The sequence below is a fragment of the Pseudoalteromonas sp. UCD-33C genome, assembly GCF_001306895.1.
Classification (GTDB): Bacteria; Pseudomonadota; Gammaproteobacteria; order Enterobacterales; family Alteromonadaceae; genus Pseudoalteromonas.
Genome location: NZ_LJTB01000006.1, coordinates 56,869 through 287,554, shown reverse-complemented (window position 1 = coordinate 287,554; position 230,686 = coordinate 56,869). Strand labels below are relative to the sequence as shown.

The 230,686-nt window shown below is 42.4% G+C and carries 193 protein-coding genes, 3 pseudogenes and 1 riboswitch (1 of these 197 cut by a window edge); of the genes and pseudogenes, 105 read left to right on the top strand and 91 right to left on the bottom strand.

Annotated features, from left to right (window positions below):
• Positions 1–83: 83 nt before the first annotated feature.
• The 3 genes from glmS (at position 84) to AOG26_RS13825 (ending at position 4,909) form a co-directional block, all read left to right on the top strand.
• Entirely contained in the window at positions 84–1,904 is a 1,821-nt protein-coding gene (gene glmS, locus AOG26_RS13835; protein ID WP_054563023.1) for a glutamine--fructose-6-phosphate transaminase (isomerizing), read from the top strand.
• Between the two features lie 130 nt (positions 1,905–2,034).
• Entirely contained in the window at positions 2,035–3,621 is a 1,587-nt protein-coding gene (locus AOG26_RS13830) for an N-acyl-D-amino-acid deacylase family protein (RefSeq protein ID WP_054563022.1), read from the top strand.
• Positions 3,622–3,733: 112 nt separating this feature from the next.
• Positions 3,734–4,909: an alpha/beta hydrolase-fold protein gene (locus AOG26_RS13825; RefSeq protein WP_054563021.1), complete on the top strand. Its 1,176-nt coding sequence runs from the start codon at positions 3,734–3,736 to the stop codon at positions 4,907–4,909.
• A 19-nt stretch (positions 4,910–4,928) separates the two neighbouring features.
• Here AOG26_RS13825 and AOG26_RS13820 read toward each other — a convergent pair whose 3' ends face one another.
• A complete protein-coding gene (locus AOG26_RS13820) occupies positions 4,929–6,077 on the bottom strand; it encodes a serine hydrolase domain-containing protein (protein WP_054563020.1) in 1,149 nt (382 codons plus the stop codon).
• A 404-nt stretch (positions 6,078–6,481) separates the two neighbouring features.
• Between AOG26_RS13820 and AOG26_RS13815 the strand changes: the two genes are divergently transcribed.
• The 3 genes from AOG26_RS13815 to AOG26_RS13805 all read left to right on the top strand — a co-directional run bounded on the left by AOG26_RS13815 (position 6,482) and on the right by AOG26_RS13805 (position 8,868).
• Positions 6,482–7,633: an RNA ligase RtcB family protein gene (locus AOG26_RS13815; RefSeq protein WP_054563019.1), complete on the top strand. Its 1,152-nt coding sequence runs from the start codon at positions 6,482–6,484 to the stop codon at positions 7,631–7,633.
• On the top strand, positions 7,630–8,268 hold the full coding sequence (gene prfH / locus AOG26_RS13810) for a peptide chain release factor H (RefSeq protein ID WP_054563018.1): 639 nt from the start codon (positions 7,630–7,632) through the stop codon (positions 8,266–8,268). Before AOG26_RS13815 ends, prfH begins: the two co-directional genes overlap by 4 nt.
• A 267-nt stretch (positions 8,269–8,535) precedes the next feature.
• Complete coding sequence (locus AOG26_RS13805; protein WP_054563017.1) at positions 8,536–8,868, top strand: low molecular weight protein tyrosine phosphatase family protein; 333 nt, start codon at positions 8,536–8,538, stop codon at positions 8,866–8,868.
• Positions 8,869–8,986: 118 nt separating this feature from the next.
• Here AOG26_RS13805 and AOG26_RS13800 read toward each other — a convergent pair whose 3' ends face one another.
• From AOG26_RS13800 to AOG26_RS13775, 6 genes are all read right to left on the bottom strand, one after another.
• Positions 8,987–10,267 (bottom strand): AAA family ATPase, encoded by a 1,281-nt coding sequence (locus tag AOG26_RS13800; RefSeq protein WP_442960163.1) that lies wholly within the window; start codon positions 10,265–10,267, stop codon positions 8,987–8,989.
• Between the two features lie 349 nt (positions 10,268–10,616).
• A complete protein-coding gene (locus AOG26_RS13795) occupies positions 10,617–11,504 on the bottom strand; it encodes a DNA adenine methylase (protein ID WP_054563015.1) in 888 nt (295 codons plus the stop codon).
• A complete protein-coding gene (locus AOG26_RS13790) occupies positions 11,504–13,018 on the bottom strand; it encodes a ParB/Srx family N-terminal domain-containing protein (RefSeq protein ID WP_152966968.1) in 1,515 nt (504 codons plus the stop codon). Before AOG26_RS13790 ends, AOG26_RS13795 begins: the two co-directional genes overlap by 1 nt.
• A 252-nt stretch (positions 13,019–13,270) precedes the next feature.
• The gene (locus AOG26_RS13785) at positions 13,271–16,486 is read right to left on the bottom strand and encodes a S41 family peptidase (RefSeq protein ID WP_082401670.1); all 3,216 of its coding nucleotides are present in this window, start codon (positions 16,484–16,486) and stop codon (positions 13,271–13,273) included.
• 158 nt (positions 16,487–16,644) lie between these two features.
• Complete coding sequence (locus AOG26_RS13780) at positions 16,645–18,012, bottom strand: hypothetical protein (RefSeq protein WP_054563012.1); 1,368 nt, start codon at positions 18,010–18,012, stop codon at positions 16,645–16,647.
• A 28-nt stretch (positions 18,013–18,040) separates the two neighbouring features.
• Positions 18,041–20,455 (bottom strand): TonB-dependent receptor, encoded by a 2,415-nt coding sequence (locus AOG26_RS13775; RefSeq protein ID WP_054563011.1) that lies wholly within the window; start codon positions 20,453–20,455, stop codon positions 18,041–18,043.
• 138 nt (positions 20,456–20,593) lie between these two features.
• Between AOG26_RS13775 and AOG26_RS13770 the strand changes: the two genes are divergently transcribed.
• From AOG26_RS13770 to AOG26_RS13760, 3 genes are read left to right on the top strand one after another with little or no spacing between them, the layout of a single operon-like run.
• Positions 20,594–21,097: a ZrgA family zinc uptake protein gene (locus AOG26_RS13770; RefSeq protein WP_054563010.1), complete on the top strand. Its 504-nt coding sequence runs from the start codon at positions 20,594–20,596 to the stop codon at positions 21,095–21,097.
• Positions 21,094–21,561, top strand: a complete 468-nt coding sequence (locus tag AOG26_RS13765) for a Fur family transcriptional regulator (RefSeq protein WP_054563009.1) — start codon at positions 21,094–21,096, stop codon at positions 21,559–21,561. The genes AOG26_RS13770 and AOG26_RS13765 overlap by 4 nt, the downstream gene beginning before the upstream one ends.
• A 45-nt stretch (positions 21,562–21,606) precedes the next feature.
• A complete protein-coding gene (locus AOG26_RS13760) occupies positions 21,607–22,008 on the top strand; it encodes a MerC domain-containing protein (RefSeq protein WP_054563008.1) in 402 nt (133 codons plus the stop codon).
• A 60-nt stretch (positions 22,009–22,068) separates the two neighbouring features.
• On the opposite strand, the gene AOG26_RS13755 is transcribed toward AOG26_RS13760, so the two are convergent.
• Both AOG26_RS13755 and AOG26_RS13750 read right to left on the bottom strand, forming a co-directional pair.
• Positions 22,069–22,314 carry a DUF3297 family protein gene (locus tag AOG26_RS13755; protein WP_171037140.1) on the bottom strand — a complete coding sequence of 82 codons (246 nt, stop codon included), beginning with the start codon at positions 22,312–22,314 and terminating at the stop codon, positions 22,069–22,071.
• 85 nt (positions 22,315–22,399) lie between these two features.
• A complete protein-coding gene (locus tag AOG26_RS13750) occupies positions 22,400–22,864 on the bottom strand; it encodes an energy transducer TonB family protein (RefSeq protein ID WP_054563006.1) in 465 nt (154 codons plus the stop codon).
• 178 nt (positions 22,865–23,042) lie between these two features.
• Between AOG26_RS13750 and AOG26_RS13745 the strand changes: the two genes are divergently transcribed.
• Together AOG26_RS13745 and AOG26_RS13740 are read left to right on the top strand one after the other, a co-directional pair.
• Positions 23,043–25,127: a TonB-dependent siderophore receptor gene (locus tag AOG26_RS13745; RefSeq protein ID WP_054563005.1), complete on the top strand. Its 2,085-nt coding sequence runs from the start codon at positions 23,043–23,045 to the stop codon at positions 25,125–25,127.
• Positions 25,117–26,262, top strand: a complete 1,146-nt coding sequence (locus tag AOG26_RS13740) for a DUF1624 domain-containing protein (RefSeq protein WP_054563004.1) — start codon at positions 25,117–25,119, stop codon at positions 26,260–26,262. Before AOG26_RS13745 ends, AOG26_RS13740 begins: the two co-directional genes overlap by 11 nt.
• A gap of 62 nt (positions 26,263–26,324) precedes the next feature.
• Here the strand turns inward: AOG26_RS13740 and AOG26_RS21075 are convergent, their stop codons facing one another.
• The 5 genes from AOG26_RS21075 to AOG26_RS13715 all read right to left on the bottom strand — a co-directional run bounded on the left by AOG26_RS21075 (position 26,325) and on the right by AOG26_RS13715 (position 34,596).
• Positions 26,325–31,265 (bottom strand): S8 family serine peptidase, encoded by a 4,941-nt coding sequence (locus AOG26_RS21075; protein WP_054563003.1) that lies wholly within the window; start codon positions 31,263–31,265, stop codon positions 26,325–26,327.
• 159 nt (positions 31,266–31,424) lie between these two features.
• Positions 31,425–32,480, bottom strand: coding sequence for an ATP-binding protein (locus AOG26_RS13730; RefSeq protein WP_152966967.1), 1,056 nt, complete (start codon positions 32,478–32,480; stop codon positions 31,425–31,427).
• Between the two features lie 135 nt (positions 32,481–32,615).
• Complete coding sequence (locus AOG26_RS13725; RefSeq protein ID WP_054563001.1) at positions 32,616–33,326, bottom strand: response regulator transcription factor; 711 nt, start codon at positions 33,324–33,326, stop codon at positions 32,616–32,618.
• Entirely contained in the window at positions 33,326–33,709 is a 384-nt protein-coding gene (locus AOG26_RS13720; RefSeq protein ID WP_054563000.1) for a DUF3019 domain-containing protein, read from the bottom strand. Before AOG26_RS13720 ends, AOG26_RS13725 begins: the two co-directional genes overlap by 1 nt.
• Positions 33,709–34,596 (bottom strand): MipA/OmpV family protein, encoded by an 888-nt coding sequence (locus AOG26_RS13715; protein WP_160316770.1) that lies wholly within the window; start codon positions 34,594–34,596, stop codon positions 33,709–33,711. The genes AOG26_RS13720 and AOG26_RS13715 overlap by 1 nt, the downstream gene beginning before the upstream one ends.
• A gap of 354 nt (positions 34,597–34,950) precedes the next feature.
• On the opposite strand from AOG26_RS13715, the gene tkt reads away from it, so the two are divergent.
• Positions 34,951–36,951: a transketolase gene (gene tkt / locus AOG26_RS13710; RefSeq protein ID WP_054562998.1), complete on the top strand. Its 2,001-nt coding sequence runs from the start codon at positions 34,951–34,953 to the stop codon at positions 36,949–36,951.
• Positions 36,952–37,070: 119 nt separating this feature from the next.
• Here the strand turns inward: tkt and tal are convergent, their stop codons facing one another.
• The gene (tal, locus tag AOG26_RS13705) at positions 37,071–38,024 is read right to left on the bottom strand and encodes a transaldolase (protein WP_054562997.1); all 954 of its coding nucleotides are present in this window, start codon (positions 38,022–38,024) and stop codon (positions 37,071–37,073) included.
• A gap of 231 nt (positions 38,025–38,255) precedes the next feature.
• Here tal and AOG26_RS13700 point away from each other — a divergent pair, with 231 nt between their 5' ends.
• From AOG26_RS13700 to AOG26_RS13675, 6 genes are all read left to right on the top strand, one after another.
• Positions 38,256–39,908, top strand: coding sequence for a ribulokinase (locus tag AOG26_RS13700; RefSeq protein WP_054562996.1), 1,653 nt, complete (start codon positions 38,256–38,258; stop codon positions 39,906–39,908).
• Positions 39,905–40,600 carry an L-ribulose-5-phosphate 4-epimerase gene (locus AOG26_RS13695; RefSeq protein ID WP_054552270.1) on the top strand — a complete coding sequence of 232 codons (696 nt, stop codon included), beginning with the start codon at positions 39,905–39,907 and terminating at the stop codon, positions 40,598–40,600. The genes AOG26_RS13700 and AOG26_RS13695 overlap by 4 nt, the downstream gene beginning before the upstream one ends.
• Positions 40,601–40,623: 23 nt before the next feature.
• Positions 40,624–42,123: an L-arabinose isomerase gene (araA, locus tag AOG26_RS13690; protein WP_054562995.1), complete on the top strand. Its 1,500-nt coding sequence runs from the start codon at positions 40,624–40,626 to the stop codon at positions 42,121–42,123.
• Between the two features lie 136 nt (positions 42,124–42,259).
• Positions 42,260–42,844 carry an HAD family hydrolase gene (locus tag AOG26_RS13685; RefSeq protein WP_054562994.1) on the top strand — a complete coding sequence of 195 codons (585 nt, stop codon included), beginning with the start codon at positions 42,260–42,262 and terminating at the stop codon, positions 42,842–42,844.
• 71 nt (positions 42,845–42,915) lie between these two features.
• Positions 42,916–44,127 (top strand): aldose epimerase family protein, encoded by a 1,212-nt coding sequence (locus AOG26_RS13680; protein ID WP_054562993.1) that lies wholly within the window; start codon positions 42,916–42,918, stop codon positions 44,125–44,127.
• Positions 44,128–44,139: 12 nt separating this feature from the next.
• Entirely contained in the window at positions 44,140–46,089 is a 1,950-nt protein-coding gene (locus tag AOG26_RS13675) for an RICIN domain-containing protein (RefSeq protein WP_235575497.1), read from the top strand.
• A gap of 35 nt (positions 46,090–46,124) precedes the next feature.
• Here the strand turns inward: AOG26_RS13675 and AOG26_RS21095 are convergent.
• Positions 46,125–46,232 (bottom strand): annotated as a pseudogene (locus tag AOG26_RS21095) (hypothetical protein); the annotation flags it as partial.
• On the opposite strand from AOG26_RS21095, the gene AOG26_RS21090 reads away from it, so the two are divergent.
• Positions 46,198–46,446 (top strand): pentapeptide repeat-containing protein, encoded by a 249-nt coding sequence (locus AOG26_RS21090; protein ID WP_160316769.1) that lies wholly within the window; start codon positions 46,198–46,200, stop codon positions 46,444–46,446. The pseudogene AOG26_RS21095 and the gene AOG26_RS21090 sit on opposite strands and share 35 nt — an antisense overlap.
• Positions 46,447–46,654: 208 nt before the next feature.
• On the opposite strand, the gene AOG26_RS13665 is transcribed toward AOG26_RS21090, so the two are convergent.
• Together AOG26_RS13665 and AOG26_RS13660 are read right to left on the bottom strand one after the other, a co-directional pair.
• A complete protein-coding gene (locus tag AOG26_RS13665) occupies positions 46,655–47,050 on the bottom strand; it encodes a DUF4019 domain-containing protein (RefSeq protein ID WP_054562991.1) in 396 nt (131 codons plus the stop codon).
• A gap of 174 nt (positions 47,051–47,224) precedes the next feature.
• Positions 47,225–47,659, bottom strand: a complete 435-nt coding sequence (locus AOG26_RS13660; protein WP_054562990.1) for a DUF4019 domain-containing protein — start codon at positions 47,657–47,659, stop codon at positions 47,225–47,227.
• A gap of 503 nt (positions 47,660–48,162) precedes the next feature.
• Between AOG26_RS13660 and AOG26_RS13655 the strand changes: the two genes are divergently transcribed.
• Positions 48,163–49,113, top strand: coding sequence for a GGDEF domain-containing response regulator (locus tag AOG26_RS13655; protein ID WP_054562989.1), 951 nt, complete (start codon positions 48,163–48,165; stop codon positions 49,111–49,113).
• Positions 49,114–49,117: 4 nt separating this feature from the next.
• On the opposite strand, the gene AOG26_RS13650 is transcribed toward AOG26_RS13655, so the two are convergent.
• The 3 genes from AOG26_RS13650 to AOG26_RS13640 form a co-directional block, all read right to left on the bottom strand.
• The gene (locus tag AOG26_RS13650; RefSeq protein ID WP_235575496.1) at positions 49,118–49,615 is read right to left on the bottom strand and encodes a hypothetical protein; all 498 of its coding nucleotides are present in this window, start codon (positions 49,613–49,615) and stop codon (positions 49,118–49,120) included.
• 52 nt (positions 49,616–49,667) lie between these two features.
• A complete protein-coding gene (locus AOG26_RS13645; RefSeq protein ID WP_054562987.1) occupies positions 49,668–53,087 on the bottom strand; it encodes a LamG-like jellyroll fold domain-containing protein in 3,420 nt (1,139 codons plus the stop codon).
• A gap of 353 nt (positions 53,088–53,440) precedes the next feature.
• On the bottom strand, positions 53,441–54,403 hold the full coding sequence (locus AOG26_RS13640) for a glycoside hydrolase family 43 protein (protein ID WP_054562986.1): 963 nt from the start codon (positions 54,401–54,403) through the stop codon (positions 53,441–53,443).
• 608 nt (positions 54,404–55,011) lie between these two features.
• Here AOG26_RS13640 and AOG26_RS13635 point away from each other — a divergent pair.
• The 4 genes from AOG26_RS13635 to AOG26_RS13620 all read left to right on the top strand — a co-directional run bounded on the left by AOG26_RS13635 (position 55,012) and on the right by AOG26_RS13620 (position 62,395).
• The gene (locus tag AOG26_RS13635; RefSeq protein WP_054562985.1) at positions 55,012–57,828 is read left to right on the top strand and encodes a TonB-dependent receptor; all 2,817 of its coding nucleotides are present in this window, start codon (positions 55,012–55,014) and stop codon (positions 57,826–57,828) included.
• Positions 57,829–58,099: 271 nt separating this feature from the next.
• Positions 58,100–59,437, top strand: coding sequence for an MFS transporter (locus tag AOG26_RS13630; RefSeq protein ID WP_054562984.1), 1,338 nt, complete (start codon positions 58,100–58,102; stop codon positions 59,435–59,437).
• A gap of 77 nt (positions 59,438–59,514) precedes the next feature.
• Positions 59,515–61,959: a glycoside hydrolase family 127 protein gene (locus AOG26_RS13625; RefSeq protein ID WP_054562983.1), complete on the top strand. Its 2,445-nt coding sequence runs from the start codon at positions 59,515–59,517 to the stop codon at positions 61,957–61,959.
• Between the two features lie 10 nt (positions 61,960–61,969).
• On the top strand, positions 61,970–62,395 hold the full coding sequence (locus tag AOG26_RS13620; RefSeq protein ID WP_054562982.1) for an FKBP-type peptidyl-prolyl cis-trans isomerase: 426 nt from the start codon (positions 61,970–61,972) through the stop codon (positions 62,393–62,395).
• 84 nt (positions 62,396–62,479) lie between these two features.
• Here the strand turns inward: AOG26_RS13620 and AOG26_RS13615 are convergent, their stop codons facing one another.
• Positions 62,480–63,454 carry an arabinan endo-1,5-alpha-L-arabinosidase gene (locus tag AOG26_RS13615; RefSeq protein WP_235575495.1) on the bottom strand — a complete coding sequence of 325 codons (975 nt, stop codon included), beginning with the start codon at positions 63,452–63,454 and terminating at the stop codon, positions 62,480–62,482.
• A gap of 133 nt (positions 63,455–63,587) precedes the next feature.
• Between AOG26_RS13615 and AOG26_RS13610 the strand changes: the two genes are divergently transcribed.
• Positions 63,588–64,616, top strand: coding sequence for a glycoside hydrolase family 43 protein (locus tag AOG26_RS13610; protein WP_054562980.1), 1,029 nt, complete (start codon positions 63,588–63,590; stop codon positions 64,614–64,616).
• A 43-nt stretch (positions 64,617–64,659) separates the two neighbouring features.
• On the opposite strand, the gene AOG26_RS13605 is transcribed toward AOG26_RS13610, so the two are convergent.
• Entirely contained in the window at positions 64,660–66,288 is a 1,629-nt protein-coding gene (locus tag AOG26_RS13605) for a sodium:solute symporter (protein WP_054562979.1), read from the bottom strand.
• A 261-nt stretch (positions 66,289–66,549) separates the two neighbouring features.
• Between AOG26_RS13605 and AOG26_RS13600 the strand changes: the two genes are divergently transcribed.
• The 4 genes from AOG26_RS13600 (at position 66,550) to AOG26_RS13585 (ending at position 69,845) form a co-directional block, all read left to right on the top strand.
• Positions 66,550–67,272, top strand: a complete 723-nt coding sequence (locus AOG26_RS13600; RefSeq protein ID WP_054562978.1) for a FadR/GntR family transcriptional regulator — start codon at positions 66,550–66,552, stop codon at positions 67,270–67,272.
• Between the two features lie 45 nt (positions 67,273–67,317).
• The gene (locus AOG26_RS13595; RefSeq protein ID WP_054562977.1) at positions 67,318–68,097 is read left to right on the top strand and encodes an SDR family NAD(P)-dependent oxidoreductase; all 780 of its coding nucleotides are present in this window, start codon (positions 67,318–67,320) and stop codon (positions 68,095–68,097) included.
• Positions 68,098–68,225: 128 nt separating this feature from the next.
• The gene (locus AOG26_RS13590) at positions 68,226–68,933 is read left to right on the top strand and encodes a sulfite exporter TauE/SafE family protein (protein WP_054562976.1); all 708 of its coding nucleotides are present in this window, start codon (positions 68,226–68,228) and stop codon (positions 68,931–68,933) included.
• Between the two features lie 27 nt (positions 68,934–68,960).
• Positions 68,961–69,845 (top strand): SMP-30/gluconolactonase/LRE family protein, encoded by an 885-nt coding sequence (locus AOG26_RS13585; RefSeq protein ID WP_235575494.1) that lies wholly within the window; start codon positions 68,961–68,963, stop codon positions 69,843–69,845.
• Here AOG26_RS13585 and AOG26_RS13580 read toward each other — a convergent pair.
• Genes AOG26_RS13580 through AOG26_RS13570 form a run of 3 tightly spaced genes read right to left on the bottom strand, consistent with a single transcriptional unit; the run spans position 69,840 to position 72,134 of the window.
• A complete protein-coding gene (locus tag AOG26_RS13580) occupies positions 69,840–70,727 on the bottom strand; it encodes a LysR family transcriptional regulator (RefSeq protein ID WP_054562975.1) in 888 nt (295 codons plus the stop codon). The genes AOG26_RS13585 and AOG26_RS13580 overlap by 6 nt on opposite strands.
• Positions 70,728–70,781: 54 nt before the next feature.
• Positions 70,782–71,648, bottom strand: coding sequence for a pirin family protein (locus AOG26_RS13575; protein WP_054562974.1), 867 nt, complete (start codon positions 71,646–71,648; stop codon positions 70,782–70,784).
• Between the two features lie 60 nt (positions 71,649–71,708).
• Positions 71,709–72,134 carry a DoxX family protein gene (locus tag AOG26_RS13570; protein WP_054562973.1) on the bottom strand — a complete coding sequence of 142 codons (426 nt, stop codon included), beginning with the start codon at positions 72,132–72,134 and terminating at the stop codon, positions 71,709–71,711.
• 128 nt (positions 72,135–72,262) lie between these two features.
• Here AOG26_RS13570 and AOG26_RS13565 point away from each other — a divergent pair, with 128 nt between their 5' ends.
• Positions 72,263–72,799 (top strand): hypothetical protein, encoded by a 537-nt coding sequence (locus AOG26_RS13565; protein WP_054562972.1) that lies wholly within the window; start codon positions 72,263–72,265, stop codon positions 72,797–72,799.
• 26 nt (positions 72,800–72,825) lie between these two features.
• Here AOG26_RS13565 and AOG26_RS13560 read toward each other — a convergent pair whose 3' ends face one another.
• The 7 genes and pseudogenes from AOG26_RS13560 to AOG26_RS13530 all read right to left on the bottom strand — a co-directional run bounded on the left by AOG26_RS13560 (position 72,826) and on the right by AOG26_RS13530 (position 78,242).
• Positions 72,826–73,668 (bottom strand): DUF4198 domain-containing protein, encoded by an 843-nt coding sequence (locus AOG26_RS13560; RefSeq protein ID WP_054562971.1) that lies wholly within the window; start codon positions 73,666–73,668, stop codon positions 72,826–72,828.
• A 9-nt stretch (positions 73,669–73,677) separates the two neighbouring features.
• Positions 73,678–74,178, bottom strand: a complete 501-nt coding sequence (locus tag AOG26_RS13555; RefSeq protein ID WP_054562970.1) for a DUF2271 domain-containing protein — start codon at positions 74,176–74,178, stop codon at positions 73,678–73,680.
• Positions 74,178–74,810, bottom strand: a complete 633-nt coding sequence (locus AOG26_RS13550) for a PepSY-associated TM helix domain-containing protein (protein WP_054562969.1) — start codon at positions 74,808–74,810, stop codon at positions 74,178–74,180. Before AOG26_RS13550 ends, AOG26_RS13555 begins: the two co-directional genes overlap by 1 nt.
• 196 nt (positions 74,811–75,006) lie before the next feature.
• Positions 75,007–75,396 (bottom strand): annotated as a pseudogene (locus AOG26_RS13545) (YbaN family protein); the annotation flags it as partial.
• Positions 75,396–75,974, bottom strand: coding sequence for a biliverdin-producing heme oxygenase (locus AOG26_RS13540; protein WP_054562968.1), 579 nt, complete (start codon positions 75,972–75,974; stop codon positions 75,396–75,398). The pseudogene AOG26_RS13545 and the gene AOG26_RS13540, both read right to left, overlap by 1 nt.
• A gap of 357 nt (positions 75,975–76,331) precedes the next feature.
• Positions 76,332–77,651, bottom strand: coding sequence for a porin (locus AOG26_RS13535; protein WP_054562967.1), 1,320 nt, complete (start codon positions 77,649–77,651; stop codon positions 76,332–76,334).
• A 105-nt stretch (positions 77,652–77,756) separates the two neighbouring features.
• Positions 77,757–78,242 carry a MarR family winged helix-turn-helix transcriptional regulator gene (locus AOG26_RS13530; RefSeq protein ID WP_054562966.1) on the bottom strand — a complete coding sequence of 162 codons (486 nt, stop codon included), beginning with the start codon at positions 78,240–78,242 and terminating at the stop codon, positions 77,757–77,759.
• Positions 78,243–78,571: 329 nt separating this feature from the next.
• Between AOG26_RS13530 and AOG26_RS13525 the strand changes: the two genes are divergently transcribed.
• From AOG26_RS13525 to AOG26_RS13505, 5 genes are all read left to right on the top strand, one after another.
• Complete coding sequence (locus AOG26_RS13525) at positions 78,572–79,423, top strand: D-hexose-6-phosphate mutarotase (RefSeq protein ID WP_054562965.1); 852 nt, start codon at positions 78,572–78,574, stop codon at positions 79,421–79,423.
• Positions 79,424–79,491: 68 nt separating this feature from the next.
• Entirely contained in the window at positions 79,492–80,025 is a 534-nt protein-coding gene (locus AOG26_RS13520) for a PH domain-containing protein (RefSeq protein ID WP_054562964.1), read from the top strand.
• Entirely contained in the window at positions 80,018–81,550 is a 1,533-nt protein-coding gene (locus AOG26_RS13515) for a PH domain-containing protein (protein WP_082401663.1), read from the top strand. The genes AOG26_RS13520 and AOG26_RS13515 overlap by 8 nt, the downstream gene beginning before the upstream one ends.
• 79 nt (positions 81,551–81,629) lie before the next feature.
• Complete coding sequence (locus AOG26_RS13510; RefSeq protein ID WP_054562962.1) at positions 81,630–81,872, top strand: hypothetical protein; 243 nt, start codon at positions 81,630–81,632, stop codon at positions 81,870–81,872.
• A gap of 85 nt (positions 81,873–81,957) precedes the next feature.
• Positions 81,958–84,780: a TolB family protein gene (locus tag AOG26_RS13505; RefSeq protein ID WP_054562961.1), complete on the top strand. Its 2,823-nt coding sequence runs from the start codon at positions 81,958–81,960 to the stop codon at positions 84,778–84,780.
• A 1-nt stretch (position 84,781) separates the two neighbouring features.
• On the opposite strand, the gene AOG26_RS13500 is transcribed toward AOG26_RS13505, so the two are convergent.
• The gene (locus AOG26_RS13500; RefSeq protein WP_054562960.1) at positions 84,782–85,921 is read right to left on the bottom strand and encodes a tetratricopeptide repeat protein; all 1,140 of its coding nucleotides are present in this window, start codon (positions 85,919–85,921) and stop codon (positions 84,782–84,784) included.
• A gap of 271 nt (positions 85,922–86,192) precedes the next feature.
• On the opposite strand from AOG26_RS13500, the gene AOG26_RS13495 reads away from it, so the two are divergent.
• Entirely contained in the window at positions 86,193–86,807 is a 615-nt protein-coding gene (locus AOG26_RS13495; RefSeq protein ID WP_054562959.1) for a PQ-loop domain-containing transporter, read from the top strand.
• Positions 86,808–86,857: 50 nt separating this feature from the next.
• Here the strand turns inward: AOG26_RS13495 and AOG26_RS13490 are convergent, their stop codons facing one another.
• The gene (locus AOG26_RS13490) at positions 86,858–89,368 is read right to left on the bottom strand and encodes a zinc-dependent metalloprotease (protein ID WP_054562958.1); all 2,511 of its coding nucleotides are present in this window, start codon (positions 89,366–89,368) and stop codon (positions 86,858–86,860) included.
• 265 nt (positions 89,369–89,633) lie between these two features.
• Here AOG26_RS13490 and AOG26_RS13485 point away from each other — a divergent pair, with 265 nt between their 5' ends.
• From AOG26_RS13485 to AOG26_RS13465, 5 genes are all read left to right on the top strand, one after another.
• A complete protein-coding gene (locus AOG26_RS13485) occupies positions 89,634–90,806 on the top strand; it encodes an efflux RND transporter periplasmic adaptor subunit (protein ID WP_054562957.1) in 1,173 nt (390 codons plus the stop codon).
• A gap of 9 nt (positions 90,807–90,815) precedes the next feature.
• Positions 90,816–93,953: an efflux RND transporter permease subunit gene (locus AOG26_RS13480; protein ID WP_054562956.1), complete on the top strand. Its 3,138-nt coding sequence runs from the start codon at positions 90,816–90,818 to the stop codon at positions 93,951–93,953.
• Between the two features lie 135 nt (positions 93,954–94,088).
• A riboswitch (cyclic di-GMP riboswitch) is annotated at positions 94,089–94,172 on the top strand.
• 107 nt (positions 94,173–94,279) lie between these two features.
• Positions 94,280–94,849, top strand: coding sequence for a hypothetical protein (locus tag AOG26_RS13475; RefSeq protein WP_054562955.1), 570 nt, complete (start codon positions 94,280–94,282; stop codon positions 94,847–94,849).
• Positions 94,850–95,124: 275 nt separating this feature from the next.
• A complete protein-coding gene (locus AOG26_RS13470) occupies positions 95,125–97,203 on the top strand; it encodes a S9 family peptidase (protein ID WP_054562954.1) in 2,079 nt (692 codons plus the stop codon).
• A gap of 66 nt (positions 97,204–97,269) precedes the next feature.
• Positions 97,270–97,671, top strand: coding sequence for a hypothetical protein (locus AOG26_RS13465; RefSeq protein WP_095209738.1), 402 nt, complete (start codon positions 97,270–97,272; stop codon positions 97,669–97,671).
• A gap of 58 nt (positions 97,672–97,729) precedes the next feature.
• Here the strand turns inward: AOG26_RS13465 and AOG26_RS13460 are convergent, their stop codons facing one another.
• Positions 97,730–98,203 (bottom strand): Dps family protein, encoded by a 474-nt coding sequence (locus AOG26_RS13460; RefSeq protein ID WP_054562953.1) that lies wholly within the window; start codon positions 98,201–98,203, stop codon positions 97,730–97,732.
• Between the two features lie 365 nt (positions 98,204–98,568).
• Between AOG26_RS13460 and AOG26_RS13455 the strand changes: the two genes are divergently transcribed.
• Positions 98,569–98,778, top strand: a complete 210-nt coding sequence (locus tag AOG26_RS13455) for a hypothetical protein (RefSeq protein WP_054562952.1) — start codon at positions 98,569–98,571, stop codon at positions 98,776–98,778.
• Positions 98,779–98,782: 4 nt separating this feature from the next.
• On the opposite strand, the gene AOG26_RS13450 is transcribed toward AOG26_RS13455, so the two are convergent.
• Together AOG26_RS13450 and AOG26_RS13445 are read right to left on the bottom strand one after the other, a co-directional pair.
• A complete protein-coding gene (locus tag AOG26_RS13450) occupies positions 98,783–99,388 on the bottom strand; it encodes a PGAP1-like alpha/beta domain-containing protein (protein WP_054562951.1) in 606 nt (201 codons plus the stop codon).
• 8 nt (positions 99,389–99,396) lie between these two features.
• Positions 99,397–99,933 carry a YaeQ family protein gene (locus AOG26_RS13445; RefSeq protein ID WP_054562950.1) on the bottom strand — a complete coding sequence of 179 codons (537 nt, stop codon included), beginning with the start codon at positions 99,931–99,933 and terminating at the stop codon, positions 99,397–99,399.
• Between the two features lie 91 nt (positions 99,934–100,024).
• Here AOG26_RS13445 and ylqF point away from each other — a divergent pair, with 91 nt between their 5' ends.
• Both ylqF and AOG26_RS13435 read left to right on the top strand, forming a co-directional pair.
• Positions 100,025–100,969 (top strand): ribosome biogenesis GTPase YlqF, encoded by a 945-nt coding sequence (ylqF, locus tag AOG26_RS13440; RefSeq protein ID WP_054562949.1) that lies wholly within the window; start codon positions 100,025–100,027, stop codon positions 100,967–100,969.
• Between the two features lie 730 nt (positions 100,970–101,699).
• Positions 101,700–105,102: pseudogene (locus AOG26_RS13435) on the top strand (PAS domain-containing hybrid sensor histidine kinase/response regulator).
• On the opposite strand, the gene AOG26_RS13430 reads toward AOG26_RS13435, so the two are convergent.
• The 3 genes from AOG26_RS13430 to AOG26_RS13420 all read right to left on the bottom strand — a co-directional run bounded on the left by AOG26_RS13430 (position 105,099) and on the right by AOG26_RS13420 (position 110,690).
• Positions 105,099–108,071: a DUF3857 domain-containing transglutaminase family protein gene (locus tag AOG26_RS13430; protein WP_054562948.1), complete on the bottom strand. Its 2,973-nt coding sequence runs from the start codon at positions 108,069–108,071 to the stop codon at positions 105,099–105,101. The pseudogene AOG26_RS13435 and the gene AOG26_RS13430 sit on opposite strands and share 4 nt — an antisense overlap.
• A 112-nt stretch (positions 108,072–108,183) precedes the next feature.
• Positions 108,184–109,350: a DUF547 domain-containing protein gene (locus AOG26_RS13425; RefSeq protein WP_054562947.1), complete on the bottom strand. Its 1,167-nt coding sequence runs from the start codon at positions 109,348–109,350 to the stop codon at positions 108,184–108,186.
• A gap of 170 nt (positions 109,351–109,520) precedes the next feature.
• A complete protein-coding gene (locus tag AOG26_RS13420; protein ID WP_054562946.1) occupies positions 109,521–110,690 on the bottom strand; it encodes a DUF547 domain-containing protein in 1,170 nt (389 codons plus the stop codon).
• Between the two features lie 132 nt (positions 110,691–110,822).
• Here AOG26_RS13420 and AOG26_RS13415 point away from each other — a divergent pair, with 132 nt between their 5' ends.
• On the top strand, positions 110,823–111,347 hold the full coding sequence (locus tag AOG26_RS13415; RefSeq protein ID WP_054562945.1) for a DUF2569 domain-containing protein: 525 nt from the start codon (positions 110,823–110,825) through the stop codon (positions 111,345–111,347).
• A gap of 1 nt (position 111,348) precedes the next feature.
• Here the strand turns inward: AOG26_RS13415 and AOG26_RS13410 are convergent, their stop codons facing one another.
• The 7 genes from AOG26_RS13410 to AOG26_RS13380 form a co-directional block, all read right to left on the bottom strand.
• The gene (locus AOG26_RS13410; RefSeq protein ID WP_054562944.1) at positions 111,349–112,629 is read right to left on the bottom strand and encodes a sensor histidine kinase; all 1,281 of its coding nucleotides are present in this window, start codon (positions 112,627–112,629) and stop codon (positions 111,349–111,351) included.
• Positions 112,630–114,006, bottom strand: coding sequence for a sigma-54-dependent transcriptional regulator (locus AOG26_RS13405; protein WP_054562943.1), 1,377 nt, complete (start codon positions 114,004–114,006; stop codon positions 112,630–112,632).
• A 57-nt stretch (positions 114,007–114,063) separates the two neighbouring features.
• On the bottom strand, positions 114,064–116,514 hold the full coding sequence (locus AOG26_RS13400; protein ID WP_054562942.1) for an ABC transporter permease: 2,451 nt from the start codon (positions 116,512–116,514) through the stop codon (positions 114,064–114,066).
• Entirely contained in the window at positions 116,514–117,266 is a 753-nt protein-coding gene (locus tag AOG26_RS13395) for an ABC transporter ATP-binding protein (protein WP_054562941.1), read from the bottom strand. Before AOG26_RS13395 ends, AOG26_RS13400 begins: the two co-directional genes overlap by 1 nt.
• Positions 117,263–118,540, bottom strand: coding sequence for an efflux RND transporter periplasmic adaptor subunit (locus tag AOG26_RS13390; RefSeq protein WP_054562940.1), 1,278 nt, complete (start codon positions 118,538–118,540; stop codon positions 117,263–117,265). The genes AOG26_RS13395 and AOG26_RS13390 overlap by 4 nt, the downstream gene beginning before the upstream one ends.
• 153 nt (positions 118,541–118,693) lie before the next feature.
• The gene (locus AOG26_RS13385) at positions 118,694–119,356 is read right to left on the bottom strand and encodes a response regulator transcription factor (protein WP_054562939.1); all 663 of its coding nucleotides are present in this window, start codon (positions 119,354–119,356) and stop codon (positions 118,694–118,696) included.
• 112 nt (positions 119,357–119,468) lie between these two features.
• Positions 119,469–121,760 carry a TonB-dependent receptor gene (locus AOG26_RS13380; RefSeq protein WP_054562938.1) on the bottom strand — a complete coding sequence of 764 codons (2,292 nt, stop codon included), beginning with the start codon at positions 121,758–121,760 and terminating at the stop codon, positions 119,469–119,471.
• A gap of 295 nt (positions 121,761–122,055) precedes the next feature.
• On the opposite strand from AOG26_RS13380, the gene AOG26_RS13375 reads away from it, so the two are divergent.
• The 13 genes from AOG26_RS13375 to AOG26_RS13315 all read left to right on the top strand — a co-directional run bounded on the left by AOG26_RS13375 (position 122,056) and on the right by AOG26_RS13315 (position 136,722).
• Positions 122,056–123,357: a GntP family permease gene (locus tag AOG26_RS13375; protein WP_054562937.1), complete on the top strand. Its 1,302-nt coding sequence runs from the start codon at positions 122,056–122,058 to the stop codon at positions 123,355–123,357.
• A gap of 9 nt (positions 123,358–123,366) precedes the next feature.
• On the top strand, positions 123,367–124,554 hold the full coding sequence (locus AOG26_RS13370) for an E22 family MetX-like putative esterase (RefSeq protein ID WP_054552325.1): 1,188 nt from the start codon (positions 123,367–123,369) through the stop codon (positions 124,552–124,554).
• 4 nt (positions 124,555–124,558) lie between these two features.
• Positions 124,559–125,320, top strand: a complete 762-nt coding sequence (locus AOG26_RS13365) for a 3-hydroxybutyrate dehydrogenase (RefSeq protein WP_054552326.1) — start codon at positions 124,559–124,561, stop codon at positions 125,318–125,320.
• A gap of 9 nt (positions 125,321–125,329) precedes the next feature.
• Complete coding sequence (locus AOG26_RS13360) at positions 125,330–126,037, top strand: CoA transferase subunit A (RefSeq protein WP_054552327.1); 708 nt, start codon at positions 125,330–125,332, stop codon at positions 126,035–126,037.
• Positions 126,038–126,048: 11 nt separating this feature from the next.
• Positions 126,049–126,708 (top strand): 3-oxoacid CoA-transferase subunit B, encoded by a 660-nt coding sequence (locus tag AOG26_RS13355; RefSeq protein ID WP_054562936.1) that lies wholly within the window; start codon positions 126,049–126,051, stop codon positions 126,706–126,708.
• 227 nt (positions 126,709–126,935) lie between these two features.
• The gene (locus AOG26_RS13350; protein WP_054562935.1) at positions 126,936–128,177 is read left to right on the top strand and encodes an OprO/OprP family phosphate-selective porin; all 1,242 of its coding nucleotides are present in this window, start codon (positions 126,936–126,938) and stop codon (positions 128,175–128,177) included.
• Between the two features lie 12 nt (positions 128,178–128,189).
• Positions 128,190–129,155 (top strand): Bug family tripartite tricarboxylate transporter substrate binding protein, encoded by a 966-nt coding sequence (locus tag AOG26_RS13345; protein WP_370316435.1) that lies wholly within the window; start codon positions 128,190–128,192, stop codon positions 129,153–129,155.
• 9 nt (positions 129,156–129,164) lie between these two features.
• Positions 129,165–129,629: a tripartite tricarboxylate transporter TctB family protein gene (locus tag AOG26_RS13340; protein WP_054562934.1), complete on the top strand. Its 465-nt coding sequence runs from the start codon at positions 129,165–129,167 to the stop codon at positions 129,627–129,629.
• Positions 129,630–129,632: 3 nt separating this feature from the next.
• Positions 129,633–131,171, top strand: coding sequence for a tripartite tricarboxylate transporter permease (locus AOG26_RS13335; protein ID WP_054552331.1), 1,539 nt, complete (start codon positions 129,633–129,635; stop codon positions 131,169–131,171).
• Positions 131,172–131,185: 14 nt separating this feature from the next.
• Positions 131,186–132,808, top strand: a complete 1,623-nt coding sequence (locus AOG26_RS13330; protein ID WP_054562933.1) for an ATP-binding protein — start codon at positions 131,186–131,188, stop codon at positions 132,806–132,808.
• Between the two features lie 37 nt (positions 132,809–132,845).
• Positions 132,846–133,574 (top strand): response regulator, encoded by a 729-nt coding sequence (locus AOG26_RS13325; protein ID WP_054562932.1) that lies wholly within the window; start codon positions 132,846–132,848, stop codon positions 133,572–133,574.
• Positions 133,575–133,783: 209 nt separating this feature from the next.
• Positions 133,784–135,871, top strand: a complete 2,088-nt coding sequence (gene fusA, locus AOG26_RS13320) for an elongation factor G (protein WP_054562931.1) — start codon at positions 133,784–133,786, stop codon at positions 135,869–135,871.
• A 434-nt stretch (positions 135,872–136,305) separates the two neighbouring features.
• The gene (locus AOG26_RS13315) at positions 136,306–136,722 is read left to right on the top strand and encodes a hypothetical protein (protein ID WP_130167370.1); all 417 of its coding nucleotides are present in this window, start codon (positions 136,306–136,308) and stop codon (positions 136,720–136,722) included.
• A gap of 85 nt (positions 136,723–136,807) precedes the next feature.
• Here the strand turns inward: AOG26_RS13315 and AOG26_RS13310 are convergent, their stop codons facing one another.
• The 12 genes from AOG26_RS13310 to AOG26_RS13255 form a co-directional block, all read right to left on the bottom strand.
• On the bottom strand, positions 136,808–139,594 hold the full coding sequence (locus tag AOG26_RS13310; RefSeq protein WP_054562929.1) for an ExeM/NucH family extracellular endonuclease: 2,787 nt from the start codon (positions 139,592–139,594) through the stop codon (positions 136,808–136,810).
• 132 nt (positions 139,595–139,726) lie between these two features.
• A complete protein-coding gene (gene hemB / locus AOG26_RS13305; protein WP_054562928.1) occupies positions 139,727–140,737 on the bottom strand; it encodes a porphobilinogen synthase in 1,011 nt (336 codons plus the stop codon).
• 13 nt (positions 140,738–140,750) lie between these two features.
• Positions 140,751–142,607, bottom strand: coding sequence for a sensor domain-containing diguanylate cyclase (locus AOG26_RS13300; RefSeq protein WP_082401659.1), 1,857 nt, complete (start codon positions 142,605–142,607; stop codon positions 140,751–140,753).
• Between the two features lies 1 nt (position 142,608).
• Positions 142,609–143,391, bottom strand: a complete 783-nt coding sequence (locus AOG26_RS13295) for a TatD family hydrolase (protein ID WP_054562927.1) — start codon at positions 143,389–143,391, stop codon at positions 142,609–142,611.
• Positions 143,391–143,930, bottom strand: coding sequence for a hypothetical protein (locus AOG26_RS13290; protein ID WP_054562926.1), 540 nt, complete (start codon positions 143,928–143,930; stop codon positions 143,391–143,393). The genes AOG26_RS13295 and AOG26_RS13290 overlap by 1 nt, the downstream gene beginning before the upstream one ends.
• Positions 143,931–144,671 (bottom strand): twin-arginine translocase subunit TatC, encoded by a 741-nt coding sequence (gene tatC / locus AOG26_RS13285; protein WP_054552341.1) that lies wholly within the window; start codon positions 144,669–144,671, stop codon positions 143,931–143,933.
• Positions 144,672–144,721: 50 nt separating this feature from the next.
• Positions 144,722–145,054, bottom strand: a complete 333-nt coding sequence (tatB, locus tag AOG26_RS13280; protein WP_054562925.1) for a Sec-independent protein translocase protein TatB — start codon at positions 145,052–145,054, stop codon at positions 144,722–144,724.
• Positions 145,055–145,059: 5 nt separating this feature from the next.
• Positions 145,060–145,299, bottom strand: a complete 240-nt coding sequence (gene tatA / locus AOG26_RS13275) for a Sec-independent protein translocase subunit TatA (RefSeq protein WP_054562924.1) — start codon at positions 145,297–145,299, stop codon at positions 145,060–145,062.
• Between the two features lie 76 nt (positions 145,300–145,375).
• Positions 145,376–146,977 (bottom strand): ubiquinone biosynthesis regulatory protein kinase UbiB, encoded by a 1,602-nt coding sequence (gene ubiB / locus AOG26_RS13270; protein ID WP_054562923.1) that lies wholly within the window; start codon positions 146,975–146,977, stop codon positions 145,376–145,378.
• A gap of 17 nt (positions 146,978–146,994) precedes the next feature.
• A complete protein-coding gene (locus AOG26_RS13265) occupies positions 146,995–147,600 on the bottom strand; it encodes a ubiquinone biosynthesis accessory factor UbiJ (RefSeq protein WP_054562922.1) in 606 nt (201 codons plus the stop codon).
• 28 nt (positions 147,601–147,628) lie between these two features.
• Entirely contained in the window at positions 147,629–148,384 is a 756-nt protein-coding gene (gene ubiE, locus AOG26_RS13260) for a bifunctional demethylmenaquinone methyltransferase/2-methoxy-6-polyprenyl-1,4-benzoquinol methylase UbiE (protein WP_054562921.1), read from the bottom strand.
• A 121-nt stretch (positions 148,385–148,505) separates the two neighbouring features.
• Positions 148,506–149,492, bottom strand: a complete 987-nt coding sequence (locus AOG26_RS13255; protein ID WP_054563036.1) for a GGDEF domain-containing protein — start codon at positions 149,490–149,492, stop codon at positions 148,506–148,508.
• Between the two features lie 359 nt (positions 149,493–149,851).
• Between AOG26_RS13255 and AOG26_RS13250 the strand changes: the two genes are divergently transcribed.
• Both AOG26_RS13250 and AOG26_RS13245 read left to right on the top strand, forming a co-directional pair.
• Positions 149,852–151,630 (top strand): DUF885 domain-containing protein, encoded by a 1,779-nt coding sequence (locus AOG26_RS13250; protein WP_054562920.1) that lies wholly within the window; start codon positions 149,852–149,854, stop codon positions 151,628–151,630.
• Positions 151,631–151,742: 112 nt separating this feature from the next.
• Positions 151,743–153,227, top strand: a complete 1,485-nt coding sequence (locus tag AOG26_RS13245) for an FMN-binding glutamate synthase family protein (RefSeq protein ID WP_054562919.1) — start codon at positions 151,743–151,745, stop codon at positions 153,225–153,227.
• A gap of 51 nt (positions 153,228–153,278) precedes the next feature.
• Here AOG26_RS13245 and mtnK read toward each other — a convergent pair whose 3' ends face one another.
• The gene (gene mtnK, locus AOG26_RS13240; protein ID WP_054562918.1) at positions 153,279–154,496 is read right to left on the bottom strand and encodes an S-methyl-5-thioribose kinase; all 1,218 of its coding nucleotides are present in this window, start codon (positions 154,494–154,496) and stop codon (positions 153,279–153,281) included.
• Positions 154,497–154,641: 145 nt separating this feature from the next.
• Between mtnK and mtnA the strand changes: the two genes are divergently transcribed.
• Positions 154,642–155,670: an S-methyl-5-thioribose-1-phosphate isomerase gene (gene mtnA, locus AOG26_RS13235; protein ID WP_054562917.1), complete on the top strand. Its 1,029-nt coding sequence runs from the start codon at positions 154,642–154,644 to the stop codon at positions 155,668–155,670.
• Position 155,671: 1 nt separating this feature from the next.
• Here mtnA and AOG26_RS13230 read toward each other — a convergent pair whose 3' ends face one another.
• From AOG26_RS13230 to AOG26_RS13210, 5 genes are all read right to left on the bottom strand, one after another.
• Positions 155,672–157,834, bottom strand: coding sequence for a winged helix-turn-helix domain-containing protein (locus AOG26_RS13230; RefSeq protein ID WP_054562916.1), 2,163 nt, complete (start codon positions 157,832–157,834; stop codon positions 155,672–155,674).
• 95 nt (positions 157,835–157,929) lie between these two features.
• Positions 157,930–158,271, bottom strand: coding sequence for a gamma-glutamylcyclotransferase family protein (locus AOG26_RS13225; protein WP_054562915.1), 342 nt, complete (start codon positions 158,269–158,271; stop codon positions 157,930–157,932).
• 1 nt (position 158,272) lies between these two features.
• On the bottom strand, positions 158,273–158,815 hold the full coding sequence (locus AOG26_RS13220; protein ID WP_054562914.1) for a 1,2-dihydroxy-3-keto-5-methylthiopentene dioxygenase: 543 nt from the start codon (positions 158,813–158,815) through the stop codon (positions 158,273–158,275).
• Complete coding sequence (gene mtnC / locus AOG26_RS13215) at positions 158,812–159,498, bottom strand: acireductone synthase (protein WP_054562913.1); 687 nt, start codon at positions 159,496–159,498, stop codon at positions 158,812–158,814. Before mtnC ends, AOG26_RS13220 begins: the two co-directional genes overlap by 4 nt.
• The gene (locus tag AOG26_RS13210) at positions 159,495–160,124 is read right to left on the bottom strand and encodes a methylthioribulose 1-phosphate dehydratase (protein WP_054562912.1); all 630 of its coding nucleotides are present in this window, start codon (positions 160,122–160,124) and stop codon (positions 159,495–159,497) included. Before AOG26_RS13210 ends, mtnC begins: the two co-directional genes overlap by 4 nt.
• Positions 160,125–160,223: 99 nt before the next feature.
• On the opposite strand from AOG26_RS13210, the gene AOG26_RS13205 reads away from it, so the two are divergent.
• The 3 genes from AOG26_RS13205 to AOG26_RS13195 all read left to right on the top strand — a co-directional run bounded on the left by AOG26_RS13205 (position 160,224) and on the right by AOG26_RS13195 (position 163,608).
• Positions 160,224–161,366: a methionine aminotransferase gene (locus AOG26_RS13205; RefSeq protein ID WP_054562911.1), complete on the top strand. Its 1,143-nt coding sequence runs from the start codon at positions 160,224–160,226 to the stop codon at positions 161,364–161,366.
• On the top strand, positions 161,354–162,127 hold the full coding sequence (locus tag AOG26_RS13200; protein ID WP_054562910.1) for an amidohydrolase: 774 nt from the start codon (positions 161,354–161,356) through the stop codon (positions 162,125–162,127). Before AOG26_RS13205 ends, AOG26_RS13200 begins: the two co-directional genes overlap by 13 nt.
• 65 nt (positions 162,128–162,192) lie before the next feature.
• On the top strand, positions 162,193–163,608 hold the full coding sequence (locus AOG26_RS13195; RefSeq protein ID WP_200907868.1) for a mannose-1-phosphate guanylyltransferase/mannose-6-phosphate isomerase: 1,416 nt from the start codon (positions 162,193–162,195) through the stop codon (positions 163,606–163,608).
• A 309-nt stretch (positions 163,609–163,917) separates the two neighbouring features.
• Here the strand turns inward: AOG26_RS13195 and AOG26_RS13190 are convergent, their stop codons facing one another.
• Together AOG26_RS13190 and AOG26_RS13185 are read right to left on the bottom strand one after the other, a co-directional pair.
• The gene (locus AOG26_RS13190; protein WP_054562908.1) at positions 163,918–164,349 is read right to left on the bottom strand and encodes a TIGR02444 family protein; all 432 of its coding nucleotides are present in this window, start codon (positions 164,347–164,349) and stop codon (positions 163,918–163,920) included.
• Complete coding sequence (locus AOG26_RS13185) at positions 164,336–166,255, bottom strand: ATP-binding cassette domain-containing protein (RefSeq protein ID WP_054562907.1); 1,920 nt, start codon at positions 166,253–166,255, stop codon at positions 164,336–164,338. The genes AOG26_RS13190 and AOG26_RS13185 overlap by 14 nt, the downstream gene beginning before the upstream one ends.
• Positions 166,256–166,384: 129 nt before the next feature.
• On the opposite strand from AOG26_RS13185, the gene AOG26_RS13180 reads away from it, so the two are divergent.
• Entirely contained in the window at positions 166,385–166,588 is a 204-nt protein-coding gene (locus AOG26_RS13180; protein WP_054562906.1) for a YheV family putative zinc ribbon protein, read from the top strand.
• Between the two features lie 23 nt (positions 166,589–166,611).
• On the opposite strand, the gene AOG26_RS13175 is transcribed toward AOG26_RS13180, so the two are convergent.
• Together AOG26_RS13175 and AOG26_RS13170 are read right to left on the bottom strand one after the other, a co-directional pair.
• Positions 166,612–166,824, bottom strand: coding sequence for a SlyX family protein (locus AOG26_RS13175; protein ID WP_054554490.1), 213 nt, complete (start codon positions 166,822–166,824; stop codon positions 166,612–166,614).
• Entirely contained in the window at positions 166,811–167,809 is a 999-nt protein-coding gene (locus AOG26_RS13170; RefSeq protein WP_054562905.1) for a WD40 repeat domain-containing protein, read from the bottom strand. Before AOG26_RS13170 ends, AOG26_RS13175 begins: the two co-directional genes overlap by 14 nt.
• A gap of 200 nt (positions 167,810–168,009) precedes the next feature.
• On the opposite strand from AOG26_RS13170, the gene fkpA reads away from it, so the two are divergent.
• A complete protein-coding gene (gene fkpA, locus AOG26_RS13165; protein WP_054562904.1) occupies positions 168,010–168,765 on the top strand; it encodes an FKBP-type peptidyl-prolyl cis-trans isomerase in 756 nt (251 codons plus the stop codon).
• Positions 168,766–168,820: 55 nt separating this feature from the next.
• Here the strand turns inward: fkpA and AOG26_RS13160 are convergent, their stop codons facing one another.
• Both AOG26_RS13160 and AOG26_RS13155 read right to left on the bottom strand, forming a co-directional pair.
• The gene (locus tag AOG26_RS13160; RefSeq protein WP_200907867.1) at positions 168,821–169,867 is read right to left on the bottom strand and encodes a S66 peptidase family protein; all 1,047 of its coding nucleotides are present in this window, start codon (positions 169,865–169,867) and stop codon (positions 168,821–168,823) included.
• A 142-nt stretch (positions 169,868–170,009) separates the two neighbouring features.
• A complete protein-coding gene (locus tag AOG26_RS13155; protein ID WP_054562902.1) occupies positions 170,010–170,480 on the bottom strand; it encodes an Rsd/AlgQ family anti-sigma factor in 471 nt (156 codons plus the stop codon).
• A 612-nt stretch (positions 170,481–171,092) separates the two neighbouring features.
• Here AOG26_RS13155 and hemE point away from each other — a divergent pair.
• Positions 171,093–172,157, top strand: coding sequence for a uroporphyrinogen decarboxylase (gene hemE / locus AOG26_RS13150; RefSeq protein WP_054562901.1), 1,065 nt, complete (start codon positions 171,093–171,095; stop codon positions 172,155–172,157).
• Positions 172,158–172,216: 59 nt separating this feature from the next.
• On the opposite strand, the gene sthA is transcribed toward hemE, so the two are convergent.
• Together sthA and AOG26_RS13140 are read right to left on the bottom strand one after the other, a co-directional pair.
• The gene (sthA, locus tag AOG26_RS13145; RefSeq protein ID WP_054562900.1) at positions 172,217–173,647 is read right to left on the bottom strand and encodes a Si-specific NAD(P)(+) transhydrogenase; all 1,431 of its coding nucleotides are present in this window, start codon (positions 173,645–173,647) and stop codon (positions 172,217–172,219) included.
• A gap of 13 nt (positions 173,648–173,660) precedes the next feature.
• The gene (locus tag AOG26_RS13140; RefSeq protein ID WP_054562899.1) at positions 173,661–174,794 is read right to left on the bottom strand and encodes an acyl-CoA desaturase; all 1,134 of its coding nucleotides are present in this window, start codon (positions 174,792–174,794) and stop codon (positions 173,661–173,663) included.
• A gap of 116 nt (positions 174,795–174,910) precedes the next feature.
• Here AOG26_RS13140 and fabR point away from each other — a divergent pair, with 116 nt between their 5' ends.
• The 7 genes from fabR (at position 174,911) to AOG26_RS13105 (ending at position 182,355) form a co-directional block, all read left to right on the top strand.
• Positions 174,911–175,540, top strand: a complete 630-nt coding sequence (gene fabR / locus AOG26_RS13135; RefSeq protein WP_054562898.1) for an HTH-type transcriptional repressor FabR — start codon at positions 174,911–174,913, stop codon at positions 175,538–175,540.
• Between the two features lie 357 nt (positions 175,541–175,897).
• Positions 175,898–177,445, top strand: a complete 1,548-nt coding sequence (leuA, locus tag AOG26_RS13130; protein WP_054562897.1) for a 2-isopropylmalate synthase — start codon at positions 175,898–175,900, stop codon at positions 177,443–177,445.
• On the top strand, positions 177,442–178,518 hold the full coding sequence (gene leuB / locus AOG26_RS13125) for a 3-isopropylmalate dehydrogenase (RefSeq protein WP_054562896.1): 1,077 nt from the start codon (positions 177,442–177,444) through the stop codon (positions 178,516–178,518). The genes leuA and leuB overlap by 4 nt, the downstream gene beginning before the upstream one ends.
• Before the next feature lie 58 nt (positions 178,519–178,576).
• Positions 178,577–179,977, top strand: coding sequence for a 3-isopropylmalate dehydratase large subunit (leuC, locus tag AOG26_RS13120; protein WP_054562895.1), 1,401 nt, complete (start codon positions 178,577–178,579; stop codon positions 179,975–179,977).
• The gene (leuD, locus tag AOG26_RS13115; protein ID WP_054562894.1) at positions 179,977–180,576 is read left to right on the top strand and encodes a 3-isopropylmalate dehydratase small subunit; all 600 of its coding nucleotides are present in this window, start codon (positions 179,977–179,979) and stop codon (positions 180,574–180,576) included. Before leuC ends, leuD begins: the two co-directional genes overlap by 1 nt.
• Positions 180,577–180,684: 108 nt before the next feature.
• Positions 180,685–181,671 (top strand): hypothetical protein, encoded by a 987-nt coding sequence (locus tag AOG26_RS13110; RefSeq protein WP_054562893.1) that lies wholly within the window; start codon positions 180,685–180,687, stop codon positions 181,669–181,671.
• Between the two features lie 90 nt (positions 181,672–181,761).
• Complete coding sequence (locus AOG26_RS13105; protein WP_054562892.1) at positions 181,762–182,355, top strand: hypothetical protein; 594 nt, start codon at positions 181,762–181,764, stop codon at positions 182,353–182,355.
• Between the two features lie 2 nt (positions 182,356–182,357).
• Here the strand turns inward: AOG26_RS13105 and AOG26_RS13100 are convergent, their stop codons facing one another.
• On the bottom strand, positions 182,358–182,723 hold the full coding sequence (locus tag AOG26_RS13100) for a hypothetical protein (protein ID WP_054562891.1): 366 nt from the start codon (positions 182,721–182,723) through the stop codon (positions 182,358–182,360).
• Positions 182,724–182,850: 127 nt separating this feature from the next.
• Here AOG26_RS13100 and AOG26_RS13095 point away from each other — a divergent pair, with 127 nt between their 5' ends.
• Positions 182,851–183,297 carry a tellurite resistance TerB family protein gene (locus tag AOG26_RS13095; protein ID WP_054562890.1) on the top strand — a complete coding sequence of 149 codons (447 nt, stop codon included), beginning with the start codon at positions 182,851–182,853 and terminating at the stop codon, positions 183,295–183,297.
• Positions 183,298–183,565: 268 nt separating this feature from the next.
• On the opposite strand, the gene AOG26_RS13090 is transcribed toward AOG26_RS13095, so the two are convergent.
• Positions 183,566–184,135 (bottom strand): NADPH-dependent FMN reductase, encoded by a 570-nt coding sequence (locus AOG26_RS13090; RefSeq protein WP_054562889.1) that lies wholly within the window; start codon positions 184,133–184,135, stop codon positions 183,566–183,568.
• Positions 184,136–184,265: 130 nt separating this feature from the next.
• On the opposite strand from AOG26_RS13090, the gene AOG26_RS13085 reads away from it, so the two are divergent.
• Positions 184,266–185,159: a LysR family transcriptional regulator gene (locus AOG26_RS13085; RefSeq protein WP_054562888.1), complete on the top strand. Its 894-nt coding sequence runs from the start codon at positions 184,266–184,268 to the stop codon at positions 185,157–185,159.
• Here the strand turns inward: AOG26_RS13085 and norR are convergent.
• Positions 185,156–186,718 (bottom strand): nitric oxide reductase transcriptional regulator NorR, encoded by a 1,563-nt coding sequence (gene norR / locus AOG26_RS13080; protein WP_054562887.1) that lies wholly within the window; start codon positions 186,716–186,718, stop codon positions 185,156–185,158. The two genes, AOG26_RS13085 and norR, sit on opposite strands and share 4 nt — an antisense overlap.
• 156 nt (positions 186,719–186,874) lie before the next feature.
• Here norR and AOG26_RS13075 point away from each other — a divergent pair, with 156 nt between their 5' ends.
• On the top strand, positions 186,875–188,107 hold the full coding sequence (locus AOG26_RS13075; protein WP_054562886.1) for an NnrS family protein: 1,233 nt from the start codon (positions 186,875–186,877) through the stop codon (positions 188,105–188,107).
• A gap of 20 nt (positions 188,108–188,127) precedes the next feature.
• Entirely contained in the window at positions 188,128–189,291 is a 1,164-nt protein-coding gene (gene hmpA / locus AOG26_RS13070; RefSeq protein ID WP_054562885.1) for an NO-inducible flavohemoprotein, read from the top strand.
• A gap of 33 nt (positions 189,292–189,324) precedes the next feature.
• On the opposite strand, the gene AOG26_RS13065 is transcribed toward hmpA, so the two are convergent.
• The 3 genes from AOG26_RS13065 to AOG26_RS13055 all read right to left on the bottom strand — a co-directional run bounded on the left by AOG26_RS13065 (position 189,325) and on the right by AOG26_RS13055 (position 192,067).
• Positions 189,325–189,699, bottom strand: coding sequence for a hypothetical protein (locus AOG26_RS13065; RefSeq protein WP_054562884.1), 375 nt, complete (start codon positions 189,697–189,699; stop codon positions 189,325–189,327).
• Complete coding sequence (locus tag AOG26_RS13060) at positions 189,692–191,314, bottom strand: S41 family peptidase (RefSeq protein WP_054562883.1); 1,623 nt, start codon at positions 191,312–191,314, stop codon at positions 189,692–189,694. The genes AOG26_RS13065 and AOG26_RS13060 overlap by 8 nt, the downstream gene beginning before the upstream one ends.
• A 99-nt stretch (positions 191,315–191,413) precedes the next feature.
• Positions 191,414–192,067, bottom strand: coding sequence for an endonuclease (locus tag AOG26_RS13055; protein ID WP_082401676.1), 654 nt, complete (start codon positions 192,065–192,067; stop codon positions 191,414–191,416).
• Between the two features lie 116 nt (positions 192,068–192,183).
• On the opposite strand from AOG26_RS13055, the gene AOG26_RS13050 reads away from it, so the two are divergent.
• Positions 192,184–192,537: a VOC family protein gene (locus AOG26_RS13050; RefSeq protein ID WP_054562881.1), complete on the top strand. Its 354-nt coding sequence runs from the start codon at positions 192,184–192,186 to the stop codon at positions 192,535–192,537.
• Here AOG26_RS13050 and AOG26_RS13045 read toward each other — a convergent pair.
• Entirely contained in the window at positions 192,512–193,237 is a 726-nt protein-coding gene (locus AOG26_RS13045; protein ID WP_054562880.1) for a hypothetical protein, read from the bottom strand. The genes AOG26_RS13050 and AOG26_RS13045 overlap by 26 nt on opposite strands.
• A 158-nt stretch (positions 193,238–193,395) precedes the next feature.
• On the opposite strand from AOG26_RS13045, the gene AOG26_RS13040 reads away from it, so the two are divergent.
• Positions 193,396–193,776 carry a hypothetical protein gene (locus AOG26_RS13040; protein WP_054554459.1) on the top strand — a complete coding sequence of 127 codons (381 nt, stop codon included), beginning with the start codon at positions 193,396–193,398 and terminating at the stop codon, positions 193,774–193,776.
• A 7-nt stretch (positions 193,777–193,783) separates the two neighbouring features.
• Here the strand turns inward: AOG26_RS13040 and AOG26_RS13035 are convergent, their stop codons facing one another.
• The gene (locus AOG26_RS13035; RefSeq protein WP_054562879.1) at positions 193,784–194,221 is read right to left on the bottom strand and encodes a PaaI family thioesterase; all 438 of its coding nucleotides are present in this window, start codon (positions 194,219–194,221) and stop codon (positions 193,784–193,786) included.
• Positions 194,222–194,382: 161 nt separating this feature from the next.
• On the opposite strand from AOG26_RS13035, the gene lexA reads away from it, so the two are divergent.
• From lexA to AOG26_RS13010, 5 genes are all read left to right on the top strand, one after another.
• Entirely contained in the window at positions 194,383–195,000 is a 618-nt protein-coding gene (gene lexA / locus AOG26_RS13030; RefSeq protein ID WP_054554457.1) for a transcriptional repressor LexA, read from the top strand.
• Between the two features lie 437 nt (positions 195,001–195,437).
• Positions 195,438–196,580: a cytochrome c oxidase subunit II gene (gene coxB, locus AOG26_RS13025; RefSeq protein WP_054562878.1), complete on the top strand. Its 1,143-nt coding sequence runs from the start codon at positions 195,438–195,440 to the stop codon at positions 196,578–196,580.
• Complete coding sequence (gene ctaD, locus AOG26_RS13020; RefSeq protein WP_054554455.1) at positions 196,580–198,175, top strand: cytochrome c oxidase subunit I; 1,596 nt, start codon at positions 196,580–196,582, stop codon at positions 198,173–198,175. The genes coxB and ctaD overlap by 1 nt, the downstream gene beginning before the upstream one ends.
• A complete protein-coding gene (locus tag AOG26_RS13015) occupies positions 198,175–198,705 on the top strand; it encodes a cytochrome c oxidase assembly protein (protein WP_054554454.1) in 531 nt (176 codons plus the stop codon). The genes ctaD and AOG26_RS13015 overlap by 1 nt, the downstream gene beginning before the upstream one ends.
• Positions 198,706–198,742: 37 nt before the next feature.
• Positions 198,743–199,618, top strand: coding sequence for a cytochrome c oxidase subunit 3 (locus tag AOG26_RS13010; protein ID WP_054562877.1), 876 nt, complete (start codon positions 198,743–198,745; stop codon positions 199,616–199,618).
• Here the strand turns inward: AOG26_RS13010 and AOG26_RS21070 are convergent.
• Positions 199,518–199,829: a DUF2909 domain-containing protein gene (locus AOG26_RS21070; protein WP_082401658.1), complete on the bottom strand. Its 312-nt coding sequence runs from the start codon at positions 199,827–199,829 to the stop codon at positions 199,518–199,520. The two genes, AOG26_RS13010 and AOG26_RS21070, sit on opposite strands and share 101 nt — an antisense overlap.
• Before the next feature lie 14 nt (positions 199,830–199,843).
• On the opposite strand from AOG26_RS21070, the gene AOG26_RS13005 reads away from it, so the two are divergent.
• From AOG26_RS13005 to AOG26_RS12945, 13 genes are all read left to right on the top strand, one after another.
• The gene (locus AOG26_RS13005) at positions 199,844–200,593 is read left to right on the top strand and encodes an SURF1 family protein (protein WP_054562876.1); all 750 of its coding nucleotides are present in this window, start codon (positions 199,844–199,846) and stop codon (positions 200,591–200,593) included.
• Complete coding sequence (locus AOG26_RS13000; RefSeq protein WP_054562875.1) at positions 200,574–201,068, top strand: hypothetical protein; 495 nt, start codon at positions 200,574–200,576, stop codon at positions 201,066–201,068. Before AOG26_RS13005 ends, AOG26_RS13000 begins: the two co-directional genes overlap by 20 nt.
• 20 nt (positions 201,069–201,088) lie before the next feature.
• Positions 201,089–202,078: a COX15/CtaA family protein gene (locus AOG26_RS12995; RefSeq protein ID WP_054562874.1), complete on the top strand. Its 990-nt coding sequence runs from the start codon at positions 201,089–201,091 to the stop codon at positions 202,076–202,078.
• Between the two features lie 9 nt (positions 202,079–202,087).
• On the top strand, positions 202,088–202,996 hold the full coding sequence (gene cyoE, locus AOG26_RS12990; RefSeq protein WP_054562873.1) for a heme o synthase: 909 nt from the start codon (positions 202,088–202,090) through the stop codon (positions 202,994–202,996).
• On the top strand, positions 202,993–203,610 hold the full coding sequence (locus AOG26_RS12985; protein WP_054562872.1) for an SCO family protein: 618 nt from the start codon (positions 202,993–202,995) through the stop codon (positions 203,608–203,610). The genes cyoE and AOG26_RS12985 overlap by 4 nt, the downstream gene beginning before the upstream one ends.
• Before the next feature lie 169 nt (positions 203,611–203,779).
• Positions 203,780–204,052, top strand: coding sequence for an STAS domain-containing protein (locus tag AOG26_RS12980; protein WP_054562871.1), 273 nt, complete (start codon positions 203,780–203,782; stop codon positions 204,050–204,052).
• Positions 204,053–204,061: 9 nt separating this feature from the next.
• Positions 204,062–204,424, top strand: coding sequence for a response regulator (locus AOG26_RS12975; RefSeq protein ID WP_054562870.1), 363 nt, complete (start codon positions 204,062–204,064; stop codon positions 204,422–204,424).
• A gap of 15 nt (positions 204,425–204,439) precedes the next feature.
• Complete coding sequence (locus AOG26_RS12970) at positions 204,440–206,521, top strand: chemotaxis protein CheA (RefSeq protein ID WP_054562869.1); 2,082 nt, start codon at positions 204,440–204,442, stop codon at positions 206,519–206,521.
• Positions 206,518–207,003: a chemotaxis protein CheW gene (locus tag AOG26_RS12965; protein WP_054562868.1), complete on the top strand. Its 486-nt coding sequence runs from the start codon at positions 206,518–206,520 to the stop codon at positions 207,001–207,003. The genes AOG26_RS12970 and AOG26_RS12965 overlap by 4 nt, the downstream gene beginning before the upstream one ends.
• Before the next feature lie 29 nt (positions 207,004–207,032).
• On the top strand, positions 207,033–209,360 hold the full coding sequence (locus AOG26_RS12960) for a methyl-accepting chemotaxis protein (RefSeq protein WP_054562867.1): 2,328 nt from the start codon (positions 207,033–207,035) through the stop codon (positions 209,358–209,360).
• Positions 209,361–209,425: 65 nt separating this feature from the next.
• Positions 209,426–210,244 (top strand): CheR family methyltransferase, encoded by an 819-nt coding sequence (locus tag AOG26_RS12955; protein ID WP_054562866.1) that lies wholly within the window; start codon positions 209,426–209,428, stop codon positions 210,242–210,244.
• Positions 210,241–210,858 (top strand): chemoreceptor glutamine deamidase CheD, encoded by a 618-nt coding sequence (gene cheD / locus AOG26_RS12950; protein ID WP_054562865.1) that lies wholly within the window; start codon positions 210,241–210,243, stop codon positions 210,856–210,858. Before AOG26_RS12955 ends, cheD begins: the two co-directional genes overlap by 4 nt.
• An 8-nt stretch (positions 210,859–210,866) precedes the next feature.
• Positions 210,867–211,901, top strand: coding sequence for a protein-glutamate methylesterase/protein-glutamine glutaminase (locus AOG26_RS12945; RefSeq protein ID WP_054562864.1), 1,035 nt, complete (start codon positions 210,867–210,869; stop codon positions 211,899–211,901).
• On the opposite strand, the gene AOG26_RS12940 is transcribed toward AOG26_RS12945, so the two are convergent.
• Positions 211,888–212,919: a polysaccharide deacetylase family protein gene (locus AOG26_RS12940; protein ID WP_054562863.1), complete on the bottom strand. Its 1,032-nt coding sequence runs from the start codon at positions 212,917–212,919 to the stop codon at positions 211,888–211,890. The two genes, AOG26_RS12945 and AOG26_RS12940, sit on opposite strands and share 14 nt — an antisense overlap.
• On the opposite strand from AOG26_RS12940, the gene dinF reads away from it, so the two are divergent.
• Positions 212,896–214,230: an MATE family efflux transporter DinF gene (gene dinF / locus AOG26_RS12935; RefSeq protein ID WP_082401656.1), complete on the top strand. Its 1,335-nt coding sequence runs from the start codon at positions 212,896–212,898 to the stop codon at positions 214,228–214,230. The two genes, AOG26_RS12940 and dinF, sit on opposite strands and share 24 nt — an antisense overlap.
• A 1-nt stretch (position 214,231) precedes the next feature.
• On the opposite strand, the gene AOG26_RS12930 is transcribed toward dinF, so the two are convergent.
• Together AOG26_RS12930 and nfuA are read right to left on the bottom strand one after the other, a co-directional pair.
• Positions 214,232–214,501 carry a hypothetical protein gene (locus AOG26_RS12930; protein WP_054562862.1) on the bottom strand — a complete coding sequence of 90 codons (270 nt, stop codon included), beginning with the start codon at positions 214,499–214,501 and terminating at the stop codon, positions 214,232–214,234.
• A gap of 14 nt (positions 214,502–214,515) precedes the next feature.
• The gene (gene nfuA / locus AOG26_RS12925; RefSeq protein ID WP_054554437.1) at positions 214,516–215,091 is read right to left on the bottom strand and encodes a Fe-S biogenesis protein NfuA; all 576 of its coding nucleotides are present in this window, start codon (positions 215,089–215,091) and stop codon (positions 214,516–214,518) included.
• A 144-nt stretch (positions 215,092–215,235) separates the two neighbouring features.
• On the opposite strand from nfuA, the gene AOG26_RS12920 reads away from it, so the two are divergent.
• Entirely contained in the window at positions 215,236–217,788 is a 2,553-nt protein-coding gene (locus AOG26_RS12920; RefSeq protein WP_054562861.1) for a M14 metallopeptidase family protein, read from the top strand.
• Between the two features lie 6 nt (positions 217,789–217,794).
• On the opposite strand, the gene AOG26_RS12915 is transcribed toward AOG26_RS12920, so the two are convergent.
• Positions 217,795–218,511 carry a ComF family protein gene (locus AOG26_RS12915; RefSeq protein ID WP_054562860.1) on the bottom strand — a complete coding sequence of 239 codons (717 nt, stop codon included), beginning with the start codon at positions 218,509–218,511 and terminating at the stop codon, positions 217,795–217,797.
• Positions 218,512–218,569: 58 nt separating this feature from the next.
• Between AOG26_RS12915 and bioH the strand changes: the two genes are divergently transcribed.
• The 5 genes from bioH to AOG26_RS12890 all read left to right on the top strand — a co-directional run bounded on the left by bioH (position 218,570) and on the right by AOG26_RS12890 (position 226,839).
• The gene (bioH, locus tag AOG26_RS12910; protein ID WP_054563034.1) at positions 218,570–219,307 is read left to right on the top strand and encodes a pimeloyl-ACP methyl ester esterase BioH; all 738 of its coding nucleotides are present in this window, start codon (positions 218,570–218,572) and stop codon (positions 219,305–219,307) included.
• 101 nt (positions 219,308–219,408) lie between these two features.
• A complete protein-coding gene (locus AOG26_RS12905) occupies positions 219,409–219,717 on the top strand; it encodes a hypothetical protein (protein ID WP_054554434.1) in 309 nt (102 codons plus the stop codon).
• 5 nt (positions 219,718–219,722) lie between these two features.
• Entirely contained in the window at positions 219,723–220,589 is an 867-nt protein-coding gene (locus AOG26_RS12900; RefSeq protein ID WP_054562859.1) for a putative metalloprotease CJM1_0395 family protein, read from the top strand.
• A 208-nt stretch (positions 220,590–220,797) separates the two neighbouring features.
• Positions 220,798–221,529, top strand: a complete 732-nt coding sequence (locus tag AOG26_RS12895) for an outer membrane beta-barrel protein (RefSeq protein WP_054562858.1) — start codon at positions 220,798–220,800, stop codon at positions 221,527–221,529.
• A 279-nt stretch (positions 221,530–221,808) separates the two neighbouring features.
• On the top strand, positions 221,809–226,839 hold the full coding sequence (locus AOG26_RS12890) for a S8 family serine peptidase (RefSeq protein ID WP_054562857.1): 5,031 nt from the start codon (positions 221,809–221,811) through the stop codon (positions 226,837–226,839).
• Between the two features lie 123 nt (positions 226,840–226,962).
• Here AOG26_RS12890 and AOG26_RS12885 read toward each other — a convergent pair whose 3' ends face one another.
• The 4 genes from AOG26_RS12885 to greB all read right to left on the bottom strand — a co-directional run.
• Positions 226,963–229,278 carry a Tex family protein gene (locus AOG26_RS12885; protein WP_054562856.1) on the bottom strand — a complete coding sequence of 772 codons (2,316 nt, stop codon included), beginning with the start codon at positions 229,276–229,278 and terminating at the stop codon, positions 226,963–226,965.
• Positions 229,279–229,413: 135 nt separating this feature from the next.
• A complete protein-coding gene (locus tag AOG26_RS12880) occupies positions 229,414–229,995 on the bottom strand; it encodes a CBS domain-containing protein (RefSeq protein WP_054562855.1) in 582 nt (193 codons plus the stop codon).
• 49 nt (positions 229,996–230,044) lie between these two features.
• Complete coding sequence (locus tag AOG26_RS12875) at positions 230,045–230,350, bottom strand: hypothetical protein (RefSeq protein WP_054562854.1); 306 nt, start codon at positions 230,348–230,350, stop codon at positions 230,045–230,047.
• Positions 230,351–230,464: 114 nt separating this feature from the next.
• Positions 230,465–230,686, bottom strand: partial view of a transcription elongation factor GreB gene (gene greB, locus AOG26_RS12870; RefSeq protein ID WP_054562853.1) — the end only. 261 nt of this gene lie beyond the right edge of the window; the window shows 222 of its 483 coding nt (coding positions 262–483); its start codon lies beyond the right edge, outside the window — the gene reads right to left on this strand; the stop codon is at positions 230,465–230,467.

The following is a 230,686-nucleotide window of genomic DNA, read 5'->3' as shown; positions in this document are numbered from 1 at the left end:
CGACAACACCTTATTACGCATCATTTTATGACAACACATCTCGCCCAAAGTAGAACACTTTGGCATGTGCAAAAGGAGAGATTATGTGTGGAATCGTAGGGGCTGTTGCAGAACGCCCAGTAAATAAAATTCTTGTTGAAGGCCTTAAGCGCCTTGAATACCGTGGCTATGACTCGGCAGGTGTGGCTTTACTTAAAGGTACTGAGCTTAACACTGTAAAAGCAGTAGGTAAGGTTGCTAACCTTGAAGCGGCACTGAATGAAGCCGCTGTAAAAGGCACTACCGGTATTGCACATACACGTTGGGCTACCCATGGTGGCGTAACTGAAGCGAATGCTCACCCACATATTTCGAATAGCGAAATTGCTCTTGTTCATAACGGTATTATCGAAAATCATGCCAGCCTACGCGATGCGCTTAAAGGCGACGGTTATGAGTTTTTATCAGAAACAGACACTGAAGTTATGGTGCACCTTATTCACCAACTTCGCCAACAACACGATACGCTTTTAGCTGCAGTACAGGCTGCTGTTAAGCAGTTTGAAGGTGCATTTGGTACCGTTGTTTTTGATAAAGCGAACGACAACGAAATCATCGTAGCGCGTTCAGGTAGCCCACTTGTGATTGGTTTAGGTCTTGGCGAAAACTTTATTGCCTCTGACCAGCTTGCTTTATTACCTGTCACTCGCAGTTTTATTTATCTTGAAGAAGGTGATGTTGCTCGTATTACCCGTGACAGTGTTGAAATCTTTGATGCAAATGGTGATGCAGTTGAGCGCGAAGTGATTGAATCAAACATTACGCAAGATGCATCAGGTAAAGGCGAATATCGTCACTACATGCTGAAAGAAATTTACGAACAGCCGCTTGCTGTGCGTAACACCCTTGATGGCCGCCTAGTTAACGACACTGTCGCGATTGATGCCTTTGGCGAAAGTGCTCAGCAAATCTTTAAAGACGTAAAACACGTGCAAATTATTGCCTGTGGTACTTCATACCACTCAGGTATGGTTGCTCGTTACTGGCTTGAACAGTTCGCAGGCGTGAGTTGTAACGTCGAGATTGCTTCTGAGTTCCGTTACCGCGAATCATTTGTACATGAAAATAGCTTACTTGTGACCATTTCACAGTCTGGTGAAACAGCCGATACGCTTGCTGCACTTCGTCTTGCAAAACAGCAAGGTTACATGGCGTCAATGACCATTTGTAACGTGCCGGGTTCATCATTAGTACGTGAATCTGATTTAGCCTTTATGACTAAAGCAGGTGCTGAAATTGGTGTTGCATCAACTAAAGCCTTCACCACACAACTTGTTGGCTTATTAATGCTAACAGCATCTATTGCCCAAGAAAAAGGCCTAGAGCAAGGTGCGATTGTAAATGCAATTAAAACACTTCCTAACAAGTTAGAAGAAGCATTACTTCTTGCTGAAGGGATTGAAGATTTAGCTGAAGAATTTGCTGATAAGCACCACTCACTATTCTTGGGTCGTGGCTCACAGTACCCAATCGCGATGGAAGGTGCGCTTAAGCTGAAAGAAATTTCGTACATTCACGCAGAAGCATACGCAGCGGGTGAGCTTAAGCATGGCCCTCTTGCGTTGATTGATGCTGACATGCCTATCATTGTTGTAGCACCAAACAACGAACTACTTGAAAAGCTTAAATCAAACGTAGAAGAAGTACGTGCCCGTGGCGGTATTATCTATGTATTCGCAGACAAAGACTCAGCGTTTGAATCTGACGAAACAATGCGTGTAATCAACGTAAACCATGTAGATGACGTGATTGCTCCAGTTGTATATACAATTCCATTGCAGCTACTTTCATACTACGTTGCGGTTATTAAAGGCACCGACGTAGACCAACCTCGAAACCTAGCAAAATCGGTGACGGTTGAGTAAGTTAAAGCATCAAGAGCCGGCTAATTAGCCGGCTTTTTTGTGCCTGTAATTTGCTTAATTACTGTTCACTGATGCAATTTGTATTGCAATTGATTAGGATGGTTAAACACTCTGGCTAAGGATAATAACAATGAAAAAGCGCAGTGTTTTAACCTCTATAGGATTGACCGTATTAGTACTCAGCTCGGGGATTGTTTATGGACAATCTTTTGATCTCATCATCAAAAACGCGATGTTGCTCGATGGTCGTGGTGGCAAAGCGGTTCGCGCAGATGTTGGTATTGAAAGCGGCAAGATCACTAAAATTGGTGATATGGCGGCTGACAAAGCTCAACAAGTTATAGATGCCAATGGCAAGGTTGTAGCGCCGGGCTTTATCGATTTACATTCCCATGCTGAGCGTTCAATTGCAGAGCTGCCTCGGCTCGATAACTTAGTGCAGCAGGGTATCACCACTATTTTGGGCGGTAACTGTGGTTTTTCTCCTGTCGACTTTAAGCAATTTTTTGCGCAAACCGAGCGTTCACCTCTAGGGCCAAATTTAGCCTTATTAATTGGCCATAATGATGTTCGTAAAGCTGTTATGGGTGAAGAGCAACGACTTGCCACTGCTGATGAGTTAAAAGCAATGCAAGCACTGGTAGATAAAGCGATGCAACAGGGGGCGTTTGGTTTATCGACTGGGCTAAAATATGTTCCTGGTGTGTACTCAAACTTTGCTGAGGTAAAGGTGCTTGCCGAAACCGCTCATGCTCAGCATGGATTTTTTGCCTCTCATATGCGGGACGAAGGCGCAGAGATTGTCACGGCGATGAATGAAGTGCTCGATATTGCAAAAGAGACCGGTATTCCTGTACATATTTCTCATCATAAGCTGATTGGTCATCCAAATTGGGGTGAGAGTAAGCACACTATTCAGATGATTCGCGATACTCGCAAAGTGGGTTTCGATGTCACCCTCGATCAGTATCCTTACACGGCTTCTTCTACGCGATTTGCTATATTATTTCCTGCATGGTCATTGGCTGGTGGCCAAGCTGAAGTTGAAAAGCGTCTACAAGATCCAGAGTTAAGGCAAAAAATAAAACAAGGCTTGATCAAAAATATCCGTGAAGACAGAGGCGGTGGTGACCCCGCAAGGCTGCAAATAGCGCATTATACGGCAAACCCTGCATGGGATGGGCTAACCTTTGCTGAAGTATTAAAACGTGAAGGGCGAGCGCAAAGTATTGATGAAGCAGCTGAACTTGCTATGGAAATTCAAGCAAATGGCGGTGCTCAGGGGATCTTCCACGCTATTAATGAAGATGATGTTAAGTACATCATGGCTTACCCAATTACTGCAATCGCCACCGATGCGGGTGGTTCAGAACTTGGTAAAGGCAACCCACATCCACGTGGGTACGGCACCTTCCCCAGAGTACTAGGTCATTATGTGCGTGAACAAGGAGTGATTTCGTTACCTGATGCAATACGTAAAATGACCAGTTTACCCGCAGCAAGAATGGGCCTAACTGACCGAGGAGTGATAGCACAAGGCTATGCTGCTGATATTGTTATACTCGACCCTGCGGCGGTTGCTGATAAATCAACGTTTAGCGCACCACATCAGTACGCAGAAGGAATTCAATACGTCATTATTAATGGCCAAGTCATTAAATCACCGGATGGCATGACGGGTAAAAGCGCTGGGCAAATATTGCGCCATACGCTTTAGCTAAAAGAATGACTTATATGTACTTTTATACGAAAATGTACATAAGTTATCTTTGTTTGTACCTGCAATTCTGTTAGCTTAAAAAATTACCAATATTTCTTAAGGATAAGTCGTGCGACTATTTAAGTTACTCTGTATTAGTGGTTTTTTACTCTGTACTAGCCATGTAATGGCTCAACCAGATGCAGATGATGCGGTTACACATTACAGCCAGCATACGCATACTATCGAATCAAGTAATCTTAGTGAGCAACGCACTGTCGTTGTGCAATTGCCAAAAAGCTATCAAACACATCCCAACAAAAGGTATCCCGTTATTTATCGTTTAGATGGGGCCGGTAATTTACCATTGATTAATGCTGTGCTTGAGCGCTTACAACAAAATGATCAAGCGCCAGAGGTGATTGTAGTTGCAATTGAAAGCACTAATCGACTTAGAGATTTTTATCCGACAGTGAACAAAGAACCACAAGGGCCTGTTGGCGAAGGCGGTGGTGCAGCAAAGTTTTTAGCTTTTGTAGAGCAAGAACTGATGCCTTTGGTTAATAAACAGTATCGTACTCATGATTATAGAGTGATTGCAGGAGCCTCTGCTGCGGGTGTATTTGCTCTTTACGCAATGCAGGCTGACCCAGAGTTATTTCAAGCGCACATTGCTTATAGCCCTGCAGTATGGTGGAACTATGGCGCCCCGGCTAAGAGTCTAAATACCTTTGTTACCAAAGCTAAAAGTATTAACAGCTATGTATATATGAATATCGGTGAAGAAGCCGGCATTATGCGCGAAAGATACGATGGTATGCAGCAAACGATGCAAAATAGTAAAGCGCAAAATCTGCGCTTTAAGAGTGATGCCTTTGCAGGCGTTTCGCATAACCTAACCTCAGCCGCAGGGGCATTTAATGCGTACCATGGCTTATTTTTATCTAAACATATGCCTTTGAGTGCACTAGGCGATGATGTTTCATCAATTGATGCTTATTATCAACGTTTATATCAGCAATGGGGCGAGCAAATAGCGCCGCCAGACCGCGCTGTTAGGTTGCTAGGTTACAGCTTAACGGATAACCAGCAATTTGAGCGGGCTATTGAGGTGTTTAAGTACAATATCAAAAACTACCCTAAATCAGCGTATGCACTGTCAGCTTTGTCATATGGCTATGAAATGCAAGGTAATACTCGCCAAGCATTAGTTCAAATCGAGGCTGCAATCGCTGTTGCCGATGACTCTTATCCCTACCCAGATTACTTAAAAGAGACAAAAACGAGGTTACAAGGGCAGCTATAGTTAAGTTGCCTTAAACAAATCAATGGTCTTGGTGATAATAGCTCAGGGTTTGTAGGGCAAGCGCGAATACATCTGCGCTGTTATCACCATTAACGTTTTTAACCACAGTCACCGCGCGTTGATGATCAACACACATAATGGTCATGGTAATGCCACCCATACTACCGCCAGAGTGCATTACCGCGTGTGGCATGTCGGCCATCAATGCTTGTAGTTCAGTATCATGTTGGTATTTTTCTCTTTGCTGATAGTTTTTGAAACCTGTCATCCAACCAATACCAAAATTGACCTGGTCACCATTATTGAGTGTGGCTGGGGTAAACATTTCATCCACGGTGGTTGCTTTAAGATAATTGCCCTGGGTGTGAGCTACTGCAAACTTGACGATATCACTTGGTGTTGCAATAAATCCACCGCCTGCCCATTTATAGCTGTGATCGGTCTGCGGTGAGTTAATTAAACGGCCCTGATCAACGCTATAAGGTCTTGCACGATGTGGGATCAGGGTAAACTGCTCATCAAAATATGTGTCGTTTAACTTGAGTGGCGCGAAGACTTCTTGTTCGATAATTTGTCGAAAGTTGCGTTTCGGATCAGCGCCTTCCATCGCAGCGCTAACTAATGTCCAAGCGAATGTTGAATACTGCTGTTTGGTGCCCGGCTCAAACAGTAGGGGATCATCTTTAAACATGGCTAAAGCGCTATCAATATCGCCATACCATTTGTTGAGTAAAAACTCATTGGCGCCTTTTTTGTAATGGCGGATCCCTGCGGTATGTGACGCAAGCTGACGGAGTGTTAAAGTTGCGTGTTTCTCTGGCCAGTTAGTTACATAGTCGGTTACAGGTTTGTCTAAGTTAATCAACCCCTTGTCGTAAAGGCGCATCATAGCGGCAGTGGCAATAAGTTTAGAGACACTGCCAATGCGAACCTTATGCTCGGGACTCATTAAAACTTGGTTTTCGATATCGGCAAAACCATAACCCTTTGCTGCGATTATTCCTGATTTATCGGCTACCGCGACAGTAATGCCCGGCACCGTTTTCGCACTTACCGCCGATTGAAAGGCGGCATCAATCGCTTGTGGTAGTTCAGCTGCGCTAGTGACATGGGCAGCAATCAACAGTGGTAAGCTGATGAGTGAGCGAGCTATACGGTGTTTGAGCATGGCGGCATCCTTTTTGAGTAACCTTGCAGTCACTCTTGTTATTATTTTTAAGGCATTTTTAGATTGCTCAAATTTTCTCTAGATGACAACCCATAGTCGCTTAATTGCACATTTTTCACGTTGTGATGAACATTTAAAAAGGGCGTAAATAACAACGATTGATTATTTTTTAGTTGCTTTCACTTTTTAAGGTGTTTACAATCGCCGCGATTTTAACCATTCACACACTGTAGAGGAGTAAACAATATGACTTATACAACTTGTTCCTTTGCAGGTCGTTTTCTTGCCTAGCTCGAAGCTATTTCTTTATTAGCTTTTCAAAGCTAAGCCTGATCAATTAATCAAAGACCTGCCAAATCATTTTTCGTTAGCATTTTTCTATTGCAGAGAAAGGAATTGGTATTATGGGCAAGTCCGTCCAAAAACTTACTGATAACGTTAGCCTTATTGCGTCTAAAGAGTCGTGGATTGAAGGGCTAGCAATACAACAATTAATTAAAACTTCTGAATTACCTGGTATGCACGCTGTAGCGGGTATGCCCGATTTACACCCAGGTCGAGGTTACCCCATTGGGGCTGCCTTTTTTACAGAAGGTAGAATTTATCCCGCTTTAGTGGGGAATGATATTGGCTGCGGTATGTCGCTTTGGCAAACCAATACTAAGTTAGCCAAGTTAAATGTAGATAAGCTCGCAAAACGCTTAAGCGATGTTGAACAGCCACTAGATGAAAGTTGGCACACATTGATTAGCGAGCGAAAACATGAACTGGCTATCACACAAACTGGTTTTGATAGCGCCCTTGGCACCATAGGTGGTGGCAATCATTTCGCCGAATTTCAGGCGATTGAAGAGGTGTTTGATCAACAAGCCTTGCTTGCTTTAGGCCTACAACCTAAACAATTGCAGCTATTGGTGCATTCTGGCTCTAGAGGGTTAGGGCAAGCTATTTTAGTTAAGCATATTGCAGAGCATAACCATGATGGCCTTGAGGTAGTAAGTGATGCCTTTACAGATTATATGGCCAAACATGACGAAGCACTGCGTTGGGCTCAGTTAAACCGAGAACTGATCGCACGGCGTTTTTTACAAGCTATTCGCGCTGGTGGCGAACAGGTTTTAGATGTAAATCATAACCTTGTAAGTCAATCACAGATTGCAGGACAAGCAGGCTGGTTACATCGAAAAGGCGCTACACCTAGTGATCAAGGGGCTGTGATGATCCCGGGCTCTCGCGGTGATTACAGTTACTTAGTTAAGCCAACGGCGGAGCAAAACGTAAACTTACGCTCCCTTGCACATGGCGCTGGTCGCAAATGGAAGCGTGGAGAATGCCAAGGCCGTTTGAGTCACAAGTTTAAAAGGGAAGATTTATATCGCACTGCGTTTGGTAGCAGGGTGATCTGTAATGATAAAACGCTGCTTTATGATGAAGCACCACAAGCTTACAAAGACTGTCAAACAGTTATTGATGACCTTGTTGATGCTGGGCTGGTTACTGTAATTGCCAAATTAAAGCCTGTGCTTACCTTTAAAACACAAGGAACGTGCGGATGATCTTAGTGCAATTATCGTCAGGGGCGGGTCCTTTAGAGTGCTGTAAAGCGGTGGCAATGGCTGTTAAGCGCCTTGAGTGTGATGCTAAAGCGTTAGCTATTAAGGTGAATAATCTTGCAGTAGAGCAAGCTGAGCTTTCAGGCTGCTACAAATCGGTATTGCTTGAATTAACCGGTGCTGAGCCGCAAATTTTAAAACAGTTTGCGCAGCAATGGCATGGCTCGATGTTGTGGGTTTGTCAAAGCCCATTCAGAGCAAGGCATAAGCGTAAAAACTGGTATTTTGGCGGTCAACTATTTGAAATAGCGGAGCAAACTGTTGATAGCGAGATCCGCTTTCAGCAATGCCGCGCAAGTGGCGCGGGAGGCCAACATGTAAACACCACTGATTCAGCTGTTCGTGCTACCCATGTTGCGACAGGAATTGCTGTTCGCGTAGAGAGTGAAAGAAGTCAGCATGCGAATAAGCGGTTAGCTCGAGTTTTGCTAATGCAAAAACTGGCAGAACAAGCTCAGCAGGCTGCTAGCCAGCAGCAAAAGTCGCGGTGGCAACAACACAATGAGCTACAACGGGGTAATCCGATTCGTACGTTTAAGGGCCCTGAATTTAGCCAGACTCACAAAGGAAAAGGTTAGCAAATAACATGGAAAACTGTTGATACCCAAACCGCCTCAAGATGCGAGTTTCAGTTGGAATTAAAAGCGATTTAGGCAAGGCATTGATTGCAAGTAATAGTGGTTCTATTGTTAAGATCAATAACGCAGTATAAATCGCTTTTAAACCAACCCTTTGGGCGCTTCACAGGCACTTACTCTCATCGTTGTTACTTCTTAAAAGGGACTGCCATTCTTGCAAAGTAACGCCTTGATATTAAACACCGGTGAAACGCTGAATTCTGTATTTTGAGGTGGCTTGGGTATCTATGTAGCCGTAACCAGTGGCGTAGCCCAACGGCAGAAAAGGTATTCAACCAATACAATGGCATTAAAGCCCGCTCTGCAGGTACAAGCCCACGAGCAAGGCACACGGTAACAACGGCTGATATTAATTGGGCAGATATAATTTTTGTGATGGAACATAAGCATAAACAACGCCTTAAAGCGCAATTTAGCCGTTTATTGCAGCACAAGCCGATTCAGGTACTCGATATACCCGACGAGTACCAATATATGGATGAGGCACTCATTGAAACTTTAAAGCAGTCAGTCGATCACTATTTCGACCACACTGCATAATTAATAAAACGAGGATAGAACGATGTAATTCCATCAAGGCACAGCAATCCAAACACTTATAGTGACACTACTATGAGTACGTAATGCTGTGTCTATTTCTTTGAAAGCCAATGTATAATTATTTCAGTTGATCTTGAATAGTTATATAGAGTTTTTCAAAGTTATCTTCAAACAATTGCTTTTCATCAGGTATAGACTGGATAAGTAGATTGAATGCACTGCGAGCTTGTAATCCCCAGGCTCCAGTATCAAGCTGCTGGTTGTACCAAAGCTTTGCCTTTTCCCGGCTACTTAGTATGTCATTTAGCTTATAATCTTTAAAACAAACTTGCTTTGAATAACCGTCAACTTTACTTTCCCAAAAGGCGCTTTTATCGGGGAGAGTTGTTAAAAAGTTAGCAAGCATTCCTTCGGGATTTAAATCGCCAGGTAAGCAAATAAAATTCTTTAATTTAGCTTTCTTCACTTTTTCTCTAGTATCTCCATCAAGGACAATAATAGAATTCGGAAATGAAAAACTTTGGACTTTCTTTTTACCCAGTTGAATATAATTATTGCAACCCATTGTAAGATCAGAGAACTTTAGCCCTTTGAACCTATTTTTTATCAAGGCTTTGCAAAAGTGGATACACTCTTTATCTTCCGTGTAAACAGGTACCTCTAGCTTTGGCTGCTTTTTTCCTATAGTTACATTTAAGTTATAAGTTATTTTTTCAAAGCTTGGCGACTCTTCTATTTGTACTTCACCATCAACCTTTTTCAGATAAGCGGTATTAAATTGTTGATTACGGCCTTTAGCATTTTTTAGCTCTGATATTTTCTCTAACATGTGTAGCGAGTGAGTAGTTGCAATGATTTGAAGGTTTAGTTTATTGCAGATTGATGCTAAAAATTCTAAAAGTTTTACTTGTGAAGCAGGATAAAGAGTTGCATCAATTTCATCGACAGCAAGAATTCCGCCTTTATAATCTTTAGGGTATTTCTCCATTAATCGTCTAAAAGATATGACAGCTAAAAGTAAACGCCCTAAGTTATCTTGACCCGCAGAGTTTGAGTTCCAATCATAGTGATTCGTCGTTACGCCAATAGTATTCTTATTGCTACTTTCTAAATAATCAATCGATTCAAGATTGTCATCACTAAGTAGTATTTTGTTGTAATTATCAGAAAACCATTTAATTTCAATATCCGTGAGTTGAATGTTTTTTGTTTCAATGGTTCCAGCTTCTGCAATTGGAATTAAACGCTTTAGGCTCAAAAAAATAACGGGTAATTGAACATAGCCACTACCGGCATCTCTCTTCCCTTTCTGCCAAAAGCGAACGCTCTCACTATCTTTTGATTTTCTAAGAATACTCTCGACTACGAACCCTCCTTGATCATCTGTATCTGGGTGCATATGTTTATCCTTCAGATACAGAGTCCATAAGTGTGAGCCTGGTAAGTCAAGTACTGGCGATAATCTGAACTTATCTTGAAAAGCGGATCGAAATGAGCCCCCTGTAAGAGGCTTTTCTCTAGAGAAGGGATGACCTTTATTTGGTATTGTGAAAGTCTGAGTTAGGATTCCTAGTAGTGTACTCTTTTGAGTTCCATTTTGGCCAGCTATTAGAGTTATATAATCTCCTAAATTGAACTCGACATCTTTAAAGCCCCTGAATGAATTTATATTAACTTTATTAATGATCATTTTTTATTTTTAACTTCCGGTGTAATATCAGGGCTCTAATCTAAAAGCTAATTAGCCTTCAATTTTTAATTAAAGCATTTTTATTTATTTTATTTATTTCAGAAAAAGTTACGTCAGGTTTTAAGCCTGTTTTCATTAATTTGGGGGAATGGATTATAACCTCTGAACCCTTGCATTTGGTTTGTGCTGTGTAAGTTAAGCCAAATGATTCTGGGGAATATTCAGAGTAGATTCCGCATATCTCAGGTGTATCGTCATACGTGACAATCCAAGGTTGATTAATTCTTTTAATACTTTCAAATAACCTGTAATGGTCTTCATGCTCAAAGAAATTCTGATATAAACCTTTACCCTTTACATAGTAGGGAGGATCGATGTTGATAAAAGCTGGGCCCTCGATATCTGGAATATGTTCTTCAATAAATTGAGTCGCATCTAAATTCGTAAGTCGAATATAATCCCTTTTGTCTGCAATTGCTTGAATTTGAGAAATAATTCGTTTCTTATTGAATCGACAATCTAGCTTATAATTACCAGCTTGCTTTAGCCCACCAATCACACCTGCTTTAATTATTCCTGAGCGGTTAGTTCTGTTCAAAAATAAAGTAGCAAAGCCAAGAGACAAGTAATCATTCGGCTTGCTTCGGTATATCTCTCTCTGTACGTGCCACTCTTCAATAGTGATAGGGGTTGTTTCTATTAACTTGCATAATGCTTCTGTTTTATACAGAACGCTATACCAAAAGGCATGAATAGCAGGATCTAGATCATTGATGTATACCTTTTTAGCATGCCCTTTTAGAAGTAAGTACCATGCGATTGCGCAGCCTCCAGCGAACGGTTCAACATAAGCTGCACCCTCGAGGCTATTGAGCTTCATTGTTTCTAGTACATAAGCTGTCAGCTTAGACTTACCGCCAGGGTATCTTAGTGGTGAAAAAAACATTAGATTTCCTTCAGGCCAATCAATGTATTGAATAGAGGTGTAAGCATATCCCAAAATCTATTTAAAAACTGAGGCTCAATTTTATGCGCCTTTTTACCATGCACATATTCATTCAATGTATTAAGACTATGATCATTGCTTGTTATTAAGAGCTCTTTAATCACTTTATTAGCATCGCGGTTATCAATGAATTCACCTTGTAATGTATTTAGTTTTTGCAGTAGCGATATCTCATGATAACCCTTGCTGAATCTTCTTGTCATTTCTGATTTAATATCACAACTTTCAATGTACTCATCAACAGCTAGTTCTAAAAAAATTCTAATTGAGGCTGCTGTAACATTTTGATATTTGAAAACAGGTAGTCTTTGAAGCTCACTAAACAAAGCATTGATTTTATAGCTACTCGTTGCGATAGAGTGGTATTTGTCTGTTAACTGTCTTCGTTTCGGGTCTCCCTTTTGAGAGCCTTTATTGAATGGTTTAGTTTCTTCTTCAACTGTATCAGATGAACTTTTGTTTGATTCAGGATCTTTTAAGTCTTGTGGAATAGGTTGAACTAATTGTACTGCACTATCAGCTTCGCTTTTTGATTTAACTTTGGGTAGAAAGTCAAAAATCTCTTGAAACTTCGAGTCTATTGTTCTTGTATTTACAATAAAGCCAAGTTCAGTATCTTTACTAAACATCAATTTAAGTAGTTTAGCATAAGCGACATAAAATGTATTAGGATCTGCATTAACTGTCACACCATTTTCATCAAATTTAATATGCCAAAGCTCTCTTACTTGGCTATTGCCAAACCACCTTTCTAAAACAGTCATGTTTATACGGTGGCTGTAGACAAGCTCTTTTTCAGATGGTGATAAATGAGTTGTTACTTCTTGTCTAGTTGCTATATCTCGAATTTTTACAAACCTTAAGGCATCGATTATGGCTGAGCGTTTGAATCCTGTAACATTAATTGTTTCATCAATATCTTGAGCTACTGAATCATATACGTTAATAATAAAGCGCTGTTGTTGGAGGCGTTGCCATCTGATCTGGTTACTTGCTGCAGGTGAATGTCGTTGTAATATATACCAGCGAGATTCTTCATAGGACGGAGCTAAACATACTTTGATTTTTTCAATGTCATCCCGATCTATTTTTCTAGACAATTGGACAATAGATTTTCGAATTGAAAGAGGTGCTTTTTCTGGAGATCTCAATAGCTTTAAAGCCATTACCCTTCGATTTCCCTCCGCAACATAAAAGTGTTTCTCTTTACTTTGCCATACCACTACAGGGTCGAAGGATAAGAAACCTCGAGTAGCAATTGACTTAACTAAAGTCATAAAATTTTGCTCATCTATAGGATCAGCAATTAGTTCTTCTACATAGTCTCTAACTGTCACAAGCTTATTTGCAGGATCTAGGCGAGGGTTATCATGCCAAAGCTTAAGATTATCTACAGACCTAAGAACACGATTTTCCCACCACTTTTTTTTCATTTCTGCTTGTTCCTTTTTCAAAACTGGTTCTCCCTAAACTTGATACAGCCCCTACATAATAAGGTTATTTAGGTAAACCGCAATAGAGTAAGTTGATTAGTTAATTTTACTATTGAATCGAGTAAGTAAAATCTAACAGTACCGCAGGTATGAGAATATATGGCTTTTCTTAAAATTATTATTTGTATATACAAGTTAAAAGGTAGTTCTTTTAATTAAAAATAAACCCCGCATTGCAGCGGGGTTTTTTGCTTTTTAACAACCAGTTAAGAATTAAAAGTCAGTCGGTGCTGGTGGCACGGTGAGTGGCTTTTTCGGGTTGTCTTTTAGCTCTTTTAATAGCTCTTCTACGGCACGTTCAATCGATGGATCTTTACCTTGGTAGATTAGCTCTGGGCGGTCAACAACTTTAATGTCTGGGGTGACACCTTCGTTTTCGATGATCCAGTTGCCATTGTTATCTAAAACGCGGAATGTTGCCGCGATAACTTGGCCGCCATCGACAAGGCTTGGGTTACCTGAAATACCAATTAATCCACCCCAAGTACGGGTACCAATAAGCTTACCTAACCCTGCTTGGCGGAAGTAGTAAGGAATAGCATCACCGCCTGAACTTGAGTAACCATTGATCAGCATGGCTTTTGGACCATCATGAGCAAATTGTGGTGTTTTCGTTGGCTCAACACCGCGGCGCTTCCAATAGTTAAGTGGTTTACGAGCAAGCCAAGTGATCATGTGCTCAGGAATAAAGCCACCGCCATTGTATCGGTCATCAATAATCATGGCATCTTTGGTGGTTTGCGGCATGTAGTTTTTGAACATGGCGCGGTTACCCTCAAACGCTGTATTTGGTAAGTGAACATAACCAATACGACCATTTGATAGCTTATCAACGTAGGCTGCACGAGAGTTAACCCAGTCTAAATAACGCAAACCTTGCTCGCTGGCTACAGGCTTAACGGTAACTTGCCATGCACCTTTGCTGCGCGGTTTACTGTTAAGGACTAGCTCAACTTGCTCACCTTGAGTGTTCTCTAGTAATTCGTAGAAGTTAGCGACGTCTTTTACTGAGCGGCCATTTACGGCAATGATGTAGTCGCCGTTATGTGCTTTTACCCCTGTTGTGCCAAGTGGTGAGCGGAAGTCTTCATGCCAGTTTTCACCTTGGAAAATTTGCTCAATTTTTACGTATCCAGATGGATCGCTGGCAAGTTTTGCTCCCAGTAAGCCGTGCTTTTTACGCTCTGCTTTTGGCATATCACCCGACTGCACATAAATGTGTCCTGAATTAATTTCACCTGCGATTTCACTGAGAATGTAATCTAAGTCACTACGATGTGAGATAGCATCAGCCATAGGTTGATACTTAGCTAAAATTGCATCCCAATCTTGGCCGTGATGGTTTTCATCGTAGAACCAATCACGTAATGTACGCCAGCCTTCAACATACATTTGCTGCCATTCAATTTGCGGCTCAATTTTTAAGGTCATGTTACTAAGATCAAGCTTATTCGCTGCTAGGTCTTGTTTTGCTTTAGGCTCAATTAAGCTGTAATCCTTACCCGCATGTACTAACAGGTGTTCACCGTTGCTCGAAATAGTATAACTACGAACCCCTTTAGCCACGGTTTCAAGCTCGCTGTCATGAGCTGTGCCTATCAATTGTAGGCCACCATTAGCCAGTGTTAGCACGCCACCTTTTACTGCCGTTAAACCACGATAATCTCCAGCTGGCGCATTTAAAGCGGTAACGCGCTGCATAAAGTCGCTGCTTTGCAGGGTATTTTTCGCTTTCTTGTCGTCATCTTTTTGTTTATCGCTGACGATCGCTGTTTCGTCACTTTGTAGTGCGATAAGTGGTTTGATGCTGTCATTTACGGCTGCGGCATAAATACGCGTTGCACGATTAAACATGTAGTCGAACTCGTAGCTGCTGAAGGCTAAGTTAAAGTCACGCTCAGAACTAAAATACAGGTATTGACCATCAGGAGAGAAAGTTGGGTTTTGCTCATTGGTCATTTCATCCGTTAAGCGAGTCACTTTCTTTTTATCAACATTGTAGTGCCACAGCGAGGCATAGCGGTTTTCATTGTTTTTCACATACACAATGTCTTCGCTATTTGGCGACCAAGTATATTGGCGAATGCCTTCTTCATCGTAGATGCTGGTATCAATTTTGTGTTGTTTACCTGATTTTGCATCTATCCACCAGAGTGTGTGGTTTTTATCTGCAAATAACAGTTTTGAGCTATCTGGTGACCAAATCGGTGTAAAACGCCAAATAGTGCCGTTGCTGGTTAGCTGTTTAGTGGCATTATTTTTACTGCGGTCTTTTAAGTAAATTTCGTATTCGCCACTTTCATCGCTCATATAAGCAATATAGCGGCCATTTGGCGACCAACTTGCGTCAATTTCGCGGCCTTTTGCTGTGTAAGATAAGTTACGTGTTGGGCCTTGTTTAACCGGTACGCTAAATAGCTCACCGCGGGCAGTAAAGAGTGCACGCTTACCATCATGAGAAATCGACATTGAGTCGATAAAGTCACTCACATTTTTTGTGTACGGCATTGCGTATTGACGCACACCAGCAATGTTAATGCTCAGCTTGCTGCTTTTTTGAGTTTTTGGATCAAAGCGATAAAGGAAACCACCGTTTTCATAAACAACAGCATTTGGGCCAGCTGATGGCCACAGTACGTCAAAGTCTTTATGGTTGGTTAGCTTTTTCGGCTCAGCGCCTTTTTGGTATTGATACAGGTTAAGGGTGTAATCACGGTCAGATACAAAGTAAATGTTGTCGCCAACCCAGGTTGGTTGCTGATCGGTAGCGCGGTTAGTGGTTAGCTGCTCTGAGGTATTGTTTTTTAGATCGTAAACCCAGACATCTTGTGCACGACCGCCACGGGTACGCTTCCAAGTACGAAATTCACGGTCAATTGGCGTGTAAACATATTTACTACCATCTGGCGAAAGCATACCGCCGCCAGTTTCTGGAATAGCCAGAGGCTGCTCAAGGCCTCCGTCAGCAGGAACCATGTATGGACGACCCATACGTTTACCCCACGGTGTGCGGTTAGCACGAAACACCACATTTTTGCCATCTGGTGTCCAATCGAGAACACGATAATCAAAACCGCCGCGTGGTGGCATTGGGCCAACATCGTTGTAGTAAGTCAGTTGTTTTAAGCCAGAACCATCGCTGTTAATTACATAAATTTGGCGGCTGCCATTGTACTCGGCTGCAAAGGCAATGCGTTTACCATCAGGTGAAAACTTAGGGAAAGTTTCAAAGCCAATATGGTCAGTTAAGCGTTTGCTCTCGCCTGTTTGCGTATTAGCAATGTAAATATCACCACCGTAAACAAAAGTAACATTTTGGTTATGAATATCAGGAAAACGCAGTAAGCGCGTGTCTTTAGTTTCGTAAGCTGATGCCCAAGGTGCCAGTGTCGCAGCCATGGCCAGTGCCAACGTTGTTAGTTTTTTCATGGGATTACATCCTATATTGGGAACTGTTACATCATAACCATTAAGGCTTAAATAGCGATGCAGTTGCGATGAAAGGTCTGTTACAAAATATGAATAAAAAAAGGTTGGCAGTAAATGCCAACCTTTGCGAGCTATGTCATACCATAAAACATAACTTCTTAGTGGTCGTGATCGTCACTGTCTTCTGCAATACCTAACCAAGTGATGGCGCTTGGTGCAAAAGTCAGTTCAAGATCACCTTCAATTTCAAGATCTTCGATATGTACTTTTAGTACATGCTGAGCGATAGGGTCGGCAACATAAGCAAACTCACTATTTTGTGACACAGTCATGCTGAAGTTCATGCCCTCTGGCATCGTTGTTACGTCTTCTTCAGTGATATCTACTTTACCGGCAAGCTCCCAGTGCATATGGCCGTCGTGCTCATGGGCTTCAAGCACGTTTAAAAAGCCTAAGCTATCAAGTACTAAAAAGTGCTCTCCGCTTGCTGAAAATGAGTAAGATACAGCACTTACGCCTTCATCAAGTTGCCACTCTAGTACTTCCATTTCAGCTTCGCTTGGATTGATACTTACAAATACACCCGATGCAATTGCAATAAAGCTTTCACTACCTTCATGGCCATATAATGTGCCAATACGTGTATCACCTAGAGCATCTATATTGGCGATTTTTTCTGCATGGTATTCATCATCATGCTGGTGAGCTACCAGTACACCGTCACCACAACCAAATGCTACATAATCATGGTTTTGCGCTGCACCGTGTAAATCTGGGCAAGTAACTTCAAATGTTTGTTCAAGCTCATATTCACCTTCATGAAGGTGGAAAACACCCACTTGATCCGGCAGGATTTTAGCGTTTGAAGTGCTTTCGCTATCCGCACGGCGCAATGTTGCAACTAGGTGCTCGCCACGTGGCTCTGCAACACCATGCATATTGATGTCGTACTGAATACCAGCAAGTGTCTCTGTTTCGTTAGCAATGTCGTTATCGGTTAACACTTCTACAGAGGCAACCGTACCTGCATCGGCATTACCATCGTAAAACACGGCCATTTGACCATCATGTTTAACGATGTGAGTAGGGCGGCTGCCCGTTGTTAGCTCGTAGTCACTAAATGCAGGGCCTTGTTTATAATCATGTAAATGCTCGCCATGATCTTCACGCCATAAACCGCCATCGATAAAACCTAAGTAATCTTGGCTGCGGTTAGCAATAACTGCATAACGGTAGCTTGGTGAAACATTTAGTGAGCTTGAATCATGGATAAGCGAAAACGTTTCTAGTAGTGAGTCGTCATCTAAATCAAAGATATTCGCTTCGTTGCTATCAGCTGCTAAAACCGCTAAACGGCCCATTGAGTCAATGGTATAACCGTCATCATGATCATGGTCATCACCACTGTCGTCAGGAACCTCGATAGGGTCTTTCTCAACAATATTTGTTTCTGCGTCACCACATGCGGTGATCAGGGTGCTACTAATTGCCAGTGCCAATAGTTTTAATCTAAATAAGTGTGTCATGTAGGTTTCCTTTATTTGTAATTTTGTTTTAGAAGTAGCCGCGAACACCAAACGCAAAACTGCGCCCAGGACGTGGTGCAATGTCTTTTAAGAATGAGCTATGAACGCGGGCTTCTGTGTCCGTTAAATTTGTGCCTTTTAAATAAAGCGATAGGTCTTGGTTCAATACCGATAACTCATAAGAAATACTGGCATCAACAAGGGTATAGCCGTCTGTTGTGGTTTCTTCTTGTGCTATGCGGTCTTGTTCTTGGTAGCGCGTAACGTGAATATTTGCCGTTAGGTTTTCGGTTTGATAGCTAAACTCAGTACCAAAACGCAGTGGTGGAGTACGCGGTAAATCTCCGCCGTCTTTCAGACGCGCGCGTACATAATCAGAGAATAAGTCGAGTTTAAATTCGTCGCTTAGCTGCCAAGCAACTTGCGCTTCAAAACCATGTAAAATCACATCGTCTGTTTTAAATAAATAAACCGGTAGTTCAGATGAATGATCGTGCTCTTCTTCGTGATCATGTTCGTCGCCATGGTCGTGATCATGACCGCTTTCAGCGTATAGTCCTGTGTTGATCTGGTAATAATAGTTATCTACTTGGTTGTAAAAGGCATTGAAGATAAAGCCAATATCACCTTCGGTTTTACGGAATGTCAGGTCGATATTATTTGCCGTTTCTAAATCGATAGCGTCATCTGATAGCTCAAAATGACCATCATGAGTGTCGAATAGCGCACCAACTTCATACGTTGCAGTACCAATGTGTGGGCCGAAAGATAACAGCTCAGAAGCAGACGGAGCACGCTCAGAACGCGATACCGATAAACCTAGGTTATAACCTGGTGTAAAATCCCATACTACACCTGTTGATAAGCTTACCGGTGTAAACTCTTGGGCAACATCAAATACGCGTGTGTAGTTTGATTCTTCGTGGTCATGATCATGGTCGTGCTCATCACCGTCTTCATCATGTGCATGGGCGTCGATCTCAGGTAACAGCACATTATTAGCATCAATAGTAACTCGCTCAACACGGCCGCCTAATTGCACTAAAAAATCGCCAAAGTGCTTTTCTTCCATAATTGCAAAAGCAATACTTTCAGTAACAGAAGGAGGGGTGAATGCTTCTGAGCCTTGTGCTTCTACATCACTTTTTTTGAAATGAAAGCTAACGCCACCATTCCACTCATCAAATTGGCTATGCAGAATGTCAACGCGCAGCTCATTGGTTTCGTTTTTGAAAGTTGTGCCTACAGCACCGTGCTCGATTTCAGCGTGTTCGTAGTCTGTGTGGCCTGCACGTAAGTTAATTTTGCTTAGCCACTCACTGTCGATATTGTATTCACCAAGTAGCTGGACTTTGGTTTGTTCAAGATCAGCAAAAACAGCTTCTTCTTCACTGTGCTCCTCTTCGTGATCATGCTCTTCTTCTTCACCATGAGTATGGCCAGGAATACCGTATTGGCGGTTAAATTGCTCAACCGCAACACCAAGGTAACCTTGCTCAAATAAGTAGCTAGTACCAACAGTAAAGCCATCTGAGTCTTCATTACTGTTTTCTACTACGTACTTTGAGCCGTGCTCTGTGTCGTCAATATCGGCGGCAACAGGTACTTCGTAATCGTCTGATTCACGCCAGAATGCATCAGCATAAAAGGCAAATGACTCAGTCCCTGTGGTGGCATTAAACGAAGCAACTTTTTGCTCATCTACAGAGTTATGTTCTAGGTTCCATTCACCACGTGTTGTGCTGTCTGTTGGTACTCGGCTATCAACTACGTTGACGACACCACCAATTGCACCGCTGCCATAAAATAGAGTTGCTGGGCCACGTAATACTTCAATTTGCTGCGCTGTTGATGCTTCCGATGCCACTGAGTGATCAGGGCCAACACGTGACACATCACTCACATCTAAGCCATTTTGCGTAATTAAAACACGTGGACCGCTCAAACCACGGATCACAGGCGTACTGGCAACCTTGGCATGAAAGTTTGTGTTAACGCCCGGCAGCTTTTCGAGGCTATCGCCAAGCGTTGATGCTTGTTGGCGTCTTAATTGTTCGCCAGATAACACACTAACAGGTGAGGCAGATTCCATTGCCGACATATGAATCGGCGTTGCTTCAACATCAATCACTTCAATCGGTGAGCGCTTTAGATTAAAGGTTGCGCTGTGGTCTTGGTCATTGGCAAGTGTGATATCTCGATGTAAGTGAGCATAACCTGGCGCTGAAATATGTAGCTCTTTTAAGCCGTTATTTAAGCCGCTGATTTCAAACTCACCTTTGTCGTTAGTTGTTACTTTTTGATCAGACCCTTCAAGGTCAACTGTGGCATTAGCCACCGCTTTACCTTGGTTATTTAAAACAACGCCTTTGATTGATTGTGCCAAAACACTGGCTGGTAATAACGCTGCTATGACGACAGCCACTCTTGAGATGTTATTCATTATTCACCATTGTAGATATGTTATAATGTATCAATTGTGCTTTAATTGTTATAATGTATCAAGTGTGAATCGACGAATGAGTTTTATTCTTTTTTGTAACAGCATGTTTAAAGTGAGGTAAATGGAGTGATTGGGGTTATGAAAGCAGCAAAATTAGCAGTGATATGCTTTATGGTTGGATGTATCTTTTCAGCTCAAGGGCAACAACACCATCATCACTCACATGGTGAGGGAGTGCTTTTTGTGGTTCATGATCAAAACAAATGGCAGGTTAAGTTCATTTTACCGGCTGGAGATATTTTTGGCTTTGAGCATCAACCCGAGACAGCTGAGCAAAAGCAAACCATTAAACAAACGTTAGCCCAATTAGCAAATTCACAGCAGTTAGTGACATTTAACGGCGAATGTAAGCTTACTCAAGCTAATTTTGAAAACCCATTTGAGCATCACACTCATCATGCACATCAAGACTTAGAAGTTGAATACTCGTTTAGCTGTGATAAGCCCGTCTCTAAAGTCACAGTTACTTTATTTGCATGGGCTGAAGCAATATCTGTTATCGAAGCACAGTGGATCACAGAGCAAGCGCACGGGATAGCAGAGCTGACAGCAACAAAACCTTATATTGAGTGGCCGCTATGAATAAACAGCGATTAACCAGCACACTTAATAAAGCGAAGCAGGTTTGCCTTGAGCATGGTAGAAAGTTCACCATTCAGCGCAAGCAAATACTGCAAATATTACTAACCACAGACGTGCCGTTATCGGCCTACGAATTAGCCAGTTGCTACAAGCTGCGCACAAGTTCAAGTGTATCTGTTATGTCTGTTTATCGAATCTTGAGCTTTTTGGAGTCGGTAAACCTTGTTCGCAGGCTTAATAGTGCTAACAAATATATCGCTTACGGTACCGACAGTGAGGTTTCTAAGCGTGAGACTTCTTTGTTTTTGATTTGCCGTCATTGCCAAAAAGTTGAGACTTTAGCGGTTTCACACAGTGATGTTGCAAAGCTTTTCCCTCATTTTGATGATGCAGGTTTTACCTCACAAACAAAGCAATTTGAAATGCTGGGAGTATGCAATGAGTGCCAAGCAAAACTTGCTTGATGCACTTTTTATAATTCATGTGTTCAATTTTGTAGGAATTATTCAGTGAAATTACAAGAAATAATGGACAAGTTTGCCATCGGGTTATCAGCTATGTGTGCTATTCACTGTTTAGCTGTGCCTGTGTTATTGGTTTTATTACCTAGTGCTGCAGCACTGGGTTTAGGTAACGAGCAATTTCATTTTTGGATGTTAGTTGCGGTACTGCCAAGCAGCTTATTAGCACTATTTTTAGGGTGTAAAAAACATAAACGTTATCGATTATTGATGCTAGGAGGTGCAGGGCTGGTGTTGTTGTCTGCAGCGGTGCTGCTTGGCGAAAATGTTATTGGTGAGGCTGGCGAAAAAGTACTTACTTTATTGGGTTCGCTCTTTGTCGTCACCGGGCATTGGTTTAACTTTCGCTTGTGTGGGAAAAAACGAGGGGCTGAGTGCCTAAGCTCGTAAAGATATAAACTTGTTGGCCAACCATTGTGTTGGCCAACAAGCTAATTCAGCAAAACTGAATTACTTGTAGAATACTTCTACAGTGCCTTTTACTTTTAATAGTAAAGGTTGGCCGCGGCGATCAAGGGCTTTTGGAGAAGCGACTTTGATCCAGCCTTCGCTGATATTATATTCTTCAACGTCAAAACGCTCTTTGCCGTTAAGTTTTACACCAATTTCATGCTCGAAAACTTCTTCCACATAAAATTTACTACGTGGATTGATAGAAAGTTGGTTTGGTAATTCTGGTTTTTGTGTATCAGTCATAGTTGCGATCTGCATTGAATAAATTGTGCGCCATTGTAGGCAATAGCTGGCATTGGCTCAAGTATCTACACGGCAAATTTATTGTTTACTCGCAGGCTTGTTCTGAATGCTCAACGCACATGGCAACGGCTTCACTCTTTTTGTCGAAGTCGTGTGTTAAGCAGTAGTCAAAACGCATGGTTAACTCAATTACTTGTTCATCCGTGCGCTCTGGCCATTGCCAGTCTCTCACTATTTGCCTTGCTGCCTTTCTAACGTCTTTACTAAAGCGCTTTGGCGCTGAATTTTCAATATTTAAGTTTTTCACATCGCCTTCTGGCGTTACCTGAAAGTTGACAATTGCGCAGCCACTGCCTTGTCGATTTAGCAGCCCTGTCGGGTATTGTACATGGTGCATTGGTGGCAGCCGTTGCCAGCTAGGCTTATCTGTAGTGGTATCGAGTACCTGGGCTTGAATATCAACAAATGGAAATTTACGTGATAAATCAGGGTTTGCGAATGAGCTGATTGATGCGCATACGAGCGTTAATGCTAAAAGTGATTTATACATAGCTTTCCTTAACTTGTTTGTTTTTTAATCCACCTCAAATTTAGCGTTAAAAATTATCTTTGTAAACTAGAGGCTTGGCTAAAAATTAAGGGATAAATGTATTGTTATACTATAACCTATTTTTTATTTATGTTATTTTATAACAAATCATTTCTCTTAACTTTTACAATCAGACCTTATGAAGTACTCAACTCTTAGTTTAGCCTTAGCTGCGGCGTTTGCAGCGAATACACATGCAGCTGATAACAGCGATATCGAAACGATCACCATTGAACATAAACAGGCGTTTCGTGGTGATATTCCAACAAAAGATTTACCGCAATCGATCACCACATTAAGTAAAGACATGATGACTGATAACGGTATTACAAAGTTTCGTGATGCACTGGATTTTTCTGCCAGTATTACTCGTAAGAATAATGGTGGAGCACTGTGGGATAGCTATTCAATTCGTGGTTTGTCTGGTAACGAAAATATGCCGTCTGGGTACTTAGTTAACGGTTTTAGTGGTGGTCGCGGCTTTGCAGGCCCGCGTGATGTATCAAACATTGAATACATCGAAGTATTAAAAGGACCAGGCTCGGCACTCTATGGCCGTTCGGAGCCGGGTGGTACCGTAAACATTATTACTAAAAAGCCACAGTTTTATCAGCAAGGGCAACTTCAAGCTGAGTTGGGTAGCGATGATCACAAGCGTATTCAAGGTGATTACACTAACGGTTTAAGCGATGATTTAGCATTTCGTATCAATGGCGCATGGCAAGATAGCGACAGCTTCAGAGACTATGTACACCACGACAAATTCGTGATTACGCCTTCGCTTTATTATCAAATCAACGATAACTCATCGCTGACTTATGAGTTTGAGTATGTTGATCAACAGCAAATGTATGACCGCGGTATTGTGGTGTTAAATGGTGATTTTGATACCGTGCCTGAGTCACGCTTTTTAGGTAATCCAAATGATGCACCAACTAAGGTGCACTCACGCGGCCATCAATTAAATTACAGCAACGATCTAAACCAAGATTGGAGCTTGTTATTAGGTGCTAGTTACCGTACTGCAACGTTAACGGGTTATTCGTCAGATGCTGAGCTTTCACCATCGCGTCAGTCATTATTTGATGATGGTAGAACTTTAACTCGCCAGCACAGATACCGTGACTATGAGTCTGATGATTTATCGCTGCGTTTTGAATTAAGCGGTCACTTTGATGTTGCCGGTATCACCAACCATGTATTGATTGGTGTTGACGGTTACGACTATGAGCTGCGCACTGGGCTTTATCGCTACCGTGGTGGTAATGGTACTTATACCATTGATATTTATGAGCCAGAGTACAGCGCTACTGAAGGCCCTGAAGTGGGCATGCAGTACGAAAATAACGAACAACAAAATGCGTACGGTATTTACCTGCAAGACCAACTAGATCTAACCAATAACTTAAAAGTGATGTTAGGTCTGCGTTTTGATGAAATTGAACAAGATATTTTTGAGACTAAGTCTGGTGTGGCATCAAACAGCAAAGAAAACCGCATTAGTCCACGTTTTGGTGTGGTTTACGCACTTAATGACGACATTAACCTTTACTCAAGCTATTCAGAAGGCTTTTTACCACTGAGTGGCACCGATGCTGAAGGTAATCCATTCGGTTTTGAAGAAAGTGACTCGTTTGAAGTGGGTGTTAAATTTAGCTACGCCAATATCAGCGGTACGCTTGCTTATTTTGATGCAAGCAAGAGCAACATGCTGGTGGCAGATCCAGTAAATGTGGGTTATTCAACACCTGTAGGTAAAGCAAATAGCACAGGTTTTGAGTTAGATTTAACAGGTTCATTGGGTGACAATACCGAGTACAACCTATCTTATGCCTATGTTGATGCCGAGACTGCAACAGACAGTCTAAATGTTGATTGGTTAGTGCCAATTCCTAAAGGTAGCCCACTTGTGAACGTACCAAAGAATAACCTTTCGATTGGCTTAAACCATGACCTAAGTCTATTCGCACAAGAAATAAAGATTGGTGGTCATTATCAATATGTGTCTGACCGCTTAGGTGACCCTGCTGATCTCACCTTCCGTTTACCGAGTTACCAAACTGTTGGTTTATTCGCTAAATGGCGAGCGACTGAACGTACTTCGGTATCATTGAATGTCGATAACGTGTTTGATGAACAGTATATTGCTAGTTCTTACAATGCATTGTGGGCCTACCCAGGTGCGCCGACGCAATTTAAACTTGGCGTAAGTTATGACTTCTGAGCAAGTTAAAAGCCGTATTCACAGTATCGACATCATGCGTGGTGTCGTTATTCTGCTGATGTTACTTGATCATGTGCGAGAGCGGTTTTTCTTGCACATGCAGGTAGCCGATCCCATGGTGGTTGATACAACTTCGCCGGGGCTTTTTTGGAGCCGCTTTGCTGCGCACTTTTGTGCGCCAACCTTTATCTTTTTAACCGGTTTGTCGGCGTGGCTTTATAGTCACCCAGCAAGTGGTGTGGCGCGCTCGGCTCGAAGCTTTTTAATCAAGCGAGGGCTATTTTTAATCGCCCTTGAAGTGACCCTGATTTGTTTTTCTTGGATGGGTTACTACCACACCATTTGGCTACAAGTGATGTGGGCGATTGGCCTTTGTATGCTGGCGTTAGCATTACTGATTAAGCTGCCACGCAACCTATTGCTGGTGCTTGGTTTGGTTATTGTATTTGGCCACAATTTACTGACCCCTATCAGCTTTACTCCCGATGAGTTTGGTTACTCGCTGTGGACTATTTTGCATGACCGAGGCTATCTATCACAAGGTGGTTTAATCGACATAAAAATTAGCTACCCTGTGCTGCCCTGGATTGGCGTTATTTTATTGGGTTACTGTGCAGGTCCTTTATATGCGCACACTCAATCAGCGGATTCACGTAAACGAGCATTGCTGCTGTTAGCCCTGTTATGTGTGGGATTATTTGCGCTGCTGCGTGGTTTTAATATTTATGGTGAAACCTTGCCGTGGCAAACGTTTAGCACCACAACAGAAACCATGATGTCGGTGTTTAACGTGACTAAGTATCCACCGTCACTGAGCTTTTTGCTGATCACGTTAGCAGGCATGTTTGTTGGCTTATGGTTATTTGAAAGGCCACTCAACCGCGTTACTAATGCGCTACGTGTATATGGCTCTGTGCCTATGTTCTTTTATATTTTCCACCTCTATGTACTGCTCTTTATGTATCAAATAGGCATGCTGATCTGGGGGGCAAATCAAGGGCAATATTTAGGAGTCAGTGATATCTCAGGTATTTGGTTTATTACTTTGCTGCTGGCAATAGGACTTTATTGGCCAACCAAGACGTTTAGTGAATACAAGCGTAAGGCTAACAAGCCTTGGTTAAAGTATTTATAATGAAAAATGCCGATATGCTAAGCATATCGGCATTACTCTTAACTATCCTAATTAACTAATCCTTAGTTAATTCGAGATTTTTTACGACGAAGTGCCATCAGTGGTGCAACAGCTAGTAATAACCAGCCGAATGAACCGCTTGATGATTTCTTGTCTTTTTCAACCTCAGTCTCTGGAATCACTGCCTCAGGGAAAGTACAGCTACCATCGTCAGTATTGGCGCTTTCATCATAGTTAGTTGCTGAGCTGTCAGTACAGCCAAGCTCTTCACCATCAGACATCACCGATAATACAAATGAACTCATTGCTGCATCAGTTGGGTTAACGCTGTCGCTAACTTTTACTGTTACATCAATATCACCATGGAAGTGCGCCGCTGGCGTGATAGTCACAGTGCTACCTGATGTGTGACCAGATACTTCATAAGTGAAGTTTTCACCTAACACGTCGATTTGGTTGCTCACTTGGTTTTCGTCAGCATAAAGCACGTCAAAACTAATCGTTTCGTTCTCTGCCACCGACATATCAGTTAAGGCTGCCATTTCTAGGTTACCGATAACTTCAAGATCAAGGGTGATGGTTTCATCATCTGCGCCAACTAAACCATTTGTAAGTGATAGTTGATGCGTTTGATTCGCCGCTTGCTCACCAATGTACGCTTGGAATTTCACGTCAAACTTAGATATTTCAGGGCCTGTGTAGTCAAGACACACAACCAGTTTGTCGTGTAGTACTTCGTCCATATTGTCGAAGCCGTACTTGTTACCGATGTTTAAATCGATAGGAATATCACCACTGATAAAGCCACGGCCGTCAGCAGCTTTCAAGCCGATAGAACCTTGTGCATCAACTAAGCTTAGGTTGTCGTAAGCAAATAGTAGCTCGTATTCACCTGGCTCATAGTCAATGCCCATTCGCATGAACATTTCAACATCAACTGATTGGCCTTCAGTTCTAGAACGCTGGATATTATCCCACTCAAGTACTAACCACTCACGCGATACCGTGTAAGTTGGTGTGATACCTGCGTTGGCGTCATAGTTACCGTAACCACCATCAACACGCTCTGGGATCATGTTGTCACCAACCCAGAATGGTGCGATTAGGTAAGGCGGCGGTGGCGGCTGAGTGTAACCTTCTGGCAGTTCAACGTGGAATGGCGTTGTACGACCTTGCGAACCAAATGTGACTAAGCCAGCTGGGTTAAGTTTAATTGAGTCAAAGTGGTACTTGTTAAAGAATGGGAATGACACATCAAGGTTGGTGTTCATGATTTCTTTAAATGTGTACTCAAACTCGTTGTAGTAACGACCTTCAACACCTTCTAATGTACGCCAGCCAAGCTCACGCAGTTCTAAGTAGTAAGGATCTGGTGAATGCGCCGATGTTAATGAACACATTTCGTCTGTGATGTTGGTGGTAATGTTATAATTACGCTCAACATTTTTAGTCGTCTCTTGAACACCAACTAGTGCTAGAGCGTTGCTATCTAGCATTGGTGTTACTGGCGTTGAGTTAGATGCGACAATGCTGTCAGGAACAATGTCTACGCCCGCAGGGAACTCAGTGTTTAGTGCAAATTGACGCGCTTCATTTTCGTTATTAGCAATAACGCTGATTTCGAAGTCAACTAAGTCACCTACATAAGCTTTGTTTTTGTTGGCCGTAAAGGTCACGTCTTTATCAACTTGCTCGATGATCACTGGCACAAAACCAAGATTGCCTGCATCTTCAGGGTTGCTACCAATATCAAAGCCGCCGAAGTAAATATCGCCAATTTCCATATCAGGTAGGTTATAAGCAAGGTCAAGCTCCAGTTCGTCATAACCCGGTACGCTGTTTGGTCCTGTTACAGTGAGTGAGCCATTGTCTTCAGTGGTCACCGCTGTCGCAAATGAGACTTCAATACCTTCATCAACTTCGCCATACGATAGAGTCTGTAGACTCATGTATAACGTAAAATATTCACCCGCTTCAGGATCAACAATGTTACAGAAGTTAGTTAGGGTGTAGCTAGTTGACATACATAGCGTTTCTTCAAAAGACGCGATGCCATCACCATTACTATCTTTACCCATAAAGACCAATACGCGAGACTGCTCATTCATAATGCTTGCGCTGAACATTTTTGCGTCTTCAGGCACTGTCGTCCACTGAATGTGGTTGTTGTTCACAGCTTCACCTTCAACCTCTACGCTATCGAATGGGTCGCCTGGTGTGGTGTCGTTGAATAGGTGTACTGTTTCAACTTGGCCTTTTACTAAGCCGTACGATTGTGTTGTTAGATTACTAATTTCAGAAGTATTAAATGGACCGACTTTCATCGTCGCAGAGCGGCGGTGTGCATCAACCTTAATAAATTCAGGTAAACCTGTATCGCCAACGTAGGTCCATACAGGCATTTCAAGTACTGGCGATTCAGGATTGCTAGACGTTAGAATTAATTGACCTTGGTTACCTGTGTAGTCAACCGTTTCTTGTGGTGTCGCATTTTGATGTGCTTCTACAGTGACAACAATGCTTTGAGTTTCGCCCGCTTTAATATCAAATTGCGCTGGCTCAACACTAATCGTACTATTTCCAATCCAGCTTTCAGTGTGTAGCGTCCAGCTTGCATCTTCAGTTGCCTTGAAGGTCCTGATAAACGTACACTTAAAGCCGCAGTCATTATCTACCATGTAAGCTGTGTTTAGTGCTTTTTCACGGCCACCAAGGCTTGGGTTGGCTGCACTCATGTTCGCAATGCTTTCATCAAGCAATAGGCCCGCTTTATCAGCACGTTCAACTTGCATTTTACCTGAACCCATTTCAGCAAGTGCCGCATCAAAGCCATCATCAGCATAATTATCTAAATAGCGAGCCATACCAAGTTGGTTGTTTGCAGTTAACATTAATGCTGATTGAATTTGCATTGGTGTCCAATCAGGATGAGATTGTTTTAACAATGCTGCTGCACCCGCAACGTGTGGGCTTGCCATTGATGTACCAGACATAGATTGCCAGTCTGAAGTCGCTGGGTTGCTAGTAAATGGTTGATCGTCTGATGATGGCGCATAGATATCAACACCCGGAGCAGCAAGGTCTACAAGTAAGGTGTCAAAGCCAAAGTATGATGGACCACGGCCAGAGAAGTAAGCTATGCGGTCTTTATCTACAGTATCTACGGTGCCTTCGGTTGCTTCAATGGTACCCATGTGGCTGTCGCCTGTGCTTAGCCAGTCAAGTAAGCTCGTACCATCGACGTTTTTAATGTGAATGGTAGGGATAGGGTAAGTCACTGAAGGAATCGTGTAGCGATCGTAAAATGATACATGGTTATAAATAATTAAACCTTCTGCACCACCTGCCTCTACGTTTAACGATTTAGAGTATAGTGGGTAAGAACTACGCTTACATACGACAATCACGTCTTGCGCACTTTCATCGATAGCAGTTGCAGGATCATCCACTAAATCGAATGTACCTTCAGGGAATGGCTTGTCACAGTTGGCAAGTGCATAGCTTGAGCTTTCATTTGGATTTTCAAAATCGGTCGCTGCAACGATTAAACCTGTTAGCCCGTTAAAGTTAACACCTGCACCAGCAAATGGTCCTGGCGCTGCAGTATCGCCACCAGTTAGGTTTTTAAGTTGTTTGTTGCCAAAATTGACTTTGGTTGAAGGCGTATGAGCTGCAACTGTGGTTACCCAAGGTGAAGAGTGGTCAGCCGTTGAATATTCTGGGCCGCTGTTACCTGCCGCTACCGCCACAAATACACCGGTTTCAGCCGCATTCATGAACGCTTGCTCAATTGGGTCGCTCCATGGATCTTCTTCAAGGCCACCTAATGAAGCGTTCAGTACGTCAACATTATCAATCGCTGCTTGTTCTACAGCAGCTAAAATTGCGCTTGTTGGACAGCCTGCATAAGGGTCGCCAGAGTTACCCGGCCAACATACTTGGTATGAAATGATATTGGCATGAGGTGCCATACCTGATACTTGCGGGAAAGTTACATTGGTTTCTAAACCAGATGATTGGCTTTCATACTCTGTCAGTTTGTAAGGAATATCGTAAAGGATATTACCTGCCGCTGTACCTGCAACGTGTGAACCATGGCTATGATAGTCTTCACCATTTTCAGGGCGAGTCTCTTCAAACACAGTATCAACGTAGGCTGCGGTGATCTCAGGGTAAGAATAAACACCAATTAGCTTGTCGTTACACAGATCAGCAAATTCGGCGGTTGCACAGTCACCTAGGTACTTGTCGCCTAGAGGGTTGGTGTGAGTGTAGCCATCGCCGCCTACTGCTGCGAATGATGGGTGATCGGTATTGATACCCGTATCAATGATACCTACAACCGTGCCTTCACCTTTGTTGCTGCTCGGGTTGCTAGCACTTGTGCTCCACAGTGCAGAAGCACCAGTTTGCTCAATGGTATTAAAAGTATTTAGGCTGTAGATTTTTGAGCGAGTGATCTTCTTAACACCAGCCACTTTAGCAAGGCGCTTCGCTTCATCTTGTGTCATTTGGGTGGTGAAACCGTTTAATGTCACATTGAATGTACGCTCAACATTTAGCTGTAAGCCTTGCTGGCTCATTGCGGCATTAACAACTGATTGACGCTTACTTGCTAGGTGATTAGCGTAAGTTGCAATCGCAGGCTGCGCCATATTAAGCGTTGAGCGCGCTGTTGCTTGTTGTGTCTGCATTACCACATCTTTAGTGCTCGCAAGCCCTTTAACACCTCCTTGGTAAGTCGAAATAGGTGCATCGTCCAGTTGCACGATATAAGTTTGAATACCACTAATATCTTTCTCTGGTGTGAAAACGCGGCTTTGCTTTTTAACTGTGTTATTAACCTTGTCTTCCCACACAAATTCATTGCTAACGGTTTGCTTTGGCGCATAGCCTGCTGGCTGTTCTGGCCATGCCTGGTCATTTAGCGCAGCAGCAGACGTACCTACACCTAAATAAAGTGCAGATGCGACCATTACTGATACTTTTTTCATATTGAACATGTGATCTAACTTCCCTCGAAGGATTATAATTATGAGCTCGCGCAGCGGCGAACGGTTGTAATCAGTAGGGATAGTGTTGAGTTGTGACTATAACATCAATGAAATGTAAACAATTGGCACACAATGTTACAGCTTGGTACATTTTTACTGAAAAACTGTTTATCGAAACAAGATGCTTGCTCTTGCTCCGCTTAAGGTTTGTGCGTTATCTAAGCTAAATTTTGCGTTATTCCATAGGCATAGTTGCTTAACGATTGATAAGCCAAGCCCAACACCTTGGTAGCCTGTTTGGTGCACCGAAGCGGTTTTTGAAAATGGTTGCATGAGGCTGGCGCGCATGTGTTCTGGGATCCCTGGGCCATCATCTTCAATCACTAGCAAAGTGCCGTTTTCGCATTGTGAAAGCCTGATATGAATTTGCGTTTTAGCAAAGCGAACCGCGTTCCCGAGTAAGTTTTGCAATAAGCGTTGAAAGCTTTGTTTATCAACACAAATGGCTGTTAATTCGCAGTCAAGGCGAATAGCCAAAGGGCTATAGTTTTGAAATTTAGTAATGCAGGGCTGTAATAGCTCGTCTGGGCAGTAGTCTTTTACTAACAAGGTGGGCTCGCATTGTTCAAGCTCGGCATAAGTTAAAAACTCTTCGACTAATAGCTCAAGTTCAATAATGTCTTGCAACACACTGTGCCGATAAGCGTTGTTATCAACGACTGCTTCGAGGGCGAATTTAGCCCGCGATATAGGCGTTAAAAAGTCATGAGAAACGGCATTGATCAATTCGCGTTGGCTTTGATTACGGTTATGAAGCGCTAAAGCCATGTTATCGAAAGTATCGCCAATGCTCTTTAGCAAGCTAAAGCGTGTGAAGTGCACTTGTGCTGTAAAGTCGGCATTAGACATTTTACTACTGGCCTTGCGCAGTTTATTTAAGTCAAACAGCAGTGGGCCTGTAAAAATCACCACAGCTAAGGCAAGGCTAGAGTAAAACAGAAGGCTTACTAAAGACTGATAACCCTGATCAGCAGGCTGGCTGTAGGGGCCAATGCTTAATAAGGTCTGTCTATCATCGGTAAGTTTATGAAAGTAAAGCTTGTTATTAGCATCGTTAACGCTAATCACCTGACCTGCTAAAAGTGATGCCTGTAATTGTTCACCAAGGTAAAAGTTCGCCAGAGGTGTTTGTTTAATATCAGGGTTATTGGGGGCAAGACTCAATATACTCTCTGCTAATTGTTGCTCTGTACTGTAACTTGGTGGGCTTGGAAAATAGGTTTCTAGTAACCAAGCGGCGCTCCCCAGGCAAACTGCGAGGGTTAAATACAAATAACAAAACAGGCGTAACAAACTGCATTAACCCCACGCTTGTGGAGAAAAAATATATCCTCTACCCCAAACTGTGACGATTTTTTGTGCTGGCACCGCTTCGTCACCGAGCTTTTTGCGTAAGCGGCTAATGCGGCCATCGATAGTGCGGCTTTGACCATCGTATTTACGGCCAATGGTACCATCAAATAATTGGTCTCGACTGACCAACTGACCCGCTGATTGAGCTAATTGGATCAGTATTTCGAACTCTGCACTGGTCAATTCAAGTGGCTGGCTATGCAAATAAGCCTCGCGCTGAATTGTATTGATACTTAAAGAACCAAAACGAATATTGTGCGCGTTGTGAGTGGTGCTTGTTGGTTTAACAGCTTGGCTGCGACGAATCGTGTTATTTATTCGCGCTAATAAAATGGACGGGGAAACAGGTTTGGTTAGGTAATCATCGGCGCCTAGCTCAAGGCCAGTGATATGATCGACTTGGCTCTGTCTTGCCGTCATAAAAATAATTGGTGTATCTTGGTATTGTTTTAGTTCTTTAAATACCTCAAAGCCATCTTCTGATCCTAATCCGATATCAAGCAAAATTAGGTCGTACTTTTTGCAGCTTGCTTGATAACAGGCATGGCAACCACTTTCAAAGTGCTCAATGGTATAGCCATGTTCAGTTAAATAATTAGAGACTAGCTGGGCAAGTTTTAAATCATCTTCAATGTACAAAATAGTATGTTGGCTCATCAAAAAATACTCCATGCGATATCACGTCGGCGTTTTTTAACATGCTGGTGGAATAAACTAATTTCAGTGCTTTCTAATGGTTCTAGTTGCTCGCTCAGTAGCTCTAAAACAATGTTGCGATTGTTTTGCACTGTGATTGCAAAGTTCTGCCCTTGATTTGGCTTTTGGCAGAACAGCCTAATTTGTTGATCAGTCACACGAATGCACACCGTTTCGCTGACTTCGGTATACCAATTAATCGATACATCCATCACGCAATCTTGCTCTACCGTTACACAGTTTTCTGGTGTTGCCTCGATATAACCTGCCTGTGCGAATGTGCTGCTAACAAACGCGAGGCTAAAAATGAATAAGAGTGAAAAAAGCTTAGTACGAAACATCATCAGTAATTCCATGCAAAGCCAGCATAAAAAGACAGTAAGTTGCTGTCATCAACGAGGGGGCTATCGGCAATACCCGATGATAAGCGCTGGTATTTTATATCGCTTATAAATTGCCATTGTTGATTAAACTGATATTGGTAACTGGCTTTTAGATTGTACTTTTGACTAGAGTGACCTAAAAAAGGGCTAAATCCGGCTCGTATCTCTTGTTGTGCGCTGCCATAGTAGTAATCCACTAAACCAGCACTTAAATGTTGTATTTCTGCGCCGAGCAAAACTAGGTGCTGATCAAATAAAAACAAGCGCTGTGCAGATAATGCGCCTTGTAACCCTTTGTGATAGTTGGTGAGCTCCATTGACCAATACGCGCTAAAACGCCAGCTTTGCCAGTCAACAATCGCTTCAATACCGCTCATGGCCGACAGTTTACGTTTTGATATTTTAGTAATATCACCGCGGCGTTTTATCACTAACGGTGCTTCAATGCTTGAACCGGGTGGTGGCGGTGTCATTGAAGGGCGGCCACTGGTTGTTCTAATTGCAGTTAGTGCTGCTGAGTGTTTGGCAAAATACAGCCCATCTTCATTGAGTTGGGTGAATAACGACACTTGATAGTTATCGCCCCACACGGGTGTCCAAGCAAACTGAGTATTTGCAAATGAAAAGTCACCGGCAAATACTTCAATACGCGGTAGGGCATAAAGAGGAATGTCGTCTTTTTTATAAACTGGGTTGTCGAGTTGACCATAACCTAAGCTTAAACCAAGGCTTACTCCTTCATCTGCTAAATACGCAGAGTCAGTGCTGCTTGCCATTGGTGAAAGGCAAAATGCACTAATTAGAAATAAAACTCGTAGCCCAAGTGAGCAACTACCTAGAACAGTCACAAATAAACAACCTTAATGAAAAATCCTGTTAACATTAAGTTGTTATCAATGGCTTGAACAATGAAATAATGTACCAAATTGTAGCAAGGTCTGGTTTTTGTAACCTGAATTAGTTAAGTAAATTGCTTGATAAATAAGCATATTTCACTAATTTGGTTTGGTTATTTTGAGCGGTGTCGTCATTTCTTTAGTTAGAAAAAGTTATTAACAATAAAATGGTGTTAAAACCTGCGCTTAGCGGTACAAAATGGCCCTAAATACACGTCATTACTGGCATGGCGGTTTATTAAGTTGCTATTTGAGTGAGTTTTTGCGATATTATTTATATTATAATATTAACAGGAAGCTAATAAGATGACTCTGCCTAGTTCTCAATCTGCAAATGCTATTCGCATACTTGCTGTCGATGCCGTTCAACAAGCTAATTCTGGCCACCCAGGTGCGCCTATGGGTATGGCTGATATTGCAGCGGTATTGTGGCAAAACTTTCACCGCCATAACCCATTAAACCCAGACTGGTCTAACCGTGACCGCTTTGTGTTATCAAATGGCCATGGTTCAATGCTTCAATATGCATTGTTACACCTAAGCGGTTACGACGTAAGCATTGAAGATATTAAGCAATTCCGTCAGCTTCACTCTAAAACACCGGGTCACCCAGAATATGGTTATACTCCGGGTGTTGAAACAACGACAGGCCCATTAGGTTCTGGTATTGCTAACGCAGTTGGTATGGCAATCGCTGAAAAAACTTTAGCAGCACAATTCAATAAGCCAAAGTTTGATATTGTTGATCACTTCACTTACTGCTTTATGGGTGACGGCTGTTTAATGGAAGGTATCTCGCACGAAGCATGTTCGCTGGCAGGTACATTAGGCCTAGGCAAGCTAATCGCATTTTGGGATGACAATGGCATCTCTATCGATGGTGAAGTCGAAGGTTGGTTCACCGACGATACGCCTGCACGTTTTGAATCTTACGGTTGGCAAGTTATTCGTGATGTTGATGGTCACGATATGAATGCAATTGCGGGTGCAATCGAAGCGGCACAAAGCAACACTACGCAACCAACACTAATCTGTTGTAAAACAGTGATTGGTTTTGGCTCGCCAAATAAATCAGGTAGCCACGACTGTCACGGTGCACCACTGGGTCACGACGAAATCGCAGCAGTACGTGAGCAGCTAAACTGGCCGCACCCTGCATTTGAAGTTCCACAAGAAGTTTATAACGAGTGGAATAATCAAGCGAAAGGCCAAGAGCTTGAAGGTGCATGGCAGCAAAAATTTGCAGCTTATAGCAAAGCACACCCTGAACTTGCAAAAGAATATACACGTCGTGTTCTTGAAAAAGCATTACCAGCTAACTTCGCTGAATTAGCTGATGAGTACATTGCTAAATGCCAAGCCGACATGCAAAACATTGCGACACGTAAAGCATCACAAAACGCGATCACCTTCTTTGCTAACCAACTTCCAGAATTAATGGGTGGCTCTGCTGACCTTGCCGGTTCTAACTTAACCTTATGGCCAGAAGCAAAAGGTTTACAAGATGCAGCTGATGGTAACTACGTATTCTATGGCGTACGTGAGTTTGGTATGAGCGCAATCATGAATGGTATTGCATTACATGGTGGCTTCATTCCATTTGGCGCAACTTTCTTAATGTTTATGGAATACGCACGTAATGCAGTACGTATGGCAGCATTAATGAAAGCGCAAAGCATTTTTGTGTATACCCATGACTCAATCGGTCAAGGTGAAGATGGTCCTACTCACCAACCAATCGAGCAAATCGCTAACCTTCGTATGACACCAAATATGACTGCATGGCGTCCGTGTGATGAAACTGAAACAGCAGTAGCTTGGCGTCAATCGTTATTAAAAGAGACAGGCCCAAGTTCACTTATCTTCAGCCGTCAGGGTACCAAAGCAATGGCACGTGATGCACAGCAAGTTGCTGACATTGCAAAAGGGGGTTATGTACTTGTTGATAGCGAACAAACTGCAGAGCTTATCCTTATTGCAACAGGTTCTGAGGTAGAGTTAGCTGTGAATGCTGCTGCTGAGCTAAAAGCACAAGGCAAGCAAGTTCGCGTGGTATCTATGCCATCAACGAATCAGTTTGATAGCCAAGATAAAGCATACCGTCAAAGCGTGCTACCAGCGGGTACACCTAAGATTGCTGTTGAAGCTGCACACCGTGACTTCTGGTTCAAGTATGTTGGCCAAGATGGTGATGTACTAGGCATGGACACATTTGGTGAGTCAGCGCCAGGCGCGGTATTGCTTGAGCATTTTGGTTTCACAGTGGCAAATCTAGTTGCAAAAGCAAACGCATTACTTGCTGAATAATGTGACTGGTAAAAAATTATCGTAATCGCAACACGATAAGCCTGCTTTTACTAAAAGGCAGGCAATAAAAAAGCCCGCAAACTTTGGTTTGCGGGCTTTTTGCTGCTTAAACAATCGGTTTAAACTAATTCGCTTAAGATTGACTCTAGTTTCTCTTGGTCAATTGCGAACTGACGAATACCTTGGCTTAGCTTTTCAGTAGCCATGGCATCTTCATTCATTTCCCAGCGGAAAGCTTGCTCAGTCATTGCAGCTGGCGCTTCTGCTTTTTCTGTTGCTGGTAATAGTTTTTGAGTTAATGGTGCGTCAGTTGCAGCTAGTTCAGCAAGTAACTTAGGGCTGATAGTTAAACGGTCACAACCTGCTAATTCTTGGATTTCACCGATGTTACGGAAGCTTGCGCCCATTACAATCGTTTCGTAGCCGTGCTTTTTGAAGTAATTGTAGATATGCGTTACTGACTTAACGCCCGGATCGTTAGCACCGTCGAAATCAGCGCTTGCATCTTGTGCTTTGTACCAGTCAAGAATACGACCAACGAATGGTGAAATTAGGTAAGCACCTACTTCGGCACAAGCGCGTGCTTGAGCAAATGCAAATACCAGCGTTAGGTTACAACGGATACCTTGTGCTTCAAGTACTTTAGCTGCTTGAATACCTTCCCATGTTGAAGCAATTTTGATTAACACGCGCGATGTGTCGATACCTTGCTCTTTATATAAAGCAACAAGCTCAAGTGCTTTATCAACAGTTGCTTGAGTATCAAATGATAAACGCGCATCCACTTCTGTTGAAACTAAACCTGGCACTTGCTCCATTAATTTAGAGCCAATTAATACTGCTAGCTTATCAGCTGCTTTTGTTACAACTTCTGCTGTGTCACTGCTTTGTGCTTTTGCCCATGATACGGCTTCTGCAGCAAGTGGGCGATATTTCTCAATTTGAATCGCGTTTAAGATTAGTGATGGGTTTGTTGTAGCATCTTGCGGTTTATATTCGTTGATTGCTTCAAAATCACCCGTGTCAGCAACAACGGTTGTTACTGCTTTAAGTTGTTCTAATTGACTAGACATAGTTATCCCATTCTTATCATACAAAAGTTAATGTAGTGGCTTTAACCTATTATTTGTGCTGAAAAAACAATCTAATCTACCAGAGGAACTGCGCAATAAATCGCCCGCCAGCAGCAAATAATCCTGTTAATAATATTTTTATAATACCTTTACAATCTGGTATTGTTGATATTATCATACAAATAAAGATAATGACTAACAATGTTAGTAAGCAATTAGTGAAAGGTAATTATGTCTCGTTATACGTTGGGATTAGACTACGGGTCGGACTCGGTAAGAGCATTACTCGTTGATGTTGCGACTGGTGAAGAACTTGCCAGCCATTTAGTAAACTACCCGCGCTGGGCACAAGGTTTATATTGTGACCCAAGTAAAGATCAGTTTCGTCAGCATCCACAAGACTATATTGATAGCCTTGTAGAAGTAGTAAATGGTCTTTGGTCACAAGTTCCAGCAGGTACTGCAGACAAAGTAGTGGGTATGAGCTTTGATACGACAGGCTCAACTCCTGTAGCAATTAATAGCCAAGGTACACCACTGGCATTAACTGAAGAATTTGCAGAAAACCCAAATGCAATGTTCATTTTGTGGAAAGACCATACGTCTATTAAAGAAGCAAATGAAATCACTGAAGCTGCAACTAACAACGATGTGAACTACCTTTCACACATGGGCGGTATCTACTCTTCTGAGTGGTACTGGGCCAAAGCATTACATATTTTCCGCGTTGATAGCAGTGTTAAAGCAGCCACATATTCATGGGTTGAGCACTGCGATTGGATGACCGCGCTAATGTGCGGCACAACACACCCTGAAGCATTAAAGCTAGGTCGTTGTGCAACGGGCCACAAACAAATGTGGAACGAGCAGTGGGGCGGTTTCCCACCAAACAGTTTCTTCAGCAATATCGATCCACTATTAGATGGTGTTGTTGATACGTTAAATGCAACTACAGAGCCAAGCGACCAAGTTGCTGGCAACTTAACTGCTGAGTGGGCCGAGAAGCTAGGTTTACCACAAGGTATCGTGATTGGTTACGGTGCATTTGACTGTCACATGGGCGCAGTAGCAGCCAATGTTCGTCCTGGCGTTCTAACTAAAGTAATGGGTACTTCAACGTGTGACATCACAGTAACGTCTAAAGAACAACTAGGTGATACTTGCGTTAAAGGTATTTGTGGTCAAGTTGATGGCTCAGTAATCCCTGGGTTAATTGGCTTAGAAGCCGGTCAATCTGCGTTTGGTGATTTATACGCATGGTTCAAAAACCTAGTACTTTGGCCAACTCGCCAACTTACAAATTTATCAGACGCTGAACAAGCGTTAGTTAACAAGCTAGAAGATTCAATCTTAGTTGATCTATCAAAAGCAGCGGCAGCACTGCCTGTAACAAGCAACGATGTAACTGCGCTTGATTGGGTAAATGGTCGTCGAACGCCAGATGCTGACCAAAGCGTTGCCATGGCATTAACAGGCTTAAAAATGGGCACTGATGCACCTAAGTTCTTCAAAGCACTTGTTGAAGCAACTGCGTTTGGCGCACGTGCTATCACTGAGCGTTTCCGTAGCGAAGGCGTACCAATCGAGTCAGTGGTTGTTATCGGCGGTATTTCTAAAAAATCAGACTACGTAATGCAAACCTGTGCCGATGTTTGGAATTGCCCAATCGACGTTTTAGAAAGTGAGCAAAGCTGTGCATTGGGTGCAGCAATTATGGCTGCGGTTGCTGCGGGTGAGCACGCAACAGTGGCAGATGCTCAAAAAGTTATGGCGTCGTCTGTATGTCATCAGTATTTACCAAACCCTGAGCGCGTTGCTGTGTATGACGAGCTTTATGCCAACTACCAAGCACTTGCAAGCTATGTAAACGGAGACAAAGCATGAGTTTTACTGAACTAAAACGTGAAGTCTATGAAGCGAACATGGAGCTGCAACGTCGTGGCTTAGTAATTTATACCTTTGGTAACGTATCGCAAATCGACCGTGACAAAGGCGTGATTGCAATTAAACCAAGTGGTGTATCGTACGACCAAATGAAAGCCGACGACATGGTGATCGTCGACCTTGAAAACAACATTGTTGAAGGGTCTATGCGTCCGTCTTCTGACACTAAAACGCATGTTCATTTATATCGCCACTTCGATGCAATTGGCGGTGTAACACACACGCATTCGACCTATGCAACTGCATGGGCGCAAGCAAAACAAAGCATTCCTTGCCTTGGCACAACTCACGCTGACTATGTACACGGTGACATCACCTGTACTCGTGAGTTAACCGATGAGCAAGTGAATGGCGATTATGAATTAGAAACCGGTATTCAAATTACTGATGCGTATCAAGACCGCGATCCGAAAGCTGCACCTATGGTGATTGTTGCGGGTCATGCGCCTTTCACGTGGGGTAAAGATGCCGCTCAGTCTGTATACCATGCCGCGCTACTCGAAGAGATTGCACGCATGGCGTATTTAACACGCACTTTAGATCCACACGCAGCTGAACTTAAAAAAGCAGTGATGGATAAACATTATCTACGTAAGCACGGTAAAAACGCGTATTACGGTCAGAGCAAATAGCAAGAATTTAGAGGATTATTAACATGACGACGATGACGAAAGAAGTCTGGTTTGTTACCGGCTCACAACATCTTTATGGTCCTAAGGTGTTAGAAACGGTTGCCAAAGACAGCGAAGCAATTGTAGCGGGCTTAAACAGCGAAGCTAATCTACCAGTAAACTTGGTATGTAAGCCTACCGTTAAGTCACCTGAAGAAATTCACGCTGTTTGCCAAGCGGCAAATACGGATCCTAACTGTGTTGGTTTAGTTTTATGGATGCACACTTTCTCACCTGCGAAAATGTGGATTGCTGGCCTAAGCGAATTACGTAAGCCTTGGTTACACCTTCATACTCAGTTCAATGCAGCCCTTCCTTGGTCTGACATCAACATGAACTACATGAATACGCACCAAAGTGCACACGGTGACCGTGAGTTCGGTTTCATCGGTACTGTAATGCGTAAAGAGCGTAAAGTTGTTGCAGGTCACTGGCAACGTGCTGACGTACAACAGCAGTTAGATGACTGGTGTCGTGCGGCAAAAGGTTGGGCAGAAAGCCAAACACTTAAAGTTGCGCGTTTTGGCGACAACATGCGTCAAGTTGCAGTTACTGAAGGTAACAAAGTTTCAGCGCAAATTACTTTTGGTTATGAAGTACACGCGTTTGGTGTCGCTGAGCTTGTTAAAGTGGTTGATACTATCACTGAAGAAGAAGTTGATGCACAGTTAGAGCTTTATAAGCAAGACTACGTAATTGCTGACGAAACTCTACAAGACGATTACGCAGTGAAAATGCTACGCAACGAAGCACGTTTAGAGCTTGGTATGGAGCGTTTCTTAGAGAAAGGCGGCTTTAAAGCATTCACTAACTGTTTTGAAGACTTATCAGGTCTTTCTGGTCTTCCGGGTCTTGCTACACAGCGCCTAATGTCGAAAGGCTATGGCTACGGTGGTGAGGGTGACTGGAAAACAGCTGCTATGGTACGCATTATGAAAGTAATGGGTGAAGGCCGTGACGGTGGTTGTTCATTCATGGAAGATTACACTTACAACATGGGTGAGACTGACCAAGTACTTGGCGCGCACATGTTAGAAGTGTGTCCTTCAATTGCAGCACAAAAACCACGTCTTGAAGTTCACCAGCACACTATCGGTGTTAAATGTGATGTAGGTCGTTTATTGTTTACTGCAAAACCGGGTGCTGCAATCAACGTATCACCAATTGATATGGGTAACCGTTTCCGTATTCTAATCAACGAAGTAGATACAGTGGCTCCGCCAGCTGATTTACCTCACTTACCTGTTGCTTCAGCGCTTTGGGAACCAAAACCAAATCTATCTGTAGCATCAGCTGCATGGATCCACGCCGGTGGTGCACACCACACTGCATACAGCCAAGCAGTAACAACCGATATGATTATCGATTTTGCTGAAATGGCTGGCGTTGAAACTATGATCATCGATAACGATACGACGATCCGTGGTTTCAAAACAGAGCTTCGTCATAACGCAGCTTACTACATGCTAAAACGTGGCGTGTAAGAATTAGTACTTTATGTACTAGAACGTGCTGTGTGTGAGCACGTTCACCCCAAATTTTGTTGTCGATTAAGCCAGTGATGAGCCTCGCTCTTCGCTGGCTTATGCTATTGTGAAGCGAAACATTTTAGGAGTAGATATGATCGATTTAAGCGCCTACCAAGGCATTATTTTTGATATGGATGGCACCTTAATTGACTCAATGGGCAGTCACTTACAGGCATGGCAAAAAGCTTGCGAAGCCTATGGCTACCCATTCGATTACGACTACATGTACAGCTTAGGTGGCATTCCGACCGTTAAAACAATTGAAATGCTTAACGAAAAATTTGGTTTAGAACACGACCCTATGGTTGTGGCAAAAGATAAACACCAGTTTTGGGTTGATTTACAGCACCAACCGCTAGTAATTGACGAAACCGTCGCAGTACTTGAAAAGTACCATGGTGTATTGCCTATGGGCGTTGGCACAGGCGCTGACCGCGAACATGCAATTGATCATCTTACTGATACCAATTTAATTAATAAAATTGGTGCGTTAGTGACTGCCAGTGATGTTAGTAAAGGCAAACCAAACCCAGAAACATTCTTAAAAGTGGCAGAGCAATTAGGTGTTGAGCCAAGCCAATGTGTGGTGTTTGAAGACACGCAAATTGGTTATCAAGCTGCCAAAAGTGCTGGAATGGATTGCATCATGGTGAAAGGCGGAAAAATCCAACTTTAGCGATTAAAGTTGCAATGACACCCTTATTTGTATTATAAAACTATAAATACAATTACAAAAAGGTTATTCATATGTCATTGCAATGTGTTTTCCAAGGTTTAAAAACAACTCATCAAACAGCCAGTTCGAACACGAAAAAGTCGCGCGGGCTTTATGCATTGTTGGTGACATGTGGGATTGCCCTTACACCAGCTTGTGCTCATCAAGGAGACAATATGACTACTTCCCCTTCAGCATCAATGACGGCCTATGGCGTACTGGCTGATCAAACGCCGGTTAATCAAGTAACGCTGACTAACAGCAATGGTATTAGCGTTGATGTAATCAACTACGGCGGCATTATTACGCGTATTGAAACACCTGATGCAAAAGGCGAAATGGGTAATATTGTACTGGGTTTAGATAACCTAGAAGCATACACAAAAGCGACAACTTACTACGGTGCAATCATCGGTCGTTTTGGTAACCGTATCGCAAACGGTAAATTCACGTTAAATGGCACTGAATACCAATTAGCAACTAACGATGGTGACAACCACTTACATGGTGGTGTGCAAGGTTTCGATAAAAAAGTGTGGAACATGACACCGTTCACGACGCAAAACAGTGCCGGTGTTACCTTAAGCTTGGTGAGTCCTGATGGCGACCAAGGCTACCCGGGTGAAGTGACGACAGAAGTGACTTACACACTAACGAACAACAACACGTTAGATATGCAGTTTATTGCTACAACAAGCAAGCCTACCATCATCAATATGACGCAACACAGCTACTTCAACCTAGCGGGTAAAGGCGACATTCTTGATCACCAAATGCAAATCAACTCAAAAGCAATTACACCTGTGGATGGCGGCTTGATCCCAACTGGTGAGTTGATGGATGTGGCTGGCACACCGTTTGACTTCCGTACAGCTAAAGCAATCGGTCAAGATATCAAAGCAAGCAATGAACAACTGAAACTTGGTAAAGGTTATGACCATAACTTTGTGCTTAAAGACACGCCAAGCAATGAGCTTATTGAAGCTGCGACGGTTTACGAAGCAAACTCTGGCCGTACGTTAACAGTTTACACAGAAGAGCCTGCAGTACAGTTTTATTCAGGTAACTTCTTAGACGGTAGTACTGTGCAAGCGTCTGGCTTAGTGCATAATTTCAGAAGTGGTTTTTGTTTAGAGCCACAGCATTTCCCTGATGCACCAAATCAGCCAACGTTCCCAAGCACAACATTATTACCGGGTGACGTGTATTCAACACGCATCGTGTACGAATTTGGTACAAAATAAAGGAACACAATCGTGAAAACAACAAAGCTTAAAAGCGCAATGCAAAAGGCTGGCTTAGCCAGCGTATTTGCCTTGTCGTTTGGTGCACTGACTGGTTGTCAGACTACAGCTGAAGACAACACAGCTAAGAAAACTGACGTGGCAGCCACAGAAAAAGCGCCAATCCAAGATAATGGTATTTTTACCAACCCACTTTTTCCTAATGGCGCCGATCCATGGCTTGAGTATTGGGATGGTAACTATTACCTAACCACAACAACATGGACATCTGAGTTAGTGATGCGTAAATCACCAACACTAGCTGGCCTTGCTGATGCAACACCTGTCAATGTTTGGTCTGATTCAAACCCTGAGCGCTGTTGTAACTTTTGGGCGTTTGAATTCCATCGCTTAAAAGGGCCAAACGGCTACCGTTGGTACATGATGTACACAGCGGGTACTGATGGCACTTTAGATAACCAACACTTAAATGTATTAGAAAGTGCTGGTGACGATCCTATGGGTCCATACGAATACAAGGGCGCATTAATGCCTAACGTATGGAACATCGACGGAAACTACTTAACATACAAAGACAAGCTATATGTGATTTACTCACAATGGCAAGGCGATCAGCAATTAAACATTATCGCTGAAATGGAAAACCCGTGGACACTGAAAGAGAACTCACCGCATACAGTGATCACGCGTCCTGAGCTAGATTGGGAAATCAGTGGCCGTAAAGTAACTGAAGGTGCTGAAATTTTACAGCACAATGGTCGTACGTTTATGACGTACTCAGCAAGCTTCTGTAATACTCCTGATTACAAACTAGGTATGCTTGAGCTTGTTGGTGACGACCCACTTAAAGCGAGCAGCTGGAAAAAATACGACAAGCCAGTATTTGAGCGTACAGAAGAAGTGTTTGGCCCAGGTCACAACGGCTTTTTCACATCGCCAGACGGTACAGAAGACTGGTTAGTTTATCACGGTAATGATTCGGTAGAGCACGGTTGTAGTGCGACGCGTTCATTACGTGCGCAAAAATTTACTTGGAACGACGATGGCACGCCAAGCTTTGGTAAACCATTAACACCAGGCGTTGAGGTAGCTCCGCCATCAGGTGAATACGGTCCACTGGTAACGCGAGTACAAGGTCAGCGCTATCAATTAGTGAATGCAACTAGCGGCTTATGTTTAGACATCGCAGCTGATCCACAAGATGCACGTGCTGTGCAACGTCAGTGTGCAAGCACCAATGGTCAATGGGTTATTGATGCAACAACAGATGGTTTTGTTCGTTTAGCTAATCGTGAAGACAGCAAGTTCTTAGAGCTTGAAAGCTGTAATGACGCAGATAATGCTAAAGTACAATCTGCAGCATGGCGTAATAACTTCTGCCAGCAATGGAAAGTAGCACCAAGCACAGATGGTAATGTATCTATTACAAACCGTTACACAGGCAAGCCTTTAGCGGTTGCTGGTTGTTCTGCTGCACAAAACCAAGCGGTTTTACAACAAAGCGACGCAACTGCGTGTGGCGACTGGCAATTACGCCCTATGGGTAGTGTTGTAGTATTAAGCCAACAAAGTGGTAAAGCACTTAGCGTAGCAGATACGGTTAAAGCGGGTACTAATGTTGAGCAACAAGCTTACACGCATAAAGATGCACAACAATGGTTCTTCACACCAACTGATACAGGCTATGTAAGCCTTAAACAAAGCGCTGACAGCGAGTTCTGTGCTGCGGTAGCTGATAACGCCTTAGTACCAGGTGCCAACGTAGAGATGGCTTCTTGTGCAGCGAAAACAGCACAGTGGCGCATTGCTCCAGTAGAAGGTGGTGGTGTGATGCTTATCAACCGCTACACAAAACAAGCGCTTGGTTTAAGTAACTGTGGTTTAGCTGAAAACACTAACTTCGCACAACAACCTGATTTAGGTAACAAGTGCCAAGTGTTCCATCTGCGTGAACCAAATTAAGTTATAAGTAAAAAATCGACTCAACCAAAGCCACTTCATTTATGAGTGGCTTTTTTTATAGCTGTCAGCTGCAAGTTAGCGAGGGTAAAGTTAGCGAGAGTAAAGTTAGTGAGAGTAAAGTTAGCGAGAGTAAAGTTAGCGAGAGTAAAGTTAGCGAGAGTAAAGTTAGCGAGAGTAAAGTTAGCGAGAGTAAAGTTAGCGAGAGTAAAGTTAGCGAGGGTAAAGTTAACGAGGGTAAAGTTAACGAGGGTAAAGTTAACGAGGGTAAAGTTAACGAGAGTAAAGTTCCAAGCTGAGCGGTGCGGTTGTTTTGTGTGGCGTACCTCTCAGCACTTGCCCTTCTCATTCTTCGGGTAGGTTGGTTTGAGCGAAACCCAACATAATCCATCTACACCTTTTCATGCCCTACATTGCATATAAAACTCCACGTAGGAGGTACTTTAGTGCCGAATTTTGTCCATCACATAATCTTCACGGCTAAAGCCGTTCTACAATGCAATCCTAGAACCTAGAACCTAGAACCTAGAACCTAGAGCCTAGAACCTAGAGCCTAGAACCTAGAGCCCTAATTAATAAAATAACCGATAGGTTGCCACTGGCCACTACTTTTGCTGAGACTAATTGTTTCAATGGCCTGCTCTTTATTCATAAATTGGCTTTGAAACTGAATGATCACGTATTCACCATCAGGTGTTCCGGGTAAAGAGTCATAATTCATCAGGCTTAAATTCTTACGTAAAATCACCTTGCCAAGCGGTACCCGAACTTGTTTTAACGCTTTACTCCAGTTGCTTTGTGGCATCGCTTGTTTAAATAATGAATCTGCTTGCTGCCAACTTTGCTGATACTGACCGTTGTCGATTAGTGTAAGCCAGCTTTTAGCGCGATGAATAACTTCGAGTTCTTCAGCGTTTGCACAAAAGCAGCGTAAAAAAGTGATCAATAAGAGCATTTTTCTCATAGCAATTCCATTTACTTGTTGTTTATTGAATTCGTCTTGAAATGTTTTTATGTTTCGGCGACGAACAATAAATACTATTCATCAATTGTGCGGTTTATTTTCCCGCAGATAAGCATTTTAACTGTCGATAAATCTTACAGCACAAAACTCAAGGGCGCTTTGCGCTGCTCTAAACTAATCGATCAGATAACCTAATGGATGCCAGCCATCGGCGGCTTTGCTTAGGCTGAGCGTTTCAACTACTGCCTCTTTATTCATAAACTCGGTTTGAAACTTGACCACTAAATACTCACCATTTGGCAGGCCGGGTAATGAGTCATATTTTGCTGTGCCAAAATAGGTGCGAGACATAACTCGGCCTAAAGGAACGCGTATTTGATTTAAGGCCGTTTGCCATCGAGCTTTGGGCGTGGTGCTTTGAAAGACCTGATCAGCTTGCTGCCAGCTCTCGTGGTATTCTCCAGAATCAACCAAGGTTAACCATGCTCTCGCTGTTGAAATAGGGCTTGTTTCTTCAGCTGAGGTGAAAAAGCACACCAATAACGATGCCAGTAAAAACAGTTTTTGTAGCGTAAATCCATTTACAGAAAGTAATAAAATTTGACGCATAAGACGCCCTCACTTCGTTCATAGGGTGAATTCATAATACGAATGAGTTGGTTGATTTCTATACTGAAAAAGTACTGGAGAAGGCTTTTTAGTGGGATTTAAGTGTTGTTTTTTATTTTAACGATCTTTGCAACTGAGTCCTCAAAGTGGCGATGTAGATTAAATTGTTAAGTTTATGTTGTTGATTTATTGAGCAAATTAATTCGTTTTAACAGCTGCTAAATGTAACGACAATGACCCTAAATAGCACTTATTTTTACTGCTAAGGAAGTTTCGTATTTGCGTGCTCGATAATTCAGAGCCCGCATAGTTACTGGATTTCGGACCCTTTTTGGGGTTTTATGAGATAAGTTAGAAAGGGGAAAGTTGGCTATAGCCGGGAAGGCAAAGTCCAAACCTAAAAGTCATTATTCATAGGTTGGAAGCCTTGCTATTTGTCGTAACTTGAAAATCCCGATAATGCAAACTACCCTCAACGGTGAACCAATAAGGGTAAACTTTATATGGATAGTTCGCTTAATTTATTACGAAAAAAAGCTGAAAAGGATCTGAATCAAGCAACACTTGAAAGCAATGTTGTTTTGGTTGAAGACAGTGATCTTGATTTTACTGTTATCAACAAAGTGCTATCACCTAAGTACAATCTCAGGCGCTTCTCATCAGCCGAGCAATTGTTAGAGCTATTAGGTGATTTAAAAGCCTCACTTTTTTTACTAGATTACCGATTGCCTGGTATGGATGGGATTGATCTGTGTCAGAGAATTCGCAGTGTTCCTGTGTTTGAGCATACCCCCATAATCATGTTAACTGGCGAAAATTATACAAGCTTTGAATATAAATTTTGGGACGCGGGATGCAATGATTTTATTGCTAAACCCTACAGTGCAGTAACACTGCAAAAACGTGTTGAAAAAGAGCTGAAATACAATGCTTTGCTTGAGCAACATAAAGAAGCCTCAATGATTGACTCGCTAACTAAAGTTTTTAATCGACGCTATTTAGAAGTGGTGATGAATCAATTGAGTGCAAGACATGAGTCACCCGAAGTCTCTGTGTTATTACTGGATATTGATTATTTTAAAAAATATAACGACCGTTATGGCCATTTGGCAGGTGATGCAGCGCTTGTATCAGTTACTAACACAGTCAAAAGAGCATTAGCACGCGACACTGATTTTATTTCACGTTGGGGTGGTGAGGAGTTTGCCATAGTCCTTCCACACACTAACTATGATGGCTGTAAGTTGGTGGCAAAACGAATAATAGACTTATTGCACGAAGAGCATATACCCCATGAAGACTCACCGAGTGGTCACTTAACTATTTCAATTGGTGGGGTGACTGTTCCGGAATCTCCAAGAGATTGGAAGAGACTTTTCTTAAAGGCTGACGAAAACCTGTATGAAGCCAAAGAGAATGGGCGTAATCAATTCTGTTTAAAGCCTAAATTCTAAAGTTTTATACCAAGACACTCATTAGCACTCCAGGGTCGCTGATACCTGCTTCTTTTAGCGCATCGCTAATTGATTGGCTAAGAGTCATTATTTGCGTTTGAATTTCCATAACCATCTTGGTCTGCGTTTCAACTTGCACTTTTACAGCTTCATCTTCTTGGTTTTTGAGCGCTTGCAGTTTGGCTAATTGCTCTTTGGCAAGTTCGAGTTGTTCTTTGAGCTTTTCGAGTTGCTCAACCATTTTGCGAATATGTGCGGGGAGTTCGCTAGATACTTCTTCTTTTTGAGCGGGCTCTACTTCACGACCAGAGAGTTTGTTCATCTCTTGGCTGCTGAGTTTGTAGCCTACTTTTGAGTTGGTATTACTGACTGCTGTATCTGCGTTTGAGATAGTTAACGCACTTGCTAATGAGTTAATAGCCATAATGAGAGCGATGAAAGTGAATGATATGTATGTATCGGCAAGGGGTACTAAAGCTTTAGAAAAAAGCCGGGTTTTCACCCGGCCTTTCCAGACAACAAATAGTTGAGGTGAGGCAGCTCACCTCACTTTGTTACTCTTGTGCAGCAGCTGCATCAAAGAGTGCTTTTACTTCTTCAGCGCTAATCGCACCGTTGAAAATTTTCAGTTCATCGATAGCACCGTTATAAGGTGTATCCCAGTAGTTAACACCGAGTGCAAACTCATTTGTTTCACCAGGAACCGTGAATACACGCGGGAAGCCATCGGTTTCTAGCTGTAATTCACCGTTAACATACATCTTCAACACATCACCGTTCGTACCATCAACAGTGAATGCAACATGTGTCCATTCTTTTGCTGGAATACGGCTATCTAGTTCTGCATTATCGAAGAAGGCACCGTTATTTGCCCATAAACGAGTTAGGCCTGTACCTGCCATAGATGGCACATAACTTAACCAAGAGCCTGCACTTGCACCTGCGAAGAACGCTGTAGTGTAATCAGTGAAGGTTTCAGGTTTTAACCACATAGATACTGAGTAATCATTGGTCGTGATTAAGTTATCCGGTAGACGAACACCTGAACCTTCAAGGAATACTGCTTGACCCATGATACCGTCAACAAAAGTTACGTTACCACCAGTGTTGTTGATAAAACCACCCGTTGGTTTACCCGCCGCGTATGCGCCGTTTAATGCACTTAAGTCACCTTCGAAGCTGTATTCAGCAGGTGCAAGTGATTTTAAGGTTACATCGAATGACTTAGTATCAGTAAAGTCTTTGTACTTAATAGTTGCAGTTAATGTCACTACTTGGTCGCCAGCAGAGGCGCTAGGTTGTGTCACAACAGCTGTACCATTAACCGGTTTTAAGTACTCTTCGTTGTTTGACGTCCAGCTAATACCAGATACAAATGGGCCTACACGCGGTAACTCAAAGCTTTCACGTACTGCCGATACATCACCTAAATCAAGCGCATCAGTAATGAAGCTCTCGAATTTAGTCGGATCTGTCAGGTTATTGATAGCCGCACCATTAATGTCTAGACCGTTTAGCGCGTAGTCATAAACGATGAATTCATCAATTTGACCTTGGAAAGGTAAGTCCCAGCCGTAGTTCACACCAAGGGCAAAGTTACCTGTTTGTTCGCTAAAGAAGTCAGGGCGAGGCATCGAACCTGCACGTACACCATCACGATAAAGTGTTGCAGTGCCATTAGCATAAGTGATGGCAATATGATTCCAATCCATTACCGCTGGAGAGTCAGAAATGATTTGGTTCCACATATCTGTGCCATCATCAGCTAAATAACGGCTCCAAAGCATCGGTGTTGACGTAAAGTGTGTACTACCTGGGATCAAGCTCATCCAACGTGCATCAGACGTTGATGCGAAGAATGTAGGCGTGAAGTTAGTTAGTACTGTTGGCTTAAACCAATAAGAAATAGTGTACTCATCGCCTGTTACTAGCTCATCAGGTAAACGAACACCCGTTGCACCATCAAAGTTAAATGCTTTACCTGTCTGACCTTCTGCGTATGCAGCTGTACCGGCACCTACATTTAATAGGTTGTTATCTGTTACACCCGCATCATCAAGGTTACCTAAACCATCACTGAGTGAGTCTTCAAATGCATAGTGTGCAATCGCATTTTTAAACTCTGGGCGCGCTTCTAGATTTACATTAAATGTTTTGGTTGTGCTCTCGCCGTTTAAAGAGATATTAGCCGTTAAAGTAACCGCTTTATCACCGCGATCTGGCGTTGGAATGAATACTGAGCCTTCACTGGTGATGTAGTATTCATCACTGCTTGCCCAGTTAATTGCAGCACCGTCTTTACCTTTGGTTGGTAATGAGTAGCCTTCGTCAGCGATTGATAATTCAGTTTTGATATCAAGTGCTTCTTGAACAGTGCCCAGCACGTTTGCAGTATCCGTAATTTCATCACGTTTACTTGCCCAAATGGTAGCGCCTTCGCTTGATGTAGCTGATACAGTTACAGCCATTGCTTTAGTTGCATCATCCCATTGCCATTTAGCCACGCCAAAGTAAGTACCAGAATCTAACTCAAGTTTAATATTTGAGTCATCAATCATGTACCAGATACCTGGGTCATCACCCGTTACTGAGTGATCTTCGTTCAAAGCAATATGCATTGAGCGAATAGCATCTGTATTTACATCATTGCCATGGTTGATAAATTTGTAATAGCCGTAAAGCTCATCTGCCACAACCATGTTGTCGCCTTCAAGCGGTACATAGCGCTGCGGTGAAGCCATAGGCCAACCTAACGAGTTAATGAACATTTCATGTACGCGAACTTGGTGCGCTTCTGAAATGGTTGGGAACTCAGTAGACGTTTGTGGGAAACGTGTATGCGTTACTAAGATATGACGACCTGTCGCTTCATCGTAGTAAGCAGAGTTATGACCTGGTGATTGGTAGCCCCATGCAGGCGCTGTTTCGCCAAGTTCTTGCGTGTACTCAAAGCCGCCCATTAGTTTTTCGCCGACCTCTAGGCCGCCGATAGCTGCAATGTCATTACCTGCATTATCTAGGTAAGGACCATCTGGTGTTTTAGAGCGAGCAACACGAATGTTGTAGCCACCATTAAGATCAAAACCAGCAACAGAGAAGAATAGGTAGTAGTATTCACTTTCTGGGCTGTACATGACAAATGCACCTTCCATTGCACGGAAGTCACCGCCTACTAGCTTTTTACCATAGCCTTGACCTGCTTCTGGCATACCTGTTTCTTCGTCCATTGCTAGCACGAAAATACCGCCAGAGTATGAGCCGTAAACCATCCAAAGTTTGCCATCAGCATCATAGAAGGCTGCAGGGTCAATGGCGTTAGGATCAACGGCACCATTCCATGTTGTTTGGCCATTATCAAGTGGGTAAGCTGCAAACTCCGCTTCTGTACGATAACCGCTGCGTAAGAAAATACCTTTGTTTGTATACGGACCTTCGATATTGTCAGCTTCAGCTAAACCAAGATAAGAGCGGTTCCAGCATACTTCATCAACAACATCTGGTGTATCTGGGTTATCTTGTGCACAGTGGTTATAGTAGAACCAAAATTTACCATTTGGCGCTTTGATTACATCGGCAGCCCAGTTTCCTGTAAAACCGTCTGTCCATTCAATACCTTCGGCAATTTCACCTGTGTAGTTGTAATCAAATAATGGGCTTTCATTAACGGCTGCGTTAGCTGAAAGGCTCGAAATCATTTCCCAGTTTAAGAGATCAGTTGATTTAGCGGCAGCAAGGTGTGAACCAAAAATATAATAAGTGTCGTCAACTTTAACGACAGAAGGATCGTGCACGCTTACATTGGTAACCATTACGCTACCTGATTCAGTGTATTCAACACTGCTGCTTACTGTCGGTTTTGCACTTTGCGGGTCGGCAACCGCTGGTGCTGTGTCAAGCTTAGTGCCATCTTCTTTGCCACAACCTGTAACAGCCAAAGAGCAGGCTATGACCATGGCTAATTTATTTAATTTCATTTTATGTGTCCTCTTGAAACTGGGATTCATTTTTTTATTCGATTGTTGTCAATAAAATTGCCGCGTGCCTATATCAAACTAATAAGAACGTAGTATTGTAATTTTATAGTACGATTTAAAATGTGCAAATACTTTTGCAAAGGTAATTGATATGTAAACACGAAGTGTCAATGTTTACAATGTGTACAGCGTGATTTTAATTTTTTCAAGTTGCCAGTTTTGGCGCTTTTTTCGCTGTTTTTATTCTTTTAGGGAAGTTTTTACTTATCTGAAAGTGAGGATTTTCCGGTAAATTTGCTTATTTGTATTACATTTGAGCACTAAAAAGGGCTCTTAAAGAGCCCTTTTTGAGATTACTTGTCTTGTTTACTTAGACCTTCAGTGGTCATAATAATACGTTTAAGTGTGCCATCTTCGTTGTAATAAAGCGGCTCAATCGCCACTGAGCGACGAAAACGCCCGCCACTTGGTTTGCCATCAATCGGTGGTACAGCACCAGTATGGTAAATAAAGTAGTCTTTACCTTTGTATTCGATAATTGATTGGTGATTGGTTTCGCTGTTACCTGCGATCTCATTCAAGATACCTTTATATTCCCACGGGCCATGAATGCTTTTACTCATGGCATAACAGATCTTCTCAGGGAACTCACATGCGTACGATACATAGTAGTTGTCGTTTTTCTTGTGAACCCATAACGCTTCGGTAAAGTTAGGTAAGTCTAGCGTTTTAATTTCACCATCAAGAGAGAGTAAATCGTCGCTTAGCTTTACGTATTTTGGCATTAAGTTACCAAAGAACATGTAAGTATCGCCGTTTTCTTCTGTATATATAGCAGGGTCGATGTCGTCCCAATCATTTGGCGTATGCTTGGTCATGTCATCGGTAACCAGTGCATGGCCAATTGCATCTTTAAATGGACCCGTTGGTGACTTAGAAGTTGCAACACCAATTGCAAAACCTGGTTTTGTGTCGTTGTGGCGAACGGTTGTAAAGAAGTAGAAAGTGCCATCACGCTCAATCATGTGTGAAGCCCATGCTTCACCTTTAGCCCATTTAAAGTCTGTTGCTTTCATGATTGGGCCGTGTTTTTTCCAGTTCACCATATCTGTTGATGAAAAGGCTAACCAGTCATGCATTTCAAAAAACACGTCATTATTAGGTGCTTCATCATGGCCTGTATAAAGGTATACGGTGTCATTGTGAACAAGTGCAGCAGGGTCTGCAGTAAATACATCGGTAAATAATGGGTTTTGTGCAACAGCTAAGCTGCTCGAAAAAAGTAATGGTAGCGCCAACGCTTTCAATTTCTTCATGAGTGTCCTTATTAACTAATAATTGTTGTTTGAACTGCAGCTTTTTCAACCCAGAGCTCGCTCTAACTCGCTCTAAGTGGCCAGATAATACACAGTGTACGCCTGATTATACTGAGTAACTGATTGTTTACATCGAAACAAACCAGTAAAAGTGCAGCAAAAAATAACTCTATATTGTATTATTGTATTTTAATCATAGTAGCATCAAAATACGCAGGGTAAATAACTTGTTAGCCTTTTTTGTTGCTCTGGATGAGTGAAAGACAAATTAAAACAAGCAAACGAATAATCGCTAAGTAGCTGATAATAATGGGTCTTAATAAATTCCCAAAACAAAAACGCAGCATGCTTTGAGTTTGTAACATGTTATAATTGCAACGTTTTTTGTAAACATAATGGCAGTTATTTTAATTTGGCTTTTAGAGTTGACTGTTAAATAATCATACAATATGATTAAAGTTCAGGCAGCAATGTATTAACATAAAAATATAGACACACTCGCGCACCGTTTTGACAACACACGATGCACAATGCAGTGGTCACTCTTCGGTAACTGAATGGGGAAAGTTCAGCGGACCGATATAACTATAATTTGGAGAACACCGCTTATGTTTAAAAGAACACACATAGCCAGTGCTGTAGTTATGGCATTTACCTGTCAATTTGCTTTTGCACAGGAGGAAGCACCAAACACTCCTGAGAATAACGTCGATGAGATGGAAGTTATTCAAGTATCAGGTATTCGCGGCAGTTTAAACAAAGCGTTAGATGAAAAACGTGCAAGCGTTCAAATCGTGGATGCAATTGTTGCTGAAGATATTGGTAAATTCCCTGATAACAACGTAGTTGAAGCATTACAACGTGTAACGGGTGTACAAACAACTGGCCGTGGTGCTGGTGAAGTAAGCGCGGTTTCAATCCGTGGTCTTACTGATGTTAATACCACAGTTAATGGTCGCGCTATTTTTACAGGTGCGGGTCGTGATGTGGCGCTGCAAGACATTCCTGCAAGTTTACTTTCAGGCGTAACAGTTTATAAAACCCGTTCGGCGGACCAAATCGAACGCGGTATCGCAGGTGCGATTGATATTAAAACTCACCGTCCTTTCAACTTCGAAGGTGAAAAAGTTGTTTTAGCGGCACGTGCGATTTACTCAGATCAACCAGATGAAGTTGATCCAAATATTAGTGCATTACTCTCTAACCGTTGGGAAATCGATGGCGCTGGTGAATTTGGTGCACTTTTCAATATTTCTTATGCTGAAACACATTACCGCGATGACACCATCACAGCGGGTGCTGCATTCCCATTCTTTACTGATAAACCACAGTACAACTACTCACCGTATTCACGTGTTCCAAATGAATTCTGGACTCAAGGTACTGAGTTAGGTCTACCTACTGCGGCTGGTTCTACTTTAGACGTAAATGGTGAGCCAACTGAATACCTATTAGCACGTGATGCTATTTTTGGTACTTCATTCACCGGTCTTCGTAAGCGCCCGGCAGCGTCTGTATCTTTACAGTGGGCACCAGATGAAACCCTAGAAATCACAGCTGAAGGTTTCTACACAGGTTACGAAAACGAATCGCAAAACGCGATGTGGTTCTCAAATACGTTTGAAAACGGTAACGGCTTCATTGAAACACCAACTGTGTTTGATGGCACTAACGTAGTTAAAGAAAAGCAAGCGATTGGCGCTGGCGGTTTCCAAAGTGGTGACTTTTCATATGGTAAAACAGATAGCTACTTATATGCGCTAGGTGCAGAGTGGCTAGCAAGCGATTACCTAACCATTAATACAGAAGTTGTTTACCAAGACAGTGAGTACGAAACAGATTTCTTCGCAATGCGTTTTGATCGTGTAGCGACGGGTCTTGACGTTGATTTTAATGATAAAGACGGCGTACCAGGCATCGCGTTTTGGGATGATCCAAACACAGCGGTAAACGAAGCAGATATGGCTGCTATCGAAAACTGGAATGCAGGTACTATTTATGACAATGGCGGTGGTAATGCCGGCGATGCACTAACATTCACATTTGATGCTGAATACCTAATTGGTGGTACTTATTTTGATAAAGTGAAATTCGGTGGTCGCTACGAAAAACGAACTGCGCAAGAGTACACACGTGGTCAAGATACTGGTATTGCAAACACATCTGTGGCTAGCTTAATTGAGCAGCTAGCAGCAGCGGGTGCAGCAGGTGATGGTTCTGGTATTGTGTTCCAAGTTGATGATTATTTCGATGGCCGTGCTGACGTATTCGACAGCTTTGTAACTGCTGACGGTGGCTACATGCTTGATAACGGCGATGCTGTTCGTAGCGTATATGGCCTTGAGGCTGAAGATGTATACAAAACATTTGATATCGAAGAAAACTCATACGCGCTATATGCCACAACTAACTTCTTCTTAACGGAAGATATTAGCGGTGAGTTTGGTTTACGTTATGTAAGCTACGAGCAAGATATGGACTTTGTTGCTGAGTCTGGCGGCATGAACTCAAATGTATTTGAAGAAAGCTCAGCAAGTGCTGATAGCAGCGCATTACTACCAAGCTTAGTACTTAACTGGAACATCACTGATGATGTAGTGGGCCGTGTAGCGTACACAGAAACATTACGTATGCCTAACTTTGCTGACTTAAACGCGCTGCAATACTGGTACGATCCTTTAACAGAAGGTGCTACATACGGTACAGGTAATGGTGGTAACCCAGAGCTTAAACCAACAGAATCAAAGAACTATGATGTATCACTTGAATGGTACTTCGCAGATACAAGCTCACTTTACGCGGCTTACTTTAAGCGTGAAATAGAAGGCTTAGTTGTTGCGGGTCGTAAGCAAGTTGTGCGCGAAGGCGATGATGGCGTAACACGCCCATATGTATTAAGTGCACCAGTGAATGCTTCAAACGGTGAACTGTCTGGTTTAGAAGTTGGTTTAGTTTACTTCCCAGAAAACTTACCAGAGTACTTAAACGGCTTTGGTGTGCAAGCAAGCTACACCATGCTTGACTCAGAGCAAGATACACCTGAATTCAATGAGTTAGGTGAAATCTCTGGTTATGTTGATTCACAAATGGCAGGTGTTTCTGATGAATCGTACAGCATCGTAGGTATCTACGAGCGTGATTCATTCGACATGCGTTTATCATATGTATGGCGTTCTGAGTTCTACACAGGTAACGAAGCGGCAATCTTTGCTAACCCGATTCAATTCTGGAATCGTCCAGAGCAAAGCTTAGACTTCCAATTTAGCTACAATGTGAATGATGATTTAGTGGTTACTTTTGATGCAACGAACATCCTAGATGACGTATATCAGAGCTACTACGGTGAAGGTAACGACAACCTATTTAACTTTGGTAACGGTATCTACTCACGTACATTCGCACTAGGTGCACGTTATTCTTTCTAAATTTCTTTTATAGACCTAAAAACCCCGGCTCTGCTGGGGTTTTTTATTGGTTTTTATAAACCAAACCATCGGTCGAAAAGAGTTGCGATTTAATAAGTATGATAATACTATTAATTGGATTAGCATTAAATTTACAAAAATAACGAACGCAATGGCCAAGCTGTGTAATATCTAGGGCTATAAATTTATTTGATACGCAATGTTGAAGCTTTTTAGCATTGCTTGAAATAGTGAGCGGCGGCTCATTATTGACCAATTAGGGTGTTGTTGTATGGAATCTCAAAAGTTATCCGTTGTAGAAAAGGTCGGCTTTGGCGCCGGCGACATGGCAGTAAATGTCATGGTTGCAGCGTTATTCTATTTTATGTCTTTCTTTTACACCGATATCTACGGGCTTGATCCGGTTGATATGGGTGTGTTGTTCTTAGTGGCGCGTTTTGTTGATGCCTTTACCGATCCATTAATGGGGGTGATCACCGACAAAGTGAAAACCCGTTGGGGTCAGTTCCGTCACTGGTTCTTATTTTTATCTGTTCCATATGGTTTGTCGGTCGTACTGTTATTTACCACGCCTGATTTCGACTACAACATGAAGTTAGCGTGGGCTTATGCCACTTACTTGTTTGCGACCTTGATGTTTACCGGTGTTGCTATTCCTTATATCTCTTACATTGGTGTATTAACTGCCGATCCTAAAGAGCGTTTGTCAGCCAATGGCTACCGTATGTTCTTCGCTAAGATTGCCAATGTAGTGATCGTATTTTCAGTGCCGCTACTTGCCTCATATTGGGGAGATGGCAGCTTGTCGTATGGTTATAAACTGGCAATGGCATTGGTATCGGCATGTGCCGTAGCACTATTTTTGTTTTGCTTCTTTACTACTCGCGAACGTATTACCCATGAGCCACAAACCGAAGGCGTACTTACGCAATTAAAAGTACTTATTAAAAACGACCAATGGTTACTACTGTGTGCAGCATGTGTGCTTGGTACGCTTGGCTATGCGATTCGTGGCAGTGTTGCTATGTATTACGCAACCTATTACTTAGGTGTACCAGATTTAGCCGGTGCCTTTACCAGTGCAGGTATTGCAGCATCTATTGTCTCAATGGTGGCAAGTACGTGGATCACCCAGCGCTACTGTAAAATGAAGCTATTCCGTCAATCACAAATTGCCGTGCTATTTATTTCATTACTAATGTACTTTGTAGTGCAGCCTGGCGATGTGATGACGGCGTTTGTGCTTTATATCATCTTGTCATTTGTGGTTGATTTACATGCGCCAGTGTTCTGGTCTGCAATTGCTGAAGCCGTTGATTACGGTGAAATTAAAGACGGCGTTCGTGCATCGGGTCTATCATTTGGTGGTATTTCATTCTGCCAAAAAGCCGGGGGCGGTTTAGCGGGCTTAGCGGGTGGTTTATTACTGGCATTTTTTGAGTACAAGCCTAACGTTGAGCAAACTGAATTTACCCTTATGGGCTTAGCACTGATGCTAACTATCATTCCGGGTGTTTTCCACGCCTTACTAGGTCTGATTTTGAAAAAATACAAAATTACCGATGAGTACTATACGGATATGGTTATTCATAAGCGCCTACCAAAATAACCACTCTTTAAACGCACACACTAAATAAGTGTGTGCGCTTTGCTCTTTAAAATAATAATTCGCTGGGAGACAACAGTATGAACACATTCAAGGTTAGCTATTTAGCAAGCGTTTGCGCTGCAATATTAACTGTTAGCGGTTGCAGTGAAATGCCAACAGACAGTAAACAAGCCGCTTCAGTGGAGCATGCTGAACATACCAGCGAACAACATTTATTTGCCCTAAATCAAGTAAGTTTAAGCGCCAGCCCGTTTTTACATGCGCAGCAAACGAATGTGCGTTATTTATTAGCTCTTCATCCTGATCAGTTGCTTGCTCCTTATCTGCGTGAAGCAGGTCTTGAGCCAAAAGCGCCTAACTATGGCAACTGGGAAAGTACTGGCCTTGATGGCCATATTGGCGGTCATTATCTTTCAGCCTTAAGCCTTGCGTGGGCAGCCACAGGTGACGAAGAATTAAAGCAGCGTTTAGATTATATGCTGAGTGAGCTGGATCGCGCCCAGCAAGCCACTGGTGGTTACTTAGGCGGTATCCCAAATGGCGATGAAATGTGGCAGCAGATTGAAAAAGGTGAAATCAAAGCCGATTTATTCAGCTTAAATGACCGCTGGGTGCCTCTTTATAACATCGATAAAATCTTCCATGGCTTGCGTGATGCATACGACGTTGCTGGCAGTGATAAAGCCAAACAAATGCTATTTAAGTTAGGTGAATGGTTCTTAGCGACCACTGCTAAGCTAACTGATGAACAAGTTCAACAAATGCTGTATTCAGAGCATGGTGGCTTAAATGATGTGTTTGCTGATATGTACTTTATTAGTGACGATGAGCGTTACTTAAAACTAGCCCGTCAGTTCTCTCATAACATCATTATTGAACCCTTATTACACAAAGAAGATAAGTTAACTGGCCTGCATGCAAATACGCAAATTCCAAAAATTATTGGCATGTTGAAAGTAGCAAATGCCAGCGATGATAAAGCATGGCAGCAAGGTGCTGACTTTTTCTGGAAAACAGTCAGCCAAGAGCGCTCAGTATCAATTGGCGGTAACTCGGTACGTGAGCATTTCCATGATAAAAGTGATTTCACGCCAATGGTTGAAGATGTTGAAGGCCCAGAAACCTGCAACACTTACAACATGATGAAACTTAGTAAGTTATTATTTTTAAAAACCGGTTATACGCGTTATTTAGACTATTATGAGCGCGCCACATATAACCATATTTTATCGTCACAACACCCAGAGCATGGCGGTCTTGTTTACTTTACCTCAATGCGCCCTGGGCATTACCGTATGTATTCGTCAGTGCAAGATTCAATGTGGTGTTGTGTAGGCTCAGGTATTGAGAATCACAGCAAATATGGTGAGCTGATTTATAGCAATACCGGTAAAGAGCTATGGGTAAACTTGTTTATTCCTAGCACGTTAAACTGGCAACAGCAGGGTTTGCAAATCACGCAAGAAAGCCAGTTCCCAGATGATAACAAGGTCTCACTGACCGTGAATCGTTTGTCTGAGGGGCAAAGCTCTGAGTCGGTGATTCATATTCGTAAACCGTCTTGGCAGCAAGGTGAGCTGAGCTTTACTTTAAATGGACAAGCTGTAAGCGCAACCGAAAAAGACGGTTACTACAGTATCAGCCATGCTTGGCAAAGCGGTGATAAGCTTGCCTTTGAACTTAGTCCTAAGCTTTATACTGAGCAGCTACCTGATGGTCAGCATTATTACTCTGTGATGTATGGGCCTGTTGTAATGGCTACCAAAGTACAAGCATTTGCAAATGAGCAGCTTAACTTTGTTGCTGACAATAGCCGCATGGGCCACATCGCCGCTGGGCCAACTTGTCCGCCAGAGGCTCTTCCAATCATGCTGAGTGAGCCAGAACAATTTATTGCCGATCTCACTCGTAAACCGGGCCAAAAGCTCGCATTTATCGCCGATAAAAATGTGGCGATTGCCAAGCAAGGTATCGATAACACTAAGAGCACAGAGCTAATTCCGTTCTTCCGCTTACACGATAGTCGCTATCAAGTGTATTGGCCTCAGCAAAGCGAAGCAGAGTTCACGCAATTTGTTGCCGATGCAAAAGCGGCTGAGCAAGAGAAAGAGCAGCTTCGTTTATTAACCGTTGATCAAATTACGCCGGGTGAGCAACAACCTGAAGTCGAACACGATTTTAAAGGTGAAGGAACCCGTGCAGGTGTTAATAATGGTCATCACTGGCGCGATGCGACAGGTTGGTTTGAATATCAGCTTAATAACCCAGAACAAAAAGCGGTTGCTTTGCGTGTTCGCTATTTTATTGGCGATGTAGATCGTCATTTCTCTATTAATTTAAATGGCGAGCAATTAGCTGCAGTTAGTTTGCCTGTAGGTAAACCAACGGATGAGTTCTACACCATTGATTACCCATTAACAGAAGCAATGAAAAAGTCGAAAACGTTGACCTTACGTTTTACTGCCGACAAAGATTCTGTTGCCGGTGGTATCTATGGTATTCGTTTAATCAACGCACAATAAAGAGTTGGCTATGTTAAGCAACAATGTATTTGCGACGGCTAAAGAGCATGTTTTACCGTCGCTTTTAGATAACAGCGCAGAGCAACACAGTTTTTACCAAACCCCGACAGGACTTGGTTATCGAGTGATTGAGCAAGGTCAGGGGGATAAACCTAGTTGGGATGCCACTGTGACTGTGCATCAACGCGTTACCCTTACAAATGGTCGGGTGTTGTTTGATACTCGAAAGCAAGGTGCTGCTGTAGAGTACGAAATTGCAGAGGCGATAGTGGGCTTGCAAGAAGCATTGCAATTAATGAATAAAGGCAGCCGCTTTGAGGTGCTAATACCTGCGCATCTTGCACGTGATGTGTACAGCGCATTTATTGAAGAAAAGCATCAGCAAGGCTGCCAAAGCCCCATGCTCGTTGATATTACCTTGGTTGATTTTAGTTAATAACACCTACTTTCAACCTCAAACTAGGTCATTAAAGCAAATAAAAAACCTGCAATTTTGCAGGTTTTTTTGTGTGTTGAATAATTACTTTTTAAGTTTGGTTTTAAGCTTATTTAGGTCGGCTGGGTTAACAACCGGCCAACCGTTTTTCCAACTCATAGGTAAAATACGTAGTTTTTGCACGCCGTTATCGGCTGTTTCGTAGGCGTGTAATACTAAATAGTCTTTGCCATCAAAGGTGTACGCAGCATTATGACCAAGAGCTGCCCAGTCTTTATTACCTTCAATAACTAAAGTGCCACCGCCATCAACCATAGAGCGACCTTGTTGATCTAAGTATGGGCCTTCGATGTTTTTGCTGCGACCTACGCGTACGTTGTAAGTACTCTCTACGCCACGGCAGCATTTATCAAACGAAACAAATAGGTAGTAATAGCCATTCTTTTTAAAGATATAAGGTGCTTCAATCGGGCCATGTTCCGTGTTTGGGCGACTCGCAATGTGATGCCACTTTTCAGGTTTTGCTAAGCGCACCATGTCATCATCAAGTTTTACTAGTTTAAGACCACCCCAGAACGAACCAAAGCTCATCCACGGTGTGCCATTGTCATCTTCGATTATTGCAGGGTCGATAGCGTTCCAATCGTCACGTTCAGGCACTGATTCAACCACTATGCCGTAGTCAATCCACTTGTAATCAGGTGATGATGGGTCAAGTGTTTCATTAACCGTTACACCAATTGCCGAAGTGTTTTTGCCGAATGCAGAGACTGAGTAATAAAGGTAAAACTTACCATTTTTCTCATAAACATCAGGTGCCCATAAGTGGCCATCAAAACTTGGTGAAATACGCTTTGCCCAACTTGGCTCATCTTTAAAAACGCGGCCAGTGAGTTTCCAGTTTGTTAAATCTTTAGATTCATAATAGGTAATACCAGGGCCTGTGCTAAATACATAATATGTGTCGCCTTCTTTGGTCATTACCGGATCGTGTACTTCAACTTGCTTTGCAGATACGGCTGCGGCAGAAAAAAGTAGCCCTGTTGAAAGCCACTTCATTGCGTGTGTCACCTTACTTACGGGTCTCATGCTTGAATACCTTTTGTTGTTTTAACTCTTGTGTTCATTCAGCTACTATATAATATGTAATACAATATTAACAATAAAATCGAGACGAAATACAGGACACATTATGCTCAAAAAATTATCTCGGCTAACGCTTCTTAGTGCGTTAAGCGCCTCGTCATTGTCAGCCCTTGCTGATGCTAATAGTAGCAAGACTTTAGCGCCAATTGATAACCCCATTGTACTCAAACGGGCTGATCCTTGGTTAGTTCGTGATGATAAAAGTGGCTGTTACACGTTTATAGGTAGTTCGCCGAAATTTGATGAAATTGAGCTGCGCCAAGCTTGTCGTTTAAACGATTTAAAATTAGCTGAGCCGAAGGTTATTTGGCAAAAGCGCGATAAAGGCCCAATGAGTGTCAATATTTGGGCCCCTGAGCTACATCAGATAGATAGCAGTTGGTATATCTACTTCGCCGCAGGTGATATCGAAAAGCCGTTCAGTATTCGCATGTATGCACTTAAAAACGACAGTGCTAATCCGATGCAAGGTGAGTGGCAAGAAATGGGACAAGTAACTAGTCACCTTGATAGTTTTTCGCTTGATGCCACAAGTTTTACGCACAAGGGTAAGCGTTACATGATTTGGGCGCAGCAGAACCAGCCTGCAACTTATAACTCAGCTTTATGGTTAGCTGAAATGGACTCACCAACATCAATTAAAGAACCCATTATCGCGATTACTGAGCCAACCCTTGATTGGGAAGTGCAAGGCTACAAGGTGAACGAAGGTGCTGCAGTCATCACCCACGGCGATAAAATATTTGTCACTTATTCAGCCAGTGCCACCGATCATCGATATGCGATGGGTTTGCTATGGGCAGATGTGAATGCTGACTTACTTGACCCAGCTAGCTGGCATAAAAAGGCTGAGCCGGTGTTCACCACCAATGCTGAGTTAGGTCGTTTTGGCCCTGGGCATAACAGTTTTGTAAAAGCTGAAGATGGTGTAACCGATTTAATGATTTATCACAGTCGTGACTATAAAGAGCTGAAAGGGACACCGCTTACAGACCCAAATCGCCATGCGCGAGCACGCATTATTACGTGGGATAAAAACGGTTTTCCAGTGTTCTCACCAGAACTCGCTGATTAAAAAAGGGCGCCAATTGGCGCCCTACAACTTTGGGAACGAACGATTACCAGAAGCGGTAGTAAATAAAGGCAGTAATACCAATAATACCCGCGGTATGAATGTAATCCCACTTATCTAAGCCGGCAGCTACTTCTTTCATGGTTGCTTTATCTAGGCTTGAGAAAGTAAGACCTTTCAATTGTTCTTCGTCTGCTTGCTTGGTGAAAATACTTACCACAATCATAATCGCAACGACCACGACAAATAGCAGAATACAGTAATATAACCAGTTCATCGTGGTGACCCACGCAAATGATGAACCTGTTAAATCATCTTTAAATGGCAGTAACACTAAGCGGATCATACCCAGCACAAAACCTGAAACTAAGCCCACAAAACCCGCTGTTGGAGTGATGCGTTTACTACATAAACCGAGTAAAAATACTGCTGCAATTCCCGGTGCAATAAGAGACTGCACACTTTGCAGATACTCATAAAGCACATCGGCAATTAAGCTCATGACGGGTATCCACAGAAGACCCAATATAACAATAACGATAGTGGCAATACGGCCTACTTTCAGAAGGTGCTTCTCAGATGATTCAGGTTTGAATTTCTTATAGAAATCAATGGTAAATAAGGTTGCTGATGAGTTAAATAATGATGCTAAAGAGCTCATAAGAGCCGCTACTAAACCACCGATTACAATCCCCTTTACGCCGGCTGGTAATAGCTCAGCAACGAGAGTTGGGAAAGCTTGGTCAGCACTTTCATAGCTAATAATACCTTTAACATTCAATGCGTATGCAATCATGCCTGGTACTAAGAAGATAAATACAGGAAGTAATTTTAAGTAACCGGCGAACATGGTACCGCGACGGGCTTCTTTAATACCTTTTGCAGATAAAACACGTTGTACGATGTATTGGTCGGTACACCAATACCAAAAACCAATAATGAATGAACCAAATACAATGCCAGGCCAAGGGAATTCAGCATCTGAAGCGCTACGAATAAGGTGCATATTAGCATCGTTGATACGCTCAACTTCTGCCCAGCCACCTACTTTATCTAGACCAACAACTAATATGACTAAGGAGCCAATAATGAGTACAGGGGTCTGCAACACCGAGGTCCACATAATGGCTTTCATACCGCCAAGTACCGTATAAATACCGGTGATAACGACTAGGCCAATAGCTGAAATCCAGAAGAAATCGATGCCCCAAATGCTCTCAATACCTAATATTGTTTTAAATGCGATGCCGCCGGCATAAACCGTTACCGCAACCTTGGTTAGTACATAACTAATCAATGAGATAACAGATAAGAAGGTACGTGATTTAGAGTTAAAGCGGCGCTCTAAGAATTCAGGCATGGTGTAGACTTTACTACTCCAATAGAAAGGCACGAAAATCCAACCGAGTAGTAGAATGATCCACGATTGCATCTCCCAGTGAGCTAGTGCCATACCCGATTGTGCACCTGAACCTGAAAGGCCCACCAAATGTTCCGAGCCAATGTTTGATGCGAAAATAGAGGCACCAATCACTAACCAACTTGCATTACGACCCGCTAAAAAGTAATCAGCGGTGTCTTCTTCTTTTTGTCGCATAGACATCACGACAACGCCTAGTAACAGGACAAAAAATCCTGCTAGCACTGCCCAGTCTAAGGTACTTAGTTCGACCATCGTGTGTTCCACCTAATTTTGAAAGAGAATTTTGCTTTTTTAGTTGTTGAATAAAAATATTATATTATAAATAAGGTAAGTGAAAGAGATTTGTTAAAATAAGGTGACAGTCTGTAGGTGAAATGGTGACTATATTGTTCGAAATATAGACACTTGTATTAGGTTGTTTTTTGCTTGTTATTGATTTTAATCAATTATTTCCAGGATGACGGAATAGCTTTATAGATGTATCATATTACTCAGATCTTTTGAGGAACACACATGGCGCGTTTAGAAAATTTAAACCTATCACAACAAGTTACCAATGAGCTTGGTAAAGCAATTATTGTTGGTGATTATAACACTGAAACGGGGCTACCAACCGAAGCACAACTTTGTGAAGTGTATGGTATTAGCCGCACAGCTGTTCGTGAAGCAGTGAAAATGCTTGCTGCAAAAGGACTGATTTCTTCTCGTCCACGACAAGGTATTCGTGTTGAGTCGGCGGAGAACTGGAACTTATACGACACAAGCGTATTAAAATGGTTGTTGGAAAGCAGCCCATCACTTTACGTACTTAAAGAATTTCTACAAGTGCGCTTGGCGATTGAGCCACAAGCAGCAGCACTTGCAGCAAGAAAAGGCGACCAAGCAGCCATTGCAGAAATTAAAATGGCACTCGATAAAATGCAAGCGGCAGCAGAAGAGCCAGAAGGCGTAATGCATGAGCCAGACCTTGCTTTCCATACGGCTATTTTGCATGCCAGTGGTAACCGTTTTTTCTATCAATTACGTGATTTTATTAGCACGGCTCTGCATGTAAGTATTCAGCATACTACACCTGCTAAGGGCAATAAAAAGGCGATCGCTGAAGAGCACTATAAAGTGTATAACGCGATTGCGAGCGGCGATCCTGAACGTGCTAAAAACATGATGACGTACATGATTGATGAAGCAATGGCGTTTATTGAAAAAGAAATCGCCGAAAAAGAAGCGGCTCAATAAGCATCACTTTTTGACGTTGTAATTACTTTAAAACAAAAGGTTATCATGCCAAATTCGAACGAGCTAAAAACAGTTTACCCAAGCCTTGCTGGTAAGAGTGTGTTTATTACTGGTGGTGCATCGGGAATTGGTGAAGTAATGGTAACGCGGTTCTGCGAGCAGGGCGCGAAAGTCACCTTTGTTGATATTGCAACTGAGCAAAGTGATGCGTTATGCGCTAAATTAGCGGGTAAATATGAGTTTGATCCGCAGTTTATCCATTGTGATATCCGTGACGTTGAAGCCTTAAAAGCGGCCATTGAGCAAACGCGTCAACAACAGGGTGACATTGGTGTGTTAATTAATAACGCAGCCGATGACACCCGTCATGCTGCTGAAAATATGGATGTGAAATATTGGGAAGATAAGTTTGCAGTTAACTTACGCCCATGTTTCTTTTCATCGCAAGCTGTGGTTGAACAGATGCAGCGTTTAGGCGGCGGCAGCATTATCAATATGGGGTCGGTAAGTTGGCGTATTAAGCAAACAGGCATGCCAGCCTACACAACAGCAAAAGCAGGAATTGAAGGTTTAACCCGTTCATTAGCTGCTTCATATGGTAAAGACAATATTCGTGTGAATTCATTAGTACCGGGTTGGGTGATGACAGAGCGCCAAATTACTCATTGGCTAACCCCAGAAATGATTGAAGATGTTCGTTTGAGTCAGTGTATTAACGAAACAATTCAACCAGATCATGTAGTGAATGCCGCGTTGTTTTTAGCCGCTGATGACAGCCGAATGATGACAGCACAATCATTGATAGTGGATGCAGGTTGGACATAATTTTGCGAAACAATCGCAAAACAACTAGCTAGCAATAAAAATTTTTACACAATTCAAATGATACTATAATAATAAAATATGGGTTGTAGAATCAACAGAGCTCATACTTAGGAAGGTGGTAAGAAAGTTTGACCGACTTTGTACTTGTTTATTTAATTCTGATTATTGGCGCTTGCCTGCAAAGTGTTATTGGCTTTGGTTTAGGCATGCTATGTGTGCCTGTACTTTACTGGCTGATGCCAGAGCTGGTGCCTGGGCCAATGATTCTGAATGCGTTGTTTTTAACGTCGGTGTTAATGATTAAACACCGCGGCGCGATAGACATGAAACAGACGGGCATTTCCATTATTGGTGGGGCCGTAGGGGTTATTCTTGCCGCTGTGGTGATGTGGTATGTCAATGCGAAGCAGTATCAACTCTTGCTCGGAGTGAGTATTTTGGTGGTGGTAGCGTTGTCTATCATAGGTATGAAACCGAAAATTTCCACCATTACAAGCTTACTCGCGTCAATGTCGTCGGGCTTTTTAGGTACCACAACGTCAGCCGGTGGCGCGCCGATGGGGCTACTCTATCAAGCTGAAGATAAAGACAAAATTAAAGCAAACCTGAGTGCCTTTTTTGTATTTATAAACTTGTTTGGCATTATTGTATTGATGCTGACAGGCTCTGCCGATATGGGCGATGTGAAGCTGTTCTTTTTCTGCTTACCCGCTATTTTAATTGGCTGGGGCTTGTCGTTTGTGATCAACAATAACCTCAATGAAAAGGCCATTCGCGGCATAATCTTGCTGGTTGCTGGCTTATCTGGTCTAGCACTTATTTTCATACACAGATAGAATGAGAATAGTTCAGCAGTTTGTGTAATGAAGCCTATGCTCGATGACACCATTAAAGTAATCATTTCTAGCCAATGCCAATTGGGCGAAGGTGCCTATTTTGCTAAGGCACATAACTGTTTATTTTGGGTCGATATTTTAGGGCAGCGTTTGTTTCGTTTGCAGTGTCAATCGATGCGAGTTAGCCAGTTTACTATGCCAGAACCGATTTGCTGGGTGATGGAAAACGAGCAAGCTGAATTAATCGCAGGCTTTGCCAAAGGCGTTTATAAGCTAAATAGTGACGACTTTAGCCGCGAACTTCTTTACTCAATCGATCACGAACCCTCACAAAACCGCTTAAACGATGGTAAAACGTCTCGCCAAGGCTTTGGTTTTTTTGGCTCAATGGACTCTCAAGAGCAAACCAATAGTGGCAAGTTATACCGTTTTGGTCATGGTCAGGCTCCGACAGCAGTTGATCATGACTACACCATTAGCAATGGGCCTGCGGTAAGTAAAAATGGCCAGTTTCTATATTCTACAGACTCAGATAAACAAACAATCTACCGCTTCACTCTGAATGAGCATGGCGAGCTTGCAGATAAACAAGAGTTTATTCGCTTTACTGACAATATGGGTTTTCCTGATGGCATGACAGTTGATAGCGAAGATCATCTGTGGGTTGCTGCATGGAATGGTTATGGCGTGTATCGTTTTGCTCCAAACGGTGAGCAAGTACAGTTTATTCGCTTACCCGCACCGCGTGTTACAAGTGTCGCATTTGTAGGTGAAGAGCTCACGCATCTGGCAGTGACAACTGCGGCAGTAGGGCTAGAAGACTCAGTGCTCGCTGATTACCCTCACAGTGGTGGCGTGTTTATTCTCGAGCCGGGCGTTAAAGGTATTGCTGAAACGCCCTTGAAGCTATAGGTTTTCCATTACTTGATAACGCAACTCGCCAATAAACGAGCGTGCTGCAGGACCCAGTTTGTCACCGTCTTTAAAGAGTAAATGTAACTTAGCGCTGCGACTGCTGTTATGGGTTAAATTAAGTGCTTTCATTTGCCCTGCCGCAAGTTGTTTTTCTATCGCGACTTTTGGTAACCACGCAAAGCCCAGTCCATTACTGATCATATCAATTGAAGTGCGTAAATGAGTGACGGTCCAGCGCTGATCGGCACCTAACCAGCCACCATCTTGTTTGTGCTTATTCGCTGAATCGCGAACTACAATTTGGCGGTGTGATTTTAAATCTTCGAGGGTGATTTCACGCTCTATCTCATGCAAGGGGTGATCTGGGTGTGCTACAGCAATAAACTCGATATCACATAACTCTTCGTGAAAGTTTGCTGCAATTGGAAAGCCGGTAATAGCAATATCAACCTGATCGTTTTCGAGCAGCTCATTGCCCCCCATTAGCACAGATTCATGCAGCTCAATACGCAGTTGTGGGTATTGCGATGACGTGTCGTTAAGTACTTTATAAAGCAGTTGTTGTGGGAAAATAGCATCAACAGCAATGCGTAACTTACTTTCGATACCTTCACCCAAGGTTTGCCCAATGGCCTCAACTTTAGCTGCTTCATCAAGTAAGTAATTAGCACGGCGCAGCATCATTTCGCCGGCTTCAGTGAGCACGGTTTTGCGGCCTTGAATGCTGAATAACTTTACATCGAGTGCAGATTCAATTTTGCCAACTGCATTATGAATACTCGATTGGCTTTTATGAATACCTTGTGAGGCTTGGTTAAAGCCTCCAAATTCAACAACAGCACGAAACATGCGCCACTGTTCTAGCGTAATTCTTAGCATGATGTTCCTTTGCTTATTTAACTACCTAATAGTACCTGTAAATGCTGAAAAAGTTTACTTTTTAGGTGAGGGCAACTCAATATACTCAAGCTCATCACCGGGAATTTTAGGAAAGCGCTGTGCTTGCCAATCTTGTTTTGCTTGCTCGATGCGCTCTTTGCTGTAAGCGACAAAATTCCAGTGTAAATACGGGACTTTATTGAATTTACTGCCACCGAGTAAAATAAAGCGGCTGTGCACCAGTGTCGTTATTTCGTGTTCGCTGTCATCAAGTAGTACAAAGTCGCCTTGGGTATAGCGAGTATCACCCACACTAATTTCACCATAAATAACATACACAGCGGTTTCATGATGAGGATGCGGTTTAGTAATATGGCTGCCTTGCTCTGCTACCGTATCTACATAAAACATCGGAGAGTAGGTTTTGACAGGGGAGCTTAAGCCAAAAGCATCACCGACAATGAGCCGCATCAGCACGCCTTTTTCGATTTTCTCAGGCAATTGTTGTTTTTTGATATGTTCAAAATGCGGTGCTATTTCGGTCATACTTTCAGGTAAAGCAACCCAGCATTGCAGACCATTAATGTCGTGCTCGCTCGCCCGCACTTCAAGGCTTTCTCTTTCTGAGTGAACTATACCGCGACCTGCGGTCATCCAGTTAACATCGCCGGGTTCTATTTGCAGGCTATTACCTAGCGAATCGCGATGGTAAATACTGCCAGTAAATAAATAAGTGAGCGTTGATAAGCCAATATGAGGGTGAGGCCTCACATTTATGCCTTCCCCGCGAGGAAAGTGATTTGGCCCCATGTGGTCAAAAAAGATAAATGGGCCAACCATTTTTTTGTCAAAATGAGGCAAGATGCGTTTTACATCGAGCCCACCAATATCATGGCTGGTTGCTGTTAATAACGTTGCCATATTCGCGCCCTCTTAAAAACAAATTCAGCCAACAACCTAGGTTATTGGCTGGGATAAATGTTATGCCTGACTACGTTTTAACACTAGTTGATCTAGGCTGATTTTGCCTGCACCAACACTGGCTAATGCTAAAAAGCCGCCTGCCATCGCAATGTTTTTGTAGAACATTAAAAATTGCATTTGATCATCAAGTTGAAAGTGGAATAACAAAGCACTAACTAGGCTGAAACCAGCAAAAGCGACAGCGGTTAGTTGTGTTAAAAAGCCGAGTAAAATAAATAATCCGCCAACAATTTCAAAGGCAATCACAAACGGCAGTAAGAACTCTGGTAAACCTACTGATGCCATGTACTGTGCTGTTGCATCAAAAAATTCTATTTTGCTAAAGCCGGTTAGTAAAAAGATGGCCGATAAACCAATACGTGCCAATAAAGTGCTAATATTTTGTAAGTGTGGTTGAGCTGAGATTAAAGTAAAAAGTTTCATAGTAGGTATCCTGTTTAGTTAAGCAGTGTGTCTGCGATGGAGTAACTATAAGTTCACTTTAAAAGAATTAAAAATTGTAAAATTAGTATTTATCATTCTATAAAAAAGAACATAAAAGGAGGTTGAATATGAAGTTGTTGTTATTAATAGGGTTTTGTTTTTCGGTGGCTACAAGTAGCTTGGTGTTTGCCGAACAAAATTTACCAAATAGTCGTCATTATGAGTTGCTAGCTTCAGATATTGCGGTGCAGCAAAGCTGGCAAGTTAAAGACACAATTAAAGGTTATGAGATGCTGGAATATCAAATTAACCTTAATAAAGGCACTACTTTAAAGGTTGATTTTGCTCCATCAAATTCAAGCAACTACTTTAATATTTTACCAAAAGGCAACCCAACTGCTTTGTTTGTTGGCCCGGCAAAAGGTGATCATGCCGAGCTTACAATTCCTGATAATGGCGATTATGTGATTCGGATGTTTCTCATGCGCAATGCTGCGCGCCGTGATGAGCAAAGTGAATTTACAGCCGATATCACGGTATTAAAAAGTACATTAAAAGGCATGCATCCAAGCTGGGATGTCGATGGTGATGGGGTAAATGATTGCGAGAAAGACGGTAGCTGCGATCACACGGTTGACTACAGCCTTCCTCGTAAGTCGAATTAGGCCTTTGCTAAGGCCTAATCAGCATATTATTCAGGCGCTACTTCAAGCGTTGTGAACAATGAATAGCGTACGTTATCGATATCAGCCTCTGTTGGCTTTTGATTTACAGATGCTTCAATCAAATACATATCAGCGTGAGCGAATGTCACAGTAAAGAAACCTTTTTTATCGGTTGTTACTTTAACTTCGTCACGCTCATTACGGTAGCGAGCACTACCACGAACAATAGCAAGCTCAACGTCAGCAGCTGGTTTGCCATCCATTAGTAATTGGAACTTAGCTTCTTCACCAGCAAATAGATCGTTCGGGTGAGTAGGGCCTGAAATTTCTAAGCCCTGACCAAGCAATGTTGGCTTAGAAGTACCATTACGGCTAACAAAAGTATCAACAGTTGCGATTGATTTTACAGTGCGCACGTCGGTTGCGCCTGCTGGTAGGTCTGCTTCTTTTTTACCTGCGAACACACGACCGCGATTGCCGTCTTTATCTTTATAGAAAGTCATTAGCATTGGCTTTTGCTGCATAGCAATATGGTACGTACCATCTTGCGTTAAGCTCACTGCCGCTGAGTTTTTGCGTTTTAAATAGTATGCACGAATTGTTTCTTCAACCGGCTTACCATTTGGAGCAAGGGCAATTAATAAGTTGTCGTCATACTCTGCGCCTTTTTGTTTTGGGCGGTATGCTTTATCTGGGCTAAACAACTCATTAGAAATACTGGCATCGATCATCACATAGTGAGTTTTCTCACCAGATAAAGAAGTGTGAGATGGCATTAACCAACGGGCATGTGCTTGTGCATAGCCAGATGCAATTGCTGTGAAGGTCACGGCGCCGATCAGCGCCGTTTTTAATAATTTTAATTTCATTGTTTGTCCTTAATTACTGGTAATGGTAACAAAGCTAGTCGCGAACTCTTTTTCGCCTTTAATTGTGACTTTGCCGTCTTTCGTTAAGTCGATTTCAACGCGGGTGTAATCTCGGCCACCTTCTTCACGTACAACTTCAACATTTAGTAGGTAGCTACCAGGTTTAACTGGATTACCTTTTAAATCTTTACCTTGCCACTCAATGGTGTAAGTGCCTGGGCGTTTTGTTGCACCTGTTACACCATCAAAGCTGTCGTTGCTACGACCTGCTTTTCGCCACCACTGACGTAAGTCTTTAAACCATTCAGCTTTTTCGACCCAAAGTGCAATAGTGGTAACGTGTTTACGTTCAGGTGTTTCTAGCCATAACGCCACGTAAGGGCGATGATATGGAGAAACATCTAGCTCAGGTAAGGTAAATTCAACTGTTAGGTTGGGAGCTTTTGCAAAGCTCAGTGGGCTGAACAAGCAGCCAATTAGTAGAGCAACGAGTAAGTGGGCTTTTTTCATTAAGATACTCCTTTAAGTTGAGGCACCCAAACTAGATAAATAACCAAAGGCGTGGCAACACCAAGCAGCGTTAACCAAAGGCCTGCGGCACGTTTTTTACGGTTTTGAAAGAGAATAAATAATCCGGTAATAGCAAACAGAATCATCAAAACAGCTGAGATATCAATCACCCAGCTCCATGCTTCGCCTGTATGGCGGCCTTTGTGTAAGTCACCAATCAGACTCATAAAGCCACCAGTTTGATAATCAATATTAAGTTCACCGGTTTGAAAATCGATTTCGGCGTAGGCAAAGCCAGCCGGAAGCGGGTAGTCGAGCATTACCAAGGCATCTTCTTTTTCCCACTCAATACTTTTTACATTGCTGAGTGAAAACTGCTGTTGCATGTATAGCTCTATTTCAGGGTAAAGGCTTGGTAATGTGTCGAGGTTTGCTTGTGCTTTTTCGAATAGCTCTGCAGAAACAAGTAGTTGGTTCTGACCATTATGTTTATCATTTTCGAGCCAACTAACGTGGTTAAGAATGATGCCACTGACACAAAATAAAATAAGCAAAAAGAATAAGGCCGTTGAAAGGTATATGTGTAAGGCGCGGCTAACGCTATAAAAGCTGCGTTTGTTAAATGAGAACATAAAGCGGTTTATTCGTTAAAGATACAAATATGATAATGATTTGTATTACTGATAACAAGCAGGTTTACGTTCTTTACATTTCTTTGTGCTAGAAATGAATAGCGAGGTAAGCCATAACTGCTAGTTGCGAACTGAGGAAACAAGCAAGCAACATCAAGCGCATCTGTGTGGTTATATTAACTTGAATTAGGGTTGGTTTATTTGGCTCAGATGGGCGGTTAATTAAATAGGCTAATACGCTCAATTCAATCACTGCTACTAAATACATCACCCAAATTGGCGCGGCACTTTGTAGTAAAAAAGCATATCCGATAGCCATACCAAAACCTGCTAATAACTTAGCACGGGTAGGGACAACCTTATGCTCTTGCCAAAACCTTAACGGTTGGCCGTATTTGGGGTGGTTTAGCAGCCAGGCAGAAAGCTTGGGTGATGAGCGGGTAAAGCACGCCAATGCTAGTATAAAAAAGATAGTCGTAGGCATCACAGGTAATGCAATACCTATGATACCTAAACCCACCATCAATAACCCGAGTAATTGATAGCAGCCATTTTTATAGGCGGTAAACGCCGCTCTCACATTCATCAATAAAACTGGGCCTGATAAAACTTAAATCGTTGCAGTGCTTGCTCGGCACCTTTTATCAAGGTGGCTTGTTGCTGTTCACAGAGCTCAAGGTTATCAATAAGATGACTTAGTTGACAGTCTTTAGAGTATTCACTGGCTTTAGCAAGGTAGCGTGCACCACGTTGATTATTTAACTTTAGCTCAGCTTCTACCTGTTTGCCTAATGTAGCTGCAGAAAATTGCGATCCTTCAATTACATACAGCCAACCAAGTACATAGGCAAAGTCAGCATTTTGAAAGCGGCAGGGTTGCTGATGATGATTTGGTAATGGGTGCTTTAAATCGTCTAAGTCCTGCTTGATTAAAGATAATCGCGTACGATCATGTAAGTTATCTATATATTGATGTAAACCAGCATGCTCGTAGAGGCCTTTTAATTCTAACTGGTAAGCATACTGTAAGGTTAAAAACTTTTTATAGTTATCTAAATCAGCACTAGGCGCTAGCGCTAATAAATGATGATCAATATCATCGGTTATGATGCTTATCGCTTGTTTTAGCTTTTCAGCTCGAGAAAGTAGCTCGAGTATTGGCATGAATATGTTCCTCAGCAACGTCTTTAGAGTAAATGCACGGAGTAGTTGATGTTGTCATAGGGTTATACCCATAATTTCTAAGTGATAATCAGACAAAGCTGCTATACAGCTTTTAACAATAAATCGGGCTTAGAATGATACTATATGATAATGATTTTCATTTGTATATCCATAGAATGTTTTAACTAAAGGTACAGATCGGACCTTAGCCTTAAGCATAGTGGACTACTTGGGAGTGAAGTAAGAAGTTTGCTAGTAATGAATGAACGTTAAGGGTAGCGTGAGGTTGTTGTGTGGTTTCGAGTAAATAAAAAAGCAAGGAGGCCAGCTCCTTGCTTTCACTTAATTAAGCGTATCTTAGAAGTAATAACCTATATTGATATTGAAGCGGGTTTCAGTCTCGTCGCTGTCGCCAGCAATTGAACCTCCAACAAATGGTTGGTTTTTAGCTTGTACAAAATCAAAGTAAGTGAATAAGCCACCTGCGGCAACAGATACACCGGTTACATTCATCCATGTATCTTCGCTGTTATCTGACTTGTCATAAATGATGCCGTAGTCATTATAAAACTGCAGGTTTGTTACCGGACCCCACTCTACAGGCAGGCTGTAAGCGATATTAGCATTAGTCATGGTCGCTTCTGCGGCAATACTATCGTAAAACGCATAAGCACCCACGGCCATACGGTCGACGTTGTCGATATCGTAGTTATACTCACCATGCTGTAGCTGGAAATTCCATGGACCGATAGTACTGTTTAAGTGCACAGCCCAGGCGTAGTAATCGCCGGCTTTATCTTCACCGTCATGCAAGCCACCCGATAACGCAGAAACACCTAGCTCAGTGGTGCCGCCGTCATGCTCAAAGTGATAACCATAACGACCAGAGAAGGTGTTGTACTCACCAATCGCATTGGTTGGTTCGGCATAGATACCTTCATCAGCAGAGCGGAAACCGACAACATCGTATGAATAGCGGTCGCTTCTGTCGCTTACGTAACCATCAACGCCACCTAGCTCATCATTTTTGAAAAAGCCAAGGTCAATTTGCCAGTTATCAGCAATTTTGCGCTTGAATAACACACCTAAATCATGGTCATCTTCAAGACCAATATAGTAAGTAGTGCCAAAGAAGTAGTTGTGTGAGTTATAAGGCCAGTTACCAAAAGGCACTTTGGTAATACCTGCCTGCACTTGCCAGTCTTCGGCAAAGTCATAGGCTGCATAGGCATACTTAACTGCAGTCATGTAATCGAAAAAACGGATCTCAGCGTTAAGCTGTACATCACCGACATCACCTGCAAAATTTAGCCTGAAGATGTCAAAATCGAAGTCACCACCGCGGTTTTTATTACCATCATTATAAGATGTATGGCTGAAGTTGGTACGTACTGCACCCCCGACCTTAATGCCAGATTCTTTTTTAGGCGCTTCAACAGCTGCTGTTTGTTGCTCAAGTTGCTTTTGCTGTTTTGCTACTTGTGCATCAATCTGCGCTTGTTTTTCGGCTTGTTGCTGCGATTTTTCTTCGGCAGCATCAAGTTTGCTTTGCAGTTGCTGCATTTGCTGTTTCAGCAATTGCAGCTGCTTTTGAAGGTCATCAATTTCAGATGCCTGACTAAGACTTGAAGTTGTGCCCAAGGCTATTGCGAGGGCTAACTTTGATAGTTTAAGCATGAATTTTCGCTAGTGTTGGAATGGGTACTACCAAGCATAGTTGATAATCATGCTGAACCCAAGACTAGACACAGAAAATTAATATTAATCAATCAGTTTTAATTTTTACTGTGGTTCTAATGTCTTGGTGATTGCGCCAACTTCAAGCAGAGGTGAAGCATCAAGCTGATCTGCATCCATCATTGCGGCAATGCGTTGCATTGATGAAAGTAGTAAGCTTTGCTCCCACTCATCGAGTGCTGAGAACTTTTCAATGAAGTGTTCTTGCAGAGGCTGAGGTGCTTGATCTAGTAGCTGTTTACCCGCTTCTGTGAGATGCAAACTAACTCGGCGTTTATCTAATTGGCTACGAACACGGGTGATCAGGTTACGGTTTTCTATACGGTCTAAGATATTAGTAACCGTCGCTGGGCTTAGATTAACATTTTGTGCAATACGGCTAGCGGTTATGCCATCGGTTTGTGCAACCTCGTTCATAATCAGTAATTGTGGGCCTGTTAAGCCAGAGGTTTTATTGAGCTGTTTTGAATGAAGGTCGATGGCTCTGATCACTTTACGCAGCGACACTAGTAGCTCGTCATACTTTTGCATGTTTCTGTCTCTTAAATAAGGCGGCGTGGAGCAACCGCAATCAAAAAATTTTACACATCTAATAAATTGAGTTCAAATAAATAATGACTATATTGCTTATAATTTATGGCCATAAAGGTTGTTTTTGTGCTTTTAAAATGATTAGAGCAGAAATTAAAAAGCAAAAGTTAAAATTTAGATGGAGTAATTGTTGTTAACACTTAAAATGTAACTACGAGGTGACACCATCACTTTGTAGTAAAACAATTTATACAAATAACTAAATATTATTTACTAAAAGCCACTGCATTGGGTAAGGTGGATTTTTCTTTCATTAAATGGGACGAATTATGAAGTTATCGCCATCAGTTACGATTGAGCAAAGTGAAACCGGGCTTGAATTTATTAAAGTTGCTAGTGAGTTTTGTAGCGCAACTATTTTTCTGCAAGGTGCGCAGATCACTGAGTTCACGCCAACCGATAAAAAGCCATTATTATGGGTCTCAGAATTAGAAGATTACCAAGAAGGCAAAGGTGTGCGAGGCGGTATTCCGATTTGTTGGCCATGGTTCGGAGTAAGCCAACATGAAGGCTGGCCAGCTCATGGTGTTGCTCGCACAAGTTTATGGCGCGCAGAAGAAGTGAAAGAACAAGACGATTCTATTTATATCAGCTTGTCATTGCCGATGGCGCAAGTTGATGAAAAGTATTGGCCTTATAAAACTAAGTTATTGGCTGAGTTTATTTTAACCTCTAGCTTAGAGATGCGTTTAACAACCACGAACTTAGATAACCAAACAGTACAGTTTACTCAAGCACTACACACGTACTTCCCAACACCAGCAATTGAAGAAACAAAAGTAGATGGTCTGCAAGGCGCGAAATACATTGAATTTGCTGAAGGTCCATTTGAGCAAAATGAATTAGTGTCGTTCGCACGTGAAACAGACATGGTTTACACCGAAGCAAAAGACACTCAGCGTATCATTACACCTGATGGCATTATTGAAGTAGGTCGCGAAAATTCAACATCGTGTGTTCTTTGGAATCCATGGATTGATAAATCAAAACGCCTTTCTAATTTTGCTGATGAAGAATACCACGTAATGCTGTGCTTAGAAGCGGCTAATGTCCTTGATGATAGTGTTGAACTTGCACCAGGAGCAAGCCACACACTTGCAACAAAACTACGCTGGGTATAATTTATAACATATAACAACTCAGTGTTAGCACGTAAGGCCAGCACAGCTGGCCTTTACAAGGAATTACCGTGTTTAGTAATCAACAAATAGAAACCCTTCCAAAGCATCAAACGATTCAATTCCAACCACTTGCTGATAATGCGATATGGCATGTACAACTAAATTGGTTGTTGTTTTATGTGCCTCTGATGGCCGTGATCATTGCGGTACGGCACTTTAATCCTGCCGTTAGCGAAGCTATTGCTACACCTTGGCTTTTGGTTTTGCCATTGTTGGTAATACTGTCGATGGTTTACAACCTTTACAGCGTTCGCGCTAAAGGGGTGGCAGTAAGAGAGCATGATATTGCCTTTAAGCGAGGTTTAATTTGGCAACAAATCACTTTATTGCCTATTTCTCGCGTGCAACACACCGAAATTCATCGCGGCCCAATTGAGCGAAAGTTAGGACTCGCAACACTCAGGCTTTACAGTGCGGGTGGCATGAGTGCTGATTTACATATCAGTGGGTTAACTGACGAACAATGCAATGATGTTCGCCAGTTCGTGCAAAGTTATGGTGATAATGCAGCAACTCAAGAAAATGAGCTTGCCGATGAGTGATCAACAATGGCAACGCGTGTCGCCATGGGCGCTACTGTATTTTATTGTTCACTTTGCACTGCGCTTCATAAAAGATGGGCTACTTAATTTACTGCCAATTTTGGTGTTATTTGTTACGCAAGTTGAGCAAAAGCTGTTTTGGGGGCAAATAGCTGTTGCCGTAGCCTCTTTAGTTTTAGTGCTGTATGCCTTTGCTTATTATCGTAATTTTAAATACCGCATAACAGATGGTCATGAAATACTGCTCAATAAAGGGGTATTTAAAAAAGAGCGGCTAACCCTAAAATTTGCTCGAGTACAGAACGTAAACATTGCCGAGCCTTTTTATTTTCAGCCAGTTAATTTAGTTAATTGTATTTTCGATGCCGCCGGTAGTAGTGCTCAAGAAGCTGTTATCCCGGGAGTTAAGCTTAGCTATGCCGAGCAAGTTCGTGAACAAGTTATGGAATTTAAGGCTCAGTTACAACAGCAAGAGCAGCTACCTGTTGAGCAGAGCGAAGCAACAGATAAACCGAAAACCTTAACGATCAGCAATGCTGAAATTGCTAAGTTTGGTTTGATGTCGAACATGGCAATTTTAGCATTGGCTGCGCTTGCCCCATTTATGAATGTGATTTTTGAGTACCTCGAAAAAACTATCATAAACCGCCTAGAGGCCATACTGAATGAGCAAGCTGCTTTTGTTGGCAGCGCAGCTGCAATCGCTGTGTTAATTATGGTTGTTGCCATTGTTTTATGTGCCATTTTACTTTCTGTTGTCATGGCCTTAGTGCGCTTTTTTAACTTTCAGCTGTATTTTCAGGACGATAAGTTTAAGCGTGTGGCAGGTTTATTTGAGCGACAGCAACTCTCGATCAGCGTGTCGAAAATTCAAAGTGTGCAAATCAAACAAAATATTATTGCTAGGTTCCTTAATCGCTATACCTTAATTTGCCCACAAGTGAGTAGTGGTGGGATGGCAGCTGGAGTTGCGGCACATAAAAATAAACAAACGCTAGTGATGCCAGTAATCACCAAAGAGCAAGTGCAAGCCGTGTGTGGCTGGTTATTTCCATGGTTTGTTGATTTAACAGAGCTTAACTTTATTAAGCCTGAGCGAGCTTTACTTTATAAAAATACGTTTTTATATGTGATCCTGCCAACTGTATTTTCTGCTTTAATTTTCAACGCCTTATTTGATGCTGCTACGATGCTGTGGAGCATTGTCGTGGGCTTAGTTTTGATGACCGGTGTGTTTTTGAATTATCAAAAAACGGGTTTGGCTATGTATCAACATGACGGCCGTTTTTTTGCCGTATTTAAAACCGGCATGCTGGGTGTGCAGTATCGTGTTTTTGAAATCTATAAAGCGCAAAGCGTCACCACAATAAGCACTTATTTAATGCGCCGATCACAGCTTAAAAGCTTGTATATACAACTGGCTTCTGGTTCAGTATCAATGCCTTACTTAAAAGCAGAGCTGGCTGAGCAGTTTGCTGATTTCGCCCTATATGAAATAGAAGGCGTTGAGCGGAATTGGTTTTAAATGAAAACAATTCTCAATATCATTGACTCATTTTAATATCGAGGTATACTAGCGCAACGTCAATAATCACGGGTGCGCAATGATTTATTTACTACCTATTTTAGCTATTTCAGGTGTTGTTGCCTTACTTTGTTATGCACGTTCGCAGCAGGAGTGTAAGGGCTTATGTGTGAGTGTTGCCGTTACAGCAATTGCTTTACTCGTAACCGCAGCTTTAGTCATTGCGGGGCTCGGTGCATTAAGAAGTAGCCTGATGTTTGCCGTGACTATTTTTATTATTTATCAATTACTCGGTTTAGTACGGCCGCTAAAAATCGAGTAATTTCTTACACTTTTTAACTTCAGCCTTTTAAAAAAGCATCGCATACTAGCCCTTAAATTAAGCAACTTGCTAATCAAGGATTGTGATGAAAAAAGCTCTGTTAACTGTGGCATTACTTGCTGCTAGCCACGCTTCAAGCCAAGAGACTTGGCAAACTATTCATACCGAGCACTTTAATGTGCACTTTAGTACTGAGAATCAGCAATGGGCCCGTTCAGCGGCAACAGAGCTTGAAATTGTTCGCGATAAGGTACTAAAACAGCAAAACCGTGCTCTTGATGAAGTGGTCGATGTTCTGGTTTTTGACCCATTTAACGCCTCCAATGGCTTTGCTTTGCCGGTGACTAACAAGCCTTTAATGGCTTTGTTTACTACGCCTCCACAATCCGATACGGTGATTTCTAACACCGATGGCTGGCAGCAGTTATTGATTTTGCACGAATATATTCATTTGGTGCACCTTGCTCAGCCTACTCGAAGTGACGTGCGCCAAGCTATTCGTAATAGTTGGGATATTTATGACTTAGTTGAAGGCGAAATGCCGCGCTGGGCTGCCGAAGGGTATGCAACGCTACTGGAGTCGAAAATGACAGGGCGGGGTCGTTTATACGACAACCTTTCAGAGGCAATACTGGTTGAATTTGCACAGCAAGGTGCATTGCCACGATATAGCCAATTAAGTAGTACCGAAGGGGGCTATTTAGCTGGCTCAATGGCATATTTAATGGGTTCTCGCTTTCTTGCTTGGCTTGAAGAGAGCTATTCAGCGCAAACTCTTGATGCAGTTTGGACTCGCATGCAAGCGGTTAAAGCACGTGATTTTAATGAGGCCTTTAGCGGCGTTTTTGGCGACTCACCTGAGCGCCTCTACCGCCGTTTTATTGCAGAATATACCTATAAAGCAATGGCTAAAGAAGTAAGTGAGCAAGCACTTACAAGTAAGCTATGGTTGGAGCTTGATCTATACGCCTCGAACCCTGTTTTAAGTTTAGATAACAGTAAGCTTGCCATTGTTGAGCGCAACAAAGATGACGAAACCCGTTTAGTCATTTATAGCACTGATGACAATCAACAGGCTGCTGATGATTTTGCAAAGCAGCAACAAGCGTTACTCGATGATGACCCTGCTGATATTGCTGATAAAGCCCCCAGTGTTTTTAAACGTAAGCAAAAACATGTGCTTAACCAAATTAATAGGCAGGGTATAAAAAACCCGCAGTGGTTAGACGAAAATACATTGTTTTTTACCGCCACAACAACTGTTGCTAAAGGCTCAATTCAAGGTATTTCTGATTTATACCGTTATGATATCGACACAGGTAAAGTGAGCGCTTTGACCCATCATGCAGGGCTGCGCCGCTTTAGTATCAGTGATAACGGGCAAACGGTTTATGCTGAGCAAACGAAGCATGGTTTCTCGGAGCTAGTGCGCCTTGACCTCAATACTGGTGTCGCTACGCCTTTATTTGAGAAAAGCCTAGAAACGGTTTATGACTATCCATTACTAAGCCCTAATAAAACACAACTTGCCTATTTAAAAGCGACATTGAATGCTAATTGGCAGTTGTATATACAAGATTTAAGTTCCCAAAAATCACTTACTGTGCCAATGCCAGAGGGCTATCAGTATGTGTCACAACCTAATTGGCAAGCCGATGGCAAAGGGCTTTATTTTGTCGCTGGTAAAAATAAAGCTCTCGATTTATATCATTATGATATACAAAGCAATTCACTACGCCAATTAACGCAAGGCCAAGAAGCTGTTGCACACCCAATGGCAATGAATAACGGTGAACTTTTGTATTTATCGATCACTGCTGAAGGGCCGAATATCAAGCATTTTGCTGAGCAACCACAAGGATTAGAGGTTGTTGAATTTGCTAAAAGTGCGGAGCCACCACGAGGGCAAGTAACGAGCGAAGTATTACCTGAGGCTAAAATCTACCCGCAAAGCCCAACTGAGCCAGCCGATTATGATATTTGGCAGCAAAAACCCACCTTTTCATTGGCATCTCAGTATTACTCGGCATCATCTTCGCTGCTTACCCTTGGAGTAAAAAGTAACGACTTTTTAAAGCAGCTCGATTTACAAGCAGGCTACAGTGTTGATTTACATGACAAAGCATTAGAAGGGGTGTTTGCGGCCGCTAAGTACTCAGCGTTTGATTTAAAATTTAAAGCGCTGTTATTTGATTACGACCTTGAATCGGCAAAACAGTACCATTCACAAATACCGGTGAATATAAGTAACACTGGGGCGCATTTAGCCATGAGCTACCCGTTGCAGTTTCAGCAGCTTAGTATTACACCGAGTTTGAGCTATAACTACAGTGATTTTAGTAAGGGGGATGATCAATGGTTAACCCTTGGACTTGAACAAAAATGGCAACATGATAGACAGCGATACGGTTTTGCTCAGTCTGTGAGTGCTCAGTGGTTATCCGGTGATGCTAACTCGAATAATTGGCAAGGCTATAACCTTGCCACCGTATTGAGCGGTTATGCTTTTGATATTCCTGTTTATGTTAATTTTACACAGCAATATCGCGATGACAGTATTCTTGCTCTTGGCGGTTATGAGTCAAACTTAATTAATAATGACACGCAAAGCGGCTTTGTTGTCGCTCCTGAGTTGCCGTTTATTAGTCAATCAGGTAACCGCTATAAAGGTTATGGCGGGGGCATTAGTTACAAAGATTCATTACCTTGGCTTTATTACCAACAGCATCAAGTTGATAACCGAGTCTATGCACAAAGTTACGGGCTAAAATGGCGAGGAGACTTTAGCTTTGGTATGGGGCCCGCTGGTTTAAATGATGTAAACCTTGATTTTGGCGTCGCCCGGGTAGAAGGCGACGACTTTGAAAATGATTTACGGGCTTGGCTAAGCTTCTATTACTCGTTATAGCCTAGTGTTGGTCTTTTAAGGCGAAAAGCTTGGCGTGATATAGCGCCAGTTTTTCGTCTTTATTCTCTATCTCAATGGCTTTTTCTAACCATTCCTTACTACTTTTTTCATTACCTTGCTGATAACTAATAATCGCTAATTCTATATAGGGTTCAGATAAATAAGGGGCTAATGCAATAGCGTCTTCGAGTTGTTGCTTTGCCTTGAAAAGCTTGCCATCGTTACGGGCGTTAATTGCCGTTGCCAGTAACTCGAATGGATCCTGCTCTAGCATCGCCAACTGTGAATTGAGCTGCTCAGCCAAAACCTGATCATTCAGTTGCTCGGCCAGCACTGCGTAATTATGTAGTAAATTTGTATCGCTAAAGCCATGCTGCATTGCTGTTTGATAAATATGTTTTGCTCCAGCTAAATCACCCGCTTGGCGATGTAAAACGGCAGCTAGATTATAAAGTGCTGCTGCATTTGGGGTGTATTCATTGGCTTTTAATATATAACTATAGCTTAAGTCGAATTGTTTCAAGGCCAGTGCTTTTGCAGCTAAATTACTGTAATAACGGCTAATTAAGTCTTTTAATTCAGCGCGGCCAGAGTAAAAACTACCACGAGCAGGGAAGTAATCGATGACTGTGCCTGGTGGCACCAAGTAATTATCGTCCTCATTTAAAGGGGCGTAGACTTTGGTGCGAAAATGGCCCGATACATACACGATGTTATTTTGTTTACTATAAACAGGCTCACTCGACACTGCCTGAAAGCCTGTTTGAAGTCCTGCTAGTTGAGCATAAGCATGGGTTAAAATTGCTAAGCTAATACAGTTACCTTGATGACCTTGAAGAGTCTGCTGGGCATTGAGTGTGGCGCTAAAGTAATTAAAATTGGTGAGCTTATTTTCTAAATAGTGATATAGGATTTGGTCATCCCTTAAATCACCACCTTGACGTTTGGTAAAATAATTAAGAAAACGTTTTTGCTCATCCGCAGGGAGCGTAAAAAGCTCAGGGTCGCTAAGTTCAACGTGTTTAAAATGTGCTGCATTGAGTAAGCTGGCCACACTCGGTGGTGGCGTTGGTTGTTGTTTTGTACTCTTGCATCCAAATAAAAAAGTACTTAAAACAAGCGCATATAAAATTGACTTCATGGCTTAACCCTCCTGAGCACTATTTAATCAATGTACCCAGATCACATTAATTATTCAAGTCAGTCGTTAGTGTCATCAGCTGTAAACAGCTTGTACGGATATCTTGCCAATAGACTGTTGTTTGTTTTTTATTCTTTATTGCATTCTAAAGCGCTCTCATTACAATGCCGCGCTCTTTTAAATTGCTTTAAAAACAGGTGTTTACTGTAATTTCATGGGCGATTTATAAACTGCTAACTTATTAACTAAATTGTAACGAGAGAGGTCTGTTTTGGCGCACTTTTTGCCGATTATTTCATGCTTTATTTTAGCGTTTAGCTTTTATCCGCTTTTAAATAAGATCCGTAAAAATCGCAGTGTGTCGGGCGTTTCGCTGTTAATGATGAGCTTTGGTGTCGCGCAAAGTTTATATTTCATCACCTTTAACCTGTTTTTTCAGCGTTTTTACATGGTTTTGCCGTTTGTTGTTACCGGCATGCTAAGTGGTGTGATTCTTTACTACTTTGTTCGTTACAACGCTGCGCGAAAGCAACGCATGCAGCTAGCTGGGTTATTAGCCATGTCGGTCGTGCCTTTTGGTTTGTTGCTTAACCCTCATTATGAAACAGCAATGGTGCTTAACTGGCTAACCTATGTAGGTTTAGTCATGAGCTCTATTCGTGTTATGCCGCAGACTTATAAAACCATTAAAAGTGGTGATATTAGTAATTTAAGTGCGCGCTACTTTAGCCTACAGTTTGTTGCTGGAAGCTGCGGCCTCGCTGCCGAACTTGCTATGGCGACACCGAGTGTGTCTCACATCTTAACCTTTGTGATGATATTACTGACTAATGCCGCACAACTAGGGTGTATTCAGTATTATAAATCGCGCCCAGCAATGGCTTAAACTAAAAAACAAAAGGCTGCCAAGTGGCAGCCTTTTTTGTGTTGTTTTACTTATGCTTCGAGGGCTTTACTAATTAAGCGATCGATATATTGTTTGTGCGCTTTAGCTGCGGTGTCTGCACCCCAAGGTACGCTCATATCAGCAATTTGATTTAACTGATAAAGCGCGGCAGCTTTGGCTAGGTTATCGTGCTTGCTCGCTTTGCCTAAACCAGCAATCGCGATTAGCTGATTCACATATTCAACTTGTAGATTGTGACTTAGGGTATTTGCTTTTTTGCTGTCTACAAAAATGCTTGCTGTTAAGTCATTCATAAATTGGTTAAGTGAATACTCGTTGCCATACATTGCACTGTCTGAAATACGCAGCATAACTGCTGGGTGCAACAACTGAGCAAGTACCAGCTTTTGCATACCTAAAATCATGCCATGTGGTTTAGGGTCTTCGTTTTTACCATAATGATTAAAACCACGACGCTGCTGTAGCAGGTAGTTATACAGTGGCTGCATGCTCGAAAGTACATTTGGCGAGAATACTTTGTCGGCTAACACTTGCATTGCATGTTGCTGGCGCTCAAGTGGCACTGGCGTAAATGGTGCGCCATTTTTGTCATCACCCACCACATTACGTTCTACATAAACACCACCAATTTGACGAGATACCACGCCTGCTTGTGTTCTGTAGCTTCTAAATAAAATGTTCGCTGAGGTAACCAGCTGTTGGTATGACTCACCATTAACCGTGGCATTGTCTTTAAGTTCAGTAAACAGCTTATTGATAAGTTCCATACGATCATCAGCATATGCGGCAGGGTTAGATGACATATCACCAATCATTACACGTGGGTCGATATGGCGGCCTGGGGCACGCATATCATCAGCATCATTACCAAAAGCTAAAGCATGCTCAGATGATCGAGCGAGAATTTTTTCAAGGCGCTGCTGCTCAGCGACTTTATCTGCTAATGCTTGGCTGTAGCCGTACTCAATCGCCCAATCATCGTAAGGGCCAGGTTTTGTTTGGAAGATATCACCTTGTTGCATGCCAATAGGGGCAATGTTTGCTGGTGCATAGTCCATAACTGAACCCGTTACGATACCTTGTGTTTTACTCTTATCGTGAACTTCTTTTTCATCCCACAAGATAGATGATTTCATATTGTGGTTAAGACCTAGGGTATGGCCCACTTCGTGTAAAACAAGCTGAGTTAAGCCTTGGCGTAAAATCTCTTTGTCTTCAATGCTCGCACCTGTGCCTAAGCCTTTAGCAAGTAGCATGTTTTCTTGAATGCTGTGACCCAATGAGCAATGTAAGTCTGCGCTGTTTTGGCTAGTTTCAAGTGTGGCTGCACCTTGAGTGTATAAGGTGTCGTACATCCAACGGTTTTTCATGAAAACATACTCTAACATGATGTCAGAGCCTAAGATTTCACCGGTTAATGGGTTTGCAAGGGCAGGACCATAACCGCCAAATGGAGGGCGTGGTGATGCAGTCCAACGTAACACGTTGTAGTTAATATCGCCCGCATCCCAATCAGCGTCATCAGGTTGTACTTTTACTTCGATGGCATTTTTAAAGCCTGCTTTTTCAAATGAGCTATTCCATGCTAGTACTGCATCACGAATAGTGTCTCGCCACTCAACTGGCGTAGTATTTTCAATCCACCAAGTAATCGGTTTAACTGGCTCAGACAGTGCAGCTGATGGGTCTTTCTTTTGTAAGTCCCAGCGCTTGATGACATCTTCATAAGGTGCCCAATCCGCTGATGTCATATTGTCGAATTCGTTAGTGAAATAACCAATACGCGCGTCATCTTGGCGAGCTTGATAATCATTTTTTGGTAACGCAACGAATGAATGCTGGACTTTAATTGAAACGTTACGAGGATCGCTTACGGCTTTTGAACCTCGTACTGTTGGGTTGGCATTAGAAAATACATAATCCACTACAACATCTAGGTTATTTGGGTAAGGGCGCTGTTTAACTATTCGCGATTTTTTGTCGTTTAACTTACCAAGTTTAAAGCGTTTGCTGGCATTTTTATCTTTTGGGTTTGCCCAAGGTGACACTTTATGCAGTGCTTCACTTAAAAAGAGCTTATCAACTTTAAAAGCAATTTTACCGTCTTCTTCTTTTTCGATTTTAATACTCGCAAGGACAGCTTCGCTGATGTTGGCATCGGCAGAGCGTGCTAAGGCTGAGTTTTCATCAAATTTATAGCGTGGTGTTTTGCTAATAATATCAATGCGGTCAAAATATTTACGAAACTCAATTAGTTTTGTCTCGCGGTATGCCCCTCTGAAGTGACCTGCATCAGTCACACCATCAACGGTGTGAGCAAAGTACACAAATGGTGTATCAAGTTGAGATTGGTCGATCACCATTAAGTTATCGCCGGTTTTCGCATCTTGGTAAATGCTGAAAACACCGGCAAACTCGCTTTTATCTTTGATCATTTCAGCCAGTGTTTTTGGCTTCTTTTCTTCTTTTTTTGTTTCGGCTGCGTGGCCATTCATGGCAAACGCTAAGCTTAGTGCCAGCGCAATGTTTGTTATTTTCATTGTTAACTCGTTCCTTTAATTATTTCTCAATCAAGTTTAATGAATTAACCCCTTGATAAAAGGCTGTTTGTTAACAAGTGTGAAGGTGTTTTTGTAAGTCTTTGATATTAGTTGGCTTTTGTTTGTAACAAATTGTTCTTAGATAAATTTTGAGGTTTGTGTTGCCAATTTATCTGTTTTTGTAACAGTTCCTTACAAATGTCACATTAATGTTTCTGTCAGCTTTGGTATGATAGGGCCAGTGAAAATATTATAGGTGTAAGTTATGCGCACAAGTTTATTAAAATGGATATTACCGTTTGTTGCATTAATCGTTGGTGTTGCTGGTTTTAAAGCAATCAACGCGATTGCTCAAGAGCCTAAAGACAAGGATGTAGTTGATGTGCGTCCTTTAGTACAGGTTGAGCCAGTAGCAAGTGATGATCATCAAGTGATTATTAATAGTTACGGCGAAGTGAAACCGCTTGAAAGTACCTTACTTGCCTCGCAAGTGGCTGGTGAAGTTACAAGCTGGCACCCAAACTTTGTTGCGGGTGGCATCGTAGCTCGTGGTGAAGTGTTATTTACCATCGAAAAAGATAACTACGAAGCAGCTGTACTACAAGCTGAGGCGTCACTTGCTAGTGCTCAAGCGGCACTGATCGAAGAGCAAGCACAAGCTAAAGTGGCAGAGGATGAAGCAAGACGTTACCCAGAACGTGAGCGCACTGACTTATTCCTACGTAAGCCTCAAGTTTTAAGCGCGCAAGCCGCTGTTAAATCAGCGCAAGCTGCATTAAAACGTGCCGAGCGTGACCTTGCTCGCTGTGAGGTAAAAGCACCTTACGATGCGCTGGTGATCAGCCGTGAAATAGGTGTCGGTCAATACATTAATGTAGGCAGCCAAGTTGCTGAAATTAACAATATTGAAAGTGCAGAAATCATTGTACCAATTGCTGGTTTCGATAGTGTATTTTTGCCAAAACGCTTAAAAGGCGTTAAAGCGACTATCATCAATAAAGGCTTAAATAGCTTTACTCGTGAAGCCGAAATTGACCGTGACCTAGGCGTAGTTGATAACGCGACGCGTATGAGCAACTTAGTTGTTCGTGTTGATGACCCATACGGCTTAAAGCATGACGTACAACCAATTAAATTTGGTGCTTACGTACAAGTGAGCTTTGCCGGTGCAACATTACAAAATATCTACCGTTTACCGCAGTCTTTAGTGAATAACCAGACTGTGTGGATTGTGAACGACGAGAATAAACTTGAACCACGCAAAGTAACGGTAGTACGCGAAGAAGGTGAGTATTTCTACATTAGTGATGGCCTTGAAGTGAATGACCAGTTGGTTCTTACGCTACCTGAGTACCCGCAAGAGGGTATGGAAGTGAAGGTTGCAGGTATGAAAGAAATGACAAGCGATGCAGAAACTGCAGCGGTTGAAAAGCTTTAAGGTAGCACTATGACTGATACAAACACAGAAAAACAGTCTGGCCTTATAGCTTATTTTGCCAATAACTCGGTCGCAGCTAACTTAATGATGGTGTTTATCATCATCATGGGGATCATTAGTTATTTCACTATTCAGCGCCAGATGTTCCCAAATGTTGAAATTAACTATATTGAAGTACAAGCCAATTATCCGGGGGCCTCACCACAGGAAATTGAAGAAAGTATTCTGATCAAGATTGAAGAGTCACTAAAAGATGTCACCGAAATTAAACGTGGTGTATATCGCTCGTTTCGAAATAGTGGCCGTGCAAGTTTAGAGATCAACACTGATGCAGAACTTACTGATGTACTCGATAAAGTGAAGCTACGGGTAGACAGTATTGCGACTTTCCCTGCGGGCATGGAGCCTGTGACGATTAGTCAGGTTGAATTTCGCCAAGATGTAATCGGTATGACGCTGGTAGGTGATATTCCACTTACTGAGTTAAAGCCAGTAGCAAATAAAATTGAAGATGAGTTACTGCAATTATCCAATGTGTCACTGGTGCAAAACGATGTACCACTTGATGAAATTGCAATTGAAATTGACCCTGATTCACTACGTCAATACAACCTTACTTTAAGTGAGGTGGCAAGTGCAGTACGTCGTTACTCTGCGAATATCTCGGCAGGTCAACTACGTACTGACGCAGGTATTATCTCGGTACGTGTTGAAAATCAATATTACAGCGGTGATGAGTTCCGCCAGATCCCAGTAAAAATTGGTGCTAATGGCGCGAAAGTGCTGCTAAACGACATCGCTGTGATTAAAGACCAATTCACAGAAGGTGAGCGCTACTTTAAATTTAATGGTGAAAATGCCGTTTATTTATCAGTAAAAGCAACCAAAGAACAAAACATGATCCCGGTTGCTGATTCAGTTAAAGCGTTTATTGAGCAAAAGAATAAAGAGCTACCGGCGGGCTTGCGTCTTGAGCCATTAATGGACATGACTTACTACCTAAATGCCCGTTTAGACATGATGAAAAGCAATTTATTCCAAGGGGCTATCTTGGTTGCCATTATGTTGTCTATCTTCTTGCGCTTTAAGTTGGCACTTTGGGTAATGATTGGTTTACCTGTGTGTTTCTTAGGTGCAATGATGATGATGCCATTATTTGGTATCAGTATTAATATCGTATCGTTATTTGCCTTTATTATGGTACTCGGGATCGTGGTCGATGATGCCATCGTCATAGGGGAAAGTGCCTACACCGAAATTGAGAAAAAAGGCGGTGGTGTTGTAAACGTGGTAAATGGCGCAAAACGCGTTGCTACCCCAGCAACATTTGGTGTTTTAACAACAATTGCTGTATTTGCACCATTCACCTTATCAAGTGGCCCAGAAAGCGCATTCTTCTTTGGTATCGCCGTGGTGGTAATTCTGTGTCTGATATTTAGTTTGATTGAATCGAAACTTATTTTACCGGCACACATTGCCCACACTAAGTTTCCGCCAATTAATCCTAATAGCTGGCGAGCGCGTTTTAACAAACGTTTCTTTAACTTTGTAAATGGCCCATATAAGCGTTTTATTGAGCTGTGTGTGGAGTGGCGTTGGTTTGTGCTATTTGCGTTTATCGGTTTATTGATTTTGACGTTTGGCTTAATTTCATCAAACCAAGTGCGTGTGGTACCAACACCAAAAGTACCTCATGACTTCCCGCAAATTCGTTTAGAAATGAATGAAAATGCCTCGGATATGCAAACGATTAATGCTATTCGTGAAATCGAAGCCATGGTTAACAAGGTAGACCAAGAGACAGAACGAGAATTTGGTCAAAAGCTAATTCGCGATATCTTAGTGTTCAACCAAGGTCGTACTGAAGCACAACTACTTGCTCCGCTGGTAGATGAAGAGCTTCGCCCGTATAACGCATTCGAATTATCTCGTCGTTGGCGTGAACAAATGCCAAGTATCCCAGGTGTGAAATCGCTGCAAATTTACGATGATGTAAATGGCGGTGGTATGGATGGTGAGTTTGGTTACTTACTTTATGGCCCAGATATCGATACCTTAAATGAGGCAGGTCGTCGTTTTATCCAACTACTACAACAGCAAAAAGGCTTATTTGATATTAGTTCGACTATCGATCCGGCGAGCAAAGAGGTGCAATTAAGCTTAAAACCTGTGGCATATGATCTAGGTTTAGACCTTGCCAACATTGCTAACCAAGTGGGCGCAAGCTTTTACGGTGGTGAAGCTCAGCGTGTTATTCGTCGCGGTGAAGAAGTACGTGTTATGGTTCGTTACCCGAAACTAACACGTGAAGCGTTTGCATCATTAAAGCACGCTGTTATCACAACGCCTGCAGGCCAAGAGGTGATGCTGGGTGATGTTGTTGAACTGAACGAAAAGCCAGGTATTAGCTATATTCGCCGTGAAGGTGGCTATCGTACTGTGTATATCTACGGCAGTATCGATGAAGAAGCGATTGAACCGGGTGAAGTGGTTAAGCAAGTTGATGAGAACTTATTACCGCAGTTAAAAGAGGAATACCCATCAGTTAAAACTGAGCTAGGTGGTTCTATTGAAGAACAACAAGCGCAAGCTAACGAGCAAATCATGTTCTTTATCGGTGGTATGATTTTAGTATATATCTTGCTTGCAGTGCCGCTTAAGAGCTATTCGCAGCCTCTTATTGTTATGTCGGTTATTCCATTTAGCTTAACCGGAGCTATTTGGGGTCACTTCTGGTTTGGTCTAGATATTAGCTTGATGTCGGGCTTTGGCTTGATTGCCGCAGCCGGTGTTGTAATTAATGACTCGTTAGTTATGACCGACTTTGTAAACCAAGCACGCCGAGAAGGTATTTCAACTCGCCAAGCGGTTATTGAAGCAGGTTGTGCGCGCTTTAGAGCAATCACCCTGACATCAATTACAACCTTTGCCGGTGTACTACCGATTATGTTCGAAACCAGCTTGCAAGCTAAATTTGTAATTCCAATGGCGGTTGCACTTGGTTTTGCGGTTATGTTTGCAACTCTAATCACTTTAGTACTAGTACCTTGTTTGTATATTGTAATGAGTGATGTGGGTAATGGCTTCTTAAATGTATTCCGCGCAGGGCACCGAGTAGCGACCAGAAGAAAGCTAGCAAGGGATTAATAACCCATTTGCGAAAAAGCCAGCCAAGAGGTTGGCTTTTTTGTTCCTAACGCATTTGCTAGTAACTATTTGCTATATAAGACGTTTGGTTACATTCTTTTGTTTGATTTGTGATTCGGTCACGATTATACTCAGTCTTGTTTTTGGCAAACTAACTGAAAGGTTAGGACGCAAAGTTTCCGGTCTAAGGTTTTAAACTATGATAGCGGGACCGCTGATAAGCACATAATCTAGTGCTTTGGTTCACTTGCCTCAAACTAAAAGTATTTATTTTGTTCGGTTGTTAGATAATGCCTATTAGTTGTTCTTAGGGTGATATTTTGTTTATGCATACGTCAATGGCCTCCGGGAAGTGGTTGCCGATTGGTTGCTTAAATCATCATACCCAACTGTTTGTTGGAGATAGGGTGATTGTAACCTTTTATGACATGCAAGGAGAGCTAGTCGATTTATCATTCGAATACCCGATCAGCAGTTCCGATCAGGGTGAGCCTCATAATTGGCCACGTTCTGTTGCCGAGCATATAAACGTGCATGTTCCGCTGGTAAAAGCGGGCAAAATGACTCAACAAGGTTTAGTGGTTGCGTACCGTTCAAACCAAATTTATGCCCTTGAAGGGTCGGGCATTACGCATGTAAAAGTGGCGTTTAATTGCATCGCAAAATGTAAAGAGCGAGTGCAAGATAGTCTGCAAGATTATGACTATGTCTACCCACAAGCATGCAGCGATTACAGTGCAGGTGTTAAAGTACTGCAGCCAAAAACGGGCCATATTTATATGTGCAAACCGTGGCCATTTAGCGAGTTTTGTCGTGTTAAAGATTCACACAACCCGCTGTTTGAGCCAGGTGTAGGAAAAAGCTGGGCTATGGCTTGGCAGCAAGTATCACATTAACAGTTTCCCCCTAAATGCTATTTTAGCATTGCTTAGCCCACTCAATTTGAGTGGGCTTTTTTAATACCAACCCGCAATAATACTTAATCATTTTGAGGGATTAAACCTGCCGCTAACTGCGTTAAAAATTTCTCATTTAGAACAACTAAATAACGACATTTTTGCCTTGTTATCAACGAGGTTTTATTGCCTCAAAATAGACTACTTAATTAAGCTGATTGGTATAATTCTGTGATAAACTGCCAGCAATTCGTTTTTTTATTTTGGTTTTTCTTGTGTCGTCAAATTCGTATTCTTTGTCTTTATTAGCGCATCCTCCTGTTGCAAAAAAACACCCTCAGCAATTAACTACACATCAACTGACGCGCACCGATAATTATTATTGGATGCGTGATGATGAGCGCGAAAATGAAGATGTATTAGCGCATTTAAATGCCGAAAACGATTATTGCGATAAACAACTTACCGACATAAAACCACTGCGCGAACAGCTATTTAATGAGTTAAAAGACCGTATTGTAAAAGACGACAACACGGTACCCGTGAAAGATGGCCAATATTGGTATCACTCAGAAGTACGTGGTGACGATGAATATGCACGCCATTATCGTAGCAGCTCAATAGAAGCGCGCGACAAGCACCTGTTGTTAGATGTAAATCAATTAGCTGGCGATTACGAATTTTATGAGTTAGGTGAAGTTGCAATTAGCCCTGATGAGCAGCTGCTTGCTTACTCTGAAGACACCGAAGGTCGCCGTATTTATACCGTGCGTTTTAAAAATATTGCCAGCGGTGAGATGTTTAGTGATGTGCTGGAAAACACCGAAGGTCAAGTGGTGTGGGCTAATGATAACAAAACGGTGTTTTATGTGAAAAAAGACCTGCAAACCTTATTGGGTTTTCAGGTTTACCGCCATGTTTTAGGCACCCCGCAAGCTGATGACGTACTTGTTTATGAAGAGCAAGATAAAAGCTTCTTTATGGGGCTTGGCAAAAGCCGCGATGAAAGCCTTATTATTATTGACCTTGCGACCACAGAAACAAACGATACTTGGGTGCTTGATGCCAATAACCCAGAGGGTGAATTTAGCGCCTTAATGCCACGCGAAGAAGGCCATGAGTTCGATGTCGATAAGCTAGGTGATACCTTTTACATTGTTACCAACTGGCAAGCGAAAAACTTTCGTTTAATGACCGCGACGCAAAGCACCATTGCCGATAAAAATCGTTGGCAGGAGCATACACCGCATCGCGAGAACGTGTTGCTAGAAGGGGTCGAAATTTTCGATGAGTATCTTATCCTCACTGAGCGAGAGCTTGGCCAAACACGTTTTGTGGTGGTGGATCAGCAAGCAGAACGTCTTACTTTAGAGTTTGATGACCCTTGCTATTATGCTGCTATTGCCATGAACCCTGAGCCGAATGTGAGCTCTGCGCGTATTTACTATTCAAGCTTAACGACGCCAGGTTCTTTGTATGATGTTGATTTAAAAACAGGTAACAAAACCTTATTAAAACAACAGCAAGTGTTGGGTGATTTTAACCCAGAGCATTATCGCTCAGAACGTTTAATGGTTACTGCAAGGGATGGCGAACAAGTGCCGGTTTCTTTGGTTTATCGCATTGATAAATTTAATAAAGATGGCACTAACCCAGTACTGCAATACGGCTATGGCGCGTACGGCATTACCATCGATCCAAGCTTTTCAAGCAGCTCACTAAGCTTGCTTGACCGAGGCTTTGTTTATGCGATTGCACATATTCGTGGTGGTGAAATGCTAGGTCGTCACTGGTATGAGCAAGGTAAAAAGCAATTTAAGCAAAATAGCTTTAGCGATTTTATTGATGTTACTCAAGCGCTTACCAAGCAAGGCTATGCACACCCAGAAAAAGTATTTGCGTCTGGTGGCAGTGCTGGTGGTTTATTAATGGGCGCTGTGGTTAACCAAGCACCTGAGCTTTATTTAGGTATAGGTTGTCATGTGCCATTTTTAGATGTGCTTACCACCATGCTTGATGAAAGTATTCCACTGACGACCAATGAATACGACGAGTGGGGTAACCCAAATGATCCAGCGTTTTATGATGTGATTCAGGCTTACTCGCCGTACGATAATATTAAGCCGCAGGCTTACCCTAATATTCTTGTTACCACCGGGTTCCATGACTCTCAAGTGCAATACTGGGAACCAATGAAGTGGGTTGCTAAGCTGCGTGAACTTAAAACCGATGACAACATTTTGGTGTTTAAAACCGACATGGATGCAGGCCATGGCGGCGCATCGGGTCGCTTTAAAAGCCTTGAGGAAAAGGCATTAGAAATGGCGTTTTTTATTGCTTTATTACCGAATTAAGGCTTAGATAAATAAGTAAATAAATTTTATAAGCGTAAACTTAAGTTGTATTTCAAAGGGGTGAGCATGTTTAAAGCCCATGGTGATTGGCGTTATTTTGTTGAGCCGCCAGTGATTTATGTGGAAGTTAGTGGCAGCTTTAATAAAGAAGCCGTTGCTTCATTTAGTATTGAAGTCGGTCAAGAAATCATGAAGTACCCTGAAAATTCAATTCAGTATGCTGTGGTTAATTTGGAACAATTTGAATTAGCAACTGCAGATAGTATTGAGATTGCAAAGGCTTACTTTCAGGCTGTAAAAGCGCGGGGTTACAAACGCGTTGATTATATTAAAGCGAATATCATTGCTCGCAATTTATTAGAGACAGTTTGGTCTGGTGTAGAAATGGATATTAACTTTCACCCAGATGCTGAAAGCTTTTTTCAAGCAAGACCCGAGTACGATAATTTAAGAAAGTGGTTAAAGTAATGCTTTCTAAATATAAAAAAGCCCTCATTTGAGGGCTTTTTCGTGTCAATTCTAAATATTAACCAAGGTAGGCTTTTAACATCCAAACAAGTTTCTCTTGTTCTTTAATGTAGTCGCCCATTAGCGATGCTGTACCTTCGTCATCTGCATCACCTGCTTGTGCAAGGATTTCACGCTGCATTTGAATAAGCGTGCTGTAACCTGCTAAAAGGTTTTCTACTGCAGCAGTACCTTCAGTAATATTTTTAGCTTCACTGATCTTGCTATCTTCGATGTACTCAGAGAATGCATGTACCGGTGTACCGCCTAACGTTAAAATACGCTCTGCAATCTCGTCTACTTTCTCAAGTAGTAAGTTATAAATTTCTTCAAACTTAAGGTGTAATTCAAAAAAGTTACGACCTTTAATATTCCAATGAAAGCCGCGTGCGTTCATGTATTGGATTTGGTAGCAGCTTAGTAAAGAGTTTAGTGAATTTACGATATCTTCACTTTTTGCGCTGTTTAAACCAATTGCATTTACCTGTGACATAGATTGCTCCTTAAAAAAACCGTTAAGTGTTTACTTGCTAGTGCTTGGTGTTAAGTATTAGCCATCTTGGCTAATCTGTAAAATGGTTTAATTCGAACATAGTGATAGGTTTTAACTATCAAAGGTTGGTTTTGTCCATTTGTGCACTATCAACATAACTTTGAATTACTTTTATATAGACTTGGGGCAACTGAGCAAAAAATCTACCTTATTTTGCAAATATTCAAAAATTAGGCAGAAAGTATGATCTAAAACAAGGTTTGTACTCGCTGATAAGTAGGCCGATTTAGAACTTGATTTAGGTCAAAAAAACAACGAACCATAAGCGCATAATGACTTTACCGCATTTAACCAGGAGAAGAAAAATGGACGGTAAAACAGTTAAAGAAAGCAAAGCTGAAATAGTTGTTGTAGTGATTGCATTACTTGCATTTGTTATCGGTTTGGTAGGTCATCTAGCAGGTGCTAGCTTCGCAAACTTTGATACCTTTGGCTATATTGCTGCACCTGTACCATTGATCTTAGGGATCATTGTTTTAATCTCATATAAAGTGGCTGCAAGTGCTGAAGATTAAAGTATCACTCACTTTGATTTATAAGCTTAATAATGTAATCCATCACTTGGCGTGAGTAGATCATACTGGTGTGACTCAAATGAAACACCTTATGTTCTGCCATGCCATTGAGCTTGGTTTCATCTATCAAAACTGTACCATCAGAGACACTGCCTTTAGCAATCAGTGGCATTAGCCCTATTGGTAAGTCACCGGCAATACTATAAAGCTTGGCATCAAACGGCCAATCGCCATTCTCAGGTAATAAAAACTCCACGCTATTTTTTAACAGCATTTCAAAGCCCTTTTGCTGCATTTGCTTAGCAATATGACTGCCTTTATGCGGGGTGCCTAAGGTGATCACCTTTTCAACGTGGCGACTTTGAAGAGAATTGGCCTCTAAGTAAGCGCGAGCAACCAAGCCACCCATAGAGTGGCAAACTAAGGCGGTAGGTTTACCACCGATAAAGCGATCAATCTTATCGAATATTGCCGCTCTATCGGGAGAGAGCGTGTTATAGGTCAAATTGAGTATTTTTAGACCTGACTTTTCAAGACGCGCGCACAGTGGGCGCATCACAAAGCCTGACATATAAAGTCCGTGTAATACTATAACTTGCCTAATTGCCATCGCATTCCTTACATTAACTGTTGCGGTTTAATTTCGATATTTGCTGTATCTGAGCTAACCCATACTTCACCATCTTGAATGGTAATAGTGAGCTTAATATTGCGATCAGCTAAGTCGGCTAATGCCTGAGTCGCGGCATAATCGAGACTAAAAATACTTAAGTTTTTAAAATCATACAACTTAGGTTGATGTTTTTGCCACCAAATCGCTTGGTTATTTTCGCCGTAGGTATATAAAACAACTTGCTTCGACTTATTGCAGGCTTTTTTCAGGCGTTTTTCATCAGGTAAACCTAGCTCAATCCATAATTCAATTTCTTCGCTATAGTTAATGTGCCAAAGCTCAGGCTCATCATCGGCGCATAAGCCTTTAGTAAACTCTAAGCCTTCACGGGCATTTAGCGCAAAAGCCAACAAGCGGATCATCAAACGTTGTTCGGTTTCTGATGGGTGTTGTGCCAGTGTTAAATTGAAATCTTGATAAATGTGGCGATCCATATCGCTTAACGATAATTGCGCTTTAATAATGGTTGATTTAAGAGCCATAACTGCTTACTTGAAAAAATTTGCGTCATTATAGCGCAATTCGTTGCCGAGCCAGTTAAAATACCGTGAAATTATCTTGTAGGAGTTAAAAATGGCCATCCAGTGGTTCCCGGGTCACATGAACAAAGCCCGAAACGAAATTAAAGAAATCATGCCACAGATGGATGTGATCATTGAGGTACTTGATGCCCGTATTCCTTATAGTAGTGAAAACCCAATGGTTACTGCGTTGCGTGGCGATAAGCCGGTGATCAAAATCATGAACAAGGCGGACTTGGCTGATCCTAAGTTAACGCAAGCTTGGAAAGACTACTTTGAGCAGCAAAGTGGCGTAAAAGCGATTGATTTTGGTAATGATAAAGCGGGTGAAGTACATCGTATTAATGAGCTTTGTAAAAAATTAGTGCCTCATAAAGTAGGCGCTGATAAACAAATTAAAGCCATGATCATGGGTATTCCAAACGTTGGTAAATCAACTCTTATTAATACCTTGGCCGGCCGTATCGTGGCAAAAACAGGTAATGAACCTGCGGTAACCAAAGCGCAGCAACGTATTAAGCTTGACGATGGCATTATGCTTTACGATACGCCGGGTATGTTATGGCCTAAAGTAGAGAACGAAAACTCTGGTTATCGTTTAGGGGCAACTGGCGCTATTCGTGATACCGCTATCGACTACGAAGAAGTGGCAAGTTACACCGCTGAATATTTATTGCAAGCATACCCAGAACTTTTAAAAAGCCGCTATAAAATTGATGAGCTACCAGAGTCTGACTGGGAGTTTGTTGAAATGGCAGGTAAAAAGCGTGGTTGTATCCGCGGTGGTAATCAAATCGATACTTACAAAATGTCTGAAATTCTTATCAACGAATTACGCGATGGCATTATTGGTCGTATTACCATGGAAACACCGGCTATGCGTGAAGAAGAAGAGCAAATGGTTGCTGAGCTTCGCGCTGCTGCAGAGGCGAAAAAAGCCGCTAAAGAAGAAGAGAAAAAACAACGCCGTGCACGTGCACGTAAGAATCGTCGATAAAGTTAACGCATTAACTTTTAGACATAAAAAAAGCCCTGCAAGGGCTTTTTTAGTTTCATATCTACCGTCACCGATATGAGCAATGTAGCAAGTAAAATAAGTAGGGTCGCTTATATGTCGCCAATATCAAGGGGCGTTGCCATTAGTAACATATAAGCTAAAGCTTTAACGTGGCGACACGTGTTTCAGGGTAGAGAAACAAATTTAATCTGAACAAGTCATCATACTTTGCTTGGCTTGTTGAGATTAATTATCAATTAGGTTTTCGATGCTGTCAACATGTTTTTGAAAGTAATTCTCATTTAGTTTGGCTTGCAGATTTGGTACGAATTTTAGACATAAAAAAAGCCCTGTAAGGGCTTTTTGAGTTTCATATCTACCGTCACCGATATGAGCAATGTAGCAAGTAAAATAGTAGGGCGATCACCTGTTGCCAATATCAAGGGGCGTTGCGATTAGCAACAGGCGATCTTAGCTTTATCGTGGGCCACACGTGTTTCAGGGTCGAGAAACAAATCAGTTTATTCCGAACAAGTACTTTATTGTCTTGTTGATAGTGATTATCAATTAGATTTACGTGACTGTCAACACTCAATTGAAAATAATTCTCATTTCTTTGTGTTTGTTTTTTAAACTTCCGTAATACAATGCATTAGCACTAAAGTTAGGCTGTAAATTACGTGCAATAAAAACTATGCTGGGGCTATAACAATTAAAATAATCACATGCGATGTTCTCAATTTGGTCAATAAGCCTTCTTGCAATTGTATACCTGGCAATTTTATTTGCGGTTGCAGGCTGGGCTGATAAAAGAAAAGTATTGCCTTTTAAAGGCTTAACCTATGGTTTATCACTTGGGGTGTATTGCACCTCTTGGGCGTTCTTTGGTACCACAGCACAAGCTGCATACAACGGCTGGTGGTTGGCTCCGACCTATGCCGGTACTATTTTGCTATTCATTTTTGGCTGGCAAGTCTATTGCCGCATAGCACATATTTGTCGGCAGCAAAAAATAACCTCAATGGCAGATTTTATTGCGACTCGGTATGGTCAATCGTCGAGTTTGTCTGGACTCATTTCATTGATTTCAGTAATTGCCATTGTGCCCTATATCTCTTTACAGCTAAGTGCAACTGCACAAAGTATCAACTTACTTACCGACCGTGCTGCCACACAAAGCCATGAGGTATGGGCCGATAGTACTTTTTACATCACGCTTGTATTGGCACTGTTTGCTATTTTATTCGGCGCGAGGCGGTTAAAGCCCAGCGAACATAATCCAGGTTTGATAGCCAGTATTGCCTTTGAATCTGTGGTTAAGTTGTTGGCGTTTTTAGCGGTGGGTTTGTATGTGTGCTTTGCTCTATTCGACAGCCCAGTGGCACTGTTTGAAAAAGCGCATGACCTAAATATTGATCAGCAAGTGGCTGCAACGCAAAGTCCAACCTATGTGTATGTTGCTCATACTTTGCTTGGTATTTTGGCGACCTTATGTTTGCCAAGACAATTCCACATGAGCTTTATCGAAAAAAATAACGATAAAGAGCTGGCCTCGGCGCGTTGGCTATTTCCGATTTACCTCTTACTTATTAACCTGTTTATTCTACCGATTGCATACGCCGGATTAATTTACTTTCAAGGTCAAGAAGTCGGCTACGACACCTTTGTATTGGCTTTACCCATGGCGGCTGATGATGCTTTTGTGGCGTTATTAGCCTTTTTAGGCGGCTTTTCAGCGGCAACCAGTATGGTGATTGTGTCATCAATTGTGCTTTCAGTGATGATCACTAATGACTTTATTAACCAATTTATTTTACGCCGCTCGCAACTTACATCGAGTAGTCGCGGGCTTGATAAAAATAACCTATTACATGCGCGTAAAATCGTTATCGTATTGATTCTATTGCTTAGTTACTTCACTCACCGAGTGCTGGGCGAAAGTACAACCCTTGCCAATGTGGGTTTGATGTCGTTTACCTTAGTCGCGCAATTTTCGCCTGCCATGATCATAGGCTTATGGTGGCGACAAGCATCGTGTCGCGGTGCTCAATTGGGGATTTTAAGCGGCTTTATTATTTGGGGATACACACTTTTACTACCGAATATCGCCGGAGGTTTAGGAAGCGATAGCTTATGGCTTGTGAATGGACCGTGGGGAATAAACTGGTTAGCGCCAACCGACTTATTCTCATTAGGCATGGAAAGTATTAGCCAAGCTTTATTGCTATCGCTAGGTGCGAACTGTTTAGTGTATTTCTTAGTACCGTTATTTAGTCGAGCAACCTTAGCTGAACGCTTGCAGAGCAATAAGTTTGTGTCGCAGCTGAATGATTCGAAGGTAAGCAATCATCTACAGAAAAGAAGCGGCGCAGTCGTTGGTAAATCATTACTTTCCGGAAGATAAAAGTAAGTGGAAGCGCCCTGCCAATGTTGAGTTAGAACTATTAGTTGAGCGCGAGATGTCTGCGGTGATCGGCGGTGCATCGGCACGGCTTATTTTAGATGTGGCGAAAAATGAGCAGCGCCAGCCTCTAGAGCAGGTTGCCGAGTTTGTTGATGAAGCAAGCCAAGTACTTAAATTTAATCGTGATTTACTACAATCAACAATCGAAAACATTCAACAAGGGATCAGTGTAGTTGATAGTGAGCTGCGCTTGGTAGCTTGGAACCAAGGCTACAAAAATATGTTCGCCTACCCAGATGATGCGCTTTACATAGGCCGCCCTGTTGCCGATATTATTCGTTTTAATGCTGAGCGCGGCTTATTTAGCGGCGAGAGCATGACCAGCGAAGTTGAAAAACGCTTAGCCTATTTACGCCAAGGCAGCGCTTATAAATATCAGCGCTCGCACAATGATGGCCGCGTGTTTGAAATGCAAGGTAATCCACTGCCAGGTGGCGGTTTTGTAACAACCTATACCGACATTACTGAGTTCGTAAAACAACAAAAAGCGTTAACCGAAGCCAATGTTAGCCTTGAAGAAAAAGTCGCAGCCCGCACCTTGGCATTGACTCAAGCAAACCAAGAGTTGTCGATGGCAAAGCAAGTGGCGGAGCAAGCAACGGTCAGTAAAACACGCTTTTTTGCTGCTGCCAGCCATGATTTACTGCAACCTTTCAATGCTGCGAGTTTGTTTTGTTCTTTAATGAATGAAAAAGCCCAAGACACCGAACTTAAAGAGCTGGCGATGAATATTAAGAATTCATTGGGCAGCGCCGAAGAGTTGTTATCGAGTATTTTAGAGTTAACCAAGCTCGATTCAGGCTCGTTTAAAGTACAAATGAGCGAGTTTGCAGCCAGCTCGTTGGTTGAGCCACTGCGAAATGACTACGAAGCCCTTGCCCGTGAAAAAGGCTTAAAGTTTATTATTGAAACCTGTGATGTGCGCTTGCATACCGACAAAGCGCTGTTACGCCGAGTACTACGTAACCTTTTGAGTAATGCGATTCGTTATACCGAGCAAGGTGAAGTGCGCTTAAAAATGCAGTACGACGATGACCATGTATCCTTTATTGTTGAAGACACAGGGATTGGTATTGCATCGAGCGATCAACAAACTATTTTCCAAGAGTTTAAACAGCTTGGTGCAAAGCCAAGCGCCGAGGGGTTAGGCTTAGGGTTGGCAATCACTAAACGTATATGTGACTTACTTAAAATACCCCTAGTGATGGGGTCTGAGCTTGGTAAAGGCACGCAATTTACCCTAACTCTGCCTTGTAGAGTGAGTGCTGCGCCAGCGCAAGCGAAAGGTGCTGAGGCATCACAAGAAACAGAGCTGGGGCAATTGCGTATTTGGTTGCTTGATAACGACCGCAACGTGTTAGAGGCATTAAAGCAGCTACTCGAAAATTGGGGCTGTGAAATTTCAACAGCCACTAACTTAGCGGAGCTTGAGCAGTTAAAGGCAAGCCAAGCCCTGCCGCAATTGTTGATCATTGATTACCAGCTTGATGATGGGGTAACAGGCCTTGAAGTGATTGAACAAGCGGCATTAACACGCTTACCTGCCATAGTGAATACCGCGAATCATGATGAAGGCATACGCGAGTTAGTGCTAGATGCGGGCTACCCATTACTTTATAAGCCTCTGAAAGCGCCCGCCTTAAAGCGCATGATTAAGCGACTGACTTAATCTGCGTTTTGCTCAGTTGTTGGGGTATTGGCTTTAATTAATCGCTCTACCTCAGCGACAAACTTCTTATCTAAGTCATCTTCATGGCTCAAAAATAACAGCATTTCATCACCATTATGGTCGATTACTGTTACCGTGGTGGTTAGTAGGGCGCTTTTAGCATAATCAACGTTGATCTCCTTAATGTCACTAAAGCGGCGTTGATCTTTTTCGAGCACACCTTGCTCATTTTCCCAGTAACTAAAAATAGTGTTTTCTGTGATGCCGTTTCCATCAGTTTTAAAATCGATAAATGCGTCACTATAAAAATAATGTACACTCTCGTTGGCAGGAATAATTTCTTTTCTTTTTAAAAAGTTAACTTGATAAGACCAAAGCTTATCGCCGGTTACTATGGTTGAACTTGGCAACAAATATAGCTCATAAATTAAGCCATAAAATAACCAAGGCAACATGAGTATCGAAATGATAACCTGCCTCGCTCGCCACTGAGAGTGGTACTCAAGAGCCTGCTGTGGTTGCTTGAGGTTTTGAATGTAATTAACCAGAGGCAACCATAGAATAGGTGTAACTAAAAACAGCCAAGTACCATATTCCCAGTTATAGCTTACGACTTCAGAAATGATAATCGCCAGCCATAACACGAACCCAACCGCAACGGGCATGATCTTATTTTTGCCAAAGGTTTGCTCGCTGTGCTTGCAAAGCTCAAGTAACAACGGAATAAAAAACAGCGGTGCAAATATCCCTCGAGCAATCGGCATAATATGGCTTTGTTGTTGCTCTTTTATCGCTTTCCAGTTGCGATAGCTCCAGTAGTGAATGAATATTCCTAAGCTTAATAAGCTGTAAATAACAAACTTACTGTTACTGACAGGGTAGAACTGTTGCTCAGCAAAAACTGGGCGATTACTTGCTTCTATACGCCAAGCCGCGATGAAAAAGATGATTGCCGCCAAGTAACTTAAAATAAAAACGCTATACCAGTTGGTTTCGTCATCCGCTGGTGTGGTTGTGGCGCTATTTGTGCCGTATTTAATGATGCCGTAATGGGTCGCGTTATTGAGTTTTTTACGCTCGCTTAGGTAAAGGTTTATTTGATCGGCTGGAATATGATCCTGCTTAGCACTGTAATCAAAGTATAAGGTCAACACCGAGTCTTTAAATGTCACGCGTTTTTCGAGATGAAAAAATGGGTTGTCGACTGTGACCTGCTCATCATTAAACTGCCAATTAGTATCCGTAAACGTAACCTTTATGGTTGTTTCGATATTATTTGGGTAACGAAACCACATTGGTGCATTGTTACGTTCTCGCTGTTCCGGCTTATAAACTGAGTTTTGAATTTCACTAGCGTAAAAGTCGTTTTGAAAATCATTACCCTTAGGTCGCCAAAAGTTATCAATAGTATAGTACTCATTGGTAATTAGCTGACCGGTGTCTTCTGGAGATTCAACCAGCATAGGTTTGACTGTTTTTAAGCCCTTGTAGGTATCTTGATAATATTCGCGGTAATCATCTTCTATGCTTTTTAAGCTGTTTTCAGCGATTGAGCTGCGGCGGTTAATTGCTTCAAAGTCGCCGTATTTATATTGAGTTGAGAAACTAACTGGCTCATCAATACCTTCTGGGATCTGATAACTATCAAAAACCTGTATGCGTTTTAGGGCAGGCTCTGTGAACATATCTGTAAAGCCTGTCTCACCTTGCTTTATGATTAACGCTACATCGTAGTTCGGTTGAGCTAAATGTGCTAAATCGCCGCGCTGGTACGAAATGGTCGGATCAAGCCAATAGCGCTTACCTTGGTGCTCTAAGGTGACAATCACATGGTCAAACAAGCTAGGAGAGACCGGTAAGCTGGCAGTACGTTTTCTTTCTTCGGTGTTAACTAAAGCTGGATGAGCCTCAACGCCGAGCGCTTTAAGTAAAGAAATGAGCAAGACGGTTTTGTCTTTACAGTCGCCATAGCGCAGTGCCAAGGTTTCTGATGCAGGAGTAGGCTGGTGCGAGTTAGTGCCCATTTCTAGGCCTAAATAACGTACTTCGTCTTGGCTAAAGCGCAGGGCAGCCACAATTTGAGACTCTAAGTCGGTATGTTGAAACTTAATTTGACGGGCAATTGTTTCAATAGCTGGGCTCACTTCGATGGCCGATTGGTATAAAGGTAACGACCAATTGATCACCTCTTGCCAATTATTTACTTCAGAGAAATACACTTCCTTGTAAGGCGAATACCAATGCGGTACTTCGCTTGCAGAGCTAAGGGTCGGCTCATTGTGTTGGCTAATTTGGTAGTCAAAACCCGTATCGAGCTTGGTTTTAGTAACTGGTGACTCGCCATTCATAAAGTTGATATATAAGGGCGTAGGCTTTTGCCACTTTACCCGCATAAATTGCTGCACTATCGGCACCGACCAGTTCAGTGTACGCTTGGTACTGAAGTGCTGATAAACCGGATTACTTCCCGAAACCGTATAGCTGTAATCTAAAATATCCATTACCCGCATATCATCAATAATGACATTTAGGCTTAAGGTGCCATTGTATATACGACTTGCTAAGTCGGTCTCGCGTTGTAACACCTGAAGCTCGGCACTATTTAGTTTATCTATATATTGGCCGTCACGAATAATGCCTAAACTATTGAGCGTAAGAGATTGATAATTTGGGTCAAAATCAATATTCAGCTGGCTTATATAATCAACCCCAGACTGATTGACCGCCTGCATTACAGTACGATTAAAGCGTTGCTGTGGGGCTTGCTCAGATACCTGAAGCTGAGTGTCGAGCATCAGGTAGAAAGTCCCGTCTCGTATTTGGTCTCGAGGAATCTCTGGGGTGAGTAACTCATGGTGTTTTACCCAGTTAGCTGCAGGCGCAACCTGATAGTCTTCAGCGGCTGCAAAGCAGCTCACAAAGAATAAAAAAACAGCCAGTACCTTAAGTTGTAAGTGCATCCATTTCATTGTTATTTTCTAATTACGTTTAGTTTTATATGACAAATTACTGAATTTCACGGCATGAGCCAAATAAAATTCAATATAAATGCTTCTTTTTAGGTCCAATGCTCAATAAGCGCTAATTTTCAGTGCTTTCTTTATTAGGTAAATCAGTGATTTCAACGCGGCTATTTACTTCATAGTATTTTTGCGTAATTTTTTTCAAAATCTCGCGGCGTAATGTGCTTACAGTGCCAGCTTTAGTTAAGTGGTTACCATAGGTCGTAAATGTTTTATCCCAGCCCAGTGCCACAATACTAGGATCGACAACAACTGCATTACCTCCACCATAAGCAACATCGGTACCTAAAATATCGGTAATATCGTAATTATCGATACTAAAAGAGAGGTTTTGCACAACTTGGTCTTTATCTGGTTCTTGAATAACTAATGATTGAAGATGGTCAGCTAAGTCTTCTTCAAAGTTAGGGAAATAGTTTTTCTTTTCAAGGTATAAAGAAGAAACACGTGTGCTATGAGTATCAATAACACTGCCACGATTTGAATTTACAAATTGCACTGCATTGTTAGTCAGGGCGGTAAATACATTTTTCGCTGTATATGGGTAGTTAAGTAAATTTGGGCTACCAATATAACCACGGTAATAGCCATATATTAATAGCGGGTCATTGTTAAATAGCGGTGCAACAATGTTGTACTCTATATCGTTCAATGAATATTGATTACCGTTAAAATTAAAGCGTGGCTTATCAAAAAAACTTGGCTCTTCGTTTATTAGCTTAGATAAGTTTTTTACTGGGTACTGCTGGACTAACTCATTGAGTACCGTCACGTTATAAAGATTGAACCAGTAAGCAAGCAGTTCAGACTTTGGCAAGTTACTCAAGTTAATCTTATTTGGCAGGTCGGCCATATTTTTTTGTATGACCTGCAAGGCTTGCCTCATTTTAGGATTGTCTTTATATGAATCATAATAAAAGCGGTTTGCTTCTGTTGCTGTTGAAGGTTTAGGGTTGGATGATAAATGTGTACCAATCGTCGTGGTGTGTGAGGTGATGCGGTAGCGGTCAGACATGCCTAAATCAATGACCGAAGCACTTAATATTTGCCCATAGCCAGCGTAATCAAGAGTAATGTTTGAGTTTGCATCATACTGATGAAATTGGCTAAATTTTTCTTGGTTAATTGCTGTGATGGCTGTTTTATTAATAGGAGCCGTTGAATTACAGGCCGTTACCAAAATAAGTGATGTTGTTAATGCGATGGTCTTTATAGCGCTTTTCATTTTCACCACCTTCCTTAGTACAAAAAATAAACACATTACTTTTGCTTTAAATTGGCAATATCCAGGTAATTAACACAGAAAAAACAAGACTTAAAGTTGGCTATTGCGGTTTTGCTAAGTGTTTTAGTTGGGTACTTAAGCGGCTCATAGCGAGCCGCTTTAGGTTTATATTATTTATCTTCAGACTCTTTAGCTGGTAAGTCTTTTATTTCAACGCGAGTATTTGCTTCATAGTATTTTTGCGTGATTTTTTGCAAAATCTCGCGGCGTAACGGGCTTACATGGCCGACTTCTTTGGTTAAGTTTTTACCATAAGCAATAAAGTTAGTATCAAAGCCATCTGCTACTATACTCGGATCGGCGACAGTCGCGTTACCTCCACCATATTCAACATCGGTACCTAGAATGTCGGTAATGTCGTAGTTATCGATACTAAAAGAGAGGTTTTTTACAACTTGGTCTTTATCTGGCTCTTGAATTACTAACGATTGAAGGTGGTCAGCCAAATCTTCTTCAAAGTTAGGAAAATAGTTTTTCTTTTCAAGGTATAAAGAAGAAACACGAGTGCTATGGTTACCTATCACACTACCACGGTTTGAATTAACAAATTGCACTGCATTGGTGGTTAGGGCTGCAAACACATTTTTTGCTGTATATGGGTGGTCAAGCAAATTTGGGCTGCCAATGTAGCCACGGTAGTAGCCATATATTAATAGCGGGTCATTGTTAAATAGCGGTGCAACAATGTTGTACTCAATGTCGTTTAATGAATACTGGTTACCGTTAAAGTTAAAGCGTGGCTTATCAAAAAAACTTGGCTCTTCATTTAATAACTTGGTCAGGTTCTTAACAGGGTACTGCTGCACTAACTCATTGAGTACCGTCACGTTATAAAGATTGAGCCAGTAAGCGAGTAACTCTGATTTTGGTAAGTTACTTAAATTAATTTTGTTTGGCAGGTCGGCCATATTTTCTTGCACTATTTGCAAGTCTTGCTTCATCTGAGGATTCTTTTTGTACGAATCATAATAAAAGCGGTTTGCTTCTGTTGCAGTCGACGGTTTTGGGTTCGACGACAACCGGGTGCCAATTTTGGTTGTGTTTTGTGAAATGCGATAGCGGTCTGACATACCTAAATCAATCACCGAGGCATTTAATATTTGCCCGTAGTCAGTGTACTCAAGGGTGATATTTGATTTTTCATCGTACTGATGAAATTGGCTAAATTTTTCTTGGTTTATGGCTGTCGTTGCTGTTTTATTAATAGGAGCCGTTGAATTACAAGCTGTAACTAGAATAAGTGATGTTGCTAATACGATGGGTTTTATAGCGTTTTTCATTTTTATGACCTTCCGTAGTTTAAAAAATAAACATAGCGTGGTTTTTCTGAAAGCGCAACAATCTGTTGTTTTTGTGAATTTTATTAAAAAATAAGCGTATAGTAGAAGAAATAAAAATAAAAAGGAAAACTCATGGAAGAAGCAAAACAACAAAACCAAATCGAAACACCAGAAGCTAAAAGCTCCGTAAATGATGACTTAGTTGGCATAAAAGGTTGGCTCATTCTTGTGGCGATAGGTGTAGTGATCAGCCCTTTTAGAGTATTTATCGAATCAATTAATACCTTTAAACCCATTTTCACGACCGAGATGTGGCAACGTTTAACGTCGCAATTTGGTGATATGTATCATCCGCTTTGGGAGCCTTTACTAATCATTGAAATGGCTTTTAATGCAGCATTATTTTTAGCTTCGCTCTATTTAATCGTGTTGTTTTTTAAGCATAAGAAAGCGTTTGTAAGTTGGTACTTAGCGATATTATTTGGTGGATTAGCGTTTATTGCTCTCGATGCCTATGCGGTTAGTTTAATTGTGCCCGATGTCGATGTGTTCGACGATGAAGTTAGAACTATGATTATCAGAGGCCTTATTCAAGCTGTGATCTGGGGACCTTACATGCTGTTATCTAAGCGTGTGAAAGCCACATTTGTAAAATAAGTTAGCTGAGCACAGTAATTGTAGCTTGCGTGCCTTGCTGGGGTTTTGAGTTTATTGATAACTCAAAACCTTGGTTGCGCACAAGTTCTCGGGTGATCACAAGTCCTATACCTGTGCCATTTGCTTTGGTTGAGTAAAATGGCACGAACAAGTTATCGGGGTTTTGAATGCCACAACCTTGGTCGCTAATTGTAATATTTAAGCTATCACCTTGCCTTGACCAAGTGAGGGTTGGGGCAGAATTGCTGCCTGCTTCAAAGGCATTTTTTATCAGGTTGATCAACGCTTGTTCTAGCTGACCAAAGTCGGCATTAATATGTAACTCTTCGCTGCTATTTATTACTAGTTCAGGAAAAATAGCACTTAAACGAGTATTTAATTGCTCGCTACTGATTGCCTGCTTTTGTGCGGGTGGTAGCTTGGCAAACGCACTGTAACTGGCTACAAAATCAAGCAAGTGCTGAGCGCGTTTTTCTATTACTTGCAGCATATCTTGGGCGAGATCATCGTGACTGCTAATTTGCCCTTGGCGCTTAAGGGTTTGCAATGATTGACTCATCGAATAAATCGGCGTGAGTGAGTTACGCACTTCATGATTTAACACGCGAATTAACCGTTGCCAAACAAGTTGTTCGTTATCGCGAAGCTGTTGCTCAATTGAAAAGAAGGTTAGTAATTCAAAGTTTCTGCCGGTCCGCCAAAAAGTCTGCGATGAGATTTGAAAGCGTTGTTTAAACAGCGAGTCACTATTTTGTTGCCATTCGCCATCATGCAGAGCAATGCCTAAGTCGCTGGCCGATTTACCTTCAATTTGGCGATGGCTAATACTATTTATAAACGCCTTATTACTAAAGTAAATTAAGCCATGGGGGTCTAGTATAACGATGGGTAAGTCCAGCATGCTGGCAAACTCAAAAACAAACTCTTCTGTTTGCATATAATGGCGTTTGTTCTTGGCTATTTTATTGCTGAGCTTGGCAAAATCTTGCTTAAGCGCTGCGACTCGTCCACTTTGATAAGACGCTAAATGCCAACTATTACTTTCGTCATTTGCCAATGCATCTAGTTGCAGGCCAAAGCGTTCAACCACATCGGTGATCGCACGGTAGCTTTTAATTAAAGCAAAAGCGCTTATCCCGATAAACGGCAATAATAGGCTGATACTGGCGAACCAATCTAGTTTTAAGCTGAGCGAAAGGGCAATGCCAAGCGTTAATAGCACCGCTATAACCATATAAAAATAGCGTCGAATACGCTGCTCTAACGACAACTTGCTACTCATTTAGCGTTCTACTTCTTTTAAATCGAGCTGATGTTTATCAATGCGACGATAAATAGCCGATTTACTTAATCCTAAAAACTCTCCTGCGGCGATAACATTGCCATTAAATTGCAGCAGCGCTTTTTGAATCATTTGTTTTTCAAGCTCTTCAAGGGGCAATAGTGGCAAAGCCTGTTCGGCATTGCTATTTGTTTGCTCGCAACTTGGTTGATCTAAAATAAGGTCATTGGTTTGAATATTGTTGTTATCGCTCATGATCACCGCGCGTTCAATGCAGTGACTTAGCTCACGAATATTACCAGGCCAGCTATAATTTTTTAGCGCCTGTAGAGCATCATCACTGAGCGCCATATTCGCTCGTTGGTATTTTTTACCATGCACTAACAACAAGTGTTCAGCTAAGGGAGCGATGTCGTCTTTTCTGTCACGAAGCGGTGGAATGTGCAGTTCAATGGTATTGAGTCTAAATAATAAATCACGGCGGAACTCACCCTGCTCAATAGCCGTAGCTAATTCGCTATTGGTGGCAGAAATAATGCGAACATTGGCGGTTTTGGTTTGGCTTGAGCCTAGCACTTCAAATTCTTTGCTTTCTAGCACACGGAGCATTTTACTTTGTAGCTCAAGGCTTAAAGTCGCAATTTCATCTAAAAATAAGGTGCCGCCTTCGGCAATTTCAAAACGCCCTAGGCGGTCTTCTTTGGCATCAGTAAAAGAGCCTTTCTTATGGCCAAATAATTCACTTTCGAATAGCGTCGGGGCAATGGCGCCAACATTCACGCTTACATAGCGTTTATCAGCTCTGAGCGAGTGCTGGTGGATATAATGTGCCAATAAGCTTTTGCCAGTGCCATTTTCGCCGGTAATTAAAATGCTGGCATCGGTTTTAGCTGCGCGCTCAGCTTTGGCAAGCAACAGCTGCATGATTTCTGATTGAGCTATGTAATGTGCTTGTGTGTCACTGGTAAGCGCCTTTAAGCACGCGTTGTCGTGATTACTTTGCTTGAGCTTGAGTTGTTGTTGTACAACGGCGGTTAAGCGCAAGTTATTCCATGGCTTTTCAACAAAGTCGACTGCCCCTAATTGCATGGCTTTAACAGCGACGTCAATGCTGGCCCATGCGGTCATCACAATGACAGGTATGGTCGAACCTAATTGATTTAGTTGCTTTAAAAAGCGTAACCCTTCTTCACCTGAGGTCGTGTCGAGCTTGTAGTTCATATCAAGCAAAATCAGGCTAACGTGCTCTGATTTTAATAACTCAAGGGCATGTTCAGGGCCTTCGGCCTCATGGCAGTGTAAGCCTAATTGTTGTAATGCAACAGTAGCAGCCAGACGTACATCAGCTTGATCGTCTATGACTAAGATTTTGTCCATGATGTTTTTTTATTATCCTGTTGAGGTGGCTTAAATTTAAGCCACCATTTTGTGCTGTTAATCGTTACGTAGTGCGGCCATAGGTTTTGCTTTAAGCAGTAAAACCAAAGGTCTAAAGCAAGCGAATAGCGCAATAAATAAGGTAATACTCCAAGCGAGTAATTGCAGTCTTACATCAAGTATCAGCCAAGACATTAGCTGTCCTTGTAACATGTAAAAGCCTACTATTACCGCGGCGAGAGCAACCGCAAAACCAATGAGCACAGGGATAATCGCTTCAACACTCATCAGCTTGAATAAGCGTGCTTTTTTCGCACCTAATGCCATACGAATACCAAACTCATAGCGGCGCAGACCCAGGTTGTAGCTCAGTACCCCAAAAATACCGATTGCTGCTAATAATAGAGTAAATAGCGCTAAGGTACTACACAGAACCACGGTCAGTCGGCTCATATACAGTAAATTGTCGTACTCTTGTTGCAGGTCATTAAACTGCCACATGGTTAAGTCGCTGTTCTTTTCTTTTAGCGTATTAAGTATTTGTTTGTTAGTCAGCTTAACGCCATCAGAAGCTTTAATAGTAAACATGTAGCTATACGGTGTTGCTGGCCACCAAATGTGACGACCAAACGATTCATCGTAGTATTTAGGGTGATTAAAATCTTCGGTTACACCCACTACTTCATACATCTTTTCTTCTAAGCCTTGGTAGCTCTTGCCGATGATATTTCGATAGTCTTGGCTTGGTAATAAGTTCTCTGCAACGCTAACTGATACCAGTATCTCGTTGGTTTCACCACGTATAGCTTGTTCGCTAAAGGTGCGGCCAGCGAGAATTTTGGTGTTAACTAACGCAAAGTAATCAGGCCCTACCCACTGACTAGGGAAGAAAATTGAGCTTTTACCGTTTACATCAGTCAGGGTATTGGCATTTTGTCTTTGCGAAACAGGGCTGTGACCCAGGGCAACATCATCAATGCCTTGGCTATCAAGCAAAACCTGCTTGTATTGCAGCATATGTTCGTAGCGTTCAGCCAATGACATTTGATTATTTGGCTGGAACAGGTTGGCAAAATACAGGTTTTCGGTATCACTGCCGAGTGGGCGGTTAATCGTGCCCATGGCTTTACTGACTACCATCACCGAAAAACTCACAAGCAACGCGGCAACAAACATTTGTGAGCCAATTAAAATACGCACTGTACGACCTGATACCTGCGAAACTCCGCCTTTACCACTGTTCTGCATTTGCGTATTTAGGGTTTTGTAATTTACCAAACGCGCTGTAATTACAGAGAAAATATAAGCAAGAGCAATACAAAGTATGATGGCAACAATGACCAATGTGCTATCCACGGCCAAGCTATTAACCAGTGGTAATCGGCCTTCTGCTAGTACTTTAAATAAACGTATGCCCCATACCGATAAAAACAGCGCAATGCTTACCGATAAGGTCATTAAAATCAGTGACTGTAAAAAGATACTTTTAAATAATGTGCTGCGTTTTGCACCTAACACCGCCTGCAAAGCGAGGGTTTTATGTTGAGCAAGAGCGCGCGAGAAGAATAAAGTGCTTACATTAAGTACCGCAATAATCAGTAGCCCTACTGCACCGGCTAACATCATTAAGCTTAAGTCATCGTTATTACCCAGCTCAACGTCACGATACGGGGTTACTTCAGGTTTTACATCGGTGATACCACCATTGTTTAGCCACTCTGATTTAACCGTATCAATTTGCTGTTTTAAATCGACTTTAACTTGATCTATGGTGACCCCAGGCTTTAAAACTGCAATCAGTTTTAGGTTTTTAAAAGTGTTTGTCCATGGGCTTTGCCAATCATCATTGTGAAAGAAACGGCGGTCAGCACTTGATGGAAACCATACTTCAACATCGCTTGCTTTAAACATGTAAGGAGGGCTGAATGAGTCATCAACAACACCCACGATACGGTGAACATAATCGGTTTCACCCGCCATGACTGAAAGTGTTTTACCAATAATGTTCGGGTCGCTGTTGTAATGCTTGCGCCAAAAATTGGCAGATATAACAACGCGGTCATCAAGAGTTTCCAGCGTTTCACCAAGGTCAAAGCCCTGTCCCATTAAAAATGGCGTGTTTAATAAGTCAAAATAGTTGCCGCCAACATACAGCACAGGCTCTTTCGGCTCGCCATCAAGGTTTGCAAAGATTTGCTCACCTGCATTGATCATCATACTTTGTTCAAAGCTTTGATTATGCTTAAGCCAATGCACCATCGACTGATAGCTTTGAAAGCCAGTAGCATCGTAGTCATCATAAGTAAGTGATTGCTCAACCACTACCATGCGGCTTTCATCGTACACATCAAGGGGCTTTAAAAAGTAGCTGTTAACAAGGCTAAGCACCACAAACAAGGTGGCCAATGTTAAAGCAAGCGTTGCGATAACCGCAGTGACAAAGCCCGGAGCATTCATTAATGATGCCCACGCTAAGCTTAATTGGGCGCGTGTTTTGGTTAATTTCATTACATCACCTCAGCGCTTTCAAGTGCATGCTCAGTATTGTCGCTGCTAGGTGCTTGGCGAGCTTCAGAGTAGGAAACAATTTCACCATCTAGCAATTTAAGTTGCGTTTTAGCACGTCCGGCATAACGTAAATCATGGGTTACCATGCAAATCGTGGTGCCTTTTTTATTCAGCTCATCAAGCAAGTCCATGACGGCATCACCATTTTTTGAATCTAAGTTACCAGTTGGCTCATCCACCAATAAAATGCTTGGCTTGCCTGCCAGTGCGCGGGCAATAGCAATACGCTGTTGCTGACCACCAGATAATTGATTTGGTTTGTGCTGAGAGCGGTGGCCCATCTCAACTTCATCAAGGGCCTGTTTTACCGCAAGCTCAATTTCGCTCGGGCTCATGGCTGGCTCTCGATAAGTGAGCGGCAGTGCTACGTTGTCAAACACCGATAATTCATCAATTAGGTTAAACGACTGAAATATAAAACCAATGTGAAGGTTTCTAAGTTCAGCTTGCTGATCCATATCAAGTGTTTTTGTGTCGACTTCTTTAATGAAATAGTCGCCAGCAGTTGGGCTATCGAGTAAGCCTAATAATGACAGCAACGTCGATTTACCACAGCCAGATGGGCCGCTAATGCAGATATAGTCACCTTGATTAATATTCAGGCTGATGTCTTTTAATGCATAGGTTTCAACATTTTGGCCGCGATAAACTTTGGCGATTTTGTTTAATGAGATAAGCGTATTGGTTTTCATAAACTGTCCTGTTCGATTTTTATTGTTGCCAAATGCTGCCATTTAGAAAGGTCTGAAATGATCAGCTGTTCGCCCACGGTGGCACCGCTCAAAAGTTGAATTTGATTGTCACTGAGTGTACCAAATTCGATATAGGTTGGCGTTGCTAACTGGGTATTTGGATTAAGTTTAAATAGCGTGGCTTCGCTATTTGCTTGTGCTTTTTGCGGCACGTTAATGGTTAACGCATCGGGAATAATGTTGCTAACCACATAGCCTTCAATGCTTAAATCGGGGCGGGCATTGGCTGGTAGTGTGCCCTGTAAATCAAGTTCGATAATGACTCGACCATCGGTAACGATAGGGTCAATTCGGGTGACTTTGGCATCAACTTCACCGTGATCTGCTTGGCTAAAGGTGTTTACTTTCGCTGCCATATTGAGTGCCACTTTTTCGGCATCAGCTTGCTTAACGCTTAGCTCTGCTTTGAGTGCTTTGTTTGATCCAACCACCGCAAGGCGGGTACCGGGCACGAGATTTTGGCCAAGTTCAACATTCAATTCTTGCAGCATGCCATCGATACCTGCCGTTATTTGCAGCTGATCAAAAGCGTGTTGCTCAACTTGATAATTAAGCTCAAATTGGCTTAATAGTTCTTGCTGTATTTTGCTACGTTGTAAGTGCATTTCTTTAAGCTGTGCAAGGCGTTGCTGCTCGATACTTACGCGCTCTGTAAGCTGTGCAACGTTTAGCATGCTTCGTTTGTAATCGAGGCTTGAAACAATCCCTTGCTCGATCAGTTTGCTTTCAGCATCGACTCTAAGTTCTGCACTTTGCAGCTCACTTTTTAATATGGCGAGATTTGCTTGGCGCTCAAGTAGTTCACTTTGCTGGTTAATTCTTTGCTCATTAACACTGGCTTTTTGGCGAGCAAGTTCTAGCCGAGCGACCGATAAACGCTGCGCTTGCTGTGGGTTGACGAGGCTTAAAATCACTGTGTCTTTTTTAACGATAGTGCCGGGGTAAACATGGATAGCTTCGACCATTGCAGTATCGGTATTGGTTAAATAACGTTGATACTTTGGCTTTAAACGGCCAAAGCCACGTATTTTTACCACAAAATCGGCTTGTTCTACGGTTGCTATTTGCAGTTGGCTTGCAGCAACCACAGTGGGTGTCGCCCATTGATACACCATTAAAGCGCCAAGAGCCGATACGCCAATAGCTGCACTAGCCAGCCATTTTTTAGCTTTTGATTGCTGAGGTTTGCGTTTTAGTGTGCTGTCTAAATCCATGATACTGAGAAATGTAAATAATCATGGAGTAGCTAAGGCGAGTTCTGTGCCAAAAATTAAGGTGTTGAAAAGTAATAACTTTTCGTTTTTTGGAACGTGAGCTTTTCCCATTACTGGGAAAGCGAGTTTTAAAACTGGGAGTGAATGCTTAAATTAGCTTTCTTCGATTTTGCCAACCTGCGAAAGCTGATTAAACAAAATGCCCGCTTGAGTACGGTTATAAACATTGAGTTTGCGTAAAATCGCTGACACATGTTGTTTGATTGTGGTTTCTTGAATCGACATTTCAAAGGCGATTTGTTTATTCAATAAACCGTCGGCAATCATCGCTAGTACGCGGTATTGCTGGGGGGTTAGTTTTTCAAGGTTACGAGCAAATTCGCTTTGTTCGTCGTTGATCACCACATCGGTTAAATCCACTTCAGGTGGTAACCAAGTGTCGCCATTGAGTACATGACTAATTGCTTCACTGATAACATCTAAAGAAGATGACTTTGGAATATAGCCAGCAGCGCCAAGGCTCATAGCTTGTTTGATTATGGCGGGTGTCTCATTGGCTGAGACCATGATCACTAAGATATCAGGGTAGTGGTTACGCAGTTGCGAAAGGGCTTGTAGGCCATTTGCACCAGGGATCGTAAGGTCTAAAAATATTAGTTCAATCTCAGGGTGAGCGCTTAACAGTGTAAACAAACCATCAATGTCACTGGTCTCTTTAATATGTTCTTCAGGCACTGATGTCGCCGCAGCTTGACGCAGCGCACTTCTAAATAACGGGTGATCATCGGCGATTATAGTGTTCACAGCTAAAGACATTCCCTCGATTCTCCAATGCGTTATGTTATAAGTGATTTTGCGCTTTGAAACAAGGTTTGCCTGAAGGGAAGTTTCAGACAAACCTTTCTCACACAAGGATTTAGATTCTATTTTAGAAACGGTAACCAACAGTGAAGGCTACAGTGCGAGGGTCGCCGTAATAACCAATCAGGGTATTATCACCACCTAAACCTGGGGTGTATTTGCTGATATCTGTTGGGTCTGTTGGATCAGGTGCCACGAATTGGTAACCACCAATCATGTACTCTTCATCCGTTAAGTTTTTACCGTAAAGACCTGCAGTCCAGTGACCATCTGTGCTGTACCAAGTGATACCCATATTAAAGATACCGTAAGCATCTTGCGTTAATAGGCTATCTTCTTCGAATAGCGCGTAGTCGCCTCTGTGGTAGTAGTTACCATTGACAACAAAATCACCCATTTCTGTGTACATACGGTACGTTGCACCCAGGTTAAAGGTTAAATCAGGTGTGTTTGATACCGTAAAGCGGTCTGATTTATCGAATGCTTCACCGGTTTCTGGGTCGTAATCAATTACGTTATCAAAGCTACTATCAATGTAACCCACTGACGCATCAAAGCTGAGTGATTCTGTTGCAACATAGTTAAGTTCAAGTTCAATACCATCTGATGTTGACTCACCAATGTTACCTAAGCGTTGATTTAGATCTGCTGCGCTATCACCCGGTAATACCGAAATATATTGACGATCTTTATGGTCAAGGGTGAATAAGGTGACGTTTGCACGTAAGTTGTTGTTCCACTCACTCTTCATACCGATTTCGAATGAATCAACGATTTCTGGTTTTGCTGCTGGCTCTGCAGTCGTTGCACGTGGGTTGAAAGTACCTGACTTAAAGCCTTGCGCGTAACTTGCAAAGAACATGATGTCACGATTGTATTGGTATTCAACACCTGCACGTGGTGTGAAGCGTGACCATTCTTCTTCATCATCGAGTACTGTTGGAACCAGTTGGCCTTCTGGGCGAGTATAACCTGGTACCCAACCTGATTCTGGGTAAACAATGTCAAAGATTAGACCGTTGTTAACCTGTGCTTCTTTTTTGTCTTTGGTGTAACGCGCACCGAGTGTCATTGACCATTTATCGGTTAAATCAATTGAGCTTTGGATATACGCTGCTTTACTGTTTGAGTTACTACAGCCGCTTACTTCACGAGTTAGACCCGGTGCGCCTAGGCTTTGACCTAAAATACCTAAAATTGCCTCAAATTGACCGCAAGATTCACCATCATAGTAGTAAAGGCCCGAAACCAGTTTATAGTTATCGCCTTGATGATTTAGCTGTAACTCATGAGTGGTTTGCTCATCATCGTAAATAGCAGGTACATCGAAAATTTGCAGTGACGTGTTATCAAAGTCGATATTAGTCGGTGAGTAGCTCTCACGGCTTGAACCAATATATTTAATGCTAGTGCTGTCAGTCATATCCCAACGAGCAGTTAGGCTATAGCCTTCTAGTTCAACTTTATTCCATGTTGGCAAGCTGGTATATGAGTCATACACGCTGTCTGGAACTGGTGCATCAGTAAGAATACTTGGTAGTAAACGGTAACCACCTTTTGCGTTTGATTTGTCTTCTGTTTTATCCCACGCTAAGCGGAAGAATAAGTCATCGGTCGGAGTGTATTCGAGTGTAACGCGTGCTGCGGTTACATCTTTGTTGTAGTTTTCGCGGTCTTGGTTATCAAGAGAAGACGTTAAAAACTCACCAAAGCCGTCACGGTTAAGCGTTGCAAAACCAAAACCCACGTAAAGTTTTTCGTCAACAATCGGTAATTGGCCAGTGATTTTTAAATCTTTCTGGTTATAGCTACCTACAGTGCCTTGAATATTTAAGGTAGCATCACCGCTCATTTCTTTGGTGACGTATTTAATGGCACCACCTATGGTATTTTTACCATAAAGCGTCCCTTGTGGACCACGTAATACTTCGATTTGTTGCACATCAAGCAGATCAAGCACGGCACCTTGAGGGCGAGCAAGATAAACATCATCAATATAGATACCGACACCTGGCTCATAGCCCCAAAGTGGATCTTGTTGACCTACACCACGAATAAACGCGGTAATTGTAGAGTTAGTACCACGGCTTGCTTGCAGGGTGGTATTTGGCGAGAACTGCTGAACTTCGGTCATAACGACGATGCCATTTTCAGCCAGCTCTTCAGCACCCACTGAGGTTACAGCAACAGGAACTTCTTGCAGGTTTTCAACAGTTTTACGTGCTGTTACCTGAATACGTTCAAGTTCACCTTTTTTTGCTGCAGGTTCGGCTTGTTCTGCCGCTTGAGCACTGACACCTGCCAAAGCAAGTGATACAGCCAGAGTAAGTGGCGCGACTTTTGGGTTAAGCTTTATCATGTTGTATTCCTTGTTATTGTTGTCATTAGTCTTATGGCCACTCACATTGATGTTGCCGAAGACTGAATAAGATTTGCCCGTGTCACCTGTCAGTTAATGTAGAAGATAGTTGCAGAAATTGAATTAGTACCATAGTGCTATACCCGCCACAGCCCTTTATTTATCAAGCAATTAAGCTATTTTTAAAGCAGATAGTACCTTAGTGTTATGTATTTTTTGAACGCTTAGGGTAAGACTGAAAGCATTATTCCGATGTCACCTCATCTGTGTAATAACAATAATTATAGGAATGTCTATGCTGAGCATGATAGGACTGTTAGGCGGTTTAATACTGCTGATCATTTTAACGCTGCGTGGGGTAAACTTATTTATCGCTGCGCCAATCTGTGCACTGTTAGTTGCACTTAGTAGTGGCATGGCCATTTTCCCTGTATCGGCAGATACAAACTTTATTAACGCCTATATGGATGGCTTTGCAGGCTTTTTAAGTGCGTGGTTCTTTATGTTCTTACTGGGTTCTTTATTCGGTAAGTTCATGGAAGACACCGGTGCTGCAGACAGTGTTGCGAGCTACATTGTGGGTAAACTAGGTATGAAGCACGCCGTTCTTGCAGTTGTGATTGCCTGTGCAGTTTTAACCTACGGTGGCGTGAGCGTCTTTATTGTTGCGTTTTCTGTCTACCCAATGGCATTAAGTCTGTTTAAAGATGCAAACTTACCGCGCCGCTTTATTCCAGCAACGCTGGCATTTGGTTCGGTGACCTTTACCATGACTTCGGCAGGCTCGCCAGAAATTCAAAACTGGATCCCGGTTAAGCACCTTGGTACGTCACCCTATGCGGCATGGGAAGTGAGCTTAGTCGTGGCTATTTTTATGGCCACAGCAGGTTACTTTTGGTTAAACAAGATGATCAAAAAGGCCGTTGCTAATGGCGAAACCTTTGAAGCGCGTGATGATGACCCTGTCATTATTGAGCGTCGTCGTCCGCATCCAATTACGGGTGTGATCCCGCTGATCGTGGTGCTGCTTTTATCATTTACGCTACATGATGTACTGCAGCAAACCGCGCTTATTGTCGCTTTGCTTGGTGGTGTGCTGAGTATTGTGATTATTAACTTTAAGCATTTTCACGATATGGGTAACGCGATTAATGTTGGTACAACTGGCGCTTTAGTGGCAATCGGTAATACCGCTGCTGTGGTTGGTTTTGGCGCTGTGGCGAAAGTATCACCGGCATTTACCGCCGCTGTCGATGTGATGACCCATATGCCGGGGAATGAGTTGGTTGGTGCTGCTGTGGCTGTGAGTGTAATTGCCGGCTTAACAGGATCTGCTTCTGGCGGGCAAGCCATTGCATTACCTCTTGTCGCACCGGGTTATTTAGACATGGGTGTAAACCCTGAACAACTGCACCGAGTAGTGGCAATTAGCTCTGGAGCCCTCGATACCTTGCCGCATAATGGTTATGTGGTCACAACAATACGTGCTATCTGTAAAGAAACGCATCAACGAGCGTATTGGTCAATGGCAGCACTCACTGCGGTTATTCCGCTTATCGGTGTCGCATTGGCACTTGGACTCTTTATTATCTTTTAAGGAACAGCAATGAAAACCAAATTAATAATTTTGCTATGGCTGGTTGTATTTAGTAGCACTGCGTTTGGCGCTGCAAATAAAGCCGACACCATGCTGGTGGAAAAACAGCATTTTACGACAAAAGATTTTACCACTGTGTCTGGTGTGACTTTAGATCAAGTTGATATTGGCTGGGAAAGTTACGGAAAACTAAACGCCAATAAAGATAACGTGATTTTAATCACTCATTACTTCTCAGGTACTTCTCATGCCGCAGGTAAATATAAAGCGGATGACGCCCTACCGGGTTATTGGGATGCGATTATCGGCCCAGGTAAAGCTATCGATACGAATAAATATTATGTGATTAGCTCAGATACCTTAGTGAATGCCAACTGGCATGATGAAAATGTCATCACCACAGGCCCTGCGTCAACGAATCCAAAAACAGGCAAACCTTATGGCTTAGATTTTCCTGTGGTTACGATTACTGACTTTGTGAATGTGCAAAAGCGCTTACTCGACAGCCTAGGTATCACTAAATTACATGCTGTGATGGGCGCATCAATGGGCTCGTTTCAAGCACTTGAGTGGGCAACACGTTACCCAGATAAAGTAGAGCGTTTAATTCATGTGATTGGCGCTGCAACTATGGATGCATGGACAGTTGCGGCACTTGAAAAATGGGCGTTACCAATTCGTTTAGATAAAAACTGGCAGCAAGGTAATTACTACGGCAAAGAGCGCCCGTTAGATGGCTTAGCGGCAACCATGCTTAATATTACACAAGATGCGATGCATCCAATTATTTATAACGCGAGCTTCCCTGACTTTAATGTATTGGATGAAGGTGCATTAAAAGATATTCGCACCTTGCCTAAGTTAAACCAAGTACTCGCTCAACGCGCAATGGCACGAGCGAAAACGCAAGATGCCAACCATGTACTTTATTTGGTCCGGGCATCACAACTATTTACAGCTGGCATGCAAAGTGATTTAACAACGGCACTTAAAAATGTCTCTGCCAAAACATTATTACTACCCGCAACGAACGACTTACTGCTTCGCCCTGAAAACATGCGTACTGTGTTTGACACCATGAAAGCGGCAGGTAAAGACGTTGAGATTTCAGAAATAGAAGGGGGCTGGGGACACCTTGATGGCATTTTCTCAATCGCCCCGAAAGCGCAGCTTATCAGTGAGTTTTTAGAGGAGTAACCCGATGAGCAAAACTGTTTTAATTACCGGTGCAGCCAGTGGTATTGGTCTATATGTTGCCCAGCAACTGGCGATGCAAGGTCACACTATTATTGTGACTGATTTAAATCAGCAAGCAGCACAACAAGCGGCAGCAGGCATTGTTGAGCAAGGTGGTAGCGCCGAAGGGTATGCACTTAATGTGGCTGATAGTGATGCAATAGAGCAGTTTTTCACTGAGCTTAATCAGCCAATTGATGTACTTATTAATAATGCGGGTATTCAGCATGTTGCAAAGCTTGAAGATTTCCCGGCTGATAAATGGCAGTTCTTACAGCAAGTTATGCTCGTTGGCCCGGCGATGATGACCAAGGCGGTACTCCCTCGCATGCGTGAGCAAGATTTTGGTCGCATCATTAATATTGGCTCAATCCATGCGATGGTGGCGTCTAAATATAAGTCGGCTTATATCGCCGCAAAACATGGCTTAATCGGCTTTGCTAAAACCATGGCACTTGAAACGGGCGATGCCAACATCACGATTAATACCGTGTGCCCAGCCTATGTAAAAACGCCGCTTGTGGAGCAACAAATTGCCTCGCAAGCTAAAGAACATGGCATTTCTGAGCAACAAGTGATCGACACAATTATGCTAGCACCGATGCCGAAAAAAGCATTTATCGGCTTAGATGAGATCCTGCATACCGTTAGCTTTTTAATGGCCGATGCAGCACGCAATATTACCGCCCAAGCAATCGCCATTGATGGCGGTTGGACTGCACAATAGGAGGAGCCAATGGCAGGTTTTGATAAAGTAGTTACAAGTTATAGCGAAGCGATGGCTGGCCTTGAAGATGGCATGACAGTGATAGCCGGTGGTTTTGGTTTATGCGGTATTCCTGAAGGACTAATTGCGCAAATTAAACGTCAAGGCACTCGTGGTTTAACAGTGGTATCGAATAACTGTGGCGTTGATGGTTTTGGTTTAGGAGTGCTACTTGAAGACAAGCAAATCAGTAAGATGGTTGCCTCTTACGTTGGTGAAAACGCGCTATTTGAGCAGCAACTATTAAATGGTGAACTTGAAGTTGAGCTCACACCGCAAGGCACTTTAGCTGAAAAAATGCGTGCTGGTGGTGCGGGTATTCCTGCATTTTATACCGCAACGGGTGTCGGTACACCGGTGGCTGACGGTAAAGAAACCCGCAATATTAATGGTCGCGATTATTTATTAGAGCCAAGCATTACTGGCGACTTTGCGATAGTTAAAGCGTGGAAAGCAGATCGCTACGGTAACTGCATTTATCGTCATACGGCGATGAACTTTAATCCGATGGCAGCAACCGCAGGCAAAATTACGGTTCTTGAAGTTGAAGAAATTGTTGAGCCAGGGGAGCTAGAGCCAAGCCAAATTCACACGCCGGGTATCTATATTGACCGAGTGATTAAAGGTGAATTTGAAAAGCGCATCGAGAAAGTTACCACTAAGCAAGAGAATCAATAAGGAGCACGCTGATGGCATTATCACGAGAACAAATCGCTAAACGCGTGGCGATGGAACTACAGGATGGTTACTACGTTAACTTAGGTATAGGTATACCAACCTTGGTTGCTAATTACGTCCCTGATGGCATCGAAGTGATGCTGCAATCTGAAAATGGTTTACTCGGTATGGGGCCATACCCAAGTGCAGACCAAGTTGATGCCGATATGATCAACGCAGGTAAAGAAACGGTCACCGCTGCAACGGGGGCGGCTATATTTAGCTCCGCAGAAAGCTTTGCCATGATCCGCGGCGGCCACGTTGATTTAACCGTGCTGGGCGCGTTTGAAGTAGACCAAAACGGCAACATAGCTAGTTGGATGATCCCGAAAAAGCTGGTTAAAGGAATGGGCGGTGCGATGGACTTGGTGGCTGGTGCTAAAAACATTATTTGTACTATGACCCATGCCAACAAGCATGGCGAATCAAAACTGCTGACCGAATGTAGTTTGCCGTTAACGGGCGTTGGTTGTATCAATAAAGTGATCACCGATTTGGCACTTTTAGAAATTAAAGACGGTGCATTTCATTTATTAGAGCGTGCGCCAGGTGTCTCGGTTGATGAGATTATTGCTAAGACACAGGGCAAACTTATTGTCTCTGGTGACGTTCCTGAGATGACTTTTAGCTAGTTTTGCGACTTTTAAGCAGCTAATTTGCCTAGATTTTATACTAACCCCCAGTAATGTGCTTTTTGTTCATGGGTTTTATGAACAAAAAGCCATTTATCATCATCAATGCAACTTACCCCCTAAACATTTCGTTAATCTATCGTTAACACTATGCTCCAAACCAGATCGCCATTTGCAGTCGGCCGATCAACGACAACAAATAACTATAATCTGGTGTGGAGTAATTCATGAAAGCAAGTAACACACAGCTCGCTTTAGCCGTTGCAGCGGCGTTAGCAAGTACATCAGCATTCGCACAAAGCGACACTGAACAACTACAGCAACAACTCGATGCACTTCAAAAAGAAGTGGATTCATTAAAAACATCTAGCGGCTTCAACCTAGAATTTGGTGGTCGCGTGCAACTTGATTACAACTATTTCGACGGTGCTTACAATGCCGACAATGATGGCGCTGGAGGCAGCGACTTCTTCCCACGTCGTATCCGTACTTATGTTGAAAGTGAACATGGCAACTGGGATCACAAATTACTACTCGAATTTTCTGAAGGCGCGGCTGCAATCGTGTTAGCGCGGGTACGTTATGCATTCGACAACGGCTTAAAAGTAAAAGCCGGTAAAATTCGTGAAGACATGTCGCTCAATGCGCTGACTAGTTCTAAACACATTAATACTATTGAGCGTAGCACCCTTGCTAACACCTTCTCGCCTTTCTTCCGCTGGGGTATCTCAGCTTATCAATACTTTAAAGATTCAGGCTTACGTTACGCCGTGGGTGTTTACAAAAACGATGCGTTTGGTGCATCGGGCCATGACGAAGATGACAAACTGACATTGGCTGTAACAGGTCGCTTAACTTGGTCTAGTGCAGCGCCGGGTGATGTGATTCATTTAGGTGCTTGGCACTCTTATCGTGATATGGGCGACAATGATTTAAGCGCTCGTTTTGCCCGTGGTGAAGTGCGTGAAACCAATGTTCGCTTAGTGGATTACGCAGTCGGTGGTGAAACCGCAGCGCTAAATAGCATGTCGCAAAGCGGTCTTGAATTTGCCTACCAAGCGAATGCATTCACTCTAGAGGCTGAATATGCCAGCCGTTACCTTGATACGGTAGATAGTAGCAACGAGCTTGATGGTGAACGTTTTGATGGCTTTCATGTATCGGCAAGTTACTTCTTAGGCGGTGAGCAGCGCCGTTACAAAGCAGGCTCAGCATTATTTGTACAACCAAAAGGGATTAAAGATGCATGGGAGCTGGTTGCACGTGTGTCACAAATGAACGCTAGCAGCAAACAGCAAGGTACCGACGTAACCACTTATACATTAGGCACATCATATTACCTAAGCAGCGATATCAAATTTATGGGCAACCTGATTTACAGCGATGTTGATGGTGCCGGTGCTTCTACGCTGGTAGGTGATGAAGATTCAGGTATGGGCATCAGTGCTCGTATGCAGTACTTATTTTAGGAGTCGTGCATTATGACTATGTTTAAATCATTAAAAAGATCTGTTTTAGCAGCTTCATTATTAGTAGCCAGCCCACTGGCATTAGCAAACTTACACTTTTTGGTACCGGGTGGCCCAGGCGGCGGTTGGGATACCACAGCACGTGGTGTTGGTGAAGCAATGGTAAAAGCGGGCATTGAAGATAATGCATCGTTTCAGAATATGTCGGGCGGCGGCGGTGGCCGTGCAATTGCTTACTTGATTGAGTCGGGCACTAAAAAAGGCGATATGTTGATGGTTAACTCAACGCCTATCGTACTGCGCGCATTATCAGGCAAAATTCCTTACAGCTACCGCGATTTAACACCAGTTGCCAGCATGATTGCTGATTATGGTGCATTTGTGGTGCGTAATGACTCGCCATTTAAAACATGGCAAGACGTTATTGATGCAATGAAAAAAGATCCAGGCTCTGTAAAAGTAGCAGGTGGCTCTGCGCGCGGCAGCATGGATCACTTAGTGGCTGCACAAGCGGTTAAAGCGGCGGGTCTTGATGGTCGTCGATTACGTTACATTCCTTACGATGCCGGTGGTAAAGCGAAAGCTGGTTTACTGTCGGGTGAGGTCAACTTACTTTCAACAGGCTTAAGTGAAGCACTCGAAGTCGCTAATGGTGGTCAGGCACGTATTTTAGCGGTGACTTCTGCAGATAAATTGCCAGATTACCCAGCAATTCCAACCTTAAAGTCGCTAGGTTACGACATGGAGTTCGTAAACTGGCGCGGCTTTTTTGCAACCCCAGATTTACCGGCAGACAAACTAGCCGAGTACACAGAAAAGCTACGTAAGCTGCAACAAACTCCTGAATGGGAAGCGGTTCGTGCCCGTAATGGTTGGCTAAATCTATTTCAAGAAAAAGAAGCGTTTATTAAATCGCTTGAGCAGCAAGAAGCGCAATTACGCGTTGTAATGAAAGAACTTGGTTTTATCCGAGGCTAAGGTTAGACGATGTTAAACCGTGAACTAATTGGACCAAGTTTATTCTTGGTCCTCTTTACCCTCTACGCCCTTGTGGCTTGGCAAATTCCACTTATGCCATTTGAAGAGTACGAAAGCGTTACTTCTGCAACCTTACCAAAAGTGTATGCAGTATTTGGTATCGTGGTGTGTGTACTTTCGATTGGTGCCAACTTATTAAAGCAAGCGCCTGCAGAAAAAGCAGAGCTACTCAGTAAGGGCAACTTACTACGTACCTTTGCATTGTTGGTTTTAATGGTTGCTTATAGCGCCATGCTTGAACCGTTCGGTTTTTTAATTGCCACCAGTGCATTTTTAATTACGGGCTTTTTTATCATGGGCGAACGCCGTAAGGCAGTGTTGTTGTTTGCGTCTGTGCCTGTGGCCGTGGTTTTTTGGTTTTTAATGACACAAGTACTGGGCATTTACTTAGTACCTGGCAATCTGTGGAGTTAAGTTATGCTTGATGGAATTATGTTAGGTTTGTCGACCGTACTCGACTGGAACAACTTGTTATATGTGATTGTTGGCTGCTTTGTTGGCACGTTCATCGGTATGCTACCTGGCCTTGGCCCAATTACCGCGATTGCGTTGATGATCCCAATAACTTACAGCATCGGTGCTGATTCGGGCATGATTTTAATGGCCGGTGTTTACTACGGGGCTATATTCGGTGGCTCTACTTCTTCAATTTTGATTAATGCGCCGGGTGTAGCGGGTACGGTAGCGTCATCGTTTGATGGCTACCCGCTAGCAAAGCAGGGTAAGGCAGGTAAAGCCCTTGCGATTGCCGCTTATTCATCCTTTATAGGCGGGACCATTGGCGCCATTTTATTGATGGTGGCTGCGCCATTATTAGCGAAAGTGTCATTAAGTTTCCAATCGCCTGATTATGTTGTACTGATGTTTTTAGGCTTAACGGCTATCGCTGCGTTCTCTAATAAAGGGCAATTCTTAAAAGCCATGATGATGACGGTATTTGGCTTAATGCTGGCAACGGTAGGTATTGATCCCTCTTCAGGTACCGAGCGCTTTACTTTTGGCCAAGCTGATTTATTAGATGGTATTAGCTTTTTATTAGTAGCAATGGCAACGTTTGCGTTGGCTGAGGCGCTGATTAATGTGGCACGCCCTGAGGCTGAACCAGATAAAAAAATTGATGATCCTGATACGCCAAAAATTGGCTCAACAAAACTGACTAAAGAAGAAGTAAAAGACATGGCTCCTGTGGTTGGTCGCTCATCTTTACTTGGTTTTATAGTCGGTGTGTTACCGGGCGCAGGGGCAACCATTGCCAGCTTTATGGCCTATGCCACTGAGCGTAATCTTGCTCCAAAAGCGCTGAAAGATAAATTTGGTAAGGGTTCGATGCGTGGCTTAGCGGCACCCGAGTCGGCTAATAATGCAGCTTGTACTGGCTCATTTGTACCATTACTGACTTTAGGTATTCCAGGCTCTGGTACAACAGCTATTATGCTAGGTGCATTAATTGCCTACGGTATTCAGCCGGGCCCTATGTTAATGCAAGAAAACCCAAGCGTGTTTTGGGCTGTCATTGTCAGTATGTACTTTGGCAATATTGTACTGCTGATTTTGAATCTGCCGTTGATCCCATATTTCGCTAAAGTGTTGGCAATGCCTAAATCTGTGCTGACAGTGATGATTTTATTCTTCAGCTTAATTGGTGTGTACTTAGTGTCATTTAACACCTTTGATTTATTTATGATGGTGGGCTTTGCGCTGGTGGCCTTGGTGCTTCGCTTGTTAGCTTTCCCGATGGCGCCTTTATTACTTGGCTTTATCCTCGGTGATATGATTGAGCGAAACTTCCGTCGTGCCATGATGATTTCAGATGGTTCACTAAGCTTTTTATGGGACCGCCCATTAACACTGAGTATTTTTGTGATTTCGATCTTAGTGTTGTTGTTCCCACTGAAAGACTATATTGTCCAACGTCGTAAAGAAAAAGCAGCTACGCAAGCAGAGCAACATGCGTAGAACAAGGCACTGATATGAGATACACCAATAAGCTAAACCCATTTCAGCATGTGGTTAAAAAACCCAAGCGCTTAGAAACGCGACTCATTATTTGGGTTACCGGTCTATGTGTTTTACAGGCTGTATTGTTTGGCGCTTTGGTGTATCAGATCACTGCAGAAAGCTTACATAACCACATGGGTGATAAAGCGCTTGCGCTCGCAACTAGTATTGCCTCACGGGATGACGTGCAAAACGCATTGCAAACCAAGCAAGGGCTTGATGAGTTAAATACGCAAATAGAGCATATTCGTGAACTCACCGCAGCCAGCTTTATCGTGATTGGCGATAACAATACCCGCCGCATTGTTCACCCAGACCCCGACAAGCTAGGTAAGCCGATGGTGGGTGGTGATAGTAAAGCGGCGCTACGTGGTGAGCGTTATGTGTCGATTGCAAAAGGAAGTTTGGGCGAGTCTATTCGTGGCAAAGTCCCCGTGCTCTCAGAGCGAGGCGAAGTCATCGGCTTGGTATCGGTTGGCTTTTTAGTGCAATCAATTGAACCGCTTATTCGTGCTCGCAGTGCTGAAATTATGCTTTGGGGTTTGTTGTTAGTCGGTTTAAGTATTTTGGCCGCGGTGTATATTGGTCAACGGGTTCGTAATGCTATTTTTGGTTTACAGCCTGATGAAATAGCACGGTTGTTCTCTGAGCAAGATGCTATTTTGAATACTGTTCGTAGCGGCATTATCGCCCTCGATCCTGAAGGTAATGTACGTAACTTAAATCAACGTGCCTGCGAAATCCTCGGTAAACCGACCAGCTGTATTCATCAACCACTTAAACTTGCAGACTTACTTCCTGAACATAGTGAGTTTTTAATGCATAACCAACAGCGTCCGATTGTTGGTTTTGAATTATTTGCCGCCGATAAACGCATTGTGTTGTCGCGATATGCATTGCAAGTGCAAGGTCAGGCTGATGGTATTTTGTTGAGTATGCGCCCTGCGGATGAACTTGAATATTTATCGCAGCAATTAACCAAAGTGCAAGCCTTTGCTGAGTTATTACGAGTGCAAACGCATGATTACTCGAACAAGCTAAACTTAATTGGTGCGTTAATTCAGATGGGGCAAACGGATCAGGCGATTGAGCTAATTGGTCAAGAAAGTAAAGGCTCGCAAGCGCAGATCCATCATTTGCTCGAAAGGATCCAAGATCCGGTACTAGCAGGTTTATTGGTTGGTAAATACCATAAAGCCCGTGAATTAAATGTGATACTTGAGCTTAATCCAGATAGCTTATTAGGATCGATCACTCGTAAGGATATGCTTGAACGGGTTGTCTCGATACTTGGCAATTTGATTGATAACGCAATTGAAGCTGCTATTCGAGCTAGCGATACACGTACCCCTAAGGTTCGTGTTACGGTTGATGAAACCAGTAAAACATTATTGTTTGATGTTGAAGACAGCGGTTTTGGTTTAGGCGATGACAAGGATGTGATATTTACACCACAATACAGTTCTAAGTCAGGGGCTGAGCATGGTATCGGCCTTTATTTAGTTAAAACCAACTTAGATTCGTGTCGTGGTAGTTTAGAAATAGGTGAGTCTGATCTGATGGGGGCACGCTTAAGTGTCTACATTCCAAAATAATAAAAAATGATCAGCCTATAAATAAAAGGTAAAGAACATGACTTACTCAGTTGTCATTGTTGAAGACGAAGTAGAAGTTGCTCAATTATTGGCGCAATACTTATTACTTCCTCATGGCGTTGCTGGCCAACAAGGGACGCGGCAAACACTGCGTCAGGGGCAATATCAGGTTGTGGGTATTGCAGGCAATCTTGCCACTGCGAAAGCGTTATTATCGGCGATTAATGCCGATTTAATTTTGCTCGATATTCATTTACCCGATGGTAATGGCCTTGATTTACTCAATGAATTACGCCGCGAAGAAATGAAAAGCGAAGTAATGCTGTTAACCGCAGCAAAAGAAGTAGAAACACTGGAAAAAGCCATGCAGCTTGGTGCCTGTGACTTCTTAGTTAAACCATTAATGCTAAATCGCTTAGATCAAGCGCTAGCGCGATTTGAAGCAAGGCAACAATGTTTGTCAGATGCCGATGAAGTAACCCAATCTATGGTCGATACTTTATTTGGATCGCAAGAACAGTTAAAAGCCCCAGTTAGGCTGCCAAAAGGGGTTGATCAGCTTACTTTGCAAAAGATCTTAAAAGCTTTTAGAGCGAATATTGGCACGGCTTTTACTGCTCAGCAAATGGGTGATTTAGTCGGCGTAAGCCGCTCAACAGCCCGTCGTTACCTCGAATACTTGCTTGAAGCTGAGCAAGTCGGTGCTGATCAGAGCTACGGAAGTATCGGGCGACCCGAGCGCTGTTATAAAATGACAAGTAGCTAATCACATCATTTAATAACCTAATCATCGCTAAATTAGCGATTTTAGTAGCATAAATTCATTGTTCGGCACCTTAAAAAGTGCCGCTTATCTTGACCATAGAAAAATTTTATAAAATTGATTGCATTTTAAGCGACTTCGATGGTGATGTTCGCTTTAAGTAATGCTATACTCCCGCCGAATAATTTTTCGACTTTATTAAGAGTAAAATAATGGCAGATTTATCGAAGTACAGAAATATTGGTATTTTCGCCCACGTTGACGCGGGTAAAACTACCACCACTGAGCGTATCCTTAAGCTTACGGGTAAAATTCATAAGACTGGTGAGGTACACGACGGTGAGTCTACTACTGACTTCATGGAACAAGAAGCTGAGCGCGGTATTACAATCCAATCAGCAGCTGTAACTTGTGAGTGGAAAGGCCACCGCTTAAACGTTATCGATACTCCGGGACACGTTGACTTCACAGTAGAAGTATACCGTTCACTTAAAGTACTAGACGGTGGTATCGGTGTATTCTGTGGTTCTGGTGGTGTTGAGCCGCAGTCAGAAACTAACTGGCGTTATGCGAACGAATCAGAAGTTGCACGTGTAATCTTCGTAAACAAACTAGACCGTATGGGTGCTGATTTCTACCGTGTTGTTGGTCAAGTTGAGAAAGTACTTGGTGCTAACCCACTAGTTATGACTTTACCAATCGGTATCGAAGACCAATTCACTGGTGTTGTAGACGTACTTGAGAAAAAAGCATACGTTTGGGATGACACTGGTCTTCCTGAAAACTACGAAGTACAAGACGTTCCAGCTGACATGGTAGACAAAGTTGATGAATACCATGAGATGCTTGTTGAGTCTGCTGTTGAGCAAGACGAAGACCTAATGATGGCTTACATGGAAGGTGAAGAGCCTTCTCTAGAAGACATCAAACGTTGTATCCGTAAAGGTACTCGTGATCTTGCGTTCTTCCCAACATACTGTGGTTCTGCATTCAAAAACAAAGGTATGCAGTTAGTACTAGACGCGGTTGTAGATTACCTACCTTCGCCTACAGAAGTTGACCCACAACCTCTAACTGATCCTGAAACTGGTGAGCCTACTGGTGAAGTAGCAACTGTTTCTGCAGATGAGCCACTTAAAGCGTTAGCGTTCAAAATCATGGACGACCGTTTCGGTGCACTTACGTTCATCCGTATCTACGCTGGTCGCATGAAGAAAGGTGACACAATCCTTAACTCAGCAACTGGTAAAACAGAGCGTATCGGCCGTATGGTTGAGATGCAAGCTGACGAGCGTAACGAACTTACTGAAGCACAAGCGGGTGACATCATCGCTGTTGTTGGTATGAAGAACGTTCAAACTGGTCACACTCTTTGTGATCCTAAGCACGAATGTACACTTGAAGCGATGATCTTCCCTGATCCAGTAATCTCAATCGCTGTTGCTCCTAAAGACAAAGGCGGTAACGAGAAGATGGGTATCGCGATCGGTAAGATGGTTGCAGAAGATCCTTCATTCCAAGTTGAAACTGACGAAGATTCAGGCGAAACCATCCTTAAAGGTATGGGTGAGCTTCACTTAGATATCAAAGTAGATATCCTTAAGCGTACTTACGGCGTAGACCTAGTTGTTGGTCAACCTCAGGTTGCTTACCGTGAAACTATCACGAAAGAAATCGAAGATAGCTACACGCATAAGAAACAATCTGGTGGTTCTGGTCAATTCGGTAAGATCGATTACCGCATCAAGCCAGGCGAGCAAAACTCAGGCTTCACGTTCTCTTCATCAGTTGTTGGTGGTAACGTACCTAAAGAATTCTGGCCTGCAGTTGAGAAAGGCTTCGCATCAATGATGCAAGAAGGTGTTCTAGCTGGCTTCCCAGTATTAGACGTTGAAGTTGAGCTTTTCGACGGTGCTTTCCACGCAGTTGACTCATCAGCAATCGCGTTCGAAATCGCTGCTAAAGGCGCTTTCCGTCAGTCTATCCCTAAAGCGGGTGCACAACTTCTTGAGCCAATCATGAAAGTTGACGTATTCACTCCGGAAGACAACGTAGGTGACGTAATCGGTGACCTTAACCGTCGTCGTGGTATGATCAAAGACCAAGAAGCTGGCGCAATGGGCGTTCGCATCAAGGGTGATGTACCACTTTCTGAAATGTTCGGTTACATCGGCCACTTACGTACTATCACTTCTGGTCGTGGTCAGTTCTCTATGGAGTTCTCACACTACGCACCATGTCCTGCAAACGTTGCTGAAACAGTAATCGCTGCAGAAAAAGAGAAAAAAGCTGCTAAGTAATTAGCTTCTTAACTTCTTTTAAAAAAACCCGCACTTGTTGCGGGTTTTTTATTGCCTAAAAATCGTAAATGTATTGTCGTAATTTTTTCGATTACAAAGTAATCATTTCTTTCCTTTGTATGTTAATTAACCATTCAGCTTTGAGTTATTAATGTACCGGTACAGATATCGCACTTTTAAAGTATTTTCTAAATAGCTAATACGATTTAAGTGCTGCTGCTCTTAAATTGTACGATTTTAATACAAATTTCATTTTCAAGAAATATATAAGGTTATTAGTAAGTTGTAAGCTAATTACTTTGTTCTAGTAAAAAAGTGCTTTTTTGTACCTTGTGTACCTTTTTTAGTCTATGTAAAATGGCGCCCGAATGATTTTTTAATCATTTTGTATTAAACGTCTGCTTATTAAATATTACAACTATAGAAATATACTCATGAAAACGATTAAGTTAAGTCCTAATTGGACTCTACAGGGAAGCAAGATAGCACTGGCTATTCTTGTTGCATTAAGCGTTACTTTGCTAGGAGCATCAATTTTGATGCTATTGTTGCCTGTTCTGCTATTTATTACTCTATTAAATTTTTTAGAATTGCGCTTCTTACACTGTTACAAGGCGGGGATTTGTTATTCGCGAGGATTAGGTAAGCGTTACATCAACGCTGAAGATATTGTCACTGTTGAATTTAACCCAATGGCATTCATCACAGTATTTAAAATTACCTTAGCGAATGGTAAAACACACCAGTTTATGAACTGGCAGATTGATGAGCAGCAACAGATTGACATTGCTAAGCTCTATAAGTCAAAAGCAGGTTGTGCCATAAAGCCTAATCTGCAATGTAAAGCCTAATACTAGCAAGCCTCAATAATGCTAAATTAAGTGAACTGAAATAAAAAAGGCCGCGAAATGCGGCCTTATTCATATGCAGTGTCGTTTATTTTTTCATACGACGACGAAGTGCAAATGGTAAAGCAAGTAAGCTTAACCAGGCAAATGAACCAGAATCATCGTCTTTTGACTCTTCTTCTGTTTCTTCTTCAACTTCTTCAGCTACATCTTCTACTTCATCATCAGCTTCATCGTTTGTGATGTTGATGTATAGCAGTTGTGCTTCTGATAGGTTACCTGCGCTATCTTCAGCACGGATCATCAGCGTAAGCTTGTCTTCTTCTTCGAAGTCTAGCTCTTTAGCCACTGTGATTTCACCTGCAGCACTAATTGCAATCGCATCAGCATGCTCACCTTCAATGCTAAAGCTTACTACTGGGGTGTAATCAGCATCACCATCAGAGAAAACTAGTTGGCCAATCACAGCGCCAATTTCACTATTTTCTACGATTTCGAATGATTGACTTGCTTCGATTACTGGTGCCTGCTCTGCAGGAATAGGCTCTGCAGATTGAATATCAACAATCACTGGGTCGTGATCAGATGCGCGGTATGCATTGTCAGAGTATAGGCTAGCTTGTTGTGTCGATGACTTATACTCAAGGTTGTAGTCTAGGCTGATTGGTTCATCGGCATTGATATGCCAATCCGTAGCAGCGACAACTTTAGCAAGCATAGATTCAGAGACTAGTGCGTGGTCAAGGCTACCAATGCGGCCAGAGAAGCTATAAGAGTAACCTAATGTGTCGCCGTCTAGTTCAGCAACCGCACTCTTCAGACCTTTATCTGCAAATGCACGGATAGGATCTTCCATCGCATAAGCGTTCATATCACCGACTAGGATGATATCTTCATCTTCAACTTCAGTTGGGTAAGTTGCTAACCAATCAGCATATGCATTTGCACCCGCAACACGGATTTCATTCCAACATGCTTGACCATCGCCTAAGTCAGCATTATTACCTTCAGCGCTACCACAGCCGCCTTTAGATTTTAGATGGGCAACGGCAACAGTGAAGATTTCTTCGCTTTCAAGAGATTGGAAGCTTTGTGCAATTGGCGGGCGATTACTGTAATCGAAAGGTTCTACTGTAGTATGAGCAGCCTTACCAACTTCAGATACTTTATTTGATCGATAAATCAGTGCTGTTGTGATTGCATCAGTACCAATTTGGTCAACACCGAAATCAACAAATGCGTAGGTATTTTCTGCATCTTCATCATTAAGTGCAGATACTAAGCTAGCAATAGCGCTATTTTCACCGAAACCGTCATTTTCGATTTCCATTAAGCCAATAACATCAGCGTTAATAGCTGTAATTGCGCTAACTAATTTAGCTTCTTGGCGAATCAGCTCTTCTTCGCTATCAGCACCACGGCTAGTAGGGAAGCCTGCGCCTTGGCCATCACCATTGAAATAGTTTAATACGTTGAAGCTTGCAACACGTAGGTCTGCATCTTCGTTAAGCTCTGGAGCATCTGTACGAGGGTTAGTTGCAGTGAATTCAGGTTGTACTGTTGGGTGAATACGGTAACGGTCGAAGCTGTAACCCATTACACCCGTAATCGTATTAACAGTATCGCCTAAACGTAACGTGTTATAGGCATCAAGGCCCGTACCTGGGTAGGCAATAGGATCAAGGTTTTGCTTTGTTGAACCATCGTCGATTAAGATTTGTTTTTTCAGGTTTTCAGTTTCAACAGCATTTGCTGCATCACCTGGTAGTGCAACTTGAGTACCTTGGTATAAACGCTCAGTACCTAAGTCAACTTCACCATAGCGACCAAGACCGTAGTTGTTATTAACGACTAAAGGTTGATCTATGGTCACTAACATACCTTCGTAAGCTTCAAGGTCTGCCACGTCATCAACAGGTAAAGTGATAGCGGTTGCGTCAGTAGATAAACCTGTCGCACAGATCTCAACTTGGCTAACATCGCCTAGTTGTGTTGCGCTGTAGTATTCAGCCACGCTACCTTTAACACGCACATGGTCACCAACAGCAACGTCGGTATCTGCGAAATAAACGAATACACCTTCAGAAGTAAGTGGGTTTTCATCAATATCAGCAGTAAGTGAGCTAATGAAGAAGCCTTTTAGTTGATCATCACCTTGGAAGTCAGCCGTCACAACACCTTCAACTTCTACTTCAGTGTCGATAAGAGGGCTGTCGCCGCCTTCACCTTGAATTGCGCTGATTAAGGTTTTTTCTGCACCACACTCAAGAGGAGTGACTGGCTCTGGTTCAGGCGTTGGCTCTGTGCTCTCACCATATTGACCTATATTGCTGAAATCGTCTTGGTCGAATTGCTCCCACTCATCGCTTGGGTTAAACGCTGAGGTTGCATCAGTACGGCCTGAAGTGATTGAAGCTTTACGGCGAAGTGTTTTATTTTGTGTTGAAACGCCGCCTTCATCCCATGCTGAACCTGGATCTACGCCCAGTTGACCAAAGCTATCAACAATTGCACCGTCTTTAGTTAGCACTAATGCGTCATCACCGTTGAAATAAGTGATTGTTGATTCAGTGTCCGCGTTGGCTTTTAACTCATCTGCAGAGCTTGCATTAACAATAACGTAAGTTGCGTTTGCTGCAAGAGTACCGGTTAAAGCTAAGCTGTTATTAGGATCTGCTAGATCGCCGTTACCATTTGAGTATAAAGAGATGGTGTAACCGTCAAGCGATAGCTCAGCACCAGAAGTGTTGTAAAGCTCTACCGCTTTATTGTTAGAGCTTCCTTCAACGTATTCAGAGATGATTAGGTTGGCAGAAGCAGGTGCGCTCAGGCTTGCAATCACAAGCGCGAGCGGCGTTAATTTTGTATTTATCATTATTTTTCCCGTGTATGTATTATAAAAGTCCCAATATGGGACACAGTACTTTAAGAAAAATCTATGACAAATTAAATACAAAATGTTAATAAAATAGGAATAATTACCAATTTTTAGAACATTTACTTTAGATTAGTTATTTTTTAACCAAATAGCTGCTTGTTTTGCAAAATAAGTCAGGATGCCATCAGCGCCAGCACGTTTAAATGCTAGTAATGATTCCATGATTACTGCTTCTTCTGCAAGCCAGCCGTTATCAATGGCTGCTTTATGCATGGCATATTCACCACTTACTTGGTAAGCAAAAGTGGGTACACCAAACTCATCTTTTACGCGGCGTACTACATCTAAATAAGGCATACCTGGTTTTACCATCACCATGTCTGCACCTTCTTGCAGATCGAGGGCTACTTCACGAATTGCTTCATCAGAGTTCGCAGGGTCCATTTGATAGGTCTTTTTGTCGGCACCTTTTAAGTTGCCTGCAGAACCTACCGCATCACGGAATGGGCCATAATAGCTAGAGGCGTATTTAGCAGAGTAAGCCATGATACGAGTGTGGATATGGCCCTCGGCTTCGAGTGCTTCACGAATTGCACCAATACGTCCATCCATCATGTCTGATGGTGCAACTACATCCGCACCCGCTTCGGCATGCGATAGCGCTTGTTTAACTAAAATTTCAGTTGTTACATCGTTAATCACATAACCGTCTTCATCGATAATGCCGTCTTGACCATGAACGGTGAATGGGTCAAGTGCAACATCTGTGATCACACCTAATGTAGGAAAAGCTTCTTTAAGTGCGCGAACAGTGCGTTGTGCTAATGCATCTGGGTTATAGGCTTCTTCAGCAAGTAGAGATTTTTTATCGCTCGGTGTTACCGGGAAAATAGCCACTGCAGGAACACCTAATTCAACAAGCTCTTTTGCTTCTTCAAGTAGTAAATCGATAGAAAGACGTTCAATGCCAGGCATAGACTCAATAGCTTCGCGGCGGTTTTTACCTTCTAACACGAATACAGGAAAAATAAGGTCATTAACTGTTAGTTGGTTTTCAGCCATTAGGCGACGAGAGAAGTCATCACGACGCATGCGGCGCATACGTGTATAAGGGAAAAGGTCGAGTCCTGATTGGGCCATGCTTTGTATACTCCTAGTCTGGTAGAGGATAACTCACTACGCGATTTCGACCTGTTTGCTTGGCATGATATAAGGCTTTGTCGGCATAGTCAGTGAATAAACTTGGGTTATTAATGTCTTCAGCAATTGCGCTGTAAACACCTGCACTCAAAGTAAATTTAATCGTTGTTCCGGCAACTATTATATCAGTATTTTGGGCTGCTTTGCGTATTTGTTCGGCAATTTCTAATGCACCTATCAGTGGCGTATTAGGCAACAGCACGACAAATTCTTCGCCGCCGTAGCGCGCCACTTCATCGAGAGGTCGTTTCAGGTGCTGTTTAATGACATCGGCAGCTGATTGAATGGTTTGATCACCGGTTAAATGACCGTAGGTGTCATTAATTACTTTGAAATGGTCAATATCTAACATGATGATGGCTAAAGGTGTTTGTTCACGTCGCGAGCGGCGAATATCCATTAGTAGCTTTTTATCGAAGTAACGGCGGTTCTTGGTTTTTGTCAGCGAGTCTTCCATATTGAGTTGTTCAAGCTCTCGGTTTTTCTCTTCAAGCTCGCGTAATGTCACTTGTAACTCAAAGGTACGCTCCTCGATATTCGCTTCAAGGTCTTGGCGAGCTTGTTCTTGCAGTTCAAGGCGCTCGCGCATTAAAGTATCTTTAGCTTTGCTCTCAGCTAAGGCATTTTGTTGTGCTGCAACTTCAGCATCGCGCTGCATCAAAAACAGTTTTATAACTGCATAGCTTAAACTTAAGCTACAAACCAAAAAGCAAATAAAGGTAAGTGACAGCACTCCGATATTTAAATTAAACGGGTTAAATACCCCAAGTGCGCTGTAAATAATGGCGCAGAAGAAAGCGAATAGGGCGATTAGAAAAGCGCTACAAGGCTGTTTATACTCACGGTTAAACTGCTTTAGAGCAATACTTGCAAAGATGATAAGCACCACAGGTAAACTTAATAAGCAAAGTGTAATAGTAATATGAATAGGTAAGAACCACATTGTTACAGTAATAAGTACAACCGCCCACGCTAGCCAATACTGAAAGCGATTTAAGCGAGATTTGGTAAAGCCGAATATATAGCCTTGCAAGGGCACAAATAACGCACCACAGATAAAAAATAGAGTCGGAATAGTTAACTGTTGAAACGATGAACCGCTCGGTTGTAAGTAACGATAACCATAGCCATAAAGGTAGGCTAGCGACAACCAAAGTAAGGTAAGTAATAACCCTGTGTAGGCGAAATAGCGGCGTCTAGAGAAGCCATAAAGCACTAAATTAGTGAGTGCGAGAGATAAAATAAAACCGACTAATAAGCCGTATAATAAATTGAACTTACTTTTATGTTTTAGATATTCAGAGGGGCTCCAAAGGCTTAGGGGCACTCTTAAACCACCATTGTTTTTAACTTTGAGGAAGATTTCGGAATGGCTGGCTTTTGGAATAGTTAATGAGGCTAGCAGCGATTCATTTTTAATTTGCCGACTAGCTAAAGGAACGGCGTCACCAATTTTGGTGTTAAATAACACATGCCCACCTTGCAGATGAAAGACGCTTACTTCATCTAGTAAAGGGTTATCTATCGATAATATCAGGGGGACATCATTTAACGATGTGTTTTTTATCGATAGCTTGAGCCACAGAGGCTTTAAAGTCATGCCTAGATTTAAGGTTTCACCTCGGTTTTTCAGCCATTTTACATTAGCATTGCTAAACGCTTGTTGTTGAGTAATAGGATCAAGGGTGTACTCAACATTTAGCGTATGTTGAGACTTAAATTGTGAGCTAACAATAAGTGGGTTAGCCAATGAATAAGGAGTAAATAAAAAAACGAAGAGTACGCCACAAAGTGACCATAGGCGCTTCATCTTAACCCTTTATGGAAAATAATTGTTGAAAGTTTAGTGTAGTTTGTTTTGCCACTTCAGTAAATTCACAGCCTTTTAAATCAGCAATTTGCTGACACACATAAGGAAGGTTCTGAGGTTCATTGCGACGAGACTTCGGTCTTGGTCTAATATTTCTTGGCATTAAAAAAGGCGCATCAGTCTCGATTAACAAGCGATCTAAAGGGATTGATGGCACTAAGGCTTGAAGTTGCTCACCACGGCGTTCATCGCAGACCCAGCCCGTAACACCGATATAAAGCCCCATTGCTAGGTAACTTTGTAGCGCTTTTTCATCCCCCGTAAAGCAGTGCAATACGCCTCGTACTTTGAAGTCACTTAAAATTGCGAGCATATCTTCACTAGCATCTCGCTCATGCAAATACACTGGCATATTCAGCTGCTCAGCTAGCTGCAGTTGGCGTCTAAAAACGCTGCGCTGAACGTCCCGAGGAGAAAAGTCACGATTGTAATCGAGGCCACATTCACCAATAGCAACTACTTCCTGGTTTTGGCTAAGCGTTGTTAAGTGTTCTTCAAGGTGTTCGTCGGCGGTTTTTGCATCATGAGGGTGAACCCCCGCAGTGCAAAATTGCTTAAATTGTTTGGCGAGGTTAAGAGAGGCTTGGCTACTTTGCAGATCGCAGCCGATAAGAAGCAGCTGCGTTACATTTGCCTCAGCGGCACGTTGTAACACAGCTTCATGAATATCATCAAATTGATGATTGCTTAAGTTGACGCCAGCATCAACCAGCGAAATGCTCATTAGTTAGTGCGCTTTACACGAATCGAACGGTTTTGGCCTTCAACTTTTAAAAGGAAAGAATTGAAAACGCCACGTTCAATAACCACAACATCTTGTTTTTTTAGACGTAAGCTATCAGAGCCAACTTGACGCCATTGTTGACCATTATCAAGTTCGATGATGAGTTCACCGTAAGGGGCTTTTTTCACGCTTTTTACACTAGCGCTAATTTGGTCATCGTTTACTTTAGCAACTTCTTTATGCTCTAAACCAAAGTCTTCATTTTTTGTTCTTACGATTTGTTCATTTGTTGCTCCTGCTGCGGCAACAGGTGCTGGGGAAGCAGCTGCAGCTGAGCTTGCAACAGGTTGTTCAATTTGTTTCTTTGTCGCAGGCTTTGATAGTGATTTACCTGCCATCACGTTGTCGTAACAAAGTAAGCGGTTAAAATCATTTTCAACAAAAGTACAGGCTTGCAATGCTTGTAAGTTAACTTCGTTTGCTTGTGCAGTGCCAGTAATCGTTAACAGTGCAACGAATGGAATGAGTTGTTTTTTCATTTATTCCTCTGATTCCTGTTGAGGTTTGGCGGTATAAAATGCAGCCAAAATTAAACCTAATTCAAATAATAACAGCATGGGTAATGCTAGTAATGTTTGTGACAGTACATCAGGAGGTGTTAAAAACATGGCAACCACAAATACACCTACCACGATATAAGGTCGTTTTTCTTTTAAACTTTTCGTTGTTGTTGCGCCACTCCAGCATAACAGCATGATGGCAACAGGTATTTCAAAGGCAATACCAAAAGCAAAAAATAGTTTTAAAGCAAAACTTAAGTAGCTACTAATATCAGGCGCTAATGTCATCATATCAGGGCCAGTGTTAGTGAAAAAACCTAAAATAATAGGTAACACCACAAAGTAGCAAAATGCGATACCACTATAAAATAGCAAAATGCTAGAGGCCAAAATTGGCATTAGCATACGCTTTTCATGTTGATACAAGCCAGGTGCTATAAAACTCCAAACTTGGTGCAGTATCATAGGAATAGCAGCAAATAACGCCACAAATAAGGTGAGTTTAAACGGTGCAAAAAAAGGTGCCGTTACATCCGTTGCGATCATGGTGGCAGTGCTAGGCAAGTTTGCAATAAGTGGTGCTGCAACAAAGCTATATATATCGTTGGCAAAGTACACCAAGGCGATAAATATTAGCAAAATGCTTAACAAAGCTTTCATGAGTCGATTTCGTAACTCAATTAAGTGGCCAACAAAGCCTGTGTGAGCTTGCTCGGTCATAGTTTACTATTCATCATCATTGTTATTGACCACAAAAGCAGAGATTAAATTCACTTTTTTTCGTCATTATTGTTACTTTCTGCTTTTTCAGGCGTGTCTTTTTTGTAACTGTGGGTGACTGACTGAGCAGCCTTTTGAAGTTCGTTTACAGAGTCCTGCAGATCTGGAGATAGTTCTTGCAAGTTTTGTTGCTCTGCTTTTTTTAAGTTTTCGTGAAGCTCATGGATACGGAGTTCTTCGTTCACTTCTGCTTTCACTGAGTTGGCGACTGACTTTAAGGTTTTTACCCAGCGGCTAACCGTGCGAATTGCCACAGGCAAGCGCTCTGGGCCTAATACAATTAGACCCACGATCAGTACGACAACAAGTTCCCACATCCCCATGTTGATTAAGCCTTATGGTCGTCTTTGCTTTTCTCTACGGTTTCTTTGTTTTGCGTGTTAGAAGCTTGTTCTATTTGTTCGCTTTTAGCGCTAGCTTGGTCATCATCAGATACGGCTTTTTTAAAGCCTTTTACTGCGCTACCTAAATCACCGCCGATGCCACGAAGTTTTTTTGTGCCAAATAACAATACGATGATTGCCAAAATAATGATTAATTGCCAAATACTGATACCACCAAAACCCATGGGTTACTCCGTTTTTTCAAATTTATCGAATAGACTTGTCTCGATTATACTCACCAAAACATAAATAGCACTTAGTTTATGCGCTACGCCATGCTGCAATAAAGCCTGCTACAGCAAAGCCTGCGGTAATTGCAGTGGCAACTAAGTCATGCTGCAAATAACATAAGCCTGAAACAATCAAGCAGCTGCCAGCAAAGATGCTGAGTAACAAAGGTTTAGCAGATTGCGGCGCTGGCAATTGTACAGGTTGTTGTTGACGCTTTAAGTTTTGATAAATTAAATCAGGTAATTCAGGCATTTTTTCTGCCCAAAATGGCAAGTTCGCATACATTTTTTTCATTACTGCAAGCGGACCAACTTGTTCTTTGACCCAATCTTCTAGAAAAGGTTTAGCGGTTTTCCATAAATCAAGCTGCGGATACAGTTGTCTGCCAAGGCCTTCAACATACAACAGCGTCTTTTGCAGTAACACTAATTGCGGTTGAACTTGCATATTAAAGCGACGAGCCGTATTAAACAGGTTGACTAACACATGGCCAAACGAGATTTCGGCCAGTGGTTTATTGAAAATTGGCTCACACACAGTACGAATGGCAAACTCAAACTCTTCAATGCTGGTATCGGCGGGTACCCAGCCAGAATCAACGTGTAGTTGTGCTACTTGGCGGTAATCACGGTTAAAAAAGGCAATAAAGTTTTCTGCTAAATAGCGCTTATCTTCACGATTAAGGGTGCCTACAATACCGCAATCAATACCGATATATTTTGGGTTATGAGGGTTTTCGCGAGAAACGAAAATATTACCCGGGTGCATATCAGCGTGGAAGAAACTATCACGAAATACTTGTGTGAAAAACACTTCGACACCACGCTCAGCTAGTAGCTGCATATTGGTATTTTGTGCCAGCAATGCGTCGGTATCTGATACCGGAATACCGTAAATGCGCTCCATTACTAATACGTTACTGCGGCTGTAGTCACTGTAAACAAAAGGAATGTAGAGTGAATCTGAGTCTTCAAAGTTACGGCGTAGCTGAATCGCATTCGCCCCTTCACGCATTAAGTCGAGCTCATCGAGCAAGGTTTTTTTGTACTCGTTTACTACCTCAATAGGGCGTAAACGTTTGGCTTCTTTTAATAGCTTAGCAACTAAGCGCGCGACTTTTTGCATTAGCATTAAGTCGGCATCAATTTGCTCTTTAATGTTAGGGCGAATGACTTTAATTACCACATCTTGTGGTGCGCCATGCTCATCAATTAAGGTTGCCGTGTGAACTTGTGCAATCGAGGCTGATGCTAAAGGTGTTTGCGAAAAATCACTAAACAATTCACTAATATCATTAATACCCAGCGCTTTTTCGATAAGCTGCTGGGCAAGTTCACCTTCAAAAGGTTCAACCTGATCTTGTAGTAGTGCAAGCTCTAATGCGACATCATGAGGGAGTAAATCACGGCGTGTTGAAAGCATTTGGCCAAACTTGATCCATACAGGGCCAAGCTCTTGCAGAGCAAGTCGTAAGCGCATACCTGCAGGTTTATCTTTATGTTGGTTACGTAACCAAAATAAGCTGCCACGGGCGAGTTTGGCAAACCAAGGCACTCGTTTACGTGGAATTAATTCGTCTAAGCCATAGCTCAGTAGGGTTTTAGTGATGTAATAAAGACGAGCAGACGACACACAAGTTCCTTAGCGCATTAGCGAGACTGTAACAGCGCGTTAATTCGCATCTCTAATTGAGATACTTGGCTTTTTAATTGGCGGTTTTGCTGTTTAAATTCAGCAAGCTCAAGCGGGTGTATAGTCACTGCTAACTCATCTTGGCAAAGCGTTGTTAAGGTGTTTTCTAACTTACTTTTCGTTTGTGAGCCACGACGTTTTAAAGCTTGAATAGAGAGCCACAACTGTTGTGCTGGGGCATCGCCAATGTACCGAGAAAAATGTTCTGGCCAATCAATATCAAGCTCAGCAAATGCATTACTGAAACCTTGTGCAAGATTTAAATCGCCTTGTAAGTCGAGCTTATCTTGGCGAATTAGTTGCGTGAGCATTGATGGATCTTTAAGCGCCAACAAGGTGTCGATATCGGCGCTGATCATGCAATCAAAACTACGCTCTTGCGTACTGTATAAGTGAATTTGCTCGTCGCTGTAAACGCACAAAATTGACTGTTGCCAATCACGTATCTCAATCAACAGCTGTTTATCAGCAATTGCAGTAAGCTTACCCTTTAACTGAGGGTCTAAATGCAGCAGTTGATTAATGATTCGTTCGACTAGTGATAACAGAGCGTTTGCTAACATCGCGTTACCTACTTAATTTACAGAATTTTTAGTATTTAAAACCACGGTGAAGGGCAACAATACCGCCAGTAAGGTTTTGATAACTGGTTTGTTCAAAACCTGCATCTTCCATCATGCCTTTTAATGTTTCTTGATCTGGATGCATACGGATTGATTCAGCAAGATATTGATAAGACTCGCCATCATTCGCAACCAGCTCACCCATCTTAGGTAAGATATTAAATGAGTAGAAATCGTAGGCTTTGCTTAATATCTCTTGTTCTGGTTTTGAGAACTCAAGCACGAGTAAACGGCCACCAGGCTTAAGAATACGATACATTGAACGCAGAGCTTTATCTTTATCGGTCACGTTACGAAGACCAAAGGCAATTGTAATTAAGTCGAAGCTGTTATCAGGAAATGGCAATGCTTCTGCATTCATTTGAACATATTCGATATTGCCAACACGACCAAGGTTACGAAGTTTCTCACGGCCAACTTTCAGCATTGAAGAGTTAATATCGCCTAAGATAACCTGACCGGTTTCACCCACTAACTGACTAAATTTAGAGGTTAAATCACCTGTACCGCCGGCAAGATCTAATACATAGTGACCTTTGCGAACACCTGAACTTGCAATAGTTTGGCGTTTCCATAAACGATGAATACCGAACGACATAAGATCATTCATTACGTCATACTTTGCAGCGACTGAGTGGAATACATCTGCAACCATTGATGCTTTGTCGTTTTCAGCAACGGTTTTATAGCCAAAATGCGTGGTCTTTTCTTGATTCTCGTTCATGATTAATCTCTATCGTGGCAATAAAGACTAGTGTACTTGATTGTAGCTGTGGGGTGCAATTTGATTATAACTAAATCATCAGATTAGCATGGCTTTTCATGACTTAGCGCAGTTTTGAACTTTATTGGCCGGCAATAAAACTACTTTGTCCAAGTGACTTGGCTTTAGCGGCCGCTAAAGAGGCTTTACGGGCTAAGCTGTTAAAGTCGCCATCGCCTTCATGTTTAGCGATGCCTAGGGCCAGAGTGATAGCTGGAAGTTTGGTGCCATTTTTTGAGCTGACAAAGCGCAGCTTTTCTACGCCATTTCGTACTTTTTCGGCAATTAAGTTTGCAGTTTCAGGCTCTATATCAGCAAGTAAGATGGTAAATTCATCTTTACTCGTGCGCCCAGGTAAACCGCTTTCTTGTACGTATTTTTGCACTTGCTTGGCGACTTTATTTAAAATGACCTCACCAATGACATCGCCATAGTTTTCAATAAAATGGTTTAAGTTCTCAATGTGAATAGAGATAGCACAAACCGCTTTATTTTGGCCAACCCAAAGTTGGGTTTGTTGATTCAAGTAATGGCGCTTATATAAGCCTGTTTGTTGGTCGGTAATGTGTTGTTTGCGTAATTGAGTGAGTTGTTTTTGGGTTTTTTCTTGCAGTGATTTGGCTTTTGCTATTTCTTGCTTAAATTGACGGTGCTGGTTGAGCAGCACTTCTGATTGCTTACTGAGCATTTTTAATGCGTGACGCGTTTGCTCAATATTGTTTTCATCGATTGAATGCACACAGTCACTAACTTGATCTGCAAAGCGCACAATATTTTGTTCGTTATTGCTAGCATTACGTGAAAGAGTGTTAATGACTGAGTCAACGTTGCGAACAATGGCGGTTTTCATTTTATGGCCTTGCTCTATAAAATCGAAATAAAGCTGTTCTACATAGACACAATCGATGGTTTTTCTTTGTGCGATGGCACGGTCAATAGCGGCGTTAAGTTTTGGGTTAGACTGACTGACGTAGGTGTAAACAACTTGGTAGTTAAGTGGTGACGGCGGTAATGCATGATGTTCTAAAAAGATACATACCTTTGTCATTTTTTCTTGAGCAATAGCCATGGGATCATGGAACATCATTTTTCAATACCACTAAATACGCATATCAACCAATTAATCATCTCTTCCGTAAAGTTTATTTGCTTCCAAGCATAAATACTGAGTCTACAGTAATCTGTAATCAGTCTATTTAAAAGCAAAATCGCTAATTTTGGAACTTAAATTTGTTTCGTTTGTGTCTATTAGCTGATTTTCTCAACAACTTTAACAAGTGTAATTAAAAATTGCTTAAACCTTGCTCATTCTTATTTACACAACGCTGTTAATTTGAGCGTATTTAACCTGAGCTTGGTCGCATTTGCTTGGGTTTTAGCCAGTGCTGCGCTACTTTAGCGATACTGATTAAAACTAAAAAGAATGCTATGAAACAAACACTGTCGCGAACTTTAAACCGTTCTGTTATTGCGGTTGCTTTAGCTTGTACTTTAAGCGCTTGCCAAGTAACAAATATTGATGCTGATCAGCAATTTACTCAAGTAGCCGAAAATATTGTTAATTACCGCCAAAGCATCAGCCCATATGGTAAAGAAAATGGCGTTGATGGTTATTTATTAGAAAATCTATCGGCTGAATTTTTAGAACAAAAATACAAGAAGAATACTGAGTTACTTGCCGAGCTAGACGCTATCGACCGTGATAAGTTATCGGAAGAAAACCGCATTAACCTGACTATTTTGCGTGGCCAAGTGCAAAATAGTGTCGATGAATATGTGTTTAATGCGCACTATATGCCGCTGACATCTGAGTATGGCTTCCATTCTAGCCTATCATTTATGATATCAAGCTCAGATTACACAAAACCACAAGATTACCAGCTATATCTTGCTAAATTACAGCAAATTCCCCGCTATTTTTCGCAAAATATCGGCTGGATGCGTAAAGGTCTTGAAGTGGGTCTAACCCAACCAAAGGCTGTTTTAGAAGGTTATCAAGACTCAATCACGGCTTATATTGTTGATGATGCGACACAGTCTGAATTTTACAAACCATTTTTAAATAACACGGCAGGTTTAAGTGATAGCGAGTTTGCAGCGCTACAAAAGCAAGCGCAAACCATTATCAAAGAACAAGTTATTCCGGCATATCAAGGTTACTTAACTTTCTTTAACAATGAGTATCAACCGGGTGCACGTACAGATATTGGTATTTCAAGTACGCCGAATGGCAAAGCGTTTTACGAAAATCGCGCTAAGTACTACACCACCACAGATATGACGCCAAAAGAAATCCATGAGCTGGGTTTACAAGAAGTTGCGCGTATTCGTGCAGAAATGGAAAAAATTATTGAGAAAGTAGGCTTTGAAGGCTCGTTTGCTGATTTTGTGCACTTTTTACGTACTGATCCGCAATTTTACGCAAAAACACCTAAAGATTTGCTAAAAGAAGCGTCTTACATCGCCAAGAAAATGGATGCGCAGTTACCTAAGTTATTCCACACCTTGCCAAGAATGCCGTACGGTGTTGCGCCAGTGCCAGAGAGTATTGCCCCTAAATATACAACCGGCCGTTACTCAGGTTCTCGCCGTGATGACCAAGCAGGTTATTACTGGGTTAATACTTATGCGCTAGATAAGCGCCCGTTGTATGTTCTTGAAGCATTAACTTTACACGAAGCTGTACCAGGGCATCATTTACAAATCTCGCTAAATGCTGAACTTGAGTCATTACCAAGTTATCGCCGCAATGCATATTTGTCGGCATTTGGTGAAGGTTGGGGCTTATATTCGGAGTTTTTAGGTATCGAGGCGGGCTTTTATCAAGACCCATACAGTGATTTTGGTCGTTTAACCTATGAAATGTGGCGTGCAGCACGTTTAGTGGTTGATACAGGTATGCATATGTATGGCTGGAGCCGCGAACGCGCAATGAAGTTTATGAGCGAAAACACCGCACTTTCATTACATAACGTGAAGACCGAAACCGACCGTTATATTTCATGGCCTGCACAAGCGTTGTCATACAAAATTGGTGAGCTAACAATTAAACGTTTACGCCACGAAGCTGAGCAAGCACTTGGTCAAGATTTCGATATTCGCGAATTCCACCACCAAATATTACGTCATGGCTCAGTGCCAATGTCAGTGCTTGAAGAGCAAATTCAACTTTATATTAAAGCTGAATTAGCCAAACGAGCAGCATAGCGGCATAAAAGAAACGAAAAGGCGTGACTTACATCACGCCTTTTTTGTTTATTGCACGTAATATAAACACCTTATATGCTTTGAAGGATGTCATTTCACAAAGGGGCCTTGGATGAGTGATTTTATAATTTTTAGTATCGATGTTTTTGCCAGCTTGTTTATTTTTGCACTCGGCATAGGTTTGCTTGTGATTGTGTGCTTTTACATTAGTGATGTGACGCAATCTAAGCAGGCGATTCGCCGTAATTACCCGGTGATCGGCCGCTTTCGTTATTTTTTTGAACGCCAAGGTGAATTCTTCAGACAATACTTTTTTGCCATGGATAGGGAAGAGCTACCATTTAATCGTGCTGAGCGAAGCTGGGTTTATCGTGCTGCGAAAAATGTTGACCGTACTACGGCCTTTGGTTCAACCCAGAGCCTTGAAGCAACAGGTACTGTGATGTTTATGAACTGTGCGTTTCCGACTTTAGATGAAGACGCACTCGACCCGAGCGAAGTCACGTTAGGACCTTACTGCCAAGCTCCTTATACAACAAACTCGTTATTTAATATTTCAGGTATGAGCTTTGGTGCCTTATCTAAACCCGCTGTTCGCGCACTATCGCGAGGTGCAAAGTTAGCAGGTTGTTGGATGAATACCGGTGAAGGAGGGCTCAGCCCTTACCACCTTGAAGGTGGCGCTGATATTGTGTTTCAGATTGGCACGGCAAAATATGGTGTACGAGATGAGCACGGTAAATTAAGCACCGAAAAACTCAAAGCGGTTGCTGAGCACGAACAAGTTAAAATGTTCGAAATTAAAATGAGTCAAGGTGCTAAACCCGGTAAAGGGGGGATGTTACCAGGGCGTAAAGTGACTGCTGAAATTGCAAAAATTCGGGGTATTCCTGAAGGGCATGACTCGATTAGTCCAAATGGTCATCCAGAGATTAAATGCCCAGCAGATTTACTCGACATGATTGAAACGGTACGCAGTACCACAGGTAAACCAACTGGTTTTAAAGCGGTGATTGGTGAATACTCTTGGCTCGAAACCTTGTTCAGCGAAATTAATAATCGTGGTATTGAATCTGCCCCTGACTTTATCACTATTGATAGTGCCGACGGTGGCACGGGCGCTGCCCCTCAACCCTTGATGGATTCAGTTGGTTTACCGCTACGAGAGAGCCTGCCTTTGGTTGTTGATCTGCTAAAAAAACATGGTCTCAGAGAGCGAGTGAAAGTGATTGCATCGGGTAAGCTAATCGTACCGTCAAAAGTGGCTTGGGCACTCGCTCTGGGCGCTGATTTTATTGTGTCGGCGCGTGGTCATATGTTTTCGCTTGGTTGTATTCAGGCTCTACAATGTAATAAAGATACCTGCCCGACCGGTATTACGACTCATAATGAACGCTTACAGCGAGGCCTTGATGTGACCGATAAGGCACAACGAGTCGCCAATTATAATAAGTTTATTCATTATGGTGCAGGGCTGATTGCTCACTCATGTGGTGTATCAAGTGCCCGCGAGTTAGCTCGCCAGCATGTGCGAGTAGTACAAGAAAATGGTTTATCAGAGCCGCTCGATAAAATGTATGAGCACTACAATAAATAATCTAGTTGAATAATTAAAAGGCACATTGAGCGCCTTTTTACTTTTTGACTATCAGTTTAATAAACTGATTAATAAAGAAAAGAACTCGTCTTTATTGTTACAGCTTGTGGCATTGAGCATCAGTTGCTCGCCAAGTACGAGCGTTTGCTGTTGTACTGCTAAACGAGCTTGTGCATCTTCAATACCGTCTATATCTGCAACATGGGCTAAACCAATAGTACGGCGAATAAGTTCAGCGCCACAGTAGCCAATCGCATCACGCAATACGTGTTGTAAGTAATCTTCGCTAAAGGCGCGGTTTGCAAAGCTAATATCAGTTGCTTCGCTGCTTGCTAGGTTTAACCAATTTTGCTCAAATTGGCTATAACAGTCTTGTAAGCAGGTTAATAAATGGGTTTGATACTGGCGGCGTTTTGCTTGCTCTGTAATACGGGCGTTTTGGGCACAGTAATTTAGTAGCAAGTTACCCATAAATGAGCCGATATCAAAGCCAACAGGGCCAAAAAAGCCGAACTCTGGGTCGATCATTTTAGTGGTTTTGCTATCAACAAAAATGCTGCCACTATGCATATCGCCATGCAATAAAGTTTGCGGGCATGATAAGAACTTAGCTTTTAATTTCGCTGCGGCCAGTTTTAAAGCATCATTATTTCGAATACTTTCGACGTGCTCATTAAGCTCTGTTGGGAAATTATTGCGCTCATGCTCAATGTACGGATCAGTAAAGAATAAGTCTTCTGTGATCTTACATAAATCAGGATTAATAAATTGACTGACTTTGGCTTTTTTATCTTCAGCAGATAAGTAAAAGTCTGAGTTATAAAAGCCTGTTCGGCTTAAGTAGAGCGCAACATGACTTGCCAATAATGGAAATTGCTCTGCGTTGATTTGTGCGCCACGTAAAATTTGTAACTCACCTAAATCTTCTAACACGGTTAATGCCAGCTCTACATTGTGATGCAATATCGCCACGGTATGCTCTGGGCATAACTTACCATGATTAATCAATACTTCGGCTTCGACTCTTGCGCGGTCTAACGATAATGGCCATGACTCACCTACGCAGCGGGCATAAGGGAGTGCTTGCTTTAGAATTACACTGTTGTTGTGCTGATCAGCAACCCGAAAAACTAAGTTTAAGTTTCCGTCTCCAAACTCGTATGCAGTCAGTGCTGCATCAGCAGGGAAGACTGAAATTAGTTCACTTTTAACAAGTTCCTTAATGTAATCAACCGCATGCTCTGCATTAAAGGCAGTGTATTTAGCCATGGCTCTATCTCGTAATACAATTAACTTTGAGCATTCTATACCTGTAAGCGTTTAGATGTCCATACATCTAGCTTGTTAGTTATCAAAACTGATGTAAAATAACTATTCACTTAAATTAGTTATTCATTAGTTATTCGGATTCAGTATGCAAGATCTCATCGCCAGCAGTATTAAATATCAGCAAGGTACGCTAACCGTGCTTGATCAGTATTTATTGCCACATCAACAGCATTGGCATGTATGTAACGATGTTGAAACGATGAAAGATTTGATTCTTACTTTGAAAATCCGGGGCGCACCTTTAATCGGCTTAGGTGCGAGCTTATTGGTTGCACACCTAGCTGAGCAAGGCATGAGTCAATCAGCACTTGCGGTTGCTATAGATGAGCTTGAAGCGACACGCCCAACAGCGGTAAACCTTATGCACTGCATGGCCAAGTTACGCATAGCGCTAACAGAGACTGATTATGTTGCAGCTGTTGTCTCTACTGCTGAGCAGTTATTTAAAGAAGATATTGCCCTTTGCGATAGCATGGCAGAACGTGGTGCGGCTTTGGTAAATAAGGGAGATAACATTTTAACGCACTGTAATACTGGTGCGTTAGCGACTGCAGGTGTCGGCACTGCATTAGGGGTTATTTATAAAGCTCAGCAACGCCATGGTGACATTCATGTTTGGGTTGATGAAACAAGGCCGTTACTGCAAGGCGGCCGCTTAACGGCTTTTGAGCTTGAGCGCTGGCAAATTCCTTATACCTTGATTTGCGATAACATGGCGGCGAGTTTAATGGCTGCGGGCAAAGTAGATAAAATATTTGTAGGGGCAGACCGTATTGCTGCAAACGGTGATTTTGCCAATAAAGTCGGCACATATAACCTTGCTGTGTTAGCGCATTTCCATAACATTCCATTTTATGTCGTTGCGCCACTTACGACGCTTGATACACAAACGTTGTGTGGTGCAGATATCGAAATTGAGCAACGCAGTCCTAATGAAGTGCGCGGTGTTAGTGGTAGTTTTGGTGAAGCAATGTGGGCACCGATTAACGCGAAGGTTTATAACCCGGCATTTGATGTGACACCGGCGAGCCTAGTCACAGGCTGGGTGCTCGATAGCGGAGTTTATAACCAGTCCGATATCGAGCAAGGTATTCTAAAACAGTTAAAGTCGTAAATTACTCAGCACTTTTTTTAGTGTAGAGCTCAATGCTATTTTGATTATTGGCAGTTAAGAAGGTTACTGCCAGCTTGTCGTTTTTAGCATTAAGGCGCGATATATAGTGAGAAGGCTTCATTTGAAGTACTGACTCAATGCCCTGCATTGTGGCTAAATTAATGCTGAAAACTTCAGTATCAGTGGCGATATACAAGCTATGTAGGTTACTTGCCATCGACACAATAGAAGGCTTTAACTCAGTTAGTTTGTCTGGTGTAGTCAGCTCACTATAGGTGTTGTTATCGCTGTCTAAAAGCAGGTATTTATCGTATTTGGAATGCACAATCAGCTGTGTATCGTCATACCAAGCAATAGCTAGGGGTGTATCTATAGTGCTTTTAATCACTTCATCGCTGTTGGTGTGAAGAATCATTATTTGATTTAGCTGATTGCTAAGATCGGTATATAGCACGGCAATCTTGTTACCCCTTATAGCTGCCAGCTTGGTACTACCAGGAAGTGTCCAGTGCTTAATTTCTGAGAAATCAGCAGCATTTAATAATGTTAATTGCTGATCGGTTTTATTAAAACTAACAAGTCGGCTACTGTCACTATTTGCTGCAATTACTGAACTATCTTCACCAATTTTGCCAGTGATATTGATGTATTGGTTTGCTTTTCTGAGCCAGTGTTGTCGTTCTGAAAACTCAAAGTCAGAGAAGTACACATCATTATTGGCTAATGCGACTAAGTCGTCTTCATGCTTATTCGCTGTGGCGATGTAGCTCATTGTTTTTGAATTAAGGTCAAAGACTGCGGCATCTTTATCGTGAAGGTCTGTACTGATCAATACACTTTCTTTGCTTAAAGGGTAAGCATAATTTGCTCGTTTTACTGGCGCTTTTATAGCGGGTTGTCGACTCATACTATCAAAAGAGAATGACTCAATAGTTGAGGTGCCGCGGCTATACCAAATTAGTGAGTTGGTCTGCTCATCATATGTGGCTACCCATGCACGGTAATCGTTGGTAGTTAAAAGCTTTAGCGAGCTGCCATCTAAATTCGCCATGTATATCTCTACTTGGCCAACATTATGGCGCTCAAAGATGATGCGGCTCGGGTTTTTTATAGTTGTTAAAATAAAGTCCCCAGTGCCAGTGATGTTGGGTGTGCTAATGCGAATTTCTTCACCGGTTTTTAAATCTTGTGCATATAAAGCATATAAATGAGTTAAGCCACGGTAATTATTACGCCTTGAAATTGCGACATCACCCACTTCAATGTACTGACTTGGCTGAGAATTAAGTAAAGATTGGTTGATACGTGGCTTTATTAACGCTTCACTTGATAACAGGTTGCTTGCTTGCCAAGTGATGCAATCGCTGTAGTCTTTGTTTTCACAAGAGCCGTAAAATAATCGCTCTCCATCCTCAGACCAACCCTGTAAAAAGATATTGCCAGAGGCAATCACGTATTCTTTTTTAGTGGTTAGGTCGACGACAAAAAGACTTTGACCATCATTTTCTAGAATATAAGCAAGCTTAGTTTTGTCATGGCTTAGCATTAAACGATAGTGAGAGCCTTTATGCCATGAAATGGTTTCAGCTTGTAGGTCTAAAAATGGCGCGTCGTTTTGTACTTCATCATTTGCTTTAGGCTGTTGTGAAAATAACCAAATAGCAGTAATCAATAAACCAAGCACTAACGCTGCAAAAGGCCATGGCCAGCGTGAAGAATGCGCTTTTTGTTCATTAATGGCCGTAGGTTTAACTTGAGTATCAGCGTCTTTATCTACTGTTATTACATTTTCTGTTTTTAGCGGCTCTGTACTCACAGTGTGATCAAGAGGCTTAACTTCAATAAATAGGCTATAACCTTTGCGATAATGGGTTTTAATGGTTTGCCCGGGCTGTTTTTCTGATTTAAGAGTTTTTCTTAGTTCAGAGATGGCACGGTTAATGGCATTGTCATCAACAAAGCTTTGTTGCCAAATATTCTCAACCAGCTCTTGGCGAGTGATAATGCGATCATTATGCTCAATAAAGAAACACAGTAATTTAAATAATAAAGGTTCTAGTTCACGCTTATGAGTGCCATCGCTGATGGTTTGCTGCTGAGTGTTAAGTTGCCACTCACCCACATAAATAACGGTATCGCGTAAGGGTGAAAATGCCGACCCCATGTTTAGTCCTTTAGCAAATAATCAGTACTTATTAATGGGGAGGATAATAGCAGCTTTTGTTCTTAATTTGGGTCTTTTTGTTTTATATTTGTAAATTAAAGGCTGTTTTTTGCAACATATAGCCAAGCTTGGTTGTTACATTGGAATGTTTCTGCAATTCGTTGATAATCATCTACTTCGTAAGCATCTGCCTGAGCAAGCTCTTGTTCGGTGATTAAATAAATAGTGCCATTAACAATATCAGTTTGTTTGCTTGTTTTGATTAAAGCCGGGTGAAAACGTTGACCACTACTTTTAAGTACGGCTACGTCGGTGATCTCGACTTCATCAATGACATACCCAGTTAGCGTAGCAGGTTGACCTTCAAGCAAACGCCCGAAGGTATCAAGCTGAACCTGCGGGTACTGTAAGGTACCGTACGAGAATAGTTTTTCCATGTTAGTCCAGCAGTGGGAAGTTGGTAGCAATGGTTGATTCAGTGCTTTTAGCAACCCAACCTTCGGTATTATTAAATAAGCGAATTGCAGTAAATTCAGGGTCGCTACCCATATCAAACCAATGTGGTGTGAGTTCTGGTACTGAAATTAGGTCGCCTTGTTGGCAAAGCACTTGATACACTTTATCGCCTAAGTGTAAGCAGAATAAACCTTGGCCTTTCACAAAAAAACGAACTTCATCTTCGCTATGTGTATGTTCAAACAAGAATTTACTGCGTAGTTCGCTGGCATTTGGATTACCCTTAGCAAGCGAAATAACATCCACTGTTTGATAGCCCCCTTCAGCTTTTAAGCGCTCTATATCCTTAGCATAAGCAGTTAAAATCGCGTCATGACTGGTATCTTGGTCAATCTGTGCTGTTGCTTGCCACTGCTCAAAGCGAACGCCAACTGTATTTAGTTCATTGGCAATAGCGCTTAAGTCTTCACTATGAAACAGTATGTCGTTTGCGTTGTTATCGTTATAAATAGTTAATTGACTCATGCTAACAGCTCCGCGCTAAATTCCGAAAAGTCGTTGATATATGGGTGAGCGTCACTTACCGCTTGGCCATCGCGAACAAGGTGCAATGTTACAAGGCCTGCAGCTTTGGCGGCATCAAGCTCTGCCACCACATCGCTCAAGAACAGCACTTCTGCAGCGTCAAATGGTAGCTCGGCAATAATATTCTCATAAGAGCTTTGCTGTTGTTTTGCGCCGACTTTAGTGTCGAAGTAATCACTAAATAAAGGTCTAACATCACCATAATCAGAAAACTCAAAAATCAGGTGCTGGGCTTTTACTGAGCCCGATGAGTAGACATATAAACTTTTACCAGCATGTTTTTGGGCTTGTAAAAAGTCATAAGCATCTGGATAAAGGTGGCCAGTAAAATCACCACTTTCGTAGCCCGTTTGCCAAATTAACCCTTGCAACTGCTTGAGTGGGGTAATTTTTTGATCTGTTTCAATCCAATGAATTAAATGTTTAATGACCGTGTCGATATCGGCTTCGGGTTGTTCAATATGTGCTTTAACGGCCTCAATTTGGGCTGCAACTTCCGGGTCTGTTTGATGTGACTTTACAAACTCAGGTAATTGCCCTGCCGCGTAAGGAAATAATACGTCTTTAACAAATGAGATGCGGGTAATCGTGCCTTCAATATCGGTTAAAATTGCTTTGATCATGGCTGAACTCCAGCTTGAATACCTTCTAGTTTTAAGCGCTCAAGCTCACAGCTAAATAGAAACTCTAATCCTTCTAAATGGCGAAGTACTTCTTTGATATCTCGGCCAACGACATATAAACCATGGCCACGAATTAGTACCGCATGCTCAATAGGCGTATGAAGGTGATGGTCACTGACCAATAAGCTTAAACGGTCGATGTCTTGGTCATTATCAAAAATAGGAATAGTTAAGGTATCTAAGTGCGATTTGACACCGCTTAAAGATTTTTGCATTTCGTAGCCATGCAAATTGATAGCGTGGCCTTTGATCACGCGAGATAACACGGTTGCCGCAACAGAATGAGTGTGCAAAACAAATTTAGCTGATGGGATCAGCTTATACATATTTAAATGTAGCTCAGTTTCAGCTGATGGGTTGCCAGAGCCTCTAGTGCGATTGCCTTCATGATCAAATTCAATAAATGCATGAGTGCCGAGTTGACCTTTATCGAAACCACTTGCTGTGACGACATAACCGCTTGCAGTGCGGGCTGAAAAGTTACCACCAGTAGCAGGGACCCAGCCACGTTGGCTTACCCATTTACCAGCTTCAATTAGTTCTGAAATAGCGGTATTGTTATGCATATATTCCTCGACATTCTAAAAGTTATTTAGACGGCTATACATCTGTTTTAAGCAATGATAGCATCGCTTCGGGCGCAAAACCATCTTTAAGGAACCTCTGTGTTTGAAAGTAAATTGCCGAATTTAGGCACCAGTATTTTTAGTCAAATGACCGCTTTAGCAAATAAGCACCAAGCGCTTAATTTATCTCAGGGTTTTCCTGAATTTGATGCGCCAGAATTACTAAAAAAACAGCTCAATCATTATGTACTTGAGGGGGTAAATCAATATGCGCCTTCAAGTGGGGTTGCAAAGCTACAACAGCAAATAGCGGCTTTGATAGCTAGAAAATACCATAACAACATAAATTACGAGCAACAAGTTACTGTCACTTCAGGGGCAACAGAGGCATTATTCGTAGCAATTCAAGCGCTTGTTAAAGAGGGTGATGAAGTTGTGGTATTTGACCCCGCGTATGACTCGTATCAACCGGCAATTGAGCTTGCTGGCGGTCGCTCAGTTCATGTTGCTTTGCATGCGCCAGACTACAAAATCGATTGGCAAGCTGTAGCCGATGTTATAACAGACAAAACACGTGTCATCATCATCAACACGCCACATAACCCAAGCGGTAAAATCTTTAAAACAGAAGATATTAATGCCCTTAAAGCGCTTGTTACTAAGCATGATTTATATGTAATTAGCGATGAAGTGTATGAGCACATTACCTTTGATGGCGCTTTGCATTTAAGTGCGCTGACCGACCCTGAGTTATTTGCACGCAGTTTTGTGATATCAAGCTTTGGCAAAACTTTTCATAGCACCGGCTGGAAGATGGGTTATTGTGTTGCACCTGCTCAGCTCATGGTGGAGTTTCGTAAAATTCACCAATATGTGACTTTTTCAAGCTTTACGCCTGCCCAGCATGCACTAGCCGATATGCTCGAGTTAGAGCCAGAACATGTTGATGAACTTAGTTGTTTTTATCAACAAAAACGCGACTTGCTCAGCGAAGCACTAGCGCAAAGCCGTTTTAAAATATTACCAAGTGAAGGCACCTATTTTTTATTACTCGATTACAGTGATGTGTCTGATCTTGATGATGTTGAGTTTTGCCATTGGTTGGTCGAGCAAGCGGGTGTTGCAGCTGTACCACTCAGTGTGTTTTATAACACTGCAAGCAGCGACAAAGTGATTCGTTTATGTTTTGCAAAAAATAATGACACATTAAAACGTGCCGCGGAGATTTTATGCCAACTTTAACCTTAGCTTTAGTGCAGTCATCACTGCATTGGCTTGATAAAAGCGCCAACCTTGCGCACTTTGCAGAGCAGCTTAACAGTTTTAACGAGCAGGTTGATTTAATTGTCTTGCCAGAAACATTTGCCACGGGTTTTGCGATTAATCTAGATTGCAGCGAACCAGAACAAGGCGAGGTACTTAGCTGGTTAAAAGCCACAGCTAAGCAAAAAAATGCTGTGGTTGCAGGCTCTGTTTTAGTTGCAAAAGGCGACAAAAAGGCTAATCGCTTTTATTGGGTTTGGCCAAATGGCGAAGTGAAGTATTACGACAAACGCCATTTATTCTGTTTAGGTAACGAAGGCAATTTCGTCGCAGCAGGCGAGCAGCGCGAGATATTCGCTATCAATGATTTTCGTATTTTACCGCAAGTGTGTTACGACTTACGCTTTCCTGTATTTCAGCGTAATTGCAACGACTACGATGTGATGATCAACGTAGCTAATTGGCCAGCTGCTCGTCGCCATGTATGGGATACCCTTCTAAAAGCACGCGCAATGGAAAACCTTTGTTATGTCGTGGGTGTGAATCGCATTGGTGCTGATGGTAATAATGTTGCCCACAGTGGTGGTACTGCCGTTTATGATTTTAAAGGCGACACCTTGGCGAAGCTTGAAGATGACCAATCGGGCATCATTATTCAGCGCTTAGAAAAATCACCGCTTGATGACTTTCGAAGAGCGTTTCCTGCTCACTTAGATGCTGATCAATTTCAGTTACTGTAATTGCTCGAAGCCGCATACTCAAAAATTTGTTAAACTCATGGTTGGATTATTTACTATAAGCAATCATGAGTCGCAAAATCACCCCCGTTATTCTTGCTGGTGGCATAGGTTCTCGTTTATGGCCTTTGTCGCGTAAAGCGATGCCTAAGCAGTTTTTATCTTTACTAAGCGAAAAATCACTGTTACAGAGCACGCTTTTACGAGTGGCTGACTCACGATTTAATGCGCCAATTTTAGTGTGCAATGAAGAGCATCGCTTTATCGCTAAAGCGCAAGTTGCAGAAATCACAGATAGCTATACTTTATTGCTTGAACCTGAAGGTAAAAATACCGCGCCAGCGATTGCCTTGGCCGCTGAATTTGCATTGCAAAATGGTCTAACCGATCCCTTACTAGTCATGCCTGCTGATCACCATATCAGTGATTTTGATAAGCTTATTGCCTGCTTAGATAATGCGATAGCGCTTTGTCAGCAACAACAATTAGTAACCTTTGCTATTACTCCCACTGAGCCACATACCGGCTATGGTTATATTCGCCAAGGCGAGCCATTAGCCCATGAAGGTTGTTTTAAGGTGGCTGAGTTCAAAGAAAAACCAGCCCTGCAATTAGCCGAAAAATACCTTGCCAGTGGTGAGTATGGCTGGAATAGCGGCATGTTTTTATTTTTACCAGATGTGTACTTAAACGAGCTTAATCGTTTTGCGCCAAAGATTGCTAACAGTATCGCAAAAGCGGCAAGCTTCACCGCAGATTTAGGTTTTCAACGGCCTGTTGCGGATGCGCTCACAGCATGCCCAAGTGATTCTATTGATTATGCTATTTTGGAGCGTAGCGCTAACGTTGCTGTTATTCCTGTTGATTTGAATTGGAACGATGTTGGCAGCTTTTCAGCATTGTCGAAAATCGCAGAAAAAGACCAGCATGGCAATTATTTAGCTTCGCAAGGGGTGAGCTTAGATAGCGAGAATAATCTACTTATAAGTGAAGCTGACCACACTATCGCGGCGCTCGGCGTGAGTAATAAAGCAATTATACATACTCATGATGCCACCTTAGTGGCAGACAAAAGTGCGCTCGATAAGCTCCCTGATTTACTTAAACAGCTTGCTGTTGTCGATAACGATAAACTAACCCACCATCAAGCCGTATTCAGACCTTGGGGCAACTATCGAACTTTAATTGAAAGCACTGGCTTTAAAGTAAAGAAAATCATCGTAAACAGCGGCGCAAAACTCTCAACTCAACGACATCAGCACCGTGCAGAGCATTGGGTTGTTGTTTCTGGAGTGGCAAGTGTGCGAGTAGGCGATGACGAATTTGAATTAACAGCTGATCAATCTTGTTATATTGCAGCTAAGCAATTGCACAGCCTTGCTAATCAACAAAACACGCCACTGATCGTTATCGAAGTACAAACCGGAGCGATACTTGATGAAACTGACATCGAGCGATTTGATGATAGATATGGAAGGGAGTAGACATAGCTATCAGCTTTCAGCCGTCATACATCAGTTGAGCGCTGGAGTTGTTGAGTGCAGTGTCTTACTCAGCATTCACTCTGTTCATTCTTTGAGTAGGTTGGTTTGAGCGGAGCGAAACCCAACGTAAGCGGAGCTATCAGCTTTCAGCTTTCAGACGTCAGATAAGATCGATGAGGTTGTTAAGTGCGGTGTCTTACTCAGAAATAAAATACCGTAGGAGGCACTTTAGTGCCGAATTAGAACCATTCTCACAATTAGGCTTGACCTAGACTCTTTAAACTTTACTCTCGCTAACTCGCTAACTCGCTAACTCGCTAACTCAGTACCGACATAAAGCCTTATATTTTCAGCATTTGTGTACTGAGTGAATACCATCGTATTCGCTGTGTTTATCAGTAATTGTTGCTGTTGTTTTTCTAGCTTTAGTTCTGCGCTAAGTAGCTCTTTGCGGATGGTAGGGTAGTCTGAAATCTCGTTTTGAATAGTTTTCAGGTAGGCGCGTGTGGCTCGTAGGGGCTGTAAAGCTTGTTGGTCAAACTCGGCAATGCACGACTCAAGCTCACTCAGTTGAGAGGCTGTTACAGCCAGCTCTAAAGAATCAAGATAATAAAGCAGCAGGCAAAGGTTAACATTTTTGCCTTGCTGGTCTTGATAGCCTAGTAGCTTTGCTTGCATGCCGTCTTTGCTGTAAAGCTTGCATGCAAACTGCCAAAACTGTTCGCTGTTAAGCGGTTTCATCGGCAAAGGCCTGCTCTTTTTCTTCAAGTTCTTCAAGTGCTATGAGTAGCTCTTCTTCAACGTCATTAAGCTTGGGTGTTAAGCTTGCTTGCTTAGCGAGCAGCTCTGTCAGTTTGGCTTTATTTTCATCATTGTATAAGTCATTGTCGGCAAGTGCGTTTTCGATTTCACCAAGCTCTGTAGAGTACTTATCAAGTTGCTTTTCAAGCTTTTCGATTTGCTTTTTCAACGGCTGCACTGACTTTCTGAACTCAGCTTCTAAGCGCTTTTGCTCTTTGCGGTTAACGCTTGAATGGGCTTTAGGGGCATTATCTTCAGGGCTTTTAGCAGCTTCTTTATTGGCATTCAGTAGCCATTGGTAATAGGCATCAAGGTCATAACCAAATTGTGTTACTTCGCCGTTATCAACAAGGTAATACTCATCAGCGGTATTTTTAAGCATATGACGGTCGTGCGATACTGTAACCATAGCGCCTTCAAAGCCTTGCAGCGCCATAACTAAAGCATGGCGCATTTCTAAATCGAGGTGGTTAGTCGGCTCATCCAGTAACAGTAGGTTTGGCTTTTGATACACCAGCATAGCTAGCACTAAACGGGCTTTTTCACCGCCAGAAAATGGCGCAACTGGCTCAAGAGCTTTATCGCCAAAGAACGCAAAGCCACCTAAAAAGTCACGCAGTGATTGCTCTGGAGCTTGCGGATTTAAGCGTTGTAAATGGGTAACCGCGCTGGCTTTTAAATCAAGTGACTCAAGTTGATGCTGCGCAAAGTAACCAATATTTAAGCCCTGATGCTGAAATACTTCACCTGCTTGAGGTTGTAAATCGCCAGCTAATAATTTAATCAGTGTTGATTTACCCGCACCATTTCGGCCAAGCAGCGCAATACGGCTACCCGGCACAAGGTTTAGCTTGATGCTGTGTAAAATTGTGGTGTCGCCATAGCCTGCTTTGGCTTGGTCGAGAGTCATTAACGGGTTTGGCAGCGCTGTAGGCTCGGCAAATTCAAAATCAAAGGGTGAGTCAACATGGGCTGGGGCCAGTTTTTCCATACGCTCTAGGGCTTTTACGCGGCTTTGTGCTTGCTTAGCCTTACTGGCTTTTGCTTTGAAGCGTGTAATGAATTTTTCTAGATGAGCAATTTGTTCTTGTTGCTTTTCGAACATCGCTTGTTGTTGTAATAAGCGCTCTGCTTTTTGGCGTTCGAATTGCGAGTAATTGCCTTTATAAACATTTATTTTTTGTGCGTCTATGTGCCAAATTTGGTCAACAACGGCATCTAAGAACTCTCGGTCATGGGAAATAAGCACTAGAGTGCCTGTGTAGGCGCGTAAAAAGCGTTCTAACCAGTAAACAGCATCGAGATCTAAGTGGTTGGTTGGCTCATCCAGCAGTAATAAATCGGCATCACGAATAAGTGCTTGTGCTAAGTTTAAGCGCATACGCCAACCACCAGAAAAGGCGCTCACTGGGTTGTCTATTTGCTCATTACTAAAACCTAAACCGTGTAATAGCTCTCCTGCTTTTGCCTCAATGCTATAGCCTTGAATATGTTCTAGGCCAATATGTGCTTTTGCTTGCGCATCGCCGTCGTTATTTTGCTCAGCTTCGCGTAGTGCAATTCTTAGCGCGTAATATTCAGGGTGACCTTGTAATACATAATCTAGAGCGCTGATTTCGAGCGCGGGTGTTTCTTGCTTCACAGAAGCAATTGACCAGTCTTTAGGAATTTGGCATTCACCGGCATCGAGTTGCAATTCAGACTTTAATAGCGCGAACAGCGTTGATTTACCACAGCCATTAGCGCCCACAAGGCCGACTTTATGTTCTGGGAATAAGGTTGCAGAAGCCCCTTTAAGTAAGGCGTTACCACCACGTAGAAGTTCGATGTCTGAAATTTGGATCATGAATGTTTACTTGCACAGCACTGATTTAATTGTCGCTATCATAACACGGATCACATTAGCCTTCGCAATCGTATCAAACAGAGAATTATTAGGCTAAAATAGCCGCCTACATGCCACGGGAGATCATCTATGAGACAAAAGAAACGCTTTATTGCTGGCGCATCATGCCCTGAGTGTAAGGCCATGGATACCATGATGCTTTATAAAGAACATGATGTGGAAAAAGTGGAGTGCGTACAGTGTGGCCACAAAATGACGCAACCAGAGCAGGCAGTGCAAGCCTCAACACGCCAATTTGAGCAAGTGATTGGTGTATTTAAGCCGGGCGATTAATTCCCGGCTCTATCACTACCTAATTAATAGTGCGGCGGTGGCGGCTCTTGCATTTGTGACATTAAAGATGGCTGCTGTGCTTCTTTAATCTTTTCTGCAAGTAACTCTGTCTGGCGTTTCATTTTAGCCAGCTGCTGTTGGTGCGCTTTAAGCTCATCGTTTAATATTTCAATTGTTTCATCTTGAAAAGCGACTTTCGCTTCAAGTTCCATTAGACGATCTTCAATTGTATTCATTTGATTCTCTTAGATTAAAACTTTCAGCGAATCCGCTGGAGCTTTCGGTTAATAACGCTTGGTTGTTATCAGTAAACGCAACATCTAACACCACGGCTGATTTCGGGCGGCTTCCTTCTCGAGGAATCACTTGCCACGTTTGTAATTTTTTACCCGACTCTAGCTGCCATAAATCAACCAATCGATTGGGTGAACCTGTGGCAATTAAAGTGCCCTCATCGTTAAAACGGACGGCGGTAAAAATTTTCTGACGCGCAATATACGCCAGTTTGCTAACAAGATCACCTGTAGTCAGTTGCCATACATTTGCTTGCTTCATACTGTCTGCGGTAAATGCGTAACGACCTTGTGGATCAAGGGCGACTTGAGTAACGCGACTAGGGTGATTAAAGCGGTGAATCACTTGCCCTGTGCGAGTATCCCAAAAGTAAGCAACATAATCATTTGAGCCGCTAATGGCGTAGTGACCGTTAGGTGATAGATCAACAACATTGACTTTTTCTTGGTGGCCAAGGAACTCTATGCGCCTGCCACTCTCTAAGTCGAGGTAAACGACTACACCATCGGCGCGACCATATAATACACTGCGCCCTTGGTTACTTATCGCGATATCTCGAATTGTTGAGGCGTGTATTTTGTAATAACCCGTGTTGTTGCCCGTGGCAATGTCCCACACTGCAAAGGTGGACTTCTCAGCGGTAACTGCATGGCTATTGTCGAACGAGATAGCAACAGTATGAACTAGGCTATCTTGATTTTGTTGTTGGAACCATTGGTATTTTAGCACCTGTTGTTGATTATCCCACAGTGCGACCCCATGGTGTATTGATGAGATTAAGCTGTATTTACCATCGTGCGACAGCGCGGAGGCGAAGGCACCTTTAGCCGCATGCTCATAGCGTGCAGTTGATTGCTCATGTTGCTCAGAGCAGGCTACAACTAAGTAAAGGCTGAGCAGATACAAAAAAGTACGAAATATCGACATATTACGAGTATTTCCCCTTAACTCTTAGTGATTGAGAGGTTAGACTAGGTCTCGTTGAAGGCCTAGGTTGTTAGTCTAATCGCTGATCATGCATAGGCATGACGTTAGTTATTAGACAAGCAGCCTACCATGTAGGTCGTTAATCTTTAACTAGTAATAATACAATAATTGACAACTGCAAAGTGTGTCGGAGATATAAAATGAGAAAGACGATTAAATTGTCATTGATTGCAGCGTCAGTTTTAGCGCTTACAGCTTGTAATCAGGAAGCAAAAAAAGAACAGCAAGCTGAAGTTAAACTAGAGACTGAAGCTCAACAACAAGCATACGGTATTGGTGCATCTGTTGGTAATTTCTTAAACCAAGACCTTGCTGATAAAAAAGCGCTAGGTGTTGAACTAGACGAAGCACTTCTTAAGCGTGGTTTTGAAGACGCACTAGCGGGTAACGCTAAACTTGATGACGAAAAAATTCGTGAAGTGTTAACTGCACTTGATCAAAGCATTCGCACTAAACAACAAGAAAAAGCGAAAGTAGAATCTGAAAAGAGCAAAGCTGAAGGCGAAAAATACCTAGCTGAAAACGCGAAGAAAGAAGGCGTTACAGTAACTGAATCTGGCCTACAGTACGAAGTGATCACTGAAGGTGAAGGCGAAAAGCCAGTAGCAACTGACGTTGTTAAAGTTCACTACAAAGGCACTTTATTAGACGGTACTGAGTTCGATAGCTCTTACTCACGTAATGAGCCAACTACTTTCCCACTTAATCGTGTGATCCCAGGTTGGACTGAAGGTTTACAATTAATGCCAGTTGGCTCTAAGTACAAGTTCACTATTCCATCTGAACTTGCATACGGTGAGCGTGATCTTGGTAAGATCCCTGCAAACTCAACGCTTGTTTTCGAAGTAGAATTACTTGAAATCCAAAGCGATGACAAAGCTGTACCAGCTGAGTAATATTTAACTCAATAAAAAAGGGCTTTTTAGCCCTTTTTTTATGCGCAAATTTTTATTAACTAAATGCCGCTTCTTTCATTTTTAATGTGCCACTATCTGCATCAAGCTCAACCACGGTGCCAACAGGCAGGATAAATTGGCGCTTAATATGGCCAATCATGGCCCCACGATAAGCAGGAATTCCCAGCGGTTTTATATAATCTGTAAAAATATCGTCAAGGGTTAAAGAGCCATAACCACGGCCAGGCTTACAGTCATTACAATCGCCAAATACAAAGCCTGCAATTTTATCCAGTGCGCCCATAAGTTTTAGTGTGCTCATCATCCTGTCAATTCGATACGGCGCTTCGTCGATATCTTCTAAAAATAAAATTGCGCCATTAAAGTCAGGTAAATAATTCGAGCCTGCGAGGGCTGTCAGTACTGTTAAGTTGCCACCGATTAATCGTCCCGTGGCTTTACCTGGTGTAATCGTTTGGGTCAGGTACTGAGTGTTAACAAGCTCATCATCGGCTTTTGGTAAGTTTTGGAAATGCATCAATTTACGCGCTTCGAACATGCTCTTAAATTGCGCGACATGAAACGGGTTCCAGTCACTTGATGCATTTGGACCATGAAAGCTGATTAACCCAGCTTGAGACAGTAATGCATTGTGAAGAGCGGTAATATCTGAATAGCCCATTAGAGGTTTTGGGTTGTTACGGATCATTGCGTAGTCGAGCAAAGGTAGAATACGGGCAGCGCCTGAACCGCCACGTAAACACAAAATGGCATCAACCTCTTTGTCGCTGAATAAACTATTTAAGTCGCCGGCTCGCATTGCATCAGTGCCAGCTAAATGCCCACGTCTTGCTAAAATGTTTGGTGCAAGCTTAGCCTTGTAACCCAGTGCTTCTATAACGCCTTGTGCTAATAAAATATCAGCGTGCGCAGCAGTGGCAGCTGAAGGGCTACATAGCCCAATTGTGCCGCCTTTTTCCAGCGCTTTTGGCTTGATTAATGTTTGGGTACTAGCATTCTGTGCCGCCATTAAAGGAGCTGATGTCAGACTTGCGCCGGCGGCAAGAATTGAAAGTGACTTTAAAAATGACCGTTTATTCATAGCGAGCCTCATGTTTTTATAGTATGAGTATCGCATTGAAGAAAATATTTCAAATATTTGTTACAAAATGGAATAGATGATTCTTTTTGGCAAGGCGAAAACACTTCAGCAGAGAGTGCTTCTCTGCTGTGCAACTATGCTGTTAGCTGGTGTGATTAGAATATAAGTTGTCGATTAACTCATCTTCTAGCTCAAAGCGCAGTTCAAGTGCTTCGCCTAAGATTGATAGGTCTTTATCAAACTCATCAAGCAAGTCATCTTTGTCAACTTCTGCGTATTTGTCGTTAAAGTCGAGTGCTACATCTGTGGTTTCAGAAATGCGCGGGTATAAGGCATTCGCCAGCTTTTGGCTCTCAGGACCTTTTTCTTCACACGCTTTGGCAATGTCGTCGTAAATTTCGAAATGGCCAGCAGAAAGGTAATCCATCAGAATTTGGCAAAAGTTTTGAATTTGCAGCTGATCAGGAAGGGCGTGATCTTTCTTTTCGTACGGTGAAAAGCCTGCAATACGGCAGAACAACACAAGCAGCTCTTGACGTTCTGTGAGCCATTTGTCGATTACAGAGTGACTACCACCCCATTTTTGTTGAGCTTTTTCCAAACGCGTCAGCATATTTCATCTCCTCGCTGAGTAGGTTTTCCTTTGTATATATAAAAAGGAAATATGACACAAAGATCAACTAAATTCTTAGTGTCTAATTGCAACAGATTGTAAAAGTCATTCTAAAGACATACTTTTTAGCGCTGAATAGGCCAAAAAATAACCTCATTTTAAGAGTGGACTTTTTTTGCTCTCATTGCAGTGTATGGGAATTGATTCAAAACTACTAGTATTAATTTTGCAATTTTTATCTAAGCGGATGAGTTGTAATTTGCTGATTTAGAAAAGAAAAAACCACCAAAATTGGTGGTTTAATTCTTTTTCTTAGACTTGTTAAAACAAGCGTTCTTATTATTATGGGAAGATTGTTGTTCTTATTGTTATAAGATTTTTATTATTGTTTTTGTTAACGCGGGGTAAGTTATACCAAGCTTTTTTGTATGTTGCAAATTTATTAATGAAAAGTTTTAAATTTATTTTGTTTTCGCTCAAAAAACGCACATTAGGCTTAGGTTGGCTGAAAAAACATGATCTATATCTAGCCTTGATTATCTATCCATAGTGAGACGCGCAATATGGTGATACAATCTGCTCAATTTCATTCAGTTCTAGGATTCTATACGCATGAGCGAATTAAAAAACGATCGTTATTTACGTGCACTACAAAAGCAACCTGTTGATGTCACACCGGTATGGATGATGCGCCAAGCTGGCCGTTATTTACCTGAATACCGTGCTACACGTGCCCAAGCAGGCGACTTTATGAGTTTATGTAAAAACGCTGAACTTGCTTGTGAAGTAACGTTACAGCCATTACGTCGTTATCCGCTTGATGCTGCAATTCTATTCAGTGATATTTTAACTATTCCTGATGCTATGGGCTTAGGTCTTTACTTCGAAACAGGTGAAGGTCCGAAATTTGAACGTCCGATTTCTTCATTAGCAGATGTTAAAAAAATCCCAAATATCGATCCAACTGATGAGCTTGGTTATGTGATGAATGCTGTAAGTACGATTCGTCGCGAATTAAAAGGTGAAGTACCGCTAATTGGTTTCTCTGGTTCACCTTGGACACTTGCTACTTACATGGTTGAAGGTGGTAGCAGCAAAACATTCGGTAAAATCAAGAAAATGGCCTTCGCAGAGCCACAAACACTGCACCTATTACTTGATAAATTAGCTGACTCAGTAATCGACTATTTAAACGCGCAAGTTAAAGCGGGCGCGCAATCGTTAATGGTATTTGACTCATGGGGCGGTGTATTAAGCCCACGTGACTACAATGAGTTTTCATTACAATACATGCACAAGATTGTTGATGGCTTAATTCGCGAACATGATGGCCGCAAAGTACCAGTGACGTTATTTACTAAAAATGGTGGTCAGTGGATTGAAGCAATTGCAGCAACTGGCTGTGATGCAGTAGGTCTAGACTGGACTATTAACATCGGTGATGCAAAACGTCGTGTTGGCGATAAAGTCGCGCTGCAAGGCAACATGGACCCAGCAATGTTACATGGCACGCCTGAGCGTATTCGCCAAGAAGTTGCCACTATCCTAGAAGACTTTGGTACAGGCTCTGGCCATGTATTTAACCTAGGCCATGGTATTACACCAGATGTAGACCCAGAAAACGCAGGTGTATTTATCAACGCCGTTCATGAATTCAGTGGTAAATACCACAAATAAGCAAAAGCTAATCGTAAAAAAGCCCGCATTAAGCGGGCTTTTTGTTGTAATTTACTTCGTTACTTAAACAAACGGTTTAAACCATTTAATGCAGCTACGCGATAGGCTTCTGCCATGGTCGGGTAGTTGAACGTGGTATTTACAAAGTAATCAATGTTATTACCGCCGTTCTTTTGTTCCATAATTGCTTGACCGATGTGAACGATTTCAGAGGCACGCTCACCGAAGCAGTGCACACCCAGTACTTCTTTGGTATCAACATGGAATAAAATCTTTAAGCTACCCACCTCAGTGCCTGCAATTTGCGCACGCGCTAAATGCTTAAATTGAGCACGGCCTACCTCGTAAGGGACTTTTGCAGCAGTTAACTCTTGCTCGGTTTTACCCACTGAGCTCATTTCAGGGATTGTATAAATACCTGCTGGGATATCAATGATCAGCTTTTCATCACAGTTACCACATGCAATCGCATCGGCTGCAATACGGCCTTGGTCAAATGCCGCACTGGCAAGGCTTGGGTAACCTATTACATCGCCCACAGCATAAATGTTATCGACTTCTGTTTGGTATGTTTCGTTCACTTTAAGCTGACCACGACCATCTGCTTTTAGGCCAACAGCTTCAAGGTTTAATGTGTCTGTGTTACCCGTACGGCCATTGGCAAATAAAATACAGTCAGCTTTTACGCGCTTACCTGATTTTAAGTGCATTACCACACAATCATCGCGAGTTTCTACGCGATCAAACTCTTCATTATGACGAATAACAATGCCGCTATTCCAAAAGTGATAGCTCAGAGCATCTGAAATTTCTGCATCCATAAAGGCAAGTAGGCGGTCACGGGTATTCACTAGGTCAACCTTGGCGCCTAAACCTTTAAAAATAGAGGCATACTCACAACCAATTACACCTGCACCATAAATCAGCACACGATGAGGGTCATCTTCAAGGCCTAAAATGGTATCGCTGTCGTAAATACGTGGATGTTTAAAGTCTACACCCGGTGGACGGTAAGGGCGCGAGCCAGTAGCAATAACGATTGTTTGTGCAGTAAGCGTTTCAAACGAACCGTCTAGGTGCGTCACTTTGATAGTGTGTTTATCAATAAACTCAGCATCACCTTGATACATATGAATGCGGTTACGTTCATAAAAGCTGCTGCGTAAATTAGATTGCTTTGAAATGACGTTACTTGCGTGACGCAAAATATCTGGGAAAGTTAAGCGGTTAGGGCGCTCACTAATATTAAATAGCGGGTTTGCTTTATATTCAATATAACGACTTACAGAGTGACGTAATGCTTTTGACGGGATAGTACCCCAGTGCACACAACCGCCACCTACTGCTTCTTGGCGCTCAATAACAGCGACTTTTTTGTTACTTTTAGATAGGTTCATGGCGGTACCTTCACCGCCAGGACCTGTACCTATGATGATCGCATCATATTGATAAGATGGAGTATCTTTTTGCTTTACTTGTTGTTTGGCCACAGCCGCTCCTATGTTAACTAAAAGAGGCTTTTAACAACCTCGCATTTAGTGCAAGCCAAGCCTGCTTTTGGTTTTCCCAAGCGGCTTCAAGCTCGTGATATTGTGTCATTAATGCTGATTTTTCACACTGTTTCATCATTTTATTACGTTTGATTTCTAACACGCGTTTTTGCAAGGCACAGAAGTGTTGCAGTTTTTTCAGCAGTAAATCGTACTCAGATTGTAATAATGTAAGCTTATCTTGCGCTAAAGGCAATTTTGCAAGGCGACCTTGAGTCTTATTCATCAAGGTTTCTGCTTTGGCTTTTTCGATTCGCTCAATCGGTGTGCGCTTTAATTTTGAAGCAAGACCGATTGCAGCTAGAGAGCGGATTATCCACTTAGTTGGATCATAGTGATACCACTTAATGCCATTGCGATAGTCGCTAGCAAAAATGTGATGGAAGTTATGATAGCCTTCACCGTATGTGAATAGCGCTAAAAAGCCATTATCACGGGCGGTGTTTTTTTCTGTGTACGGACGTGAACCCCAAATATGCGCCAGCGAGTTGATAAAAAAGGTAAAATGTTGGCTCAATACTAAGCGTAGTAAACCAACCAGTAATAACATGCCCCATACATCGCCAAGCATTAAACCTAGCAATAAAGGAATACCAAAATTAGTCGCGACGACTAACTTCATATAGTGACGGTGTTGCCACATAACGACTTTGTTTTTTTGTAAGTCACGACAGTTACTGTAGTTACCATATTGCTCGCCTTGATAATCGCGCAGCATCCAACCGATGTGGCTATACCAAAAGCCATTAGTAGCGGCGTAAGGGTCTTTGATGGGATCATCAACTTGACCATGGTGAATACGGTGATCGCTACTCCAGTGTAAAGCACTATTTTGTAATGCAAAAGCACCACCTAAGGCAAAAATCACTTCAATAACAGGATGCACATCATAGGCTTTGTGTGCCCATAAACGGTGATAACCTGCAGTAATAGAAAGTCCGGCGTAGAACATACAGCCAACAAAGGCTATCCACTGTGTACTGGTGTATCCGTAGCTAAAGCCATACCAAGGAACAAGGGTGATCGCGGCCAAAAATGTAAGGCTAAAAAATAGCACATTGGTCCAAATAATCGGTGGTTTTTTCATCTGAATAAATCTCGGCGTACAGTTGTACGCTAAAATAGTGTTTCATTCTCTCCGCGTCAAGTATTAGACTAGCTCATTAACCGAAAAATCATTAAAAGTTCACGCTGGGAGTTTCCATGTCGGGTGTTAGAGCGCAACAGAAACAAAAAACACGACAAGCACTAATCGAGGCTGCATTCAATCAATTGAGTGCCGATCATAGTTTTTCTAATTTAAGCTTGCGTGAAGTTGCCCGTGAAGCAGGGATTGCCCCCACCTCTTTTTACCGCCACTTTAAAGACATGAATGAGCTCGGTTTGACCATGGTTGATGAAGCCGGTTTAACACTGCGCCAACTTATGCGCCAAGCGCGCCGCCGTATTGAGAGCGGTGGTAGTGTGATCACCACATCAATCGTTACCTTTATGGAGTTCATCGATAACTCGAGCAACCAATTTAGATTGTTATTGCGTGAGCGCTCAGGAACTTCAAAAGCATTTCGTGCCGCGGTTGCTCGTGAAATTAAACATTTCATTTTAGAGCTTGCGCATTACCTTGAAAGCGAAACACCATGCGACCCAACTCATGCATACATTCAAGCCGAAGCCATGGTGACTTTAGTATTTAATGCCGGTGCCGAAGCCCTCGATATTGAAGGGACACAACGCGAAGAGCTGGTTGAACGTTTAATCTGGCAATTACGTTATATTGCTCGCGGTGCCACTTTATACGTGCGTGATAGTAATCAATCGCAAAAGTTAATCTAAGCAATAGAGGCTTTACCTTCCGAAACTTTAAACGTTCAACACACTCAATGAGGGTTAATTAACCTTAAAAATGTATTTTTGTGGATTTTTAATTTCATTAAGGCGATTTAAAAATCGCTTTTGTGGAAAAATTATGCTTGCAAGCAAGTTTTTTGAATGTTAAAAATACAGCCACTGAACACACATTTAGTAAATTAAGATGCAAATTACACATTCAATTACATTAAAACTAAACCTCTTACTGCTTAAATCAGTGAGCGGGGCTTAGTGTATTTGCATTTGTAGAACATTAAAAAACCCCGCAACCGCGGGGTTTTTTTTATCTCGCTAATGGGTCATTGGGAACGAGGACAGTTTATGAAAGATAAGGTTTGGATTTTTGACACAACGTTACGTGATGGTGAGCAAGCATTAAAAGCAAGCCTAACCGAAGACGACAAAATTCAACTTGCGCATACCATTAGCCGCTTAAATGTGGATGTAATGGAAGTGGGTTTTCCGGTATCTAGTCCGGCAGATTTTCGCTCTGTACAGCGCATTGCGACTGAAGTGAAAGGGCCGATTATTTGTGGCTTAGCACGTGCTGTAGCAAAAGATATTGAAGCATGTGGTGAAGCACTTCGCCCAGCAGAGCAGGGCCGTATTCATACATTTATTGCAACCAGTCCATTACACCTTGAGCACAAATTACGTATGAGCTTAGACGATGCAACAGCGATGGCTGTTAAGTCGATTAAACTTGCGCGTAACTACACGGATGACGTTGAGTTTTCGTGTGAAGATGCAGGTCGTACACCGCATTGGGATTTATGCCGTATCGTTGAAAGCGCTATTGATGCGGGTGCATCAACTATCAACTTACCTGACACCGTAGGCTATGTAACGCCAGACGAATACGCTGCGATGATCCACCACTTAATGAACAATGTGCCAAATATCGACAAGGCGCGTTTAAGCGTGCATTGCCATAACGATTTAGGTTTAGCGGTTGCTAACTCAATCGCTGCAGTACAAGCCGGTGCTCGCCAAATCGAATGTACAATAAATGGTATTGGTGAGCGTGCAGGTAACTGCTCGCTTGAAGAAGTCGCGATGATCATGAAGATGCGTGAAGACCACTTAAAAGTGCATACCGATATTCGCAGTGAAGAGATTTACCGTGCTTCGCGCCAAATAGCGAAGATTTGTAATATGCCAGTGCAACCAAACAAAGCAATTGTTGGTGAAAACGCCTTTGCACACAGCTCAGGGATCCACCAAGACGGCGTATTAAAAGCACAAAACACTTACGAAATTATGTCGCCAGAAAGTGTTGGTGTACCAAATAACCAATTAAACATGACTTCGCGTTCAGGTCGTCATGTTATTGAGCATCGTTTAGAAGAGTTAGGCTATCAAAAATCTGATTACGATATGGATAGCTTATACAGTAGCTTCTTAGCATTAGCAGACCAAAAAGGCACTGTGTATGACTATGACTTAGAAGCGATGATTTACTTTAATCAAATCAAAGATAAAGACGAAAAGTACCAGCTTGAGTTTGTGAACTCTACGTCTAACTCACAATCGGTGGCGAGCTCAACAATCGGCATGACAATTGATGGTGAGTCTAAGCAAGAGGCAGCAACAGGTAATGGCCCTGTCGAAGCATCATTCTTAGCAATTGAGCGCTTAACGGGTATGTCGGTCGAAATGATTGAATATAACCTAGAAGCAACAGGCCAAGGTGCCAGCTCACTAGGGCAAGTGAATATTATCGCTAAATATGATGGTCGCCCTTACCACGGTGCGGGCATTGCAGCGGATGTGGTTGAAGCGTCGGTACGCGCCATGATCCGCGTTTATAACTTAATTTATCGTGCACAAAAAGTGTCTGATTTAAAACAACAGAGGAAAGCAGGATGAGTCAATCGAATTACAGTATCGCAGTATTAGCAGGCGACGGGATTGGTCCAGAAGTTATGGCAGCAGCAGAAACCGTCTTGGATGCTGTAAGCAAAAAATTTGGTTTTACTTTGACTCGTCATCACCATGCGATTGGTGGTGCTGCCATTGATGAGTTTGGTCAGGCACTGCCGCAAAGTACATTGAGTGCTTGTGAAAATGCCGATGCGATTTTATTTGGCTCGGTAGGTGGCCCTAAGTGGGAAAACTTACCACCGAATGAGCAACCAGAGCGAGCTTCACTGTTGCCGCTGCGTAAGCATTTTGGTTTGTTCTGTAATTTACGCCCAGCACAATTATTACCAGCACTAAGCGCTGCGTCACCGCTTCGTGCAGATATCAGTGCACAAGGCTTTGATATCTTATGTGTTCGCGAGCTAACCGGTGGTATTTATTTCGGTGAAAAAGGCCGAAGTGGCGAGGGGGAGCAAGAAGCCGCTTTCGATACCCAAACATATTCTCGTAAAGAAATTGAGCGCATCGCACGCTTTGCATTTGAAGCCGCTAAGCTGCGTAGTAATCATGTTACCTCGGTTGATAAAGCGAATGTGTTAGCGACCAGCGTACTTTGGCGTGAAGTGGTCTCTGAAGTGAGCAAAGATTACCCAGAGGTAAGCCTTGACTACATTTATGTTGATAACGCGGCAATGCAGTTAGTTAAACAGCCAAGTCAGTTTGATGTATTACTTTGCGATAACTTATTTGGCGACATTTTGTCTGATGAGTGCGCGATGATCACCGGCTCTATGGGCTTATTACCATCAGCGAGTTTAAATCAGTCTGGCTTTGGTTTGTATGAGCCAGCTGGTGGCTCAGCACCTGATATCGCTGGTAAAGGTGTTGCAAACCCAATCGCGCAAATTTTAAGTGCTGCGCTTATGCTGCGCTACTCACTAGGTCAAGATGAAGCGGCTCGTACGATTGAAAAAGCAGTAGCAGAAGCGGTTGAAGCCGGTGTCGGTACGCCAGATATCTACCCAAATGCAGGGTACACCACCAGTGATGTTGCTGCGGCAATTGTGGCACGTATTTAATTAAAAATTGTTTGCGCTGAGCTCGTCACTCAGCGTAACTAAAATGAGGGAATAGCAAGTGGCCCAAACCTTATACGATAAAATTTGGCAAGCTCATGTAGTCGCCAGCATAAATGATCAAACCGATTTACTTTATATCGACCGTCACCTCGTTCATGAAGTTACATCGCCGCAAGCCTTTGCTGGTTTACGTGAGAAAAACCGCAAAGTACGTTGCCCAGAAAAAACCTTTGCGACCATGGACCATAACGTTTCAACAAAAAGCCGTTCATTAGATGCTGCGAGTGAAGTGTCGAAAAATCAATTAATGGCACTGGATGCAAACTGTAAAGAGTTTGGTATTCAACTTTATGATTTAAATTCGATTAATCAAGGTATTGTGCATGTAATGGGGCCTGAGCAGGGTATTACCTTACCGGGCACAACCATAGTGTGTGGTGACAGCCATACCTCTACCCACGGTGCATTTGGCGCACTAGCGCACGGTATTGGTACTTCAGAAGTTGAGCATGTTCTAGCCACTCAAACACTGCAGCAGAAAAAAGCCAAGTCGTTAAAAATTCAAATTAATGGTCGCCTGCGCCCAACCGTTACTGCCAAAGATTTAATCATGGCGGTGATCGGTAAATTAGGCACTGCGGGTGGTACTGGCTATGTTGCTGAATTTTGTGGTGAAGGGATCGAAGCGCTGTCTATGGAAGCGCGTATGACGCTTTGTAATATGAGTATTGAAATGGGCGCAAAAGCGGGTTTAATCGCACCAGATCAAACAACTTATGATTATTTAAAAGGTCGCCCATTTGCACCACAAGGTGCTGACTTTGATAGTGCCGTTGCCTATTGGCAAACACTAAAAACTGATGAAGGCGCAGAGTTTGATCATGTTGTTGAATTAGAGGCTGCTGATATTCAACCGCAAATTACTTGGGGTACCAGCCCTGAGCAAGTGATTGGCGTAGATGAATTCATTCCTGATCCTGAGCAAGAACCAGATCTAATCAAAGCTGATGCAATCCGTAGCGCACTAAAATATATGGGCTTAACAGCAGGCGATAAATTGTCTTCAGCAACTGTTGATACCGTGTTTATTGGCTCATGTACAAATAGCCGAATTGAAGATTTACGTGCTGCCGCGCAAATTGTAGAAGGTAAGCAAGTTGCAGCGGGTGTTGAAGCGCTGATTGTTCCAGGTTCTGGCCTTGTAAAAAAACAAGCCGAAGACGAAGGCCTTGCAGATATCTTCAAAGCAGCTGGCTTTGAATGGCGTGAGCCAGGTTGTTCAATGTGCTTAGCAATGAATGACGATAGATTAGAAGCCGGTAAACGCTGTGCGTCGACCTCAAATCGCAACTTTGAAGGTCGCCAAGGTCGCGGTGGTCGCACTCACTTAGTGAGCCCAGCAATGGCAGCGGCAGCGGCAATTCATGGTCGTTTTGTTGATATCAGAGGAGAAGCCTAATGAGCGTATTTTTTAGTGGCTTAATGGCCCCGTTAGATAAAAACAATGTTGATACTGACCAAATTATTCCAAAGCAGTTTTTAACGTCGACAAGCCGTGATGGTTTTGATGCGGCGCTTTTTTACGATTGGCGTTATTTAGATAACGGCGAGCCAAACCCTGAGTTTATTTTGAACCGCCCTTGTTACCAAGGTGCGCAAATTCTTTTAACTCGCGACAATTTTGGTTGTGGTTCATCGCGTGAGCACGCGCCATGGGCATTAAAGCAATATGGTTTTGAAGTTATCTTAGCGGAAAGCTTTGCCGATATTTTCTTTAATAACTGCGGCAATAACCAAATGCTTGCTATCGCATTACCTGCAGAAACACTTGAGCAATTATTTGTGCTGAGTGAGCAGCATGATGATATTCATATCGAAGTTGATTTAGAAAACCAACAACTTCGTAGCGATAAGTTTGACACTATTCACTTTGATATTCGCCATGATATTAAAGAGCGTTTATTAAGTGGCTTAGATTTTATCGGTGTGACTGAAACACTTAACAGCCAAATTGATGCTTTTGAGCAGCAACTAGCAGCAGAGCGCCCTTGGCAATAAACTGTTTTTCCATGTGAACCTAAACGCGGCCAAGGCCGCGTTTTTATTTGTTTCTAAAAAAGAAAGTTGCTAATTTGGTTGGTAAAATAACGAAAACAACAAATAACTATGTGGCCTCTTTCTCCTAAATCTATCGGCATCTTGATGGGTGTGCTTTATGGCATCAGCGTGCGCATCTTTCTTGAAGTTAGCGAAACGTTTAATTTCGGTAGCCTCGTTACTATTTCGTTTATGTTTTTAGTGCCTGTGGCTATTGGGTTTATACGGGTACATTTTGAATATAATCAACTGTCGCCGATGACATATGGAAGAATGGCGGTAGTCGCTTGGCAGCCTATTTTTGTGTTCTTATTTGTCAGCGTAGTAACTCTTTTAGAAGGAAGTATCTGCGTTGCAATGGCCCTCCCTGCATTTATGTTTTTTGCTAGTATTGGCGGTATGTTAGCAGGGCTATGTCATCGCCTTTGGGAAAAGAAAAGCAACAAAGCGGTGATGTCGGTAGCTTTGTTGCCGTTGATCCTTTCTCCTTTAGAGCTCAACTTTTTACACTTATCGAAAACTTACGAAGTTAAAAATGCGATTGTTATCAATGCGCCTGTTGATGTTGTGTGGCAACAATTAGCTAATGTTAGCCAAATTCATGAGGGCGAATATCCAAGTTCATTTTCGCAATTAATTGGTATTCCTAGGCCAATTCGAGCTGATATGAGTGGTGATGGGGTAGGTGCAATTAGAACCAGCCAGTGGCAGAAAAATGTTGTATTTAAAGAAGTGATAACCGAGTGGCTGCCGAATGAGAAAATGCTTTATAACTTTGAGATTGACCCTGAGTTAATTCCTGATCATGCACTTGATCAGCATGTGAAATTAGGTGGTGAATATTTTTCGCCGCTGCATGGCGGTTATGAGTTAGTTACAAGTGGTAATAATCAAACGCTGTTAAGCCTTAAAACGACGGTACTTGATAACACTAACTTTGGCATTTATTCACGAGTCTGGGGGGAAGTGATCTTTCAGGATTTTCACCGAGCACTTCTCAAGCTAATGAAAGATCGCGCTGAAAATGACAACAAATTAGTTGCAAAAACAGGATGACCACTCGCTGTCTAGCAGCTTATCGTAATTGTTTTCTTTATGGCCTTTAAACCATTAGCCTAGGCTGAAATTTTATTTAGGGAACACACCATGAAATACTTAGTAGCATCGATGCTCGTGGCAGCGTCATCAGTAGCGGCTGCACGACCTGCACCATTAGTGTCAATTCCAAGCCATGATGGCTTTTTTGATAATATTGCTGCCCATTGCGGTAAAGCTTATGAAGGTAAAGTGAGCGTTGATAACGCTGCTGGCCCGAGCTCATTTGCGGGCAAAAAGTTAGTAATGCATGTACGTCGTTGTAACGAGCGTGAGTTACAAGTGCCATTTCATGTGGGGGATGATGCATCTCGTACTTGGATCATCACAAAAACGGGCAGTGGTTTGAGTTTAAAGCATGACCATCGTCATAAAGATGGCAGCGATGATAAATCAACCATGTATGGTGGCCATACTCTTGATGCGGGTTTTGCTAACGCGCAGTCGTTCCCGGCTGATCAGTATTCAAAAGAGTTGTTTGTGAGCCAAGGTATTCCGCAATCAATGGGTAACACGTGGCAAATGTATATTTACCCTAAGCAATTTACCTATCGCTTAGTGCGTGAAGGGCGTGAATTTCGTGTTGATTTTGACTTAACTAAACCTATCACGCCGCCAAGCGCGCCGTGGGGATATGAAGACTAGTGCTATTTAGCTTCGTCTTCACACTGTAAAACAACCGTTAAAGGTGGCTGATAGGCGCGTGGTTTAGTTGGAAAACGTTCATACTCCTGCACCCCATCAGTCACTCTTAGCATAAATGGTTTGTCTCTACATAAGCGACTTGCATGGCGCAGTAAGAATACGCTTTGATTGCGAAAGTGCTTGTAATCGTCAGACTGAATTTCGAGGTGATAGCGGCCGTCGGCCAATTTAGTTTGGTAGTAATGGACTTTTTCGTCGAAGTCATAGAGCTTTTTGGTTTCGCCTTTTGCTGCCTGCGCATTACTGCACCCCGCTAACATTAAAACGGCGCTGATTAATAGTGCTTGTGTACTTCTCACTTCACTCATAAACACTTAACTCCATGTGATTAATACCTTGTTTCATTGAGATGTTGAACCTGAGTTAGCATCCATAGTCAAACTAAGGTAACGTTACGTCTTACATGTAGTCTAACACCCAAAAAGGGAAAATGTGATGCTCAATAAAATAAAACAGCTGTTTTCAGCGCTGAATGATACCCAATCTAACATTGCTGAGCATGACCTAAAAACCGCCGTTGCTGCGTTATTAATTGAGGTTATGCGTGCAGATAATGAGTTACAAGATGATGAGCAACAGACCCTGAATGAGACCTTAAAGAAGTATTTCTCGCTTAACGAGAAAGAGGTTCAAGAGTTAGTTGCAAGTGCATCGCAAAGCTTAGATGATGCAATAGATTATTTTCAGTTTTCAAAGCAAGTTAATGCCCAGTGCAGTGCTGAGCAGCGTATTGAAATCATCGAGCTGTTGTGGCGTTTAGCCTATGCAGATGGCAATTTAGATAAGCATGAAGAAATGGTTATTCGCCGCGTCGCAAGCTTGCTGTATGTAACTCATGAAGACTTTATCGCTGCTAAGCTAGCAGCGACAAAGCTAAGCTAGGGCGTGTTGACCTTTGTGGATTAAAATTTGTTCACTCTAGGGGCGATTTTATCGCGGCGCGAGATTTGTAACCTAGTGGGCTAAGTAAAAATCGAGCAACAAAGAGTTAATCGTCCCTAGGAAGAACCCGAAGGGCAGCGCGTGTTTGGCATTGATACTGCGTTATCGCCTATTTATGTGGAACAACCACACTACATAGGCTCTGCCTTGCCTAAATACCAAACACACTGCTGCAAAATTAATCATAAAAGGTCAACACGCCCTTATATTACTTATTTAATTTGCTCGCTACGCTCACAAGTTGCTGGGCAAGGCTGGCAACTTGCTCGGCTGTATCAGCATCGCTGATGCGGCCTTGCTCATCTAATTTAGTGTGGATAGCAGGTACTGCGAGTTGATCTGCAAGTACTAAACTACCAATACCTGATAAAATATCACGTACGTGATTTAAACCACGTAAGCCACCTAAACCACCCGGTGAAGATGCATAAAGTGCAGTCACTTTATTACGAAATGCAGGCACTGCGCCTTGCTCTGTACGAGAAGCCCAATCGATTGCGTTTTTAAGTGGCGCTGTAATTGAGCCATTATATTCTGGGCTTGCTAATAAAATGCCATCAGCAGCGCGAAGCTTATCTTTTAATAATTGTGCGCCAGCAGGTGTACCTTGCGCTTCAATATCTTCATCAAATAATGGTAAGTCTAAATCACTTAATTTAATCACTTCTACTTCAGCACCACTTTCGAGGGCGAAGCGTGCAGCTTCATTAATCAGTTTTTGATTAAAGCTGTCTTTACGTAGGCTGCCTGCTAGGGCAATAATTTTTGGTGCTGTCATGATGGCTTCCTTTTTTAAGCTTCACTATTGATATGCTCGCTGTTGATATACTCACTGTAGCAAAAAACAGCTTGCAGAAAAGCCAAATAAACGCAAAACTTATGTGCGTATATGCACACAAGGAGCCGTTATGGCGATTCAATTTGATGATTGGCAAGATGTAAAAGTCGCTTATGAGGTGGCAAGGCTCGGCACGTTAACCGCTGCTGCCGAATCGTTAGGTGTTCACCACAGCACAGTGCTTAGAAGAATCAATAATTTAGAAGATAACCTTGATGCGCGGTTATTCCACCGCCATGCCCGTGGCTATACAGTGACAGAAATCGGCGCTAAGTTGTTTGCGACTGCAAAATCGATTAACGCTGAACTTGAAAAACTTCACAACGATATTATTGCCGCTGATAGCCAACTGCGAGGCAGTTTATTATTAACTACGGTTAGTGGTTTTATTGATGTGCTTAGTGATGTCTGTGAGCAGTTTCAAAGTCTGCACCCGCAAGTGCAACTCGAAGTTATTCTTGATCAAAACCGTTTACGCCTTGATCACGGTCAGGCGCACATTGCTGTGCGAGCGGGTCCTCGGCCTGATGAAGGCGACTATATTGCCCAGCATTTAGCTGAACTTTCGTCAGGGTTTTATGCCTCTAAAAGTTATATTGAAAAGTATGGCATGCCAAAGAATATTGAGCAGTTGCAACAACATAGTTTTGTTTCTGGGGTGGCTGGGTATAACGGTAAAGTGCCTTATTTTGCATGGGTTGATCAACATATTGAACCTTCGCAAATTAAGTTACGGGTGTCTGAAACATCAGAAGCTACACGGGCGATTGTTAGAGGCTTAGGAATTGGTGGTTTACAGCATGAAGTGGCAAGCCAATACCCTGATCTGCTGCCAGTGCTTCCTAAAGAGCTAAACTGGCCAACGGATCTTTGGCTGGTAACGCATCACTTGGTGCATCGCACAGCCAAAGTCCAAGCATTTAGTCAGCTTTTAAAAGCCTATTTTAAAGATTTAAAAGCTTAAACAGACTTTTTAACGCTAATGCCTAGCCGTTTGGCTAGACGCACAAGGTTGGCTCTATCAACACTTAAGCTACGTGCTGTGGCAGCCCAGTTTAGGTTATGTAGTTCAAGCTGTTGCATAATCAATTGATAACTAAAAGCGTCAGTTGCCTCTTTCAGCGATAAGCGAGTGGCTTTTTGTTCGTTAACTGCAACAGGGCTTGGTGCGGCAACGGCGGTTTTAGCAATATCACAATGCTCAGGCTCGATTGTGACAATGCTTTGTTGCCATTGCTGTTGTTTGGCTTTGAGTGCTGCGCGACTGATCACATGTTCAAGCTCTCTCACATTGCCTGGCCAATCATATTGACGCAGTAGTAACTGTGTATCGCTACTAAGCTTAAGTTGTTTAATTGCCAATTTTTTAGATGTTTGCTCAATAAAAAAGCCTGCCAATAAAATAACATCGTTATCGCGCTCTTTTAGTGGTGCAACATACAATGGGTAAACGCTTAAGCGGTGATAAAGGTCTGCACGAAAGCGCCCCGCAGCGACTTCTTGTTTTAAATCGCGGTTGGTTGCTGCAATCACTCTGACATCAACATAACGGCTTTGATCTTCCCCGACGGTTTGTACTTCACCACTTTGTAATACGCGTAATAACTTACTTTGCATAGCAAGCGGAAGCTCGCCGATTTCATCTAAAAACAGGGTACCACCATCGGCGAGTTGAAACTTACCCTGGCGAGCAGTATGTGCGCCAGTAAATGCGCCTTTACTGTGACCAAAAAACTCACTTTCGGCTAAGTTCTCTGGTAACGATGCGCAGTTTAAGTGGATCAACGGCATGTCACGGCGTTTTGAGTTTAAATGGATATTGCGCGCAACGAGTTCTTTACCTACGCCTGTATCACCTTGTATTAATACACTAAATTCTGAGGCAGCTACGAGCTGGATATCATTTTTAAGGGTCTGCATTACTTGGCTATTACCAATAATTTCGACACCTTCTCGTGTTAGTGCCTCAAGGTTAAGCTGCTGCGCAACTTGATGGTTGTGCTGTGCGTGCTGCATAAAATGCTGCAAGGTTAAGGCATGCTCAACATAACCTGCGGCTAGCTGTTTTAGTTGATTGAGCTCGTTCATTGCTAAAGCGTCAAAGGCATGTTCATCTAAACTATCAAAGGTCAAAACACCCAATAGTTCGTTATTGTCTTTGCTGCTCAGCAGCGGCACACCCATGCAGGCATGAACAGGAAAGTCTCCATGCTGGCTTTGTAATAAACCATCGTAGGGGTCGGGTAGGCCACAATCTTTGGCAAATTTTAGCGGTTCACTGCCACGGCATATTTCAAATAAGCGCGGATGCTCCGCTATTTTAAAGCGTCTTCCTAACGTATCGTCCGACAACCCATGAAGGGCTACGGGCTTTAACACATCGCCTTGTTTCAATAATAAGGCAACTGCATCACATTCAAGCCAATCATTAATGCAACTCAACAGATAACTGAAATTATGATCAACACTGCTTGCTTTGGTAAGTGCAAGTGCAACATCAAGAAGGGATTTTTTGAACGTCATGTCAATTTGACCTGAATGTGTTTTATTGATGTTTTTAATGGTGTGTCATTTTGACTTATTTATCAAGTGTCCAAATTTAATGCATTGATATTTAATGACTTTTGTTTTTGGCTCGAACTGTGCAATAGCTAGGGAAATTAAACGCTGAGAGCACTAATGAAAGTCATTAATTTAACTGAACCTATGCCAACTAAGATCAAATTTTATCAACTCAGCCAGTGGCCGTTATGGGCATTAGCATTTCGGCCTTTTTTCTTGGCGGCAGGTGCCTTAGCTGTGTTTACAATGAGTTACTGGTTTTTAATCTTGGCGGGTTATGCACAGTGGCATCTAACAATGCCCGCAACGCTTTGGCATGCTCACGAAATGCTGTTTGGCTTTGCAGGCGTGGTTGCCATGGGCTTTTTGCTAACCGCCGCACAAACATGGACAGGTGTGGCGAGTGTAAGTGGTATTAAGCTTTGTTTGCTGAGCATGGTTTGGCTTGCTGCAAGGCTTAGTTTTTTTATTGAGATTGCAGGGTTCGAGCAGCTAAACCTTTATATTGTTAGTGCGCTACAACTCGTTTGGTGGCTAGCTGGAATTATTATTCTAGCTGACATGCTGATACAGGCGAAAAGCAGCCATAACTACTTATTTGTTGTCATCGCATCTTTGCTCTGTGCACTCAATGTGATTTTTTTGAGCTTAGTTGTACTTAATAAAATGTCGCTGGCACTGGGGGTTGTTGATACCGCTGTACTTATCATGACACTGCTAGTTGGTGTTGTCGCTGGGCGAGTTGTGCCATTTTTTACCGCGCGCGGCCTTAACCTAACTGAACAAGTTAGAACCCCCAAGCTCGATAATTTAGTCGTATTTAGCTCATTTTTCGCCATTGCGTGGTTCTTTATGAGTCAGCTATTTTTTAGCGCAATGAGCACTGGTTGGGTTTTTGCTTGGCTTGCTTGTTTACATTCAGCTCGGTGTGTTTTGTGGTGGCATAAAGGCATTCTAAAAGTGCCTTTGCTATGGTCATTACACGTGGCTTATTGGGCTTTATCGGTTGGTTTAATACTTATCGCGCTGAGCTATTTCAGCCCTATTATCTTATTCAAAGATGCGCTTCATCTGATCACTGTTGGCACCATAGGTGTGATGATCATCGCCATGATGGTACGTGTCTCTCATGGTCACACTGGGCGCGCATTACAAGCCCCTGCGTACATTAGTTTGGCATTTGTACTCATTGTGATAGCTGCCATTGTACGTTCGTTACTTCCTGTTTATTTAGGTCATCACCTTGCATGGCAGTTAAGTGCGTTGCTGTGGGTTGCTGGCTTTAGCTTATTTTTATTTCATTGTGCGCCCATCTTAGTGAATCGTCGTGTTGATGGTCGCCGCGGTTAATCTCTCCAATAGGAAAAACTATGTTATCTGAAAAAACGATCCAGATTGTTAAAAGTACTTTGCCGTTGCTTGCACAAGCAGGCCCTCAAGTGACTGAGTATTTTTATGATCGTATGTTTAGCTACAACCCTGAGCTTAAAAATATTTTTAATATGACACATCAGCAATCGGGCTCTCAGCAATTTGCGCTGTTTAATGCCTTAGCTGCCTATGCGGCAAATATTGATAACTTGGCAGTGTTAAAAGGTGCGCTTGCGCGCATTAATCATAAACACACCAGTTACCATATTTTGCCAGAGCATTATCCTATTGTTGGTGGACATTTGATTGCGACTTTAAAAGAGTTATTGCCAGAACAATTTACTCCTGAGGTCGAGTATGCATGGCGTGAAGCCTATTCATTATTAGCTGATGTATGTATTAATGAGGAGATGTCGCTATATCAAAAAACCAAAAAGGCACCGGGAGGTTGGTTTGGTACTCGTACTTTCACTATTACAGAAAAACGTATGGAGTCATCGCAAATTTGTAGTTTCACCTTAACGCCTGCCGATACAAAGCCTGTAGTGGCGTATTTACCGGGCCAATATTTAGGGATTAAAGTAACGCCTGCAAACAGTGATTTAACGCAAGTGAGGCAATACTCTTTATCGCAGCAAAGTAATGGTCGTAATTACCGTATTAGTGTGAAAAAAGAAGGCTTGGTATCTAACTACCTTCACAGCTTAACTGAGGGGGATGAGGTAGAAATTTACCCACCTGCAGGCGACTTTGTGCTTCGCGAAATTGACTCGCCTGTTGTATTGATCTCAGCGGGAGTTGGTCAAACCCCTATGATGGCGATGCTCGAAACACTATTAAGTAATCAACCTAATCAGCCAATTCATTACCTGCATGCTTGCGACAGTGAGACGCAGTTTGCCTTTAAAGAGTATTTATTTAAGCAACAGCAAGCGCACGCTTCATTACATTGTGTTACCTGGTTTAAAGATGGCAAGAGGGGCGATTTTGCGGGCTTAATGGATGTAAACCACATCGCTGACAGCTTACCAATAAGCAAAGGTGACTTTTACCTGTGTGGCCCAATCGCATTTATGGCAATGATAAAAGAGCAACTACTAGGTATTGGGGTTGCAAGTGAACGCATTCATTATGAGGTGTTTGGCCCTCATCAAAGTCTATGATGTAAAAGGCGCAGCTGAAGCTGCGCCTTTTTGTTAGTTAACTTCGCACTCTACATTAGAAAGTGGAATACGGAGCTCTTTTTTGGGGTAGTAAAGCAGGCATTGCTCGCCCGCCTTTTGCAACACAAACTTCTCAGAGGGAATTGAATGGGCACCCATAATTGGCAGGCCATCAGGCCCTTTGTTGGTGCCGTGGTCAATCAGTAACTCTGCGCTTTTAGTAAACACATCATCGGCTAAGGTGACCAGTGCACCGCCCTTAGCAGACTGAATAGCCTGCTGTATATCAGTAATCACTCCCGGGTTTACCCGAACAAGCGTGGCATCTTGCGGTTGCTCCGCTTGAGTACTTTTACAGCCAGCTATGCTTGCCAGTAAGGTGCAGGTTAATAACAGTGCTTTATTCATTATCACCTTCCTTAGCTGGTAGCGGACGGGTTAAATCCATATTATTTTTGTAAAGTGTAGTATTGGCTTTTAGCGCAATACCAGCTTCATCAGCAGCATAAGATGAGGTTGTCGCTTGCTTAGCTGTGACACTTTGCGTTACCACTGGGCAACTATCATTCTCAATATGATAAAGCGCTGCACTCAGAAGTGTTTCATCACTATCACCTAACTGGTGGTTAAAGTCGTCATCGAGTTCACAGCCTTTTACATCTGCATCGAATTGCGGTGAAGGAGTTGGTACTAAGCCGTCAGAGTATTCGCCAAAGCCTTTGTAATTCACACCCGTTAGCTGAATGGTGTAGTAAGTGGTTGCACAGTTATGCGTTGGGGTAAAACCATATGGTTTACCGCAGGTTTTACCACCTATTAAAACAACTTCAGTATCTATGCCTTTTAAGCCATTGATAAGTGCTTCTGATGCTGAACACGTATTATCAGTGCTGAGTACATAGACTTTCGATAAATTTAAGTCAGGGAGAATGTTACCTGTTCCCTCGAAAGTAGAATAATCGACTTCAATATCAATAAACGGGTATGGGTCGCTCTCGGGCTGCTTGTCATTTTCAATGACTTGATAGTAAAAATAGTCACTCGTATTGGCTGGACCTGCAATCATATAGGCAAGTTGTGAAGAAAGCGCTAATAAACCACCGCCATTGTATCTAAGGTCGATCACAAGCTCGTCGATATTGTCGGTTTTGAACTTATTCACAGCACTTATCAGCTCAGGCTGAGCAATACTTATATGGCTGTTAAACTGCATGTAGCCAACTTTAGTGCCATCTCCTGTGGTAATAGTATCGACATTTTGTACAGGTGTTTGGGTTATATTACCTGCGACTAGAGTAAACGATTTTTCGGTGCCATCATTACTGCGTACAACAAAATTGTGCGAGTCGCCAGCTGTCGGCCCAAATAGCGCTTCATTTAGAATATCTACGCCTTGTTGGGTATTAGTGTCAATGCTGACGTCGTCGACCATTAAAATAGTATCACCGCGTTGTAAGCCTGCATTTGCAGCTGGTGAGTCACTCTCTAAATAGGCTACACGTAACTCTCGTGGCGGAACATTACTGATAAATGCCCAGTTAATTCCATAGCCAGAAACGACCCCAGATTGAGCCTCTTGAAAATACTCATCTGTCGGCCTGCTGAAATGGAATTGATCTTTATAAGCACCAGAGTCTGTTTTTTCGAAGGTTTTTAATTGATCAAAATAAGCGGCGACAGAGCTGAAGTTATCTGGGTCATTGTCTTCTATTTCATCGTACCAAAGATAGGTTTCGTCACTCCATGAACGAAGCCACATCTTCTCAGTAAACTCAGAGCCTGCTGTATCTGGGTAAGGTTGATTATCGTTATATGGATCATTGCCAGTTCGTGGTACAGCGCATTGATCTTTAAATTCGCTTGATGGCTCAAAGACACCAGCCGTCCAAGTGGGTTCAGAAGTTGTTGGTGGTGGATTCGTGGTATCGGTATTGCTCGATGAGCCACCACCGCCGCAGCCAGATAAAGACATGCCTGAAGCCGCTAAGAAGACAGCTAAAGCGAGTTTGTTATTTTTAAACATGGTGCTTCCTTTCTTATATAAATTGTTTAAAAACTAACAATTACTTAATCTGAAAGCAATAAATTATAGTGTCTAAAATGTAAACGAATGTGCTGCTAGTTATAAAGATTTGCGATTGCTAATTTCAGCTATTTCAAGCTTTTGCCACGATTCAAATAATTTACGTTGTTTATCAGATATTTTTAAGCCATAGGTTTTTTGCATATAAAAATAGGTATCGGCTATTTGCTTTCTTGCATAAATGGGTGGCTCAAATACGCGTTGCTTAAAGTCGACTTTTACAGGGCATGCTCCGTAACTTGCACTTGATGTTGACACCATGCCGTAGCGAAAGTTTGAACGGTCAGCATTGATCTCGCCTATAGCAGGTGCAAGGTTATTAATGTCAGCTTCCATTTGACGAAACTTTTCACTGACCTTTTTACAGTTTTTGCGACCGCCATCCTGCCAGCATTGTAATTGATGACCAAACTCCCAGGCAGGCACAATGTGCTCCCACTCTATTCTTTTTGCGCGAGCATTCTCTTTTCCTGAACGGGTGACAGAGTTTCTAGGAATATAACCACACGCATCAGGGTCTGGCACAAGTTTTTTACCTTGGCGCTTGATATCGCAACCACAATATAAGCTTTTACTATTGCTTGGTAGACTCTTAATTAAATGCTTTTTGGCACTGTAAAAGCTCGAAAACTCTTTAGCGGATATAGGAAAAGTGAAAATAAAACAAAGGGCTAAGTATAGAAATAAACGCATATCCATCACATCAGTGAACTACAGGAACAGCTATTCTAGAGCGACTATTCTAAAAAGGAAAAGTTTTTCAACTCAGCTATAGTTGTTAGGCCGTTTTTATTAAAGGAATTACAACCATGTTATTAGGTGCTTTTTCTGTAAGTCTAAATGTAAAAGATATTCGTGCTTCAAAGCAGTTTTATGAAAAGCTAGGTTTCAAAGAGTTTGCTGGGGAGATAGAACAGCATTGGCTAATAATGAAAAACGGTGAACATTTAATTGGTTTGTTTCAAGGTATGTTTGATAAAACCATGCTGACCTTTAATCCTGGGTGGGATCAAAATGCTGAAGCTTTGGATGAATTTGCAACCTTTGAGCAATTAGCTGCACAATTTCAGCAACAAGGATTAGAAATACAAAAGGCCGGTGACGCGAGTTTTATTATCACCGACCCAGATGGCAATCCTATTTTGATTGACCAACACGTGTAGCTGGCTTTTTACGTTTAATTCGAACGTTTTGTAGTAACAAGAGAACTCCTGTAATACAAAATAGTACGCTGGTGGCTGAGAAGCTGATGAGTAGTGGATTGTTAAAGTTCTCACGCTCATCATAATCCATAATGTGTAGCATCCAGAAAAAGTCGAAAATGCGCCACAGGGTGCTGCGCACAGTTATAACTTTACCGGTTTGGCTATCTAAATATAAGGTTGTTGTTAACCAATCATCGAAGCTAATTTGCCAAACATTGGCTTTGTGACCGACTTCTCTAGGCCCTTTTGTTAATAACTGCGCTTGCGTTATTTTTGCGTCAATAAGCAGGTGAGCTTGCGCATTTTCAATGATTTGCGCTTTACTCGGTGCAGGCATTTTAGCACCTGTTCTGCCATCAAAAATAAACGTACCGCTAGAGGATGTAACTTCTATAATCGGGGTATTTAAAAAATGGCTATATTTAATCCCCTCGATTTGCTCGAATTGCGCTGTTATTTTATCAATTGAAGCAGGGTAGTCCGACAATAAAAATGGGCTACTTAAACTGCGATTAGCCAGATGCTTACCATGCACTTTTTCAAGTGGTAATGAGCTCATTACCAGCCCACCTAAGAGCCAAAAAAAGATCTGCAAAGCAAGTAAGTAGCCAAGCCATTTATGCCCTTTACGAGCATACTTAAACAGGCGTTTATTCATTATTACCCCGTTATTATTGTTATGTGGGCGCTATTTTAGGTTGTTTAGCTAGATTGCCAATGCGGCATAATGTCGCATTAACTGTATTCTAGATTTGGTATATATACAAAACTGAGTTAAAGTTTCAGTCGATATAAATAGAGGGTAAAAACGAGAGTATGTCGGAAATTCAATTTTTAAATGTAGATCTGGAGCTTGAATCAAAGCACGATATTAGTGCGCTTGTTGCTGATTTGAAGAAAAACGCCATGGTTTTACATTATGACCAAGATGAATACCGCCAACTAGCACGTATTGAAGCAACCGCAGATATCAGCTCTCCTGATAAAGCAATTAACCAGCTTTGCGAGCTTATTGAGTCTTGCTCGCGCAATGCATTAAAACAGTGGTTATCGTGCTCAAAGCGTACATTTGATATAGGCTTTGAATCAGGTAATTCGCCTAAATGCTTTAACCAACCCCTGCATGCCGATACCTTGTTACGTATCTCTGCAATTGGCGCAGGGATTGAAATTACTATTTATCCTGTCGAAAAATAGCCTGAATTTATCGCTCTACAACAGCTGCGGTCATTCTTGATACGCAGCAAAGCTCTCCTGCGGCATTGGTAATTTTAATATCCCAAACAGAAGTTCGCTTACCTAAATGCAGCGGTCTAGCAGTTGCTGTTAACGTTCCTTTGCGTGACGCTTTCATGTGGTTGGCATTAATTTCTTGGCCAACAGCATAAAACTTATTGAAATCAACCACGAAATTGGCTGCATAGCTTGCCACTGTCTCTGCTAATACAACGTTTGCTCCGCCATGGACCATGCCCATAGGGTTATGATGCTCAGGAATAGCAGGCATGGTTGCCATTAAATAATCATCGCCAATTTCAGTTACCTCAATGCCCATAGTTTTCATTAAAGTGCCTTGACCGGTAATCCCTTGTTCAAGCTCTTTGCAAAGCTCTAACGTGATTGGTTGGTGCCAAATACTCATTGTGTTTCCTTAGCCTGCTAATTAAAGCTAATACCTTATGGCATCTTTCGGTGTGGTTCAATGTTAGTTTTGTAGCAATATGATGGGGTTAATTTAAATTTGCGATTTTCAAATAACTGTATATACTCACAGTTAAATGTACTGTATGGAAAACCAGTTGTATGCGCCCATTAACTAAACGCCAATCGCAAATTTTAGAACTAATTAAAGTCTTTATTAAAGATACAGGCATGCCACCTACGCGTGCTGAAATAGCTCAAACATTGGGTTTTAAAAGTGCCAACGCTGCTGAAGAACACCTAAAAGCACTGGCAAAAAAAGGCATGATCAAAATGAAGCCTGGGGCGAGTCGCGGTATTCAGTTAATTGAAGAAGATGAGCCAGAGCAGTTAGGCTTACCTTTAATTGGCCGTGTTGCAGCCGGTGAACCTATTTTGGCTCAAGAGCATGTTGAAAGTCACTGCCAAGTTGATCCTTCATTATTTAAACCTGCTGCCGATTTCTTACTGCGTGTAAATGGTATGAGTATGAAAGACATTGGTATTATGGATGGCGATTTGCTTGCAGTACACAGAACGCAAGTTGCTGAAAACGGGCAAGTAGTTGTAGCTCGAGTCGATGAAGATGTAACAGTTAAGCGTCTAGAAAAAGCGGGTCGCAAAGTACTTTTACACGCTGAGAACGAAGAGTTTTCGCCTATTGAGGTTGACCTTGAGCATGAGTCGTTCAACATCGAGGGGTTAGCGGTAGGTGTTATTCGTAACGCTGACTGGATGTAAGCGTTCCCAATTTGGTGCATTAAATTGACTCAATTTGGTGCGCCACTGAAATTTTACTACTTAATTAGGATTTGTGAATCCTTACTCTTCATTTAAAGCCTTATATAGCGCAGTTTTCCTCTCTTTTTACATTTCGTACTTACTCCTAAACATTAAATAACGCGCTGATTATAGTTGTTATTTCTGCACCAAAATAAACATTTATTATCATTAAAACTTGCTTATTGGTCATTTTTTAACTAATTGGTTAATACACTGTATTAACACCTAATTAATAAAAAGACACAAAAATGTGCGAGGTGTTAGTCAAGGGGCCGGTATCATAAGTGGGTCAAAATGATACGTAGTCGCTCTGAACAATAAGAAAAACGAATGGGCACCTTGTTGTATCGCCTTTTCGCTTTGCGTCTTGCAATAGCATCTAAAGGAGCCGTCACATGGGTAAACTGCGTTACGCCTTGTGGCTTATATTGTTTGCACTTCCTGAGCTTGCATTGGCAAATAGCCAATACAATATGCGTAAAGGGGTGACCGATATAAGTAATAATGTTTATGAGTTACACATGACGATATTTATTATCTGCTGTGTAATCGGCATCATCGTATTTGCGGTGATGTTTTGGGCTTTAATACACCACCGTAAATCCAAAGGGGCCAAGCCTGCCCAATTTCATGAAAGTACAAAAGTTGAAATACTTTGGACTGCCATTCCATTTGTCATCTTAATCGCCATGGCTGTGCCTGCCACAAAAACCTTAATTGCCATGGAAGATGCTTCTAAAGCCGATATCACCATTAAAGTGACTGGCTCACAATGGAAGTGGCATTACGAGTACATGGGTGAAGACATTGCTTATTACTCGATTCTATCTACTCCTAAAGATCAAATAGACAACCAAGCAGAGAAAACTGAGCATTATTTGCTTGAAGTAGATAAACCGCTAGTACTTCCTATCAATAAAAAAGTTCGCTTTTTAATGACCTCAGACGATGTAATTCATTCATGGTGGGTGCCTGATTTTGCGGTTAAAAAGGATGCAAATCCTGGGTTTATCAATGAAGCGTGGACACGTATTAACGAGCCAGGAGTATACCGTGGTCAATGTGCTGAGTTATGCGGTAAAGATCATGGCTTTATGCCTGTTGTGGTGAAAGCCTTACCTGAAGATGAATTTGCTAATTGGCTTGCAGATGCCAAGCAAGAAAAAGCCAATGCGGCCGCAGCAGATGCTGCTTTGCTTGATCAAACATTACCGAAAGAAGAGCTTATGGTCTTAGGTGAGCAAGTGTATATGGCAAGCTGTGCTGCATGTCACCAACCTACCGGTATGGGCCTACCAGGCGTATTTCCAGCACTTAAAGGCAGCCCGATTGTATTAGGTGATGTAAAAGATCACATAGATATCGTGTTACACGGTAAGCCTGGCACAGCAATGCAAGCGTTTGATAAACAGCTTTCAATTAAGCAACTTGCTGCGGTTATTACTTATAAGCGAAACGCGTGGGGTAATGATACCGGCGATGTTATCCAACCGAGTCAAATTCAAGCCGCGATTGATGCAGCAGCGGAGGCGAACTAATGAGTAATGTTATTAACGAGCAAGCAACTGGGCATGCGCATCACGACCATCACCATCCTGCGAAAGGTTTTAAGCGTTGGCTTTACACCACCAATCATAAAGACATCGGGAGTTTATACCTGATTTTTTCACTCACCATGTTTTTAATTGGTGGAGCCATGGCAATGGTGATCCGTGCTGAACTCTTTCAGCCTGGATTACAGCTAGTCGACCCGCACTTTTTTAACCAAATGACCACAGTACATGGTTTGATTATGGTGTTTGGTGCCGTTATGCCCGCGTTCACTGGGCTTGCAAACTGGATGGTGCCTATGATGATAGGCGCACCAGACATGGCCTTACCACGTATGAATAACTGGAGCTTTTGGATATTGCCGTTTGCATTTTTAATTCTATTGGCTTCGTTACTTATGCCTGGTGGTGGTCCTGCGTTTGGTTGGACTTTTTACGCACCACTATCAACAACTTACAGCAACGATAACACTGCACTTTTTGTGTTTGCCGTACATATCATGGGTATCAGCTCAATTATGGGGGCGATTAACGTTATCGTGACTATCGTCAACTTAAGAGCGCCAGGTATGACGTGGATGAAGCTGCCGCTATTTGTTTGGACATGGTTAATCACTGCATTCTTGTTAATTGCTGTTATGCCTGTCCTAGCAGGGGCAGTCACTATGGTGTTGACCGATAAATACTTCGCAACCAGCTTTTTTGATGCAGCCGGTGGGGGCGACCCTGTGATGTTCCAGCACATTTTCTGGTTCTTCGGTCACCCCGAAGTGTACATCATGATTTTGCCGGCCTTTGGCATTATATCGACTATCGTACCGACCTTCTCGCGCAAAAAGCTATTTGGCTATGCGTCTATGGTGTATGCAACTTCATCGATTGCGCTGCTAAGTTTTATCGTTTGGGCACATCATATGTTTACCACAGGGATGCCTGTGGCAGGCGAGTTGTTTTTCATGTACGCCACCATGCTTATCTCGGTACCAACGGGCGTTAAAGTGTTTAACTGGGTGGCCACCATGTGGCGCGGTTCGATTAGCTTCGAAATTCCGATGATGTTTGCCATCGCCTTTATTGTGTTATTCACCTTAGGTGGTTTCTCTGGCTTGATGCTTGCGATTACACCAGCAGATTTTCAGTATCACGATACCTATTTTGTGGTGGCTCACTTCCATTATGTGCTTGTGACGGGGGCTGTGTTCTCAATTATGGCGGGAGCCTATTATTGGTTACCGAAATGGACTGGCAACATGTACAACGAAACGCTGGCGAAATGGCATTTTTGGTTATCGCTAATCAGTGTCAACGTGTTGTTCTTCCCTATGCACTTTGTTGGCCTTGCTGGTATGCCGCGTCGTATTCCTGACTATGCTCTGCAATTCGCTGACTTTAACGCCATTATCAGTATTGGTGGTTTTGCATTTGGCTTATCGCAACTGTTGTTTGTATTGGTGGTATTTAAATGTGCTCGAGGTGGCGAAAAGGCACCTGCCAAAGTATGGGATGGAGCTGAAGGTTTAGAGTGGGAAGTCGATTCTCCAGCGCCTTATCACACCTTTGAAACACCGCCGGAGATTAAGTAATGAACCATGCACCTTTGCTAAAAAAACTGCTGATTACATGCTTGCTCATGTTCGCATTTGCTTTTGCAATGGTGCCGCTTTACGACGTGTTTTGCGACGTTACAGGGTTGAATGGTAAGCCATCATTAGAAAAAGCGAGCGCGAGTGAATCAATAAATACACAGCGCCAAGTTGATGTCAGCTTTACCACTCACGCCCAAAGCGGCGCGCCATTTAAGGTGCAGTCTGAGCAATACAGCGTGGCGGTACAACCTGGTGCCATGCGTGAAGTTAAATTCTCAGCAAAGAACACCAGTAATGAAGACAAAGTCATGCAAGCAATTCCATCAGTATCACCGGGTAAAGCGGCAAAGTACTTACATAAAATCGCCTGTTTTTGCTTTGATCAGCAGCCAATGAAAGCCGGTGAAGAAATGGAATTTACCTTGTTGTTTTATGTTGATACTGAGTTACCCGACGATGTTGAGGAACTGACGTTGTCGTATACCGTGTTTGATATTAGCGGGCATGTTGTGGCTAAAAACGATTAAAAGCCGCCAAGCTAATTGCTAATTGGGAGCAAACAAAATGAATCAAAATTATGAAAAATACTATGTTCCAGCCGAGAGTCCTTGGCCAATAGTTGGTGCCATCGCGATGTTTTTAATTGCTGTTGGTGCTGGCTTAACTGTGATGCAAGTAAGTGGTGAGGGCAGTAGTGGCCAGTATGTCTTGTATCTAGGCATTGCCATATTAATTTATATGGTTTTTAGCTGGTTTAGAAACGTTATTGAAGAGTCTCATAAAGGACTTTACTCAGCACAAATGGACCGCTCATTCAGACAAGGTATGAGCTGGTTCATATTCTCTGAGGTTATGTTCTTTATGGCGTTTTTTGGCGCTCTTTTTTACGCACGTATGATTTCGGTGCCTTGGCTCGGTGGCGCTGGTAATAATGCTATGACCAACGAAGTACTCTGGCCAACCTTTGAAGCCGTATGGCCGCTATTAACTACGCCAGCGGGCGAGACCACACAGGCTATGGGCTGGCAAGGTCTACCTCTGATCAACACGCTTATTCTGCTTACCTCATCGGTCACAATTCACTTTGCTCATGTTGCGATAGAAAACAATAAGCGCGGCGCTCTAAAGGTATTTTTATCTTTAACTGTGCTACTAGGTGTGATTTTCCTTGGCTTACAAGTATACGAGTATATGCATGCATACCAAGATTTAGGCTTGACCTTAGATGCGGGTGTTTATGGGAATACCTTTTTCTTGTTAACGGGCTTTCACGGTATGCACGTGACATTAGGCACCATTATTTTATTTGTGGTGCTACTTAGAATTTTTAAAGGCCACTTCACGAGTGAAAAGCATTTTGCTTTTCAAGCGGCTGCTTGGTATTGGCACTTTGTGGATGTGGTGTGGTTGTGTTTATTTGTGTTTGTGTACGTGCTGTAGCTTTGTGAAGCGGCGACGGGTTGGTGTGAATAAAGCCCAATTTCATTGCGGCAATGATGAGCACCAGCACAATACCTGAAAACAGCACTCGACGACCTAAGTAATGCGACATGGGTTTCGAGTGCTCTTTTGCTGACATCATCACAAACAGCGCTCTAAATAGGTTGAACAGAATATAAAGTAATAACAAAACAATAATGATTTTAATCATATTAGGTATTCCAAATGCAGTTAATTTTATGGCGTAAACAAAAGCTTAGCTCAATTATCGCAATTTGCGTTGTGATACTTGCAGTGCTTATTTGTATACGACTAAGCGTTTGGCAATACCAGCGAGGCGAGGAAAAACAGCAGCAACTAAGTCAGTTAGCCGTTTCGAAAGAGCAAGGCGTTTTGAGCTGGCAAGAACTGCAAAATTTACCTAGTGAGCTGAACAGAACGGGCTTGCAAGTCAAGGTCACTGGCGAGGTAAATAAACAACATTACTGGCTGCTTGATAATCAAATTTATCAGGGGCAAGTGGGCTATGACTTACTAGTAGCGATGACAATTGCAGGTGAAAGCGTGCCTTTAATCGTTAACTTTGGTTGGCTAAAAGCGCCAACAAACCGTAGCCAGTTGCCAACCGTTGTGTGGCCAGAATCAACAAGGTTTACGGCTACTGTGCAATTGAAACAAGGCAACTTACAAGGCTTCACACTTGCCGATGAGATTGGTGCAGAGCAAGGCTGGCCTAAGCGTATTCAAGGCATCGACTTAGCAATTTTTAGTGCTCAATTAGCAAAGCCCTTACAAGACTTTATTGGTTATCGCAATGAAGCAGATGGTATTGCAACCCCGCATTACCAGAGTGTCGTGATGGGGCCAGATAAACATTACGCCTATGCCTTGCAGTGGTTATTAATCGGCTTAGCGTGTGTTGTTATTGCTTATTTTGCGATGAGAAGGAGAGGTTATGAAAATAAACCCGCTTAGTTTATTCGTTTTATGCTGTTTTGTGCCGCTGGCACTTGCTTATGCAGCATTAAAGCTTGAGTGGTTACCGAGTGGTTCGAGTAATCATGGTGAGCTTTTAAGCGAAGAAGTTAAATTAGCTGATTGGCAACAAGGCGATCCTAAACAATGGACAATTGCGCTTAATTATCCAAAAGAGTGCAGTGAAGTTTGTGCAAACCAATTAGCCAGTCTAGATAACCTATATGTCGCTTTAGGTAAAAACCAGCAAAAAGTGGATGTGGCGGTACTGACAAATCAACAGCAGGTATCGGCAAATTGGCGTCAATTAGCAGTAAGTCCTGCGCTCAAAGCGGGAGACTTATACTTGGTTGATCACATGGGCTTAGTGGTTTTGCATTACCCCTACACGGCTGAGCCAGAACAAAACAGACTTATTCAAAAAGGCTTACTTAAAGACTTAAAGAAACTACTTAACTATGCGCGTTCAAGTTAAACCTCATTAAGGGGATAAAGATGTATAAAAATTATAAATATTTAGTCTTAATTACGGTTTTCTTCTCTATCTTAGTTGTTGGGCTTGGTGCTTATACACGGCTGAGTGATGCTGGGCTTGGTTGCCCTGACTGGCCTGGTTGCTATGGATTTTTAACTGTGCCAAAACATGAAACTGCTCTGTTACATGTTGAACAAAACTACCCTGATATGATGTTTGAAGCAGCAAAAGCATGGAAAGAAATGATCCATCGCTATTTTGCCGGTGCCCTTGGTTTACTTATTTTAGCCTTGTTTGTTTTTGCCTGGTTAAAACGCCAATATCCAAATACGCCGGTTAAACTGCCATTAGCACTATTATTATTGGTGGTATTCCAAGCCGTATTGGGCATGTGGACTGTCACTATGAACCTACAGCCTTTGGTTGTTATGGGGCATTTGCTCGGCGGTTTTAGTATCTTGTCGTTGCTGTTTTTATTGTATCTACGTTTAAAGACCGACCCTGTTGCTAGCAGTGATAGCGGCGCAAAGCCATATTATCAGTTAGCGCTGGTGGGCTTGGTGGTGCTAATACTGCAAATTGCGTTGGGTGGCTGGCTTGCAGCAAATTACGCCGCTCCGCATTGTAATGGCTTACCGCTGTGTAGCTACGGACAACCGTTTTCTTTGAAGAGTGTGTTTCAGCTACCGCTTGAGCACAGCACCTATGAATATGGTGTGTTATCTCAGCAGGCGCGTATGTCTATTCATCTGCTACACCGTATTTGGGCGCTGGTTACTTGTGTGGTGTTAGCGCTGATCATGTGGCGCATATATTCACGCTGTTACTCTCGAAAAATTAAGCACTGCACAGTCACTGTATTAATCGCTTTGTTGTGCCAAATCTGTTTAGGCCTAGCTGTTGTGCACTGGCACTTCCCATTAAGTGTAGCGCTTGCGCACAACCTAATGGCCGCATTGTTACTGCTTAGCATGGTAAGACTATGCTTCCACTTAAAAATAAGAACCTAGGAGGCTGTGATGGCATTATTACTAAGCTCAGAAAAATCATTATTTATTCAAAGCTCAGAGTTACTTAAAGATTACTTAGCTATCAGTAAATTTAAAGTAGTTGCCATGCTTGTACTAACTGCTTGGGTTGGTTTGGCATTGGCTCCCGATGTTGGGCGAGGGGTATTTGTGCAGCTTGCAAGTTTGCTAGGTATTGGCTTGCTGTCGGCTGCTGCTGCCGTGATCAATCATGTTGTTGATAGTGAAATCGACAGCAAAATGGCACGTACACGTCATCGTCCTGTGGCAAAAGGTCGGCTCAGTAAACAACATGCTTTGAGCTTTGCTGCAACTATAGGAATACTAGGTTTTGTTATGCTTATGGTATGGGCGAATACGCTCACCGCCATTCTTACTTTGTTTGCGCTTGTCGGCTATGCCTTTATTTACACCTCATTTTTAAAGCGTGCCACACCGCAAAATATTGTTATTGGTGGTTTGGCAGGTGCTATGCCGCCGTTGCTGGGGTGGGTATCTGAAACAGGCCATATGGCTGCAGCTCCTTGGCTGTTAGTGATGATTATATTTACTTGGACTCCCCCGCATTTTTGGGCCTTGGCGATTGCACGTAAAAGTGATTACGAGCGGGCAAAAATTCCTATGTTGCCTGTTACTCACGGTATCGAATTTTGTAAAACTTGCGTTGTTGGCTACAGCATTTTGCTTGCTTTGGTATGTGTGCTGCCTTATTTAATTGGCATGTCAGGGCTAATTTACTTATTAGGTGCAAGCGTTTTAAACGCGATATTCATTTATAAAGCGTTAAAACTAAAAATTGCCCCAAAAGATGATACAGCAATGGACTTATTTCGTTTTTCAATCGTGCATTTAATGCTACTCTTTATCGCCTTATTCATTGATAAATGGTTAGTTTTATGACGCGAATCGTCGCTTTTTTATGTTTCAGTGCGGTATTGTTTGTAACCGGTTGTGGTAAAAACAACAGCGCACCTGAAGTCGAAGCACTGGTTTATGAGCAAGCAAAGCCGATTAGTCCGTTTTTATTAACCGATCAACATGGTGCGCCCGCTGATAACAGTCAGTTTATGGGGCATTGGAATTTGGTCTTTTTAGGCTATACCAGTTGCCCTGATATATGTCCAATGACACTGGCGAAGTTAACTGCAGTGCAAAAGCAGCTAAGCCAAGGTTACAAAGTGCAGGTATGGTTTGTTGCCGTAGATCCAAAACGTGATACAACCGAAAAGCGCAAAGCCTACATTGATTACTTCAATCCCGATTTTCTTGCTGTGTCAGGTCCGCACAAGCAACTTTTTCCATTTGTTAGAGAGCTTGGCTTAATTTACGCAATTAACGATAGTGATGAGCAAGAGTATGCCGTTGATCATAGCGCGTCGGTAGTGATGGTTGATGGCGATGGCTCGGTACGTGCGATTTTTAAGCCTGAATTTAAACAAGGCAGCGCGCCATTAATAAACGCCACAACTTTGACTGAAGAGTTCAAAAAAATAGCAGATTATTACGCAAAGTAAACTTTCTTGGTTAAGGGAGTCATTTTCCGCAAAAGAAAAGCTTCCTTTTTTGATATAAATGTCTAAGCTACTAAAAAATTTTACTATTTTTTGATTCAAATTATGGCATTTTTATTTAGTCAGTCTAAGCTTTTGTTATGAATTGTTTAAAGCAGGGAAGGTATAAGTAATGTTAAAGCTCCCTACAGAATTAGCTATTAGTCAGGTCGAAACACTCCATCAAGATTTGCTCCAAGAGTTGTCAGCAAATGATGATATCTGTTTGGATATCAGTGAAGTGACCCGTGCTGACACAGCATCAATTCAGCTTTTATGTGCATTACAGAAGCATTTGCTTTCGGTGCAACACAAAATTATTTGGGTTGGCGAGAGTAAGCCGTTGCAACAGGCAATTAATAGTTTGGGCTTAAGCCATTATCTTGTGCTTGAGAATGCCAATTAAGAGGTTTTTATGAAAAGAATTTTAGCAGTAGACGATTCTGCATCTATGCGCCAAATGGTTGGTTTTACGCTTAAAAAAGCTGGCTTTGATGTGACAGAAGCGAAAGACGGCAGCGAAGCTTTAAATATCGCAAAACAACAAGGCTTTGATGCTGTTATTTCTGATGTGAATATGCCGGTAATGGATGGTATTACCCTTATTCGTGAATTACGTAGCTTACCTAATTATAAGTTCACACCTTTACTGATGCTGACCACAGAGTCGGGTCTTGATAAAAAGTCTGAAGGTAAAGCTGCTGGTGCAACTGGTTGGATTGTTAAGCCATTTAATCCTGAGCAATTGTTAGCGGTATTGAAAAAAGTGATTCGCTAATAATAGGAGCGGGGCATGAGTATAGATCTAAGCCAATTTTTTGAAGTATTCTTCGAAGAAAGCTTCGAAGGACTCGACGCTATGGAGGCTGAGTTATTAAACTTAGTGCCTGGCGAAGAAGACTTAGAGACCATAAATACAATTTTTCGCGCTGCGCATTCAATAAAAGGAGGCAGCGGTACCTTTGGTTTTAGTGCTGTTGCAGACTTTACTCATGTTCTCGAAACTCTGTTAGATCAAATTCGTGAAGGTTCACGAGATCTTACTGCTGAGCATGTTAATTTACTTTTAAAATCAGTTGACTGTTTACGGGCTTTACTCAGAACTTTACAAGCTGAGCAGCAGCCAGATCTAACTGAAGCTGATGAATTGCGTATTAAATTTGAAGAAATTCTTGGTATGCGTGCTGCAAGTAAAGCACCAGAGCCAACGCAAGAAGCTGTTAGCGAAAGCAGCTTTAACACCTATCAAATCGATTTCAAACCACACCATCATTTATTTAAAACCGGTAATGAACCACTGTACATGATCAGTGAGTTGGCTGAGCTAGGTGAGCTTGAAACACAAGCCTTTCAAGATGATGTGCCTGATATTACTAACCTTGCCCCTGAAGATTGCTTCTTGTCGTGGCGCTTTTTCTTAACTACAGACAAAGAACAAAGCTGCATCGAAGAAATTTTCGAATGGGTTGAAGATGACGCTGATATCACCATCACGCTATGCGGTGGTTTGTTTGGTGATGAAGAGATAACAGCAACTGAGACTGTTACTGAAGATGTAGCACCAGCGCAAGAGGCTGAGCCTGCAGCAGTTAAACCAGCTACTGATTCTAAAAAGCCAGCGCCAGTTAAAGCAACCACAGCCAATGCAGAATCAACCTCAATCAGGGTTGGTATCGACAAAGTTGATTCACTGATCAACATGGTGGGTGAGTTAGTTATTACCCAAGCGATGTTAAGCCAGTTGGGTGAACAAGAAATTACTGAAGCAACTATAGCCTCATTACAAGAAGGCTTGGCACAACTGGCGCATAATACTCGTGACTTACAAGAAAATGTCATGCGTATTCGCATGTTACCAATAAGTTTTGTGTTTAGTCGCTTTCCTCGCTTAGTACGCGATATCTCGCAAAAGCTTGATAAACAAGTCGAGCTAAAGCTACTTGGTGAACAAACCGAACTAGATAAAACCGTGATGGAGAAGCTTTCTGATCCAATGGTGCATCTAGTGAGAAATTCCTTAGATCATGGTTTAGAAACCGTTGATAAACGTGTTGCAGCGGGTAAAGACCCTGTTGGTACTGTAACGCTCAATGCGTTTCATCAAGGTGGCAATATCGTTATCGAAATTATGGACGATGGTCAGGGCCTGAATACCACTAAAATTCGTGAAAAGGCGATTAAAAATGGCCTAATTTCAGAAACTGATGAGTTGTCTGATAACGAAATCAACGAGCTTATTTTCTTACCAGGATTTTCTACTGCTGACCAAGTCAGCGACTTATCGGGTCGTGGCGTTGGTATGGATGTAGTAAGGCGCAATATTGAAGCGCTCAGCGGCTCTGTTGAAGTGGCTTCTGCACCGGGAGTGGGTTCGACATTTACAATTCGCCTACCGCTAACGCTGGCTATTTTAGATGGGCAGTTAGTCCGGATTGCTGAACATACTTATATTATCCCACTGATTTCGATTATTGAGTCATTGCAAATCGATATTAGTAAAGTGAGTCGGGTAGGCAAAGACTTAGATGTGCTGCGCTTACGTGACGAATATATTCCAATCTTAAGGCTTTATAACATTTTCAATCATAAAGGGGCGATTGAAACGCTTGATAAAACCTTGTTGGTTGTCGTTGAGAGTGACAACCAAAAAGTAGGTTTATTGGTTGATGACTTATTGTCGCAACAGCAAGTGGTGATCAAAAGCTTAGAGGCCAATTATCAAAAAGTTGATGGTGTCTCAGGGGCGACAATTCTAGGGGATGGTCGTGTTTCTTTGATTGTTGATATTAGTGGTTTGATTAAATTATCTGGGCTTAGAAAGCCTGGGAGCCAAGAATTGATTATTGAATCAAAAGCGAATTTGGAGGCGTCATGATTGCACAGCACGACGACCTGCATAACAAGCTAAACCTTGAACAAGATCAAGATGTAAAACAGTTTTTAACCTTCTTCATGGCTGAAGAAGAGTATGGTGTTGATATTTTAACGGTGCAAGAAATTCGCAGTTGGGAAGAAATTACGGTGATCCCTAATTCACCGGATTTCGTCAAAGGGGTTATCAACCTGCGTGGCACCATTGTGCCGATTATTGATTTAAGGCTTCGTTTTGGTATTTCAGCCATCGAATACGGGCCGTTAACCGTTGTAATTGTTCTAAAAGTACAGCTTGAAAATACATGTAAAATTATGGGCATCGCCGTTGATGCCGTCTCGGATGTCTATAGCATTGCTGAGCATGAAGCGAAGGCAGTGCCACATTTGTCTGACTCAGACAACGCGCAATTTGTTGCGGGTTTAGTCAATGTGGGTGAGAAAATGGTCGCATTACTTGACCTACAAAAAACAATGGACATTTAACTGGGTAGATTAACAAGAAGGTGAAGGGTATGGGATGGTTTAGCAGTCCTAAAAATGTTGAGTCGGAAAATGATTTAGTTATTGCGGCACTTAAAAAGTCGCAAGCGATGATTGAGTTTCAACCATCGGGGCAGATCATTACTGCCAATGCTAATTTCTTAAACACCATGGGTTACCGACTCGAAGAGATCCAAGGGCAACACCACTCTATGTTTGTTGCTGAACAAGAGTCGCAAAGCCCTGAGTATCAACAGTTTTGGCAACGATTACGCAGCGGTGAATTCTTTGTTGATGAATTTAAGCGTGTCGGTAAAAATGGCAAACAAGTGTGGATCCAAGGCACCTATAACCCAATTATTGATAGCAATGGCAATGTCACCAAAGTTATTAAATTTGCCAGCGATATAACTGCGCAAAAAGAGCTTGAACGTCAGTCAAAACGTGATGCCGATTTATCAAATGCGCTGCGCGTTTGCCAAGCTAATGTGATGATTGCTGACAACGATTTAAAAATTATCTTTGTTAATGAGCAAGTAAAGCAAATGCTGCAAGCTCGCGAATCAACGTTACAAACAGTGCTACCGAGCTTCTCTGTGGCTAACCTAATTGGAACTTGCGTTGATGATTTTCATAAACAACCATCACACCAACGTGAGTTGCTAAAAACCCTATCTGAACCATACAAAACCACATTACGTTTAGCGGGGCTTATTTTTAGCTTGATTGCGACTCCTTGGGTGAGCGCATCTGGTAAGCGTTTAGGGACTATTGTTGAGTGGCAAGATATTACTGATAGCGTAAATAAAGCGGAAGCGGAAAAGCGTGCAGCAGAAGAAAATCTTCGTGTTCGACGCGCGTTAGACCGTGTGGCAACTAACACCATGATTGCTGATTCTGGTAACAACATCATTTACATGAACGAAGCCGTTCTGAACATGATGAAAATTGCTGAAAGTGATTTACGTAAAGACTTACCTAATTTCAATAGTAATAATCTAGTGGGTCAAAATATCGATGTATTCCACAAGAATCCAGCACATCAACGCAATATGCTTGCTAAGTTAAGTGATACTTACAGCACGGAAATTCAAGTTGGCGGCCGTACTTTTGGTTTGGTCGCAAACCCTATTTTTACCCCAGAGAACGAACGTATTGGTACGGTTGTTGAGTGGGAAGACAGAACTGCTGAAGTCGCGATTGAAAAAGAAATTGCGGGTCTGGTTGCTGCCGCGGGGAGTGGTGACTTAGAAGCCCGTGTAGAAGAAGCGGGTAAACAAGGTTTCTTCTTACGCCTAGCACAGGGCTTAAATAGCCTAGTTAGTATTGTTGATGATGCAGTAAAAGACACAGGCAATATGCTGGATGCTATGGCAAACGGTGATTTATCAAAACGTATTGAACAAGACTATCAAGGTTCATTCGATAAGTTAAAACGTGATGCAAATGCCACGGCTGATAAGCTTACTGAAGTGATTAATCGCATTAATACCTCAGCAACCTTGGTTGCTAGTGGTGCAGAAGAAATCTCGCAAGGTAATGCTGATTTAAGTCAACGTACTGAAGAGCAGGCTTCATCACTTGAAGAAACAGCATCAAGCATGGAAGAGATGACCAGTACGGTTCGCCAAAATGCTGATAATGCAAAAGAAGTGAATGAACTTGCTGAAGAAACACGTACAAAAGCACAAAAAGGTGGTGAAGTTGTAAATCGTGCTGTAATCAGTATGTCAGCAATTAATGAATCAAGTAAAAAGATTGCAGACATCATCAGTGTCATTGATGAAATTGCTTTCCAAACAAATCTACTTGCGCTTAATGCCGCTGTCGAAGCAGCACGAGCAGGTGAGCAAGGCCGTGGTTTCGCGGTTGTTGCTGGTGAGGTTCGTAACTTAGCGCAACGTTCAGCTGCTGCTGCAAAAGAAATCAAAGAATTGATCCGAGACAGTGTTGGAAAAGTTGAAGATGGTACATTACTAGTTAATGAATCGGGTTCAACATTACAAGAAATTGTTACGGCGGTGCAAAGAGTTACAGCAATGATTTCTGATATTGCCCAAGCTTCTGAAGAGCAAAGCTCTGGTATTGAGCAGGTCAATAAAGCCATTGCCCAAATGGATGAAATGACCCAGCAAAATGCAGCATTAGTTGAAGAAGCCTCTGCCGCGGGTGAATCAATGGCAGAGCAAGCGAATGATATGCGCCGCTTGTTAAACTTCTTCTCGTTATCGAATAACGAGATGGATATTACAAGCCGTGCAAGTTCAGCGCCTGCAGCTAAACAGCCAAGCTCACCAGTGCGTTCGGCACCTAAAGGTAATAACTTTGTTGACCCTAGTGATGAGTGGGAAGAGTTTTAAAACTCTTCCCAATTAAATTCTAACTAGTTAATTGCATCTAATGTTACAGCTGCAGGGTCAAGCACATGAAAGAGTTTTTACTAACGGATAGTGACTTTAAAGCTATTTCGTCACAAGTGTACGATGCTTGCGGCATTGTTTTAGCTGAGCATAAGCGCGAGATGGTTTACTCGCGCTTAGCAAGGCGTATTCGCCAACATAAGCTTAAGAACTTTAAAGAATATTTAGACTTTCTTGAAGAGAATAAAGAACAAGAGTTTAGTGAGTTTATTAATGCTATAACTACTAATCTGACTTCTTTCTTTCGTGAGCCACATCACTTTAGTTATCTAAAAAATACCATAGTCCCCAAACTGCTGATTAGTAATGCTAAACAAAAGCGTGTAAGGGTGTGGTCTGCTGGCTGCTCGACCGGCGAAGAGCCTTATACCATTGCTATGACCTTAAGCAGTCTATTTCCATCTGATTGGGATGTGAAAATCCTAGCTACTGACTTAGACTCAAATGTGCTCGCTAAAGCACAGGCTGGCACCTATACCGCTGCCAATGTGAATGGTTTAGACAAAAGCCAACTTAAGCGCTGGTTTCTAAAAAGCCATGACGGTCAGTTATATAAAGTAAAACCCGAACTACAAAAGAATATTTTCTTTAAACGTCTAAACTTATTACAGAGCTGGCCTATGAAAGGGCCGTTTGATGTTATTTTTTGTCGCAATGTAGTTATCTACTTCGATAAGCCGACGAAAGATACTCTATTTAAACGTTATTACGATTTGTTGACCAATTCAGGTCATTTATTCTTGGGGCATTCCGAAACACTGGGTAAGGACCACAAAGAGTTTAAGAATTTAGGCCAAACTATCTATCAAAAAGGTGGTCTATGAGTAGTCATTTTAAACCTGTATTGTCTGGTTTTGAGCACGTTAAACGGTTTTGGGATGGCAAGCGCCATAAAGTGGTTGCTAAAGTATTACCAGGCGAATTTTATGTGTCTAAGTCTGATGAATTGATCACAACTGTGTTAGGGTCGTGTATTGCTGCATGTATCTACGATGAAGGCTTAGGTATTGGTGGTATGAATCATTTTATGCTGCCGGCGGAAAAAGGCGTTGATCCGAGTAACGCACACAGTCTTAATTGCCGTTATGGTAACTGGGCAATGGAATACTTGATCAATGAAATCCTAAAAAATGGTGCTTCTAGACGCAACCTCAAAGTAAAGCTGTTTGGCGGCGGGAAAATAATCCGCTCAATGACAGATATTGGTGTTGGCAACATTCGTTTTGCAAATGCCTATGTACTTGAGGAAGGTTTAGATTTAGTATCCCATGATGTTGGCGGGCCTTGGCCACGTAAGGTGATGTTTGATCCACAAACAGGCAAGGCGCAGGTTAAGAAAATGCGTGAATTGCATTCTGATAAGCTTGAAAAACGTGAAATTAAATACTTACACGATATTGAGCAGCAAGATGCAGAAACGGATATTGAATTATTTTAGGAGAGCAAATGATCAAAGTACTCATAGTTGATGATTCTGCTTTGATCCGTGGTTTACTCAAGGAAGTGCTCGAGCAAGCGCAAGACATTCAGGTCGTTGGCGCGGCAGAAGACCCTTATCAAGCCCGAGATTTAATTAAGCGCCTTAATCCCGATGTCTTAACGCTTGATATCGAAATGCCGAAAATGGATGGGTTAAGTTTTTTAAAAAACTTGATGCGCCTTCGTCCTATGCCAGTTGTGATGATTTCTACACTGACTCAAAAAGGCTCACCAATCACACTTGAAGCCCTCGAAATTGGTGCTGTTGACTTTATTGCTAAGCCAACAATCAATGTCACTGAAAATCTGCAGCGTTATGCCCATTTATTACATCAAAAAGTGCGTACTGCAGCTGGCGCTAGAGTGCGAGCTTTTAAAGAAACAAAAGTTGAAGACGACAGCTCTTTAACAGCATTGCAATTTAAGGCAAACAGCGTGCTTGCAATTGGCGCTTCAACAGGCGGCACAGAAGCAATTAAAGAAGTGCTCGTGCGTATGCCAGAAAGCTGCCCACCGATTGTTATTACACAGCATATCCCTCCAGTATTTAGTACCTCGTTTGCAATGCGCATGGATAGAACGTGTAAAATCAACGTTAAAGAAGCTGAGCATGGCGATAAGCTACAACCAGGCTGGGCGTATATTGCACCGGGCGATCAGCATTTGAGTGTAGTAAAAAAAGCAGGCGGCTTGTTTTGTCAGCTAGATTCAAGTGAGCTGGTTAATCGCCATCGTCCAGCGGTTGATGTGCTATTTAACTCCTTAGTCGTGGCTTGCCCTAAAGCGACGGTAGCTGCGTTATTGACCGGTATGGGCAGCGATGGCGCAAAAGGCATGCTTGCATTAAATCAAGCTGGGGCTTACACCATAGCACAGGATGAATTGTCGTCAGTGGTATGGGGCATGCCTAAAGCCGCAGTAGAGCTTAATGCGGCTAATGAAGTGGTTCGCCTTGATAAGGTTGCAGCGCAAATGCTAAAACAAGCTGCTAAGGTACAATAACCCAAGGTTGAGAGAACCAGTAGTAACTGCCTTTTTTCGCGATAGAAGGGGCTGTGCAGTTAAAGCGAGAGCGGCCTTTTTTCAGTTTTTCAGGTGAGGTGATCTTCACCGTATCTTTACTAAGCCAAGTTAAGTCTGCTTGGCCAATACCAGAGACATAACACGCAAACTGACTTTTATGAAAGTCCTGCATATCAAATTGAATGCTTATACTTGGTGGGTTTTCGTTTGTAACGCTATCTGAATAGCTGAGCTGTTTGATTGCGAATGCTTGAGAGTCGAGTTTAGTGGCAAGCGTATCAAGCTTTGAATAAAAGCCCGATGCCGGAAAGCGTGGTAATCGGGTAAAGTCAGAATGGATGCCTACACCACCCGAATGTTGACCTATACCAACAAAGCCTAGCGATTTTACTAATTGTTGCAATGAATTATTAAATTCACCATAAGGGTAAGCAAGGTATTTAAAATCGTGGCCAATTTCTTCTTTAATGCGTTGCTGGGCAGATAAAATATCTTTTTTAGTACGTGCAAGCCATGCTTCTTCACTCTCGCCATTCTGTTTGCGATGCAAGTAATTATGAACTTGTGTGTGGTTACTGATTAAGGCGCCTTTATTAGATAGCTCCTTTAACTGCTGCCATGTCATTACATAGCTTTTGCCTTCATCAATTAGTTTGGGATTTACGAAAATAGTATACGGATAGCCAAACTTCTCTAAGATAGGCGCTGCTTCTTCATAGTTATTTTTGTAGCCATCGTCGAAGGTAATCGCGACAGTTTTATCTGTTAGCGGTTGGCCTGTTTGTAACGAGGTGATGAGTTCATCTAGTGGAATAACGTTGAAGTTATTATCTTTTAAATATTGCATATGCTCAGTGAATGTTTCGCTACTGACACTGGTTACCGCAGGAAGGCTTTCACTGACGTGGTGATACTGTAGAATGACTGCGCCATGGGCACGCAAAGATAAACCTAACAGGACTGCAAATACTAAATGAAACATTTTCTTAAACGTCATAAGGCACACCATAAAAGTTTACTGTTATTAGCCGGTCCGATGATTTTATCAAATATTACCGTGCCAATGTTAGGTTTAGTTGATACAGCTGTAATCGGCCACTTAGGAAGCGCTCACTATTTAGCTGGTATAGCGCTTGGCTCAGCAGTTATCTCGTTATTATTTTGGCTAGCAGGCTTTTTGCGCATGAGCACCACAGGATTAGTTGCACAGGCCTATGGTAAAAGCGATCACACCTTACTTGCTGAGCTATTAAAGCGCAGCTTGTTACTAGCAACAGCAGTTGCGCTGTTATTAATAGCGCTGAGTATACCTATTCAATCCTTAATGGCATATTTATCAAATGCTAATGAAGCTGTTTTAGAACAAGCAAATAGCTATTTTTCGATTCGTATTTTTAGTGCACCCGCTGCTTTGTGTAATTTGGTTTTACTTGGCTGGATGCTAGGTGTTCATTATGGCCGCGGGCCATTCTATTTATTACTTATCACCAATATAACCAATATTGTGCTTGATATTTATTTTGTGGTGTTTCTTGATTGGGGTGTGGCTGGAGCTGCGTGGGCATCTTTAATCGCTGATTATATCGCCCTTGCTTTTGCACTGATGTTAGTTGTACAGCTCGCTAAAAAGCAAGGTGTTAACCTTGCCGTGAAAGCCTGGTTAAGTGTTGCTAAGTTACTTGATTTAGTAAGCTTAAATCGCGATATTTTTATTCGCTCATTAGCACTCCAGCTATGTTTTAGCTTTATGACTTTTTATGGCGCACGTATCGGCGAAACAACCTTAGCGGCTAATGCCGTGTTGCTAAACTTTTTAATGTTGGTGAGCTTTGCGCTTGATGGTATTGCTTATGCAAGTGAGGCAAAGGTCGGTAAAGCGAAAGGTGAGCACAGCGCTAAGCAGATTAAGTTATGGGTTAATTTGAGCTTGTTTTGGGGTGGGTTATTTGCACTGTTTTATAGCCTTATATTTTTATTATTTGGCGAGGCAATTATTCGCTTACTTACCGATGTGCCCGAAGTTATCAGCCTTGCAACGGTTTATCTTCCTTGGGTGATTATATTGCCTATCGCGGCGATGGGCTGCTTTTTATTTGATGGCGTATTTGTCGGTTTAACCCGTGCTAAAGACATGCGTAATACTATGCTATTTAGTGCTCTAGTGGGCTTTTTTGGACTGTTTTGGGTAGTGAGTAGCTGGCAAAATCATGGTTTATGGTTTGCGATGACCAGCTTTATGCTAATGCGGGGGTTAACGTTGTGGTTTCGCTACCGTAAAATTATCAATAATCAGCAATTATTAGATTAAATTACTTCCACAAATCAGGGTCGTGATTTTTGGGAGACGAGCGCTCTAAAACTTGCGCAAAACGGTTGGCAAAAATACCTAAGTAGCCCCAACCAGCAAAGAATAAAGCCACTGCTAGTATGGCTAGGCCAATTAATTGAAACAGTGCGGGTCCATAGTAACCTATGGCAATAAAAATCACGGCTAGCACAAACAGTGCTAGGCCGCGAAGAAAGCGTTTTAAGCTTAACTTGGGGTCGCTGCCTAAGCGAAATACCCATTTTTTAAGCATGCTTAATATACCGGTTAGTAGTAAGAGTGCTCACCAGATTGGTGATCAGTAATGTCTCTTACACCGTTGATTTCGTCAAACTTGGCGATCATTTCTTTCTCGATGCCTTCTTTTAGTGTGACATCAATCATTGAACAACCGTTACAGCCACCGCCAAATTGCAGTACCGCGATACCGTCAGCAGTAATTTCCACTAGGCTAACTTGGCCGCCGTGGTTAGCGAGCTGTGGATTCACTTCAGTTTCAAGCATGTGTTGAACACGTTCTTGCAGTGATGCATCGTCGCTAAGTTTACGTGCTTTTGCATTTGGCGCTTTAAGCGTTAACTGAGTACCCATTTTGTCAGTTACAAAATCGATTTCAGCTTCTTCTAAGAAAGGGGCGCTTTCTGCATCAACAACGGCATCAAAACCATTGAATGGTAGACGAATATCAGTCGCTTCAACGGCGTCTTCTGGGCAGTAAGAAACACCACACTCAGCCTGCGAAGTACCTGGGTTTACTACAAACACACGAATGTTTGTTTGTTCAGCTTGGTCTGCTAAAAGTTTAGCAAAATGAGATTGTGCAGATTCAGAAATAGAGATCATAAAACGGACTATACTTGACTAAATTACTCGGATACTGTGTATCATACTCCGCTCATCGTGTTGTCGCCAGTGTTGAGCGTAAAAAGTTGCATCTATTTTATCGAATGGTAGCGTTAAAACATCAAATAATTACGGGTGCTATCTATGCGTTTCATAATAACAATATTAACCATGCTAGTGAGCGTTAGCGCATTAGCAAAACCTCTTTCTTATTACTTTGAACAAGATGTGAAATTTGACCCAAGTATTCCGACTCCTGAGCAGGTGTTAGGCTACGAGGTGGGTGAGTGGCATGTACGTCACGATCAACTTGTGCAATATATGCAAGTTCTTGCTGAAAAAAGTGACCGAATGAGTTTTAAAGTAATCGGTCGCACTCATGAGCAGCGTCCACTGGTGATGCTAACAATTACAGCGTCCGACAAACTTGGCCAAGTTGAGCAAATCCGCAAGGCGCATTTGGCTCGCCTAAATGGTGGGGCAAGTGACTCAAGCAAGCAGCCAGCGGTTGTTTGGATGGGTTACAGTGTTCACGGTAATGAATCATCAGGCAGCAACGCATCGCTTCTCGTTGCGTATTACCTTGCAGCCGCACAGGGGCCAGAAATCGATGCCTTACTTAACAACACGGTTATTTTACTCGACCCATCATTAAATCCTGATGGCTTAGCGCGTTTTGCAAATTGGGCAAACAGCAACCGTGGCATGAAGTTATCATCAGATCCACAAACTCGCGAGCATATCGAAAGTTGGCCAAGTAGCCGTACTAACCATTACTTGTTTGATTTAAACCGTGACTGGTTGTTACTGCAACACCCTGAATCACGTGCACGTATTGCACAGTTTCACCAATGGAAGCCGAATATCCTAACTGACTTCCATGAGATGGGCCCAAACAGCACTTACTTTTTCCAACCAGGGATCCCAACTCGTAAGCACCCAATCACGCCAGAAGAAAATGTCACGCTGACTAAAGCCATTGCAAACTATCATGCAAAGACACTTGATGAGCACAATGCACTTTACTTCACTGAAGAAAGCTTTGATGACTTTTACTATGGGAAAGGCTCAACTTACCCAGACGTAAATGGCGGTGTAGGCATCTTATTTGAACAAGCGAGCTCGCGTGGTCACTTACAAGAAACTATTAACGGCCCGTTAAGCTTCCCGTTTACGATTAAAAATCAGTTATTAACTAGCTTATCGACGTTCCAAGCGGCGATTGATAACCGTACAGACTTACTTGACTATCAAGCAAAATTTTACAACAAAGCAGTTGATCTTGCTGGTGATGAAGACTTTAAAGGGTATGTAGTTAAAGGCGGCGCTGATCAAAGTCGCATGCAATACTTCCTTGATTTACTTAGACAACATCAAATCAATGCGTACATGTTAGAAGAGCCGTTAAAAGTAAACGGTCAAAGCTTTTCTGAGCAGAGTTATTATGTACCATTAGCACAGCCACAATTTCGTTTAATTAAAGCGATTTTCAGTGAGCAACAGCGTTTTGTTGATAATACGTTTTATGATGTGTCTGGCTGGACACTTGCTCATGCCTTTAATTTAGAATTTGCAAAGGTAAGCAGCAACTGGGGCTTAAATGTGGCAAAAATGCCTTGGCAGCAAAGTGTTAAGTCAAGCTTTGCAGCATTACCGCAAAGCTATGCCTATGCATTTAAATGGGATGATTACCTAGCGCCAAAAATGCTTAATAGCTTGCTTGAACAAGGTGTGAAAGCACGCGTGGCATTAAGCCCACTTACAGCAAAAACGCCATCAGGTGAAATAGCTTTTGAACCAGGTAGTATTCTTGTTCCTGCTGGTCTGCAAACTGATAGCAACTGGGTTAGTTATTTAAACCAAGCACAGAATGAGTTTGGCATTGAAATTACGCCAATTAGTTCGGGCTTAACGGTTAAAGGTGCTGATTTAGGTTCTCGTGCAATGGCGGTTGTGAAAGCGCCTAAAGTATTACTCGTGGGTGGTCAAGGAACTAGCCAGTATGAGCTTGGTGAAGTGTGGTATTACTTAGATCGTTTTGTTGGCACCGCGCCAAGCATTATCGAAATGGAGCGCTTAGGTAACATCGACCTTGAGAACTACAGCCATATTATTTTAGCGCACGGAAATTTCAATCGCCTTGATGATGCGACTAAAGTGGCTATTAAGTCGTGGGTTCGTAAAGGCGGTGTTATTTGGGGTCACAAAGGTGGTGCTAAGTTCTTAGCTGATCAGCAGCTACTAAAAGCAAACTACTTATCTCGTCGCGATGTAGCCAGTGCCTTTGATACAACAGGACTTACTTATGCTGATAAAGATGACTTAGCTGGTCGTCAGCGTATTGCCGGTGCAATTTTTAATACCTCTGTGGATTTATCTCATCCACTTACGTATTCGCTGAACCGTAATACATTACCAGTATTTAAGAATAGCACTTGGCTACTTGAGAAATCAGACTCACCTTTTGTTAATGTGCTTACTTACACAGATAAGCCGCTTTTAGCTGGCTTTACTGATGACGTAAATGTAGAGCAAGTAGCGGGCGCGGCAGGCCTCATTGCGCATTCATATGGTAAAGGCAGTGTGATAGGCATGACAGATAACCCAGTATTCCGTGGTTACTGGTACGGCACGAGTCGATTACTAAGCAATGCCTTATTTTTTGGTAATGCCTTTCATGCCTCTGGTGATAAATAATCACACTTAATCATAATGCAGGTTGCCTAACCCTGTTAGGCAAGTGAGCATAGCCCATACCTGCTTTGCCCCTGCATTTTTTATGGCTTCTGTCGCAGCATTTATGGTTGCGCCAGAGGTCATCACATCATCAATAATTGCCACGGTTTTTCCTGTTAAATCTTGCTGACAAACAAACGCATTTTGTAGATTTTTAACTCTTTTCGCTTTACTTAACTGTGATTGCGCTTTGGTTGCTTTTTGCTTGTAAAGAGCTGGGCTAACAGTACATTGTTGGTTTTTCAAAACAGGCAGCCAAGTTTGGCTTACCTGATTAAAGCCGCGTGCCAAAAAGCGCTGATTATGCAGAGGCAGCACAATAAAAAGATCGGGCCAATTTGTATTAACTTGACGAGCTAATTGCAGCTGTTTCTCTACTACTTGTTGTAGTGCCACACGAAAATATTGCTGGTCATTAAATTTCAATTGCTTGAGCCAAAGCTTAAAAGGTGCTTGATACCAAGCACAGGCAATTAAATGATCAAAATTACTATCAGGAAATGCATCACATATATCTGGTCGATGTAACAAATTTGGATGGCGTGTAAGGTCAAATAAATTAAGGTCATCTAAACAATACTGACACAAAGCTTGATCAGCCTGTATGTGATTTTGGCAGCTAATGCAAAAGTTGGGGAATAGTGCGTCTAGCCCTAGTTTTAAGACATGAGGTAAGTGAGACATTGCATTCATTCCTTTAAACGCTATTATGAGCGCTAAGTGTGGTTGGGAAATACAAAATATGCAAAATGAGATGGTGCTATTACATGGCTGGGGAATGAACCAAGGGGTTTGGCAAGTGATCAAACCTGAGCTTGAGTTTTTTCATGATGGTGAAGTCCGTTGCCTCGACTTACCTGGCTTTGGTAACGCGCAGTCAATCCCTACACCTTACACTTTGCACGCTGCAGCTGAGCAACTAAGTACACAGCTAAATGATCAGTCTATTCTTGTTGGCTGGTCGTTGGGCGGACTTTTTGCCATGTATATTGCAGCACATTGGCCTGACAAAGTCGCAAAGGTTGTATTGGTTGCCTCAACGCCTTTTTTTGCGCAAACCGACGAATGGCCGGGTATTAAACCTGACGTATTGAACGCATTTAAAGATCAGCTAGTTAGTCACAGAGAAAAAACGATAGAACGGTTTTTGGCGATACAAGCAATGGGCAGTGAATCAGCTCGAGATGACATTAAGCAACTTAAAGCACTTTTAAACCAATACCCTGCGCCTCAAGAGCAAGCTTTAAGTGCGGGCTTAGACATTTTACAGCAGGATGATTTACGGGAACTATTCGCTAACCTTAGCGTACCTGTGCGTGGTATTTTCGGTCGCTTAGATTCATTAGTACCTTATCGCGCGATTGAAAAAATGCATGCCTTACACCCTCAGTTTGAATATGAAGTTTTAGATAAGGCCTCACACGCGCCTTTTATTTCACATAAAGCGTCATTTATATCAGCACTGAAATCAATGTGTTAAGCAAAACTCGCTGAGAGGCCAGAAAAATAGCGGGATTTAGCTTTATTTTGCTCGTTTTATGAGCGATACTTAACGGGTAGATCTCACTGTTGGAGGGTGTTATGCCAATCAGTTCTGTTTTTAATAATGCGGTAGAAGGTTATAACCGTGCAAGCCAAGGTATCGAAAAGGCGAGCGCTGAGATTAGCCGTGCCTCAATTGATCAGCAAGATGATGCCCAATTAGCTCAACAACGCCAATTACAAGCGGCAACTCCAAATGAAGCTGTAACTCCGCCAGTTTCACAACCTGCCCCAATCGATGAGTCGCTTGTTAATTTAAAAGTTGAAGAGTTTAATGCAAAAGCCAATATCAACACGATTCAGACTGCTGATGAAGTGCTCGGTACATTAATAGATATTAAAGTTTAGTACTTATGAATATCGTCACTCCGTTTCCTTCGATTAATATCAACACAGCGAATGTGCACACCGAAAGTGCTCGCCGTGATAATCAGTTACGTGAAGTGATCCCGCCTCCTGCTGCTACCAAGCCGAGTAACGCAGAAAATAAAACCCTGAATGATGGCGACAAAACCAAGCAGCCAGGTTCTGAAGCTGGTACGTATGATGCTAAAGGTCGTCTAGCTGAAGATAAGGTGATTGAAGAACGTCAGCAAGGTGGTGAGCAGGGTGAGCCTGAACAATCAGAGCAAGAACAGCAAGAAGCTAAACAAGAGCAGCAAAAAGAGCAAAAGGTTGCAGAGCAAGAGCAACAAGACACTGAGCAAATTAAAGAGCTAAAAGCCCGCGATACCGAAGTGCGTATTCATGAACAAGCGCATGCAGCGGTAGGAGGGCAATATGCTGGCTCACCAAGCTATGAGTATCAACGCGGCCCAGATGGTACAAACTATGCCGTGGGCGGCGAGGTGCAAATTGATGTTGCTGAAATTAAAGGTGACCCAAAAGCTACAATTGAAAAAATGCAGACGGTGCGTGCAGCTGCGCTTGCACCTCAAGAGCCTTCAAGTGCTGATCGCTCAATTGCTGCCGATGCCACACAAAAGCTTATGGCAGCGCAAGCTGAGCTTGCCAGTCAATCAGTTGATGACGATGCTGACTCAGGCAAATCGACCTTCAAAATAAACAGTGAGTATGCCGAAGATAGCGCTACTCAAACCAGCGAAACTAAAACAGCCAAGCGTGATGTAGAAGTAGACGAGCGTGCCGCACGTATTGCTAATTTTTATCAAGCGGCTACCTCGCCCACGAACCAAAACCAGTTCTCTGCCTTTATTTAACTAATATCAATTAACAGTATCAGTTAATCACTTTGCGGTTAAAACTTGTCGCTAACGAAGTTTAAATACTACATAACTACTCACTTAATTTATTAATGACCCTAACAGTTTCTTACATTTAGACTACAAAAACGAATATTGTTTCCATTGCGGGTCCTTGCTCGCTTTGGTAGATTGTCCACGATTTATAATTAGGATGATTTAACAAATGAAATACACTCTTCTTGCTTGCGCATTATCACTTGCTTCTACCGCTGTCATGGCAGAAAACACCTCACTTCTAAGCTATGACTTTGTTGAAGCCGGATATAAAAAGACAGAAATTGATGACTTCGATGAGCTATCTCCTAAAGGTTATGGCTTTAATTTCAGTAAGCAGTTTGCTGAGAATTGGTATGTTACAGGTCATTATTCAATTTTAAATGATGATGTGACTGCAACGAATGAATTCAATGGCTCAGGTGTTTACGATAGCAATGATAATTATTTAGGTGATACTGTCATAGCTTATACTTTCGATTATGATGTTGACATGACCCGATACGAAATTGGTTTAGGTTATATTTATTCGCTATCCGATCGCACTAAAGTTGATTTTTCAGCAAAGATTGGCCAGTTAAAGATAGAAACTGACCTTAATTTTAAAGAAGTTGTCTCATACCAAGATCAAGTTTTTAATAGCTTTTCAGAGAATCACTCAAATTCAGAAACCGCAGATATTTTGTCTGCTAACGCGCAAATCAGACATCTATTAACTGATTCATTTGAGATCAACGCTGGCGTTGGCTACGAGCGTTTGCACGACGAAGAGAGCGAAAATAATGCTGTATTTCATGTGGGGGCAAACTATGCCTTTACACCAGCTTGGCTGATAAGCGCAAGCTATCGTGATGCAAATGATTACTCAGACCTTGCACTTTCGGTTCGTTATAACTTCTAATTTTTTAGCAGCTAGGGATGCCTTTCCCTAGCTGTTTTCACTACTCACTTTGTTTCTGTAATCGTATTTTGTACAAAACGCTACATTTTGTATAAACATCCTTCAATGCGTTTATTTTTACCGCTCTGGTGTTTATTTAATGTTAATCTTGTGTCTCAGGTGTGTACAGGTCGGTTTGACCATGTAACCCCCCCTCTGTATATGTTTGCCTGCTAAATAATTTAGTGTGTCAGCTCAAGCAATTTATGAGCTGTTTAGAATTAAATCAGTGGGAATCATATGCAACCTTGCAATAAGAAAATCGCACACTTGAAGAAAAGTTCAGTAGCCGTACTTACAGCCTTGTATGTCGGTGCTACAGGCTATGCTGCGGCAGAGCCTGGCTTTAACAAAGTGTCAGATAAAGGCTTTTATCAGCCAACATTTACAGCTGAAGATATCGCGAATTATCAACAAGAAAAAAAAATCGAAGATCATCCAAGCTTACTCAAAGGGAGTGCTCAACGCTTAAACCAGCACTATCAAAGTCAGCAGCCGGAACATGTTTTTCAACCTCAAGATGGGGTGACAGGAATTCAAACATACATTGTGCAAATGCATGATGAGCCTGTGGCAAGTTATCAAGGTGATATTCAAGGTTTCAGCGCTACAGCTATTACTGAATCTCGCTCTTTAATGGTTAGAGAGCGTATTGATACAGCGTCGCAAAGTGTACGTGCGTATCAAGGTTTTTTAAAGCAACGTCAAACAGCAGTATTAAGTAAGGCGCGTGCAATAGGTGCCAATATTGCGATTAAAAAGCAATTTACTCTTGCAAATAACGCGGTAGTGGTCGAAATGACACAAGCTGATGCAGAGCTACTTGCGACACAATCAGGCGTAAAGCGTATTACTCCTAACCGTATTTTTGAATTACGCACAGACCGTGGTCCTGAGTTTATTGGTGCTGATCAATTATGGCAGGGTGCAACACCGGCTTCATCGGTGGGTGTTAAAGGTGAAGGTATGGTTGTGGGTATTATTGATACAGGTATCAATACAGACCATCCAGCATTTGCTAGCGACGAACAATACAGTGAGAAAAATCCACTAGGCGCAGGTAACTTCGTAGGTGACTGTGAGGAAGAGCCTGAGCTATGTAATGACAAGCTAATTGGTGTTCGCTCGTATCCAGAAGTCACAGCAATGAATGCTGATTATCAATTTGCACGTGCAGATCGCCGCCCTGAAAATGGTGAAGACTATAATGGTCATGGCTCTCACACAGCAAGCACTACGGCGGGTAATTACATCGAAAACACACCGCTTCAAGCTGCAACAGGTGAGAAAGTAAGTGATGGTGAAAACTTACCATTTACGTTTGAAAGTACCAGTGGTGTGGCACCTCGTGCGCATATCATTTCGTACCAAGTGTGTTATGCAGGAAACTCGGGTGATCTATATTCTGGCTGTCCTGAGTCAGCAATTTTATCTGCATTTGAAGATGCGATTGAAGATGGTGTAGATGCAATCAACTTCTCGATTGGTGGTGGTGAAAGCTTCCCGTGGGAAGACCCAATGGAAATGGCTTTCTTAAGTGCGCGTGAAGCAGGTATTTCAGTAGCAGCAGCAGCGGGTAACTCAGGCCCATATTATATGTCTGCGGATCATACTTCGCCTTGGGTAACTACAGTAGGCGCATCAACCCATGATCGTGTAATGGACTTAGGTTCTAAAACCATCAATAACTTCCAAGGAACGCGCACGCCTTATGCTGGTGAGTATTCAGGTAAGAGTTTCTCTGGCGGTATCACAGGTGAAGTTGTACTTGCCGAAAAGTACGACGACCCGAACGAAAATGATGATTACAATGCAGCAAGCTGTAATGCCCCTTTCCCTGCTGGCACGTTTACGGCTGACCAAATTGTAGTGTGTTTACGTGGTGACATTGCACGTGTCGACAAAGCTAAGAATGTGGCAGCTGGTGGAGCGGGCGGCTTTATTCTACAAAACATTAGTTCTGCAGAGAGCCTTGTTGCTGATAACTATGTGATCCCAGGTATTCACTTACCATCAAACGCACGCTATACAATTCGTAATTGGGTTAATGCTAACCCTGATGGCGCAGCTATTGCGACAATTGGCGAGCCAGAAAATAACTATTCATTTGATGAAGAAGCAGGTAATCAACTTGCTATCTTTAGTTCTATGGGACCAAGTTATTACATCAATAACCTTGTTCCAGACGTGACTGCACCAGGTGTTGATATTTATGCTGCGAATGCTGATGACCAACCATTTACAGCTTATCCAAGTGCTTCTGATTGGACTTTTATGAGCGGTACCTCAATGGCTACGCCACATGTTACGGGTGCAATGGCGCTAATGATGCAAATGCACCCAGATTGGACGCCAGCAGAAATTCAATCAGCGCTAATGATGACGGCAAATAAAGTACGTATTTCTAACGGCGTTACTTTAATTGACCCATACTACAACTTCATGGCTGGTGGCGGTGCGATTGACGTAGCACAAGCTGCCAATGCGGGTCTTATCATGGATGAGACTATTGAAAACTATCATGATGCGAACCCGCGCAATGGTGGTTTAGTAGAGTGGCTTAACCTACCTTCGTTAGTTAACCAAGACTGCGAACTTGAATGTACGTGGATGCGTACAGTTAAGGCAACAAAAGATGGTACTTGGGATGCAACGGCTTATGGTTGGGCTGTTGAAGGTGAAGAAGAAAGCTCTGGTGTAGAAGTTAGCGTAACACCAAGTAATTTCACACTTCAAGCAGGTGAAACACAAGATGTGATGGTTACTATGAAGTTGCCAAATATCATCGAGTCGAAGCTTGATCCTGTTGAAGAAGGTGCGCCTTGGGACAATATCTTAAATAAAGATGCTTGGTTCAACGGTAAAGTGTTATTCAAGAACACTGATGGCGACTCACCTGATGCTCATTTCACATTAGTTGCGAAAAACGTCATTGATGAGCTACCAACCATGGTTGATATCGATATGGCACGTGCAAGTGCATCAGAATCAATCGTAGTTAATACCGATAGCTACAGTGAATTTACGCCGACTTATTATGGTCTAGTAAAACCAACGGAGATTACCGCAAATATCTTAGGTGTTTCACCTTATGTGACAAAAGACCGCGTTGAAAAAGCGTGGGATATCCAAGCGTTTGAAGTACCAGAAGGTACAAAACGCTTAATGGTTAAAGTTGCATCTACCGAGCAAACTACAGATTTAGCAGACCTTGTTGAACCTCGTTGGCAAATGAAAAAAGCACACTTGATAGTGGGTTATGATGCTAATGAAAGCGGCTCATTCATGGTTTCTGATGAAGAGATTGCGGAAGATTCTACAGCACTTATCAAAGCGCTAAATGAAGAGATGATTTGTTACTCTTCAAGCAGTGTTGAAGATAACTATTGTAATATTATTGACCCTAAGCCTGGTAAATACTGGTTTGCGACTGCAGCTCTAGCAGGTTCACGTGATGTTGGTTATCAAACAGTGACTCATTACGCCATTGTTAAAGAGCAAAATACCGGTGAATTCAGTGTATCAGCGCCACAGCAGCACAGCGGCAATGGTAACTATGAAATTGCTGTAAATTGGGATTTACCAGATGCGCAACCGAATGATGTTTATTATGGCGGCTTTGCATTAGGTAATGCAGAGGGGGCTGAAGGCACCCTTGGTTTTACATCGGTTAACTTAAAGCGTGATGCAGAAGCACTTACCCTAAATGTTGATCAAGACACTGCTCGCGCTATGGACTTAGTTAACGTTAATGTAAAACTTAAAGCTAACTATGAATCTAAGGCGCGTGACTATTCATTGTCATTGACGATTCCTGATGGCATGCAAGTTTGGCCACAAACGCTAACTTCAAACAATGAAGAAGTTGCAGCTTCGTTAGTTGTAGAAGGCAACACGTTAACTATTCAAGGTACACAAGACGCAACGCGTAACGTACAACGTGATTATGTGGTAACTAACAACATCACTAATGAGATGTGTAAAACGCCAATGATTGATGAATTCTCGACAGGGGGATATATCGATTTATGGGGTGATTTCCGCATTCAACCTGAAGCTGCTTGGTATGAAGGTGGCTCAAATGTGTACTTTGATGTGCCAATTGATTGGTTATTCTATAAAGAAGGTGCGAAGTTTGAAATTTACAACCAAGTAAATAATAACGAAGTACGTTTACACCCAACAGGTGCAATGCAGTTCACACCTATTTGGTGGATGATGAGTGCACACCGCGGTCCAGGTTTCTTAGTTGAAGCATTGGCACCATTCTGGCGTGGTTCGTTTGAAATCGAAAATCTTCGCCATCCAACGGATCCAACAGGTCTAACGATTGCTTCTCAGTATAAAGAAGAGCGTCCTGACTTAGGTGATCTCGTATTCATGGAATTCGATAATGTGACTGATAAATACACAGGCGACACGTTTGACTATGAAGTGATTTTACGTAGTGGTATCGATGACCATGAAGGTATGTTCGAAGCTATTTTTGCTTACGATAACCTAGGCGCAGGTGTTGATGAAGGGACTATCTTTATTGAAGGTGGTGATAGTGTTTACTCTACAACTGCCGGCTTTAAAGACGGTGCATTAAGCAATGTGGTTGGTTATGACGACCTTGGCAAGATCTTACAAGATGACTTAGTGATCTGTTTTGATTATGTTGGCCCAGAGCAAAGTGAAGTTGAGTTTAACTTTACTGCTACGGTTATGCCTGATGCGAAAGGTTCTGTGCAAGATATCACCCTTGATTACCAACTAGGTAGCCAAGAAGGTGGTATGTTAATGCACTCAATCGGCGTACAAAGCAACCTGAAAATGAGCGACATCGCTGATATGACGGTAGCAGAAAATGGCCGTATCGATGGTGTTGACGTGATGGTTGTTGATGCAGACCAGTCGCCAAATGAATTAGTGGTAACCGGTGAGAACGTTACGGCTGAAGTTGACGGAATGTCGTTTAACTTAATCCCTGATGCACATTTCCATGGTGAAACAATGGTAACAGTCACAGTGCAAGACAAAGCTAACCCAGCAGACAAAGTAAGCAAAGAGTTCTTGCTTATGGTTGAGTCTGATGGTGTAGAGCTTGGTTGTACTGATGCTGCTGCGACTAACTATGATGCGACTGCGAATGAAGATGATGGTAGCTGTGAATTCGCTTCACAAGTAACACCAGAAACTGAAGCGGAAACTAAGAGTTCTTCAAGCGGCTCATTAGGTCACTTCATTGTGTTACTACTGCCATTACTTGCACTTCGTCGTCGTAAGTAATAGCGATAAAGGCTCAGTTTATTGAGCCTTTCATAGCAACGAGACTGATTAAGTTGCTATACAAATAAAAAACCGCGTAAGTTTTAACTTACGCGGTCTTTTTCGACTTATGCCTACAGTCTATTATTTTTTCACTTTTGCATTGGCAAATGCATCTGCAAAGGCATTACCCATGGCAACATTGCCAAATTCGCGTTTTTGCTTAGGTGCACTTTTCGCTTTCGCAGCTGGCTTAGGTTTGCTAGCTGGTGCGGCTTTATTGCTGGTATCAACATCATCATCTAAACGCATGGTAAAGCTAATACGTTTACGAGCAGCATCTACTTCAACTACTTTTACTTTTACAATATCGCCAGCTTTAACCACTTCACGTGGATCAGAGATAAACTTGTTAGTAATCGCAGAAATATGCACTAAACCATCTTGGTGTACGCCCACATCAACGAAGGCACCAAAGTTAGCAACGTTAGACACTACACCTTCTAAAATCATACCTGGTTTTAGGTCGTTAATAGTTTCAACACCGGCTTTAAATTCAGCTGTTTTAAACTCAGGACGCGGGTCACGACCCGGTTTATCAAGTTCTTTGATAATGTCGGTAACCGTTGGTAAACCAAATTTTTCGTCTATGTAGTCGTTCGCAACGAGCTTGTTTAGGATGTCAGAGTTACCAATTAGGCTGTTTACATCTAAGTTGTTCTTCTCGCAGATACGCTTAACAACCGGGTAGGCTTCAGGGTGAACTGACGAGTTATCAAGAGGATCTGAGCCTGTGCTGATACGTAAGAAACCGGCAGCTTGTTCAAAGGCTTTAGGCCCTAAACGTTCAACTTTTTTCAGTTCAGAGCGTTTGCTGAATGAGCCATTCGCATCACGGTAGCTAACAATATTTTGTGCTAAGGTTTTGTTTAAGCCAGATACGCGGGTAAGTAGTGGCACCGACGCCATATTTAGGTCTACACCTACTGAGTTTACACAGTCTTCAACCACTGATGTTAGCGTTTGACCAAGTTGGCTTTGCGATACATCGTGCTGATATTGACCTACACCGATTGATTTAGGCTCAATTTTTACCAGCTCAGCAAGTGGATCTTGTAAGCGACGCGCAATAGACACAGCACCACGTAGTGAAACATCAAGGTTAGGGAATTCATTAGCGGCAAACTCAGATGCCGAATAAACAGAAGCGCCTGCTTCACTAACCATCACTTTATTAAGTTTAAGCTCAGTGTTGGCTTTAATCAGTTCAGCTACTAATTTGTCAGATTCACGTGAAGCGGTACCATTACCAATAGCGATTAGCTCAACTTTATGCTGGCGGCATAATTGCTCAAGAGTACGAAGCGATTTGTCCCAATGATTTTGTGGTGCGTGCGGGAAAATCGTTTGTGTTGTTAACAGCTTGCCTGTGCTATCTACAACGGCAATTTTACAACCAGTACGTAAACCAGGATCCAGACCTAACGTGGTACGTGGGCCTGCAGGAGCGGCCATTAATAAATCTTTTAAGTTCTTAGCAAAAACGTCAATTGCGCCGGTTTCTGCTTTTTCGCGCATTGCACCTAAAAATTCATTCTCAAGGTGAAGGCTTAACTTAATTTTCCATGCCCATTGCACTACGCCCATTAACCAAGCGCTTGCAGCAGAATTGCTAACATCTAAGCGATAATGATCGGCAATCATTTGTGCGCACACTTGCGCCGGATTTTCTGCGCTAGGCTCTGGGTTGATACTAAGTTGTAATACGCCTTCATTGCGAGCACGTAGCATAGCAAGTGCACGGTGTGATGGTACTTTTTTAAGCGGTTCTTGATGCTCGAAGTAGTCGCGGTACTTTACACCTTCATTTTCTTGACCAGCAATTACAGTACTTTCAATCTGACCATGTTGTGCGATATGGCTACGGAATTTAGCTAGCAATTTTGCGTCTTCAGCAAAGCGTTCCATTAAGATAAATTTAGCACCATCTAGCACTGCTTTATTATCTGCAAAACCTGCATCAGCATTAATGTAATCACTTGCTTGTTGTTCTGGGTCGAGACTTGGGTTGTTAAATAGCGCATCGGCAAGCGGCTCAATGCCCGCTTCAATGGCAATTTGCCCTTTTGTACGACGTTTAGGTTTGAAAGGCAGATATAAATCTTCAAGCTCAGTTTTACTGTCAGCGTTATTAATATCAGCACTTAGTTCGGCTGTTAGCTTGCCTTGCTCTTCAATAGTATTAAGGATAAAGCTACGGCGTTCTTCTAATTCACGTAAATACGATAAGCGCTGTTCAAGTAAACGTAGTTGCGTGTCATCTAAGCCACCAGTTACTTCTTTACGATAACGGGCGATAAAAGGAACTGTGGCACCTTCATCAAGTAATTTGATTGCAGCAACAACCTGTGGTTGCTGGGCACTTAGCTCGGTTGCTAAGCGTGCAGAGATATTGCTCATGCATAAACCTTTTTAAAAATAGAAAATCAGTAAAACTGAAGATTAATTGCCTGAATAATATCACAATAAGAAGGCCTTAAAAGCACTGCTTTTAAGGCCTGCAAAAATAGTCTTACACAACGCAGATTTTAACGCTTAGTGCGGGTGATCAACCTGCTGTAATACTTCGCTAAAGCCATTAGCAATTGGGTTGATATTAACAGGAATATGTAATTTTTTAGCGATCTCTCGAGCTGAAATCAAACCACATATTTCTTGTTTAGCACTGGTTACTAATAAGAACATCATACCTTGGTGTTCCATGGTTTGCAGTGCATCGCCAATACTTGCGTAGCTGATGCTTTGCAGGCTCACACCAGCTAAGCTGCTAAGTGGCGTCATTACATCGTGTAAAGTAATTTCTTCACGGTGTAAGTTCAAGCGCTGTGCAAGGATCATAATTTTTGAGCTTTGCAGATCGGCACTAGAAGTAATACCGAGTAGTTTATCTTCGTTATCAACCACTAAAATAAAATCTGAGCAACAGCTATTTGTTTGCTTTAAAGCATCAACAATAGTGGTGCTGTAATGTGCACGTAAAGGATCTTTTTTAGTAAAGCTATTAAGTACTTTTAAAGCTGAAGAAGTGAGATCTAGTGTTGGCTCAACTTCATTCACTGCATTAGATAATGCGCCATTAGAGATATCTTGAAGACGTAATTCTTTGAAATTATTCATTTTGGTCACCATACATTTTAATAAAACTGAAATAGAAAATTTGAGTTAATTAAAAAGCAGGTGGCCCTCGCTGGTGCGCGCTATAAACAGACACCTTATTACAAGGGTGAACATACGAAACCACACGTGCATCTGGCAGTGGTTGGGCTACATTAGCAACGAACGCAGGTGTATGTTTATCGAGGTCGGTATCTAAGTTGGCAGGGTCTGCACTATCACACGCAATAAAGTGAGCGGTTGGCGTAACACTGTCTGAATGGCTCTCTATATCACTGGCGTAAGATATCAAACTCACACTAATTAATAGTGCGAATACAATGGCATTACTCATTATGCGTTGTATTGCGTTTGACATACTTACTACCTTCTAAAACTCAAGTAATGATTTATCTTGAGTACCTTTAGTTATAGATCACATTTTTAGACTAAACAATCACTAATTAACGCTTTCTGAATTTTCTGGCAAAAATTATTTCGCATCCGGATAAGTTATCTCATTGATATACCATTCTTTTGCGCCTTCAGGCGTGTTCACCGAAAAGTCATCATCTACTTGTTTGCCAAGTAGCGCTCGAGCCATAGGTGCATCAATCGAAATGTAATCTTTGCGTTCGTAAATTTCGTCGGGGCCGACAATACGAAAGCGCTTTGTTTCGCCTTGCTCATTCTCAATTTCGACCCAAGCACCAAA

Coding starts and splice junctions, on each gene's coding strand:
- AOG26_RS13550 (WP_054562969.1), bottom strand. CDS start 74,810: ATGTTCTCATTTAACAAACGCAGCTTTTATAGCGTTAGCCGCGCCTTA.
- AOG26_RS13180 (WP_054562906.1), top strand. CDS start 166,385: ATGAGACAAAAGAAACGCTTTATTGCTGGCGCATCATGCCCTGAGTGT.
- AOG26_RS13660 (WP_054562990.1), bottom strand. CDS start 47,659: ATGCGTCAAATTTTATTACTTTCTGTAAATGGATTTACGCTACAAAAA.
- AOG26_RS13365 (WP_054552326.1), top strand. CDS start 124,559: ATGAGCAAAACTGTTTTAATTACCGGTGCAGCCAGTGGTATTGGTCTA.
- AOG26_RS12945 (WP_054562864.1), top strand. CDS start 210,867: ATGATCAAAGTACTCATAGTTGATGATTCTGCTTTGATCCGTGGTTTA.
- AOG26_RS13620 (WP_054562982.1), top strand. CDS start 61,970: ATGTTAAGCAACAATGTATTTGCGACGGCTAAAGAGCATGTTTTACCG.
- AOG26_RS12930 (WP_054562862.1), bottom strand. CDS start 214,501: ATGCTTAAAAAATGGGTATTTCGCTTAGGCAGCGACCCCAAGTTAAGC.
- cheD (WP_054562865.1), top strand. CDS start 210,241: ATGAGTAGTCATTTTAAACCTGTATTGTCTGGTTTTGAGCACGTTAAA.
- AOG26_RS13600 (WP_054562978.1), top strand. CDS start 66,550: ATGGCGCGTTTAGAAAATTTAAACCTATCACAACAAGTTACCAATGAG.
- ubiE (WP_054562921.1), bottom strand. CDS start 148,384: ATGAACGAGAATCAAGAAAAGACCACGCATTTTGGCTATAAAACCGTT.
- AOG26_RS13140 (WP_054562899.1), bottom strand. CDS start 174,794: ATGAAAAAACCACCGATTATTTGGACCAATGTGCTATTTTTTAGCCTT.
- AOG26_RS13100 (WP_054562891.1), bottom strand. CDS start 182,723: ATGAGTGAAGTGAGAAGTACACAAGCACTATTAATCAGCGCCGTTTTA.
- AOG26_RS13310 (WP_054562929.1), bottom strand. CDS start 139,594: ATGATAAATACAAAATTAACGCCGCTCGCGCTTGTGATTGCAAGCCTG.
- AOG26_RS13185 (WP_054562907.1), bottom strand. CDS start 166,255: ATGATCCAAATTTCAGACATCGAACTTCTACGTGGTGGTAACGCCTTA.
- AOG26_RS13295 (WP_054562927.1), bottom strand. CDS start 143,391: ATGAGCATTTCGCTGGTTGATGCTGGCGTCAACTTAAGCAATCATCAA.
- AOG26_RS13555 (WP_054562970.1), bottom strand. CDS start 74,178: ATGAAAAAAGCCCACTTACTCGTTGCTCTACTAATTGGCTGCTTGTTC.
- AOG26_RS13415 (WP_054562945.1), top strand. CDS start 110,823: ATGGAAGAAGCAAAACAACAAAACCAAATCGAAACACCAGAAGCTAAA.
- AOG26_RS13085 (WP_054562888.1), top strand. CDS start 184,266: ATGGCGATTCAATTTGATGATTGGCAAGATGTAAAAGTCGCTTATGAG.
- AOG26_RS13465 (WP_095209738.1), top strand. CDS start 97,270: ATGTTTAAAGCCCATGGTGATTGGCGTTATTTTGTTGAGCCGCCAGTG.
- AOG26_RS13370 (WP_054552325.1), top strand. CDS start 123,367: ATGAAAACCAAATTAATAATTTTGCTATGGCTGGTTGTATTTAGTAGC.
- AOG26_RS13110 (WP_054562893.1), top strand. CDS start 180,685: ATGTGGCCTCTTTCTCCTAAATCTATCGGCATCTTGATGGGTGTGCTT.
- AOG26_RS13780 (WP_054563012.1), bottom strand. CDS start 18,012: ATGACACACTTATTTAGATTAAAACTATTGGCACTGGCAATTAGTAGC.
- AOG26_RS13225 (WP_054562915.1), bottom strand. CDS start 158,271: ATGGAAAAACTATTCTCGTACGGTACCTTACAGTACCCGCAGGTTCAG.
- AOG26_RS12880 (WP_054562855.1), bottom strand. CDS start 229,995: ATGAATAATTTCAAAGAATTACGTCTTCAAGATATCTCTAATGGCGCA.
- AOG26_RS13430 (WP_054562948.1), bottom strand. CDS start 108,071: ATGAAATGGATGCACTTACAACTTAAGGTACTGGCTGTTTTTTTATTC.
- AOG26_RS13655 (WP_054562989.1), top strand. CDS start 48,163: ATGGATAGTTCGCTTAATTTATTACGAAAAAAAGCTGAAAAGGATCTG.
- fabR (WP_054562898.1), top strand. CDS start 174,911: ATGTCGGGTGTTAGAGCGCAACAGAAACAAAAAACACGACAAGCACTA.
- mtnK (WP_054562918.1), bottom strand. CDS start 154,496: ATGGCTAAATACACTGCCTTTAATGCAGAGCATGCGGTTGATTACATT.
- AOG26_RS12895 (WP_054562858.1), top strand. CDS start 220,798: ATGAAATACACTCTTCTTGCTTGCGCATTATCACTTGCTTCTACCGCT.
- AOG26_RS13355 (WP_054562936.1), top strand. CDS start 126,049: ATGGCATTATCACGAGAACAAATCGCTAAACGCGTGGCGATGGAACTA.
- AOG26_RS13190 (WP_054562908.1), bottom strand. CDS start 164,349: ATGAAACCGCTTAACAGCGAACAGTTTTGGCAGTTTGCATGCAAGCTT.
- AOG26_RS12920 (WP_054562861.1), top strand. CDS start 215,236: ATGCGTTTCATAATAACAATATTAACCATGCTAGTGAGCGTTAGCGCA.
- AOG26_RS12875 (WP_054562854.1), bottom strand. CDS start 230,350: ATGTCAAACGCAATACAACGCATAATGAGTAATGCCATTGTATTCGCA.
- AOG26_RS13575 (WP_054562974.1), bottom strand. CDS start 71,648: ATGGCAACGTTATTAACAGCAACCAGCCATGATATTGGTGGGCTCGAT.
- AOG26_RS21070 (WP_082401658.1), bottom strand. CDS start 199,829: ATGATTAAAATCATTATTGTTTTGTTATTACTTTATATTCTGTTCAAC.
- AOG26_RS12965 (WP_054562868.1), top strand. CDS start 206,518: ATGATTGCACAGCACGACGACCTGCATAACAAGCTAAACCTTGAACAA.
- AOG26_RS13605 (WP_054562979.1), bottom strand. CDS start 66,288: ATGGTCGAACTAAGTACCTTAGACTGGGCAGTGCTAGCAGGATTTTTT.
- AOG26_RS13745 (WP_054563005.1), top strand. CDS start 23,043: ATGAAGTACTCAACTCTTAGTTTAGCCTTAGCTGCGGCGTTTGCAGCG.
- AOG26_RS13325 (WP_054562932.1), top strand. CDS start 132,846: ATGACTTACTCAGTTGTCATTGTTGAAGACGAAGTAGAAGTTGCTCAA.
- leuD (WP_054562894.1), top strand. CDS start 179,977: ATGAGCGTATTTTTTAGTGGCTTAATGGCCCCGTTAGATAAAAACAAT.
- AOG26_RS13490 (WP_054562958.1), bottom strand. CDS start 89,368: ATGAAAATAACAAACATTGCGCTGGCACTAAGCTTAGCGTTTGCCATG.
- AOG26_RS13540 (WP_054562968.1), bottom strand. CDS start 75,974: ATGCCAATACTCGAGCTACTTTCTCGAGCTGAAAAGCTAAAACAAGCG.
- AOG26_RS13015 (WP_054554454.1), top strand. CDS start 198,175: ATGAACCATGCACCTTTGCTAAAAAAACTGCTGATTACATGCTTGCTC.
- AOG26_RS13360 (WP_054552327.1), top strand. CDS start 125,330: ATGGCAGGTTTTGATAAAGTAGTTACAAGTTATAGCGAAGCGATGGCT.
- AOG26_RS13485 (WP_054562957.1), top strand. CDS start 89,634: ATGCGCACAAGTTTATTAAAATGGATATTACCGTTTGTTGCATTAATC.
- AOG26_RS13565 (WP_054562972.1), top strand. CDS start 72,263: ATGAAGTTGTTGTTATTAATAGGGTTTTGTTTTTCGGTGGCTACAAGT.
- AOG26_RS13000 (WP_054562875.1), top strand. CDS start 200,574: ATGAAAATAAACCCGCTTAGTTTATTCGTTTTATGCTGTTTTGTGCCG.
- AOG26_RS13515 (WP_082401663.1), top strand. CDS start 80,018: ATGAGTGATCAACAATGGCAACGCGTGTCGCCATGGGCGCTACTGTAT.
- AOG26_RS13740 (WP_054563004.1), top strand. CDS start 25,117: ATGACTTCTGAGCAAGTTAAAAGCCGTATTCACAGTATCGACATCATG.
- AOG26_RS12975 (WP_054562870.1), top strand. CDS start 204,062: ATGAAAAGAATTTTAGCAGTAGACGATTCTGCATCTATGCGCCAAATG.
- leuB (WP_054562896.1), top strand. CDS start 177,442: ATGAGTCAATCGAATTACAGTATCGCAGTATTAGCAGGCGACGGGATT.
- AOG26_RS13040 (WP_054554459.1), top strand. CDS start 193,396: ATGTCGGAAATTCAATTTTTAAATGTAGATCTGGAGCTTGAATCAAAG.
- AOG26_RS13330 (WP_054562933.1), top strand. CDS start 131,186: ATGAGATACACCAATAAGCTAAACCCATTTCAGCATGTGGTTAAAAAA.
- glmS (WP_054563023.1), top strand. CDS start 84: ATGTGTGGAATCGTAGGGGCTGTTGCAGAACGCCCAGTAAATAAAATT.
- AOG26_RS13265 (WP_054562922.1), bottom strand. CDS start 147,600: ATGTTAGCAAACGCTCTGTTATCACTAGTCGAACGAATCATTAATCAA.
- AOG26_RS13585 (WP_235575494.1), top strand. CDS start 68,961: ATGAAGCCTATGCTCGATGACACCATTAAAGTAATCATTTCTAGCCAA.
- ctaD (WP_054554455.1), top strand. CDS start 196,580: ATGAGTAATGTTATTAACGAGCAAGCAACTGGGCATGCGCATCACGAC.
- AOG26_RS13685 (WP_054562994.1), top strand. CDS start 42,260: ATGATCGATTTAAGCGCCTACCAAGGCATTATTTTTGATATGGATGGC.
- AOG26_RS13035 (WP_054562879.1), bottom strand. CDS start 194,221: ATGAGTATTTGGCACCAACCAATCACGTTAGAGCTTTGCAAAGAGCTT.
- AOG26_RS13200 (WP_054562910.1), top strand. CDS start 161,354: ATGCCAACTTTAACCTTAGCTTTAGTGCAGTCATCACTGCATTGGCTT.
- AOG26_RS12985 (WP_054562872.1), top strand. CDS start 202,993: ATGACGCGAATCGTCGCTTTTTTATGTTTCAGTGCGGTATTGTTTGTA.
- AOG26_RS13460 (WP_054562953.1), bottom strand. CDS start 98,203: ATGTCACAGGTAAATGCAATTGGTTTAAACAGCGCAAAAAGTGAAGAT.
- tatA (WP_054562924.1), bottom strand. CDS start 145,299: ATGGGTTTTGGTGGTATCAGTATTTGGCAATTAATCATTATTTTGGCA.
- tkt (WP_054562998.1), top strand. CDS start 34,951: ATGACTCTGCCTAGTTCTCAATCTGCAAATGCTATTCGCATACTTGCT.
- hmpA (WP_054562885.1), top strand. CDS start 188,128: ATGTTATCTGAAAAAACGATCCAGATTGTTAAAAGTACTTTGCCGTTG.
- AOG26_RS13830 (WP_054563022.1), top strand. CDS start 2,035: ATGAAAAAGCGCAGTGTTTTAACCTCTATAGGATTGACCGTATTAGTA.
- AOG26_RS13345 (WP_370316435.1), top strand. CDS start 128,190: ATGACTATGTTTAAATCATTAAAAAGATCTGTTTTAGCAGCTTCATTA.
- hemE (WP_054562901.1), top strand. CDS start 171,093: ATGAGCGAATTAAAAAACGATCGTTATTTACGTGCACTACAAAAGCAA.
- AOG26_RS13170 (WP_054562905.1), bottom strand. CDS start 167,809: ATGTCGATATTTCGTACTTTTTTGTATCTGCTCAGCCTTTACTTAGTT.
- AOG26_RS13300 (WP_082401659.1), bottom strand. CDS start 142,607: ATGAAGCGCCTATGGTCACTTTGTGGCGTACTCTTCGTTTTTTTATTT.
- AOG26_RS13075 (WP_054562886.1), top strand. CDS start 186,875: ATGAAAGTCATTAATTTAACTGAACCTATGCCAACTAAGATCAAATTT.
- AOG26_RS12995 (WP_054562874.1), top strand. CDS start 201,089: ATGTATAAAAATTATAAATATTTAGTCTTAATTACGGTTTTCTTCTCT.
- AOG26_RS13155 (WP_054562902.1), bottom strand. CDS start 170,480: ATGCTGACGCGTTTGGAAAAAGCTCAACAAAAATGGGGTGGTAGTCAC.
- coxB (WP_054562878.1), top strand. CDS start 195,438: ATGGGTAAACTGCGTTACGCCTTGTGGCTTATATTGTTTGCACTTCCT.
- ylqF (WP_054562949.1), top strand. CDS start 100,025: ATGGCCATCCAGTGGTTCCCGGGTCACATGAACAAAGCCCGAAACGAA.
- AOG26_RS13160 (WP_200907867.1), bottom strand. CDS start 169,867: ATGAATAAACGGTCATTTTTAAAGTCACTTTCAATTCTTGCCGCCGGC.
- AOG26_RS13245 (WP_054562919.1), top strand. CDS start 151,743: ATGAGTGATTTTATAATTTTTAGTATCGATGTTTTTGCCAGCTTGTTT.
- fkpA (WP_054562904.1), top strand. CDS start 168,010: ATGAGAAAGACGATTAAATTGTCATTGATTGCAGCGTCAGTTTTAGCG.
- AOG26_RS13795 (WP_054563015.1), bottom strand. CDS start 11,504: ATGTTTTTTTCACCACTAAGATACCCTGGCGGTAAGTCTAAGCTGACA.
- AOG26_RS13820 (WP_054563020.1), bottom strand. CDS start 6,077: ATGCTCAAACACCGTATAGCTCGCTCACTCATCAGCTTACCACTGTTG.
- AOG26_RS13765 (WP_054563009.1), top strand. CDS start 21,094: ATGAATAAACAGCGATTAACCAGCACACTTAATAAAGCGAAGCAGGTT.
- mtnA (WP_054562917.1), top strand. CDS start 154,642: ATGCAAGATCTCATCGCCAGCAGTATTAAATATCAGCAAGGTACGCTA.
- AOG26_RS13375 (WP_054562937.1), top strand. CDS start 122,056: ATGCTGAGCATGATAGGACTGTTAGGCGGTTTAATACTGCTGATCATT.
- AOG26_RS12885 (WP_054562856.1), bottom strand. CDS start 229,278: ATGAGCAATATCTCTGCACGCTTAGCAACCGAGCTAAGTGCCCAGCAA.
- AOG26_RS13090 (WP_054562889.1), bottom strand. CDS start 184,135: ATGACAGCACCAAAAATTATTGCCCTAGCAGGCAGCCTACGTAAAGAC.
- AOG26_RS13210 (WP_054562912.1), bottom strand. CDS start 160,124: ATGCATAACAATACCGCTATTTCAGAACTAATTGAAGCTGGTAAATGG.
- AOG26_RS13720 (WP_054563000.1), bottom strand. CDS start 33,709: ATGATGTTTCGTACTAAGCTTTTTTCACTCTTATTCATTTTTAGCCTC.
- AOG26_RS13385 (WP_054562939.1), bottom strand. CDS start 119,356: ATGTCTTTAGCTGTGAACACTATAATCGCCGATGATCACCCGTTATTT.
- AOG26_RS13450 (WP_054562951.1), bottom strand. CDS start 99,388: ATGGCAATTAGGCAAGTTATAGTATTACACGGACTTTATATGTCAGGC.
- AOG26_RS13510 (WP_054562962.1), top strand. CDS start 81,630: ATGATTTATTTACTACCTATTTTAGCTATTTCAGGTGTTGTTGCCTTA.
- AOG26_RS13175 (WP_054554490.1), bottom strand. CDS start 166,824: ATGAATACAATTGAAGATCGTCTAATGGAACTTGAAGCGAAAGTCGCT.
- bioH (WP_054563034.1), top strand. CDS start 218,570: ATGCAAAATGAGATGGTGCTATTACATGGCTGGGGAATGAACCAAGGG.
- AOG26_RS13785 (WP_082401670.1), bottom strand. CDS start 16,486: ATGAAAAAACTAACAACGTTGGCACTGGCCATGGCTGCGACACTGGCA.
- AOG26_RS13630 (WP_054562984.1), top strand. CDS start 58,100: ATGGAATCTCAAAAGTTATCCGTTGTAGAAAAGGTCGGCTTTGGCGCC.
- AOG26_RS13350 (WP_054562935.1), top strand. CDS start 126,936: ATGAAAGCAAGTAACACACAGCTCGCTTTAGCCGTTGCAGCGGCGTTA.
- AOG26_RS13530 (WP_054562966.1), bottom strand. CDS start 78,242: ATGCAAAAGTATGACGAGCTACTAGTGTCGCTGCGTAAAGTGATCAGA.
- AOG26_RS13665 (WP_054562991.1), bottom strand. CDS start 47,050: ATGAGAAAAATGCTCTTATTGATCACTTTTTTACGCTGCTTTTGTGCA.
- AOG26_RS13610 (WP_054562980.1), top strand. CDS start 63,588: ATGCTCAAAAAATTATCTCGGCTAACGCTTCTTAGTGCGTTAAGCGCC.
- AOG26_RS13695 (WP_054552270.1), top strand. CDS start 39,905: ATGAGTTTTACTGAACTAAAACGTGAAGTCTATGAAGCGAACATGGAG.
- AOG26_RS12980 (WP_054562871.1), top strand. CDS start 203,780: ATGTTAAAGCTCCCTACAGAATTAGCTATTAGTCAGGTCGAAACACTC.
- AOG26_RS13635 (WP_054562985.1), top strand. CDS start 55,012: ATGTTTAAAAGAACACACATAGCCAGTGCTGTAGTTATGGCATTTACC.
- AOG26_RS12970 (WP_054562869.1), top strand. CDS start 204,440: ATGAGTATAGATCTAAGCCAATTTTTTGAAGTATTCTTCGAAGAAAGC.
- AOG26_RS13680 (WP_054562993.1), top strand. CDS start 42,916: ATGTCATTGCAATGTGTTTTCCAAGGTTTAAAAACAACTCATCAAACA.
- AOG26_RS13645 (WP_054562987.1), bottom strand. CDS start 53,087: ATGAAATTAAATAAATTAGCCATGGTCATAGCCTGCTCTTTGGCTGTT.
- AOG26_RS13400 (WP_054562942.1), bottom strand. CDS start 116,514: ATGAAATTAACCAAAACACGCGCCCAATTAAGCTTAGCGTGGGCATCA.
- AOG26_RS13535 (WP_054562967.1), bottom strand. CDS start 77,651: ATGCTTAAACTATCAAAGTTAGCCCTCGCAATAGCCTTGGGCACAACT.
- AOG26_RS13105 (WP_054562892.1), top strand. CDS start 181,762: ATGAAATACTTAGTAGCATCGATGCTCGTGGCAGCGTCATCAGTAGCG.
- AOG26_RS13445 (WP_054562950.1), bottom strand. CDS start 99,933: ATGGCTCTTAAATCAACCATTATTAAAGCGCAATTATCGTTAAGCGAT.
- AOG26_RS13700 (WP_054562996.1), top strand. CDS start 38,256: ATGTCTCGTTATACGTTGGGATTAGACTACGGGTCGGACTCGGTAAGA.
- AOG26_RS12900 (WP_054562859.1), top strand. CDS start 219,723: ATGAATATCGTCACTCCGTTTCCTTCGATTAATATCAACACAGCGAAT.
- AOG26_RS13230 (WP_054562916.1), bottom strand. CDS start 157,834: ATGGGGTCGGCATTTTCACCCTTACGCGATACCGTTATTTATGTGGGT.
- araA (WP_054562995.1), top strand. CDS start 40,624: ATGACGACGATGACGAAAGAAGTCTGGTTTGTTACCGGCTCACAACAT.
- AOG26_RS12905 (WP_054554434.1), top strand. CDS start 219,409: ATGCCAATCAGTTCTGTTTTTAATAATGCGGTAGAAGGTTATAACCGT.
- AOG26_RS13335 (WP_054552331.1), top strand. CDS start 129,633: ATGCTTGATGGAATTATGTTAGGTTTGTCGACCGTACTCGACTGGAAC.
- mtnC (WP_054562913.1), bottom strand. CDS start 159,498: ATGATCAAAGCAATTTTAACCGATATTGAAGGCACGATTACCCGCATC.
- AOG26_RS13065 (WP_054562884.1), bottom strand. CDS start 189,699: ATGAATAAAGCACTGTTATTAACCTGCACCTTACTGGCAAGCATAGCT.
- AOG26_RS13570 (WP_054562973.1), bottom strand. CDS start 72,134: ATGAAACTTTTTACTTTAATCTCAGCTCAACCACACTTACAAAATATT.
- norR (WP_054562887.1), bottom strand. CDS start 186,718: ATGACGTTCAAAAAATCCCTTCTTGATGTTGCACTTGCACTTACCAAA.
- AOG26_RS13425 (WP_054562947.1), bottom strand. CDS start 109,350: ATGAAAAGCGCTATAAAGACCATCGCATTAACAACATCACTTATTTTG.
- tatC (WP_054552341.1), bottom strand. CDS start 144,671: ATGACCGAGCAAGCTCACACAGGCTTTGTTGGCCACTTAATTGAGTTA.
- AOG26_RS13560 (WP_054562971.1), bottom strand. CDS start 73,668: ATGAAATTAAAATTATTAAAAACGGCGCTGATCGGCGCCGTGACCTTC.
- AOG26_RS13455 (WP_054562952.1), top strand. CDS start 98,569: ATGGACGGTAAAACAGTTAAAGAAAGCAAAGCTGAAATAGTTGTTGTA.
- AOG26_RS12960 (WP_054562867.1), top strand. CDS start 207,033: ATGGGATGGTTTAGCAGTCCTAAAAATGTTGAGTCGGAAAATGATTTA.
- AOG26_RS13055 (WP_082401676.1), bottom strand. CDS start 192,067: ATGCGTTTATTTCTATACTTAGCCCTTTGTTTTATTTTCACTTTTCCT.
- AOG26_RS13595 (WP_054562977.1), top strand. CDS start 67,318: ATGCCAAATTCGAACGAGCTAAAAACAGTTTACCCAAGCCTTGCTGGT.
- AOG26_RS13395 (WP_054562941.1), bottom strand. CDS start 117,266: ATGAAAACCAATACGCTTATCTCATTAAACAAAATCGCCAAAGTTTAT.
- lexA (WP_054554457.1), top strand. CDS start 194,383: ATGCGCCCATTAACTAAACGCCAATCGCAAATTTTAGAACTAATTAAA.
- AOG26_RS13500 (WP_054562960.1), bottom strand. CDS start 85,921: ATGAAGTCAATTTTATATGCGCTTGTTTTAAGTACTTTTTTATTTGGA.
- AOG26_RS13340 (WP_054562934.1), top strand. CDS start 129,165: ATGTTAAACCGTGAACTAATTGGACCAAGTTTATTCTTGGTCCTCTTT.
- AOG26_RS13815 (WP_054563019.1), top strand. CDS start 6,482: ATGGGCAAGTCCGTCCAAAAACTTACTGATAACGTTAGCCTTATTGCG.
- AOG26_RS13775 (WP_054563011.1), bottom strand. CDS start 20,455: ATGAATAACATCTCAAGAGTGGCTGTCGTCATAGCAGCGTTATTACCA.
- AOG26_RS13060 (WP_054562883.1), bottom strand. CDS start 191,314: ATGTTTAAAAATAACAAACTCGCTTTAGCTGTCTTCTTAGCGGCTTCA.
- AOG26_RS13750 (WP_054563006.1), bottom strand. CDS start 22,864: ATGTATAAATCACTTTTAGCATTAACGCTCGTATGCGCATCAATCAGC.
- tatB (WP_054562925.1), bottom strand. CDS start 145,054: ATGGGGATGTGGGAACTTGTTGTCGTACTGATCGTGGGTCTAATTGTA.
- AOG26_RS13005 (WP_054562876.1), top strand. CDS start 199,844: ATGCAGTTAATTTTATGGCGTAAACAAAAGCTTAGCTCAATTATCGCA.
- AOG26_RS13770 (WP_054563010.1), top strand. CDS start 20,594: ATGAAAGCAGCAAAATTAGCAGTGATATGCTTTATGGTTGGATGTATC.
- AOG26_RS13095 (WP_054562890.1), top strand. CDS start 182,851: ATGCTCAATAAAATAAAACAGCTGTTTTCAGCGCTGAATGATACCCAA.
- AOG26_RS13255 (WP_054563036.1), bottom strand. CDS start 149,492: ATGGCTATTGCTCAAGAAAAAATGACAAAGGTATGTATCTTTTTAGAA.
- AOG26_RS13390 (WP_054562940.1), bottom strand. CDS start 118,540: ATGGATTTAGACAGCACACTAAAACGCAAACCTCAGCAATCAAAAGCT.
- AOG26_RS13755 (WP_171037140.1), bottom strand. CDS start 22,314: ATGACTGATACACAAAAACCAGAATTACCAAACCAACTTTCTATCAAT.
- AOG26_RS13195 (WP_200907868.1), top strand. CDS start 162,193: ATGAGTCGCAAAATCACCCCCGTTATTCTTGCTGGTGGCATAGGTTCT.
- fusA (WP_054562931.1), top strand. CDS start 133,784: ATGGCAGATTTATCGAAGTACAGAAATATTGGTATTTTCGCCCACGTT.
- AOG26_RS13290 (WP_054562926.1), bottom strand. CDS start 143,930: ATGAAAAAACAACTCATTCCATTCGTTGCACTGTTAACGATTACTGGC.
- AOG26_RS13800 (WP_442960163.1), bottom strand. CDS start 10,267: ATGCACCCAGATACAGATGATCAAGGAGGGTTCGTAGTCGAGAGTATT.
- AOG26_RS13525 (WP_054562965.1), top strand. CDS start 78,572: ATGAAGTTATCGCCATCAGTTACGATTGAGCAAAGTGAAACCGGGCTT.
- AOG26_RS13475 (WP_054562955.1), top strand. CDS start 94,280: ATGCATACGTCAATGGCCTCCGGGAAGTGGTTGCCGATTGGTTGCTTA.
- AOG26_RS12955 (WP_054562866.1), top strand. CDS start 209,426: ATGAAAGAGTTTTTACTAACGGATAGTGACTTTAAAGCTATTTCGTCA.
- hemB (WP_054562928.1), bottom strand. CDS start 140,737: ATGGCCCAATCAGGACTCGACCTTTTCCCTTATACACGTATGCGCCGC.
- nfuA (WP_054554437.1), bottom strand. CDS start 215,091: ATGATCTCTATTTCTGAATCTGCACAATCTCATTTTGCTAAACTTTTA.
- AOG26_RS13580 (WP_054562975.1), bottom strand. CDS start 70,727: ATGCTAAGAATTACGCTAGAACAGTGGCGCATGTTTCGTGCTGTTGTT.
- leuA (WP_054562897.1), top strand. CDS start 175,898: ATGAAAGATAAGGTTTGGATTTTTGACACAACGTTACGTGATGGTGAG.
- AOG26_RS13420 (WP_054562946.1), bottom strand. CDS start 110,690: ATGAAAAACGCTATAAAACCCATCGTATTAGCAACATCACTTATTCTA.
- AOG26_RS13220 (WP_054562914.1), bottom strand. CDS start 158,815: ATGAGTCAATTAACTATTTATAACGATAACAACGCAAACGACATACTG.
- AOG26_RS21075 (WP_054563003.1), bottom strand. CDS start 31,265: ATGTTCAATATGAAAAAAGTATCAGTAATGGTCGCATCTGCACTTTAT.
- AOG26_RS13045 (WP_054562880.1), bottom strand. CDS start 193,237: ATGAATAAACGCCTGTTTAAGTATGCTCGTAAAGGGCATAAATGGCTT.
- AOG26_RS12890 (WP_054562857.1), top strand. CDS start 221,809: ATGCAACCTTGCAATAAGAAAATCGCACACTTGAAGAAAAGTTCAGTA.
- tal (WP_054562997.1), bottom strand. CDS start 38,024: ATGTCTAGTCAATTAGAACAACTTAAAGCAGTAACAACCGTTGTTGCT.
- dinF (WP_082401656.1), top strand. CDS start 212,896: ATGAAACATTTTCTTAAACGTCATAAGGCACACCATAAAAGTTTACTG.
- prfH (WP_054563018.1), top strand. CDS start 7,630: ATGATCTTAGTGCAATTATCGTCAGGGGCGGGTCCTTTAGAGTGCTGT.
- AOG26_RS13250 (WP_054562920.1), top strand. CDS start 149,852: ATGAAACAAACACTGTCGCGAACTTTAAACCGTTCTGTTATTGCGGTT.
- AOG26_RS13625 (WP_054562983.1), top strand. CDS start 59,515: ATGAACACATTCAAGGTTAGCTATTTAGCAAGCGTTTGCGCTGCAATA.
- AOG26_RS13050 (WP_054562881.1), top strand. CDS start 192,184: ATGTTATTAGGTGCTTTTTCTGTAAGTCTAAATGTAAAAGATATTCGT.
- cyoE (WP_054562873.1), top strand. CDS start 202,088: ATGGCATTATTACTAAGCTCAGAAAAATCATTATTTATTCAAAGCTCA.
- AOG26_RS13615 (WP_235575495.1), bottom strand. CDS start 63,454: ATGAAGTGGCTTTCAACAGGGCTACTTTTTTCTGCCGCAGCCGTATCT.
- AOG26_RS12915 (WP_054562860.1), bottom strand. CDS start 218,511: ATGTCTCACTTACCTCATGTCTTAAAACTAGGGCTAGACGCACTATTC.
- AOG26_RS13725 (WP_054563001.1), bottom strand. CDS start 33,326: ATGAGCCAACATACTATTTTGTACATTGAAGATGATTTAAAACTTGCC.
- AOG26_RS13380 (WP_054562938.1), bottom strand. CDS start 121,760: ATGATAAAGCTTAACCCAAAAGTCGCGCCACTTACTCTGGCTGTATCA.
- AOG26_RS13010 (WP_054562877.1), top strand. CDS start 198,743: ATGAATCAAAATTATGAAAAATACTATGTTCCAGCCGAGAGTCCTTGG.
- AOG26_RS13315 (WP_130167370.1), top strand. CDS start 136,306: ATGAAAACGATTAAGTTAAGTCCTAATTGGACTCTACAGGGAAGCAAG.
- AOG26_RS13640 (WP_054562986.1), bottom strand. CDS start 54,403: ATGAAGAAATTGAAAGCGTTGGCGCTACCATTACTTTTTTCGAGCAGC.
- AOG26_RS12940 (WP_054562863.1), bottom strand. CDS start 212,919: ATGACGTTTAAGAAAATGTTTCATTTAGTATTTGCAGTCCTGTTAGGT.
- AOG26_RS13505 (WP_054562961.1), top strand. CDS start 81,958: ATGAAAAAAGCTCTGTTAACTGTGGCATTACTTGCTGCTAGCCACGCT.
- AOG26_RS13410 (WP_054562944.1), bottom strand. CDS start 112,629: ATGAGTAGCAAGTTGTCGTTAGAGCAGCGTATTCGACGCTATTTTTAT.
- AOG26_RS13405 (WP_054562943.1), bottom strand. CDS start 114,006: ATGGACAAAATCTTAGTCATAGACGATCAAGCTGATGTACGTCTGGCT.
- AOG26_RS13480 (WP_054562956.1), top strand. CDS start 90,816: ATGACTGATACAAACACAGAAAAACAGTCTGGCCTTATAGCTTATTTT.